Genomic DNA, 201,810 nt, shown 5'->3' with positions numbered 1-201,810 from the left:
TCGGCGGCCCTGCAGTTTATTCCCAACATGGACGGCTTCCCCAACGGCCGGCGGCTGGAGGATGATGTGACGACCATTGAGCTGCAGGCCGTGTCGGGTGTGGTGTTGGCGGCCATCGGGCTCTGGTACGACGATTACAACCCAGCCACCTCGCCCAGTCCCGTTACGCCGAATCTGCTGAAGGTGCTGACCTTCGACGCGGGCGTTACCAAAAATGACACGACGCTGAAAGCCAGTTTCCCCTACGAGCAGAACCCCTGGCGCGCCTTCAACGGACCCCAGTATGCCGGCCCAACGGCGGCTACGATGACTCCGCTGGCCGCAACGGTGGTCGCCTACAATTGTACGTCGGGCGATATCACGTTCGGCCGCACCGGGGGCGATCCGGCCCGGCCCGTCGAATACCAGGCTGCGGGTGTAGTCAACGGGGGCTATAGCACCAACGTAAACCGCCAGATCGAAGCCGAACTGCGGAACGACCGAAACAGCCGCAGTACCCTGCTGGTCAAAGCCCGCTACGTGGGCGAGCCCGCATCGGAAGTAACCTACAGCTTCGAGTTCCGGGCCCGCTGCGGTCAGGCACGCGTGGCGGCCGAGTCGACAGCACCGTTGACCGTTCGGGTGCTGGGCAACCCCACCGCAGCTGAAGAGGTAACCGTCGAAATTACGGGAGCCGCCGGGCAGGCCGTCCGGCTGGGCATCACCAACAGCCGCGGGCAGCAGATCAGCCAGCAGTCGGTGAGTGAAGCCGCGCCCCTCGAACGCCGGACCGTTCGGCTGGGTCATGCCACGGGCGTTTATTTCCTGCAGGTGACAACGCCAACCGATCGGCAGACCGTTAAAATCGTCCGTCAGTAAATACCGGTAGCCGGTTGTCGGGCAGCAGCGACTCCCCACGGGGGTTGCCGCTGCCCGACGCCGAACTACCCTTCTGTCCCGTTTCTTTTCCGACGAACTCCTTCCAATCATGAACAGACCTTTTCGTTCGCTTCTTGTTCTGGCCGCCTTCAGCACAGCGGTGCTGACGTTTCCGGGCTGTACGAAATCGACGCAGTCCGGTGATACGACCACCACGGCCGACGCCGGGTATACGCTCGATATCCCCCCCCTGTACCAGCGACGCGGCCAGCTGGCCGCGGCCGCCGAATGGCCCCGTACCCAGCAGAAAGTAACCGAGCTGACTGCCAAGATCAACGCCGAACCGGGCAATGTGAAGCTGCGGCTGCAGGTAGCCATGATCTACCTGGCCGAAGCCCGCATCACCGGAGAGCACCCCTATTACTACCCCGCCATTCTGAAAATCCTTGACGGAGTGCTGTCGATGGATCCCAAAAACTTCGACGCCACCACGTTCAAGGCGTCGGTAAAAATGTCGCAGCACCAGTTTGCCGAAGCCCGTGACCTGGCCGAAAACGCCCGGCAGATCAACCCCAGCAATGCGTATGTCTACGGTGTGCTGGTGGATGCCAACGTGGAGCTGGGCAACTACGCCGAGGCCGTTACCATGTCGGACCGGATGCAGCAGCTGAAGCCCTCGCTGGAGTCGTACTCCCGGGCGTCGTACCTGCGCGAAATCTATGGCAGCTATCCGGGCGCCATCGAAGCCATGAAGCTGGCCGTACAGGCCGGGCTGCCCGGGTCGGAGCCCCAGTGCTGGAGCAAAAACACGCTCGGCCACCTCTACGAAATTACCGGTCGGCTGGCCGAGGCCGAACAACAGTACGACGGTATTTTGAGCATGCGGCCCAGCTATGCCTTTGCCATGAAGGGGAAGGCGCAGGTGCTGATGGCCCGCAAACAGTATCCGCAGGCGCTCGATTTGCTCACCAAAGCGGCCGCCATCATGCCCGAATTTTCATTCCACGAAGCGATGGGCGATATATACGCTCTGCAGGGGGATTCGGCCAGGGCCCGCGCCAAATACGCCGAGGTGGTTACCATGCTTGGCGAAGATGCCCGATCGGGCCACGCCGTTGATCTTGAGCTATGTAAACTGTACACCCGCATGGGGCAGTCCGACTCGGCACTGGTCTACGGGTTGAACGAACTCAAAAAGCGCCCCGCAAACATCGACGTAAACCATGCGCTGGCCTGGGTTTACTTTAACCGCAACGACCTCAGCAAGGCTCAGCAGCACATGCAGGTTGCCCTTCGCACGGGCAGCAAAGACCCCGAACTGCTCCGGCAGGCGGGTGCCGTTGAACTGGCGCTTGGCCATACGGGGCCGGGTGCCCGGCTGATTGCCGAAGCCCGCAAAACAAACCCAAATCAGTCGCTCTAGTCCCGTCGCTGTTCTGGTGGAGGTTGGTTCTTTGCTTACCCGATTATTCAGTTACGCCTATGCCTCGTTACGCTACCTGCCCCCCCACCGTTACAACGCCCGTTCTACTCCGGTCTTGTCTGGTCAGGGGCAGCAAACTACGGTTGTGGGACGGGTGGCTAACGATCCTGCTACTCCTCGTTCAGGCATCGTCGGCCTTTGCCCACCTGGGTACGCTGGCGGGTACGGTGTATGACCAGACCACGAACCGGCCCCTGGCGGGCGTTCATGTGCAGCTGACCAGGCTCGGAAAAGCCACCCTTACCAACGAACTGGGGCAGTACCGGTTTGCGGGCCTCGTGGCGGCAACCTACACGGTCGAGTTTTCGCACCTGGGCTACGGGCCACTCGCAACACCGGCTACGGTGCTCGACGATCAGCCCACGGTGCTCCGCACCACGCTCAGCCCCGCCCCGCTCGAACTAACCGAGGTGGTGGTGACTTCCCCCCGCGCCCACGATCAGACGCTTATCAGCAACCTCGATATCAAACTGCGGCCCATCACCAACGCCCAGGAAGTGCTGCGGCTCATTCCGGGTTTGTTTATCGGGCAGCACGCGGGAGGTGGTAAGGCCGAACAGCTGTTTCTGCGGGGTTTCGATCTCGACCACGGCACCGATATCCGGCTTACCGTGGATGGTATGCCCGTCAACATGGTTTCGCACGCCCACGGGCAGGGCTATGCCGATCTGCACTTCGTGATCCCGGAACTGATCGAGGGGGTCGATTTCAAAAAAGGGCCCTACAATGCCGACAAGGGCAATTTTACCACGGCCGGCTGGGCCGATTTCCGGACGCGTACTTTCCTCGACCATTCGTTTCTGAAGCTCGAAGGCGGTCAGTTCGATACTTACCGCGTGGTGGGCGGTGTCAACCTGATTCCGGCCAGCGTAGTAGCTACCCGGGGCGAGTCGGCTTACCTGGCTTCCGAGTATTCCTATTCGAACGCTTATTTCGACAGCCCGCAGTATTTCAACCGCATCAACGCGATGGGCAAGTACCACCGCCACCTCGGCCCGTCGACCAGTCTGACGCTGACCGGCTCAACGTTTTTCAGCCGCTGGAATCACTCCGGCCAGATTCCCGACCGGGCCATCGCATCAGGACTCACGGGTTTTTTCGGATCAATCGATCCCTCCGAAGGGGGCCAGACGAGCCGCACCAACATCAACCTGCAACTCACCACCCACACCCCCGCCAACCACGAAATCCGGCAGCAGCTCTACTACAGCCGCTACGCCTTCGCGCTGTACTCTAACTTCACCTTTTTTAAAGTCGACACCGTCAACGGCGACCAGATCCGGCAGCGCGAGCACCGCCAGCTGTTTGGCTACAATGGCAGCTGGTCGAGCCAGGCTACGCTGGGCCGCAGCCAGTGGACCACCACCCTGGGTGTGCAGTACCGGCAGGACCTGACCAATGGCACCGAACTATCCCACACCAAAGACCGCAACATTACGCTCAACCAGCTCCGCTACGGCGATATAAACGAGCTCAACGCCAGCGCTTATGTCGACGAACTGATTCAGTTCTCCCCGCGCTGGACACTCAACGCCGGTATCCGGGCCGATTATTTCCGGGATCAGTACACCGATCGGCTGGTGCAGCCCGCTGCTGTTGGCCGGGCCCGGCAGGCCATCATATTGCCCAAACTCAACCTGTATTACACGGCCAATCCGCGGCTGCAGCTTTATCTGAACACGGGCAAGGGGTTTCATAGCAACGATACGCGGGTCGTGGTGGCCCAGCAGGGGCGCCAGATTTTGCCGGCGGCCTACGGCTCTGATCTGGGCCTGGTTTACAAGCCGTTTCCAAAACTGCTCATCAACGCAGCGGCCTGGTACCTATGGCTCCAGCAGGAGTTTGTGTACGTAGGTGATGAAGGGGTGGTCGAGCCCAGCGGCCGGTCGCGCCGGCAGGGCCTCGATCTGTCGGTACGCTATCAGCTGACCAAAACGCTCTTTGCCGATCTCGATCTCAACACGGCCAAACCCCGCTCGGTCGATGCCGAAGCCGGGCAGAATTACCTGCCATTGGCGCCGGTCATTACCTCAGTGGGGGGCCTTACGCTCAAAACCAGCCACGGTCTGAGCGGATCGATCCGCTACCGGTACATGGGCGACCGGCCCGCCGATGAAACCAATACGCTGGTGGCGAAGGGGTATTTTGTGAACGATGTGCAGGCGAGCTACGTCTGCGGACACTATACACTGGGTCTGTCGATTCAGAACCTGTTCAACGTGCGCTGGAAAGAAACCCAGTTCGCGACCGAGAGCCGGCTCAGGGGCGAGGCAGCGCCCGTCACCGAGATTCACTTTACGCCCGGAAGTCCGTTTTTTGCCCGGCTCAGCCTCAACCGGCAGTTTTAGTCTATCGAACCCGGGTCCAGGTTTTGGTGCGGCCCAGCAAACTGATACCCATCACGTAGCCGTGAATATCGAGCAGGTTAGGATCGTGCATACTGACCTCACAACTGTAGGTCTTGCCGTCTTCGGGGTTGTACACTTCGCCGTCGCCCCATGTTCCATTACCCTTGTACGTCAGGTTAGTCAGCATGACCATGTTCATCAGCGGACGGTTGCGCAGCGATGGCTCCGGATTATGCACATCGGTTTTAGGGCGACTGGTGCCGGGCTCGTTGGGTTCGAGCATCCAGACCAGCTTGCCATAGTATTTGGTTCCCTGCTTGAAAATGAGCACCTGATTACGCTTTTTGGAGCTGAGCCACCGTCCCAGCAGCGCATCGGGATCATCGGCGGGTGCGCTGGCCGATACAAACAGGGCAACAAGCAACAACAGGGGAATCAGTCGGATACGGTTCATGCAACTATTTACGATAAAGCGACGGGTCGGGATGCCAGGCACCGGCAACTGGTGTAAGGCAAAACTACCGGCCCGAACAGTTTGTTGCGGGGCTTCGGCAAAACCCATCCGTTTGACCAGTTTTAGCCGCCAGGGATTAATGCCCTCTGTTATTTTGTCAACGCAGTTCCCGGCGGGGCAGCCCCAAACGCAAACCGACCCCGCCAGTTGCCTGACGGGGTCGGTTCTTTATGACCAAATGCGGCTTATGCCTGGCGGTTTTCCACCAGCGTTTTGAACTCATCGACCGTAATGTCCTGCGAGGCCAGGGTCAGCTGGCTTTTCGCGTAGTCGATGACTTTATCGTCGAACACCCGGTTGAAGGTGCTCGTGTAGTTCTGGCCGTTGTTTTTCTCATCGGTCAGGTAGTTGCGGGCGATCCGGTCGATGGTCTGATTCATCTCTTCGTTTTCGCCACCGGCAAAACCGAACTGCTCGCGCACCATCTGACGGGTTGCTTCGAGCACTTCTTCCTGATCGACCTTGATATCAGCCTTTTCAGCAATCTTGTTCTTGATGAGCTGCAGCTTCACCGATTTGGTAAAGTCGTCGTACTGCTCGTCGATCTGCTCGGGCGTGAATTTGCCTTCGTTCACCTCGAGAAGCCACGATTTCAGGAACTCGTCGGGCAGCAGAATCGGCGTCGTGTCGAGCAGTGCTTTCTCGATGTCGAGCCGCAGCAGCTGGCCTGATTCACGGCCGTAGTTGCCTTTGATGATTTCGGCTACTTTCGTACGCAGTTCATCTTCGTTGGTTACGGCACCGGGACCCAGTACTTTATCGAAGAACTCCTGGTTCAGCTGCGCCGGTTCGTGGCGGGTGATATCGTCGATAGCGAACGTAAACTCACCGGTCAGATCGGCCGCTTCTTCTTTCTTCACGCCGGTAGCCGTAGCCCGTGCTTTCTCATCGGGAAACGCCTGTTCGAGGGTAAACGTAACTACATCGCCTTTCTTTTTGCCAACAAACTGACCCTTGGCCTCATCGGCCATCTGGTTCATCGGGAATGCAGTTTTGGCCGAAAAGCCTTCCGTGCCTTCGGCAGCTACCTGCTTCAGTTCGCCGTAGATGGTGTCGCCATCGCCCACTTCTTCAGCGTGGGTATGCTCGTGGAAACGCTGTTGCAGGTCAGCAATGGTGCTGCTTACTTCGGCGTCGCCGGCCTGAATGTCGTATTGGTTAATAGCAGGCAGATCGGCAAAGTCGATATCAAAATCCGACGCCAGACCCAGCGAGTAGCTGAACGCGAAATCGCCCTGGGTATCCCAGTCGATCGCATCGGCCTGCTCCCGGTTGGGAACGGGATCACCTACTACCTGCAGTTTGTTTTCGCGGATGTAGTTGCTGACAGTTTTGCTCAGCAGCGCGTTGATCTCGTCGACCAGGATGCTTTTACCGTACATTTTCTGTACGAGCGACGCCGGCACGTGACCGGGCCGGAAGCCTTTCAGCGCAACGGTTTTGCTGTACTGCTTGAGTTTCTTGTCGACTTCGGGTTTGTAGTCGGCGGGGGTCAGCTTAATGTTCAGCGATGCGTTGGTGTCGCTGGCTTTGTCGAGGGTAATCTCCACGTAAATAGTAGTTTAAAAGGTGAAAGAGCGAAAGAATGAAAGAGTGAGTCGTTCGGCACAACGCTCTTTCGCTCTCTCACTCTTTCGCTCTTTAGGTACTTGTACGGGCGGAGGGACTCGAACCCCCATGCCTTGCGGCACCAGATCCTAAGTCTGGCACGTCTACCAATTTCGCCACGCCCGCTGGTAGATCAACGGCTCCGTTCTATCGTTTCCACGTCGGCCTGTGTGCCCGTCGTACGCTACAACTTTGCTCGTTTGAGGGTGCAAAAGTACAAAAATTTCCGAATAGACCAAATCCTCGGTGGGCAGCTTTTATTTTTCCGGTTCGACGGCTCATTTTCCCATTATTTAATTGTTAACTTGGTAGAACGAGTACAACCGCCGGGCCTGTGCCCTTCTGACTATATAACCTGCCAATGATGAATGCTACCGAACGGCGCTCGACCCCCGAGCCCGTAATCGACCTTGAACTGGAGCGCCAGGAAATTCTGAAACGCTATCGGCGTTTGCTGCGGGCGGCAAAACCCATGCTAAAGGGCGACGATGCGAAATTGATTAAACGGGCCTTCAACACCTCGGCCGAAGCCCACAAAAACATGCGCCGTCGGTCCGGCGAACCCTATATTTACCACCCGCTTGCCGTTGCCCAGATCGCCGTCGAAGAAATTGGCCTGGGTCCTACCAGTATCGTGGCAGCCCTGCTCCACGACGTGGTCGAAGATACCGAAACGACCATCGAAGACATCAACCACGTCTTCGGCCCTAAAGTGGCCCGCATCATCGATGGCCTTACCAAAATCTCGGGCTACTTCGAATACGGCACGTCGCAGCAGGCCGAGAATTTCCGCAAGATGCTGCTCACCCTCTCCGACGACGTGCGGGTGATCCTGATCAAACTGGCCGACCGGCTGCACAACATGCGGACGCTCGATTCGATGCCCCGCGACAAGCAGCTCAAAATTGCCTCTGAAACAATCTACATCTACGCCCCCCTTGCCCACCGGCTGGGGCTGTATGCCATCAAATCCGAGCTCGAAGATTTATATCTGAAGCATGTAGAGCCCGACGCTTATAAAGACATTGCCAAGAAACTGCGCGAGACCAAGCTGGCCCGCGACCGGTTTATCGGCCGCTTCATCGAACCCATCGAGAGCGACTTGCGCGATACGGCGCTGCCCTTCGTGATTAAAGGCCGGCCCAAGTCCATATACTCGATCTGGACCAAGCTGAACAAGTCGAACAAGCCGTTTGAGGAGATTTACGATTTGTTTGCCGTGCGGATCATTCTGAATGTGCCCCCCGATCAGGAGAAAGCAGCCTGCTGGCGGGCCTATTCGATCGTGACCGATCACTACAAACCCAACCCCGACCGGCTTAAAGACTGGATCAGCACGCCCCGTACCAACGGCTACGAATCGCTGCATACCACCGTTATGAGCAAGTCAGGCCAGTGGGTGGAGGTTCAGATCCGGACCGAACGGATGAACGAGATTGCCGAAAAAGGCTACGCAGCTCACTGGAAATACAAAGGCAACGACACCCAGACCGGCGCCGGTATCGAAACCTGGATCAGTCAGGTACGCGACATGATCGAGTCGGCCGGGAGTGGCGACAAGAAAGCCGCCATTGAGTTTGTCGATGATTTCCGGAGCAATCTGTACAGTGAAGAAGTCTTCGTGTTTACGCCCAAGGGCGACCTGAAAGTGCTGCAGCGGGGTGCCACCGCCCTCGATTTTGCCTTCGATATTCACACCCAGATCGGGGCACACTGCATGGCCGCCAAGGTCAACAATACGCTGGTGCCCCTGAGCCACGTGCTGCAGAACGGCGATCAGGTCGAAGTCATTACCTCTAACCGCCAGAAACCCAGCGAAGACTGGCTGCGGTTTGTAGTGACCTCGAAGGCCAAGACCAAGATCAAAGACCTCATCAAGGAGGAAAACAAACGGTACGTCACCGACGGACGCGAGCTGGTACAAAAGAAACTGCGCGTGCTGCGGATGGAGATGACCAACGAACTGATCAATCAGCTTCGGGCCTACTTCGGCTCCAAAACCACCGACGATTTCTTCTACCGCGTGGGCAAAGGGCACGTCGACGTGCAGGAGTTGCGCAAGTTCAAGTCGGATAAGGAAGCGCGCGAGAACCGGGCCAACAAAATCAACACCGACGCCATCCAGGACGGCAAGACCTTCGCCAAGGAGCTAAAGAAAATTCATGGCGAACGGGCCGATGCCGATATGCTGCTGATCGGCGAGGACATGGACCGCATCGACTACACGCTGTCGAAATGCTGTAACCCCATTTCGGGCGACGACGTCTTTGGCTTTGTGACCATCAACGATGGCATTAAAATCCACCGCGTCACCTGCCCCAACGCCGTTGAACTAATGTCGAACCACGGCAACCGCATTATCAAGGCCAAATGGACGAGCCAGAAAGAACTGGCGTTTCTGGCGGGCCTGCGTATTACGGGTACCGACCGGGTGGGCCTGATCAACGACGTGACGCGGGTGATCAGCAACGAGCTGCACATCAACATGCGTTCAGTCGCCATTGACTCCAAAGACGGTGTTTTCGAAGGCAACATCCGGCTTTATGTCCACGACACGGCGCACCTCGAAACGCTCATGCGTAAACTTGAGCGGGTGCAGGGTGTGTTCGAAGTGCTGCGATTCGACTCGTAGCGGGGGTTTGCGATTCGTGGTTTGTGGTTTGTCGTAGCTGTTGGCAGTACAACGAACCATAAACCACGAACTTCACCCGACCCTACACCGCAAACCTCAGTCCGAAACCCCTACCTTTGTCAGTATATAACCCAATTGGAACGGACATGCCAGCGCCGAAGCAAACAAACCTGGAAGCCGCCCGGACCATTTTCACAGCCTACCTCGAACGAAAAGGGCTGCGCAAAACGCCCGAACGGTTTGCCATACTGGAAGAGATATACAATCGGGAAGATCACTTCGATGTCGACGAACTGTATATATCCATGAAAAACAAACGGTACCGCGTCAGCCGGGCTACCGTCTACAATACCCTCGATGTACTGGTCGACTGCGATCTAGTCACCAAGCATCAGTTTGGCCGTAACCTGGCGCAGTACGAAAAATCGTATGGCTACCGGCAGCACGACCACCTGATCTGCACCGATTGCCACAAAGTGATGGAATTCTGTGATCCCCGGGTACAGAACATTCAGAACATGGTCGGCGACATGCTGAAGTTCAACGTCATGCACCACTCGCTGATTTTCTACGGGGCCTGCGCCCGCGATCATTGCGAGAACCGCGCCCACAAGGCCAGTGCCGACATGCCCGAGGGCCAGCAGGGCACCCTTTCGTATCCGGCCGACGTGCAGGGGCGTTGACCAGCAGCAACCCGACCCGGCCCCTTCGGGTCGAATTGGGTGCGATGTATTGGTTTTTACGCCCCCCCAACCGACCTTTGAAGCGGCTATTTTCGACGAACCTCTCGGCTGGCTGTGTCATCCCTTCCTGCTAACCCAGCGATGACCACCGGCGCTTTTCAATACGCCATCGGGAATCGACACCCGGTCGGCAATCAATCACAAGTATGGTAGACGTGTTATTAGGCCTCCAGTGGGGCGACGAAGGAAAAGGTAAAATTGTGGACGTTCTGGCGCCCCAGTATCAGGTAGTAGCCCGGTTTCAGGGTGGCCCCAATGCCGGGCATACGCTTGAGTTCGACGGGTTCAAGCACGTACTGCACCAGATTCCGTCGGGTATTTTCCGGAGCGATATCCAGAACATCATCGGCAACGGGGTTGTGCTCGATCCCATTGTTTTCAAAAAGGAAATCGACGGGCTGGCCAAGTACAACCTGCCGCTGACGAAAAACCTCCAGATTTCGCGCAAGGCTTCGCTTATTATTCCGACGCACCGCCTGCTCGATGCGGCTTACGAACAGGCCAAGGGCGAATCGAAAATCGGCTCGACCCTGCGCGGCATCGGCCCCACCTATCAGGATAAAGTAGCCCGCCAGGGCCTGCGCGTGGGCGATATCCTCTCCCCCGCTTTTGCCGACAAATACGGCAAACTGGTGGCGGCCCACAAAATTATTCTCGAACAGAACAACTACGACTACGCATCAGTACTGCCCCAGGCCGAAACCGATTTCTTCGCGGCCGTTGAGTTCATGAAGCAGTTCGTTCTGACCGACAGCGAATATGCGGTCAACGATGCGCTGCAGGCGGGTCGGAACGTACTGGCCGAAGGGGCCCAGGGATCGCTGCTCGATATCGACTTTGGCTCATACCCCTTTGTAACGTCGTCAAACACGATGGCAGCCGGCGCCTGCACCGGCCTCGGGATTGCCCCCCGTCAGATTGGCGAAGTGTTCGGCATTTTCAAAGCTTACTGCACCCGCGTGGGCAGTGGCCCGTTCCCGACCGAACTGAACAACGAAACGGGTGAGCGCATTCGTAAGGAAGGCAATGAGTTTGGCGCCACGACCGGCCGGTCGCGCCGGTGCGGCTGGCTCGACCTGCCTGCCCTTCGCTACGCCATCATGATCAATGGCGTAACGCAACTGGTCATGATGAAAGTAGACGTACTGAATATTTTCGACGAGATTCAGGTCTGCACCCATTACAAGCTGCCCGATGGCACACTGACCGATCGGATGCCGTATGACCTGACCGATATCGACGTAACGCCCGTCTATAAATCCTTTAAAGGCTGGCAGGCTGACCTGACCAACATCCGCGCCTACGAGGACATGCCTGCCGAACTGGCAGCATACGTGGCGTTCCTGGAAGAAACGCTGGCACTTCCCATCAGCTTTATTTCGACCAGCCCCGACCGCGAAGCGATCATTCACCGGCAGGCGGCCGTTGCCTGATCGCCATTACTTACCTTTTTGTAAACGAAATCGCCCGGCCTAACGTTAGGCCGGGCGATTTCGTTTACAAAAAAATACCTAAGTATATTCTGCATTTAAAATTTGCGTTGTATATTTGTCTCAGGTCAGTCACTGGACGGGCCTACGTACCCACTGTAACGACTTTATACCACCGTAACGTACTTAGCAGCAGGATATTTCAGGCAACTAGCCTGGCCCTGACTGCCTCTTAAAGCCCGGTAGACCACTGCGTCGCCGGGCTTTTTTCTTACTGAGTAACCGCCGGTCGGCGAGGCTGCCGGCCAACGGGCATCGCCCGCGGGCAGCGGCCGAAAACCCGCCCGGGTGCCTATCTTTGCGTCATGTCGCTGACCAACTTCTACCAGACGCTTTACCAGACGGATCAATTATACCGCGTACCCGGCGAATCATGGCGTATGCCCATGCCGACGACCGACGACACGTGGTTGCCGGCCACCGAACCGGAGCCGGTTACAGGCGACCTGCTGGCCGATCTCGACCGGCTGGCCCAACCGCAGACTCCCGTCAGCGATCACCTGCCAGCTTCCCCCGCATCCCAGCCCCTCATAGCCGCTGCACCCGCCCTGGTCCCTCCCGTCAGCGTACCCGTACCAGCCCCGACAGCGGTACCCGACCACCTGGTCGAGCGCCCGGAAAATACGGTACTTCCAGTCAGTCTATCGGTGCCCCTGCCGGTTGTGCCAGCGCGTCCGTCGGTTCCCACCACCTTGCCGCCGACTCAGCCGGCTGCCCGGGTACCCGAGCTGCACCACAAAGTACTGCTGCTGGCCGACGAAGAACTGGATCCCAGCAACCTGCTGTTTCTGGAAAAGATTTTAAAAGCGGTGAACCTGAATATCGACGGGGTCGATCTGCTCAATCTGAATGGCGTTCGCGATGTCGATTTCGCGGAAATGGTTACAGGCAAGCATGTTCACCATTTCATCACGTTTGGCGTACCGTTCAGCCGGGTCAATCTGGACATTGCCATGGACCGCTACCTGCCGGTGCGCTTTTTCGGCATCAATTTTCTGATGGCCGACTCATTGCCCACCATCGAAGCCGACGTGACACTCAAAAAACGGCTCTGGGGCGCATTGCAGCAGATTTTCATGCCCAGGTAGCCGAGCCAAACAGCCCCGATCCGTCAGCGTACCGTTCCCTGGGTGGCAGCCCGCTGCGCCGGAAACCAGGAGGTCAGCACCGTAATCAGCAGCACCAGCGCCCCCGTGAGGACAATGTCAGCGAGGTCGAGCCGAACCGGATAGGCATCGACAATCGCACTCGTCATACCCATGCTGATAAACCCGTACGACTGCTGTGCCAGACATAGCACAATGCCCAGCAGCAGCCCCGTGGTGGCCCCGGTAAGCGCAATGATGGCACCTTCGGTCAGAAAAATCCGGCGGATGAGATCGGGCGTGGCTCCGAGCGCATACAGGATACTGATATCGCCCTTCTTCTCGATAACCAGCATGGAGAGCGAAAAGAATATATTGATGCTGGCAACCAGAATAATAAGCGCGAGGGTCAGCGTAACGAACAGTTTCTCGACCCGAATGGCCCGGTACAGGCTTACGTTCAGATCGTCGCGGGTTTGCACCACCAGCCGACTACCCAGTTGTTTCTGCAACGTTTCTTTCACCGCCAGTTCATTGGCACCCGGCACCAGCTGCAGTTCGAGCGACGACACCTCATCGGGCTTAAACGCAAACAGATCGCGCGCTACCGTGAGCGGAGCCAGCACGAAGTTGTCGTAACGCGATTCGATAAAGAAAATGCCCGCCACCGTCAGTCGCTGCTGGTTGAAGGCGTCGGGGTTCAGGGCGTTCAGTGTTTTGCCAGTCTGCGGATACAGGATATCGAGGGGCGTTAGGATATCGGCCGGCGAAATACTGAGGTCATTGCGCACACCATCGGCCACAACCGCGTAGTTGACACCATCGCGGTTCAGCAGCAGTTTGCCCTCCAGCAGTGCTGAGTCGAGCGCGGTACGCTGCAGATAGGAATCATCGACCCCCTTGAGCCGCACCACCGTCTGTCCATCGGCGTAGCGGGCCAGTGCGTTATCCTGCGCGACCCGTGTTGTCGCCTTCACCCCCGGCACCCGCTGTACGGCAGCCAGCAGCTGTGCCGGTGCCAGGAAGCGTTTACCCGTTTTGGGTGTAATGGTCATGTCGGCCTCGAACGTCTTGAAAATCTGTCGGTTCAGTTCTTCCATGCCGTTAAAGACCGACAGGACGACCACCAGTGCCATGGTACCCACGCCCACCCCCAGCATCGACAGGATCGACAGCCAGCTGATGAAGCTGCGTTTTTTACGGGAAAAGAAGTAACGGCGGGCTATCCAGGGGGCGAGTTTCATGTATCCAATTGTGCATGCGTGAATGAGCAAATGAGTGAATTACCAGATACGATCAGCCAATTATTCACTTACTCGCTCATTCTCAATTCGCCCATTAATCTTCATCATCTTCTTCCGGTGCGGGCGGAATGTCGAGGCCGGCGAATAGTTTATCCATTTTATCGGCATACTCCACCGTATCATCGATGTAGAAGCTTAGGTCGGGCACGATGCGGAGCTGATGCCGAACGCGTTCGCCCAGCAACTGCCGGATGGTTTTACCTTTCTCCTGAATGCTGTCGAGCAGCAACGCCTTGTTTTTGGTAGCCAGAAAACTCAGGTACACCCGGGCAACGCTCAGGTCGGGCGACACCCGCACACTGGTGACAGTGATAAAGGCGCCGTTGAAGAGGTGGGGCACTTCCCGCTGAAAAATTTCGCTTAGATCCCGCTGCAACTGCCGGGCTACTTTCTGCTGTCGTTTCGATTCCATAGTGTCGTCTGCGGGTACAGATGAAACGGCCAGCCGACCGAATGGTTCAGCCGGGCCGGGTGCTGTGCAGGCCCAACGAGCCTCCCCGCCGGGCAAATATCCGTACCTTTTTCCGTTCTGCCGAAAATGACCGTAATTTCGCTGATGCGGCACCGCGCCCTGCGCCGGCTGCCCCGACTGGCTCAACTCATCGCTTCGGCTACTACATACCGCTTTGCTTCGCTTTTTCCGCTCTTATTTTCCCTATCTCTACGTGGCCCTGCTGGGGTTGCTGGTGCTGATTCGGCTGCCCCTGCTGCTGCGGCCACTTCCTCTGCTCGTTCCCGAACTGAACTGGCTGCTTATCGGCGAGCAGATGGGCCGGGGGCACCTGCTCTACCGCGATATCTGGGACAGTATAAGCCCGCTGTCGGCCATGGTCTACTGGGGCCTCAATACGGTGTTTGGCCGGTCGGTTACGGCCCTGCACGCAGCGGCCGCCGTGGTTTCGATTTTCCAGATCGTGTATGTCAACTACCTAGCCAACGTGCGCGACGTGTATTCCGACCGCACGTTCTGGCCGGGGCTGATCTACATGCTGTTTCTGCACCTGTCGTTCGACTGCCTCACGCTGTCGCCCATGCTGATGTCGACGTCCTTTCTGCTGCTGGCCTTCGGTACGCTGATCCGGCAGATGGAACGGCGCGGGGCTACCGATGAAGTATTCGAAATCGGGTTTTATCTGGGCATTGCGGCCCTGTTCTACCTGCCATCGGCCCTGTTTATCGTGTGGGCATCGGTTTCACTGCTGCTCTACACCGGTGCCACCTTCCGGCAGCATTCGCTCACCGTATTCGGATTTCTGTTTCCCTTTGCGGTCATGGTGCTGTTCTATTACCTGCGCGACGGACTCGACGATGTGAACCGGAACCTGCTGTCGTCGGTCTTTCGGGTACGGCAGTACGCACTGTCCAACTTCCAGTCGCTCATCATCACGCTGCTGATTCCGGTGGGGCTGGCGCTGCTGGGCTTTCTGAGTCTGTTCAATACCCGCAACCGGTACGTCAACGTGCAGCAGCGCATTCAGCAGATCATGATGCTGTGGTTTGTTACGGCCCTGCTGACGATTATTCTGATGCCGTACCTGGCGCCCATGTCGTTCCTGAACTTCGTGCCGCCCATTGCCTATTTCGCCGTCTTCTACTTCGAAAATCTGCGCAAGACCTGGGTAGCCGAAACGGCGTTCGGACTAGCCTCCGGGCTGATTCTGCTGCTGTTCTACCAGGGCGCCCTGGGGCTGATTCCCGGCGCGCAGCTGGGGCAGCTCAGCAATTTGCGCGTGCCGGCAACCCATCTCCCCCCAGCCATCCGCAATGAACCGATCCTGGTAATCGGCGAAGACCTGAGTGCCTACCGTAACAACCGCCCGGCCACACCTTATCTCAACTGGGATCTGGCTCAGTTCGACCTTAAAAATCTGGATAATTACGAGGCTGTAATCAACGTATTCGATAATTTTCGTAACGATCCGCCTACCTATATCATCGACCACGAGCAGGTCGTCGAGAAGTTGTTCCAACGCGTACCGGCCCTGTCGGCGCGCTACGAAAAAACGACGTATCAGGGTATCTACAAACGGAAAGTCATACCCAACTAGCGTTGCCCCCGGTTCGCCGGAGTACATACCTTTAATCAGCCACCCCCATGTCGCCCTCGTTTACCAACAAACGGACTAACCTCTACATTTTTCTGAGTGCGGTATTTCTCACCAATGCCCTGATTGCCGAAATCATCGGCGTCAAGATTTTTTCGGTCGAGGCTCTGCTGGGCACCCAGCCGGCCCAGATACACCTGCCCGGCAATTTTATACTCGATTTCAACCTCACTGCCGGGGCCGTGATCTGGCCCTTCGTGTTCATTACCTCCGACATCATCAACGAATACTTCGGAAAGGCTGGTGTCCGCCGAATTTCGTTTCTGACCGCGGGCTTCGTGGCCTACAGTTTTCTGATCATCTACGCCGTCACTACGCTGCCGCCTGCCCAGTTCTGGCTCGACGTAAACGCCAAAGACGCAGCCGGCAATGCCATCAACATAAACAATGCTTTCCAGATGATTTTCCGGCAGGGGCTGGGCATCATCATCGGCTCGCTGACGGCGTTTCTGATTGGACAGATTCTGGACGTCTACGTGTTTCACTCACTGCGACAACTGACGGGCAGCCGCCAGATCTGGCTGCGTGCCACGGGCTCTACGCTTGTTTCCCAACTGGTCGATTCCTTCGTGGTGCTTGGGATTGCTTTCTACGTATTTGGCAACTGGTCGCTGGCGCAGGTGCTGGCTGTCGGGATTATCAACTACCTCTACAAAGCAACCACTGCCGTTCTGCTGACGCCCCTGCTGTACGTTGCCCATTATTTCATTGATCGCTACCTCGGTAAGGAGCACGCGGAAGAACTGGCCAACGAATCGGCCATGAGCAGTTTTATGTAGGCCCAGTACGCCCCCCGGCTCAGCCGCGTCAACCCCGCTCTTTCCCTTACGTCTGCCGGCAGTCTGCCTGTTTAGTCACACAAACTTCATGAACTCACCCGACTGGTCAACGCTGAACCCGAACCAGCTGTTCGCTCAAATCATTCACGATAGTCAGACCGGTATCGTCATCTTCAGTGCGGAGCGCGATGCCCAGCAGGCCTTCGTCGATTTTCGGTTTAGCTTTATCAATCCGATCGGTGCCAAAATGATCGGCAGCACCCCCGAAGCACTGGCGGGCCGCAGCTACCTCAGTTTTTTTTCGGAAGCCGAGTCGAGCGGATTACTGGCCCTCTACCGGCAGGTACTCGAATCGGGCGTGCCGGCCCGGGCGAGCGAAATTCCTTACTTTGCCGATGGTGTGTCGGGCTGGTTCGATCTGTACGTGTCGGCTTACGCCGATTCGCTGGTTGTCAGTTTCACCGACATCAGTTCGCTCAAACAAACGCAGCTCGAATCGGCCCGCCAGGCCACTTTTTTCGACCAGCTCCTCCAGACGTCACCCAATGGGGTTATTGCCTACGAAGCGGTTCGGGACGCCGGTGGCCGCATCCGCGATTTCAACGCGGTGTTTTTCAACGCAGCGTACGAGCGTATTTTCAACGAAACCGCCACCCGCATTCGGGCCCGTACGTTCCGCCATCGGTTCCATAGTGATGAAGATTCGGAGCTGTTTACCTTTTACGTCGATACTGTACAGACTGGCCAATCGTTCAAGCGGGAGCGTTATTATCCCGGACTCGGCAAATGGCTGAGCCTGTCGGGCGAAAAACTGTTTGATGGCTTTTTGGTCATCATCAGCGACATAACGACCCAGAAAAAAATCGAACTGGCGCAGCAGCAGCTGACCCTGGCCCTGCAGGCGGCCAATCAGGATTTGCTGCGGTCGAATGAAAACCTGCAGCAGTTTGCCTACGTAGCCAGCCACGATCTGCAGGAACCCCTGCGCAAGGTGCAGCAGTTTGGCGACCTGCTGAAGATGCAGTATGCACCGGTGCTCGGTGATGGGGTCGATTATCTGAACCGAATGCAACAGGCCGCCGGCCGCATGTCGACGCTCATCAAGGATCTGCTTTCGTTTTCGCGGATCACCACCCAGCCTGCCCGCACACCGGTCGATTTATCGGCGCTGGTAGCCGATGTGGTCACTGATCTGGAGATGCGGATACAGGAAACGGGGGCTACGCTTAAGGTGGGAGTGTTGCCGACCCTGACAGGCGACCGATCGCAGCTGTCGCAGCTGTTTCAGAATTTACTGAGCAATGCGCTGAAGTTTAAGCGCGAGGGAATAGCACCTGACATTCGGCTCGAAGCCACCACCGTAGCGGCCGATGCGCTGCCCGCCGAGGTGCAGCCAGCCTGGCCGGCTAACCGCTACCACCAGTTTACGTTCAGCGACAACGGCATCGGGTTCGAGATGAAGTATGCCGACCGGATTTTTGAGGTGTTTCAGCGGCTGCATGGCAAACAGGCGTTTGCCGGCACAGGCATTGGGCTCGCCATATGCCGCAAAGTAGTGCAGAACCACGGGGGCGCCATTGTGGTAACGAGTCAGCTTAACAGCGGCACAACTTTCCACATCTACTTACCAGCCAATGGCGAGCAGGCCGGCGATGCCGATCGGTCGATTCAATAGGGCAGGTCTTCGCGGCAGAGTTCGGTATAGAGTTTAACCCGGAGTTTTGCTTTGCGTTTATCGCACCAGCCTTTCAGCCAGTATAGATCGGCGGGTGTCATAAAATCCGGCTCGCCGTTGTTGCTCTCTACCCGGGCGATCAGCATGGTCAGCGATTTGATCTGCACCAGCAACGCATCGAGTTGCAGCTGATAGAAAGCCACCATGCGTTTACGACGGTACCGACTGGGCCGCGCCGATGTGGCCGGTAGCCCGGCGGGGCCGGCCGGCTGGGGCAAAACAGCCGTAGCCGGACTGTCGCCGAACGTGGTGCTTAAATTACTGATAAGTTTAATCAGCTTGGCCTGATCGGCTTCACTGGCGCTTCCAATTATCTGACCGGCAACCATCAGTAAATAGCGCTCAAGTGCTTCATCAAATAACGGCGGAAAGCGCATAGTAAATTCCTCAAAACGGCACAGGATATGCTGCTTTGGCTAACCGGCTGGCCGCGCCGGTTCGTTAGCAGGCTGGCAGAGCAGCTAGTTTCAGACGAATGTCAGCCTGTTCGACAAGCGACTTCAGAATCCTGGTGTGGTCGATTAGTTTCTGAAAATTGGGTTTCCCGGCCGGTGATGCCTGACCAGGATCATCCATCTCCTGAACCAGGTTTTCCAGCCCTTCCTGCATACACATCGACAGACTGATAAGCTCATCGACCGGACATTGCCCAACAAATGTACCTATTTTATAAGGAGCATCTATGCTGAGCCCAGCCGCTTCGATGCAGGCCATCAGCCGAAAATAGCTGCTGCAGTATTGCTCGGCTGCGGCCACCCAGCCCATGACGGCAAAACGTGACTGTAGTTCCTGATCCAGCGCTTCTTTTTCGGTGCGAGTTGTACTTTTCATCATATAAGGAATTAATTGGTGGGTACTTTTCCTTTCTGGCTATAGTGCATAAGTAACAGTCTATTCTTCAAATTCACAACCAAACTGATCGATCTTTTTGGCTGTAGCTGGCATCTGAGATAGCCTGAATCCTTAAAAAGCCCTTAAACGACGATTTCCAGGCTATTATAACAGTCAGAAAAAAATTTAGTCAATCGGATTTTTTTTCTCTGCCCGCAGGCAGCCCCACCCCACCACTAGGTATTTTTCCATATTCGAGACAACTGAGTATGACGGGTCCACCTAATCCGGTAAGGCGCGTTGTCCGGGCGCTGGTGTACTTTCCTGCTAATTGGACTAACGATCGGCCGGAGGTCACCCAGTATCGTCAGCAGTCGCGTCGACCTAGCCAGTTACCCGACGCCAGTTGTCGAGCAGGATAGCGGTAGCGATACCGACGTTGAGCGACTCGGTTTCGCCGAAGCGGGGAATCGTGACCCGGTTGGTCACGAAGGCGCCCGTAGCGGGCCGTATGCCGTTCGATTCGTTGCCCATAATGAGATAGCCCCCCTGGTCGAAAGTCAGCTCATGCACGTTGATCCCATCCAGAAAGGCACCGTAGACCGGGAACTGACCAGCACCGGCCAGCACCGCGGTCAGATCGCCGTACCACCACGACACCCGCGTGAAGGAGCCTTTACTGGCCGAGATAACCTTGGGGTTGTAGATATCGGCCGTGGTTTCGGAGCAGAGAATCTTGCGTACGCCGTACCAGTCGGCAATGCGCAGAATGGTGCCCAGGTTACCGGGGTCACGGATATCGTCGAGCACCAGCACAATTTCGCCGGGCTCGGCTACTAAGGGGCGGTTTTCTTTCGTTCTGACCACAGCCAGGGCGGCATTGTTGCTCTCGAGCGTACCGAGTCGTTCCAGGTCGGCAGCCGACACGATTTCGACGGGCGTTTGTTGGTGGTCTGTCAGGCGACTGTTTTCTTTGTAGAAGGCTTCGGTAGACACGAGCAGCTCGATGGTGAAATCGGCGCTTAAAACCTCCTGCACACTCTTGGCCCCCTCGACCAGAAAAGCCCCGTGTAGCTGCCGGAATTTTTTCTGGTGCAGCGACTGAATGTATTTACTTTGATTTTTGGAAAGCATAGCGACTATGGTGAATCAGCAACGGCCCCGGCCAACGACCGGGCATTCCAGCCTCCGACTGGGGTGGCCGCTGCTGGGGGTGATGCTGCTAACCGCCACCCTCTCGGGCTGCCTGACAACCCGCAGCTCGCGTAACGGCTACCTGCTGACGGCCCAGACCATTCGGGGCAACCGGATTATCGACAGTGATCAGCTCGAAAGCCTGATTCCGCAAAAACCCAATAACCGGGTACTGGGCCTGCCCATCTCGCCCCGGCTGTGGTTCTACGAACAGGGCCTGCGCCACTATAACCGCGACGCTGCGGCTCAGGCGTTGCAGGCCAAAACTAATGAATTCGATCAGCAAAGCCAGCAGCTGGCCGATCAGCCCGCCCAACTGCGCAAACTGAACCGACGCTACGGCCGGCAGCTGAAACGCCTGCGCCAGAAAGCCGAAGAAGGCAACTGGCTGATGCGCAACCTGGGCGAGCCCCCCTCCTACTTCAGCGAACGCGACGCCCAGACCAACACCACGAAAATGCAGAAGTACCTCTTCGACAAGGGGTTCTTCAACGCCGAAACAGGCTACCGGCTCGATACCCTGCGGGGACGCCAGATTCGGGTGCGCTACCGCGTGACCGAACATGCCGGCTATTACCTGCGCTCAGTTGCCTACACGATCGATGATCCCCGCGTCGATTCGCTTGTCCGGCGGTCGCTGCCACAGGGCCTGCTGCGGGTAGGCGACCGTTTCGATCTGGACAACGTTGCCAACGAAAAAATCCGTATCGAGTCGCTACTGCGTGACGAGGGGTATTACGCTTTCTCGCGCCAGTACGTACGGTTTGGCGATGTCGACACGGTTCGGCGGGCTACGGACAGCGGCTCGTTGACCGATTCGCTGCACCGGCCGGTCGATATCGGGCTGCGGGTACTGAATCCACCGGGTCAGCCGAGCCACCCCCTCTACCAGATCGGTGCCGTCGACGTGCGGATCAGCCCCGACGAAACCCAGCCGGCGGCCCTCGCCACCCGACCCGACACGGTTAGCCGCAACGGCATCACGTATTTTCTGGGCGGGCGTAACCTATCTACCCGGCTCCTCGACAGCAAGATACAGCTGCGGCCCGGCCAGCTCTACAGCCAGACCCGCTACCGCGACACCCAGCGCCAGCTGTTCCTGCTCAATCAGTTCAAGTTTGTCAACCTCAACTTCACCGATACCACCAACCGGCAGCTCCGCACACTTATCACGGCGACGCCACTCGACAAGTATGAAGCCACCGCCGAAGGCGGCCTGACGGTGCTCTACCAGGCCCAGGGGTATCCGGGCGGCTTTGGCAGCCTGATCTTTCGGGCGCGCAATCTTTTCGGCGGCCTCGAAACGTTCGAACTGTCGGGGCGGTTCGGGATCGAAGCGCAGACCGGCTTTCTGACCAACATCAATTCATCCCGCGAGACAAGTGTGTACAACTCGCAGGAGCTGGGTATCAGCAGCTCGCTTACGTTTCCGCAAATTCTTTTTCCGGGGCCCATCCGGCGTCTGTTCATACCGTATAACCCCCGCACCCAGATCAGCCTCAGCTACAACAATACCTACCGGCCCGACTTCCGGCGGTCGCTGCTCCGGGGTACCATGGCCTACAACTGGCAAACGTCTCCCACCAAGCAGTTCAGCTTTCTGATTGCCGATATCAACCTCATCAACGCCAATTTTGACACCCGGTTCGGGCCGCTGTTTCAGCGCCAGCTCGACTCGCTGGCCCGGCTGGGCAGCACCATCAAGCTCAGCTTCCGGCGCTCGCTCAGTTCCAGCATCAGCTTTGCCTATACCTACAATACCAACCTGCCCAACCAGCCCGGCAGCTCCGGCCGCCGGTCGACCAACTTTCTGCGCACGGTGATCGAATCGGGCGGAACGACGCTTAATTTCCTGCCCAACCGCCTGATCGACACCACGGCCCGCAGCCTGCAGTTCTACAAATTCGTGCGGTTCAACGTCGACTACCGCCACTACATCCCGCTGCGGCCCCGCACCACACTGGCGTTTCGCGTCAATACGGGGCTGGCCTACGGCTATGGCCCCGACGGTGGCCCGGTTCCCTACGAAAAACTGTTTTTTGCGGGCGGCAGCAACAGCGTGCGGGCGTGGCTGCCCCGCCGGCTGGGACCGGGAGCAGCGCAGCCCGACCTGGGCGACAACGGCCAGTACCGCTACCTCTTCGAGCAACCCGGCGACCTGCTGCTGGAAGGCTCGGCCGAACTGCGGGGGCGGCTGTTTCACCTCGGCGCCGACATCAACGGCGCACTCTTTATCGACGCAGGAAATGTCTGGACCCTGTCGAAAAATGCCCCGCGACCGGGTGCCGCCTTTGCGCTCGATACGTTTGTACCCCAGATTGCGGTTGGCACCGGCGTGGGGCTGCGGTTCGACTTTTCGTTTTTCGTGATACGGTTCGACGGCGGCATCAAGGTATGGGACCCCGCCCGGCAGTATTTCCGCACGGCCGAGGGAACCATCGAGGATCAGCGGTTTTTGCTGCCTCAGTTCTCGCTGCGCCGACTTACCTCAGGCCCCAACCCCCTCATTATCAATTTCGGGATCGGTTACCCCTTCTGATACTCGCCGGAGCGAGGCCATGCCGAACCCCTTCTTAGCATTTTTTAACGCGGGGGTTTACTGACAAAATGACAGCATTCCGGCAGATCTTCGTAAATTTGCAGGCCCTCGGGTGCTTCACTTAGCCCGGGGACTGTGCCTTATGACGATGATTCCCGAATTGACGATACTTCAACCGGCTGACAAGGAAGCCATTGATCTGCCCCGTACCCTCAATGATGAACCGGCGGTGGGCAAAAAGCGGCTCTATATCGAGAGTTACGGCTGCCAGATGAATTTCGCCGACAGTGAGATTGTGGCGGCTGTGATGCGCAATGCCGGTTTTGCCACCACCTCCACGGCCGAAGACGCCGACCTGATCTTTCTGAATACCTGTGCCATCCGCGACAATGCCGAGCAGAAAGTGCGTAACCGGCTCAAGCACCTGGTCGGCCTCAAACGGCAAAAGCCCGAGCTGCTGGTGGGTATGCTGGGCTGCATGGCCGAACGGCTGAAAACCAAGCTGCTCGAAGAAGAGAAAGTGGTGGATCTGGTGGCGGGCCCAGATGCCTACCGCGATATTCCGAAACTGGTCGAGGAAGCCGAATCGGGCCAGAAAGCCGTCAACGTCTTTCTGTCGCGCGAGGAAACGTACGCCGACATTGCGCCCATTCGGCTCAATTCGAACGGTGTCACGGCTTTCGTGTCGATCATGCGCGGCTGCGACAATATGTGCTCGTTCTGCGTGGTGCCCTTTACGCGGGGCCGCGAGCGGAGCCGCGACCCGTTCTCGATCGTGCGCGAAGCCCAAGACCTCTTCGACCGGGGCTACCGCGAGGTTACGCTGCTGGGTCAGAACGTCGATTCCTACAAGTGGCTCGGCAGCGAAGGCACCGTGCAGCCCCTCGACGCCGACGCGCTGGCGCCCGTAGCGCCCGGCACGGCCACCGTCAACTTCGCTCAGCTGCTGGCCATGGTGGCCCGGATTCATCCCGACCTACGGGTTCGGTTTTCGACGTCGCACCCCAAAGACATTACCGATGACGTACTGCACACCATGGCGCAGTACGACAACATCTGCAACTACATCCACCTGCCCGCCCAGAGTGGGAACAGCCGGGTGCTCAAGCTGATGAACCGGACCTACGACCGGCCCTGGTACATGGCTAAGATCGACAGTATCCGCCGGATTCTGGGCGACGACTGCGGTATCTCGACCGACATGATTTCGGGCTTCTGCTCCGAAACCGAAGAAGAACACCAGGAGTCGCTGTCGCTGATGGATTACGTCCGCTACGACTACGCCTACATGTTTGCCTATTCGGAGCGGCCCGGTACCCTGGCCGCCAAGAAGTATGCCGATGACGTACCTGAAGACGTGAAAAAGCGCCGGCTCAACGAAATCATTGCCCGGCAGCTGGCCCACTCGGCCGAGCGCAACCAGCGGCACATCGGCCAGGTGCAGCGCGTGCTCATCGAAGGCCCATCGAAACGCTCCGACGCCGAACTGTGCGGCCGCAACGACCAGAATAAAATGGTGGTCTTCGCCAAAGGCGAGCTGCAGAAAGGCCAGTACGTCGATGTGCGTATTACCGAGTGCACCTCGGCCACCCTGCGGGGCGAGGTGGTTTAGTCTATACAGTGTACCGTTTCCCGTTTACGGTTTCCCGCCGGAGCGCGCCCCCGATACGGGCTGCGTCGCCAGGCCGAAACCGGTAAACGGGAAACCGGGTACCGACTACCCAGATACGAATGGACAACCAGGAAATACTCAGCGTTAAACAACGATTTGGCATCATTGGCAATGCCCCGGCGCTCAACTACGCCATCAACGTGGCGATGCAGGTGGCCGCTACCGATCTGACGGTGTTGATAACGGGCGAGAGCGGGAGCGGTAAGGAATCGTTTTCGAAGATCATTCACAGCCTCAGCGCCCGCAAGCACGGCCAGTTTATTGCCATTAACTGCGGAGCCATTCCCGAAGGCACCATCGACTCCGAGCTGTTCGGCCACGAAAAAGGCTCGTTTACGGGTGCTGTCGACTCGCGGAAGGGCTATTTCGAAACCACCAATGGCGGCACCATCTTTCTCGACGAGATCGGCGAAATGCCCCTCGGCACCCAGGCCCGCCTGCTTCGTGTGCTCGAAAACGGCGAATTTATACGCGTCGGCTCGTCGAAGACCCAGAAGACCGACGTTCGGGTAGTGGCCGCCACGAATGTCAACCTGATGGATGCAGTCGAGAAAGGCAAGTTTCGCGAAGACCTTTACTACCGGCTCAACACGGTGCCCATTTTTGTGCCGCCCCTGCGCGAGCGCGGCACCGACATCGAACTGCTGTTCCGGAAGTTCACGACCGACTTTGCCGAGCGCTACCGCATCAAACCCCTGCAGCTGACACCCGGCGCCACCGAGCTGTTGCTTCAGTTTCCGTTTCCGGGTAATATCCGGCAGTTGAAAAACATTGCCGAGCAGGTTTCCATCCTCGAATCGGAGCAAAACCGACCCCTCGATACCGAAACGCTGGCCCGCTACCTGCCCCAGCAACAGCAGCCCAGCCGGGCACTGGCCCTGTTTCCGCCCGGTGGTGGAGCCGCCGGAACCGACAGCTTCTCGGAGCGCGAACTGCTCTACAAGGTCCTGTTCGACATGCGCCGGGACGTGAACGAACTAAAAAAGCTGGTCCGCGACGTGCTGGGCAATGAACAGGTCGATGGCCGGCAGATTCTGAACAACCACAAAGATCTGTTCGACTCGATTCCGACCGATACGGAGCCCGGTTACCCGGCCGGTGAGCCCGCCACACCCCGGTTTTTGCCGGTAGCCAGCCAGCCACCCCGACAGGCCACGCCCCCGCCCTCGGAGACCTACGGCAGCCACCCACCCGTGCAGATCTACAACGACACCGACGGCGATATCAACGACGTAACGGTAGAAGACGTAACCCACGAAACCGAAGAAGACGATTCGCTGTCGCTGGAGCGGCAGGAGAAAGAAATGATTCTGCGGGCGCTGCGCCGAACCAACAACAAACGCAAATACGCGGCCCAGGCGCTGGGCATTTCCGAACGAACCCTGTACCGCAAAATCAAACAGTATGAAATCGATGAAGACTAACGTTCGGTATGCAGTATTCGGTTTACCGTTTGCAGGGCTGCTCCCGGCGCGAGACCGTACTGCCGTACGTCGTCGGCCCTACGCCGTGTTTCTTGCGCTGCTGCTGTGCGCCTGGCTGACCAGCAGCTGTGGCATCTATTCCTTTACCGGCACTACGCTCTCACCCGACATCAAGACCGTTACGGTCAACAACTTTGTGCTGGCTACGGCGGGGGGACCAGCCAACCTGCCGCTGACCTTCAATGAAAAGCTGAAGGAATACTACCAGCGCTACACCAACCTGAAAGTAGTGCCCAACAACGGCGACATGGTGCTGGAAGGCAATATTACCGGCTACGAACTGATTGCGGTGGCCCCGACAGCCCAGGACCAGGCGGGTGTCAACCGACTCCAGATCACGGTGCTGGTGCGCTTTTACAACAACAAAGACGAAACGAAGAATTTCGAGCAGCCCTTCTCGTTCTACCAGGACTTCCCGCAGGGACAGACCCTGAGCCAGAACGAGAGTCGGCTGGTGCCGAAAATCCTCGATCAGATCGTACTCGACATTTTCAACAAAACGGCGGCCGACTGGTAACCAATCGACTGAATCAGCCAGGGTATTTTTTTCGGGTATTTCCCGTGCAGGAATCCCCCCGGTTGGCTACCTTCGGCCCTTCTACGCGCGACACGCTCCCATAAACTGTGCTTACCATCGACAAAGAAACGTTCTCGTACTGGGTTACCCACCCCGACGATCTTACCCCAACTGACTTCAATCAGCTGCAGGAAAGCCTGTCTGAATACCCCTATTGCCAGACCCTCTATACGCTGACGGCCAAAGCAGCCTCGCTGCACCAGAAAGCGCAGACGCTGCCGGCCGTTCGGCAAGCCGCTACCCACGCCCTGAGCCGCAATGCACTCCGCAAACTGATCGATAACGAATTCCAGTGGTCGCCGAACCTGCTGTCGCGGCTTAACGAACTTTCGGCCAAACACGTCCCCATTCCCGACGATTACCAGCAGGAGAGTTACGCCTTATTCAAGGAAAAAGCGGGACTAAGTGGCCATCTGCCCAAGTTTCCGGTGCCCGTACTGCGGCTGCCCGGGCGGGAGCCAGCCGAGCCCCTGCCAGCGACCCCAACCCCCGAAGACCCGACCCTGGCCGAGTCGACGCTGCAGCAGGAACTGACCCAGATTGCCGAGGTGACGCCCGAGCCACCAGCCGCGCCCGAACTGTCGGCCGCCGAGCAGGAACGCCAGCGGCAGCTCGAACTGATCGAAAACTTTATTCGGGCCGAACCCCGCATACCACCCGTCCGGACCAAGCCCGGTGAGATGCCCGAGCAGGAAGACCTTACCAAACGCGTGCGCCCCGCGCAGGGGTTGCTGGTTACCGAAAGTTTTGCCCGGATTTTGCTGAAACAGGGAAAGACCGACAAAGCCCGCGAAATCTACGTACAGCTAATGGATAAGAATCCGGAGAAAAAAGCGTACTTTGCGGTAAAAATTGCCGAATTGCAGTCGGGTCAATCAGACACGCAAGCGTCTTAAACCAGCTGCCGGCTCAACCCCTGCATCGCATTACTTAACAACACGTAGCAACTTATTTACATGGTAACGGCAACTATTGTCATCATTTGCATTCTTACAGTACTGCTTATTCTGATTGTTCTGATTCAAAACTCCAAAGGGGGCGGCTTGGCCGGCGAATTTGGCGGGCTGGGCTCCAATCAGCTCATGGGCGTGAAGAAAACGACCGACCTGCTCGAACAGATCACCTGGGGTCTGGGTGTCGGTGTAATGGTGCTGTCGCTGGCCACCTACATCATGATCGATAAAACCCAGACGGCGGGCATCAATAGTGTCAACGTCGACCGGGCGCAGACCCAGACGCTGCCGAGCGCAGCGCCGGCTCCATCGCCGGCGGCCGCGGGCGCTGCCCCCAGCCAGGCTGTACCGGGTGCCGCTACGCCAGGCGCGTCGACCTCGGCCCTGACGCCCCAGAAATAAGCCACCGGCCTCTTCGCAAGGCGCATCAAAAAAGCCATCCCGTACATGGGATGGCTTTTTTGCGTAAGGACCAGCCGGATTCAGGCTACGGCTTTGGCCAGCAGCTGTCGGGCAATGGGCAGCAGCGTCTCGGAAATGGGGTAACTGCGCTCGCTAGCCAGTCGAAACGTGGCCGGATTGGGCAGGTGCCGGTACCGCCGGATCAGGTCGAGCTTAATGCGCTCGGCGGTATTGCCCAGCCCCTGCTCTACCGACTCGACATACGCGAACCGGACAACGCGCCCGCCCGGCACCTGATCGGCGTAGAGGGTAAGCTGAAAATGATAGACCTGCGCGGCCGACTGCCCCGGCAGGCACAGCAGCAGGTAGCCTTCCTGCGGCTGCAGGGGCATCAGCCCAATCGGTTCGAGGGTCAGCGAGCCGGTAATATCGGCCAGGCGCTGTTCGCCATCGGCCATTGCCTGCCGGAAGCGGGGCAGCGCAAAGGCGAGCATGCTGTCGATCTCGGCCAGGTACGTATCTTCCGGCACCTCGAGCACATAGTCGATACGCGGGGGCGGGCCCGTAATGCCCCGCATCCGGCGCGGAAAGGCGGCTGTCAGACTCCCCTTGCCTTCGGCAAATTGCCGCGCCGACTCGTAGTGACAACGGAGTTCGGGCAGAATCGGATACAGACGATCTGTCGCGAATTGCTGCTGAACCGACTGCAGGTATGCCATCACGACATACTGCTGGTATTCAGAATCCAGCCAATTTTGCGTAAACCAATCCGGTTGTAAAGCGCTCATTGTGGTACCAGGGTAAGAGAATAGAAACGAACCTACTGAGATAACGCATTAACGCCACCTCTTGGTCGCATAATACACGATCAATGCCAAATATTATTCGCCGAAATCTAAAAAAGGCAGACTGGCAGAAAAAATCGGAAAATCTGACAGGCTTTGGTTCTGGCACAGTAATTGGCGAATCGAGAACGTCGTTCTGACTGACTAAATCAGTTAACAACCTTAATCAACTCATTATCATGGTTACAGAAATGGATAGCGTGAAGGTAAACGTGAAACCACTGGCCGACCGGGTGCTGGTAGAAGCTGCTCCGGCCGAAGAAAAAACGTCGTTCGGTATTATCATCCCCGACACGGCTAAAGAAAAGCCACAACGTGGTACGGTTGTAGCCGTTGGCGCGGGCAAAAAAGATGAGCCCCTGACCGTTCAGGTTGGTGACACGGTTCTGTACGGCAAATACGCTGGTACCGAACTGACCATCGAAGGCAAAGAGTACCTCATCATGCGGGAATCCGACATTTTTGCAATCCTTTAATTCTGTTCGTAGTGCGTCGTTCGTTGTATGTCGTTGGCAAAAACGGAACAACGGACTACTAACCACAAACTCTCTAACAGTACAATCATGGCTAAGAAAATATTTTTCGATACCGAAGCCCGGGAACGCATCAAGAAAGGCGTTGATACCCTGGCCGATGCAGTTAAAGTAACCCTCGGTCCTAAAGGCCGTAACGTTATCCTCGACAAGAAATTTGGTTCGCCCGCCATCACCAAGGATGGTGTTACGGTTGCCAAAGAAATCGAGCTGAAAGACGCCATGGAAAACATGGGTGCTCAGCTGGTGAAAGAAGTAGCGTCGAAAACGGCTGATTCGGCCGGTGACGGTACGACCACGGCAACCGTGCTGGCCCAGGCGATCTACTCGATCGGTGCCAAAAACGTAGCCGCTGGTGCCAACCCAATGGATCTGAAACGCGGTATCGACAAAGCCGTTCTGGCGGTTGTTGCCAATCTGTCGGAGCAGGCGCAAACCGTTGGCGACGATTTCGGTAAAATTCAGCAGGTAGCCACTATCTCGGCTAACCACGACGACGAAATCGGTACGATGATCGCCGAGGCTATGAAGAAAGTGGGTAAAGAAGGTGTAATCACGGTTGAAGAAGCACGTGGTACCGAAACCGAAGTTAAAACGGTAGAAGGTATGCAGTTCGACCGCGGCTACCTGTCGCCCTACTTCGTGACCAACACGGAGAAAATGGAAGCCGAACTCGAGCGTCCGTTTATCCTGATCTCGGAAAAGAAAGTATCGTCGATGAAAGAACTCCTGCCGGTGCTGGAGCAGGTGGCTCAGACGGGCCGTCCGCTGCTGATCATCGCAGAAGACGTCGATGGCGAAGCCCTGGCTACGCTGGTTGTCAACAAAATCCGGGGTGCCCTGAAAGTGGCCGCCGTGAAAGCGCCTGGTTTCGGTGACCGCCGGAAAGCAATGCTCGAAGATATCGCCATTCTGACCGGTGGTCAGGTGATTTCGGAAGAGCGTGGCTTCAAACTGGAAAATGCCTCGATCGAATACCTGGGCCAGTGCGACAAAGTAACGATCGACAAAGACAACACGACCATCGTAAACGGTGTTGGTGCGAAAGACGACATCGCTGGCCGTGTAAACCAGATCAAAGCGCAGATCGAAAATACGACGTCGGATTACGACCGTGAAAAACTGCAGGAACGTCTGGCCAAACTGTCGGGTGGCGTAGCTATCCTCTACATCGGTGCTGCTACCGAAGTAGAAATGAAAGAAAAGAAAGACCGTGTCGACGACGCCCTGCACGCAACCCGCGCAGCCGTTGAAGAAGGTATCGTAACCGGTGGTGGTATTGCCCTGATCCGCGCGATCTCGGCCCTCGACGGTGTCAGCACCATTAACGAAGACGAGAAAACGGGTGTCAACATCATCCGGGTTGCCCTCGAAGCGCCCCTGCGCACGATCGTAGCCAACGCCGGTGGCGAAGGTTCGGTTATCGTGAACAAGGTGAAAGAAGGCACGGGTGGTTATGGCTACAATGCCAAAAATGACACCTTCGAAGACCTGTTCGCAGCGGGTGTAATCGATCCGAAGAAAGTAACGCGCCTGGCGCTGGAAAACGCTTCGTCGATTGCTGGTCTGCTGCTGACGACTGAGTGTGTCATTGCCGACGAGCCCGATGAGGCTCCTGCTGCTGGCGGTGCCGGTATGCACGGCGGTGGCGGCATGGGCGGCATGATGTAATCAGCCCCCGGCGCTCAAGCCAAATAAAAAGCCCCCGGTCGCAAGACCGGGGGCTTTTTATATAACCTGCTGAACGAAACGATCAGTTGCTGGCGAATGAAGCGTGTCGGGTTGGTTTCTGAAAACCTGACCTATGGGCAAACAAAAAAGCCAAGCGAGACACTCCCCTGGCTTTCTGATTTACTCAACGTTATGAAAAACTTTTCTTTTCGACACAATGATAGAACAAAAGTAGTAATAATTGGTTCTCCTCGATGAAAAAAATTTTTACTCATACCGTAACCAATTGAATATCAAACAAATAACCACTAATAATCTTTTTAAGTTAAGCCCCCAAATAAGTACTATTACTTACCCTCATTTAGGCGCGGCTAACAAAAATTACTCAGTGGCCCTTGTCCATTATTCGTAGACAACACCGTCGCGAATGACAATGGTCCGGTCGGCCAGAGCGGCCAGGGCCTCGTTGTGGGTAACAATAATGAAGGTTTGACTGAGCTCGTCGCGCAGCCGGAAAAAGAGCTGGTGGAGATCTTCGGCATTGCGCGAATCGAGGTTGCCGCTGGGCTCGTCGGCAAAGACGATGGCGGGCTGATTAATCAGCGCCCGGGCTACGGCCGTGCGCTGCTGCTCGCCCCCCGACAGCTGATTCGGGAAATGATCTTTACGGCTGCCCAGCCCCAGAGTATCGAGCAGCTGGCTGGCCCGATCGCGCACCGTCTGTTCGCTGGTGCCGGCAATGAAGCCGGGCAGACATACGTTTTCGAGGGCCGTGAATTCAGGCAACAGGTTATTGAACTGAAAAACAAATCCGATTTTCTCGTTCCGGAAGCGGGCCAGGTCGCGGTCCGACAGGCCGAATACATCCTGACCGGCAATCTGCAGTTGGCCGGTGTCAGGGCGGTCGAGGGTACCCAGAATCTGGAGCAGCGTTGTTTTACCAGCGCCTGAGGCTCCCACTATCGATACCACCTCACCCGGTTCGATGCTTAAATTGATTCCTTTCAGGACGGGCAGATTGCCGTATTGCCGGCGAATATCGGTTGTTTGTAGGAGGGGCATGAGCGGTTTCTGATTTTCAGCGGACGGATTCCCGACGGGCATGCATTTTAAACCCCCGTGCAAACTGAAAACTCTTTTTTCTGGCTAACTTGCCGCACAAAAATACGATTTCCAACACTCCTTGTTGCCATTACCATGAATATACACGAGTATCAGGGTAAAGAAATTCTCAAAAAGTACGGTGTCCGGATTCAGGAAGGCATTGTGGCTGAGTCGCCCGAAAAAGCCGTAGAAGCTGCCAAACAGATCATGGCACAGTCGGGCTCGAAATTCGTCGTCGTTAAATCCCAGATTCACGCGGGCGGACGCGGTAAAGGCAAAGTGGTCGGCTCGGAACAGCGGGGCGTTGCCCTGGCCAAATCGGTCGACGAAGTGCGTGACATCGCCAAAAACCTGATCGGCAACGTACTGGTTACCCACCAGACCGGCCCCGAGGGTAAAAAAGTCAATAAAGTGCTGGTTGCCCAGGATGTGTTCTACCCCGGTGCAACGGAGCCTAAAGAAATGTACATCAGCATTCTGCTCGATCGTACCAAAGCCTGCAACGTAATCATGGCCAGCACCGAAGGAGGTATGGACATCGAAGAAGTTGCCGAAAAAACGCCCGAAAAAATCGTGAAAGAGTGGATCGACCCAGCGGTTGGTCTGCAGCCTTTCCAGGCCCGCAAAGTAGCCTTCGGGCTGGGCCTCGAAGGGGAAGCCTTCAAGGAGATGGTGAAGTTTGTCACCTCGCTCTACAAGGCCTACGTCGACACCGATGCGTCGATGTTTGAGATCAACCCCGTGCTCAAAACCTCGGACAACAAGATTCTGGCCGTCGATGCCAAGGTAAACCTCGACGACAACGCGCTGTATCGCCACCCCGATCTGGCTAACCTGCGCGACATTACCGAAGAAGATCCGCTCGAAGTAGAAGCATCGGCCAACGACCTCAACTACGTTAAACTCGACGGTAACGTAGGCTGTATGGTCAACGGTGCCGGTCTGGCCATGGCTACCATGGACATCATCAAGCTGTCGGGTGGCGAGCCGGCCAACTTCCTCGATGTTGGGGGTGGTGCCAACGCCAAAACTGTGGAAGCCGGTTTCCGGATTATCCTGAAAGACCCGAACGTTAAAGCCATCCTGATCAACATCTTCGGCGGTATCGTTCGCTGCGATCGCGTGGCCACGGGTGTGGTAGAAGCCTACAAAGCGATTGGTGATATCCCCATCCCGATCATCGTTCGGCTACAGGGTACCAACGCCGAAGAAGGCGCCCGGATCATCGACGAGTCGGGTCTGAAAGTCTACTCGGCTGTGCTGCTGAAAGAAGCCGCCGAAAAAGTTGAGCAGGTACTGAAAGGCGCCTAAGCGCGCTGACAAGCGCAATACACAAGCGCCCTGGTCCATCCGGATCAGGGCGCTTTGGTTTGGGGCCGGAGCCAGCCACAGCCCGGTACAAGCCGGCCGGGCCGGGGATCAGTGATTCGGTACAAACGGCTGATTATCGGGCCAGGTGCGGAGTTCGAGCCGTGTACCATCGAACACACCGAAGGTGCGGGCGTTGACCCATTCGCCAAGGTTGACGTAGCGACTATTGGCCGACACGGCCAGATCGAGCGGCAGGTGGCGATGCCCAAACACGTAGTAATCGTGGTGGTGCGTGGCCTCCACCGACCGGCAGTACTGCATCAGCCACTCACGGTCTTCGCCCAGAAAACGGTCTTCATCTTTCTGCTGGTTGCTGATGCGGCTTCGTCGCGACCAGCGCTGGGCCAGGCCAATACCCAGATCGGGATGCACGTACCGAAACAGCCGGCGGGCAAGCGGACTTTCAAACACTTTTTTAAGTTGCTTGTAAACGTGGTCGCCCGGGCCCAGACCGTCGCCGTGGCCGATATGAAAGAGCTTGTCGCCAATCTGGTAGTTGCGGGGTGCCCGGTAAACAGGTATCCCCATCTCGTCGGTAAAGTAGGCGTTCATCCACATATCGTGGTTGCCCGTGAAAAGAATAATGGGCAGACCGGCATCGGTCAGTTCGGCCAGCTTGCCTTGCAGACGGGCAAACCCCTTGGGGATGCTGTGCTTGTACTCAAACCAGAAATCAAACACATCGCCCACCAGAAAAATTACGCTGGCGTCGGCCCGCACCTGGTCGAGCCAGGCCACCACCGCCCGTTCGCGGGCCCGGCTGGCGTCGGGTGTGGGCGTACCCAAGTGAAAATCGGAAGCAAAGTAGGCTTTACGGCCGGGGGCAAGCGGGAAGGTATCGACGCTGGTCATGCAGAAACGTTAATCGCTCGCAAAGCTACGGCTTTGGGCTGAAAGGACCGACCTGCCAGCGGGGTCCGGCTTCCGGCAGGCAGCTGAGCGGGTCAAAACCCGGATCGGGGCCGCACAAACATTCGACAGACTCCGATGGTATTAGAGAAAACGCTATTTTTGCGCTTTCTCACATTCTATGAAAATCAATCCACTTCTGTACGCGCTGCCCGCGTTGCTGCTCACTTCCTGCTTTAGCAGCGATACCGATTCCTCGACTGGCAGCACTGCCGAATCAGGCAGTCCCATTCTGGCCAGGTCGGTAGTTGGGGTCCACATGATCAGCACCGACGCCAACTACGATGCTCCCTGTACGATCGTCGGCGAAGAATACCTCCGCAAAACGTTCAACCTGAGCGAAACGGTCGAACTGGAAGAGGTTGACAAACTGAACGGTTGTGAGTTCGAGTGGGCCGGCAACAAGGTCATGATTTCGTTTGGCGGAGCCAAGCCTTACCAGTCGATCTACACGGCTGCCTACAAGTTCGATAAAATGTACCAGGGTGGTGGCTCGGCTGAAACCAAAGCAGAAATGGCCGAAGCGATGGCGCCCAAAGCCGATTCGATGTCGACCGAAACGCTGAACGCCGGCGTGTCTGAAGACTCAGCGGCATCGAATGCTGAAGCTGCCAAAAAAGTAACTCTGGTGAAGCCCGCTATCCAGTCGGGCGAGTTTGCGCCGGTAGCCAACGTGGGCGACAAGGCGGTCTGGAATGCCTCGGAAGGCACCATGCACGTACTTTATAACAACCACATCATCCATGTTCAGGTTGAAACCAAAGACAAGGCTGAGGTAAAGAAAGAGCGCGCTCAGATGCTAGCCGAAGTACTGATCGACAAAATTGCCGAAAACGAATACGCCAAACACTAAACGCCCTGGGGCTCCCGACTGGAGAACAGGCTGGTAAAACATTCGGGGCGCTGCCCGACCACGTTGGTCGGGCAGCGCCCCGAACTGGTTTTGGTTCTATGCGGGCTAGACCGGAATCTGCTCGAATACAACGGCCGGCTGATCGGCGTTTTTGAAGGCTTTGCGGGGCCGGATGTTCAGCGTCTGGAACAGTTGCTGATCGGCATCTTCGTCGGGGTTCGGCGTTGTCAGCAGTTTATCGCCGGCAAAGATCGAGTTGGCTCCGGCCAGGAAACAAAGGGCCTGCTCCTCGGTGCTCATCCGAACGCGGCCGGCCGACAGGCGTACCATGGCCTTCGGCATAATGATGCGGGCGGTGGCAATCATGCGGACCATCTCCCAGACCGATACGCGGGGCTGATCTTCGAGGGGTGTTCCTTCGACGGGCACCAGCGCATTGACCGGCACCGACTCGGGATGCTGCGGCAGGGTAGCCAGCGTATGGAGCATGCCAACGCGATCCTGGTCCGACTCGCCCATGCCGATGATCCCGCCCGAACACACCGAAATGCCGGCTTTGCGGGCGTGGCCCAGGGTATCGAGCCGGTCGTCGTAGGTGCGGGTGCTAATGATGTCGCCGTAGTATTCCTCGCTTGTATCGAGGTTGTGGTTATAGGCATACAGGCCGGCATCTTTGAGTTTCTGCGCCTGTTGTTCGGTTAGCATACCCAGCGTGCAGCAAACCTCCAGCCCCAGCTGATTGACACCCTGTACCATATCGAGTACTTTGTCGAAATCGCGGTTGTCGCGCACTTCGCGCCAGGCCGCGCCCATGCAGAAGCGCGTGCTGCCGGTGTCTTTGGCGCGCTGGGCTGCCGACAGTACCTCATCGACCTCCATCAGCTTGTGGGTTTTTACGGCCGTGTGGTAGCGGGCGGCCTGGGGGCAGTAGGCACAGTCTTCGGGACAGCCGCCCGTTTTAACCGACAGTAGCGTACAAACCTGTACTTCCTGCGGGTCGTGGTGTTCGCGGTGAACGGTAGCAGCCCGGTAGATCAGATCCAGAACGGGCGAATTATAGATGTCGGCAATTTCAGCGCGGGTCCAGTCGGTACGAAGCATAAGACAGTAAACGATTGAAGGATGAAGCGCGGAACCGGATCAGCCGGCCTTCGCATTGGCTGTGCTGGCTGGCCCGGTGCGGAACGGTTGGTTCCGGTCGCGTAGTCAAAAGTAGCGGGTAGGGAATGAAGAGACAAATTTAACGACGCTGCCGCTGGCTGCGCCGGAATGGAGAGGAGCACTTATTTTTGCCCATGCTCAGTCAGTTGCGTACATGCTGGTCGCGTCCGGTGGCCGAAGATTTTCGATTCAGAACCCAGTGGTGGCAGTCGGTTCAGGGGGGGCTCTATGTGTTTGGCTTTCTCTACCTGTTTGGCGGCACCTACGCCCGACACCCGGATCGTTTGTTCCTGCTGGCCCTGTTTGGCCTGACCTGTGCCGCCAGTACGCTGGTAGCCAATGGGGTGATCCCGGCGCTGTTTCCGGCCCTGTACGACGAAGACCGCTGGACGGTTGGCCGGCAGGTTGGGCAGGTGCTGCTGGTGCTGCTGTGCATCAGTCTGGGCAACCAGCTGACGCTCGCGCTACTCCATCAGCCGGCGCCCCCGTTCTGGCAGATGTATATTTCGGTAACGCTGATTGGTTTTTTCCCAATCTGTCTGAACGTATTCATGACCGAACAACGCCGGCTCAAACGCACGCTGGCCCAGGCCCAGGCGCTCAACCAGCAGCTGATCCATCGCACGGATTCCCCGCCGGTAGCCGCCCCCCCGCCCCCCGCTGCCGATCCGGCACCCTCGCCCACCACGCTGCTGCGATTCGAGTCGGACACGGGTAAAGACCGCCTGGCGCTCCACCCCGATCAGCTACGGTATATCGAATCGGTTGGTAACTACATCGAACTACACTGGTATAATGGCGCGAGCCTGGAGACCAGCGTACTGCGCTCGACCCTCCGCGACACAGAGCAGCTGCTGGCGCCGTACCCGCAGTTCATGCGCTGCCACCGCGCCTTCGTTGTCAACGTGGCGGCCGTGCGGCAGGCCGACGGCAACGCCCGGGGCTACCAGCTGACGCTGGCCGACACCCCCCGGCGCATTCCGGTTTCGCGGACCTACCTCGACACCTTCGACGCACGTTTCGATGCGCTGACCGTACCTTCCTGACCAGCTGGCCACCAATCGGGCCTCCCGGCTGTCCCATCGGCTTCCCGTCTGTCACCCGCCTTTGCAGGAGACAGCCCCATCGGCGTAGGTTTGTCCCGTTCATCACACCCCCGAACGTTTGTACTAATGGCTCCCTTCGCTACGCTCTTTTTCCGGTTTCGATGCGTTGTTTTTCCAGTTGCGCTGCTGCTGACACTGCTGGTGCAGCGCGGCCGGGCCCAGTCGCCGATGGATTATTCGATGCTGCCCCACCAGACCATTGATCCGGCCGCGCCCGATGACTTTTCGCTGTTCGACTCCGCTTTCTACCAGAATCAGTTGTTTCTGCTCGGTGAGAGCCACGGTGTTCAGCAACCGCAGCGGCTCGATCTGGCCCTGCTCAAACACCTGAACCAGCGCACGGGGCTGCGGCACTACCTGGCCGAAGTCGACGCTACCCAGGCCCACTACCTCAACACGTACCTGCAAACGGGCAACGAGGGGCCGCTCGACCGGGTGTTTCAGTTCTGGCGCGGCCAGAAAGCCCAGTGGGGCAACCGTGATTTCCGACAGAAAATACAGGCCATCCGCGCCTATAACCAGACCCGGCCCCGCGCCCGCCGAATCCGGTTCGTGGGGATCGACCGGCTGCAGGATTATCCGCTCACGGCCGAGTACCTGACACGGCTGCTCGACCACCGACCGCTGCCGGCAGCGGCCCGCCCCCTCGCCGACACACTGCTACAGCAACTCCGGACCAACCGCCCCGACAGCCTGATCGGCACCACCGCGCTGGCCTGGCTGCGGCAGATCGAAACCGCACCCAGGGCCTACAGCCGCGCCTTCGGGCAGTCGGCCGACACCCTGCGGCATCTGCTCACCAATGCCGGCTACCTGAAAACGATACCGGGTCGGGAGGCCACCCTGTTTGCCAATTTCAGTCAGCTGCTGCCGGGGCTGGGGCAGGAAAAGCTGTACGGCCTGTGGGGTTTTTTTCACGTCCTGCAAACCAAGCCCCTCACGTCGGGAAAGCCGTTGGCCTGCCGCATCCGCGAATCGGACCTGTACCTGCACGACCGGGTCGTATCGATTGTGTTCAGCTATCTCGACAGCTACACGATGCTGCCGTCGAGCTACCTGCCGCTCTCGATGCGCGATGGCAACAACCCCTTTTCGCCGGTAAGTCAGTTCAATAACGATGGGGCCTTTCTCCATACGGAAGGGATCGAAACCATGCGGGCGGTTACAGTTCCCCACACGGCTACGCTGTTTGCACTCGACCGCCCCGGCTCCCCGGCCCGCCAGACGCCCCTGCGCATTACCTATGGCCCCATGATGCCCCGCTCCCAGCAGATTCAGTTTGATCCGGCCAGGCCCATAACCGCTTCGTTTCAGTACGTGTGGCTGGTGCGCGATTCGCCCATGACCCAGCCCCTGCCCGACGGGCATTAACCGTTACCGACGGACGGGCAGTATCCCCGGCGCCGTGGTTCGGATGCGGCACAGGTACGTGCCGGAAGCCAGATAAAGCGTTTGCCCATCGTCGCCCCAGGTACAGTTGGCGATTACTTCGCCGGTGTCGATGCGGCCAATCAGCCGGCCGGGCTGACCGGGGCTGGTGGGGGCAATAATGAGCAGCCCCCCGGGGCCGGTGGCCCAGAGGTTGCCCGCCCGGTCGGTTTTGAGGCCATCGGGCACTTCCTTATAGCGCAGCCGGGGCAGTGAGCTGGCATCGAAATAGACCCGGCCGGCGCCGAGTTTGCCGTCGGCCAGCACCGGGTACGCCATAATCAGGGGTTTGAGCGAATCGGACTGCGACACAAACAGTGTTTTGCCATCGGCCGAAAAAGCCAGCCCGTTGGGGTAAGTCAGGTTCTGGATCAGCAGCGCAGGTTCGCCCCTTCCGGAAGCCGGCAGGCGGTAGACGCCCTTCAGCGGCTGCTCCCGCTTCGGATCGGCATCCTGCTGCGGCAGGCCGTAGGTAGGGTCGGAAAAATAAATGCCCCCGTCGGGGTGCACGGCGACATCATTGGGACTGTTGAGCCGGCGCCCCCGGTAAGCATCGGCCAGGGTTTGTTTGCCCCCGTGGCCCACGAGAGGCAGCGCAGCCAGCCGCCGGTCGCCATGCTCAGCGATCAGCAGGCGCCCCTGCCGGTCGATAGCCATACCGTTGGCGCCCGGCTCCTCGCCATAAGGCAGCCGACCCGTATAGCCCGTATGCTCCAGAAATCGGGTCAGGCCCGTACGGGCCGACCAGCTATAGGTGATCTGCGCCCTGGTGTCGTTGACGAGCAAATAGTTGCTGTCGGCGACCCAGACGGGGCCTTCGAGGTGACTAAAGCCCGACGCAATTACGTCGATGGCAGCGGTGGGCGGAATCAGCCGGTCGAGTCGGGGGTCGAGCCGCACGACGGCGCCAATTGTAACGGGGCGGAACGACTGGGCCTGCACGAAAGAGCCGGCCAGCAGGCCCATCAGGCAAACAAGTACACGAAGCATACGTAAAGCAGGATCAGGTTGTCAGTTGGCAAACCCCCAAACAGCGCCGATGGTTATGCAAACAGACCACTGGCGCGGTTGACGGATCCATTCTGAACCCTTGCCCACCCGGGCCGGTTAGGTTGACAGCTCTTCTGTTCTGCCCAACGTATGAAAACGCAGTTGCTCGGTCTGTTTCTCCTGATACCCATGGCTTCGATACTAGCCCAGTCTGGCCCAACCCCCACGCCCCTCGAAACCGTGGCCGAGTTCGGCAAACACCAGCCCATCGGGGTTGGCGTGTCGCGCGAAGGCCGCATCTTCATCACCTTCCCCAAAAAGCCCGAAAACTACGACTACGGCCTGGCCGAGATTGTGGACGGTCAGCGCCGGCCCTACCCCAACGCCGAATGGAATCAGTGGGACTCGCTCAGGCCCCGCGAACGGTTTATGAACGTGCAGGCTTTGTTCGTCGATCAGCAGAACGCGCTCTGGGTGCTCGACCCCGGCAACCCGGGCGAGGAGGCAACCAACCCCGACGGGGTGAAGCTGCTGAAAATTAACCTGGCCACGAATCAGATCGACCGCATCTACCGGTTCGAGGATCTCCCCCGCGAACGCACGGCGTTCAACGACGTACGGGTCGATACACAGCACCAGGTGGCCTACCTCTCCGACCCGAAACGATCGGCGCTGGTGGTGCTCGACCTGAACGCGGGAAAAAGCCGTACGCTGCTGGCCGACGACAAATCGACAAAGGCCGAACCGGGCTTTACGCTGCGGATCGATGGCAAGGAAGTGCGCGACAAAACCGGCAAAGTCTTCAGCAGCAACGTCAATGGCATTGCCCTGACCGATGATTTTCGCTACCTCTACTACCGCGCCATCAACCAGACCAAACTCTACCGCATTGCCACCGAGATGCTGCGCAACCCGGCCCTGACGCCAGCGCAGGTATCGGCGGCTGTGGAAACGATGGGAGAAACCGGCGTTTCGCACGGCATGTTCTCCGACCGGGCCGGCAATGTGTTTCTGACCGATTCGCCCAACAAAGCCGTTCGGTACCTGACACCGGCCGGCCGGCTCGAAACGCTTGTGCGCGATGGCCGGCTGCTGTGGCCCGATAGCTTTGCCATTGGCCCGAACAACTACCTGTACCTGACCGCTGCCCAGATTCACCGCACCAAACAGTACAACAACGGGCAGGATAAGGTCGAATACCCCTTCCGGCTCTACCGGATGAAACTGCCCAACTAAATCCGGCGGCCCAGTGCGGGCCGCTGTCTCCGCGACGTTTTCATTTTTGTATGCATCACCGATACCGAATCCTCTTTACCTGCCTGACCGCGGGTCTACCCCTGCTGGCCGACGCGCAAACGCCAGCCCCATCGCTCGACGATACCCTGCAACTCAACGAAGTGGTGGTGAGGGGCTACGCCACCAACCGCCGACTCCTCGAAACCCCGGCGGCCATTGGCCTGCTGGGCCGGCGCGACCTCAACCAGCGCTTCGGTACGCCCACGCTGGTGCCTGCCCTCAACACCCTGCCCGGCGTGCGGGCCGACGAACGGTCGCCCGGCAGCTACCGGCTGGCTATTCGCGGCAGCGCCATCCGATCGCCGTTTGGGGTGCGCAACGTAAAAACCTACTGGAACGACATCCCGCTGACCGATGCGGGGGGCAACACCCCGCTCAATGCGCTCGATGTGCGGTCGCTGGGCCGGCTCGAAGTCATCAAAGGCCCGTCGGGTAGCCTTTACGGGGCGGGCACGGGCGGCACCCTGCTCTTCAGCGGACTGGCGGTACCCGCCAACAAAACAAGTATGGAAGCTTCGGCGCTGCTCGGCAGTTACGGCCTTTATGGCAACGGCCTGACGATGCAAACGGGACAGGCCAACTCGGCTCTGTCGGTTTCGTATAACCACCTGCAGTCGGATGGATACCGCGACCAGAGTGCGCTGGTACGCGACAACCTCAGCCTGACCGGGTCATTTAGTGTGAGTCCCCACCGCACCATTTCGGTGCTCGGGCTCTACTCCGACCTGCACTACCAGACCCCCGGCGGTCTGACCGAAGCCCAGTACCGCGCCAACCCGCGGGCCGCTCGGCCAGCCACCCGCACCCTGCCCGGCAGCGCCGATCAGCAGGCCGGCATTTACCAGAAGATTGGGTTTCTGGGGCTATCGCAAACCTACCGCTGGAACGACCGCATCCAGAACACGACGGTACTCTACGGCTCGACCACCGACTTTGCCAATCCCTTCATTACGAACTACGAAAAACGGGCCGATCAGGGGCTGGGCGGTCGCACCATTACGCAGATACAGGTGGGCCGGGGCGTTTTGCCCACCACCCTGAGTGTGGGCGCCGAGCTGCTGCGCACGTTTATCGTCGACCGTAATTTCGGCAACCGCGGGGGTGTACCCGACACCATTCAGACCGACGAAGAACTGACGGCCCGGCAAACGACCCTTTTCGCCCAGGCCGAAACCGAACTGCCCGCGCAGTTCCGGCTTACGGCCGGTATCAGCCGCAACGATGTGCGCTATGGGTTTACCCGCTTCCCCGTGCGCAGTGCCGGCGCCCTGCCCGCTCAGACGCTGCCCCGCACATTCGACCCCGTCTGGCTGCCGCGCGTAGCCCTGCTGCGCACGTTTGGCCCCAACGTATCGGCCTATGCCAGCATCAGTACGGGTTATTCGGCACCGTCGAGTCAGGAAGTAAGACCATCGGCGGGGGGCTTCAACACCACCCTGAACCCCGAGCGGGGCACCAGCTACGAACTGGGGCTGCGCGGATCAGCCCTGCGGAGCCGGCTGCGCTTCGACCTGGCCCTCTACCAGTTTCGGCTGCGGGAGACCATCGTTCGCCGATCCGATGCGGCCGGTGCTGAGTTCTTTGTGAATGCCGGGCGCACCGACCAGCAGGGACTGGAAGGGCAGTTTTCGTATGATTTCGTAGCCAACACCCCGTCGTCGGCGGCTTCGGTGACGCTGCTCCGGCTCTGGCACAGCCTTACGCTGACCAACTACCGCTTCCGCGATTACCAGCAGGGTACGACCGATCTGTCGAACAACCGCATTCCGGGCGTGGCGCCGGTAACGCTCGTAACGGGTGCCGACCTTGAAACCCGGCTGGGGCTTTACGCGCACCTGACGTTCCAGTACCTGAACCCCTTTCCGCTCAACGACGCCGGCACCCTTGAATCGGACCCGACCCGGTTGCTGCAGGCCACGCTGGGCTACCGTCGGCCCCTGGGCGCGCACTGGTCGCTCGACCTCTACGCCAGTGGCGACAACCTGCTGAACCAGACCTACTCACTCGGCTACGACATCAACGCACTGGGCAACCGCTATTACAATGCCGCGCCCGACCGGACCGTGCTGGGCGGTGTACGAGTGCGGCTCAGCTGGTGATGAACGGTAAGGCAGTTGGGCGTGGGTGGTTGTAGTTTTGCCCCATACCCAACTGCCGCTGTGCTCACTGTTTCCGACTTCCATAAAGCCTACGAAGGCCGCACCGTCCTGCGCATCTCGTCGCTCACCCTGCCCGACGGGGTTCATTATTTCCGGGGCGGCAACGGCTCGGGCAAAACCACGTTTCTACGCACGGTGGCGGGTATGCTGCCCTTCGACGGCTCAATCTGGCTCGACGGGCAGTACGAAATAGGACGCGACCCGGTGGCCTACCGCTTTCGGGTGACCTACGCCGAAGCGGAACCGCTGTACCCCGACTTTCTGACGGCCCGGGAGCTTACCCGTTTCGTGGCCCGGGCCCGGCAGGCGCCCCACGGGCAAACCGCCCGACTGGGTGCCCTGCTGGGCGTCGACCTGTTCTGGGACCAGCCGACCCGTACCTTTTCGAGCGGTATGCTCAAGAAGCTGGCCCTGCTGCTGGCGCTGCTGGGTAGCCCCCGGCTGCTACTGCTCGACGAGCCGCTAACCACCCTCGACGTGGAAACGGCCGGTCGACTCTTTGCCTACCTCCATGACCTACATCGCCGGCAACAGGTGTCGATCTGGCTTACCTCGCACCAGGACGTAGCCCTGACCGAACTCCCCCTGACGGCCACCTGGCACGTTGGCAACGAACAGATTCAACGGGTCGACTGATGGACTTCACCCTGTTCGACCGGCTGTTCATCCGCCCCTTCTACGCCCGGAATGTGGGCACCCTGCTCGTGGTTATGCTGCTGGCGTTTGGCTTCATGCGGCCCGCCGACCACGAAGCGCTCATTACGGCCACACTGGGATCGCCCCTGCTGCTGGGACTGGTTGGGCTGGGGTGGGCGCTCTACGGGCTCAAAACAGGCGCTTTCGTATCGGCACAGCTAACGGCTCCGGAGAACCGGTTTCTGCAGGCGTTCCGGCTCCGCCCCCGGGCCCACCGGCTGCTGGTCTGGGCGTGGGTGCAGGCCGGGCTGCTGCTGCCCGTGCTGGGCTATGCGGGCTGGATGCTGGCCCGGGCCGCCCATTACCGCCAGTGGTATGCCGGGGTGGTGCTGGTGGCCTATTTACTGGGGTTGCTGGGCGTGGGTACGCTGGCGGCCGATTACCGGCTCCACCATCCGGCAGCCGGGCGCTGGCGGTTGCCGGTGCTGCACCTGCAGCTGCCTTACCTGCTGTTTTTCCCGGCCCACTGGCTGCGGCACGAACCGCTGTCGCTGGTGCTTACCAAAGCGTTCTCGGGCTTACTGCTGGTGAGTGTCTGCCGCATCTACCCCACCGACGACTACGACGAGCGGCTGCTGTTGCTGGGGCTGCTGCTGGCTGTACTGGGCCACGGACAGGTGGGCGGACAGCTCAGTCAGTTCGAGCGACGCTATCTGCTCATGCTGCCCAACCTGCCGTTTTCGCGCTGGCAGCGGCTCCTGCGCTATACCGCCCTTTACGGGCTGCTCTGGCTCCCCGAAGCACTGTTGCTGGGCTGGAACTGCCCCACAGCCGTACCCCAGTCATATATCGGCTGGGGCTGGCTAACCGGCTGGGCCTGGCTGCTGGTGCTGCATGGGCTGGCCTACGGGCGGCCGCCCAATCCCGAGCGCTGGCTGGCCCGGGTTTTTGGCGCGTTCGTAGTTGGGCTGGTGCTGATTATGTACGGCATGCCGGTGGGCGTGTGGCTGGCGCTGGGTACCGGGCTGGCCGCGCTGCTCAATGCACCGGCGCGCCAGACTTGATGGTTACGGGCGATCCATCGGTCAGAAAAATGCTGTGGGGTTCGCCGGCAAAATACGGCGCAAACGCGTCGCCGTAGAGTTTGGCCACGTCGCACTGCACGCCGTAGTCGCTCACGCGGTGCATCAGCCATTTGGGGTGTACCACCTCGTATTCGGAGGTTCGGCGTTTGCCCCGGCCCGTATAACCCCAGTAATGCTCAGTGATAAAGGCTTCGTGGCTGCCTTCGGCCATCGGCTGCCCGGTCGGATCGGCCCGCACCCAGATGTTGTTCCAGTGACCATCGACTCGCCAGTCGTAGCGGATGTGCAGTTCAGACGGTGTCTGCTCCCAGGTGTGGCGCATGGGGTGGGTCACGTAGGGTTCGCCGTAGAGCGTGTTGGCCACGATGGCAATGGCCGATTTCGGAACGATTTCCTTTACAAACACCACGCCACGCTTCCAGCCATCGTCGGTTTTCCGACGCACGTAGAAACGCAGGTTAAACTCCTCAAACTCGGTATGAAATGGTACCGGCACTACGCCCAGCATCCGCACCCGCTGAAAATAAAAGCCCACCAGACTGCCGTAGCAGATGCCGTCATCGGCGGCATCGAGTTCGGTGCCGTAGGGAACCAGGGGCTGCAGCACCGACCGGTCGATGGGGTAATTGGCAAAAATAAGATTGCGCCATTCGGCAGCCAGAAACGTAGTAGCCATGGGGATTAACGCCTTTCCACACACAACCCCCTGAGACGGGCTATGGTTGGTTGTCAGCCTAAGGAATATCCGAAAAAGCCCTTAAAAGCAGCCCGTAGCCGTCTTACCTGACCCGTCAGATAACCTTTGCTGTTCAACACGGCACCAGATCAGCGGCCGTACCGGGCCGTACCCTGTGTTTATACGGGTTAGCAACGGCTGCCTAAACGACCAGCGGCCAGCCCTGCATACAGGACTGGCCGCTGGCACTAGTGTCGGACTCCGCTTACGGAAACTTCGGAAACTTACTGAAGTCGGGTTTGCGCTTTTCGAGGAACGCGTCTTTGCCTTCCTTCGCTTCTTCAGAAAGGTAGTAGAGCAGCGTAGCATCGCCGGCCAGTTGCTGAATGCCCGCCTGTCCATCGAGTTCGGCATTGAACGACGCTTTCAGCATCCGCAGGGCAATGGGACTCTTGTCGAGCATTTTGCGGCACCACTCGATCGTGGTTTCTTCGAGCTTGTCGAGGGGCACCACTTTGTTGACCAGCCCCATATCGAGGGCTTCCTGGGCATTGTACTGGTCGCAGAGAAACCAGATTTCGCGGGCTTTTTTCTGGCCGACCACGCGGGCCAGGTAGCTGGCGCCGAAGCCACCATCGAACGAGCCAACTTTAGGACCCGTCTGGCCAAACCGGGCGTTTTCGGCCGCGATGCTGATATCGCAGACCACGTGCAGCACATGACCGCCACCAATGGCGTAGCCGGCCACCATCGCCACCACAGGCTTGGGAATCCGGCGAATCTGCATCTGCAGATCGAGCACATTCAGGCGCGGCACCTGGTCTTCGCCCACGTAGCCGCCGTGGCCCCGCACCGACTGATCACCACCCGAGCAGAAGGCTTCGCCCCCCTCGCCGGTCAGAATCACCACGCCCACACGCTCATCCTGCCGGGCCAGCTCCATGGCCTCCGACATCTCTTTCACCGTCAGGGGCGTAAAGGCATTGCGTTTGTGCGGCCGGTTGATGCTGATCTTGGCAATGCCGTCGTAATAGGTAAACAGGATTTCCTGATACTCCTTAATGGTTTCCCAGGGGTAATTGCTTGTCATGGTCTAATTGAGTGAATGAGTGAATGAATGGTTGGTGATTGATTGATTTGAACGGTCTAAGAACGCACATTCACTCAACCGCCAATCACTCATTCACGCTGTATACGAAACATCGTGGTATTGCACATCCCAGGTATGATCGGCCATCATGCGAACGGTGGCGAGGCAGCGCTCGAAGGGGAATTTACGACCCCACTCGGTTGGCCCGACCATCGACAGCAGGTCGGTACCATTTTTGCGCTGGTAGAAATAGTACGTATGGCCCACTACGGGTTCGAAACTCATCTGGGCGGAATAGATCCGCTCCGAAATTTCAACCCGGTGCCGGATCGCCGTCGCCTGCTCGGCCAGCAGCTGCATCTGTTTGTAAAGCTGCGACAGTTGCATATCGGTCTGCTCGCGCATGGCCGACACCGCCCGCCCCGTAATCTTGCCTTTGTCTTCGGGCCGGATCACGGCACCGCCCGCCGTGTGGGCGTAGGCCAGCAAACCGGGCGACTCGGCTACTTTATCGGGTGAAATAGGATTGATAACGACTTTAGCTTCTTCCATACAACAAGGCAAACCGCCTGATGGGCGCCTTTGTTCCCACCATTTCCTCGCAAAAAAAAAGCATCTTTACTGCATTGAACCGGCTTGTTGGCTTAAAAATACGCTAAACCCCATGGAAATCTCTTCGCTCCTGCAGAACTCCCCCCAGATGCCGCGCCAGTCGTTTTTCCGACTGCTGGGTGCGGCCTGTACGGCGATGCTCTTTTCGGGCAACACCTCGGGCTGCTCCAGTACCGAAGCCACGCCCGACCCGCAGCCGTCGGGTGCAATCACGCTCGACCTTACCGATCCCGTCAATAAGAACCTGACGGTCAAGGGTGGCTACGTGATCAGCCAGAACATGCTGGTGGCGCAGACCATGACCGCTCAGTTTGTGGCCGTCGAAAGTCGCTGCACGTTCGACCAGACACTGCTGGTATTCAAACCCGCCGACAACCACTTCTATTGTCCCAAGGATCTGTCGCGATTCGACCTGAAAGGAAAAGTCGTAAACGGGCCCGCTACCGTACCCCTCAAGGTGTATACGGTGGGCACCCCCGTAGCCGGCAAACTTCAGATTCAGGGTTAACAGCCAGCGCGTGTTTATCCATCCCCGCCTATCCGATTGCTGGCCCGATGCCGCGTCCCTCACTCCCTACGAAGCCGATGCCCTCGCCTTCTGCCGTGCCTGGCAGCGGGGTCAGTCGACGTTCACGCTCTACACGTCGGGGTCGACCGGCACGCCTAAGCCTATCCAGCTGACCCGCGCCCAGATGCAGGCCAGTGCCCACCTGACGGGGCAGGCCCTCGGGCTGCAGCCCGGCGACCCGGCTCTCGTTTGTCTGAACATCCGCTATGTAGCCGGGGTGATGATGCTCGTGCGGGGTCTTGAGCTGGGCCTGCCCATGACCATCATCGAACCCGCCAGCAACCCTCTGGCCGGCCTGGATACGCCCATTGCCTTTACGGCGCTGGTACCACTCCAGCTTCAGACCATCCTGACCGACGCGACCACCGACTACCGCCCCCGGCTCAACGCCATGCGGGGTATTCTGGTGGGCGGAGCCGCCACCAGCCCGGCCCTCGAAGCCGACATACAGCCCCTGACGGTTCCTGTCTTCGCCACCTACGGCATGACCGAAACCGTATCGCACATTGCCCTGCGCCGGCTTAGCGGCCCGGCGCCCGATTCGGCCTTCACGGCCCTGCCGGGCGTTACGCTGGGTACCGACGAGCGGGGGTGTCTGCACATCAGGGCGGCCGCCAGCAATTTCGAGCGGATACAGACCAACGACGTAGTCGAGCTGCTCGACGCGCACCGCTTCCGCATTCTGGGGCGGGCCGACAGCATCATCAACAGCGGGGGCGTGAAGGTGCAGCCCGAACCCATCGAGCGCCAGGTCCAGCAACTGCTGAACGCGTGGGGCCTGGCTCCCCGGCTTTTTGTGGCTGGCCTGCCCGATGCGCGGCTGGGACAGCGCATCACGCTGGTGCTCGAAGCCACTTCGCTCACCGACGACCAGTGGGCTGCGGTGCAGCAGACCGTGCGCACGCAGTCGGGGGCTTATGCCGTGCCCCGGGCCTGGGTTAGCCTGACCGCCTTTGCCGAAACGGCCACCGGAAAAATAGACCGGACCGCCACAGTCGGGCAAATCCGTTAATTTTGCCCCAACTTATTCCCCTATGTCACTCTCGAAACTCCGCGTTCGCTACCAGACCCCCCGGTCGATGCCCGCGCCATACGCTTATTTCTACACGCTGACCGCCCGGCCCGCCAGCAACGATTCGCTGCAGGTCGACCTGACGCTGACGTATCCTGATCGCGACGATATCGACGAGGATGAACTGATTGCCGAAGGCTTCAGCCGCGACGACGACTTTACGTGGTCGGGGAAGCTGCCCAAAATCTGGCTGCAGACGGTGGAGGAGCTGGTTCGAAAAACCACGCTTCATCCGCTCGATGAAGACGCGCTTGGCGAAGACGATGATTTCTGGGAACTCACGCTGGACAGCACCGACTCGGTGCCCCAGACCGGCCGGCCGGCCCTTAAAGGCAAGGGAAACCTGAACGACTGGCAATACCTGATGCAGGAGCTGATGCAGGCCACGTTCGAAGCCGGCAACCGCGAGCGCCCGTTCGAACTGATTTACCTGCGGCTGGGCGCGGGCGCCAAAGACGCCGAAGTGTACCTGTCGGCTTCCTTTGTCGACCGGACGGTATCGGTCACGACCATCCGCGACAAGCGCGAACGCATGCGGGGCCTGCCCTGGACCAGCCTGCAGGAAGTCATGAGCGCCGTGTTTGCCCAGGATTTCGACCCCGACGATGCCCACCTGAGCCGTCCCAAAGGCGCCGGGCAGTGGATCAACATCGGCACCGACGAATGGTATAATGTGGGGAACCTCACCGACCTGACGACCTTCCTCGATAAACTTTAGTGGCCCGTGGGTCGCTGCCACAGTTCGGTGGCCACCAGCCCGTCCAGCTGCGATAGCTCCTGGTGCCTGACGAAGCCGGCCTGTTTCAGCTGCTCCGACCAGTTGGCCAGCTGCCGCGTCTCGATACCCGCCGTGAGCCGGAAAAAGCCGATCATGGTGCCGATCAGCGCCTGCCGCCAGCCCGACTGCCCAGGCACAAAATCGGTGATGAGCCACAGGCCACCCGGCCGCAGCACCCGCCCCAGGGCCGGAATCAGGTGGTGCTGCAGGGTTTGTTCGGTAAACAGATCAAGTACAAAGGGGGTCATGACCAGGTCGAACACCTCGTCGGGTTTCAGCGCGGCTTCGGTGCCCAGCCGAAATTCCACGGTGGCTGCAACGGGAGACCTCAGCAGACGCCGGCTGGCGCGGGCCAGCATAGCCGCCGATGATTCGAGGTAGACCACCCGGTCCGGCTGGCAGGTCTTTAGCAGCGCAACCAGACTTTCGCCCGTTCCGCCCCCCAGCAGCAGTACCGTAGCGCCCGTGGGTACCCAGGGCAGGCCCGCCGTCTGCGCCTGCTGCAGCCGACGCCCAAACACCAGCCGGGCCAGGCCATCGTAGACGGGAGCGATAAAGTTAAAGTTGGGCCTGGTATGCATTGGATATTGGCATCGGGCGGTGTGGGCACGGTAGCCATCTGGCCGGATCCGGCACTGGTTGGGTGCCCTGACGGACCGGCCACTGAATCAATAGCTAGTAATGTAACAATATATACCTAAACGCAACTGATTGCCAGCCTATTGCCAGTCAGACCTGCCCTTCTGATTGAGCGGCACAGCACAGCCGGGCCAGTCAGCACGGCAAAAAGCCGCTTCCCGGGTTGGAAAGCGGCTTTTCGCCGGTCCAATAGGCTGCGTGACCGGCTAGGCCAAAGCCACCACCTGCCTGGCGTTGCCGTTTACAGTAAGCGCCTGTCCGGCTACCGTCAGGCCGATCGGCTGCGTCGAAAAATTCTCCACCGTAATCTGCGCCGGCGTGGTGCTGATCTGCAGTAACGCCCCCCGAAACCGAATTTTGAACGAGAAGCCCTGCCATTGTTCAGGGCAGTACGGGCTCAGCTGCAGGGCGCCCTCGCGGCTGACACGCATGCCGCCGAAACCCTGCACGACCGCCAGCCACGTGCCGGCCATACTTGTAATGTGGCAGCCGTCTTCGGTATCGTTATTGTAGTCGTCGAGGTCGAGCCGGGCCGTCCGCAGGTACATTTCGTAGGCTTTCTCGTGCATACCCAGCTTTGAGGCCTGAATGGAGTGCACACAGGGCGAGAGCGACGACTCGTGCACGGTCATGGGCTCGTAGAAGCTGAAATTACGCCGGAGCGTGTCGGTGTCGAACTCATCTTCGAAGAAGTACAGCCCCTGCAGCACGTCGGCCTGCTTGATAAAGCACGAACGCAGGATACGATCCCACGACCAGTTCTGGTTTAGGGGCCGCTGCCCCTTCGGAATATCGGAAACGGGCATCAGGTCTTTGTCGAGAAAATCGCTCTGCTGCAAAAACACCTGCCGCTCCGGATCGAAGGGGTAGTGCATGTTATCGACAATATGCCGGGCAGCGGCTACTTCTTTCTCCTCCCGGAAGTGAATCCGGTCGATCAGGTCAGCGTAGGCAGCCGGATCCAGTTCCTTCACCGTCTCCACGGCCTCCATGGTGTAGCGCAGTGTCCAGGCGGCAATGTAGTTGGTGTACCAGTTGTTGTTGACGTTATTTTCGTACTCATTGGGGCCCGTAACGCCCAGCATCACGTACTGCTGCTTCGCGTTCGACCAGTTGACCCGCTGGCTCCAGAACCGGCTGATGGCGATCAGCACCTCCAGGCCATACTCGACCAGGTAATGCCGGTCGCCAGTATAGCGCACGTAGTCGTAGATGGCGTAGGCGATGGCGCCGTTCCGGTGAATTTCTTCAAACGTGATTTCCCACTCGTTGTGGCACTCTTCGCCGTTCATGGTCACCATCGGGTAGAGCGCGGCCCCGGCCCGGAAGCCTAGTTTCTGGGCGTTCTCGATGGCTTTACCCAGCTGTTTGTGCCGGTAGATGAGCAGGTTGCGGGCCACTTTCTGATCGGCCGTTGCCAGGTAGAAAGGCAGGCAGTAGGCTTCGGTATCCCAGTAAGTACTGCCGCCGTATTTCTCGCCCGTGAAGCCCTTGGGACCAATGTTGAGCCGCTCGTCTTCGCCCGTGTAGGTTTGGTTGAGCTGGAAAATATTGAACCGGATTCCCTGCTGTGCGGCCACGTCGCCCTCGATAATGATATCGTTGGTATGCCACTTATCGGCCCAGGCCTGCTGCTGCTCGTCGAGCATGCGGTCGAACCCCTTGCGGCTAATGGCCTGAATCCGGCTGTGCGCTTCCCGCATCAGCACGTCAGAGTCGACATTGAGCGACGAGAGGTTGACAGCGTATTTGAAAATAACCGTTTCCTGCCCCCGCCGACAGTCGAGCGAGATGCGGTTGGCCACGTATTTTTCGTATTTGATGGGCTGCGACTGGTAATCGACCCGCGCGCCGTCCTGCTCGATTTCGACGCACATACCGGTGGCGACATGGAATCCCGTTTTGCGGGTGCGCAGTTCGATAAAGGCTTCGCCGTAGCCGGTTTCTTTCCGAACCTCGTCCCAGAACGTTTCATCGTAGTTGGCGTCGCGGTTGCGGATGGCCCCGTCGATGTAGGGCGTAACGGTAATCTTGGCGTCGAAGTTAAGGGGGGTGATCGCGTAGCGGATGGCGCCGGCCTCATCGTCCACGATGGAGCAGAACCGTTTGGCGTTGACCTGCAGTTCGCGGCCACTCCGCAGTACGGCCACAAACTGCCGTTCCAGGTAGCCTTCTTTCATGTGCAGCACCCGCCGGAAATCGCGGACTTCGCACTGCGCCAGATCGAGTGGTTCGTAGTCGATGTCGATATCGATGCCGATCCAGTTGGCCGCGTTGAGCACTTTGGCGAAGTATTCGGGGTAGCCGTTTTTCCACCAGCCCACGCGGGTTTTGTCGGGATAATAGACCCCGGCGACGTAGTTGCCCTGCAGGGTCTTCCCGCTGAATTTCTCTTCGAAGGAACCGCGGCCGCCCATGCGCCCGTTGCCGAGCGACATAACGCTTTCGGTTATTTCGTTGTAATCACGGTGAAAGCCCTCCTCAACAATGTTCCAGGGGTCTTGTGTAATGTAGTTTTTCATTCATTCATAGATTATAGCGGGGCAAAAGTAGCCATTTCCGCTTTTACGCGCATAGCCTGTGCCAGATGCCGTTCCGTGTGGGCCACCAGCATCAGCAGGGTGTCGCCCAGCCGAATTGTCAGCCAGTTACCGAAAAGCGACATCACTTTTTCCCGATTCCAGTCGAGCCAGACCAGGCGGTCCAGCAGCCCCTGCAACAGCCGCTGCAGCCCCAGAAAGGAAGCCATCACCGCCACCACGTCGAGATCGGCTGCCCGGCGCGGCCGAATCAGACCCGGCGCCGGAAAGCGCATGCGGGTCTGGGGGTCAACGATATACCGCATAAGCCGCCCCACCCAGCCGGACTGCAGCGCCTGATCGGCGGGCAGCCCTGCGGGTCGGGGCAGATCGGCTTTGTGCTGCAGGTTGCGAATGTAGTAACGCTCGGCCAGGTTGAGGTGCTGCAGGCATTCGATGATGCTCCAGCGGTCGGGCGCCGGCTTCCAGCGCAGCTGCTCGACCGAAAGGGGCACCAGTTCGCGCTCGACCGTGTCGAGCACAACAGCCAATCGCTGCTGCAGGTCGGCCAGGGTGTCGAATTTAGTCATCGGCTTCTCCGGGAACGATAAAGGCGGCCTGATGCGCCTGTTGAAACAATGCGACATCGCGCCGGGAATCGAGGTCGATGGCCCCGGCTTCGAACGGCACAGGCGAGCAGTCGGCCCGGTGGCGGATAATCACCCACTTCACACTGCGGTCGCCCTCCAGCTTCAGCAGGTCGGGAATGTAGCGGGCACTAAACAGCGCCGGCACGCCCAGCTGCCCGTCGTACTGACAGGCAACGATACCTTTTTGCTCGTCCTGCCGCACCTCAAGCATGTGGAGCAGCAGCCCAAGCGACACCAGTGGCTGATCGATATGGAGCACCAGCACCGCTTCGATGTCTTTGTGCGTCAGGTAAAGCGCGGCCAGACCCGTTTTCAGCGATGAAGCCTGCCCGGTAGCCCAGGCCGCGTTATCGACCAGCGTGACGGGCAGTGTGGCCAGTTCGCCCGCGATCAGATCGCGGTCGGCCCCGAGCACCACGACCACCGGGCCGCGCTGCAGCGCCAGTGCCGTTTCGGTCATGCGCCGAACAAGCGATTGCCCTTTGTAGCGCATCAGTTGCTTGCTGTTTCCACCCATCCGGCCCGAGTCGCCGGCGGCTAAAACGATGGTTCCGATTTTAGACAAAATAGTCGAATTAAGAGTACAGGACCGGTCGGCCGATCCAACTTACGTTTTTTCGGGCGCATTGCCTAACCCGGCCGACCGGTGGATGAATACCGAATCCGGGTAGCCCACTTCAACGAGCGACAGCCCTTCGGCGGGGGCAGCCCGGCCCGCCCGGCGCCGGTCGCGGGCCACGATGATGGATTCGAAGCCGGCCACAGACAGCCGCCCCTGCCCCACCGCCAGCAACGTACCCACCAGCGCGCGCACCATGCCCCGCAGAAAACGGTCGGCCCGGACATGAAACGTCAGGTCGCCGTTGGGGTGCTCGACCCACTCGGCCCGGTCGATGCGGCAGTTGAAGGTTTTTACGTCGGTCTTCACTTTGCTGAAGCTTTCGAAGTCGGTGTGGCGGAGCAGCGTGGCCGCGGCTTGGTTCATAGCCGCCACATCGAGCGGGTGCGCGAACACGTAGGCCAGATCGGCCCGAAACGGATCTTTGCGCCGAACGATCTGGTACTGGTAGTAGCGATAGGTAGCCGTGAAGCGGGCGTGATCGTCGGGCCCAACCGGAAAGCAGTCATAAACGGCCACGTCGGAGGCTGTCATGCCGTTGAGCGAGCGCAGCAGGGTATCGGGCAGTACGGCTTCGGTATCGAAGTGGGCAAACTGCTGCCCGGCGTGTACACCGGCATCGGTGCGTCCACTGCCAACCAGCGCCGTAGGCTGACGCAGAATGGTACTGAGGGCCGTTTCGAGTACCTCCTGCACGCTGACGCCATTGGGCTGTCGCTGCCAGCCGTGGTAGTGGGTGCCGCGGTAAGCCAGTTCGAGAAAATAACGCATAGAGAGTGCAAAGATACGCAGGCCGGGCCGATTGCGTACCGCTAAACAGGTAGGGGCTCCGGCCAGCCAGCCTCGTCGACTGTCGGCACCGGAGCCCCGTTCAAAAGAGGAAGGTAGACCGACCACCTCACCCGCGGATGATGGTAGTCACCCTGATAACTCTATAAGATTACCAGAGTTTCAAAGTAACGATTAAATTCTCAGAGCGCCATCCGTTTCGGTACGAATGGCCGACTACCTTTTTTATTGGTTAGAACCGGCCTACCTCGAAACGCAGTTCATCGACCAGCTGACGGAGTCGGTCGGTGTTGGGTACGGGCTGCGGCAACTGCTGACTGACGAACGCGCAGACTTCCCATACTTCCAGCACGTCTTTCAGCAGTACTTCCTGGTTTGGCATATCGGCCCGGTCGGCGCTCAGCAGCAGCGAGCCCTTTACTTTGACCTGGTTATAGACCCGGCGGCTGCAGATACCCTGCTGCCCAATGAGCAGTACGTAGAACTTACCATCGGCAATGTCGAACCAGTTCCGCACGAACTGCCCCACGAGCAGGGCGCCCGGGAAGGCAAAGTCGTCGCCGGCTTCGAAAGCGCGGTACTGCCCGGCCGGCAGGTGGGGCAGCTGCATGGCCGGCTGCTGCTGAATAAAGTCGGGTTGCTGGTAACGCTGCGCATATTCGGTCAGCTGTGCCTGCCGAATCACCGGAATGGCAGGGCCTGAAGCTGACTGTCCCGGTACAACCGCGGGCGCGCCCGGCTCAGGGTAGCTTCTGTTGAACGTGGGGGTAGGTGCCGGCGCGGGCCGGGGCACCGGAGCCGCTGCTGGCACCACGGGTGCGGGGTCGGACGGGCCAAAGAGCCGATCGACGGGCGACCGGCCGGGCCCATCGAGGTGTACCGGCTGAAACGCCGTTGCCGACTGCCCTTCCGGCACGACACGCTCGGCCGTTGGGCGCACCGGGGGCGTAATGACGGGCGGCACGGGCGCCGGCCGGGCCTCGCGGGGGCTGGGTGGCTGGTAAAACTTGTTCAGCACCTGGGCCAGCGGCTGGGGTGCCGGGGTTGTCGGCTCGGGGTCGGGCGCGGCAAAAATATCGGGAAAGTCGGGGTGCTGAAATGGATCGTCATCGTCGGCTTCGAGCTTACCGTCTGACCGGATAGCGGACCCGTCGACGCGGGCCGGTGCGCTGCCGTGACCCAGTGGAATGCTCAGGTTGGGCGTTTCCCGCAGCTTGCGCAGGTCCTGCCGGGTCAGCAATTCAATGGTTGTATTGAACGCCCGGGCAATCGCCATCATATTTTGCTGATTGGGATTGGCCCGCGCTTCTTCGTAAGCACCCAAAAGCGAGCGTTTAATGTTTATTTTTCGGGCAAACTGCTCCTGCGTGAGGCCGTTCAATTTGCGCAGGTAGCGTATATTTTCGCTAACGAGGGTCATCCGATAACGGGTTGCTAAAGTTTTGCTAAAGATAGCCGTTTCACATTTTAAATAACAAGACGCGCCCCAAGCACCCGTTTTTTGTATATTTACTTGACTCAGTAAGACAAATCCAACCCCCGTAACCGCCACAATGCTAACCTCCTCCCCACTCACTACCGACCAGCGCCCCGGTATGGCCGCTGTGTTTACTGCCCAGCGCCGACATGCGCCCGCCATGGCCCTGACCACGGCCGCCGAACGCATTGCCCGCATTCGGCGGATTCAGGCCTGGATCATTGCCCACGAACCGGATATTCACCGGGCCATGTACGACGATTTTCGAAAACCGGTGGCAGAAGTGATGCTCGGCGAGTTGATGGCCGTGCACGCCGAGATCCGCTACACAATCCGGCACCTCAGCCAGTGGATGAAACCGAAGCGGCTGCCCACGCCCCTGAGTCTGATCGGCACCCGCAGTCAGCTGATCCACGAGCCGAAAGGCAACGTACTCATCATTGCCCCCTGGAACTACCCCTTCGTGCTCAGCATCCGGCCGCTGGTGTCGGCGCTGGCGGCCGGCAATGTGGTTATCGTGAAACCATCCGAACTGACGCCCCACACAGCCGGGCTGATCCGCCGGATGCTCTCGGAACTCTTCCCCCCCGACGAAGTAGCGGTGTTTGAGGGCGATGCATCGGTATCGACCGAGTTGCTGGCCCTGCCGTTCAACCATATTTTCTTTACGGGCAGCCCCGCCGTGGGGCGCATCGTGATGGCTGCCGCGGCCAAACACCTCGCGTCGGTCACGCTCGAGCTGGGGGGTAAATCGCCCGCCATTGTCGATGCATCCGCCAACGTACAGCAGGCCGCCAGTCAGCTGGCGTGGGGCAAATGCCTCAACAACGGACAGACCTGCATTGCCCCCGACTACGTGCTGGTTCACGAATCGATCAGGGCGCCGTTTATGGAGGCTCTGCGTACGGCAATAGCGGGGATGTACAGTCCCGATGGCAAACCGGTCGAAGCATCCGACAGCTACGCCCGTATCGTCAACGCCAGTCATTTCCGGCGGTTACGGGGCCTGCTCGACGATGCCGTTGCGCAGGGGGCTACCGTAGCCATCGGCGGGCAGATAAACGAGCAGACCAACTTTATCGAGCCTACCGTGCTCGACCAGGTGACCGACAGCATGCGGGTGATGCAGGAAGAGATTTTCGGTCCGTTGCTGCCCGTGCTGTCCTACCGTACTCTCGACGAGGCCCTGCAGGTGATAAACCAGCGCGAGAAACCGCTGGCCCTCTACATCCACGGCAACGACCGGCAGCGGACCCAGTACGTACTGGACCGGAGCTCGGCCGGCGACACGGTTGTCAACGATGTCCTGCTTCAGTTCAGCAATGTCGAGTTGCCCTTTGGTGGTGTCAACAACAGCGGCCTGGGCAAGTCGAACGGGCACTACAGTTTCGAAGAGTTCTCGAACCTGCGCGGGGTGATGAAACGCGAGTTCGGCACCATGAAATTCATCTACCCCCCCTACACCGATCGCGTCCGCAAACTCATCGACTTCGTTGTCAAGCGGCTTTAAGTAACTGAGCCGAAGCATTCATCAATCCAGTATACGCAGACGCGCCCCGCCGGATACCCGGCGGGGCGCGTCTGTAAAAGCGATGTAGCAGCCAGACGAGCAGATTCGGTCAGGCCGTGGCTCCGCCACAGCTCGAACCGGCGCCGGCCGTGCAGCCATAGCAGTGCTCATTGACTACGATAGTCCGGTTCAGGAGCCGCTCGCCGTTGAACTGACTGATGTGACGACCCGGGGTGGCCACCGGCAGTTCGAGCATCTGGTTGAAATCGCAGTCGTACAGCTGCCCATCCCAGCCCACCGAAATGGTAGAGCGGCACATAACACCCTGGGCGGCCACCGGGTTGAACGCCGTGACCAGCTTTTCCATGTAGGCATCGTAGTTGCCCGACGCGACCAGGTAATCGAGGTAGCGGCTCACGGGAATGTTGGTAATGGCAAACAGGCTGTTGAAAACAATACCGAACTCATCGTTCAGTACGCGTTTGAACTGCTGCTCGAGTCCCTCCTGCGAACCAGGCAGAAAAGCACCCGCCGGGTTGTAAACGAGGTTGAGCGTCAGCCCCGAGCCGGGCATTCCGTAGCCTACAGCGTTCAGCATCCGCAGCGCCCGAATCGAGTCTTCGAATACCCCTTTTCCCCGCTGCCGGTCGGTTTTGTCGGCATTGTAGAACGGCAGCGAACTAACAACCTCGACCTGATGATCCCGGAAAAATTCGGGCAGGTCGTGGTATTTGGGGTTGGCCACGATAATCGTCAGGTTGCAGCGCACCATCACGTGGCGGCCCAGCTTTTTGATCTCGGTGACGAACCACCGGAAATCGGGATTCATTTCGGGCGCGCCCCCCGTCAGGTCGACGGTCTGGATGGTGGTAGCGGCCAGCGCGTCGAGGCACTGCTGCATCGTTTCGCGCGTCATAATTTCCTTGCGGTCGGGGCCGGCATCGACGTGGCAGTGCTTGCACACCTGATTGCACATCTTGCCCACGTTAATCTGCAGAATACCGAGTTCGGAAGGGCGCAGGGGAAACAGACCGACTTCCCGGAGTTGATCGCGGAACGTCAGGCGGTTGGGTTGGTCGCGTACCTGCTGTTCCAGCAGATCGATCTGAGCCGAGGCACTCGAGAGCCCATGACCGCTGGCTTTTAAACTTTTCATGGTAACGGGGTTACGGTTTGCCGATAGGATGGCAGGTAGGTCGCCGGGTGGGCGACACCCCCTGCCTACATCGACACCTGTTTAACTTTATTCATCATCTGAACGCTGTGAACCAGCGATGAGCCGGCGCGGATGGCGGCTGCCACGTGCACGGCTTCCATCATCTGCTCTTCGGTGCAGCCTTTTTCCAGCGTGTCGTTGGTATAGGCATCGATGCAGTAGGCACACTGCACGGTGTGGGCAACGGCCAGGGCAATCAATGATTTTTCACGGGCCGTCAGGGCACCTTCGGCAAACACGGTACCGTAGTAAGAGAAAAACTTATCGGCCATCTCTTTCTGGTATTCGCTGATGTTGCCAAATTTTTTCAGGTCGGCCGGGTTGTAATACGTTTCCATTGAGGACGTCGGGATATTTGGTATATGTACGGAATATGTAAAGTAAACAGATTTAAAGCAGGAAGATGTCACCAGCGAATACATTTGCAGCTAACTGCTATGAAAACACCCCTGCTCCTGCTGTTGACCCTCGTGATCGGGGTACGGGCCCGGGCCCAGCTCCTGCCGGTACTCGACCAGAACCCGACTTCGCTGCGCTGGTATCAGCTCAACACACCCCACTTTCGGATTCTTTATCCCGCCGGTTTCGACAGTGTGGCCCGGCAGACGGCCAGCCGGCTCGAGCGGCTGTCGGGTCCGGTCAGCGCATCGCTGGGCAAACGCCCCCGCCCCGTGTCGGTGCTGCTCCAGAATCAGTCGACCGTCAGCAATGCGTTCGTGACCCTTTACCCCCGCCGGTCGGAGTTTGGCACTACCCCGCCCCAGGACCCCAGTCTGCTCGGCACCTACAACTGGCTCGACCAGCTGTCGGTGCATGAGTTTCGGCACGTGGTGCAGGACGACAAGGCGCTCCAGCACTACGGGCGAGTGCTGTTTACACTGCTGGGCAACACCGGCCTTTACGTGCCGCTGCTGACCGTGCCCGACTGGTTTGCCGAAGGCGACGCGGTGGGTACCGAAACGCTGCTGAGTACAAGCGGGCGGGGGCGCATTCCGGCCTTCGACCTGGGTATGCGCGCCAACGAACGGGCCGGCCTCCGGTTCAGCTACTCCAAAGCCGTGGGCGGCTCCTTCCGCGACAATGTGCCCAACCATTACGTGTTGGGTTATGTACTGACCAACTACCTGAAACGCACGTACGGCCCTGACCGCTGGAGCCGGGTGCTCGATCGTAATTACCGGCGCTTCCCGTGGTTCTTTCGCTTCTCGAAAAGCGTTGCGGACGAAACGGCAACCGACGGCAAACCGGGGCTGTCGGTCGAGCAGCTGTACGACCAGGCCCTGACCGATGCCAGCCGGCGCTGGGCCCAACAGCAGGCCGGCCTCCGGCTCACACTAGCCAGCCTGGCCCTGCCCGTTACGGCGGAAGGAGCGGCCACAAACCGACCCATCTTTACCAGCTACCAGCACCCGCAGTACCTCACCGACTCGACGCTCGTTTGTGTGAAGAGTGGACTGGGCGATACCCCCCGGCTGGTGCTGCTGCAGCCCGGCCGGCCCGAGCGCCTGCTTCACGTGCAGGGCTTCACCAACGATCCGGGTTTGCTGTCGGCCACCCCAACCACGGTGAGCTGGATCGAATACGGCTACGACCCGCGCTGGGGGCAACGTACCTACAGCAACGTCCGGCTGCTCGATTTGCGCACGGGCCACCTCACCCGGCTGACCCACCGCAGCCGCTACACCGCCGTGGCCCTCTCACCCGATAGCCGCCAACTGGTCGTAGTCGACAACCTGCCCACCCAGCAGACGCGCCTGCGTATCCTCGACGCCCGAACCGGAACGATCCTGCGGACGCTGCCCAACCCCGACGAAGCCTTCTATCAGCACCCCCGCTGGCAGGCCGACGGGCGGAGCCTTGTGGTGGTCTGGCTTAAAAACGGGCGCAAAACCCTGCAGCAGATCGACCTCGACACCGGGCAGGCGCGCGACCTGCTGCCCCGCCGGAACGACAACCTCAGCCACCCGCAGCCGATGGGCACCTACGTGCTGTTCAACTCGCCCCGCTCGGGTATCGACAACCTTTACGCCGTGGATACCCGGACCGGACAGACGTTTCAGGTCAGTTCGCGGCCGCTGGGGGCCTACCACGCCACCCTGTCGCCCTCGGGTCGCGAACTGGCGTTCGACGATTTTGCCGCGACCGGCGCGCGCATTGCCCGGATGCCCGCCGACCCCGCGCAGTGGACACCCCTCCCCCCCACAACCACCGACGACCTGACACCAGCCAACCGGCTCTACGACGCCCTGCCCCGGCAGGACAGCAGCGCCGTGGCGGGCCGGGCCATCCTGGCCGATACGCTACCCGCGCCGGCAGGGCCACCCGCCCGGCGGTTTAGCCGGCTCGGCCACCTCATCAATCCCTACGCGTGGGGGCCGGTCCTGAACTCGACGGGGCAGCAGCTGACGGTGGGCGTCAGTTCGCAGGATTTGCTCAGCACCACCCAGATCGGCGTGGGGGTAGCCTACGACCAGGCTGAGCGGGTAGGCAGCGCCTTCGCACAGCTGAGCTACCAGGGCCTCTACCCCGTCTTCGACCTGTCGTTCCAGCGGGGCAGCCGCAACACCTCGCTCTACATCGACCGCGCCACACCCCTCGACTCGCTCCGGTCCGACCGGTGGCAATACAACCAGCTGTCGGCGGGTATGCGGCTCCCCCTGCAGCTCACCAACTCCCGCTACATCCGGTCGCTGACGGCATCGGCTTTCTACAACTACCTGCAGGTAACGGGCTACGACCTCCCCGTTCGGTCGATTACAGAAGTGGGCTTTGCGGGTTCGCTCAACGCGCTGGCCTACGGCCTGAGTATAGGTCAGGCGCTGCGCCAGAGCAAACGCGATGTAGCCCCGCGCTGGGCACAGGCGCTGTCGGTCAGCTACCGGTATACGCCCTTCGGCGGTCGGCTGCAGGCGAGTCAGCTGGCGGTAGCCGGGAGCTTCTATGTACCGGGGCTGGGCAAACACCACAGCCTGCGCCTGCGGGGCGGCTACCAGCAGCAGGGCACCGGCGACAGCTACCGGTTCGGGGCTGCCGTGGTATACCCGCGCGGGCTGTCGTACATCAGCGCCCCCACCCTCACCACCGCCAGTGCCGACTACCTGCTTCCGCTGGCCGACACCCACTGGTCGGCGGGGCGGTGGCTGTATGTGCAGCGTCTGAAGGGAGCCCTGTTCTACGACCTGGCCAGTGCCAGCACCTACCGGGCGCAGTCGGCCGGGGCCGACCTGTCGATGGTTTTTAACGTGCTCCGCGTCCGGACAACCCTTGAAGTCGGGGTCCGGGCTGGTCTGAACGTCGATACGGGGCAGCCGTTTTTCCGGCTGCTGCTCGCCAACATCGGTTTTTAGGCGCGGGCCAACGCTGTTCAACAAAAAAGCCGACCCGCTGGGGTCGGCTTTTTTTTGGGTTCTGTTCAACCGGCTATCCTTTGTAGAATACCCAGCGCGACAGCTCTTTGTAGGTTACTTTTTTGCCGTACATCAGGATACCAACGCGATAGATGCGGGCCGCCATCCAGATGGTACCGATGAAGCCCAGCACCAGCAGACTCATCGACAGCGCCAGCTGCCAGACCGGCACGCCAAACGGAATTCGAACCATCATGATCACGGGCGACGTAAACGGAATCATGGATGTCCAGAACGCCAGCGGCCCGTCGGGGTCGCGCACCACAAACTGGGCGAAGGCGATGGCGGCAATGATGGGCAGCATAATCGGAAACATAAACTGCTGGGTCTCGGTCTCGTTGTCGACGGCCGCGCCCACCGCCCCAAACAGAGCGCTATAGAGCAGGTAGCCGCCCAGGAAGTAAAACAGAAAGCAGCCGATGATAAGCGGGAGGTTGAGCGTATCGATGGCCTTCATGATGTTGGCGGCTGGCCCCTCGCTCGTGGTGGCGGCCATTTTCTGCTCCATCACTTTCCGGTCCGATGCCGACACGCCGGGCATGGCGCTCATACGGGCGCTGACGGCCGATTTGGCCGTTTCCTGGGGCGATTTACCCAGCATGGCCGACCCCGCCGAGAGCAGCGCCGTAGTCAGCACGATCCAGAGCAGAAACTGGGTCAGACCCACCAGCGCCACGCCCAGAATCTTGCCCAGCATGAGCTGGAACGGCTTCACCGACGAAATGATAACCTCGACGATGCGGTTCGTTTTTTCTTCCATCACGCCCCGCATCACCTGCGTGCCGTAGATCAGCATCATGATATAGATCAGCATGGCGCAGAAACCCCCGATAATCGACGTGGCAATGGAGCTGCTGCTTTTTTCGCCGTCTTCGCTCACGCTGATGGTCTGGGCATCGACGTTTACTTTGGCATCCTGAATCACCTTCTGGGTAATGCCGGCCTGACTAAGCTTGATGGTCTCGATTTCTTTGGAAATGGCGCGCTCGACATTGCTCTGGAGGTCGATGCTCACGCTTTTCTCGGCAAAGATCTGCACCGTTTTGGGCTGCTCGATCACATCCTTCGGAATGTAAACAAGGGCATCGTAACCCGCCTTCAGAAACTGCTTCTTGGCGGCTGTCAGCGGTTGCTTCTGGTACGAAAACACCGTTTCGTCGGTGTTGGTAAACTTATCGACAAATAGTCCGCTGTCGTCGACAACGCTTACTTTTTTCTGGTCGATCGAACTGACGGCGGCCCAGCCGATAACGCCATAGAAAGCCGCAATCAGCAGCGGCCCCAGTATGGTCATGACGATAAACGACTTTTTGCGCACCCGAACCAGGTATTCGCGCTTGATAATGAGGTAGATGGTATGCATGACTCGGTGAGTGATTGGGTGATTGAGTGGTTGAGTGACATCGGAACAAGGGAATGAGCAAGTGCAGGCAATCTGATCAGTTACCTACTCACTCATTCACTCATTCGCTCAGGCACCGGCTACCCCTCCTGCCCTACGGTTTGAATGAAGATGTCGTTCATGCTGGGGATGTTCTCGCCGAAGGAACGGAGGGTGACGCGGTCGAGCAGGGGGCGAATCAGGTCGTTGACCGACGCGTTGGGCGGAATACGCACGTTGGCCCGGTTAAATCCGTCGGGTGTCGGCAGGGCCGCTTCGACCACGAAGGCATCAGGCAGCTCGCCCAGGTCACCCTGGTACTCGATCCGGTAGGTGTGGGTGCGAAAACGCTCCCGGATGGCCTGTTTCGAGCCGTCGAGCACCTTGTGCGAGCGGTTGATGAGCGCAATGTGGTCGCATAGTTCCTCAACCGACTCCATGCGGTGGGTCGAGAAAATAATGGTTTTGCCCCGGTCGCGCAGTTCCAGAATTTCGTCTTTGATGAGGTTGGCGTTGATGGGGTCGAAACCCGAAAACGGCTCATCCAGAATAATCAGGTCGGGCTCGTGCATGACCGTAGCCACAAACTGCACCTTCTGCTGCATACCCTTGGAGAGGTCTTCGACCTGCCGGTCCCACCAGGTTTTGATGTCGAACTTGATGAACCAGGTCTTCAGTTTCTCCATGGCGTCGCGCTCGTTGAGCCCTTTGAGCTGGGCCAGATACAGCAGCTGCTCGCCAACCTTCATTTTCTTGTAGAGGCCCCGCTCTTCGGGCAGGTAACCGATGTTACGGATGTGGGCGGGCTTGAGTCGTTCGCCCAGCAGCAGCACCTCGCCGGCGTCGGGCGCGGTAATCTGGTTGATAATCCGGATCAGCGAGGTCTTGCCCGCTCCGTTGGGGCCCAGCAGGCCAAAGATGCTGCCCTGGGGAACGGCCAGGCTGACATCATCGAGCGCCCGGTGGCCGGCATACTGCTTAACAATGTGGTGGGTTTCGAGAATCGACATACGGTTCATTGACTAGGGAGGTGGCCGGCGGGTGCCGTACCGGGGTAAACCTAGTCAGGTCCATCGCGCCGGCGAAACAAAATCGGTTAAATGGTGATTGTTCGCTACTGAGTGGTCGGGAAATTAGACCCGGCATAACGGCGATCCGGAGGGTAGGTCGTAGTTTTGCCGCTATACTCAGCAAACCCCTCTCATTGTTGGAATCGTACGCGCTTCTGTTCGGTGCGCTGCTCGCGCTGGTACTGGCCGGTTTTTTCTCGGCTGTCGAAATGGCCTACGTCTCGGTCAACCGTCTTTACTTTGAATTACACAGCAAACAGGGGCCCCTGGGCGAAAAACTCGTCTCGGAGTTTCTGCGGCACCCCATTCTGTTTGTGGGCACTACGCTCACGGGCAATACCCTTTTTCTGGTCATCTACACGGTGCTGGGCGTTACCGTCCTGAACCCGCTGCTGCTCAGCGCACTGCCCCCCGCCTGGGCCGCCCATGAGTTTGTGCTGATCGGACTCGAGACCCTGATTCTGACGGTTGTTTTTCTGCCCGTGGCCGATTACCTGCCCAAAAGTCTGGCGCTGATTCATCCCGACCGGTTTCTGGAACGGCTGGCCGTGCCGCTCTGGGTCATTTACCGCGCCATTGCGCCCATTATCCGGGTGCTGGTCGGCCTGGCCCGCTTGCTGATCCGCTACGGCCTCGGTAAGAAAAACCCCGAGATCCGGCCCGTCTTTGGCCTCACCGACCTCAACCATTACCTGCAGCAGCTCAACCAGGCCGCCGACAAGCAGGAAGACGTGGAGGTCGACACCCGTATCTTCAACAACGCCATTGAGTTTCGCGATGTGCGCGTTCGCGACTGCCTGGTGCCCCGCACCGAGATTGCCGCCGTTGCCCTCGACGACAGCATCGACGAGCTGCAGCACCTGTTTCAGGACAGCGGCCATTCCAAAATTCTGGTGTACCGCGATACCATCGACGATGTGGTGGGCTACTGCCATGCGCTGGCGCTGTTTCGCAAACCCGATACCATTGCGTCGATCATCACCCCCATTATCACCGTGCCGCAGAGCATGCCCGCCCAGGATCTGCTGCTGCGGTTTTTGTCGGAGCGCAAGAGCCTTGCCCTGGTGGTCGATGAGTTTGGCGGCACGGCCGGCATTGTCAGCGTAGAGGATATGGTGGAGCAGATATTCGGCGAAATTCAGGACGAATACGACTCCAACGAAGACTGGGAAGAGCGGCAGCTCGACGAGCACACCTGGCTGCTGAGCGCCCGCCACGAGATCGACGACCTCAACGAAAAATACGGCTGGGCAATTCCGGAGGGCAGCTACGATACGCTTGGCGGTCTGATTCTGGCCACCAACGAAGACCTGCCCCGGGTAGGCGATATTATCGAGTTTACCCCCTTTACGTTCACGATCATGTCGATGAACGGTACCCGCATCGATACGGTCAACGTGCGCCGGCATGCCGACTAGGCCCGGCCATCAACCTTGCAGAACCACAACTAGTACGCTTTTGGATACACTGACAACCAAACAAACGGTGGCGCGGCACCTGCTGGCGGTAAAAGCCGTCCGGCTGCAGCCCGACTCACCCTTCACCTGGAGTTCGGGCTGGCAATCGCCCATTTACTGCGACAACCGGATCACGCTGGCTTATCCCGACGTCCGCACCTTTATCAAGCAGGCCCTGGCCGATGCCATCCGGGCCCAGTTTCCGCAGGTCGAGGTCATTGCGGGCGTTGCCACGGCGGGGATTCCGCAGGGAGCCCTCGTGGCCGATGTGCTGAACCTGCCCTACTGCTACGTGCGGCCCGAGCCTAAAAAACACGGCATGGGCAAACAGATTGAAGGCCACCTGGCGGCCGGCCAGCGCGTCGTCGTGATCGAAGATCTGATCTCGACCGGCGGCAGTTCGCTCAAGGTGGTCGACGCGTTGCGGGCCGCTGGTGCCGAGGTGCTGGGCATGGCCGCCATCTTCACCTACGGCTTCCCGGTTGCCGACCAGAATTTTGCCGAGAAACAGGTGCCGCTGGTTTGCCTGAGCGATTACGACGCGCTGCTGACCGAAGCCAGCGCGCTCGACTATATTCCGGCCGATGCCCGCCACTCGCTGGCGCAGTGGCGTCAGAATCCGGCCGAGTGGACCGGCCGCTGATACTTTCTTTCCCCTAAACAACGAGGGTGGCCTTCCGGCCACCCTCCGTTTATTTACCAAGCTATGGTCAACGTTACCGCCCACATCGGCCGCACGCCCTACGAAACTCACCTCACTACCAGCAATCAGGTCGTCGTGGCCGACGAACCCGTCGATGTCGGTGGGCAGGATCGCGGCATGCGCCCCGCCGAACTCCTCGCCAGTGCGCTGGGCTCCTGCACCGTGATGACGCTGCGGATGTATGCCGATCGCAAAGGCTGGCCCCTCGAGGCTGCCGTGGCCCATGTCGGCTTCAGCAGCGACCCGCTGGCCGGCCGATCGACGTTTACCGTGCAAATCGTACTAACCGGCGACCTAACCAACGAGCAGCGTATCCGTCTGCTCGAAATTGCCGAGCGTTGCCCCATCCACCAGGCGCTGAAAAACCCGTCTGATTTTGAGACAACGCTGGCCTGATAGCCAATTACCCCGGACTCAGTGGTACGGTACGACCTCGTCGGAGATATCGAACCGGTAGATGGCCGGCATCTCGTAGGTATGATCGAGGGTTACCAGTTCGGTAATCAGCCCCGAATCGAGGCCGAACACCCACCCGTGAATCATGGGGCGCTGTTCCCGCTTCCAGGCGGTCTGAATCACCCCCGTTTTGGCGAGGTTCTTAACCTGTTGTACCACACTGAGTTCAACCAGCCGGTTGGTGCGCGCTTCGCCCTCGGGCAGTGCATCCAGTTCAGTTTCATTGACCGCGTAGATGTCTTTGATGCTCCGCAGCCAGTGGTTAATCAGCCCCAGGTCGTTGGCTGTCTGGGCCGACTTTACCCCACCGCAGCCGTAGTGGCCGCACACGATCACGTGCTTCACTTTCAGCACCTCCACCGCATACTGGAGTACGCTCAGCAGGTTCATGTCGGTGTTGATGACCAGGTTGGCGATGTTTCGATGCACGAAGATTTCGCCCGGCTTGGCCCCCGTCACGCTTTCGGCCGGCACACGGCTGTCGGAGCAGCCGATCCAGAGAAAATCAGGTTGCTGACCCGACGCCAGGACGTCGAAGTAACTGATATCCTGGTCGAGCTGACCCTTGGCCCAGGCCTTGTTGGCCTCTAATAGATTCTGGTACGTTTGCATCGTGCTGTTATGTTAGTTCCCGCCTGCGCTGGTCAGCCGGCGGCTCAATAGCCCCGCCGGTCCGAACGGCCGGCCCGCTGGGTTTAGGTTGACCGGTGTCCGACCGGCTGTAAGTTGAACCGCAAAAATAGGTATCCTGTTAAAATCGGGGGGCCTTATTCACCTTTTTTCAGTCTTTCGGCAACATCGACGCCATATCCGACGCGTGGGTCGGGTAAGCAAACCGGGTTTTGCCCAGTGCTTCGGCCGTGATGCCGTGCCGCATGGCCATGGCAAACAGGTTAATGACCTCTTCGCTGCCAAACCCCAGCCGATGCGCGCCCACCACCAGCCCTGTATCGGCATCGACCAGCGTTTTGAAACCTGACACAGGCTCACCGATCCGGCGACTGCTGTACCAGTCGGGTGTGGCCTGCCAGGCTACGTGCACGTCCCGGTGCCGGGCCCGCGCCTGCGCTTCGGTCAGCCCCACCGACGCCAGCGGAGGTATCGTAAACACCGTGGTGGGCGTGGGCTGCTCTTCGTAGGTGCGGCTGTTGCCGTTCAGCAGGTTGTGCGCCACGAGTTTACCCTCGTACGAGGTCAGCGGAGTGAGCGGTAACCCTTTATTGGCTACGTCGCCACAGGCGTAGACAGCCGGGTTCGATACGCTTTGCAGGAATTCGTTGACAACGATGCCTTTTTCCCCACTGGTTACCCCCGCCCTGTCGAGGGCCAGATCGGCCACGTCGGGTTCGCGGCCGGCGGCATGCACCGCCAGTGCCGTGTCGAGAGCGTGGGTTGTTCCTGCCTGCTCATAGCGCACGGTCAGCTGGCCGGCCTGGCCGTCTATGGCCACCACGCGGGCGTTGAGCTGGATCGTGATGCCATCCTGCGCCATCAACCCGGCCAGCAACGCCACCAGATCGGGATCAAACCCATCCAGCAACTGCGCGCCCTGGTGCAGAATAGTGACGCGACTGCCGGCATGCGCGGCCACGTGGGCAAACTCGCACGCAATGTAGCCGCCCCCCACCAGCACCAGATCGGCCGGCAGGCGGGGCAGTTCCAGAAACGCCGTGCTGTCGATCAGCAGGGGTTCGCCCGGAACACCCAGCGGGCGGGGTCGGGCGCCCGTAGCCAGCACAATCTGGCCGGCTTCGTATTCGGTTTCGCCCACCCGCAGGCGGTTGGGCCCGGTAAAGGTGGCCACCCCGTGCCGGAGCTCAATACCCTGCTCGCTAAACTGCGCTTCCGTTCGTTCGGGAATCGGATCGGTAAAGGTTTTCTTGAACGCCATCAGCGCGGGCCAGTCGATGCGGGCGGGGGCCGCTATTCCGTTGCCCGTCATCCAGTGCGTGCGGGCCACCAGTTCGGCGGCACCGACCAGTATTTTTTTAGGGTCGCAGCCGCGCTGGGAACACGTGCCGCCCATGGGCTCCTTGTCGACAATAACCACCGACCGACCGGCCTGTGCAGCAGCCTGCGCCACGGTTTTTCCGGCCGAGCCGGTTCCTACTACGATCACATCAACGGTTTGCATACAGGCCTTTCGTTTATCTGAACACATAACCGGAATGCGGACCGAAGTACTAAAAAAAACTGGCCTGCGGTCGCCGACACCGGAATAGTGCGGGCGGCCACAGGCCAGCTAAACCGTGCCGGAGCAGACGCGTGGATCTTAGGCGACGGCTGCGTACAGTTCCTCACGCTGGGCTTTCACCCGGTCGTCGGTCAGGAACTCGTCGTAGGTCATCAGTTTATCGATGATACCCGCCGGGGTAATCTCGATGATGCGGTTGGCGATGGTCTGCACAAACTGGTGATCGTGCGAGGTAAAGAGAATGGGGCTCTTTACGTCGATCAGGCCGTTGTTGAGCGACTCGATCGATTCGAGGTCGAGGTGGTTGGTCGGCTCATCGAGCATCAGCATGTTGGCACCCGACAGCATCATTTTCGACAGCATACACCGCACCTTCTCGCCCCCGCTCAGCACCGTGGCTTTCTTCAGCGACTCTTCGCCCGAGAACAGCATGCGGCCCAGGAAGCCCCGGATAAAGCTTTCGTCTTTCTCCTCCGAATACTGCCGCAGCCAGTCGACCAGGTTCAGGTCGGTCTGGAAGAACTTCTCCTTTTCGGTATCGTTGGGGAAATACGACATGGTGATGGTAACGCCCCAGCGGAACGTTCCCGAGTCGGCTTTGCGCTCGCCGGCCAGAATATCCATCAGCGCCGACACGGCCAGTCCGTCGCGGCTGTAGAGGAAAATCTTATCGTTTTTATTGACCGTAAACGACACGTTTTCAAACAGCTTGTTGCCGTCTTCAGCCGTATAGGTCAGGTTTTCGACGGTCAGAATCTGGTCGCCGGGCTCGCGGCTGGGCTTGAAATGCACGAACGGATACTTGCGCGACGAAGGCTGAATATCGTCGAGCGTTAGTTTTTCGAGCAGCTTGGCCCGGCTGGTAGCCTGTTTGGACTTCGATGCGTTGGCCGAGAAGCGCCGGATAAACTCTTCGAGTTCTTTCCGTTTATCTTCGGTTTTCTTGTTCTGGTCCTGCCGCTGCTTGAGGGCCAGCTGGCTCGACTCGTACCAGAACGAATAGTTGCCGGCAAACAGCTTCACCTTGCTGAAATCAACGTCGACGATCTGGGTGCAGACCTGGTCGAGGAAGTGGCGGTCGTGGGAAACCACGATAACGGTGTTGCTGAAATTGGCCAGGAAGTTTTCGAGCCAGCTTACCGACTCCACGTCGAGGTTGTTGGTCGGCTCGTCGAGCAGCAGCACATCGGGGTTGCCAAACAGCGCCTGCGCCAGCAGCACCCGCACCTTTTCCGATCCGTTCAGATCGCTCATCAGCGCGTAGTGCAGGTCTTCTTTAATGCCCAGCCCCGACAGCAGACTGGCCGCGTCCGACTCGGCATCCCAGCCGTTCATCTCGGCAAACTCCGATTCGAGTTCGGCCGCCCGCTCGCCGTCGGCATCGGTAAAGTCGGTTTTGGCGTACAGTACGTCTTTCTCCTGCATGATGTCATACAGGCGCTTGTTGCCCATAATAACGGTTTGCAGCACGGGAAACTCATCGTAGGCCGACTGATTCTGGTTGAGCACCGACATCCGTTCGCCGGGGGTCATGCTGACCGAACCCGTCTGGGGTTCGATCTCGCCCGACAGAATTTTAAGAAAAGTCGATTTGCCGGCTCCGTTGGCCCCGATAACGCCGTAACAGTTACCGGACGTAAATTTTATGGTTACATCGTCAAACAGCACCCGCTTACCATAGCGAAGCGAGACGTTAGATACGTTGATCATGCGTAAATTCTCTGGTCAGATTGATACCACAAAGATACGAATTTTGACCGGAACGGCCATCAGGCTGCGCGGCACGGCGGCTGCTGGTCAGGCATCCATGACACCCTTGAGTAATTCGCTGCGGTAACTGCGGCCAACGGGTATGGTGTGGGCATCGAGCTGCACTTCGTGTTCGCTGAAGGTAGTGACCCGCCGGACGTTGACCGCAAACGACCGGTGTACCCGCACGATGCCCGTTCGGGCCAGGGGGTGGGTGTGCATTTTTTCGAGTACCCGGTTCAGTACGAGCCGGAGCGTGTATTTCTGGCTGTCGGTAATAATGTCGGTATAATTGCCTTCCGACTGCAGGTACACGATGTCGGCCAGCGGGAATTTGATGAAGCGATAGTTCTGCTTCACAAACACGTGGTTGCGACTGAGCATAATGATTTCGCCCCGGCCCGGCTCGGCGCCGGCTCTGGCCTGTGGTTCTTCAGGGACCTCATCGACGGGCCGGCTCTCGGGCAGCGCCGGCATCATCGTATCGACGGCCAGATCGATGGCGATGCGCAGGTTAAGATCGGAAAAGGGTTTGATCATGTAGGCCGATGGCCCCACCTGCCGCGCCCGCTGAATGGTGGGATCATCAGTCATGGCGGTCAGAAAAATAAGCGGCACCCGGCGAATCTGCCGCATCCGCATTCCAGTTTCGATGCCATCCCAGTCGCCCCGGATGTGGATATCGAGCAGCACCAGATCGATGGGGTGCTGGGCGAACGCCAGCAGTGCATCGGGGCCGTTATCCACGGGCCCGACGGTCAGGTAACCCAGCTGCTCGAGCCGATAAGCCAGATCCATCCCCAACACCGCTTCATCCTCAACAATCAGAATCGTTACAGCTTCCATGCTTGGCTCAGTACAAATTAACCGGACCAGCAGGCCCCCCAGCGACAAGTTTTGTCCCAGAATTCCTACCAAAGTACTAGAATATTACCCACCCATACCCGTATCGACCCGTTGTCCTATTTACCGGCATCGAACATATGTTTTGACGCCGGGGCGCTGAAACGGGTCACCCGTTCGGCCTGGTGACTGACAAAGCGGTCAGCAACGAGCCAAACGGGCCGGTGCCCCCCCCCCCTGGTCTACCCGGTTGGGCGTCCCCTCAGAGGCCAGGCTAGAGCACCAGCTGTTTCGAGCGAACCGGCGCGCCGTAGAACAGGGATGCTTTCCGGTCGAAGTCGGCGGGCGCATCGGTGGTCAGAAACTGGCGCCGGCCGTTTTTACTGCACTGCCGGTCGATGGCCGGATGGCGGGCCAGATACTCCGACAAGCTGTTGGCCACAATAGTGCCCTGACTCAGCACGGTCGTACCCGGCGGCACAGCCTGCTGAATTTTGTCGAGCAGCAGCGGGTAGTGAGTACAGGCCAGCAGCAGCGTATCGATCTGGGGCGACTGGGCCATCAGGCGATCGATGTGCTGCTGCACGAAATAGTCGGCACCCGGCGTGGCATATTCCCCATTTTCGACCAGGGGCACCCACATTGGGCAGGCTTCCTGAAATACCGCCAGCTCCGGAAACTGGTTCTTTATTTCGACCACGTACGACCCCGACGAGACGGTACCGGGTGTAGCTAATACGCCAACCTGACCCGTTTTGGTATATTGACCAATCAGCTCGGCCGTGGGCCGGATCACGCCCAGTACCCGGCGGCTGGGCGCATCGATGCGGGAGTTGGCCAGTCCGTCGAGCTGCACGCTCAGCCGGGGCAGGTCGAGCTGCTGAATGTTCCGCAGCGCCTTGGCCGAGGCCGTATTGCAGGCCAGAATAACCAGGCGGCAGCCCTGCCTGAACAGGTGCTGAACGCACTCGAGCGTGTAGTGGTAAACGGTATCGAATGAGCGCGTGCCGTAGGGCGTTCGGGCGTTATCGCCCAGGTACAGGTAATCGTATTGCGGCATCCGACGGACAATCTCACGCAGTACCGTCAGGCCGCCATAACCAGAATCAAAAACACCGATAGGTTGGTTGTTCATACACACTTTTCAGGAAGCAGGCCCTCCGTACAGCCGAACAATAGCCCTTTTCTCAGGTAACCGGAAGCACCCCCTGGTTGGTTCGGCCGACAACGTAACCGGAAAGTAACCAATAAAAAACGGGAATTGCGCCCGAAAGCGCAATTCCCGCTGATTAGGCGCGAGGCCATAAAGGGTTCAGCCCTGCCTTTAGCTGTTACGCTGCCAGGCTTCGCGCAGTTTCACCTGCTCGGGCGTAGCGCTGGGGTTTACGCTGAACTGGTACCGCTTAACCACTTCTTTCTCAAGTACGGGGGTTGTCACGGTCACCGTCTGTCCGTTCCGGCGCACCATCATCTGGTAGGTTTCACCGGGTTTGAGGCTGCGCAAGGTTTTCTGAATAGCGGGCAGGGTTTCCATCGTCAGGTTCTGCCCGTTGATACCGACCCATTCATCTTTATCCTGCAGGCCGGCCGCCACGAGGGCGGGGTCGAGCTGGGCCAGGTAAAACTTTCCGTCGGTAACGCCGGGGCGCATCCCGAGGCTGGCGGCTTTATCGCCCGTTGCCTGAGCCGGTGTGTACACGATCCCCAGCTTGCCGTAGTAGTCGGCAAAGGGCAGCGGCTCCGTTGCCTTCACGTACCGGTTGAAGAAATCGGCGATTTCGGGGTAGGTCTTCTGGGTAAAGATGGCGAAGAAGTCTTTTTCGGGAAACGCCCGGTTGGGGCCGTAGGTAGTGGCCAGTTCATTGATTACCTCGCGCAGGCCGCGTTTGCCCCCCGACAGTTCGAGCAGCCGGATATCGAGCAGACCAGCTACCAGCGCCCCCCGGGCATAGATGTTGCCGTACTGGCGCTGCCCCTCGTCGGTGTAACAGGTAAGCCCCAGCTTCGACAGGCTGTAGGTGGTGTCCATGCTTTTATCCTGGCCGATTTTCTGGGTCAGCTCGCCGAAATACGTCGGCAGGTCCATGATGCCGCCCCGCAGCTGCATGGCATCGCTGGCCCACTCCGTAACGCCTTCGTAGAGCCACAGGTGTTCCGACGGGGTGGGCGTAACGAAGTTGAACTGCTGAATAATCTCGCTGTGGATGTTGAGGGGCGTCACGACGTGGAAAAACTCATGGGCCGCAATCGACGTCATGTTGTCGGCCAGTTTTTTCGAAAATTCGTCTTCGCGCACTACATACTCCGAGCTGTAGGAGTGCTCCCACGCGCCCCAGTCCTGGTCTTCGAAATGGTAGAGGAAGGTATAACGCTTGACGGGCAGCTGCTTCAGAAACTGACCGGCCGCATTGAGCATGGCCTGCATGTTGGTCAGCAGCTGGTCGGATTTAATTTTGTCGGTTTTCGAATACGTATAGAGGTCGACCTGCGCCCCGGCCACGTTGGTGGTTGCTTTGGTGAGCCGGCCCAGCAGAATGGGCGAGTCGACCATCCGGTCATAATTGTCGGCCACGAAGGCGCCCTTGTCGTTTTTGTCGAGCGCCGTGCCAACCATCCATTCGGCAGGGTACGCCAGCTTCACCGTCAGCGGATTACCCTGCAGCCCGGTCGGATAGCCAAAGACTCCCTGTCCGTTGATCAGCACGTGGTCGGCTTCAATCGACGTGCCGCACATATTGTAGGGTTTATGCTCGGTAACGGGCGTATCCCAGGTTTCGGCAATGCTGTACGTGATGGTCCGGACTTTTTCGGGCTGGCTCAGTTTCCACTGGTTGGTCGAAACCTGCTGGGTGGCCACTTCTTTCCCTTTGCCATCGAGGGCTTTGAACGCCCGCACGTAGCGGCCAATGTCCATGACCTGGTAGGTGCCGGGAGCCGTCGAGGCAAACTGATAAACGGCGTTGTCGGCCGTAAGCCCCGTCACGTGCAGGGTCACCTTGAACTGATCGTCTTTACGGTCGTTGAGGTTCACCTCGTACTGGAGCGTGGGGGTGGGTTTGGCGGCTGCGTAGGTGGCCATCAGGCTGGCCGAAGCCAGCAACCACAGGCGAAGAAACTGCATAATGCGTTGTGATGAGCGTCTGAAAGACCGCAAGGTACGAACAGAAATGCCTGGCTTGCCCCAGACCGGGTTTTTCGGCCTGTCGGCCGGATAAACGGTCTGGCCGCTGGGTAGGGCGAAATGGCCGTTCACCCAAAAAGAACGGGTTTGTTGGCCGGGGTGCAGTATCTTTTTACCCTAAACCAGCTCTGTTCCTGATCATCATGTCCCTTCTCCCCGACTCTCTCTCCCGCCGGCAATTCGTAGCGGGCAGCCTGGCAGCTGCCACCGGCCTTGCGCTTCCGGCCGGCCTGCCCACCCCCGCCCTGGGCGCGGCTCCCGCCGATAGTCTGCTCGTTATTGGCCCGCTCAAAGGCTACTCCCCCCAGATTGGCACCCTGGTGTCGATGCTCAACTACAACCGCGACACCATTGTCCGGTCGGTGAAGGGCCTGACCATGGCGCAGCTCGATCACCTCTTCGATGCCAATGCCAACAGCATCGGCGCCCTGCTGCTGCACCTGGCCGCCGTCGACAAGTTCTACCAGATCAACACCTTCGAAGGCCGGCAGGAATTCAACGACGCCGAAAAAGCCGAGTGGAATGCCGCCATGGAACTGGGCGATACCGGCCGACGGGAAATCAAGGGACACGAGCTGTCGTTTTACCTCGACAAACTGGCCTCGGTGCGCCAGCAGACGCTCGACCTGCTCAAAACCAAAAACGACAAGTGGCTGCTGGCCGTCGACCCGGTCTGGTCGCAGAAAGAATCGATCAACGTCTACTGGAAGTGGTTCCACGTCTGCGAACACGAATCGAACCACCGGGGCCAGATTGCGTTCCTGAAAAGCCGGCTCCCCGGCGGAAAACCGGGCAAAGACTAAGCGTTTGCCACGGCCTGTCAAGCCGCGGGGGCTGGCCACGTGTCGTCGGCTGACGAACCGTGGCCAGCCCCCGCTGACTGTATTGCTGACGCTTGTCGTCAGGGCGCCGTTACGACCGGGAAAGCTGCAATGCGCAGCCGGGCGCTGCCCATGGGCACCAGCGTAACGGTTTCGACGGGCGTGGTGGTGGCCACCGGGCTGGCCGGCAGCACCGCGCAGAGACCGTACTGATCGACTGTCCAGCCCGGAAGCCGACGCGCCTGGGCCTTAAGCTGGATGGGCGCGGCCCCGCTCGTGAACGGGTAGGCGGCCACGGGGCCGGGCTGCCGCACCACCGTAAACGACTGCTCGGGGCGGGCCGGGTTCAGCAGCAGGCCGTAGTTCCAGGCCGTTGCCGGATACAGCTCAAACGAAGGCCAGCGCGACGGATCGGCGGTGGGCTGCCAGCGGGAGTCGCCGATGGCCGTTTGCCGGGTATCCTGCTGGCGCACCTCTTCCTGAATAGCCAGCGAATACGTCAGCGGGCCATAGTCGACACTGACACTGTTTTTGTTTTCCGCCCAGGTCCGCACGCGCAGGGCCATGGGCAGCTCCAGACTGATCTGATCTCCCGTGTGCCAGGTGTGGTCCAGTACGATGTACTGACCGGCCCGCGCCGATACCGGCACCACCCGGTTGTTGACGCGCACGGTTGGCTGCCGGCACCAGGCCGGCACCCGCAGGTAGAGCGGAAAAGCCACGGCCCGGCCGGTTGTTAGCCGCAGGTTCACCCGGTCGGCAAAGGGATAGTCGGTCTGCTGGGTAAGCGTCACCGACTGCCCCGTCTTGCCCACCCGGGCCGTCACCGTCGAGGCACTGTAGAGCACGGCCGCCAGTCCGTTGTCGGGCGTGGCCATCCAGAGGTTTTCGGCGTAGTACACCCAGCCATTCGAGTGGTTGTGCTGGCAGCAACGACTACTGAACGGATTCATCATCAGAAACGGTCCTTCGTTCTGGATGCCGGGGCTGTGGTTGCGGGCGTCGCTGACCACCATGTTGGGCGCGGTCAGGTAGCGCAGCGAACGGTAGTCGGGCATGAAAGCCGCCGGCAGCGTGTTGAACGCTACATCCTCGCAGTTATCGGCCCAGTGCGGATCGCCGGTGAAGCGCATCAGCAATTCGTCGGAGGCCATCTGCTCCACCATGCCGCAGGTTTCGACGGCCTGCCGCGGGTCGGTATAACCGGGCCGGCTGTTTTCGTCGCCCCCCCACATGCCGCCCGGCACCTGCCCATAGCGAGCCCGCACCAGGTCGAAATTGCGGTATGTGGCCCGCAGATCGTCGGGCTGATGGCTTTGCAGGTAATAGGTAGCCGGCTCGCGGAAACACTGCGCAATGTTCACGTTGTGCCAGTTGGGCAGGTTGTCGGGCTGACGCCAGTTGGCGGTGTTGCGGTGAATTTTGGTGGCTAAGTCCAGCAGAAACGGCTCCCGGGTACGGTTGTAGAGCCAGTACACACTGTAGAGGTTGTCGCCCCCGCGGCTGTTTTCCCAGTAGTCCTCCAGAAACCCATCGTCGGGCAAACTGTTCTGCCAGGTAAAGTACCGGCTCATCAGCGACAGTACGCGCGGATCGGGCTGGTGTTCGTAGCGCGACTGCAGGCAGAACAGCATGAGCATCTGCGCCCACAGGTCGCGTTTGCCGTTGCGCATCACCACCGGTCCGAAATCGCCGTTGGGGCGCTGGCTGGCCATGGTTCCCTCCAGCCAGAGGGCCGTCTCGGCCAGCATGTCGGGACGGTTCAGCACGTAGGCCATGTCGCCATACCCCTTGAGCCAGTACGGCAGCTCCTCCCAGCCATAGTCGCCGGTGCCGTCTTTACTGAGCCAGGCGTTGTTTTGTTTGGTCAGCCAGATGCTGATCTGCCCCAGGTGGCCGGCCAGCCCATCCGCCTGGCGGTGCAGCGCTTCGGCCAGCCAGCCCTGCGGCCGGATACTGCCGATGGGCAGCTTCAGCAGAAATTCGGGCGCCAGCGGAGCCTGGTTGCTCACGTAATGGGCGTTGCGGCCCGTCGTCGCCGGCCGGTCGACCACCCGGGCGGTGGGACCAGCCGGCGGCAGCGATGCCGGCAGCGCCAGCGACCCCAGCAGGCCAGCCAGCGGAAGAATGGCGTTCATGAGCAAGTGGTTAGGGGCGGTTGGCCTGGGCGCGTTTGGGCGCCAGCTTATCGTCGAGCAGCTTGATGAAATACCCACCCACCACCGAGCGGGCCTGAAAGCCCACCTGTTTGGCATCGGTGGTTTCGTGCCAGTCGGTCAGGGGTACGCGCGACGGCGTTTCGTTGGCAAATTTCCAGACCGGGGCCACAAACGCCCGGAAATCGCGGTCGCTGTCGGCCATGGTGGCGGTCCACATGATCCAGTCCGATTTAGTGTAGGTCTTGCGGCTGTCGAGGGGCAGGCCATAGGGTTGCTGGTGATCCAGATAAAAAGCGATTTCCTTCCTGACCACTTCGGCCGGAAACACATTCAGCCCCAGGAGCTTATCCCACACGATATTGTATTTCTGGCTCCAGCTGCCGGGCCGTTTGTCGAAGGTCAGCGCGTAGTGATCGCCCTCGCTGTCGAGCGCCATCCATTTTTGGGCCAGCTCACGGGCCAGCGCCAGGTGCTCGTCGGCCGTTTTGGTGTCGCCCAGCTGCCGGGCCATCTGACCGTAGGCGGCAATGCCCATAATGGCTTTGGCCGAAAGGTTGGCGTTGCGGGCCAGGTGGCCGGCAAAATCATCGGTACACAACTGGTTGGCCGGGTCGAAACCGTCGCGCTTCAGGAAACCGACCCACTTGGTAAGCGTGGGCCAGTGCTGCCGCGCAAAATCGGGCTTGCCATCCATCAGCACCGAAGCCGCCGTCAGAATCATCATGTTACCGGCTTCTTCAACGGGCATATCTTCGCCGTAGGTCTGGCCGTTGGCCAGCGGATACGTCCCTACGTCGTGGGCCGGAAAATCTTTCTTCCACCGGCCCGATTCGCTGTAGTCGAAAATAAAGCGCAGCAGCCCCTTGGCCAGCTCGTTGTTATAGAGCAGAAACATGGGCGCTGACGGATACGTCACGTCGACAGTGCCGATGGAGCCGTTGGAAAAATTCTCTTTCGAAAAAAACAGCACGTCGCCCGTAGGCCCCGCCACAATTTTGTGAGCCGCAATGGCCTGCCGGTAGGCCAGCACGCAGAGATCGGCGTACTGCTCACCGCCCGCTTTGGCCGCGTCGGTCCGCAGCTGCCGGTCGAAGGCTGTGCTTTTGGCCATCAGCCGGGTGTAATCGGCTTCGGCCCGCTGCAGCAGCGCCGGCAGGCTGGTTTTGCCGTCGCGGTTCCACCAGGGGCGCAGGTTCTTACCGAAATACTGCACCGAATACAGGTCGTCGTAGCCCAGCAGTATATGTTTCCGGACGGGCGTTGCCGCCACCTGCCCCATGGGCAGCCGCAGCGCCAGCCCATAGTCCTGCGCCCGGCCGGTCGACTGCTTGCCGGGGGGCAGCACACCGCGGGTAATAAAGGATTGCTTCAGAGCGGCCAGCGGACCCGGCGTCAGCTGCGCCCCGGCCTGGTCGGGAGCGGCCAGGTAAGCATAGCCCCAGTCGATACGCAGGTTGTCGCCGGCTTTCTTAAGCACCGGCTGCTGCTGCGTACCCACGTTGAGCCAGCTAATGCCGCCCTGCTTACCGGCATCGCCCACTACCTCCTGGTTACCGGTATTGCTGGCCAGCGTGCCGGCCTGCCCAAAAAAGACCTGTACCTCGTGGGGTTTGCCATCGCGGGCGCGGGCTTCGAACGTGACGTAACTTACCGGACGGGCCGCTACCGCCAGTTCATCGAGCAGCAGGGGCGACAGAAAATCGACGCCCAGTTCAACGGGCCCCGCCGTAAAGGTGTAGTGGGTCTGGGTGGCCGTCACGGTTGCTTCGGTCTGGGTGGCCGTCGCGATCCGGCGTACCGGAACATGACTCACGATGCCCACATCGACAAACGACCCGCCCACCGGGCTGACGCAGTGAATGGCCAGTACGTTGCGGCCCTTCCGCAGCGCTTTTTTAGCTTCGGCCGACAGCGGTTCCTGCCGGTATTCGCCCGCGCAGCAGGTTTTGGTCAGGATGCGCGTACCGTTCAGATAAACCGTCAGGTCATCGTCGTAGCTCAGCGACAGCAACAGCTTGTCCGGGTCGACCTTGCCATCGTAGGTAAACGTGCGCCGGATGTGGATGCCGTTCGGATCGGTCTTACTGCTCAGCCACTGCGTACCCGACCCGGGGTTGTCGCCAAAGGGGCCCGGGCCCGTTTTCCAGTTTTTGGCGTCGAAATCGGGGGTTTCCCAGCCAGCCCCGGGCTGGCCCAGCGTGTATTGGGCGGTATAACTTCCCGACTCGGCCGTGGGCAGCACGGAGGTATATTGCTCGGGTTCGGCCCCCAGAAACTGATACGCTTTGCCATCGACCCGCACCACACCCTCCAGCGACTGCGGCTTGCCGGTCCAGTGGCGGGTGGGACTGTCGGTGAGCTTGTCGGTCATGCTCCAGACACTGTAGTAGGGGTCGTGGGTGATGAGCGGATAGGCCGGTGGGCGCAGGGTTTGGGCGTGGGTAGTGGCCGCCAGAGCCAGCAGCCCCACAAGCATGCCCTTAACAGGTACTTTTTTCATAGACGCGTTGATTGATACGGGCATTGGAAAGACCACCCTACACCAAAAACCGGGCGGGCGGCCTTCTACTAATAGAAAGCCCTGCTCAGGGCTGAACCTTCTGAACGGGCGAGTAAATCATATCTTCGACACCCTCGATTTTTACGCCGATCCGGGCGTAGGCATAGCCCTGTCCCGTAATGGTGGGGAAGGTCGTTTTGAGCGACACGGCGTTCAGATCGCGGATCTCGCTCCCTTTCAGATCGACGGCACTGAGGCTCGTGCGGCCATCCACAAACTGAGTTTTGCTCACGTAGAGCGACACCCGTTCGATGGCCCGGGCGTTGGCGTCGGTCGTGATTTTTTCGAGCCGGCAGCTTGCCGATACCGATCCGCCACTGACGCTGAAAGTTGGCGTCCGGACCATGTAGTACGGCAGTACGTCGATGTCGAGGGTCTGGCTGCCGCGCACGCCTACGTTAAGCGTGTCGGAGTTGTTGTCGCGCCGGATGGTGCGAAACGGCCCCTGTCCCGGCTGAAACACCAGTTTGTAATCGGCGTCGAAGAGCAGGGCCGAGTAGGATCCGTCCTGCGCCACAGTCACCGTGATCGGAATGCGCTTCTGCCAGCCGGGTTCCCAGAGTTCGAACGTCACGTTGTTGTATTCGACATTGATAGGGTCTCCCTTATAAACGATCCGGCCGGTCAGCGCCGACTGCGGGGCCGGGTAATTGTCGTAGGCACAGGAGCCGGCGAGGAGACAGAGCAGGCAGAGGGATAAAATGGGCGGGAATTTCATGGCTTTTTTTGAGCGAAAGAATGACAGAGTGAAAGAGCGTGTCGCAGGCGCGATGAACGAGCGAAATGTACTGGCGAAGCGGAGCAAGCAGGCGTTAGCCATTCGCTCATGCACTCTTTCGCTCTTTACGCTACTGGTTCGGGTTACGGACGATCTGCGGGTTGTTGGTCCTGATTTCGTCGCTGATAAACGAGTAGTAGTTGCCGAGCCGGAACCGGTGGGCGTTGATCACCCGGCTGGGCAGCACCTGCCGGAATACCCATTTGCCGTCGGTGGCCTTGCCGGGATCGTAGACCTTGTAGGGCCACAGGCCAAATACCCGTGTGCTGGGCTCATCGGCCTTGCCGGGGTTGCGGGTCAGGTCGGTGCTGATGCCGTTCCAGACTACGTGGGCCAGCCGCCACCGCTTGTAATCCCACAGCTCGTGGTCTTCAAACGCCAGTTCCACCTTGCGTTCGTGCACGATGCGGTCGAAGGTCAGGTCGGCCGCCGTGAGGGGTTTGGTAAGCCCCGCCCGGGCCCGCACCTGGTTCATGTAGCCCACGGCCTGCGCTTTCTGCCCCAGTTCGTAGGCGGCTTCGGCCGCGTTGAGCAGCACTTCGGCGTAGCGATACCGCACCCACCACACCTCGCTCTGGGTGCCAATCTGGGCCGAACCCACGGTAGGGTCGAGGTACTTGCGCACGTAGAAACCCGACTGGGCCGTAAACTCCAGCCCGTCGATGGGCCCATCGAGGCCCACCACCGCCACAGGCGTATTGCCGCCCGGCAGGGTTTTCTGTCCCCCCGGCTTATCGGCCGACACTACAGTGCTGCCCCCCACCAGGTAGCCAGCCCAGATATCGACCGGCTTGCCCTTAAACGAGGTGCCGGGGTAAAGTACCGTGCCCCCCAGCCGGGCGTCGCGGCCCGCAAACAGCTCGCGGGGATTGTTGTAGTAGATCGGGTTGCCGGCCGCATCGGCAATGGGCAGGGGCGCAAAGGTGTTGTCGAGTTTCTCGAACGACTGCACCAGGTTGAGCGACGGATTGAGCCGCCCGCCGGTGGTGCCCTCCTCGGCCGACGTCAGCGGACTGTTGTCCAGTGTCCAGCCCACTACCTTGCCGCTTTTGAGCTTGTAATCGTAGGCAAAAATCACTTCGGGGTTATTGGCCTTGTCGAGAAACAGGCTGGCAAAATTCTCCGACAGGTCGCCGGCATTTTTCTGGTAGAGGCTGTAGCCGGTGATGGCCTGGGCGGCTTTGAGCGCGGTCTGGTAGTAGCCGGTCGCTTTTTCGGCCGGAATGCCCACTTCGCCCCCCGGCAGGCTTACCTGGGGCGTGTTGACCCCATAGCGTGCGATGGAGCCGGCGTAGAGGGCCGCCCGGGCTTCGAGCGCCAGGGCAGCCGCCTGCGTAGCCCGCGACTTGGTGGCGGGGTCGCTGGGCAGGGCGCCCTTGATGGCTTCCATCTCGCTGATCACAAAGTCGTAGATCTCGCTTTCCTTCTTGCGGGGGTTGCGCAGGTACGTGGCATCGCCACTGAAGTCGTAGGTCAGCGGCTCCAGAATGAGCGGCACCCCGCCCATGCGTTTTACCAGCTCGAAATACACAGCGCCCCGCAGGAAGCGGGCTTCGGCCAGAAACCGGTCTTTCACCGCCGGCGACAGGGCCGTGGCCTGGTTGCACTGCTGGATAAACAGATTCAGGTCGCGCAGGTACCCGTAGTCCCAGTAGTTCCAGGAATCGTAGTTATAGTCCTGATTCTGGTGCCGGAAATAATCGGAGAAAGCCGACGCAAAAGCCTCATCGAAATTGGTGAACTCCCACCAGCGGTCGATGCGCTGAAAATCGGGGTACCGGTCGTAGAGGTCGGCAATGGCCGACAGCGTCAGCCGTTCGTCGGCAAAAATCTGCTCGTTGAGCAGGATGTTTTTGGGTTGTCGGTTCAGGAAATCCTCGTCGCGGCAGGCCCCGCAGCACAACAGGGCTATCAGCAGACTGATCGTTTGTTTTTTCATGGTCCGGTCGGGTTAGAATGACAGGTTGATACCCACGTTGACAAGCTTGTTCTGCGGATACTGCAGCCCGTTTTCGTCGACGATCTCGGGGTCGATACCGAGCTGGTAGACGTTGTCGATCGAGAACAGGTTGAAGCTGTTCAGGTAGATCCGGGCCCGCTGCAGTTTGATCTTGCTCAGCAGCGCGGCCGGCAGCGAATACCCCAGTTCGGCTGTCCGCAGGCGCAGGTAACGCACGTTGGTGAGCCACCAGGTCGAGTTTTTATTGTAGTTGCTGTGGCCACCGTCGTTGAAACGCAGCGCCGGGTTCTTACCCTCGATCCAGGGACTGTCGGCCGCGAGCGGGTCGGCGCGGTGCCAGCGGTCGTCGTACATGGTAGCCAGCAGGTTGCCCGTGTTCTGGTAGGGCCAGCGCATCTCCCAGTTCTGGTTGTAGGAATACAGGCTGCCCCCCGAGAAATCGGCCGTCAGGTCGAAGCCTTTGTAGTTGACCGACAGGTTGATGCCGTAGTTGATGGCCGGCACCGTCGAAACGGCGTAGCCAATGGGCCGCTGGTCGTAGTCGTTGATCTGGCCGTCGCCGTTCACATCGCGGTAGATCAGGTCGCCGGGTAGCATCGTCTTGTTGCCCTGCCCGTCGTTGTTGACCCGGTAGGTGTTGATTTCGTCCTGCGATTTAAACTGGCCGATGGCTTCGTAGCCCCAGAAAATTCCGTCCCAGCGGTTGGTGATCGAGTTGCGGTAATAATCCCAGGAGTTGCCGAACATCGGCTTGTACTGGTTCAGGGTCCGGGCGCGGGAGTAGCCCACGTTGGCGCCCAGCCGAAAGCCGATGCCGTTGACCGAGCCGTTGTAGGCCAGCGAGGCTTCGCCCCCGACCCGGGCATCGCTGTTGACGTTTTCGTCGGGCAGGCCGTAGCCCAGCTCGTTGGGCACCAGCACGTCGTATTTGCGGCCACGCAGCCCCGTCCGCTTGCGGTAGAAATAATCCAGGTCGCCCGACAGCCGGCCGTTCAGCAGGGTGTAGTCGAGCCCGATGTCGCTGATCGTACTGGTAAACCAAGTCAGGTTGTCGACGGGTACACCGGTGTTGCGCGAGCCTTTGATGACCTGCCCGTCCAGAATGACCGTCGAGGTGGCGTAGTTGTAGCCCTGGATGTAGGCAAAGGGCGAGATGTTGATATTGTCGTCGCCCAGTTTACCGTACGATGCCCGCAGCTTCAGGTCCGAGATCACGGTCTGCTTCAGGTTCCGGAAGAACGGCTCTTCGCTGATGCGCCACCCGGCCGACACTGACGGAAAGAAGCCCCAGCGTTTGCCGGGCGCAAACCGCCAGGCCGCATCGCGCCGGCCCGACACTTCGGCGAAGTACTTATCGGCGAAGTTATAGGTCAGCCGCCCCACGTACCCGATCCGGGCTTCCTCATAGTCGCTGTCGTTATAGGTGTCCATGTCGGCAAACTGGATGATGGGCAGTACGTTGGTTTTGGGCACCGAGTGCACAAACGTTTCCTGCTCCCGGCGCTGGATACGCTCGGCCACGAACGTGCCGCCCAGGGTATGCCGCCCGACGCTGTTGGCGTAGTTGAGCTGGCCCTGCAGCACATTCTCCAGAATCTTGCGCGTAACCCGCTCCCGGTAGGGGTTAGAGCTGCCGCCCGACTTGTAGTAGCTGTCTTTGGCGGGGTCGTAACTGTACACGTCGTAGGTGTATTCGTGGATGTTCTGCAGCCGGTCGGCGAAGTAGTACGAATACAGCCCCCGCGCCGTCAGGCCCTTGATGGGCAGCTGGTATTCGGCGTTGAAGTTGGTTTGCAGCACCCGCCAGTCTTCGCGGGCATAGCCCGAAATGTCGTAGTTCAGGATGGCCCAGTTTTCGGCATTATGGCCGATATTGTTGGGATACAGCGGGTTGTCATTGGCGTAGGGCCGCTCGGTGGGCCGGTTCCGGAAAAGGGCAAAGCGGGGCGCCCAGTAGTCGTCGCCCCCCGGCACGCCCGGGTTCCTGCGCGTTTCGACCCGGCCGTTGATCTGCACCCCCACTTTCAGGCGGTCGGCAATGCGGGCGTCGATGTTCGACTGGATGTTGGTGCGGTTGAAGTTATAATCTTTCAGCACGGCATCCTGGTTGAGGTGGGTGGCCGAGAAATAGTAGTTGATTTTCTCGGAGCCCCCCGTGGCGTTGACGTTGATCTGGTACTGGGGGGCATTCTTGCCCACGATGAAGTTATACCAGTCGAAACTCTTGTAGCCGTACTCGGTGCCCTGCTTCCACTTGTTCAGCTCGTCCTGGGTGATACTCGTGCGGCCCGTCTGGTTTACTTCGGCATCGGCCTTGCCCACCATCCACTCGTAGGCGCTGACGCCCTTCGGAAACCGGGTCCAGTTCTGCACGCCATAGTACGCATCCAGATTGACGGTGTTGCGGTTACCGGTCTTGCCCCGTTTGGTGGTCACGATGACCACGCCGTTGGCCGCCCGCGAGCCGTAGACCGAGGCCGACGCGTCTTTCAGCACCGTAATGCTTTCGATGTCGCTGGGGGCAATGTTGTTGAACTGGCCACCGTCTTTCTGAATCCCGTCGATTACGTAGAGCGGATCGCCCATGCCGCGCACCTGCAACAGCGCCGATGAGCCGGGGCGTCCTTCAGCCTGCCGGAACGATACGCCCGGAATCTTACCCGCCAGGGCGGCACTCACCGTGGCCGTATGCACTTTCTCGATGTCGCGACTCGTAATGCTGGCGATGGCCCCCGTCAGCGATTCTTTTTTCTGCGTACCGTAGCCCACCACCACCACCTCGCTCAGCGACTGGTCGGACGACTTTAGATCGATAGTCAGGCTGCTGCGGCTGCCCACGCGCACTTCCTTGCTCACGAAACCGATATAACTAAAAATCAGCGTCGTGTTTTCATCAGGTACGTCGAGCCGGAACGCGCCCTCGGCGTCGGTCGTGGTGCCGCGCTGACTGCCTTTCAGCACCACGCTCACCCCCGGCAGCGGCTGACCGTTGGTACTGTCGCGCACCACCCCCCGCACGGGCTGATCGGTTCGGACGGGCAGACGCAGCTGCCCCGGTTCGAGGTACCGCAGCGCCGTCACCGCCGACAGCGACGTGGTTTCACCCAGCACCAGGGGGGCCTCGTTGCGCCGGGGCTGGGGCATCACCGGTGCCGTATCGATTGCCTGAATCACGTAGTAATCGGCCACTTTTTTGTAGGTCAGGCCGTGGGGCTTGAGCAGCATCGTGAGGGCTTCGTCGAGGTTGGCCAGCCGCAGCAAACTGCCATCGGCATACTTGTTGGCCACCACCTGATCGTTGATGGCGAAGCGAACGTTGTGTTGCCGGGCCAGCCGGTCGAGCCAGTCGCGAAGCAGCCGTACATTTCGGCGGGGAGCCGTCTGCTGCTGCCAGCTGGCCAGCGATGCATAGTCCTGGGCCACGGCCACGGCCGGCACGGCACCCAGCAGAGGAGCCAGTACACCCAGCGCTGTCCCCAGTGATCGTAATGGTTTACACATAAGCAGAGAGTAGGGATAAACAGGGAAGCCCGGGCCTAGTCGATGGTGACGACGCCACCCGTGCGGTGGATATGCAGGTTGAAGGATTCGGCCAGCAGGGTCAGCACCAGTTCGGGCTGCCCGGCCGGCACCGTGGCGGTAAATGTCTGGGCCCCCAGCCGGGGGTTGCGCAGGCTGATGCGCCAGCCGTAGGTATCTTCGAGCGTAGTCAGGATATCGGCAATGGAGGTCTGATCGAAGCGCAGCTGCCCGTTTCGCCAGGCGTCGTACTGCCTGACATCGACGCGCTGCCGCACAAAGCCGGGCCGAACGGGCTCCACCTCAACCCGATCGCCGGGCTGCATCAGCAGGCTTTCTTCCACGCCGGCCCGCTGCCGGGTTAGCTTCACCTTGCCTTCGTTGAGCACCACCCGCGTTTTGCCCCGCCGGGTGTTCACGTCGAACTGGGTGCCCAGCACTTCTACATCGGTTTGCTCCGTGTGCACAATGAAGCGGTCGGCCGGCTGACGGGCCTGCGTTACCCCGGCCGGAGCCTGGCGGTGAACGGCAAAAAACGCTTCGCCCGTAACCCAGACGGCCCGGGGTGCATCGGCCGACCAGTCGTCGCGGTAGGTCAGCGACGAGTTGCGGTTGAGCGTGACCACCGACTGATCGGGCAGGGTAATCTGTTTGGTTTCGGTATAGGCCGTCCGGATGGTGTGGGTAGCCGGCTGCCGCAGGGCATACCAGCCCAGCCCCGCCAGTACCAGCCCACCCGCCAGCGAAGCAGCCACCCGCCACCGCCCCCAGCGCGTGGTGGTCAGCGGCACAACGGCGGCTTCGGGCCGGCGCTGCTGGTCGTAGTGCTGGTCGAGAACCTGCCAGATGCGCTGGCGGCTTTCGTCGGGAAAGGGATGGGGCCGAATGGTGAGGTGCTGTACGGCCCAGATGGCCTCCTCAACCGTTTTCTGCTGCTCGGGATGAGCCGCCATGTAGCCGCTCCAGAACGCCTGGGTCTCGGGGGTCGGGTGGGTTACCCAGGCCCGAAAATCGGCGTCCATCAAAAAATCATCGAAACTGTAGTCGCTGTAGTCCGGTATCTCCATAACGCCCGCTGATCTGTGTCCGGCGAGCCAAATCTGAGAATGGCCAAACTTATCCCTCCCTGCGTACTATTTTTTTGAGGTAGCCATGCGGGCTCCGGCGGCCTATCCGCCCAGGCAGAGCGTCATCAGCAGCGACAGGGCCGAGCGGGCGGGTAGCTGCCGCTGCAAATTGGCCAGTGCCTTGTAGATGGTTTTATAGGCCGACAGCTGGCTGATGCCCATGATGCGGGCCGTTTCTTCGTACGACAGGCCATCGTAGAACCGCAGAAAAATGGCTTCTTTCTGGCGGGCGGGCAGTTGATTGAGCACCGTCAGCAGCTGCGCCGACCGCTCCTGGCTGATGTGCGTATCGAGCCACGATCGCTCGTAGGCAAACTCGACCCGAAAATCCACGTCGCGTTCGAGCAGCGGCAGCGTCTGCTGGTCGCGGGCATCGAGCCGCCGGACAATGTCGCGCCGGATACAGCGGAACAGGTAAAACTTGATCGAGTCGGTATCCGACAGGCCGCTGCCCCGTTCGAGCAGCCGTAGAAACAGCTCCTGAATGCAGTCTTCGGTAAAGGCGGCATCGCCCGTGAAGCGCAGGCTGTAGTTATACAAAATGGGGGCATACGTCTGGTAGAGATAGGCATACGCCTGTTTGTCTCCATCCATTGCCGTACGCCACAACTGGCTATCGGCCATTACTTCGTACGCGCTCGTTTTCATACGCTGGTGCTGGACAACCGGAGAGCCGGCTGCGGTTATTGCCAAAAGGGCCCGGCGAGCCCGCTTTTACCGGCCGAAATTGTAAAAATTTTTATCAACATTATCCCACTTTTTGCAAAATCTGCAAAATAAATTGCCAAACTCGCGCCATACAGGGCGAATCCGGCAGAATTGGCAATCCTGGTCTGTTACAACTGTACGCGTTTGGCTCCGCCGTCAGTTTCTTTCAGAAACCGGATGAGCCCCTGCATGTACGTTTTCTGATCATCGTACATCGCCATGTGACTTCCGTTGGGGCAGTAGAGGTAACTGCCGTTGGGAAACTGGGTGGCCATCCACTTCATGTGTTCGGGGTCCATGGTGTCGTAACGCGCCCCGATGGTCAGTGTCGGCACCGTGATGCGGGGCAGGTCGGCTTTGCGGTCCCAGCGCGTCAGCTTGCCCGATATGCCGAACTCGCTTGGCCCCTGCATGGTCACATAGAGCGACTGGTTGATCTGGCCCATGGCGCGGTTGATTGGTTCGGGCCACTGGTCGAGGGGAATCCGGCAAAGGTGTTTGGCGTAAAAGTTCGGCATCAGCAGCTCCATGTAGCGCGGATTGGTATACTGCCCCTGGGCTTCGAGTTCGTTTACCTCACGCACCACGGCCGGGTCCATCTGTTTGGCCAGTACACTATCGGCGTAGCGGCCGTAGTCGGGGCAGCTCGCCATCATGTTCGAGATAATGAGTCCTTTGAGGTTCTTGCCGTATTTGAGGGCGTACTCCGTGGCCAGAATGCCGCCCCACGAATGTCCGAGCAGGTAAAAATTGGCGGGGGTCAGGTTGAGAGCCGCCCGCACCTGCTCCACTTCCTCCACGTAGCGGGGCAAATCCCAGAACGCTGTGTCCTTCGGGTTGTCGGAGTGGCCGGTGCCGAGCTGATCGTAGTAGATAAACTCGATGCCCGCTGCCGGCAGGTAGCTCTCCATGGCTTCAAAATATTCATGGGTAGCACCGGGTCCGCCGTTGAGCAACAGCAGCTTGATGGTTGGGTTATTGCCAAACCGTTTGGTCCAGACACGCAGCGTCCGGTTGTTGGTGGTAATCGGAATGAGTTTTACGCCCCCGGTGGCCACGGTGGCCGTGTCGGCGGGGAAATACGTCGTGAGGGCCGGCGTTTGCGGGTCGGTTGCGCGGCAGGCGGCCATCCACAGTGGTAGCAGGGTGAGCAGGTAGACGAAGCGGATCATGGCAGAAGGGGTTACGTTGCTGGCAATATACAACCCTAACCGATTCGTGCTGAGCCCCGTTAGCGTCCCCACTCGCCCAGGGGCCGAATGGGTTTCGGCGCCCGACCGGCCGCCGAACCAGGCACCAGCCGCACCGACAGGGTGCTGCGCTGCCCCGCCGGCACCTGCAGCGCAAACCCAACGAACCGAACGTCCGGATTGGGCGCGTCGTAGTCGTGGGGCGGATCGGCCGACCAACTCGTCAGCTGAACACCCGCCGGCTCGACCACCTCCAGCACCAGCGTTTTGCCACCCTGCCGCAACTCGGCCCGGTTGGGGGCGGTGATGGTTACGGTGGCCGGGGTCAGCATGGCCCAGCGCACCGAGGCCGGGCTATCGGTGGCCTGCACCTCATCGCGCACCTGCGCATAAGCCTCGTCGACCAGCGCAATGCCGCGCCGGGCCTGTGCCAGCTGACCAGCATATACGCCCGACAGATCGGTGATGGCATAGCGAAACGCCGGATTGGCCGTACCCGCTTCAATGGGTGCCTTACCCGTTACGCGCTGCAGTGAATCGTTGACCGTGAGCGTGTTGTGCGCCTGGTTGCGGTACCGGAACACCGACCAGCGCTGAGCCTGCTGGTTGCGCCCCCAAATCTGTAACCCCTTCGACTCAAGCGAGTTATACTCCTGCATGCCCAAATCGATGGCCCAGCGCAGCCCATCGGCATCGAGCACGAATGAACCCACGTCCATGTGGGCGTGGCTCACGCCCGGCGACCCACCCTTCAGGCCCATGAACAGCGCGCGGGGGGCGGTCCAGCTGGTGCGGAGCAGCGCCACCGGGGTTTCGCCCTGCCCTACCCAGCTCGTGGCCCGGGGCGTCGGACTGGGCTGCCCACCCAGCCAGCTGCCCCAGATCAGCACGGTTGGCAGCAGCCGCTCGTGGCGGTACGGCCGGGGCTGCGGCCCCGCCAGCTGCCGATGCTCGAACCAGGTCAGCGATGGGTCGTCCAGCCAGCTGGCAAACCAGAACTGGGCGGGCTGAATCTCGGTGCCCCGCCCCGCGTCGGAATAGTTGAACGATTGCCCCGATGGCCCGACCATGTGCAGCATATAAGCGGCCGTCTGATGAAAGCCCGGCCCGTCGGCCAGCCCGAACTGACTGCCCAGGGCCCGTTCGAGGGCGCTGATGAGCAGGACATTAAAGCCGGTACCGTAGCCCCAGTAATTGTAGCCTTCGGGATAGGCGCCATCGGGCTCGTAGACGCGCATCGGAATCCGGACGCTTTGGATGGCCCGGTTCAGCAGGTGGCGCGCCGTGTCGGGCATCGATTCGTAAACCGCCAGGGCGCCGTAGCTGATGCCCGCGTTGCAGACCTGGTTCCAGTTGTTGTCGAGCTGCAGCCAGCCGTTGTGCCGGGCGTCGAGCGATGGGGCCAGTCCTTTCTCAAGGATAGCCGTGCGCACGGCAGCCCGGCTGGTTTCCGGCAGGTCGGCATAAAGCCAGTCGTAGCCGATGGCTGCGGCCAGCGTCATCTCGGCCACATCGAGAAAGTGCGACGGGTTCCAGTCGCTGAAGGCTGCAATGGCCAGCAGTTCGCGTTCGGCCCGCTCCCGGTAGACGGGCTGGCGGGTGCTGCGCCAGGCATAGGCCAGAAAAAAAATCCGGCGCAGCGCTTCGCGCGATTTGTCGAGCAGCCGCCGGCCAATCTGAATCCGTTCGACGGGCGGCAGCCCCAGCATGGCGTTGCATTCGGTCAGGATGGTCTGATGCACAGCCGCCAGTCCGCTGTCGCGCCGGATGGCTTCCCGTACCCGCGCTTCGTCGGCGGTGGTCAGCAGCAGCCGGGGGTGCGGCCCTACCGTGGTACCCGGCCGGATGGGCGTATCCTGCCCCCGGGTGCCCGGCGTGCCGAGCAGCAGCCCACCGAGCAGCCCCAATCCTGCTACCAGTAATCGAATCATACGTATCGGTTTAGGGCAAAAGCAACCTGCCCGGCCCATTTACCGGCCGGATCACTGGGTTGTGGGTTGTCTGCTAACCGCTGCCGGGGCAAACCACTCGGTCTACTTACCCCCTACGCGCGACTCATGCCCAATCAGTCATTTTTGAAGAGCGCGTTGATTTTAGGCTGTACAAACCAGATGCCGATAGGATAGAACCAGACCAGAAAAAACGCGCCGGCGTACTCGTAGAACGTTACCGGTTTCTGGCGTTCCACTGCGGTCAGCGACCTGGCAACAAACGAGAGGATGTAGAACAGGCAAACCATGACCAGCAGAACCGAAATAATAATCAGCCCGGCATACGATGAGGTACTACCTGACGGATCATTGGTGCCGAGTTGCATGCTGAACAACATGGCAACAACTGCCAGGCATACATACCCTACCGCACAGTTGAAGCGAAACGTATGCATGGTAACCCCCGTTGGCAACTTTCGCTGCAACGCAATCCCGATCGTATAGAGCCAGCCAAGATAAGTCCCGAAAACAACCCCCTGCACGGCTGTCCAAAGACTTGACATCGGTGTCATATCACTAGAGAAAAACAGGGGTGCGATGACTACAATCAAAAAAAGTAACCAGTGTGGTGCCCGTAAAAAAAAACGCATGGTGTGAACGTGACAAGACTAGCTGAACTGAGTGGCAGCGGCAAACTAACGTAAACGCACCGTATTCCATCGTTTACCAGCCGAAAACGAACGTATCAAAAACACCCGCGCCCGATAGTCGGTGGACGATCGGGCGCGGGTAAACGGGCTTGCCGGCGATTTGTAAAACGATCACCGGCGAAATGGACAGGTTAGGCCAGCACGGTCTGGGCCTGGGCCAGGGCCGCATCCAGCCCCGACACGTCGGAGCCACCGGCCGTGGCGAAAAACGGCTGACCGCCCCCGCCCCCTTTGATGTGTTTGGCCAGGTCTTTGACTACCTGGCCGGCATTGAGCTTGCGGTCCTGAATGAGCGTGTCGGGCAGCATAACCGCCAGCTGGGGTTTGCCGCTGATGTCGGCCCCGAGCACGAGCGCCAGGTTATCGACTTTCGCTTTGAGGTCGTAAGCCAGTTGCTTCAGACTGTCGGCCGAGGGTACATCGACCCGGGCAATCAGGCGCGAGAAGCCATCGGCCGTTTCGATTTTATCGAGCAGGCCATTTTTCAGCTGCTGCACTTTTTCGTTCTGCAACGCTTCGACCTGCTTTTGCAGCGCCGACCGCTCATCGAGCAGGCTTTGCACGGCTTTCAGCACGTCTTTCGGCGCTTTGAGCAGCTCTTTCAGTTCGCTCATCACTGCCATCTGCTCGTTGACCAGGGCTTCGGCACCGGCCGACGTTTTGGCTTCGATCCGGCGTACGCCCGTCGATACCGACCCTTCGCCCGTGAACTTGAACAGCCCGATGCGGCCCGTTGCCGGCACATGCGTACCGCCACAGAGTTCGACCGAGTAGCTGGGATCGAAGGTGATAACCCGAACAAAATCGCCGTATTTCTCGCCGAACAGCGCCGTGGCGCCCATGTTCCGGGCTTCATCGATGGGGACGTTGCGCTTTTCATCGAGCTGTATGTTCTCGCGAATTTTCTCGTTCACGATGCGCTCTACCTCGGCCAGTTCAGCGTCGGTTAGTTTGGCAAAGTGCGAGAAGTCAAACCGGAGCGCGTCGGGCCCCACGTACGACCCTTTCTGCGCCACGTGGGTGCCCAGCACCTCGCGCAGGGCCGCATGGAGCAGGTGCGTGGCCGAGTGGTTGCTGCTGGTCAGGTTCCGGCGGCTGGTGTCGATCGTGGCGTAGACCGATTCAGCTTCGGTCAGCAGGTCGTCGATGCCTGCCTTATTTTCGACCAGGTGAATGGTCAGGTCATTTTCTTTTTTGGTATCCAGCACGGTAAGCGTTCCTAGCTCATCGGACCCGTTTTTAAAGAGCCGAAGCGTGCCCGTGTCGCCGATCTGTCCGCCCGATTCGGCGTAAAATGGCGTTTTGTCGAGCACGACCTGTACCTGGGTTCCCTGCTTGTTCTGGATTTTGCGGTATTTCACGATCTGCCCGTAAACTTCCGGCTGATCGTAGCCCACAAACTCGACTTTGTCATCCAGTTCGGCCAGTTCGATCCAGTCGCCGGCCGACGACTGGGCGTCTTTGCGCGACCGCTGTTTCTGGGCCTGGAGGGCTTTCTGGAACCCTTCTTCGTCGATGCCCAGGCCTTTTTCGCGGGCGATCAGGGCCGTCAGATCGGCGGGGAAGCCGAAGGTGTCGTTCAGTTCAAATACCGTTTCGCCGGCAATGGCCGCCTGACCAGCCGCTTTGGTATCGGTCACGATCTGATCGAGCCGTCCCAGGCCCGTGCCCAGTGTCCGCAGAAACGCAATTTCTTCTTCCCGAATCACGGTGGCCACAAAATCGCGCTGGACGTTCAGTTCGGGGAATACCTCGGCAAACTGAAGCGCCAGCGTGGGCACCAGTTTGGTCATGAACGGTTCGGTCAGGCCCAGGTACGAGTAGCCGTAGCGGATGGCCCGGCGCAGAATCCGCCGGATCACGTAGCCCGCCTTGGCGTTGCTTGGCACCAGTCCGTCGGCAATGGCGAAGGCTACGGCGCGGATATGGTCGGCAATGACGCGCATGGCCACATCGCCCATTCCGGTGCCCGCCGTGTAGGTCTTACCCGACAGCTCTTCGATCACGCGGATGGTGCCCGAAAAAACGTCGGTGTCGTAGTTCGATTTTTTGCTCTGAATGGCCATGCACAGCCGCTCGAAGCCCATGCCCGTATCGACGTGGCGGGCTGGCAGCGGCTCCAGCGAGCCATCGGCCTTGCGCTGAAACTGCATAAACACCAGGTTCCAGATCTCGACCACCTGCGGATGATCGGCGTTGACCAGCTCTTTACCGGGCTTCTGGGCTACCTCTTCGGGCGAACGCAGGTCGACGTGAATTTCGGAGCAGGGACCACAGGGCCCCGTATCGCCCATTTCCCAGAAGTTGTCTTTCTTGTTGCCGTAGATGATCCGGTCTTTCCCGACGATGGGTTCCCACAGGTCGAAAGCTTCCTGATCGAAGGGCACCCCGTCTGTTTCGTCGCCCTGAAACACCGATACGTACAGGCGGTCTTTGGGCAGCTTATACACGTCCGTCAGCAACTCCCACGCCCAGCGGATGGCCTCGGCCTTAAAGTAATCCCCAAACGACCAGTTCCCCAGCATCTCGAACATGGTGTGGTGGTAGGTGTCGAACCCAACATCCTCAAGATCGTTGTGTTTACCCGACACACGCAGGCATTTCTGGGTGTCGGCCACCCGTTTGGCCGGGGGCGTACCGTTGCCCAGAAAAAAGTCTTTGAACTGGGCCATGCCCGAGTTATTGAACATCAGCGTCGGGTCGTTTTTGGCGACCAGCGGAGCCGACTGCACAATCAGGTGTTGCTTGGACTGAAAGAACTGGAGGAAATGATGGCGAATTTCGGAAGACGTCATAAGGCAGGTATGGGTCGGCCCGGTTACAAACAACCAGGCCAGCGAGCGCATGGAAAAACGGTTTGTTACCGTTCGATAAACTTACAGTTGAAGCCGTAAATTTACGCAGAATCTTGCGGTTTTAGGAGCCTTCCCTAATCCAAACCTATGAACGAGCCCGAGAAGATGTATTATGGCATCCGGGAAGTAGCCGAGATGCTGGGCGTCAATGCACCGACCCTGCGGTACTACGAAAAAGAGTTTCCCACCCTTCAGCCGCGTAAAAACCGCTCGGGCGACCGGGTTTATACCCCCGACGATGTCGAGCATCTGCGCGAGATTCTGAGCCTGACCAAAGATCAGGGGTACACCCTGGCAGGCGCCCGCGAGTTTCTGAAAACGCGCGACAGCCGCCGGCGCGAAAATGCACGCTTCGTGGGCAAACTGCGCGAACTCAAAACCTTTCTGGAACAGATCCGCAACAACCTCGACGACTAATACCGGGGCCCGGCACCCGTTTCGGCCTACAGGGCTTTCAGAAACGCAACCAGCGCGGCCTGCTCCAGTTTACTCAGGTGCAGTGGACCATCGGGCAGGGTCTGGTTGGGCACCGCGTAGCCCAGCCCCACTCCCCCGCCCCGGTTATAGAAGTCGACCACCTGCTCGAGCGTCTGGTAGGTGCCCTGGTGCATGTAGGGTGCCGTTTGTGCCACGTGGCGTACCGTGGGCGTCTTGAATGCGTGCCGGTGTCCGGCCATGCGGGTAGCTTCGTAGCGGCCCAGGTCCGGATCGAGCCGGCGGCTGCCCGGGCCGGTGGGCACGCCCAGTACCTCGCTTTCTGTTTTCGCAAACCCCGGCGGCACCGTGCCGTTGAACAGCGGAAAGAAATGGCAGGTAGCGCACTGCGCTTTCCCCATAAACAGATTGAAGCCCTGTTGCTCCTGACTGGTCAGCAGGGCGGGCTGCCCGCCCCCCGTGCGCAGGTAGCGGTCGACGCGCGAGTCGAGGCTCGTCAGCGAGCGAATGTAGCTGGCCAGCGCGTTGGTTACCGTGCGTTCGGTTACGCCCTCCGCATAGGCACGGGCAAATTGCCGGCGGTAGTCGGGCTGCTGTCGCAGGGCCCGTACGGCATCGGGCAGCGAGCCATGCATCTCGGCCGGATTCCGGATGACATCGGCCACCTGATCTTCCAGAAACGTAACCCGCAAATCCATAAACTGAGCGCCCTGCAACGCAGCATTGAGCAGTGTGGGGGCATTGCGCCGAATCCGGCCCGTGCCGGCCGCCGTCCGGCTGGTGGGCTCACCGTCGGTAAACGCACGGCCGGGCTGGTGGCAGCTGGCGCAGGTACGCTGCCCACGCCCCGACAGGACCGGATCGAAAAACAGGGTTTTGCCCAGCGCGACCCGGGCGGGGGTAGGCCGGTCGGCGTGGGTACTCACAAAATGGGCGGGGTCGAAGGCTGCCGGATCGTTGAGCGTCCGGGCCGCCGGCGACAGAAACCGATGCTCGTCGAACACGGGAATAGCGAGGGTTCTCTGGGCATCGAGCAGTAGCCCGCTGAGGACATTGGCCTGCTGCGTGATAAAGCCCAGCCGGTCGAAGCGGTCGAAATCGCCCCCCTGCCGCAGCACCGAATCGGCGCGGGCAAACGTCTGGTCGAGCCGGCTGTCGAGGGCCGCATCGTGGTCGGCCAGGGCATAGAGCCGGGTCGTTTCCCGAAGCCGGGTCAGGGCTTCGGCGGCTTCGGGCAGCGACAGATGAGCCACCGGCGAATCGAAGCCCGTGATGCCCAGCGTAATAACCCGAAATACCTCCAGCCGCATGGCGTCGAAGATATGGCTGTCGGTGAATGAACTCGTAGCCGCGGCCTGCCGCAGGCGCCCGATGTTCGACACCAGCACGGCGGCCTGGTGCGTCAGCACGTCGCGGTTGGCGGGATCGTAGGGAAACAACCCTTCTTCCAGTACCTGCAGGCCTTCGGGCGCTTCTTCCCGCCGGTCTACCTCGTCGATTTCGGCCAGGTTAGGGCCGTTGATGCTTTTAGCCGTTTCCGGCGTGAAGACCTCGGTGAGCCATTCGGCCCGTTTGTAGGCCAGGCGGGTCCGGCGCAGGGCGGCCTGTACTTCGCCGGCCGGGCGGTTGCCCTGCAGGGCCCGGTGCAGCGTGCGGGCGGCCGAATCGAGAGCTGCCACGTCGGTTACATACTGCTGCTGCACCCGGTCGGCGGGCGCTGGCGTGGGGCGCAGCAGGCCATACAACCCGATCAGCAGCCAGACGGCGGCCAGCCCCGCCACCAGGGGCCACAGGCCAGGGCGGAAACGTACGGGGATCGATGCAGTCGGAAGCGGTAACGGAGCAAGCATACAGGCGGGAGGAGTAACAGACGAAAAAAGCCCGACCGGCACGGGTGCCGGTCGAGCCGTGGCCCGGAGGCCGTTGGGTGTTAGCGGGCCAGCCCTTCGATCAGAATGAGCTGGCTGGCCTGGTTCTCGGCAAGCCGTTTCGAGCCGCCGTCGACACCTTTGTAGCGGTCGCCTTTCCAGGTGTGGGCCTGAATACCGAGCATAAAGGTGCCGGGGCGCCCCGTCACATCCGATACGTCGATCATACCGCTGCTCTCCCAGTCGCCCAGGGCCGAGGTGCCACCCACGTTGTATTTGGCGGCATCGGCTTCGTTCCGGCGGTGATCGAGTTCCAGCACCGGCGTGAGCTGTCTGGTGTTGAGGTTATACTGATACACGTAGCCATCGTGTTTTTCGTCGCCGTAGCCGTTGGGGTCTTCCATGATGTAGACCATGTTGCTGGTCACGCAGACGTTATCGGGGTCCTGAAAGGTTTTGGCGATACCGGTGCGGTCGTCACCGTCGAGCAGCACTTCCAGCTTGCCTTTAGTGGGATCGGCCGCATCCATCGTCAGGCGGTAAATGCGGCCGTATTTCGACCGCGAATAATCGGCGTTGACACCCGTGTTGTTCTGCCCCGTAACGGCGAAGATTACTTCGCGGCCGTTGGCCCCGCCCCCTTTCCGGTAATCCACGTCTTCGACACGACCAAACTTGATCGCCTGCAGATCATTGACTTTGGCATTGATCTGCGCGCCGGTAAGCGTTTTGTGGTTGTCGATTTTCACGAATTCCACGTCGTAGCTGCTGCCTGTGACCATGTCACGCTCCCGCTGGTTGCCATTGCTGCGTTTGAGCATGTACAGCGACCCGTTGTCGAGGTCGCCCACGGTATTGGTCAGGTACAGCGCTACTTGTCCGCCGTTGGTACCCGAATCATCGTCGCCGATAATGATAGCCGTTTTGCCGGGGTAAGCCGTTTTCGGCAGCGGCACGGCGTTTTCGGCGCTCCACCGGCCCAGACCGGCTACTTCGCGCGTGATACCCGCCTGCTGCGCATCGGCATCGACCCGGAGGGCATGTGTGCGCGATTCTTCGCCACTTTCGCCACTGGTCAGAAACAGCGGGCCGAAGCCGTGTTCGAGGGGTGTGACGAGCGTGGCCGAACACAGACGCCAGGTACCGCCGTCGGAGTTGAGCACATACTCACCCTTGACGGGTTTGAAGGTTTTGTCGAGCGTGATGCGCGACACGGCAAAGTTGTCTTCGTTGTTGACCAGGATGCTGTAGGTCCCGTCGGGGTTCTGGAACAGGCCCGCGCCATCGGCCGAGCCACCGAATACGTACCTGGGCGACTGGGGCAGCACGTCGTCACTGCTCAGAAGCGAATACAGGTTGATGGCACCCGCCCGACCGCCGGCAGCCGACGCCCCCGGCAGAAGCCGGGCCAGCACCGGCGTTACCGACTGGTTCTGAAGCGTTACGGCCGGACTGGCCGGATCACGATGATCGGTACAGGACGCCAGGGCGAACAGGGCCAGCAGCGACGCCGACGACAACAGGTAGTTATGAAGCCGCATAGAGAGAGCAAATGAAAAGAGGGTTGAAACGATTCCACAAAGCAACCCCTCAGCCGTGAACTGAATATGACCGTCCCGTTATGCTAGTGCTATCACTGCCGGGCAGCTCGTAACATTGGCGTTCATTGGCGGGTCGGCGCGTGATCAATTGTGGCTTCGCCCGATTGGGGCGGGCGGGGTGGTTTTTCAGGCGCTGATTTGGTAGCTTGCCTGTTCAGTCAATGCCCTCCGTACCATACCCGTGACCGATCAACTTCATGCCATTGCGCTGACGCGCGTTTCCGGCGTGGGCAGCGTGCTCATCCGCCAGTTAATCAGCTATTGCGGCTCGCCCGCCGACGTGTTCCGGTCGCCCCTGGCCCGGCTGCTGCGGATTCCCGGCATCGGCGAGGTAACCGCCCGCGCCATCCTCCGCCCCGATGCCCTGACCGAGGCCGAACGCATTCTGAAACGGCTCGACGCCCTGAGTGCGCAGGCGCTGTTTTACACCGACGCGCACTACCCGGCCCGGCTCAAACCACTCTACGACGCGCCGGCCCTGCTCTACTGGCAGGGGGGCGGCACCCTCAACGCCAGCCGCACCATCGGGCTGGTGGGCACCCGGCAAGCCACCGACTACGGCCGGCGCACCACCAGCGAACTCATCGAAGCGCTGGCCCCGCTGGGCATCTCGGTGATCAGTGGCCTGGCCTATGGCATCGACATTGCGGCCCACCGCGCCAGTCTGGTCAGCGGCCTGCCCACGGTGGGTGTGATGGCCAGTGGCCTCGACATCATTTACCCGAACATGCACCAGAAAACGGCGCAGGAGATGCTGCCATTGGGGGGGCTGCTCACCGAAAGCCCACCGGGTACCAAGCCCGACGCCCACCTGTTTCCGGCCCGGAACCGCATCATTGCCGGCCTGAGCGATGCCCTGGTCGTGGTCGAAGCCGCGGCCAAAGGGGGCGCGCTCATCACGGCCGAATACGCCAACAACTACCACCGCGAGGTGTTTGCAGTGCCGGGGCAGTTGAGTCAGGCTTTTTCGGCGGGGTGTAACAAGCTTATCCGCGAACACAAGGCCCAGATCTACACCAGCCCCCGCGATCTGATCGAGGCTCTGAACTGGGATCAGATCGGTTCGGAAACGCCCTCCGCCAAAACCACAGCCCCCCTGCCTCTCGACATTACTGACGAGGAAAGTCAGGTGCTGGCCCTGCTGCGCAAGCATACCGATCTGCACGTCGATGAACTGAGCTGGCAGGCCCAGATACCGATGAACCGGCTGGCCGCGCTGCTGCTCAATCTGGAGTTTCGGGGGTTTGTGCGCTCGAAGCCGGGAAAAACGTATGCGCTGCAGTAGGCACGGGCATATCGTCTTTGAGGGCCACGCCCGACAGCTGGTGCGCGTGCATCTCACCCAGCAGATACAGCAACTTGTCGATGGCCGCGCCGTAGGGCATGCCTTCGGGGCGGATATTCGACACGCAGTTGCGGTCGGCATCGGTCAGGCCCGGCCGGGGCTGGTAGGTCAGGTAGGCGCCCAGGCTATCGGGCGACGACAGGCCGGGGCGTTCGCCGATGAGTACCAGCAGCAGCCGGGCGCCGAGGGCGTGGCCGATGGGGTCGCCGATGGCGACCCGCCCCTGCTGCACCACCGCGATTGGCGCCACCACCCAGTTCTGTTTGGCGGCCCCGGCCACCACGCCCGCCACTACCGGCCCGGCATGACGCTGCACGGCCGTGGCCGACAGGCCGTCGGCCACAACGATCGCCAGTGTGGGAAATTCAAGTAAAGGCATCGTTTCCAGCCGATTGAGCGAGGCCGAACTCAGGCACCGACCCAGATCGGGGCGCTGCAGGTACGTAACCCGGTCGACGGCCTGGCTCTGGAGCACTACCGGATCGGGCCGGCAATGGGCCAGTTCGGCGCACAGGGTCTCGCTGTCGAGTGGCGTCCAGACGGCATCGCGGGCGCGGGCGTGGTCGAGCTGAAAGGCCAGCAGCGCGCGGGTGGGCAGACTGTGCCCCGTGCGGCCCTGCGCAATGCGGGCAGCCGTATGCGCCTGTAAAAACGCCCAGGGGTCGGGGCCGGCAGCCTCGCGGTCGGCGGGTATCATGCGCGGTCTTTCCGAAGCTGTTTGACAAGCGTGTAGCGCAGCGACGACCCATCGGCGGGCGGGTTCTCGACAGCCTGCCGTTTCACCCGCAGCGTGTATGTGTAACCGGGTTCAAACGTAAAGCCTTCGATGGGATCGTAAAAAAGCTGCCAGTCACCTTTGCCGTTTTCCCGCACGTACAGGCATTTCCGCGGCCCCATGCCCATGCAGTCGCGTTCCTGGGCGGCCACGTCGAGCGTCAGCGTATCCGCGTCCGGCTGCATCCGCGAGCAGGCAGCACCCGCCAGTATCAGTAGTAAACCAATCAGAAAAAAACGGCGCATAGGGTGTCGGTCAGAACAGGTTCGGTATGGGTGCAAGGTAATGAATTGGCGGCTTCTTTGCCACGGCGTACCGCAGCCGTCGGGCCTTAACGGATGGGGGCGGCACAGGGGCCGTGGCTTCACAGCCCGGTCAGCAGGGCATGGCTGGCTTTAACGCCGAGGAGTTGCCCCTGTTCATTCATAAGCCCCATCGACAGCAGCCACTGCTCGAATTCGGGCGCGGGCCGGCGGTTCAGCAACTGGCGGATGTAGAGCGCATCGTGGAAACTCGTGCTCTGGTAATGCAGCATCACATCGTCGGCCCCGGGAATCCCCATGATAAAGTTGATGCCCGCTACGCCCAGCAACGTCAGCAGGGTATCCATATCATCCTGGTCGGCCTCGGCGTGGTTGGTATAGCAAATGTCTACCCCCATCGGCAGGCCCATCAGCTTGCCGCAGCAGTGGTCTTCGAGCCCCGCCCGGATAATCTGTTTGCCATCGAACAGGTATTCGGGACCGATGAAACCGACCACCGAGTTGACCAGCAGCGGATCGAACGCCCGGGCCACGGCGTAGGCGCGCACCTCGGCCGTCTGCTGATCGAGCCCGTGGTGGGCGTTGGCCGACAGGGCACTCCCCTGCCCCGTTTCGAAATACATGGCCTGGGCGCCCACCGTACCCCGGTGCAGGGCGCGGGTGGCGTCGAACCCCTCCCGCAGCAGCGACAGACTGACGCCAAACGACGTGTTGACCGCCTGCGTGCCACCAATGCTCTGAAACGCCAGATCGACCGGGGCCCGTTGTTCGATGGCCTGCAGCGTGGTGGTCAGGTGGCTCAGCACGCAGGTCTGGGTGGGAATGGCAAAGCGCTCGCGCACTCCGTCGAGCAGGTGCAGCAGCCGCACCGTCGACTGCACGTGGTCGGTGGCGGGGTTGATGCCGATTACCGCGTCGCCCGAGCCGTAGAGCAGCCCATCGACCAGACTGACGGCGATTCCCTTCGGGTCGTCGGTGGGGTGGTTGGGCTGCAGCCGGGTACTGAACCGGCCGCGCAGGCCCAACGTGTTTCGGAAGCGCGTCACCACCTCGCATTTGGCCGCTACCGTAATCAAATCCTGATTGCGCATCAGCTTCGACACGGCCGCCACCAGTTCGGGGGTCAGGCCCGGCTGCAGCCGCGTCAGGTCGGTTGTCGTGGTCGTATCGGCCAGGAGGTAATCGCGCAGTTCCCCCACGGTCAGGTGCGCAATGGGGGCAAACGCCGTCAAATCATGGGTGTCGAGGATGAGCCGGGTCACGTCGTCCAGCTCGTAGGGCACCACGGCCTCATTCAGGAAGGTCGTAACGGGCAGATCGGCCAGGGCCAGCTGGGCGGCCACGCGCTCTTCGGCCGACCGGGCGGCTACGCCGGCCAGTTCATCGCCCGACCGGCGGGGGGTGGCCCGGGCCAGCAGCGTTTTCAGGTCGTCGAACACGTAGGTGTGCTGACGCAGGGAGGAACGGTACGACATGGTGTATGGGTCAGAAGGGGCAAGTTACGCCCAATCGGGTCGGGGCAGGCCCCGCTCAGGCAGTTTTTCTACCAATCCGGCGGGTAGTATCCACAGCCCACCGTACGTATAACTCCCTGATTTAAAAAGCCGTAGTTCGACGCTTACGCGCGTTTGGCCCGCCCGTTACCTTTGTTACGGGCTATCCATCAGCCCAGTTACCCTTTTCTTCCATCATTCACTACACAACTCAATGGAAAAGACCCCCAACACCTCCTTCATGGCGCTGCTCGACGGCGTTACGCTGACGCCCGACCAAAGCAAACGCATCTCGTCGGGCATTCAGGAAGTGGTTATGCGCGAACTGGCCGGCATCGACAACCACGCTGAGTTTACGGTGGCCAAACGGTTTCAGGTCGACCCGAAACTGGTTATCAACAAGGATATCCTGATCAACGGCATCCGGATCAAACTGCTCAAGGACCTGGTCGGTCAGCCGCACGTATGAAACCAGCCCCGGCCGCTCCTGCTCCCCTGTGTCCCAGCTACGTGGCCCGGCCGGGGGCGCGGCTGCTGGGCATCGTGGGCGCCGACGGACGGGTGGCGCTGCTGACAACGCCCATCCGCATCGACGCCACCTTCGTGACCGAAGCCCGGCGGGGCCGCCCCCCCGAAGAACGGTTCCGGTTCAGTGGCACCTGCATCGAGCGGGGTTGTCACCAGTGGGACGAGGGCGCGAAGCGCTGTTCGCTCGCCGACCGGCTCATCAGTGCCCAGCCAGCCTCGACGGCCCCCGCCGACTGCCCCATCCGAAGCCAGTGCCGCTGGTTTATGCAGCGCGGCTGGGCCGCCTGCACCATCTGCCCCGACGTGATCCGGCACGCCGAAACCGCCCGGCTTACCGAGCCGGCTAAGCCCCCCGCCTGACTGGCGAACCCGACCCGCACGACCCCAAACCCGCGGGGCTTCCTGATGGCGCAAGCCCGGGTAGCCCCGCGCCTGTTTTCAGGTCCATCCATCCCCCGCTCCGAAAACAGGCGAGCGCTACGGATGCCCACACACATCAGCGTGGTGATCAGAAGAGCCTATTTACACTTGCTGCCAGCAACCGGTTGCGGGAACGCCCCGTCAGGGATATAGCTGGAGCTGGCCGGCAGGTATCGAATACTGGATTTTCCCGTCGAGCTGCAGGGTTTGGGCCTGCGCCGGGCTGTCGATCGTGATGCGCTGGCCCGCCGAAATCTGAACCGGATCGCAGGGAAACGGCACCCGCCCGCACGACCAAAGGGCCGGATTGGACCAGTTGCCCGACGCGTTGGCCTGACAACGGCTAGAGGGTGTGAAGTCGCCGGTGTGGGTTGTGGTGTTGAGCCGGATGCGCCCCGCGTTGGTAAACCGCACCGACTCCGAACCCGATCGGGCGGGCTCGGTCAGGAAGCGAGTGCCGGGCGTTCCGACAACCGGTCGGTCGCGATACGGACATTCGACCGTACTGGCCGCAAAGGCGTATTCGCCCCAGCCCGTGGCTTCGTGTCCATACAAAAAGGCACCGTACCAGGCATAGCTGAACCGGGCCGCGTCGTAGGCGTTGGCGTTGTTGTTCGTTGTGATCGACAAAATCCGGATACCGAGGCTCCGCTGATAGGCCCGCGTCCGGTCGGCCCGGCTTTGCCAGAACGCCGGGTCCTGAAACTGCCCTTCGGCAATCAGGTTGCTTTCCAGCAGGTAGCAATCGGCAGCCCCCAGCACCGGGGGCACGCCGGTGGGGTTGTAGGCAGCATTGGTCTGCCGGCCCAGCACGTCGTCGGGATTCCAGCCGTTGGCGACTACCGGCAGTCCCTGCGCGTGGGCATAGGCCACCGCGTCGTTCTGCCGTTGCCGGCTCACGCCGTGATCATAGCCAAAATCGTCGAAGAATATACCGTCGATGCCCGCCCGTTTCCAGCGGTCAATCCGGTCGCGGAGCTCGGCCGGGGTTCGGTTCTGCGTCCCGTTGGTTACGCCCAGATCGACATATCCAAAAAACCGGACGCCCGCCGTCGTAGCACTGTTCAGCAGGCTGACCATGGCCGCGTAATCGGGGTGACTGTCGAACTGGTAACCATCGCCCAGTACCACGTAGTCGTAGCGTGCATATTCCGCAGCCGCCCGCCCCGCGTCGTAGGTTTTGTTGATGTACGACGGATAGCCGTAGTAGATCAGCAGTTTTTTGGGTGGTAGCTGCGCCCGTACCGGCACCGCCAGCAGCCAGCCAACCAGGAAAACAGCGTACCCGTGCCTCATACCCGAAAGTGCCGTCTGCCCAGTGGATTAGCAAGCCCCGCCCTGTCGTTTTAGGCAGCGGTACACAAAAACGGGGTGCGCCCCGCCCAGTCGGCAGAACGCACCCCGGTGCCCAGACCTGGCCTGGGGTCTATCGTTTCTTCGGGCGATTTTTCGAATCGTCGGTCAGTGGCTGGCCCACCGGTGCTTCGGGTACCGCCGGCGTATCGACCGGCGCTGAACCGGCAGGTACGGAACCGGTGCCCCGGCTGGCGCTGAACGCGACGAAGCCGACCAGACCGATCAGCAGTACGTTGCAGATCAGGTCGATGGTGTCGCCGGTTTTGGCGAGGGGCGGGTCAAACCGGAATTCGACCGTGTGTTTGCCCGCCGGCACGCGCATGGCCCGCAGCACATAGTCGGCACGGAAGTGGGGCGCGGGTTTACCATCGATAAACGCCTGCCAGTCTTCCTGACCGCGGTAGTAGACTTCCGAGAATATCACCACGCCTTCGCGGGCGGCATCGACCGAGTAGGTAAGCTTATCGCCATGGTAGCTGGTGAGCTGTACCGAACTGCCCGTATGATCGAGCGTAGCCGGCAACCCCGACAGCTGGCCCATAAACGACTGCCCCACCACCGCCGAGTCGCGGGGATTCAGCGTTTTCATCAGCGCCAGTTCGGCATCGGCATCGGCAGCCGGCACCACGGTGCTCACAAACCAAGCAGCCCCCAGCGCCTGCGGGTTGGGCAGCGCCTGCGGCCCTGCCGGCTGCTGCGGGTTGTTGGGGTCAGTGGGCTGGGGCTGCTGAATCACGTATTTCACGTTGAGCATATTCAAAATGCCCAGCGTATTGGCCTGGAAGGCGTAGGTCATCAGCTCATTGTACCGGCGCAGCTTGGCCGCGTGGTACCCCCCCACCGACCGGTGGAAATACGAGGCCCGGTTGCTGCTCATGAAGTCGGGCGTCTGGTCGAACACCCGGTAACCCAGCGACCGATCCTGCATGATCTGGTGATCGGCTGCGGTGGGCGAGAACACCTCGGCAGCCTGCGTTTTGGTGATAAAGTCGGCGCTGTTGAGGAACCGCTTGTCGACGGCAAATAGATCGAACACCACCAGCGCCACGATAAGCGGGTAGAACAGACCGGGTTTCAGTTTACCCGTCAGCAGCGCCCACACCAGCCCGGCCGCCAGTACGATCAGGATAACCGACCGAAAGGCATCGGCCCGCAGCAGACTCTGCCGGTCGGCCATGAGTGCCGTTTTGAATTCATTGGCGGCATCGCCAAAGTAGCTCTGCATCCGGGGCAGATCGAGCGCCGTCTGGAAGTCGAAGAACGCACCCCCCATCACGGCCAGCACCAGGGCTACGCCCGCCGTCAGACCCAGGCTGATAACCAGCGGCTGTTTAAGCTGCCCGAATGTCAGCTTCTGGTCGACGATGGCCTGCAGGCCGAGGGCCGCGCCCACCGCCATAAACAGCTGGGCCAGGCAGAGCGCCATGGTCATGGCCCGGAACTTGTTCAGATACGGCAGGTAGTCGAACAGCAGTTCGTTGAACCACAGCAGGTTTTTACCCCAGGCCAGCACAATCAGCAGCCCGGCCGCACTCAGCAGCCACCACCGCACAGGACCGCGCAGCACGAACAGACTCAGCACAAACAAAAACAGCAGGGCCGCCCCGGCGTAGGCGGGTCCACCCACGGCGGGCTGATCGCCCCAGTATGTCGGCGCTCCCCGTTCGGCAAACTCTTTGGCCGCGCCGGCTTCGACACCCCGCCCGACGAGTGCCTTGTAGAAATCGGAACTCGTCGACAGGCCGCCCCCCGATGCGCCCCCGTAGAGGTTCGGAATTAGCAGCGTGAGGGTTTCGGCTTTGCCGTAGCTGTAACTGAACGCATACTCCTTGTCGAGCCCCCCCTTCGATTCGCTGGCGCTCGACTTGCCATCGGGGTTGGTGGTTTTGGCCGTCAGTTCCGACGTGCCCCGGATGGTTTCTTTGGTGTACTGGTTGAGCACCAGCAGGCGCTTGCCAAAGCTGCCCGCGCCCAGCGCGCTGGCCAGCCCGAAAGCCACCAGTCCGAACAGCAGCTGGCGGCTCCGGCCCGCCCGCAGCAGCGCCACCCCCTCGAATACGAGGTACAGGCCAATGGTCAGAAAGAGGTAATAGGTGATCTGGATGTGGTTGGCACCGAACTCCATGCTCAGAAAGACGCCCGTAACGGCGGCCCCCAGCCAGTAGCGGCCGCGCAGGCAAAGCACCAGCCCGGCCAGTACGCCGGCCCCGTAGCCCAGGGCCAGAATTTTGGAGACGTGGCCGGCTTCGAGGCTGATGATGCTGAACGAGCCCAGCCCGTAGGCAGCCGCGCCCAGCACCGCCAGCCAGGGGTTACAGCCCAGCACCACCAGCAACAGGTAGGCGCTGGCCATCATGATAAAGACCAGACTGGCGAAGGCGGGCAGTACGCTCTGCACCGCCGTAATGGCTTTGTAGATATAAATGTGGGGGTAATCGAAGTCGATCATGTAGGCCGGCATACCGCTGAACAGGGCATCGGTCCAGAGGGGTTTCTGCCCCGTGGCCTTGGCCAGTTCGCGGATTTCCTGCGCCGAGGCCGACGCCTGCTGCACATCCATCAGGGCCAGCGTTTTACCCGACAGCACGGGCGAGAAATACACGATCGACAGCACAAGCAGCCCCAGCACCGCCAGGATATGCGGCAGGTAGCGTTGAAGAAAAGACGGTTGGTTCATGGAGAAAAGACGGTACGTCGGGCAAAGATAGGCGTTTGCCCCTATTTGCCCCTAAACGCCACCGCCCGGGGGTGGATTGTGGCGATGGGGACCAATGCGAAAAATCAAACCTGATTCAGCGTGCCGGCCTGTTCCGTTCGCGCCCCCACAAAAAAAGGCGCCCAACCTCGGAGCGAGGATGGGCGCTGGATGGATGAATCCGGCGGTGATTAGACCGACAGGATATCTTTCTCCTTGGCGGCAAACGTTTCGTCGACGCGGGCGATGAACGCGTCGGTCAGTTTCTGCACCCGCTCTTCGCCGATCTTCACGGCATCTTCCGATACGCCGTCTTTCACCAGCTTGCGGATACCGTCGTTGGTGTCTTTGCGGATGTTGCGCACGTTGACTTTGGCGACTTCAACCTCCTGCTTTACTTTTTTTACCAGCTCGCGCCGGCGCTCCTCGGTCAGCATCGGAATGCTCAGCCGGATAATTTCGCCGTCGTTGTTGGGCGACAAACCGAGGTTGGAGTTGCGGATGGCTTTTTCCACTTCGCCGATGAGCTTTTTCTCGAACGGCTTGATCGAGATGGTGCGGGCGTCGGGGGTGTTGATCGCAGCCACCGTGTTGAGGGGCGACAGCATACCGTAGTACTCCACCTGAATCCCGTCGAGCATGCCGGCGTTAGCCTTACCGGCCCGGATTTTGGTCAGTTCGATGTTGAGGTGCTTGATCGCCTTCTCCATCGTATCCCGGGCGTCGTCCAGATATAATTCGATTTCTTCCATTTGTACCGTCTGTTTTATAGCAATGGCGTTGGGGCGTTGTACAGGTATCGGGTTGCTGGCGCGACCGCCCATCCGGCGGTGGCAACGTTACGACGCGATATAACCAGACAACGAATCAACTGTACAATCACACATTCGAGGTAATGAGGGTTCCGGCCGTGTCGTCGCCCATCACCACCCGCATCAGGCTGCCCGTCTGGTTCATGTTGAAGACGATGATAGGCAGGTCGTTTTCCTGGCAGAGGGTGAAGGCCGTCAGGTCCATCACGTTTAGTTTCTTCTCGTAAACGTCGTCGAACGAGATCGTCGTGTAGCGGGTCGCGGTTTTGTCCTTCACCGGATCGGCCGAGTACACCCCGTCGACCTTGGTACCTTTCAGCACCACGTCGGCTTCGATTTCGATGGCCCGCAGGCTGGCGGTCGAATCGGTGGTGAAGTACGGGCTACCGGTGCCGGCACCAAAAATCACCACGCGTCCTTTTTCGAGATGCCGAACGGCCCGCCGACGTACGTAGGGTTCGCAGACCTGCTCCATCTTGATGGCCGACATCACGCGGGTGTACATGCCGTGCTTTTCGAGCGAGCTCTGGATGGCCATGGCGTTGATCACCGTAGCCAGCATCCCCATGTAGTCGCCCTGCACCCGGTCGATGCCCGAGCGCTCGCCCGACACCCCGCGGAAGATGTTGCCCCCGCCGATAACAATGGCAACCTGTACCCCTAAGTCAACAACTTCTTTGATTTCTTTGCTGTACTGTTCCAGCACGACAGGATCAATATTGTAGCCGTTTGGGCCAGCCAGAGCCTCTCCGCTCAATTTGAGCAGAATGCGTTTATACTTCGTCTGTGATGTCATGGGGATACTTTTTGCAGCGCAAAGATAGAAAAAACCCGCGGGCGACCCAGCCCGTTCCCGCAAAATGGTCGGCCGGGCCGTTGCGGGTTCAGATCGCGGCCCAGAGCGCCCGTACCCGCGCCAGATCCTGTCTGAGGGCGGTATAGACTACCGACGGCGGTACGGTGAGGGTTCGGGCGCCGTGTTCGGCCCCGCCCAGCGGGTGTTCGGCGTGCAGCACCACCGGCCCCCGGAGCCCGCTTTGTTTGAGTAAGCGGAAATAAGCCGGGAAGTCGACCATACCCGCTCCGATGGGTGTGTCGATTACCTGCCCACGGCCGGCCACCCGCTCCCAGCGCATGTCTTTCAGCACGATCGAGCGGATGCGGGGCGCCAGCAACCGAAAACCGGTGGGCCACGATAGACCCCCTTCGACGGTGGCGTGGCGGATGTCGTACTGCACACCCAGATGCGCCGGGTCGGCCTGGTCGATGAGTTGCGCCAGCTCCCAGGGCGATGCGCCCACCCGTTGCCCGGCGTGGTTCTGGTAGCAGCCCACCAGCCCTAACTCGCGGTTCAGGGCCGAGAGGGCCGCCAGCTGATCGGCAAAACCCCGCAGGGCGTCGGGCAGCGAACCCCGCTCCGGGTAATGGTACCAGTTCAGGCGGTAGTGCGTAATGCCCAGCCCGGCCGCCGTGGTGAGCACCCGCCGGTCCAGTTCGCTGCCGGCATCGCTCACGGCAGTGGTGATCTGGACCGCCAGCAAACCCGCCTTCCGGATAGCCGCCACGGCCCGGGGCAGTTCCGTTTCGACCACCTTCGGCCGAACGTGTCCATCCGGCCGCACCGTCAGGTCGACCCCCGTGAAGCCCAGTTCGGCCGCCACGTCCGCCAGTTCGTCGTAGTCGAGAAACTGGAGGTGTTTCGAGAAGAGGTGTACCGGCAGGGGCGCAGTGGTGCCCGGAGGGGTGCGAGCGCCCACGGCAGCAGCCACCGGCGGCACCGCCAGCAGCCCCCCTGCCCCAACGGCAGCGGCCAGAAACTGCCGGCGCGACACGAAATCGATCATACAGCTGGGGGTTGAGCCGCGGGTCGGGCCGCCGTGTCGATCAGGCAAATTCGATCAGCACCTGTCCTTTTTCAACGCGGTCGCCTTTGGCAATGCGAATGGCCTTGACGGTGCCTTCGCCGGGGGCTTTCAGGTTGTTTTCCATTTTCATGGCTTCCAGAATCAGGAGGCTGTCGCCTTTCTGCACCGTGTCGCCGGGGGCCACGCTTACGCCCACGATCAAACCCGGCATGGGCGCTTTCAGATCGGCGGTGCGGGCCAGGGCGGCATTGCTCATGCCCATCTGCTCGAGCAGCCGGTCGAACCGGTCTTTGAGCGAAATGGTATAGGCGTGGCCGTTGATGAGCAATTGCACCGTTTTGGTAGCAGGATCGATGGTCTGCACCTCGGCGCTGTAGGACCGGTTCTGGTGCAGGATGTGGAACTGCCGGTCCGACTGCTTCAGCAGGTCCCAGGTAAAGGGCGCGCCGTTGAGGGTGGGGCCGTCGGCTGTAAAATCGATGGTCAGGGGCTGTTCGTTGATGGTTGTTGTGTACATCGGTTCAGGACGGTGTTTGTTGATAAAAGCACCGGTGCGGATGCCGCTACCGGTTGCCCGACAAAACTAGGGAAACCCCGGCACGAATGCATACCCCAGACAAAAGCCGCCGACCGCCCGGCTCTATCGTCCCGGCCGTCGGCGGCTTTTGTCCGGTTACGGACCCGTCGATCAGACGAGTTGACCCACGCCGTAGACCTCGGCAATTTCGTCGAGCACGGCGCTCGTGCCCACGTAGGTGTCGGTGGTTACGAGCCGCTGCCGGAACGGTTTGAAATCGGGTAGTCCCTTAAAATAATTGGCGTAGTGCCGGCGCATCTCGAACAGTCCCACAATCTCGCCCTTCCACCGAATCGAGAAATCGAGGTGCTGGCGGCATACGGCCACCCGGTCGGCAATGGTCGGTGCGGGCCGGTGCTCGCCCGTCCGGATAAAATGTTTGATCTCATCGAACACCCAGGGATGGCCAATGCTGGCCCGGCCAATCATGACGCCATCGACCCCGTAGCGGTTCTTGTATTCGACCGCTTTCTCGGGCGAGTCGATGTCGCCGTTGCCGAAGATCGGGATAGTGATGCGGGGGTTCTCCTTGATGCGGCCAATGAGCGTCCAGTCGGCTTCGCCCTTGTACATCTGCACGCGGGTGCGGCCGTGTACGGTCAGGGCTTTGATACCGATATCCTGCAGCCGCTCGGCCACTTCGCCCACGTTTTTGGTGCTGTCGTCCCAGCCAAGCCGGGTTTTTACGGTTACCGGCAGGTGCGTGGCGCGTACCACGGCATCGGTCATGCGCACCATCTTGGGTATATCCTGCAGCAGGGCCGCGCCGGCACCCCGGCAGGCCACGTTCTTGACGGGACAGCCGTAATTGATGTCGATCAGATCGGGGTTGGCCCGGCTCGCAATGCGGGCACACTCGCCCATGGTTTCCACGTCGGAGCCAAAGAGCTGAATGCCGATGGGCCGTTCGTATTCAAAAATATCGAGTTTCTGCACGCTCTTGGCGGCATCGCGGATAAGTCCTTCCGACGAAATAAACTCGGTGTACATCAGATCTGCTCCGTTGGCTTTGCACACCGCCCGAAACGGCGGATCGCTGACATCCTCCATGGGTGCCAGCAGCAACGGAAAATCAGGAAGTTCTATGTTGCCAATCTTGACCATACAATCCGTTGGCCGCCCCCAGTGGCAGGGCCGGCCCGCTTAGTTCAATTTAGCACAATCCGAAGGTCAATTAGGTTCCCTTTTGCGGATTATACGAACGAGTCTGTAAATTTACCGGAAATATGGATGCAGCCTATACCGTTTCTTCCCCTTCTTCGCGACCCCCTACCCTCGGCGGCCTGATGCTGCTGATCGGGTTTATCCTGATGGGGGGTGTACTCAGCACGCTGCTGCTCTTCGGGGGGCTGATGCTGGCCGACGGCGTGTCGTTTACCGCCATCCAGGCCCAGATTCAGCAACTGGCCACCCGCCCCCAAACCGTAGCCAACGGCTGGTACCGGCTGATGGTGCTGCAGGCGATCAACCATCTGGGTTCGTTTCTGCTGCCCTCACTGGCCTACTGGTACTGGATCGAGCGGCAGCAGTGGTCGCGGTTTAACCGCCGGTCGCTGGCAACAGTAGCCGGTTTTCCGCTGATCGTCGCGCTGATCGTGGTGTTTTTCATGCCATTCGACGGGCTGATCATCGACTGGAACCAGCACCTGCACCTGCCCGATACCCTGGCGCCGGTCGAACGCTGGATCCGCGCCAAGGAAGCCAGTCTGGAGTTGGTCACCAAGTTTCTGACCACCTTTGCGTCGCCCCTGCAGCTGGTGGTGGCCCTGGTGGTGATTGCCGTTATCCCCGCCATTGGCGAAGAAACCCTGTTTCGTGGCATCCTGCAGCGCAACCTCGCCATCTGGACGGGCAACGTACACGCGGGCATCTGGCTGGCTGCTTTTTTCTTCAGCGCCATCCACGTACAGTTTCTGGGTTTCTTTCCCCGGATGCTGCTGGGTGCCCTGTTCGGTTATCTCTACCTGTGGTCGGGCAACCTTTGGGTAGCCATTCTGGCCCACTTTGTCAATAATGGCGTTACGGTAGGGATGGTGTATCTGTACCAGCAGCAGCTGATCCCCATCGACATCGAACGTACCGAGTCGGTACCGGTGCTGGGAGCCCTGATCGCAGGCGCACTGACCGCCGGACTGCTGGTGTATTTTTACCGAACCAACCACGATCAACCAGGCGGCTAACCCTCGCTACTCCCCCTTTTTCGCATGACAGACCGCTGGGAATCTATTCTGACGACGCCCCTGCCCCACCGGGCCGAACTGGCCAAAGCACTGCTCCTGGAGCACGACATTCAGGCAGTGGTAATCAACCGGCAGAGCAGCAGCTACCCCGTTGCCGGCCTGGGTAACAGTGAGGTCCACGTGATGGCCAAAGACGCCATCGTAGCCAAGATTATTCTGGAGAATGAAGCAAGCTTTAGCTAACCTGACCAACCTGCAGCAGCGGGTTATTGCGGCCGTTGCCGGCGTACCGTTCATTTTGTTTATGATCTGGTACGATGCCTGGACCTTCGCCCTGCTGTTTACCCTCGTCAGCGCCCTCACCCAGCGCGAATTTTACCGCCTGCTGGGCCTCGACGGCTTTCAGCCGCTGACGGCCTACGGTACGATCGTAGGCTGCATCATCTGCGTGCTGGCGTATTTCGTCGAAACCGACCAGATCAGCACCGGCAGTTACTTTATTATCTGCCCGGCCTCGTCGATGATTTTCCTCATCAAGCTCTATAAAAAGCGCGACATGAAGCCGTTTACCAACATCGGCTTTACGTTTCTGGGTATCATCTACGTGGCCATGCCGTTTGCCCTGCTCATCATTCTGGCGCTACGCGGCAATACGTACCATCCCATCATCATTACGGGCTGCCTGCTGCTGCTATGGGCCAGCGACATCGGCGCTTACTTTGCCGGCACCTACTTTGGCAAGCGTAAACTCTTCGAGCGGGTGTCGCCCAAGAAGTCGTGGGAAGGCGCGCTGGGCGGGGCCGCAGCTGCCGGGCTGGTGGCCCTGGGGCTGGCCTTTTACGACAATGAACTACGGCCCTGGCAGTGGTACTGCGTCGGCGGCATCATCGTTGTGACGGGTACCTACGGCGATCTGGTTGAGTCGCTCTTCAAGCGCAGCATTGCCATCAAAGATTCGGGCACGAGTATTCCCGGCCACGGCGGTTTTCTCGACCGCTTCGATGGGTTGCTGCTGGCGGCTCCGTTCATCATTACGTTTCTGAAACTGTTTACCTAGTCGCCGGGGTGGTCTGGCTCAGGGGTCGATCGGGCGTGGGCAACCAACCCCCGATCGACCATTTTGTTTAGCATAACCTAAACACGGGTTTCGGTGTTAGACTGGTTACAAACAGCGACTATACGACCATGAACACCGAGCCAACACCATCTGCTTCTCCTGACGAACACCACGAGCCCCTTCACCACCTCGACGAAGCCTTTGCGCAGTCGAATGTAGCCCAGCTGCGCTACGCTGTCGCGCAGGCCGTTTATGGCGAGGTATCGCCCGAAGTTGCCGCCGACCCCGACAAGGCGCATACCATTGAGGTGCTGACCACATTGGGGCAGATGGGCGCACTAACCGAGATGGATATCGACGAAGCCAAAAAGGAGTACAAATAGAACACCCCCCGCTTTCTGTTACGGTGGCAGGCAACATCGTCCGGGTCTTAACAAAGGTTAAATTATGGCCGGGCATGCCCATCCCCTCCGAATCATTCGTTATTTTGTCGGGTTATTGACTAAATACGCCGTACAGCTTAGGTTGGCATGAAGCACTCATTCCTATATATTACCCTGATTGGTCTGCTGTTGCTGCTGGCATCGGGCCGGTTCACAACCGCCCGGGCACAGGGGCAGGAGCGTCAGGTTACGTTTACCGGCTTCCTGACCGGGGGCAAAAACAACGAGCCCCTGCCCGGCGCTTACATCTACATTCCGAAGGCAGGCAAAGGGGTTCTGTCGGCCCCCAACGGTTATTTTGCGTTGCCCGTTTATCCCGGCGACAGTATCATCTTCAGCTACGTCGGTTTCAAAACCCAATACCATATTATTCCACGTCGCCTGACCGAGCTGACTTACTCGGCCGTTGTTGCCCTGCAGGAAGACGTGAAAACGCTGGCCGAGGTGAAGGTGTATCCCTACGCGACGGAAGAGCTGTTTAAGGAAGCCTTTGTGAACCTGAAACTGCCCGACGAAAAAGAGCGCGAGAACCTGGCCCGCAATACCGACCCGGCCGCTATCATGCGGATGGCAGCCACCATGCCGATGGGTGCTGCGGCTAACCACCAGAGTTTTGTCAATCAGCAGTTTTTTGGGCGCGAGTCGGTCGTGAACCGGGGCTTCCAGCCCACCTTTGCCTTTACCAATCCCTTCGCCTGGGCCAACTTTATCCGGTCGGTGAAACGGGGCGATTACAAGAGCAAAGAATGGCGGGCCGAATTCAACAAAGCCCCCCGCGAGAACGTATCCCGTAAGGAACTGCTCGACGACGCCAACTGATACCGACACCCATACCTGATCCAAAACGAAGGGGCTCATGCACACGCATGAGCCCCTTCGTTTTGGTGGCGGCTTATAGACAGTTACTCCGATCAGGCCATTGCGCCCTTATCGTCGTCGGTGTCGGGCTGATTGTCCTTACGATACTGCTGAATGATTTTGTAGAGCGCCTTCTGTTTTTCCAGTTCGGGAAAAAATTCGAACAGCTGTACATGCGCGTCGAAGTCGAGCGATAGCCCCGCTTCGAGCCGGATGAGTGCTTCGCGGTAGTGACCGGCATGGATCAGGTAGACTGCCGACCGGTAATATAGATCGGGCTCGGCAGGCATATCGTCCAGACCCGCCTGAATGATGTCGTTGGCTTTCAGGAAGTCGCCCTGATCGAAGGGTACCAGCGACCAGGTCAGGTACACATCGGGGTTTTGCCCGTCGACCTCGGCTGCTTTTTCAAAAGCCTCGACACTCGACAGCACGTTGCCGACTTTATATTCGGTTTCGGCCAGGGCGAGGTAATACTCACCGTTATTGTCGTTGATCTTGATGGCTTTCTGCAAAAACGGCAGCGACTCATACCACTTGCCCGATTCGCTCAGACACACCCCGATACCGTACCAGGCTTCATCCCAGAGCGCATCGAGTTTGATGGCTTCGCGATAGGCCTGAATGGCTTCGGGAACGCGGTCTTGCTTTTCGATACTGGCGCCGAGGTGGCAGTAGGTATCGGCGGTTGGCTCCTCGAACTTCAGCGTTTCGCGGTAACAGTGCTCCGCTTTCTCGAACAGCCCCAGATTCATGTACGTGTTACCCAGGTTGAAGTGAGCCGACGCAAAGTCATCTTTAATGATGATGGCGTAGTCGTAGGCCTCCGCGGCCTCGGGGTAACGGGCCAGCTTACTGTAGGCAATACCAATGTTGTACCAGGCATTATGGGAATAAGGCTCCTGATCGATCAGCTGCTGGTAATACGACAGACTGTTTTCGAGTTCACCCGTAATATCGAGGCAGAAGGCCAGTTCGTACAGCGCGTTTTCGTTGTTGATGTTGAGCGCAATAGCCCGTTTATACTGCTGAATGGCTTCGTCGTACTTGCCCCAGTTCTGATAGCTCTGGCCCAGCTGAAACAGAATGTCGTCTTTATCCTCGGCGCGGTCGAGCAGCTCGCTCAGCACGCCGATGGCTTCCTGATAGCGCCCGGCCATATTCAGTACCGAGCCCTCCATAAAGGATACGTCCAGATCGCCGGGGTTGAACAGCGATGCCCGCTCGAGCAGGGCCAGCGACTCATCGAAACGCTGGTAGTTGGCCAGAATCTGGGCTTTGTCGAGCAATAATTCCAGGGCATAGGGGAAGTTTTCGAGCCCGGCTTCGGCTGCTTTGAACGCCTTGTCCAGATCGCCCCGATTCAGGTAATGCTCCACCATCTGCTCATAGACATCAAGGTCGAAAAACTGACTCTGCTGCTGATCCAGCATTTGCTCAAACCGCCGGATCGACTCCTTTATATCCCCTTCTCGTTCTTCAAACTCTTGCTCCATGCGTGTGCCTCTAAAAGTGTTGAGCGGATAGGGGCCGCACCAGTGGTGCGATTTATCCTGTGGCAGTTAAATATACCATCTGTCGACCGGATTTGCAACCGGTCAACGCAAAAATCAGCGGCTGTTTCGGCTCATCCGCCAGGCCTGTCCAACCCGTTTCAGAGTCTCACCCAGCGGACGGTACTGAAAACCAATGGCCTGCCGAATACGCCGGCCATCATAGCTGTACAGCAGGCTGGCCGTTACCGACGCATCGCGCGTAACGAGTGGTTTTCGCCCCGTCAACCGGGCAACCAGCGACTCGATAGGCCAGATGATCTGACTGACCAGCCGCGACACCCGGATGTAGGGTGGTCGCGTCTGCATGGCCTCCGCTAACTGTTCAAACAAGTCTTTGTACGGAATGGTGCCCCCGTTCAGGATGAAGCGTTTGTTCTGAATCGGGCTGGCGAGTAGCTGCACCAGCGCATCGGCCACGTCGAGCACATCGACCAGGTTGACCAGTCCGCCCATGTAGTACCGGCGCTCCTGGGCCAGATATTCCACAATCTGCAGACTGCTGCGCCCCCACTGTCCCACCCCCAGCACGATGGTCGGGTTTACGATCACGGCGGGCAAGCCCTCGGCCGTACCGCGCCACACTTCCAGTTCGGCCCGGTGCTTGGCCTTGCCGTAGGCCGAGTTATAGGGCGACTCTTCCCACTTCTGGTCTTCATTGATAAAAATCGGATCGAGCTGGCTCTGGCGATCGGTGGCGGGCGTGCGGGCGGGCCGGCTCAGGGCCACTACCGAACTCACATAGGCCAGTTTCCGGACACCGGCCCGCAGGCAGGCGTTGACCACATTGGCCGTGCCATCGACGTTGACTTTCTCCATCAGAGCCCGGTCGCGGGGCAGAAAATTGACCAGAGCAGCCGCGTGAACCACGTCGGAGCCCGGTTCGATGGCCGCTTCGAGCGAGGGAATGTCGAGTACATCACCTTCGTGCCAGCTTAGCTGATCGGCGACATCGGCCAGCAGACCATAGTCTGAATCGGGACGTTTCAGCGCCGACACACGCCGGCCGTCGGCCAGGCAGCGCCGGGCAACGTGTGAGCCAATCAGCCCCGTGGCGCCGGTAATAAAAACAGGAGGTTCAGCAGTGGTATTCATTCAGGTTACGGTTAAGCAGTATGGGGCAGGGCTACCCAGGCCACCAGCGCGTCCGAAACCGCTGGCTACCGGGCCGAGTCAACTGACGATGACCCCATTGGAGAGCGATCGGGTACGATGACCAGAGCCGACTATCACGGGCAGCAGACGAAATCGGCGCGTTGGTGCGTATCGGGCGCGGTTGCCTCTTTTCGTAAACATAACGCCAATCGTCACTGAATTGCTAATTTTGGGTTTAAATGTCGCGCCTGCCAGCGGCTGCCAGGGTCCGGGTCGGATGCTGTGGGTCGGTTGAGCAGGTGGCACCCTACCAAGCTATGTCGCTCGAAAATCCCCAGCGTTATACCGTTACGGCAGCCCTTATTTACGCCAACGGACCCATTCACATTGGCCACCTCGCCGGTTGCTACCTGCCCGCCGATATCTACGTGCGGTACCTGCGGGCCACCGGCAAAAATGTCGCCTTCATCAGCGGCACCGACGAACACGGGGTGCCCATCACCATCAAAGCCAAGAAAGAAGGCATTACCCCGCAGGAGGTAGTCGACAAGTACTACACCCAGATTAAACAGGCATTCAGCGATTTCGGTATCTCGTTCGATATCTATTCCCGCACCTCCAACCCGGTACATCACCAGACCTCCCAGGACTTCTTCACCAAGCTCTACAACCAGGGCGATTTTGTAGAAGAAGTAACCGAGCAGTATTACGATGAGGTGGCGGGGCAGTTTCTGGCCGATCGGTACATTGTGGGTACCTGCCCCGTGTGTGGCAACCCCAATGCGTATGGCGATCAGTGCGAACGGTGCGGCACCGCCCTCAGCCCGACCGAACTGATCGACCCCCGCTCTACCCTGTCGGGCTCGAAACCTGTTCTGCGGGCTACCAAAAACTGGTTCCTGCCCCTCGACCGGATGCAGCCCCGGATTGAAGACTACGTAAACGGGCATTCGGAGTGGAAAACCAATGTGTTTGGCGCCTGCCAGTCGTGGCTCAAGGAAGGGTTGCGCCCCCGCGCCATGACCCGCGACCTCGACTGGGGCATTAAGGTACCCCTGGCCGACGCCGACGGCAAAGTGCTGTACGTCTGGTTCGATGCCCCGATCGGCTATATTTCCATGACCAAGGAATGGGCCGAACAGCAGGGACACGACTGGGAGCCCTACTGGCGCGACGAAAAAACCAAGCTGGTCCACTTCATCGGTAAAGACAACATCGTGTTCCACTGCATCATTTTCCCGGCGATGCTGATGGCCGAAGGCTCTTTTATTCTGGCCGACAATGTGCCGGCCAACGAGTTTATGAACCTCGAAGGGGATAAGATCAGTACCTCGCGCAACTGGGCCGTCTGGCTCCACGAATACCTCGAGGAACTGCCCGGCAAACAGGATGTACTGCGCTACGTGCTAGCCGCCAACGCCCCCGAAACCAAAGACTCGGAGTTTACCTGGAAAGATTTCCAGACCCGCAACAACTCGGAGCTGGTGGGTATCTTCGGTAATTTTGTGAACCGGGCAATGGTACTCACCCAGAAGTTCTGCGACAATACGGTACCCGTGGCCGGCCCCCTCACCGACTACGACCGGCAGGTGCTCGACGAGGTAGCGCAGTTTCCCGACCGCATCGGCCAGTCGATCGGGCAGTACCGGTTCCGCGAAGCGCTCGCTCACCTGATGGATCTGGCGCGGCTGGGCAACAAATACCTGGCCGAAACCGAACCCTGGAAAGTAGTCAAGACCGACCCGCAGCGGGCCAATACCATCCTGAACCTGGCCCTGCAGCTATCGGCCACGCTCAGCATTGTCTGCGAGCCGTTCCTGCCCTTTACGGCCGGGAAACTACGCACCCAGCTGGCCCTGACCGATCCGCTCGACTGGACGAATGCCGGCCGCCCCGACCTGCTCACAGCGGGTCATAAGCTCGGCAAGAGCCAGCTCCTGTTTGCCAAACTAGAAGATGACGAAATAAACCGGCAGGTACAGAAACTGCTGGACGCCAAACGCATGAACGAGTTAGAAACCAAAACAGTACCCGCCCTGCGCGACCAGATTCAGTACGACGATTTTGCGAAACTGGATATCCGCATCGGTACCATAACCGAAGCCGAACGGGTACCCAAGAGCGATAAGCTGCTGAAACTTAGAGTCGACGACGGGCTGGGTGGCCGGCAGATTCTGAGCGGCATTGCCAAACACTTCAGCCCCGAAGAGCTGATTGGCAAACAGGTTACGTTTCTGGCCAACCTGGCCCCGCGGAAAATGATGGGTCAGGAGTCGCAGGGGATGATTCTGATGGCCGAAGACCGCGACGGTCAGCTGGCCCTGCTGCAACCCGGCCAGGGGGTCTGGAACGGCGGCACGGTATCGTAGGGTAAGGTGCCAACAGAGACGGTCCACTTAAAAAATGGACCGTCTGCTAAACACACCTAATTAAAACTAAGCCTCCAGCAACCGGTGGTTGACAGAGCAATTAGCTTTTACATACGGTGCCGGCAGCCTTTTGGATTGCCCCGTATAGACCCAGGGTGCCGTTGCAGTACCCAACTGGCCGGCAAAACACAGGACCGATTTGGCCGTTTATGATTTCGATATCGGACCGTTACTTAGCCGGGCAGCATGACAATAAAGTCGGACAACGGTTATCTTTGCCCACGTCTCAACCAACGCCACCTGACTTGCCAAACGACTACAGCCTGCATTCATGGAAGACAAAAAACATTTAGATACCGTCACGGCGGCCGGGCTACTGGTGGCCATGGGTATCATTTACGGCGACATCGGTACGTCGCCCCTGTACACCCTGCGCGCCATCATCGGGTCAGAGAATGTCATTAAGGCCGATGTTGTACGGGGGGCTCTCTCCTGCATCTTCTGGACACTTACGCTGCAGACCACGGTCAAATACGTTATCCTGATTCTGCGGGCCGACAACCGGGGCGAGGGGGGGATCTTCGCCCTGTATGCGCTGGTTCGGCGGCACGCCCGCTGGCTGACGCTGCCGGCCATAATCGGGGGCTCGGCGCTGCTGGCCGATGGTATTATTACCCCACCGATTTCGGTATCGTCGGCCGTGGAGGGGCTAACGCTGATCTACCCCAATATCGAAACCATCCCGATCGTACTGGCGATTCTGACCGTACTGTTTCTGATTCAGGCCTTCGGTACGAGCGTCGTCGGCACGGCGTTCGGGCCCATCATGCTCATCTGGTTTCTGATGCTGGGTACGCTCGGCATTGCCCAGCTGATTCAGTCGCCCGGCATCCTGGCCGCCCTCAACCCCTACTATGCCTACTGGCTGCTCACCGAGTATCCAGGCGGGTTCTGGCTGCTGGGGTCGGTGTTTCTTTGTACGACGGGGGCCGAAGCCCTTTATTCCGACATGGGCCACTGCGGCCGTAAAAACATCCGGGTGAGCTGGGTTTTTGTGAAAAGCTGCCTGATCCTGAATTACTTCGGACAGGGTGCCTGGCTACTTGGTATCGAGGGACAGGTGCTGAAAACCCGAATTCCGTTTTACGAAGTGATGCCGCCCTGGTTCCTGACCATCGGTATCGTGATTGCTACGGCCGCCACGGTCATTGCCAGCCAGGCCCTGATAAGCGGGTCGTTTACGCTTATCAGCGAAGCCATCCGGCTCAATTTCTGGCCCAAGGTACGGCTGCGTTACCCCAGCGTACAGAAGGGGCAGCTGTATGTACCGAGCGTGAACTTGCTGCTGTGGGCCGGCTGCGTGGGCGTAGTGCTTTACTTCCGCGAATCGTCGAACATGGAAGCGGCCTACGGGCTGGCGATCACGCTGACGATGCTGATGACCACCATGCTGATGTCGTATTACCTGTACGTCAAGAAATTCCAGGCGTGGGGCATCGTGCTGTTTCTCTTCGTTTACCTCGGTATCGAGGGCTCGTTTCTGATCGCTAACCTGATCAAATTCCCCCACGGCGGTTTTGTATCGGTGCTGATCGGGGCGGCTATCGCCGGGGTCATGTATATCTGGCTTCAGGCCTTCCAGATCAAGCTGCGTCTGACTGAATACGTCCGGATCGATCATTACCTTCAAACGATCAAGGAGCTGAGCCGCGATATCAGCATCCCGAAGTACGCCACGCACCTCGTCTTTATGAGCAATGCGGCCCGGCAGTCGGAGATCGAGTCGAAGATTATTTATTCGATCTTTCAGAAACGGCCCAAACGCGCTGATATCTACTGGTTTGTGCACGTCGACACCACCGACGATCCGTACACCATGGAATACAAGGTGAATACGCTGGCGCCCGACGATGCCTACAAGGTTACGTTCCGGCTGGGTTTCCGGGTCGAGCAGCGCATCAACCTGTTCTTCCGGAAAGTAATCGAAGACATGGTGAAAAACAAGGAAGTGGATATTACGAGCCGCTACGAATCGCTGCGGGGTCAGAACGTGATCGGCGACTTCCGGTTTGTGGTACTCGAGAAGTTCCTGTCGTTCGAGAACGAACTGCCTTCCCGCGAACGGCTGATTATGAATATCTACTTTACGATTAAAGGCTTCACCACCCCCGAAGACCGCTGGTTCGGACTCGACAGCAGCTCGGTTAAGGTCGAGAAAGTACCGCTGGTGATCCGCCCCGTCGAAAACGTCAAACTTAAACGCATTGCCTCCTGACCGTTATCGTGTAGTACAGTTATACCGTTGTAACGTTGGCGGCCGCGTCACTTTGCCAGGTTACGACTGTACGACTTTATAACGGTACAACTAACTAATTATGAAACTTCTTATCACCGGCGGTGCCGGTTTTGTGGGGGCCTCGCTGGCTATTTCGCTGAAGCAGAACTACCCCAACTACCAGATTTTTGCCCTTGACAACCTCAAACGGCGCGGCTCGGAGCTGAGCCTGTCGCGCCTGAAAGCGGCCGGCATCGAGTTTATCCACGGCGACATCCGCAGCAAGGAAGACTTCGATGCGTTGCCCGCCGTCGATACCGTGATCGAAGCCTCGGCCGAGCCTTCGGTGCTGGCTGGCCTCGACGGTACGCCCGATTACCTGATCAACACCAACCTGTTCGGCACGGTCAACTGCCTGAACTACGCGCTGAAGCATAGAGCCAGCTTTATCTTCCTGTCGACGAGCCGGGTGTATCCGATCAAGACCATCGAAACCCTCAACTTCGCCGAAGCCGACACGCGTTTTGTGCTGACCGACGATCAGCCGGTGCCGGGTGTTTCGTCGAAAGGTATTGCCGAAGATTTTCCGCTGACAGGCGCCCGCTCGCTCTACGGCACCACCAAACTGGCGTCCGAACTGCTCATTCAGGAATACAACGAGTTCTACGGCCTCAAAACCGTCATCAACCGCTGTGGCGTTATCACGGGTCCGTGGCAGATGGGCAAAGTCGACCAGGGCGTGATGGTGCTCTGGATTGCCAAGCACTTTTTCGAGCAGCAGCTGGCTTACATCGGTTACGGTGGCACGGGCAAACAAACCCGCGATATGCTGCACATTGCCGATCTGTACCGCCTGATCGACTGGCAGCTGCACAACCTCGACGCGGTGAACGGCGAAATCCTGAACGCGGGGGGCGGCACTGAAAGTAGTGCTTCGCTGCAGGAGCTGACCAAAATCTGCCAGGAAGTAACCGGTAAAACCATTCCGATCAAGGCAGTAGCCGAAAACCGGGCGGCCGACATCCGGCTCTACGTCACCGACAACACCCGCGTGACGGAACTGACCGGCTGGAAACCCCAGCTTGGCATACGCGAAATCGTGACCGACATTCACGACTGGCTGAACGAGAACAGGGCAGCCCTGGAGCCGATTCTGAAGTAACTACCGTTGAGGAATGACCCCAGGTCATTCCTCAACGTATATATACTATAGATATAGTGACTATGAAAACATAATTCATTGTATATCAACCAATTATCTATCAATTAGATGTAAACGACTTATGGTCTCGATACCAGTATAGGGCCTGTCAAAAGCATAAATCAACGTGCTCAATTTTACGTAGTTACTCAGGCATTACTAAATAGTTTTTCGTGTGGCATCAACATTATTTACTTGCGCACATCGATCAAAAAAGTTACATTGGTGCATTAGTTATATCTATCCTCGTTATAGTGATTACTACCGCACCGTAAATGAACATAGTTACCCTATGCAGCCGCCGTTCAATCGCTTTGAGACTTGCTGCTGCCTCCGACAACGCCGGATTGAACTGGCCAATTACCCAATTCAACCTAACTCTCTTTCGGGAACGCGTTGCGGTGGAGAAACCCCGCTTTGTGCTCGTCGCAAACGAACACCTCGAAGATCCCTCTTTATTCACAACCATCAGAGAGAGTAGCCCTCAAACGGCCATTATAGTTTGCCTGACGCCGGATACCGACACGAGTTTATGCCTGTGGACCATGCTGGATCATCTGGAATTCGATGTACTCTGTACCGTCGATGAGTTAACCGACTGTTTGCTGACTCTCAAAGCCGGACGATTCTATCAGTCTTCGTTGCTCCAGACACATTCAGTGGTAATTGCAAGAGAAATGCTGCCCGGCTGGCAGTGCCTGACAGCTGCCGAGCGACGCGTGCTGAAGCTGATAGCTGATGATAAAAGTGGCCCGCAGATTGCCAACTCGTTGTGCCTCAGCGAGCGGACTATCAATAATCACAAAGCGCGGATCTCGCAGAAACTGAACATAGGTGGCGGGCCGGGAAGCCTAACCCGCTACGTGTTGGCAAACAGGAATCAAATCCAAAAACTACTTGATTGAAAGGGAGTTACAAACTATTATAAGTAAGTTTTGGGCAAGTTTACCCAGGCAAAAATGAGCAGGCTTACCCAGGAAAAAGGGGTAAGCCTGCTCATGTACCGGACGCGTTCGAGTGTCACCTTTGTAACGTTAACGCGCAATAAAGGCGAACGCCGAAAAGCCTGTAAAAGAGTAGGCGACTTTTTATAAACGTAGCAATATGAAAAAGTTAGAAATCAGCCAAATGACACTGACGCAGTGTGGGCGATTAAGTCCTTGTGCAGAGCAAGTTATAGGCGGAGCGGTTCTCGCAGCTTGGGGTATGGGCTGGACAGGACCAGGGGCTTTATTAGCCGCAGTGGGTGGTGCAATGATGGGTGCCGCTGGGGGAGGATGTTTCAGCAGCTAATTTTAAGAAAAATGAAAAAAAAGCTATCTTACGAATTAATGCAATCAATTAGTGGCGGTAGCCGGGGCACTTCCTGTTTAGTAGGAATGTTGGGAGCCGGTATTACTGGACAAGTTTATGCAGGTGGTAACCCTGCGGGATTTATAGCCGGTGTTGCTGTTGGTGCATTTATGTACTGTGATGTTTTATAATTTTTAACGGGCGGGCTGTACAAATGAGGTATAGCCCGCGTTTTTTTATGAAGAGTTCATCATTTTGGGAGATACTATTTTTCCCCGCATGCCTGCTAATAATTGTCCTATCTGTTATTTTGAAGTTGGATGGGCTACTGAAAGTGGCTTCAATCGTGGGCCTGTTTCATTCTTGCCGATTCGCATACCTATTCTACAAGGGAAGGAGATTTGACTGACGTATGCAACGATCAGCTAAGTTTCCGTTTCACGTAATCTCATGACTAATAAATTTATAGTTTACCAAGCTTCTTTTAGCAAATTATGGTGGTTGTACGTAACTACTGTAGCCATAACGATTTTAGTGGCTTCTGCCAGTCAATACCTCCTGATATCTGACGAATTGTATTTTAATGGCTTAGCTGACCAAATGACATTTGAACAAATTGAAAACTTTATTGACCAAAGCCGTCAATGGTCATGGTTGCCTTACATTATTCTGCCTGTTTTTAACTTGTTCAAATTTTTAGTTATAGCATCTCTTGTGAGTTTAGGCTATTACTTCGTGTTTGATAGGTGGGTATTCAGGCCATTCTTTCTGGTTGTCATTCAAGCCGAACTGGTCTTGTTGCTTCCCGCTGTCGTCAAGCTATTATGGTTCTTGTTCGTCAAAACGGACTACTCCTTAAATGACCTACAGTTTTTTTACCCGCTGAGTTTACTAAATCTGCTTGAGCCGCAGGAGGTAGCCAAATGGCTACTATATCCATTGCAGTTAACGAACCTCTTTGAGTTGGCGTATTGGCTGATGCTGGCATACGGCGTTGCTCAGATCGTCAAGTTGCCGATGCCAAAGGCGTTTGGATTAGTAGCCGCTTCGTATGGCACAGGTTTGTTGGTGTGGGTCGCTTTTGTGATGTTTCTAACCGTCAGCATGGCATGAAAACGTATTTAAAATGGACTATACCTGTGCTGGTGCTGGCAGTATTGGCCTATCTGGCCTGGGGGTTTACAAACAAACTTAACCGCAAAAAAGAAGTTGCTGAGCGCATTCAGACGCTACCTAATTTCGTAGCATATAGTTTCGACCGTCTGAAGATCAATCGCACTATAGTGGCCAACCGTTCGGCGGTGCTGATCTACTTTGATCCCGACTGCGACCACTGCCAGCGCGAAGCTGATGAACTTCGCCGAAAGGCCGCTTTACTTAGCTCCGCCCGGGTCATTATGCTTTCGTCGGCACCGGTAGCTGCCCTGGCCACCTTTGCGAAGGCGCATCAACTCAATAGCCTGCCCACTGTACAGGTAGCCCACATAGATAGAAAAACGGCTTATGAAACCTTCGGCTTCGCATCTGTGCCCGATGTGCTGATCTACCACGCCGACGGGTCTCTGTCAAAACGCTTCCGGGGCGAAACCAGCGTCGAAGCCATTGCCCGCAATCTCTGATTCTTCTCCTACCCTGCTATTGGCTATCAATTATGGAACAGATTTTATCGGTTCTCTGGGACCTGCTTTGGCTTTTCGTGGAGTACTTCAAGCAAAGCCCTTCATAACATGATGACGCGTAAACGCATTGACCGGACACTCGTGCGGCAACAGGGACATGCCGACTGCGGAGTAGCCTGTTTAGCATCGGTATTGGCCTACTACGGTGGCTATAGCCGGCTCGAACGCCTGCGCGAACTGAGCGGTACCGATCAGCAGGGCACTACCCTGCTGGGCCTGTGCCAGGCTGCTTCGCAACTTGGTTTCGATGCCGAAGGACTGGAAGCTGACTCGGTCGAAAACCTTAAAACCGATGTTAGCGGCCCGGTTATTCTGCACGTCCTGATCGAGAATAGATTACAGCATTACGTGATTTGTTACAACTGGGATGCGCGCAATCAGCGATTTATCATTGGCGACCCGGCACGGGGCATTGTCCAGTTTACCGCCGACGAACTGACCGCCATCTGGCCCTCCCGGGTACTGCTGGCCCTAACGCCAAACGCGTTGCTCCAGCAACAGAGCGACCAGAAACGCGCTAAGCAACGCTGGTTACTGGGTCTCATCCGGGACGATGCGCCCCTGCTGGCCATCGCTACGGGACTGGGCATCATAACGGCGGGATTGGGCCTGTCGACAGCTATTTTTTCGCAAAAACTCATCGATGAGATTTTGCCTGAACACGACACTAAACGATTGACTCTCGGGTTAGTCTTGCTGGCTTTTCTGTTGGTAGCGCGGGCAGTAGTAGGCTATTTGCGCGGCTTTCTGCTGAACCGGCAAAGCCGCGATTTCAATAATCGTATCATCAGCCAGTTTTATGGTGCATTGCTGTACCTGCCTAAGTCATTCTTCGACAGCCGAAAAACCGGCGAACTCGTTGCTCGTCTGAACGATACGGGTCGCATTCAGCGGACTATTAACCACGTAACAGGTGCGGTAGTCATCAACGCCCTGATGGTGCTGGTATCGGCAGGATACCTGTTTACCTATTCAGTTTGGGTGGGACTACTAAGTATCGCCAGCATTCCGCTCTACGGTGGTTTGATGTGGCGATACCACCAGCGCATCATCGACGGGCAACGTAGCGTTATGGCGACTTCGGCACATACCGAAAGCAACTACGTCGATACTATTCAGGGCATCGATGTGATCAAAGCGACTAACCGGGAATCGTTCTTTGGATCCATTACCAACGTTGTGTATGGTAACTTTCAGGAGAAGGTGTATCAGCTTGGCCGGTTAGGCTTACGCTTCAATTTAACCGCTGAGATCATCAATGCCCTGCTTATTGCCGGTCTGATTGCCGTAACATCGGTGCTGGTCGTGCAGAAAACACTGCAATTGGGTGAAATGATGGCTATATTGACCTTAGTTGGCAGCATTCTGCCCGCTGTAGCGAGTCTGGCTCTGACGAATATCCAGTTGCAGGAAGCCAATGTGGCTTTTGAACGGATGTATGAATACGTTCACCTCGACCCCGAACAGCCTGCCAACCCTACTGCCACGCCTAATCCTGCTCCAGGTTTTGAGTCGATGGACATCAGTAACCTTACGTTCCGATTTCCCGGTCGGCCGTTGTTACTGGAAAATGTGTCGCTGACCGTTCGAAAGGGTGAACTGGTAGCCCTACTGGGTGAGAGTGGGAACGGAAAAAGCACGCTGCTTCAACTCGTGCAGCGTTTTTATGCACCCGAAAATGGGCAGCTACTTGTCAACGACATCGATTGGAAACACATAGATACACCAACGTGGCGGCAGCTAATCGGCGTTGTGCCACAACATGTCAAACTGTTCAGCGGTACGTTGCTGGATAACATTTGTCTCGGTGATACGGCAAAGGAAGCCGAACGCGTCGTTGCGTTCTGCCGACAATACGGATTCGACCGGTACTTCGAACACTTTCCGCAAAGCTACCTGACTTTACTGGGCGAAGACGGCGTAAACCTATCTGGCGGGCAACGACAGTTGGTAGCCCTGGCACGGACGTTATACCATAAACCTCAACTGCTCCTGCTCGACGAGCCAACGGCCGCCATGGACCGTCACACCGAAGGGTTTGTGACGGACTTACTCGAACGCTTGCGGCCTTCCATGGGCATTCTGCTCATCACGCACCGGACCAGTTTAGCCGCCATTGCTGACCGCGCCTATCAACTCGAACGGGGTAAACTCATACGCCATGATTTACTAGCTAGCCAAACCAGCGAACCCGTGTTAGCATCCTTTTAGATCGTTCCAATAAGTCACTGAAATCGGGCTCCAGAGTCAGCTTTCACCTAAGGACCAGGGTCGATAGCGTATGCTCCCCACCTACCGCCCCACCAGATCCCAACCGAAGCGCAGGATGGTGGCGGCAATAACGAGCAGGAAAAAGACCCGGATAAACCCGTTGCCTTTCAGCAGGGCCAGCCGGGCGCCCAGAAACGCGCCCAGCAGGTTGGCAACCGCCATGGGCAGGGCAGCCGCCCAGATAATTACCCCCTTATTCACGAAAAACACCACGCTGGCCAGGTTGGTAGCCGCGTTGACCAGTTTGGCGTGTGCACTGGCCCGCAGAAAGTCGAACCCGACGAGCGAGATAAAGCCCAGCACCAGAAAGCTGCCCGTGCCAGGGCCGAAAAAGCCGTCGTAGAACCCCAAGACCGCCCCCATGCCCCACATTCGGATGCGCTGCTGACGCGGGCTCACCACGCGGTGGGGCAACTGGCCAAAGTCTTTTTTGGTAAGCGTATAAACAAACACCCCAATCAGGATCACCAGCGCAACGGGCTTCATAAACCCATTCGGTACACGGGTCAGCACCAGCGAGCCCAGCCACGACGCGCCAAAGGCAATGCCCATCATGGGGCCAATAAACCGGCCTGCCACGGCCACCCGCCGGCTGTACTGAAAAGCACCCATCAGGCTACCGGCCAGCGAGGGAATTTTGGTTGTGCCGATCAGCGTTGGCACAGGGTACTGCGGCAGGGTAAAGAGCATAGCGGGCGTCTGCACCAGCCCACCCCCGCCGATAATGGCATCGATAAAACCCGCCAGAAAGGCGAACCCGCAAAGCGTTAACACTGTACTTACCTCAATCATAACGCTGCAAACATAGCACATCGCCCCCACCCGATTGGTTGGTCGATGGCTTGCTTCGCGCTACCCGTCGTCGTCACGCCCTATGCTTCGTTCCCTGATTCGCGTCCTGCACCGCTATGTCCCCGTCACCCGTTCGTACCGCGTTACGCGCTGGTTAGTCAGGCGCCTGTCGACTGACCGCTTCGATGGTCTGCCGCTCACGGTCCTGCTGGCCGTGCTGGTAGTAAGCCTGATGACGCTGTCGGAGATTGCCGAACGCATCGTCAGTACCAGCCCCATGGTGCAGATCGACATGGCTTTTTCCCGACTGCTGTTTAACACCCGCAGCGCCCGCGTCAGCCAGTTTCTCTACGGTCTTACCTATCTGGGGTCGGCCTACGCCACGGTTTTCTTTCTGCTGCTGGGGTCGGTGGTGCTCTGGTTCCAGCGCAAACGGCGACACATACTGGTTTTGTGGTTACTGGTGGTGGGCATGGCCATTACGGTGCAGGCGGGCAAACGGTATTTTGTCCGGCCCCGCCCGGCGCAGGTGGGTTATTATACCGAAGTGGGCTACTCATTTCCGAGCGGCCATTCGGCTACGGCCATGACGCTCCACGGGCTGGTGGGTTACTGGATCGTGCGGGGGCGTCGGCGCATCCGGCACCGGCTGCTGGTGGGTATAGGCACGATTATACTCATCGGACTGGTTGGATTCAGCCGCATCTACCTCGGTGTTCATTACCTGAGCGATGTGCTGGGCGGCTATCTGCTCGGACTCAGCTGGCTGGTAGTAGGAATTGTTCTGTTGGAATGGCAACCCCGCAACGGCCATCCGACTGAGCTGCCCCCTGCGGCCTGATCCGCCCGGGCCGCTGCCCACGGGTGCGTAGGTTCAGCCGATGAAACTATTTCTTTTACCCATCGGCATTGCACCGTAAATTTGTGGCATGGCAGGATCGGTACGGCAATTGGGAGCGCTGATGCGGAAAGAGTTTCTGCTGGAGTGGCGGCAGCGCTATGCCCTCAATGGCATGCTGCTCTACATTGTGGGGGCGGTGTTCACGTGTTACATGAGTTTTAACGCCCGGCGCGGGCTGCTGACACCCATTGTCTGGAATACCCTATTCTGGATTGTGCTGCTTTTCACGGCCATCAACGCCATTGCCAAAAGCTTCGTGCAGGAACGGGCCGGCCGTCAGCTCTACTATTACGTGCTCGCCAGTCCACAGCAAATCATCCTGGCCAAGATTGGCTATAATACGATGCTGATGCTGGTGCTGGCCCTGCTGGGCTTCGGCGTGTATGCGTTCGTGCTGGGCAACCCCGTTCAGGATGTCGGCATGTACCTGATCACGCTGGTGCTGGGCGCGGTTGGTTTCGCGGCCTCGCTGACGCTGGTATCGGGCATTGCCAGCAAAGCCGAGAATCCGGCTACGCTGATGGCGGTGCTCAGCTTTCCAATCATCCTGCCGCTGCTGCTGATGCTGCTTAAATTATCGAAGAACGCCCTCGACGGCCTCGACCGTGGTTCCAGCCTCGACGAAATCGGCACCGTACTGGCCATCGACGTCATTGTGCTGACACTTTCGTGGCTGCTGTTTCCGTTCCTATGGCGAAGCTGAGCGGCACTGTAAACTGTAAACTATATACCGTATACGGTATACAGTTTACAGTGTAGCATCGGTTGATGGGACGAGCCTGAAAACAACCTGCTGAAACCAGACCAGACGCCCTGCTGAAAACTGAAAACAGGGTACTGAAAACCAAAAATAGCCTGCTGGAACCTGTGTTCTGAAAGCGGAAAACGACAAACTGAAAACCGATCAACATTACCCATGAAAAAAAACTGGTGGAAAGCCCTGGCGGTGGTGATTCTGAGCTACGTAATCCTGAAAGGGTTGCTGGGTACGGTACCGCGCCAGCCCATCCTGAACGAAAGCATCCGGAATGTGTACTTCCACGTACCGCTTTGGTTCGGCATGATTATTCTGCTGCTTACCTCGGCTATTTATTCGATCAGGTACCTCCGCAACGGCCGGCCCGATCAGGATCGCATTGCCGTTGAATTTGCCAACACAGCCATCCTGTTTGGGGTACTGGGCTGCGCGACCGGTTCGCTGTGGGCCAACTTTACCTGGGGCGAGCCCTGGCCCAACGATCCCAAGCTCAACAGCGTGGCCGTGGGTATGCTCATGTATCTGGCCTACCTCATCCTGCGGGGCTCGTTCGACGATGAGCAGCGCCGGGCCCGCGTATCGGCGGTCTACAACATCTTCGCTTTCGCCGTGTTCGTACCGCTGATTTTCATCGTACCCCGCCTGACCGACTCGCTCCACCCTGGCAACGGCGGCAACCCCGCCTTTGGTAAGTACGACATGGATAATGCCATGCGAACCGTTTTTTACCCCGCTATCATCGGGTTTACCCTGCTGGGGGTCTGGATAACGGAATTACGCGTCAGAATGCGCCGGTTGCAGGCCGCACTCGATGAGTAAAGCCGGAATGATTCCCCCCTTTTTTTCGTTTATCAAGCACGTACCGGATTCTGCCATGCGTTTCTTTTCGTCTCTTTCGTTTTTATTGGCAGCCCTGCTGCTCCACAGCCAGACCCTGCTGGCCCAGCAACCCACAACCGGCGGTGTCGACATGGCCGATCAACTCCGGGCCGACGGCAAAATATGGGTTGTTGTGGCGGTTATCGCGGTCGTGTTTATCGGCATCGTGCTCTATCTGGTGCGGCTCGACAATCGGCTGGGCAAGCTTGAAAAAGAAAGCCAGCAAAAACCAACTAACTCCCTCCACGTCTGATTACGGCCCCTGCGGCTTCTGAACAGGTATGAAAATTTCACACATCATCGGCATCGTCGTTATTGCACTCGCCATCGGTATCATTGTCTCGACCGCCGGCGACGCCAGTTCCTACGTCACCTTTACACAGGCACAAAGCCTGGCCAAAGACGGCGACGACAAACAGATTCACGTGGTGGGCAAAGTGCAGAAAGATGCGCAGGGCCGGATCACCGACATGCTCTACAACCCTTCGATCGACCCCAACCATTTTGAGTTTACGCTGATCGATAATGACAACAAGCCCCAGAAAGTGGTTTACAACAGCCCCAAGCCACAGGACTTCGAGCGGTCGGAGCAGATTGTCGTGGTGGGTGCCATGCAGGGCGACCATTTTCAGTGCAACAAAATTCTGCTGAAGTGCCCCTCGAAATACCAGGACGGCAAGCTCGAAACTACCGAGCACGAAGCAAAAACAGCCCAACTTTAAAAAGGCGAATCGGTGAACGGGTAAAAGAGCGGTCGCTGTACGCCACGCTTGGTTGCCCGTTCGCACGTTCACTCGTTGACTTATGATACATACCACAGTCGGGCAACTCGGCCATTTTCTTGTCATTCTGTCGTTCGTAACGGCACTTGTCGCCACGGTGGCTTACTTTATTTCGGCCATTGGCAAGCCCGCGCTGGCGAGCGGCACGGCCGACGAGGAAGAGCTGCAGCTGGCCTATGCCGGCGATGACATGGCGTCGTTTGGTGGGAAGAAAGCCCGCCAGCGGACTGCCCGCCCCACGGCCCAGGCCTCGGCGCCCCCCGCCCGGGACGACTGGCGGACACTGGCCCGTTGGGCGTTCTACCTGCACGGACTCGCCGTGGTGGGGGTAGGAGCCTGCCTCTACTGGATTATCTACAACCATTATTTCGAGTACCATTACGCCTGGAGTCACTCGTCGCGGGCGCTGCCGGTGCAGTACGTTATTTCGTGTTTCTGGGAGGGTCAGGAAGGTTCTTTTCTGCTCTGGCTTTTTTGGGATGCCATGGTCGGCGCCCTGCTGATCCGGACGGCCGGCAAGCTCTGGGAAGCGCCCATGATGGCCATCTTCGCCCTGGTGCAGGCTTTTCTGGCATCGATGATTCTGGGCGTGGTGTTCGGCGATACGTTCAAGATTGGCTCCTCGCCCTTCCTGCTCCTGTCGGAGGCTATGCCCGACGCGCCTATTTTCACGGCCGACCCCAACTTCATCCCGAAGGATGGCAATGGCCTGAACCCGCTGCTGCAGAACTACTGGATGGTTATTCACCCACCCACGCTGTTTCTGGGCTTTGCCCTCACGCTCGTGCCGTTTGCGTTCTGCATTGCCGGTCTCTGGCGCAACCAGCCGTTCAACTGGATTCGGCCGGCCCTGCCCTGGACGCTCTTCGGCGCCATGGTGCTTGGCGTGGGCATTATGATGGGCGGCTACTGGGCCTATGAAACCCTGAACTTTGGCGGGTACTGGAACTGGGATCCGGTTGAAAATGCGGTCTACGTACCTTGGCTTGTGATGGTAGGTGCCCTGCACACCATGCTCATTGCCAGAAAAAACAGTACGGGGCTCAAAACGGCCATTATCCTGACCATCACCACCTTTCTGCTGGTGCTTTACTCCACCTTCCTGACCCGATCGGGTATTCTGGGCAACGCATCCGTACACTCATTTACCGATCTGGGCCTGTCGGGGCAGTTGCTTGTGTATCTGCTTGTGTTTGTCGGCCTGGCCGTTGCGCTGGCCGCCTGGAAATGGAAACAGATTCCGACCGACGAAGCAGAAACCTCTGTTTATACCAAAGAATTCTGGCTGTTTATGGGTTCGCTGGTGCTGTGTCTGGCCGCTTTCCAGGTCATTGCCACCACGTCGATTCCGGTCTACAACAAAGTACTGGAACTGTTCGGCAAGATTTCGAACCTGGCCCTGCCTGCCGATCAGATTGCCCATTACAACAAGTTTCAGGTTTGGTTTTTCGTGGTCATTGCCCTGCTGACCGGTGTCGGCCAGTTTATGTGGTGGCGCCGGATCGAAGGTCATAACTGGGAAGCCCTTATCACGCCCGGTATTCTCACGCTGCTGCTTAGTGCGGGTATCATTGCCTACGGTTCGATCAGCAACCCCGTGTATATGGCCCTGCTGGTTGCCGCCCTGTTTGCCCTGATGACCAACGGCACCATCCTGCTCAACATTTTCCGGGGTAACTACCGCCTGTCGGGGGGTGCCATTTCGCACATGGGTATGGCCCTGATGCTGATTGGTATTCTGTACTCGGCTGGCTTCACCAAAGTCATTTCGATCAACGACAGCGGTCTGCTGATTTCCAAGCAGGACGAGTTTACCAAGAACGACAATAAGGAAAACAAGGAGAACAAACTGCTGTGGCTCAACCAGCCCGAAAAAATGGGCCCCTATCAGCTGACCTACCGTGGGCAGCGGATCGAAGCCCGCGACGTGCCGGGCTACATTCCCCGCCGGGATATTGCGCTGATCGAGGGCGACAAAACGTTCAACTTCCACGGCATTGCCCAGCGCGACATTGTGCAGGATGGCAAGCTGTACCACAAAAAAGGCGATACGCTGGCGCTCTACCCCGAAAACACCTATTACGCCGTAGAGTACCGTGAGCCGGGGGGTAAAATCTTTACGCTCTATCCCCGCGCCCAGGTCAATGAGCGCATGGGGCTGTTGGCGTCGCCTGATATTCGCCATAAAACCGACCGCGACATGTACACCTTCGTGTCGTCAGTACCCGACCCCAATGCGGAAAATAAATGGGAGAAAACCGAAACGTACTCCGTTGCCATTAAAGACACGTTCTTCCTGAACGACTACGTGGCCGTACTGGACGACGTAACCCGTACGACCGACGTCGACGGCATTACGCTTAGCCCGTCCGATGCGGCCGTTCGGGCCCGGGTTCGGGTTATGAGCAAGACTGGCGAGCAGGTGCTGACCCCTGCCTTTGTCATCAAAGACCGGATGGTGGCGCACCCCGCCGAGGTTAGCGACGAACTGGGGGTTCGGATTCAGCTGAACGAGATCGATCCCCGCACCGGCAAGTTCACGTTTGCCGTGAACCGCACCCAGCGCGATTACATCGTGATGAAAGCCTATGAAAAGCCGTTGATCAACCTGCTCTGGATCGGTACGCTCATCGTGGTTATCGGCTTTGCCATTGCCACTGTCCGGCGCTACCGCGAATTTGCCAAGATGCGAGCTAAAGGAGCGCTGTAGAAACGCCTGCTTAACCGGAATCGGTGGCAGCCAGCAACGTCCACCCCGAAAACTATGAAACTGAAGCTGAACGAAATACTGCTGCTTTCGGCCGGGGCCGGCTTCCTGATCCTCTGGATTGCCGAGTATCAGCGTACCACTTTTGCCGATAGCTATTGGCTGATGATGCTGTCGCTGGGCTGTATGCTGGGCTTCCAGTATATCAAAAACAAGCGGCTGGAGCGTGAGAAAGCCATCTCACCAACCATCAAACAAATGGCTGAAGACCGCAGCAAAAAGAAGAAATAAGCCTTGCCCATCGGTCAACACCCTACGAAAAAACCCGGCTGATTAGCCGGGTTTTTTCGTAAATGATACGATTGATTTGCCTACACCGTTACGTCATCGGCAGCCGGGAGGGGCTCCGTCCGGAATTCGCCTTCCCACTTCGAGATTACGCAGGTGGCCACGGCGTTGCCGGCCACGCTGGTAGCGCTGCGGCCCATATCGAGCACCTGATCGATACCGAGCAGCAGAGCCAGCCCCTCGATGGGCAGGTTGAAGAGCGACATGGTACCGGCAATCACAACAAGCGACGCGCGCGGCACACCAGCGATACCTTTAGACGTAATCATCAGCGTCAGCATCATCGTGATCTGCTGTTCGATCGAGAGCGGAATATGGTAGGCCTGCGCAATAAACGCCGTTGCGAAGGTCATGTACAGCATCGACCCGTCGAGGTTGAACGAATAGCCAAGGGGCAGCACAAACGAGATAATCCGCTCCGAGCAGCCAAACCGGCGCAGGGCTTCGATAGTCTGCGGGAACGACGCTTCCGAACTGGCCGTGCTGAACGAGAGCACCATGGCATTCCGAATTTCGCGCAACAGCGCCAGATACGGAATCCGAACGACCAGACAGATGGCAGCCAGAATGACAAACACGAAGAAGAGCAGCCCCCCGAAGAAACACAAAATCAGGTAGGCATAGCCCGTCAGGATACCGAGCCCCTGCTGTGCCACCACGGCAGCAATGGCGCCCAGCACGCCAAAGGGTGCAAACGACATCACGTAGCCCGTCACCTTGAACATGGCGTGCGACAGCGCGTCGAGTGCCTTGATAAGCACCTTACCCGTATCGCCGATCGAACCGACGGCAATGCCGAAGAAAATGCTGAACACCACGATCTGCAGGATTTCATTACTGGCCATTGCCTCGATGAAACTCGTCGGCACGATGTGCGTAATGAAGTTATCGAAGGTGAGTTTCTGCACTTCTACGCCCGTATCGGTGCCTTTAGGCGGCAGCGGCAGACTCATCACCTCACCGGGCTTCATGATATTGACGACCAGCAGCCCGACGACCAGCGACAGGATGGTGGCAAAATAAAAATACGCCAGGGTTTTCAGGCCGATACGCCCGACCGTACCGAAGTCGCCGAGCTTGGCAATGCCAACCACGAGGGTGGCAAACACCAGCGGCCCGATGATCATCTTGATCAGGCGCAGGAAGATTTTTGACAGAATGTTGAGATCAGTGCCCGAAAAGCCTGAATCCGTTACGGGAAACAGATAGCCGATCAGCACACCGATTACCATCCCCAGAAAAATGCGGGTGGTTAAGTTAGGTAGCTTCATGTAGACGGAATTGGGATATTGACAAAAGTAGCGCAATATGCGCAGTTGCGAAAACTTCCCCGCATCCGGTCCCGGAACCGGGACCTATACCCCGGTAGCAGGGAGGGTTTAAATCCCTTTCCCATCAAATGTTTATATTGCCGATCAATTCAGCCGACTAACCGACCGAAGATGCGTCGGTAGATAGGCCGTCTATACGCAAATTGTATCCACAACAATGGAAAGAACAGGTAATTGGTTAGCCGAAAGGGCGTCGAAAAGGTAATGGCATCGACGATGCAGGTGCCGCCGTCGGGCCGCCGTTCGAGCCCGTGCCGATGATGCCACCGGGCCAGAAAAAACGGCAGCTTCGTGCCTTCATCGATAAAATAGATCTCGGCAGGCGTCGTTTGCTGATCAGTGATCGTACTGATCCAGTCCTGTTTGAAAAGCAGGAAGTTGAGTCGCAAATGGACGATATCGCCGGTGAGGCAGCCGTCGAAACGGACAACCTCGACGGGCGGAAAAGGAGGGCTGAGCTGGTCGAACAAGGTTCGGTTGAAACCAGCCCAAACCGTTTCCAGCGGTTGCGCAACCGGCGTTTTTAGCGTTAGCTTCATGAGACAGGTGGGTATGGCCCCTTTAGGGTAGTAGTCGTTTGTTGCTCTTCCTCTTAAACCCAAAAAGCAGGGATTCCGTTACGTTAATTTCGATCGGTTCAAGCCCGTCGGTTGCCCCCGGTCCAGAAAAGCCTGCTCTCCACGAATTATGCATCGGTTTACATACCTGGTTGGCTGGTTTGTACTGTTGCTCCTGTTCCTGCCGGAGCCAGGCCGGGCAACGCCCCTGCTTCCCCTCGACCACCTGACAGTGCGGAACGGGTTGCCCCAGGGCTTTGTCAAATCCATTGTACAGGATCGGCGGGGCTTTATGTGGTTCTCGACCCGCGATGGGTTGTGCCGGTACGATGGGGTGCGCTACAAAGTCTTTCACCACGACCCGCTCAACCCCCTGTCGCTTTCGTTCAGCAGCATCTACGAAATCCGGGAAGACCCCTCGGGCCGACTCTGGCTCCGCACCGAAAACAACCAGGTCGATCTGTTCGACCCTGTTTCCGAGCAGGTTGTCCGGGCTTCGGCCAGCCCCGCCTTTCAGGCTGCCGTCGGCACCGATCTGCTTACCGCCATTGCCCCCGATCGGCGGGGCGGAGTCTGGGTCGGTACGGCCAGCCGGGGCTTTTTCAGACTGTCGGCCCGGGGTGAGGTTTCTCAGCATACCTGGCGGCCCACTACGACGCCGGCGCCTACCATCTACACGCTGCTGCTGAGCCAGTCGGGCACGTTGTGGGTCGGCACGGGGCTGGGCCTTTACCGGGTTCCGGCCAAAGGGCCTGTCCGCGTCTTCCGCACGCAGAATGGGTTAGCCGCCAACCGCATTGCGTCGCTTTATGAGCGGGCCAATGGCGAGCTGATGATTGGTACGGCGGGGCAGATCAGCGTGTTCGACCCCCGCACCACAATTGTCCGACGTGTCATTACCATACCCGATCGCGAACCCACCCCGCTGGTGACGCGCAGCCCGGCCGGCGACGAATTTATCAACCTTTACCGATACACCGATGCCGGTGGACTGCTGCCACTGCCCATAGCGCCCCTGCCTTCCTACTCATCGCCCATCTGTTCGCTCATCGACCGGTCGAACACGCTCTGGCTGGGTACCAATGGCAGTGGCGTGCTGAAGGCGAACCTTACGCCGAACCCTTTCACCGCCTGGCCAACCATTAATTTTCCGGTTGCCTGGCTCACGCAGCAGCTTGGGCTCCCGGCCGACGCCATTCCCGATGGGGTGCGCAACCACAGCGCGTTTGGGGTGCGCACGCAGTTCGACAAGCGGGGTACGCTATGGCTCAGCGGCCCAACGCTGCCGTTGATGCGCTACGATCGGCAGGCCGGTCAGTTTAGGCGCCTGGCGCCGAAAGGCTTACCCGACACCGGTCCCTACCGGGGACTGATGCTCCATACGTTTACGACCGATGCCAACGACGATTTGTGGGGGCTGGCCGATAACACGGGGCAGCACATGATTCGATACAACCGGGAGCAGCAGCGATTCCAGGCCTGGCCACTGCTGCCGGCAACGGCACCGGCCAGTCCCGTTCTGGACATGACCGTTGATGGCGGGCACATTTACCTGGCCACGCAGGACCAGGGTCTGGTGCGGGCCGACCTGGCGACCCGGCGCCTGATCCGGTGGCATGAAAACCCGGCCAGTCCAACGGCCCTGCCCACACGGTCGTTGCTCAGCCTGGCTCAGGACCCGCTCCAGTACAATTACCTCTGGATCGGCACGTACGGCAGTGGCCTCTGCCGGCTCGATAAGCATACCGGCGCCATCAGAACGTTTGGCTGGGCCGAAGGCTTACCCAATAATGTCATCTACGGCATCCAGCCCGACGGGCGGGGCCACCTCTGGCTCAGTACCAATCAGGGTTTATGCCGCTTCGATAGCCGTACCTTCGAGGTTCGCAACTATACCACCGATGATGGCCTGCCCGCCGATGAGTTCAACCGGTTTCAGGACATCCGGCTGCCCGATGGCCGGCTGGTATTTGGGGGGGTTGGCGGCTACACCTGTTTCAGCCCCGACGCCATCCGCGACGATTCGTTTCAGCCCGCCATCGCCCTTACCGACGTACGCATCAACAACCGCGGTATCGCCACGGCCGGCCCCGATTCGCCCATCCGCTCGGTTATCGAGCAGACCAACTCGCTCGATCTCAACTACCGCCAGAATTACCTTTCCTTCGACTTTGCTGCCCTTCAGTACAATCAGACCGGCAAGAATCTGTACCGCTACAAACTGATCGGACTCGACCCCGACTGGGTGTACAGTGGCAGCCAGACCACCACTACCTATACCAACCTCTCACCGGGAACCTACACTTTTGTGGTCAATGCCTCGAACACATCGGGCGTCTGGAGCCCCCACACCCGTCAACTGCGCATCCAGATCCGGCCGGCCCCCTGGGCAACCTGGTGGGCTTATACCGCCTATGGCCTGTTGCTGATCGTTGGGGTCATGCTGTTTGTGCGGGTGCGGGTCAGGCGGATACGGCTGCAAAGCGAAATGGCCCTGCGCGATCAGGAAACCCGGCAGCTGCGTCAGCTCGATCAATGGCGATCCCGCTTTTTCGCCAATGTCACGCACGAGTTCCGCACGCCACTGACCCTGATTCTGCCCCCGCTCGAAGATGCGCTGCATGAGACCACCAACCCCGACCAGCGCAATCGCCTGACTATGGTGCATCGGAGCGCGAGTCATCTGCTGCGACTGATCAACGAACTGCTCGACATTGCCCGAATCGAAGCCGGGGCCCTGCCGCTGGCTCCCGTTCAGGGTGATCTGGTAGCCTTTATTGGCCAAACGGTGGGCACCTTTCACGACGAAGCGCAGCGTCACAACGTGCGCCTTACGTTTCAGCCCTCCCTACCGTCGCCCTACTACTGGTTCGACCCCGACAAGCTGGAGAAAATCATCAATAACCTGCTCAACAACGCCCTCAAGTTTACGCCTGCACAGGGCCATATCGATGTGACGCTGACACTCGAGCAGCCCACTACCCCTGACAAGCTGGCTCTGGTCAGGCTTGCGGTGGTCGATACAGGAACGGGGATCGAGGCCGACAAGCTGAATCATATCTTCGAGCGGTTTTACCAGGCCGACAGCACCCGCCCGGCCGGTGGGTCAGGCATTGGCCTCTCGTTCGTGAGCGAGCTGGTCGAGCTGATGCAGGGTAATATTCGGGTCGAAAGTCAGCCGGGGCAGGGCGCTACGTTCCTCATCGACCTGCCGCTACGTCCGGCCGAAGATCTGCAGCCACGGCCCGAGTCGGCAACGGTCCCGGCCCCGGCCACAGCCGACGACACCGATCTGCGCCCCCTGATTCTGGTAGTCGAGGACAACGACGAGATTGCCCACCTCATCGTGAAAACGCTGGGTGATGCCTGGCAGGTGAAACGCGCCGGCAATGGGCAGGCGGGTCTCGATCTGGCCCTGGCTACAGGACCTGACCTGATCATCACGGACCTGCTCATGCCGGTTATGGATGGCATGGCCCTCTGCCGGGCCCTGAAGGCCAATCCGGCCACCAACTACATTCCCATTCTGATGCTGACAGCCCGCTCCGACGCGGCCAGCCGGCTGGAGGGCTTGTCGGCCGGTGCCGATGATTACCTCGCCAAGCCGTTTCAGGTCGACGAACTGCGGTGGCGGGTGCGCAACCGCCTGGAGCAGCAGCGCCGGGTGCGCGATCATCAGCGCAGTCAGCTGCTGGGACAGGGCCACCTGCCCATCAACAGTCCTGAGCCCGAAGATTCATTCATGAACCGGGTCTATGCCGTGATTCAGGCCGAACTCGACAATTCAGAATTTACCGTTGCCAACCTGGCCGACGCGGTCAGCCTGAGCCGGATGCACCTGAACCGGAAAGTAAAGGCCCTCACCGGCCTATCGCCCAATGAACTGATCCGGGTAGTGAGGCTACAGCGTGCCAGCGAACTGCTGCTGGGCCAGTCGCCCGTTTCCAGCGTTGCCTACGCGGTGGGGTTCGATACGGCGGCTTACTTCTCCAAAGTTTTCAAGGACCATTTTGGACTCACCCCCTCTGAGTACGTCGAGAAAAACCGGCAGCGCCAGTTGTAACTACGACTGGTTACGCGCCCCCGTCCCCCCTGCCGGGAGGGCAGGGTTGACAGCTGCGCTTTGCCTGCCCGTTAGCCATCAGTAAGCCGGCAATCAATTGATGATTGGCCCAGCACCCGTACGGATACCTGGCCCCTGACCCACCCTGCCTGTTGCGTTTGCCCCCTCCCTATACCAAGGTTGCTCAGCGACCTTCTACCGGTATATCCAGATTTCCACTAGGGAACATAGTTTAAAAGCCAGCAAACCCAATTTTCCCATAAACACCTGTTTACCAACAACTTAAAGCACCATCTTACAAAACAGGCTTCGATTATTCATGGCTTTCCATACACGCAAAATGACCGTTCATCCCCGATGTTACGAATTTGATAGTGCATGTTACGTATGAAAAAGAGGGTCATTCTCGCATTGGTTATCATTGCAGTATCCTTTTTTTCTGCTCTTTCTTACACCTATCGAGAATACGTATGACTTACTTTTCATCGACCACACCTGTGGCCCGTACCATTCCATCCGACTGGCCACCCCTTAAACTGTATCTCCGCGAATCGGGCCGGCAGTCGTTTCCGGTTGGCGATCTGGTCTACATGCAGGCCGTTGCCAATTATAGCTGGCTCAACTGGATGGATGGCCGGCGCATGCTGATGCCCCGCACGCTTAAATACTACACGCCGAAACTCCCAGCCGAATGGTTTATCCGGCTTCACCGCAACTGCGTGGTCAACCGCCGGTATATCGAGCGACTGGAGCGCACCGATGCGGGGGGTATTGTTCACCTTACCACGGGCGATCAGCTGCTGGTGTCGCGTCGGCGCTGGAGCACCGTTCGCCGGCAGCTCGTTAACCTGATGCCGCAGCTCAATTAGCTGACCGATACACAACAGAAGAGGGGGTGTCGACCCGAACCAGCTGGTTTAGTCGACACCCCCTCTTATTGTTTCCTGGAACCGGCTTACATCTGCTCGAGTACGCGCTCCATCGATACAGCCTGCCCGATGCGGCTTTTCAGCTCGGCAATGGGCACTCGCTCCTGTTCGGTTGTGTCGCGATAGCGAATCGTAACGGTATCATCCTCCAGCGTCTGGTAATCGACGGCGATACAGAAGGGCGTACCAATCAGGTCCTGGCGGGTGTACCGCTTCCCAATGGCATCACGCTCCTCGTAGACCACCCGGAATTCTGAGCGCAGGCTTTTTACGATCTGCTCGGCTTTTTCGGGCAGGCCATCCTTGCGCACCAGTGGGAACACGGCGGCTTTCACCGGCGCCAGGGCCGGGTGCAGTTTCAGGTAGGTACGCTCTTTGGTCTGCTCATCGACGCCCGGCGTGCCCGACGTAACGGTTTCTTTGGTGAAGGCATTGCAGAACGTAGCCAGAAACAGCCGGTCGGCGCCAACTGACGTTTCAACCACATAGGGAATGTAGTTGCCGTACGGTTTGCCCGTAGCCGGGTCTACCTCGTTGTCGAAATACTGCTGCTTTTTGCGGCTCAGTTCCTGGTGTGCTTTCAGGTCGAAGTCGGTACGCGAGTGAATGCCTTCCATTTCGCGGAAGCCAAAGGGAAACTTGTATTCGATATCGACGGCAGCATTGGCGTAGTGAGCCAGTTTCTCGTGGATGTGAAACTTCAGCTTCTCGGCGGGCAGGCCAATGGCCTGGTGGAACTTCATGCGCGCATCGCGCCACCGTTCATACCATTCCATTTCGGTGCCAGGACGCACAAAGAACTGCATTTCCATCTGTTCGAACTCGCGCATCCGGAACGTAAACTGCCGGGCTACGATCTCATTCCGGAAGGCTTTCCCGATCTGGGCAATCCCGAACGGTACTTTCATCCGACCGGTTTTCTGCACGTTCAGGAAATTGACAAAAATCCCCTGGGCCGTTTCAGGCCGGAGGTAAATCAGACTGGCATCTTCGGCCAGCGAGCCCACCTGCGTCGAAAACATCAGGTTGAACTGCCGTACCTCGGTCCAGTTATCGGTACCCGACACGGGGTCTTTGATGCCCTCGGCAATGATCAGGTTGCGAACGCCTTCCAGGTCGTTGTCGCCCAGCAGGCGACCCATTTCCTGCAGCAGGGCCGTGCTGCGGGCTTCGTCGCCGGCGTTGGCGTATGCCTCAGCCTTCAGTTCGAGCAGCTGGTCGGCCCGGTACCGCTTTTTCGAATCGCGGTTGTCGATCATCGGATCGTTGAACGAATCGACGTGACCCGAGGCCTTCCAGGTGAGGGGATGCATGAAAATCGACGCGTCGATCCCGACCACGTTGTCGTGGAGTTGGGTCATGGCTTTCCACCACAGCGTTTTCAGGTTATTTTTAAGCTCGACGCCGTTCTGCCCGTAATCGTAAACGGCCTGCAGGCCATCGTAGATTTCAGACGACGGAAATACGAAGCCGTATTCCTTGGCGTGGGCGATAATGTCTTGCAGCGTTGCGGCCGGGGTATCGGCAGCCGAATTCGGAGTAGTGTTCATACGTGGCACAAAAGTACGATAACCCGTAAAAAAGGCCCGTACATTCATCGGCATTTTCAGCAAATCCCCGGCGGCCTGCTCAGCCACCCCCTCGGGCCCGTGCTTTTCGGGCCGGGTGGTCTGTTTCCAGCCCCGGCTTCTCGCCGGTCATCGCCCAGTGGCCACAGCCTGTACGTTTCTAAAACAGCCATGGGCTGGGCCAGGCCCAGCCCATGGCTGATACGGTTATCAAAATCGCCGGCACGCGCCCCCGGGTCAGGCCTCAGCCTGGAGCTTGCGCAGCTGGCTGATGTACTGGTCGGTTCGGCTGGCTTTTAGCATGCGCAGGTGACGCTGCCGGGCCTGTTCCATAAATTCAGCACTCAACTCACCCCGCACGCGGGCCCGGGGGGCGGTTCCGGTCGCCGGTGTTTTCGTCATCAGCGCAAGCAAACGCTCGGTATGCGCCTGGTGGGCCTGGGCGCCATCCGTAATCTGGGTAAGCAGTTGCCGGTAGGTGGCATCGGGGATTTTCCCATGCAGCGCGGCTACCGTGGCGGTCATGGTCGCAAAATCCAGCGAACCGGCGCTCACCAAGTGTTGCAGGTAATACTGGGTAACACCGGGCTGTGCGGCCGACCGAAGGCCATACTGGTTTAGCAGCGCCCGGGCGTAAAGTTGCTGAAACAGATTGACAATGGGTTCTCCGTCGTGTTCGGCCATAAACGCCCGGTACTGCTGGTCGGCCTGCTGCCAGCTCAGCGTAGTCGCCTGGCCGGAGTCGGGTACAATAATCGGGTTCAGGGCCATCAGCCGCCGTTGCAGGTTGGCGTAGTTGCGGGCGCAGTCATCGTTTCCGCCACAAAACCGCTCATTGCTGACGGGGACTTCGGCAAACAGGCGCCGGTTTACCAGAATCGGTTGCGTATCGCCCGATGCATCGGCCCGAAGCGCTTCATTGACCGTACTGGACTGGCAGGCAACGCCCGTAGCGACGAGGGCGACAAAAATGGATAGCCGTTTCATGTGTATGCGTGGATTATACAGTAGAATCAACGGAAACAAACCCGGCTGAAACCTGGCCAAGTATACGAGTCAGTTTTTTTTCACAAAACCGGTTATCGCTTCTTTATCTATCGGTTAGTAATCACACCAAAATACCAGCCGGGCAGTGCTGGTTAACCGGAAAGTCGGGGCAAACAGAGGCCCCTGTTATCGCTTGCTTCCCACCAGCACCATACTTTTCCAGAAATGCGGAAACCGGCCAATACCCTCGAACTTGGGATCGGAGAAACCCGTGTCGATAAAGAGCTGCCGCAGCGACTGCCGGCTGAAAAACTTGACGTGGCCACCGTACCACAGGGGGGCATGGTGGGTATCCCACTTGTCGAGCAGGCAGATGGCCAGGTTTTTCCAGTAGCCGTGAAACGGTGTCGTAACCAGCAACCGGCCATTGGGGGCCAGTACACCCGAGGCAAAGGCAAACAGCTGGTGGGGGTTGTACAGGTGTTCGACCACTTCGGTCGACACCACCAGGTCAAACAGCCCTTCCTGCATAACCAGCTGCGCCGGGTCGTCCTGCACTCCGTAGGCGTAGAAGCGGAGGCCCGGGTACGTTTGCCGAGCAATCTCGACGCCCTGTTCGTCGAAGTCGGTACCCACAACCTCGTAACCCGCCCGGGCCAGTTCGGCACAGAGTGCTCCATTGCCCGAGCCCAGATCAAGAATCCGGCGGGGCTGAAGCTGGCGAACCAGCTCCATCACCTTGGGCGTCACATAGTTGCAGGAATGGGGTGCTTCGGCGGTGGTCCAGTCGTACACCCGGTTTTTCTGTTCAGCAATCATTGCTTAAGCGGATAGAGGATTAGGGAATATTCGTTACCAGTTCTGTCGTAAATTCGCCAATCCTACCGAATCACCCAAGTGTTATTTCATAAACGGTAGGGTCTATAGGCCATTCGTCTGGTTCTGCGCTGGCCCCCGCCCCTGTCTGTATGACTACTCATATCGTTACGTCTCCGCTCGGACTGGTTTGCATTTCGGGCACCGAGGCCGGCGTTTCGGCTATCAGCTGCACCCGGCTGCCCACCGATCAGCCGCCTGCTCAGGCATTACCCGCCCCCGTTCGGCAGGCCGCCGATCAGCTGGCGGAGTATTTCGCCGGCCAGCGGACCACCTTCGATTTTCCGATGACACCCGCCGGCACGCCGTTTCAGAAACGCGTGTGGGAAGCCCTGCTGACAGTGCCCTTCGGACAGACGGAGTCGTATGGGCAGCTGAGCAAACGCCTGGGCGACATAAAGGCCATTCGGGCCGTGGCCGCTGCCAACGGTAAAAATCCGCTCTGGATTGTGGTGCCCTGCCACCGCATCATCGGTGCCGACGGTTCGCTGACGGGCTATGCCGGGGGCCTCTGGCGCAAACAATGGCTGCTGGCCCACGAAGGCGCCCTCCCCGACCAGCAGCAGGGCCAGCTGCGCCTGTTCTGACTTATTGACCACTTACCAATGACGCCCGACGCCCTCAACCACCTACGGCAGGATGCCACCCTGGCCCGCATCATCGACCAGACCGACATCCCGACATCCGTGAGCGACTGGACCAACGATCTGTATCTGGCCCTGCTCGAAAGTATTGTCTCGCAGCAGATTTCCGTAAAAGCCGCCGATGCCATCTTCGGTCGGTTTCGGGGGCTCTTTCCCGACCGGTATCCGCATGCCGATGCCCTCCTGCTGCTTTCGACCGAGGAACTCCGCAGCGCGGGCCTGTCGGGCCAGAAGGTCAATTACCTGCGTAGTGTAGCCGAGTTTTCGCTGGCGAATGAACTGAGCATAGATTACGTAAATGGGCTCTCCGACGAGGAAGTGGTGCAGTACCTGATTCCCATCCGGGGCGTTGGCCGGTGGACAGTCGAGATGTTGCTGCTGTTTGTACTCGACCGGCCCGATGTGTTTCCGATCGACGATCTGGTCATTCGGCAACGCATGATGCGGGCCTACCCCGAGCAAACGACGGGCCTGACCGGCAGGGCGCTCTATGCGGCCCTCCACGCCATTGCCAACCAATGGAGCCCCTACCGCAGCACCGCCAGCAAGTACCTCTGGCGCTGGCGACCCGATACACCGCCCGTGGCTGCGCCATAGGCTCTGTTGTATAGGTTCAGATGCGCTGCACCGCAATCTTGACTTTCGAATCGACATGGATCAGTACCTGAACGCCGTCGGGACGGATCACTATTTTCCTGGGTACCAGTCGAAACGAATCGATATCGAGAGCGGTTTTCTTGCCTGCCCCGCCCCGGGCAAAGGCCTGCTCGATTTTACCGGGCAGTTCGGTAATTCCTTTCTGGAGCGGAATCACCAGGGCCGACTGCAGGGTATCGCGCAGGTTGTCGTGCAGCAGCCAGTCGGCCGTTTCGAGCAGGGTTTCCTTGGTTTCCACGTCGTAATCGACCTGCTGGATACGAAGCGTATTAGTAAGCGTGTCGTAATGCGGCTGCCCCCGGAAATACAGCGTGCCGTTCATAAGCCCTTTGATCTTGGTTTTCATGATCAGCGACGTACCGCCCCCCATCACTTCGGCATCTTCGATGCGGAGCCGCCCACCCGGCAAACCGGGTTTCTTCTCAACAATCGTTTTGTGCAGAATTCGGTTGATGTCGCTGTAGGCAACAAACGACAGCACGTGCAGACTCGACTGATCGGTTACGCGCTCCCGACGCATAAGCCGGGGTAATGGTTCGAGTTTGTCGAGGGTTGGCTCCGTGCCAATGTGCGTACCGACCCGAAAGGCAATCCGGAGCGGAATGATCAGCTCGTGGGCGTTCCCTTCGACGGGGGCCACGGCCACACTAAAGGGCTTGGGCATGAGCCACACTTCGCCGGGCGACTTGCTGATCCGGAGTGGTTTCTGCAGGTCGCGCCAGACTTTGGCCACTTCTTTGTCCAGCTTCAATTCGTCATGGACCGCCTGGTCGATGGCTTTTTCGATTTCGGCGCGCCGGTTTTTCAGAATTTTTTCGGCCAGCCCCGTAATGTTGATCTGAATACCCAACAGCCGGATGGCCGGTTTACGAATCCACTTGTAATTATCGAGCCGGGAGCGGGTTGTCAGGCGCCAGTTGGCCCCTACCGACAGCGGGGAGGCAAAATTGACCGACAGTTCGCAGAGGGTGCGGCTTTTCTTCTGCTTGCGCAGCCCGATGGGATTGCTGTAGAGCACCCGCAGCGGAGCCGAAAAAAAAGCTTTCTGATTGGCGTAGTGAATCTGAACGGGGCCCGTCCGCTCAACGCGCAGCCGCCAGGCTTCCCCCTTCTTGCCATGAAACGTTTCTTCCGTCACGAGCATCGGCTTGAGGGCCTGATTGACCTTGCGTTCGAGGGTCGGAATCGGAAACGAGACACGCCCGGCCAGGTATGAAACCGGATCGGGAATGGCAGGCTCATAAGCCTGAACCTCGGGCGTTTGGGTTTTAACCCGCTTACAGCCAGCCCCCGCAAGCAGGGTGACCAAAAAGCAAATCAGGTAAAATCGATTCATCGTGTGCGTGTATGGTGGTTACCTAAACGCCGTCGGATGATAAAATGTTAGGTAGTACCGCTTAGCGGGTTTTGCGACTATTTACGACAGCGGGCGTTCGGTTATCGGCCGCGCAGCCACACCCCTTGCCGCAGCCCGCCCGGCGCGTATCCAGGCTGCGGTAAATCCGGCGCCCCAGATACCCCAGGGCAACCAGAAAGATGAGTCCAATGATGAGTTCCTGCATACCGCCCTAACAGCGAATCAGTGCCAGCCGTTCCGTTCGGCCAGCCGGGCCGCGTGCTGGTAGTGGTGTTCGCCGTGCCAGACATAAAGGCCGGTCATATCGGCCAGCGTAAACGTCTGCTGCATACCGGGATGATAAAAGGTACGGCTGAAAGCCGCATCCGGCAGGCTCCGCAGCAGCGTCGTCCAGCGGAGGTGCAGCTGCGCCAGCAGATCGAGCGAAGGCCCCACGGGCAGTTGCGAATCGGCCAGTTCGGCCCAGGCGGTTTCGTCATAGGGCCGAATGGTGGGGTTCGTTTCGGTCAGGGCCAGCTTCGTTCGGGTATACACGTTGATGTGGCTATCGGCCACGTGGTGCACCAGCTGCCGCACGGTCCAGCCGTTGGGGCGGTAGGGCGTGTCGAGCCGCTCATCCGACCAGCCCTGCACCAGCGCCGTCAGTTTGGCGGGCAGGGCGGCCAGCGTGTCGACGTGCTGGCGGGCTTCGTCCAGCGAAACGGCCTGGGTGGGTGTGTAGCGGCCAATGGGGTACCGCAGCGCATCAATTTCGGGGGATTCGTAGGTGTTTTTCATGGGTATAGGCGTGAAACCGGGCAGCCTATCCGTTGGGCAGGCTGTCCGACTGGTCGTTCGTTATTTTGTCCAGAACTGATCGATAACCTGCCGCAGGGGGGCATGTACGGCACTGCCGGCCACCACATCGCCCCGGAACAGAAACGCGTCGCCCCCCGTGAAATCGGTGACCACGCCCCCCGCTTCGCGCACCAGCAGCACCCCGGCGGCCATGTCCCACGAGTTGAGGTTGTATTCATAAAAGGCTTCGAAGCGTCCGCAGGCCACGTAGGCCAGGTCAATAGCGGCCGACCCCATCCGGCGCAGGCCATGCGTCTGCTGCATCAGCACCTCCAGAATCTGCAGGTACGGCTGCATCTGATCGAACTGGTAATACGGAAACCCGGTTGCGATCAGGCTATCGCCCAGCTGCGTGGCCGTCGAGACCCGGATCGCTGTGGTTACCCCCTGGCGGGTCAGGTGCGCCCCGCCCCCCTGCCAGCCCCAGAAACACTCGTCACGATTTGGGTCATAGATGACCCCGGCAATGGGCGTGCTGCCCTGCGCCAGGCCGATGCTCACCGAAAACACGGGCAGGCCGTGGATAAAGTTGGCCGTACCGTCGAGCGGGTCGATAATCCAGTTGAGCGCCGTGGGGTCGGCCTCCTGCCCGGTGGTACCCTCTTCGGTGATGAAGCCGGCTTCGGGCAGCAGCGAACGTAGGCGGGCTACCAGTTGTTTCTCGGTTTCTTTGTCGACGTACGAGACTAGGTTGTTGAGGCCTTTGTATTCGATGGCATCGGGCTGGAAACGGCTGCGCTCCTGGAGCAGAAAAGCGCCGGCATCGGTAGCGATGGCGCAGAGTTGGGCGGTAAGCGGGGCTAATTCGAGCGTCACAGACTTGGTTGTATCGGTTGAACGTTGGGACAACGAAGCGCCCCTGTCGGGTCAAAACTACGGAATTTGCCGCGCCCGGCCGGCCCGGCGGCATACAATTCTCTTGTTTCTGACCGACCTTTGCCCCATGCTTATCGACCTACGCAGCGACACCGTTACGCGCCCCACGCCCGCCATGCGCGAGGCCATGTTTACCGCCGAACTCGGCGACGATGTACTGGGCGACGACCCCACCGTGCAGGCCCTGGAAGCCAAGGCCGCGGCCCTGTTCGGTATGGAGGCTGCCCTGTTCTGCGCCAGCGGCACCATGACCAATCAGCTGGCCATCCGCACCCACACGCGCCCCGGCGATGATGTGATCTGCGACATGCTCTCGCACGTGTATCAGTACGAAGGCGGGGGCATCTCGGTCAACGCCCTGGCTTCGGTGAGCCTGCCCCAGGGTGAGCGGGGCAAACTGACCCCCGACCTGATCCGGGCCCATATCTACAACCCTACCGACCCCCACAAGCCCCTGTCGCGGCTGGTGGTACTCGAAAACACGATCAACAAAGGCGGTGGCTGCTACTATACGATTCCCGAAATCTCGGCGATCCGGCAGGTTTGCACCGAACACAACCTGACCCTTCACCTCGACGGTGCCCGACTCTTCAACGCGCTGGTCGAGACTGGCGACCCCACCACGGCCTACGGGCAGCTGTTCGACTCGATCAGCATCTGTCTCTCCAAGGGGCTTGGCTGCCCAGTCGGGTCGCTGCTGATTGGCCGGGCTGATTTCATCGCACAGGCCCGCCGGTTTCGCAAACTGATGGGCGGTGGCTGGCGACAGGCTGGCTTGCTGGCGGCAGCGGGTATCTACGCCCTCGACAACCACGTTCAGCGGCTGAAAGTCGATCACCTGCGCGCCCGGCGAATCGGTGCGATGCTGGCCCAGCGCACCGATATCGAGGAAATATACCCCATCGACACCAACATCGTGATTTTCCGGCTCCCCGAAACCCTTTTAGCTACCGATTATGTTGATCAACTGGCAGCAAAGGGAATCCGCGCCGTTACCTTTGGCAGGCACCTGGTCCGTTTCGTTACGCACCTCGATCTAACCGACGAGCTGATGGACGAATTGGCCCGGCGGCTCCGGTAACCAGCACGATCGGCAACCCCGTTTCATCATTACTCAGGTATGCACATTCAGACCAGAACCTTACAGAAAGACGATTATCAGGACCTCAAAGAGGCCATGATTGAAGTATACAGCGGCATCGGTGGCGATTATTGGGAGAAAAGCAAGATCAACAAGCTCCTCCACATCTTCCCCGAAGGCCAGTTCTGCGTCGAAGTGGATGGGAAAGTGGTAGCCTGTGCACTCTCGATCCGGGTCAAGTACGACCAGTTTGGTGACAACCATACGTACTACGAAATAACCGGCGGCTACACCTTCAAAACCCATAGCGACGAAGGCGACTACATGTACGGCATCGAGGTATTTGTACACCCCGACTACCGCGACCTGCGCCTGGGCCGGCGACTCTACGATGCCCGCAAGGAAGTCTGCGAGCAACTGAACCTGAAAGGCATTGTGGCGGGCGGCCGGATTCCGAACTACAACAAGTTTGCCGGCGAACTGACCCCACGGGAGTACATCGCCAAAGTCAAGCAGAAAGAAATCTACGACCCCACGCTTACCTTCCAGCTCTCCAACGATTTCCACGTCCGGAAAGTCCTGCGGGGCTACCTGCCCGGCGATACCGAATCGAAAGAGTACGCCACGCTGCTCGAGTGGATCAATATCTATTACGTCGACGAAAAGAACAAGAAGCCGCATACCGACTCCATTATCCGCCTGGGCGTGATTCAGTGGCAGATGCGGCTCTTTAAAAACCTCGATTCGTTTCTCGATCAGGTCGAGTTTTTCGTCAACGCCGTGAGCGATTACCGGGCCGACTTTATGGTACTGCCCGAGTTTTTCAACACGCCCCTCATGGCCGAATTCAACGACCTGCCCGAACCGGTCGCCATTCGTAAACTGGCCGACTATACTGAGCGCGTCCGCGAAAAGCTCTGCGAACTGGCCATTTCCTATAACGTCAACATCGTGGGTGGGTCAATGCCGCTTGTCGATGAGGATGGTAAGCTGTATAATGTGGCTTACCTCTGCCGGCGCGATGGCTCGTTTGAAGAGTACCGCAAAATTCATATCACCCCCAACGAAGTGAAACACTACGGCATGGTGGGTGGCTACGAAATCCGGGCATTCGATACCGATTGCGGCAAAATCGGGATGCTGATCTGCTACGACGTGGAATTCCCCGAACTGGGCCGTATTCTCTCGGAACAGGGTATGCAGATTCTGTTCGTGCCGTTCCTGACCGATACGCAGAACGGCTACTCGCGGGTACGGCACTGCGCACAGGCCCGCGCCATCGAAAACGAATGCTATGTGGCCATTTCGGGCTGCGTGGGCAACCTGCCGAAGGTCCACAACATGGATATCAACTTTGCCCAGTCGGCGGTATTCACCCCGTCCGACTTTCAGTTTCCGACCAATGCGGTGAAAGCCGAGGCAACGCCCAACACCGAAATGGTGCTGATTGCGGACGTCGACCTGAGTCTGCTGAAAGAACTGCACGAACACGGCTCGGTGCAGGTGCTTAAAGACCGCCGGACCGATCTATACGATGTGACGCTTAAAAAAGCCGCCCGGAAGGCGCTGAAACAAAAGAAAGCCTCCCCAGACAATGATCCGGAAGCGGTGGCTCCACTCATCGTGGTAGCCGATTAACGTAACCGAGCCAGACTAGTTTACGGCTGATCCCGCAGCGCCCACCCAGGTACTGCGGGATTTTTTTTATGCCCGGCGAACTACAATACTGTAACAATCGTTCATACAGTATGAATGGTCGTTTCCCCATCGCTATGCACATCATGACCCTGCTGGCCAGCACCGACGGGGAGTGGGTGTCATCTGATTTTCTGGCCGGAAGCATCAACATCAATCCCGCCCTCGTTCGAAAGGAGATTGTTGCCCTCCGGCAGCAGGGGCTGGTCAGTAGCCGCGAAGGTAAAAACGGCGGCAGTGCGCTGGCCAAACCAGCCCATCAGATTCAGCTTGCCGACATTTACAGGGCTACGCGTACCGAAGCAGGCCCGCTGCTGGGCCGGGCTCGAAACACCCCTAATCCGGCCTGCCCCGTTGGCCGGCAGATCAACACGCACCTGACCACGCTCTTTACCGAAGCCGAGAAGGCTATGCTCGACCGCCTGTCGATCCAGTCGCTGGCCGAATTCGTGGCCCGGTTCGGCTAAAAAATTTTACCCCAAACTGCATCAATTTTACTTACAGATCAATTAACACTCCTTCGCTTACCTTATGAAACTCGCCATCATTGGAGCCTCGGGCTTTGTTGGAATCAACGTACTAACTGAAGCCCTGCAACGTGGTCATTCGGTGACCGCCATCGTGCGGAATGCCGATAAGATCACAATCACCCACCCCGCCCTGACCGTAGCGGCCGCCGATGCCACCAATCCCGATGAACTGGCTCCCCTGCTGGCCGGGCAGGATGCCGTTGTCAGCTCGTTCAACGCGGGCTGGACCAATCCCGACCTGTATAATGCGTTTCTGACAGGGTCGAAAGCCATCGAAGCGGGGGTAGAAAAAGCTGGCGTCAGCCGATTGCTGGTTATCGGGGGTGCCGGCAGCCTGGAGGTTGCGCCGGGTGTGCAGCTAGTGGATACGCCCCAGTTTCCGGCCGATTACAAAGCCGGTGCTACGGCCGCCCGCGATTACCTAACCCACCTGCGCCAGAACACTACGCTCGACTGGACCTTCCTGAGTCCGGCGATCGAACTGGTACCGGGCAAACCGACGGGTACGTTCCGGCTCGGTACCGACCAGCCCGTATTCGACGCGCAACACCACAGCCGTATTTCGGTGGGGGACCTGGCCGTGGCGATTCTGGATGAACTTGAAAAGCCACAGTTTATCCGGCGTCGATTTACAGCCGCCTACTAAACGGGCCAAGCAGTCCGAAGCGGGGTCTGTCATGCACAATAAGGTGCGTGGCAGACCCCGATTATTTTTCTGCCGGCGCAGATTTATACGGACTCGACATTGTCGCAGTACTCATTATTTTGACCAAAACATATCAATACATAGTACCGCTATCCTATCTATTTGTAAAATTTTATCTTTAAAATTCCACTTTCAACAAAACAAATAGTTACTTTGTGGTAAAACAAAAACCTATCAAAAGGCTATATGAACAGAAAATTACTCATTCTTTTCTGGGCAATACTGGGCCTATCGACCCGTATTTATGCTCAGGATCAGGCAATTTCTGGTCGGGTTACTGACCCAACCGGAGCCCCGGTACCGGGTGCCAGTGTGGTGCTGAAAGGCCGTACCGTGGGTACAAACACCGATGCCGGCGGTAATTTTCGGCTAAATGCGCCCCCCAACGGTACGCTGGTTATTAGTTTCATCGGGCTGGCCACCAAAGAAGTGGCCATTGGCAACCGCACCAACATTACGGTGCAGCTGGCCGACGGCGATCAGCAGCTTGAAGAGGTTATCGTGACGGGTCTGGCCACCAGTGTGAAGCGCTCCAATGCGGCCAACGCCGTAACCAGTATCGGGGCGCAGCAACTCACGGGTGTCACCAAGCCGCAAACCGTTGACGGTGCCCTGAACGGGAAAGTCCCGGGCGTGCAGATCACGGCCAACAGCGGTGCACCCGGTGGGGGTTTCTCGGTGAAACTGCGCGGTATCTCGTCGGTAACGCAGGCATCGGAACCCCTCTACATCATCGACGGCGTCTATATCGACAACTCGCAGTTTTCGACGGGTGCCGGTACGGGCTCCTTTAACCGGGCTACGTCGCAGACGGCGGGTACGCAGGATCAGGCCAGCAACCGCCTGGCCGACATCAACCCCGAAGACATCGAGAATATCGAAGTCCTGAAAGGCCCTTCGGCAGCCGCTATTTACGGTACCCGCGCCAACGCCGGGGTTATTATCATTACCACCAAGAAAGGCAAAGCCGGCCGCACCACGGTCAACTTCGGTCAGGATATCGGGTTTGCCGAAGCCAACAAATTTGCCAACATGGCCTCCTCGCCCTGGAACCTCGACAAAATCAACAACGGGGTATTCCTGGTTTCGAATGCCGACATGCTGGCGCTCTACAATGCGGCCGGTGGCGACAACGCCAAACGCTACGACTACGAGCGGGAGATTTATGGCAACAAGGGGCTGCTGCGCAACACCAAGCTGAACGTGTCGGGCGGAACCGATAAACTGCGGTACTTTGTGAACGGCAGTGTGCTGAGCGAAGATGGTATTCAGAAGTACACCGGCTTCAAGCGCAACTCGCTGCGGGCCAACGTCGACGCTAAACTCTCGGATCGGATCGACCTGTCGGTGGGCTCGAACTACGTCAACTCGTCGTCGTCGCGTTCGTTCAGTGGTAACGACAACAACGGTGTATCGCTGGGGTATAACCTGGCTTACCTCCCACCCTGGCTCGAGCAACACCCCGATGCCAACGGCAACTACCCCGAAAACCCGCTGACCGGTCAGAACATCTTCCAGGTGGTCGACAAAATGCGGAACACGGAATCGACCAACCGCTTCATCCAGTCGGCCACGGTGAATTTCCGGCTGATCAACACCAACACCCACCAGCTGAAGCTGGCCCTGCAGGGCGGTGTCGATTACCTGTCGAGCGAAGCGCAGGCCTACGCCCCCAGCGACATGCAGTACTTCCGGGCCGGTGGTTCGGGACTGGGTTATTTCGGCGCCGTGCGCAACACCACGAGCCGTAACTTCAACTTCAACGCCCAGGCTTTTCTGGTCGATAACCTGCAGGTCAACGCCTTCAATTTCACCACCTCGGTTGGTACGGTTCGGCTGACCAACAACAGCGTGCAGTCGTACATCGAAGGCCGCGGTCTGAAGCCAGGCCCCGTGCTGAACCCCAATACTGCCGACAGCCGCGTAACGGATACGTACCTGACGCGGGCGCAGGATGTAGGCGTGGTCGGTCAGGAAGAAATCAACTGGCGCGACCGGGTGATTGTAACGGGTGGTATCCGCTTCGACAAGTCGAGCCTCAACGGCGACAACACCAAATTCTACGCTTTCCCCAAAGCGTCGGCGGCTGTCAACATCGCCAACTTCGATTTCTGGACCAACAAGAATACCGTTTCGGCCCTGAAAGTACGGGCGGCCTACGGGCAGACAGGTCGCTCGGCTTCGTTCGGAAACACCTTTACCTCGCTGGGCAACGTGGCCATCGACGGCAAATCGGGCGTTGTGGTGCCGGCTGTGCTGGGTAACGCCAATGCCGCTCCCGAGACGGCTTCGGAGGTAGAAGCCGGTCTGGACATGGGCTTCTTCAACAACCGGCTGACGCTCGAAGCTACCGTCTACGACAAGCGCGTTCTTAACTTCCTGTATCAGTATCAGCTGGCTCCCAGCACCGGCGCCAGCCAGATCAACGCCTTTCCGGTGGGCGACCTGCAAAACAAAGGGCTGGAGCTGAGCCTAACCGGTCAGGTTCTGAAAGGATCGGCCCTGAGCTGGACCTCCACGCTGAACTACTGGCTCAACCGCACCACCGTTACCCGGCTGAGCGTACCCCGCTTCGCGGTGCCCTCGTCGGGCTTTGGCGGCTTCGGTACCAATCAGATCATTCAGGGCCAGTCGCCAACGGCCTGGTATGGTTCGCCCTACGCGGCCGACGGAACCCCAACGGCCTACGACAACTCGCAGCCCCGCTTCCAGCTGTCGTCGTACAACAACTTTACCTTCCTGAACAACTTCACCTTTGCCTTCCTGGTGCACTGGAGCTACAAGAACTACAACTCGACGCTCAACCAGGAACTGATGGACGAAGGCGGTACGTCGCCCGACTGGCTCGACAAATCGAACCTTTACAAAGCTGAACGCAGCGCAGCCGGCCTGGGCGATGGCAGCACCTTCAACGGCGTTGCCCGGATCTACGGCAGCCCCGGCGTAACCACCCGGCAGTTTATTCAGGATGCCAGCTTTGTGAAGATCCGCGAGGTATCGCTGTACTACACGGTGCCGAAAACCATCTTCGGCAAGCTGTTGGGCAACGCGGTGTCGGCCATTAAAGTGGGCGCTTCGGGCAACAACCTGTTTGTCTTCAGCAAGTACGTTGGCTACGACCCCGAAGCATCGAACTTCGGTAACCGCCCCATCGGTACGGGTGTCGACCTGTTGTCGTTCCCGGCCTCCCGGCGCGTGTTTTTCCACCTGAATGTAACGTTCTAATTCTGGCTTCTTTTCTGAACGAGATCATGAAAAAACAAACCATACTGGCGGGCCTGCTGGCAGTTTCCCTGATGGGGGGCCTGTCGTCCTGTTCGTTCTTCAATACCGAACAAGTCATTGATCCCAACAACCTGTCGGTAGCCGCCTTCACCAACAACCCTACGCGGGCGCAGGTAAATCTGCTGGCGATTGGCGTACAGGCTGCCATGCGGCAGGGTTATAGCGATCTGGTAGCCAGCACGGGCGCCATCGGCCGCGAAACCATCTACTCGGCGTCGACCGACAACCGCTACTTTACCGAACTGCTGGGTACGCAGGCAGCCAACTACGGGGGCGCTACTGACCCCAACGGTATCTTCAACAGCTACTACACCAGCTTTTCGGCAACCCGCCGGCGGGCCGAGCAGTTTACCCGCGCAGCCGAAACGGCCACGGCCCTGACCACGGCCGAGAAATCGGCCAGCAAGGGCTTTGCCCGCACGGTGCAGGGCTACGTGATGCTGCAGCTGCTGAATATGCAGGGCAAAAACGGCATCCGGTCGGGCTACACCGATCTGAACTCGCCCAACGACCAGCTCAAGCCGCTCAAGTTTACCGACTACGCGGGGGGCCTCGACCTGGTTATCAGCACCCTGAACGAAGGCGCAGCAGCCCTCGATGCCGGTGGTACCAGCTTCCCCTTTACCTTCGCCAGCGGCTGGTCGGGCTTTACCACCCCGGCCGACATGAAGAAGTTTAACCGGGCCGTTGCCGCCCGGGCCTTTATGTACAAGCAGGACTGGGCCAGCATGAACACCGCCGTCAACCAGTCGTACCTGAACCTGACGGGCGATCTGAACGTGGGGCCGAAGTTCAACTTCTCGAACGACCAGAACGATACACCTAATGCGCTCTTCCAGCTGCCCGATGGCAACGGCGCCCCCTATGTGCTGTTCGATGAAGTGATCAATAGCGCCGAAGCCGGCGATCTGCGCGTAGCCAACAAAACCCGTAAACGAACCGCCGTACGCTCGTCGGGTGGTATCCAGTCGAGCTACGAGATCAAGCTGTATTCGGGCGTAACGGCCCCCATCGGCATCATCCGCAACGAAGAGCTCATTCTGATGTCGGCCGAGGCCAAAGCCCAGACGGGCGATCTGGCCGGTGCCACGACCGCCGTCAACGCCGTTCGGACGGCCGCCGGCCTGAAAGCGTACAGTGGTGCGGCTACGAAGGATGCCCTGATCGCGGAAATCCTGAAACAGCGTCGGTACTCGCTGCTGTTCGAAGGGCACCGCTGGTTCGACGCCCGCCGGTACAACCTGCTGGCCACGCTCCCCTTCAACACCTCGCCCTACAAAGTGTTCGACAACATGGTCCGTCCCAACGCCGAAACGCAGTGGGAACTGGCCAACCCGCTCTAGGGGCCTGCCTGTTTTACGGCCATCCGATTCAGTATCCATCAAAAAACCCCGCCAGCATCGCGCTGGCGGGGTTTTTCAGTAATAGAGGGGCTCTGCATCCCGTCAGGCGCTGGCAACTGCTTTAGTGGAGAATCGTAAAAATCAGCTCGCGCAGAATATCGCTTTCGTTCATGGTGGGGGCATCGATGCCTTTGCTGAGGGCATCGGCCCGGCGAATGGCGTGGATGATGTCGGCCACTTTGGGCAACGGGTAGGCCCGGGCAGCGCTGAGGTAGTCTTTTACAAAAAACGGATTGACGCCCAGCACCCCGGCCAGCGCTTTGTCCGACTGGTCTTTGGTGGCCTGTACCAGAATAACCTTGCTGAAATACCCGAACAGCTGCGACAGAATCACGACCAGCGGATTGTCTTTTGGGTTCCGGGCAAAGTAGTCGATGATGCGGTTTGACTTCACCACGTCGCGGCTCGCGAGGGCTTTTTGCAGTTCGAATACATTGTACTCTTTGCTGATACCCACCAGTCGCTCTACCGTACTGGCCGATATTTCTTCGCCCACGTGCAGATTGATCAGAATCTTGTCGATTTCGCTGGCCAGTCGTTTGAGGTCGTTGCCGATGTGATCGGCCAGCAGCTGACAAGCCTTGGGACTTACCTTGGCTCCCTGCTCGCGGCAGTACTCCCCTACCCAGTCGGGCACTTTGTTGTCGTAGAGTTTTTTAACGCCCAGCAGTTTCCCCTTCTGCCCGAACGCTTTGACCCAGGCTTTGCGCTCGTCGAGCCCCGATTTACCTTCTTCCTTTGTGTAGCACAGCATTAGAATGGTGCTGGCCAGGGGGTTGAGCGCATAGTCTTCGAGCAGTGTCTGCGCCGATTTATCGTTGATGCCCGACAATTGCTGGGCTTCTTTGACGAGCACCAGCTGCCGCTCGGCCATAAACGGGTAGCGTCGGGCGTAGTTCAGCACAGCCCCCACGTCGGTATCTTTCCCAAACAGCACAAACTGATTGAAGCCCCGTTCGGCCGCCGGCACAGCCACTTTTTCGAGTTCGCCGGCAATGCGGTCGATATAATAGGGTTCATCGCCGTGGATGAGGTACACGGGGGCAATGCGTTTGTTCCGAATATCTTTCAGCAGGGTATCAACAGCAGCAATCACAATACGAATTGGTTAACGGTCTGGCTCGCCGATATTTACCCGCTACAGCTCGGCCTTGACCGCCTGCGTGTGGGCAACCAGCTCAGGCCAGAACCGGTTGAAATGTTCCTGAATCTGGCTGTCGTACCGAATCAGATCGTCGACCGCCGTTTCCAGCCCCGACGCGAACGCGGTTCGCCGGGCAATACCCCGCAACGAGCGGTCGATACCGTCGGTGGTGCGGTAGTTGAGCACCCAGTTTTGCCGCACCATGGCTTCCATCATGTGGCGGGCCGGCGCTGGCAGCCGTTGGACGTGTGTCTGGAGAACCGCGTAGAAGTCGGCCACAAACGTCGGCAACGACTCGCCGGTCAGGGGTGCAAAGGTAACCGCCAGCTGGTAGTCGAAAAAGACATCGACCGCCACCCCGGCGTATTTGTGGCAGCGCGGGTAGAGCAGCGTGCGCACAGCCGCTACATCGGGGTGGGCATCCGTAAAAGCATCGATGGCCCGGTGGAGCCGCACGCCGGCCACCTCGCCAGTGGTCAGGCCGTGGCGGGGATGCGCCGGGTCGCCTTTGATGAAGTCGCCGATAAAATTCCCGATCAGCCAGGGCGCGTGCCGCTCCGACAGGTAGGCATGCGCCAGAATGTTCATGCGGCCGGTACGGTTTGAGCCGTTTCGGCCGCTGGCTGGTAACGCTCTACCGTCACCCCGAACCGGCGCAGAAAGTCGACCCCTTCGTCGGACGGAATGCCCTTGTATTCGGCGTAGGAGTGCAGAAAGACCACGCGCGCAATTTTCATGCTGTAGATAATGCGGGCGCAGGCAATGCAGGGCGACAGGGTAACATAGATGGTGGCCCCTTCGATTTCGGCCCCGTTTTTGGCCGCGTATAGAATGGCATTCTGTTCGGCATGAAGCGCCAGCGAACACGACCCCTTGGAGTCGCGGGGACACCCTACGCCCGGGTACTCTTCGTCGCAGTTGTGGGTACCCGCCGGTGGACCATTGTAGCCAATCGAAATAATGCGGGTGTCGCGGGCCAGCACCGCGCCGACCTGCGCCTTGATGCAGTGCGAGCGTTTAGCCAGGTTAACGGCCAGCTCCATAAAAATATCGTCGAAACGCGGACGGGGCATAACAAATCAATTCAGGGGTTGTATGGAAGGTGCGTACAGGAGCCGGGTATCGACCGCAGTCAAACGGTGCGGCCCGACAATCAGGCCCGCTTTACGACCGGAGCACGCTCATAGATAGGAATACCAACCCGGTCAATATGGTTCAGCAACGCCGGCTCAGTTACCGTACAGCGATTGATGATGTCAATTTTATAGAGCCAATCAAGGTCATTCAGGGCAGCCATCAGGTCGACCACATCCCCGAAACCGAGTTGATCACCGTCGATCGCCAGGTCAATATCAGACCCGGGGCTGTACGTACCCACAGCCCGCGACCCAACCAGGATAACGCGCGACACAGCCGGATGCTGCCGAAAAACAGTCACCAGTTCAGTCAGGACGTCTTCGCCAAGCCCGTATTTAGTCATCGAAAATGGTCTTTTATCTTCCGGAACGTTCTTCCTCCAACCAAATAGCCAGCTCGTTCAACAGGCCCCAAAACACGCCAATAATAGAAGCAACGATTTCTCCGGCTGTATTCTGGTAGTCAGTGCCCGTTTAAAGTTGCTGAATCGTTGCTGCCACCGGCTGTCTTCCTGTTCCATGCGGCAAACTAACAAAAATTGACCCAGCCGGGCAATCGGGCCGACGCGTGTGCCCCCGGCCAGGGCTCAGACGGCAAAAGCCCCGGCCCCGACAAATGCAGGGCCGGGGCCAGGCTGGAAACGCGTCAGGCCAGATTACACCTGGTCGGCCGTGACCCTGGCCGACCGCAGCCACTCGGGCTTGTTGGTGACTACCCGGGCCTTCAGTTCGTTCAGCATGGCATACAAACCGTAGTACGTTCGGTTTACATACAGGCCATCCTGCGAGCCGCGGGCTACTTTCGAGCTTTTCAACTCCTGCACATTGGTGAGCCCCTCGGCGAAGGCATACACCTTGTTGAAATAGTCGTCGTCGCCGAAATCGAAGTAGTCGACGGCAAAAGGCTCGCCCAGCATCCGGATCATCTGCTTGAACAGATCCGAGAAGAACGCCCGGTCTTTGGGTGAATCCTGCGGAGTCAGAAACTCCAGATTTTCGAATATCTGCTCGGTCAGCTTGTCGTCATCGATCGTATCGGGGTTGACCAGCCGGAAGTAATTGTCGTAGTAGAAGTCCGGTATCACCTTCACGCAGCCAAAGTCGATCACGCCCATCGTGCCGTCGGGGCGCATCAGAAAGTTGCCGGGGTGGGGGTCGGCGTGAACCTGCCGGAGCGTATGAATCTGGAAATCATAAAAATCCCAGAGGGCCTGCCCAATCTGGTCACGCACCGCCTGCGACGGATTTGTCTGCAAAAACTCTTTCAGGTGCATACCCTCCAGCCAGTCCATCGTCAGAATCCGCTTCGACGACAGCTCAGGATAGTAGGTCGGGAAAACCAGCCCCGGAATGTGGGCGCAGGCGGCCGAAATTTCCATACTCCGCTTCAGTTCGAGCGCGTAGTCGGTTTCTTCGAGCAGCTTCGACTCCACTTCGCCCATATACCGATCGATGTCGCGCTCGTTGAGGTTGAGCAGCCGGACAGCCAGCGGTTTGGCAATCTTCAGATCGGAGCTGACGGCGTCGGCTACGCCCGGATACTGCACCTTCACGGCCAGCTTCTTACCGTTTTTGAACGCCTGGTGCACCTGACCGATACTGGCGGCATTGACGGCATCCATCGTAAACGAATCGAACAGCTCCGATGGACTCTTGCCGAAATACGTCCGAAACGTTTTGACTACGAGCGGCCCCGACAGCGGTGGCGCCGAATACTGCGCCATGGTAAACTTATCGGTATAGGCTACCGGCAGCAGCCCCCGGTCCATGCTGAGCATCTGCGCCATCTTCAGCGCCGATCCCTTCAGCTCGCTCAGGGCATCGTAGATATCGGCCGCATTGTCCTGGTGCAGCTCCTCGCGCGACAAACTGGGATCGAGCAGCTTTTTGCTGTAATGTTTGATATAGTTCCCCCCTACCTTGACGCCCGCTTTTACGAACTGACTGGCACGGGCAACTTTCGTTGTCGGAACGGACTGCTGGGTTTTCATAGGTCAATGGGTGATTATGCCGTGGCGTGACCAGGCGCCCGAATCAGCAGAACTGACTCTCACTACGCCCTGAACGCCACCGCTTATTTGTTTTGGTAAACGAACTTGGCCAGATCGATCAGCGAGTCGATGGGCGACCGCCCAATCAGATCGAAAGCCGTGTTGACCGCCTTTTCGATGGCGCTGTCGGTTTTCTCAAAGCCTTTGCTTACGTCGCGTACCCAGAAGTCAAGAACAAACAGGGTCTGGGCCCACAGCGCATCGGGGTACCGGTCGGTGATAAAGGGGCGGGGCTCCACTTCTTTGCTTTCCCGTCCCTCGGCCAGCAGATCGCGGGCGTAGTCGTAGAAGGCATCCTTAAAGGGGGCCAGCACCCGGCTGCGGCTGGCCATCCCCCGCGAGCGCAGGGCCGCTTTGGCAATCGGGCTGGCGGCCGCGGCCTCAGGGCGCAGCTGCCCGTAGCTATACACCACGAAGCTGCGCTGCGCTTTCAGCAATTCGATCCAGGTGTAATAAAAGGCCAGCAGTTTTTCGCGCACCGAATAGCCCTGATAGGTTTCGTCGGCTTCGACCGTGGCGCGGGCCTCGTTGAAAAGGGTCAGCCACACGTCGGCTTCGATGGCGTCGAACGACGCGTAGTCTGTATAGAAATCGGATTCGGCCAGTTTCAGCTTTTTCGCAAACTGAAACACAGAGGCAGGCTGATGGCCGGTTTCGAGAACGTACTCAACGTAGGCTTTACGGATTTTTTCGGTTGTTTCCATACACTTGGCAAACGGTGTGTTTGTGCGAAAAGTTTTCTGATTTCCCGGTCATTTACCGGGCCGGCTGACCCGCCACGCAGACCCATAGAAAATCGCTGCCGGCCCGCACGACACCGCCTTTTTTTACCGACCTTTGCGGGGTCAATAACTCAATACGACTGACCATGAACGTTTACCTGCATACTGTGATGTGCGCCCTGTGCCTGTTTTTATGCGTATTCCTTTCGACCCAGAGCTACGCCCAGTATGGCGGTGGGTACGGGGGTGGCTACGGCGGACGGATGGGTGGTATGGCAGGTGGCCAGAACATGGGCAGCAGCTCACCCCGCGCCAGCATTCCCAACATTGCCGGCGATATGGCCAACAAGGAAACCAAGTGGCTCAAGGAAAACCTGAACCTCGATAAAGACCAGCAGAAAGCCGTTAAGAAACTCAATAACGAGTATGCCAGTATGCAGCAGGATGCCATCAAAGACATCGTTGGCACCCAGACTGGCCGCCCGTCGCCCGAGACCATCAAGCAGATTCAGGACTCGATGCTGATGTTCAACGAAGAAAAAGAAGATAAGCTGAAACCCCTGCTGACGCCCGAGCAGTGGGACCTCTACCAGTCGAAGAAGGAGCAGATGAAAAAAGACATCGGCGGGTACCGCCCCCCCGCGCCCCGCAAACCCGGCACGCCCGACTCGACGGCCACGCCCAAACCGGGCAACTAAGGCAGTTCGGCCACGTAGGCTCCCATCTGCCGCACCGAGAAACAGCGAATGCGCTGCTGCCGGGCCTCGGCCAGCAGCCGATCGGTCAGGGGCGTCCGGTTCGAATCGTCGAATACAATGTGCCGGGCCACCACCCGCTCCCGCAGCTGCGCCCAGTCGCGCACGGCATTTCGCCGGATAATCACGTAATCGACCACTGCCGGCAGTTGCCAGCGCGGGTAGTTTGTCAGCCGGTTGATCAGTAACACCGACGTACCGTGCCAGACCCACAGGCTGTAGTCGCGATCCAGATGCCGGGCTACCATCGGGTGCTGTGCCGTATCGACCGGATAGAGTTGCCGGCGGTCGGGGTCGGCAATGCCCCACTGGCCAAACGTATTTTTCAGGTAGAAGGCGTACGAGCGTTCGTCGCGCTGGTCGAGGTCGGTAAGCAGCAGACTACGATTTCCTTCGGTGAAACTCACGGCCGTGCGGTGGGGCAGAAAATGCACCGCTAGCCGGCGCTGATGCAGTTGCGCATAATCGTCCTGAATGAGTACCACGGCCAGCATCACGGCGCTCGCCAGCGTGGGCCATGTCCACAGGGGGTTGCGGCTCAACAGCAGGGCGGCCGCGCACAGAATAACCGCGTAGACAAGTAGCAGTGCCGCCGGCGATAGCCACAGGTTGCTCCAGCTGGCGCCCGGCAACTGCCCCGTCTGATCGATCACCAGGTTGAGCAGCCAGGCCATTTTATGCAGCGCCCAGCCCAGCCAATCGTTCAGATACGGTACCCAGCACAGGGCCAGCGTTGCCATGGCCAGCGGCAGCAACACCATCGACGCCAGCATCACAAACGGATTGGCCAGCAAAAAATACGTGGGAAACTGGTGGAAATAGTAGACACCGAGCGGAAACGTAGCGAGCTGGGCCACCAGCGCCACGGCGGTCATGTTCCAGAGCCAGTTGCCCGCTTTCGTGCGAACCGTAAACGCCTGATAGAGGGGCGACTGCCACGCGCCGATGCCCGCCACCGCCAAGCAGGACAACTGAAAACCGGGCGAGAAAAGGGCGTAGGGATCGTAGAGCAGAATGCCGAACGCGGCCACACTGAGCGTATGCATCAGTGGTAATGGTCGTTCTTTAGCAGTGGCGATCAGTACCAGGCTCACCATAGCCGCCGATCGGAGTACCGGCAGCGAAAAGCCCGTAACGAGGGCGTAGAACCACAGTATCGCCAGCTGCAGCGCAATGAGCCAGACACGGTCGTGGCGCTTGCCCGCCACGCGGTTGATGAGCCAGGCCAGCACCAGAAACAGTATGCCCACGTGCAGGCCTGATACCGAAAGAATATGCACGGCCCCGGCGGCCGCGTAGGCCGTGTACTGCTCGGCCGACAGGTCGTCGCGAACGCCCAGGATCATCGCGTTGACAATGGCGTATTCACGCCGGCTCCCCACCGCCCGGGTCAACACCCCATCGGCCCAGCGGTTGACCCGAATGGCCAGTTCTGTGAGCCGGCTGGGCGGATCGACACCCAGCATCCGGCGCTGAAATGACCGCAGGTACTGCTGGTGATAGATGCCCCGATAGGCCAGGTACTGCCGGTAGTCGAACTCACCGGGATTGAGGGGCGGGTCGATGGGTCGAGGGGGGCCGTTCACCAGCCACACCTCGCCATAGCCCGGCATTGGCCCCGCCTGCTTGTCGAGGTACACAATGACACGGCCACGCAGGGGCTGCCACCGGGCCGGTATGCCCCAGCGCCCCTGCCGAAGAGCCAGTTCGACGCGGTACGTTTTGACCCGCTCTTCGGGCTGGGCAGCCACCACGCCTTCGTACGCCTGCAGCGTATCGGTCAGGTGAACCAGGTTGTCGGCATCGTTGCGGGCCGTTCGGCACCAGGTAGTTGTCCAGCCCAGTACCACCAGCAGGCTCAGTACGCCCACGCCCGTGAGCAGCTGCCGCGTACCGACAGGCCACCGGTACTGCCCCAGCCGGCCGATACCAAGCGCCCCGAAAGCCAGAACCGCTACCACCCCGACCAGCCAGGTGGCTTCGGGACAGTAGCGGTAGAAAACGATACCGCAGGCCAGGGCCATTACGGCACGGACAAACGGCGGCAGGTTCATTGTTTGGGATAGGCCGATACGGGCAGTACCATCTTGGTGTGCATGATGTTGCACTCGTCGAACTGAGGGCCTGTGGGCACAAAGCCGAAGCCTGCATAGAGCGGCATGGCCGTCAGCTGAGCATGCAGGTAAATGCTTTCGATTGGCTCGGGCATCAGGCTGAATACACTGTTCAGCATGGTGCCGACCAGGGCTTTGCCAACGCCCTGACCCCTGAACTGAGGTAGCACCGCAAAGCGCTCCAGTTTGATCCCTTTCGACGTTCGGCGCCAGCGGGCCGTACCGGCCGGCTGGCCATCGACCCGCGCCAGCAGGTGCGTACTGGTCGACTCAAATTCATCGAACTCCTCCTCGGGAGCTACGTGCTGTTCTTCCACAAATACCTGCCGGCGAATGGCAAAAGCCGCTTCGGAATCGGCAGGGTCAACGATCTGGATAACGTCGATCATACAGTCAGTTATTGGTTCACATTAGTCGGCCCTGATCAGCGGCACGGCAGCCGGTTCGGGCAAAGCGGCTACTCCTCACCGTTACCGCACCAGCAAACGGCTGCTGGCCACTTCGGTGTCGGTCCTGACCCGCACCACGTAAACGCCGGCGGGCAACCCCAGTACATTCAGCGATACGCGGCTGCTGGGCGAATTGGTGTACGACAGCGCGCGGATCTGCCGGCCCGTCATGTCGTACACCCCCACCGTAAACGACTGAAATCCCTTTAGTTGCACATCAACTGTAGGGTCGGCAGTCAGCGCCGGATTAGGATACACGTTGATTGTCAGCCTGTCGGTTTCAGGCAGCGCATTCAGCGCCCTGATGAGCTGCTGCCGGCGGGGGCTCAGCTGCAGCACGGCCCGCATCCGGGCGGCTTGCCCGGCCGTGAACAGATTCATGCAGCCGTCGGGCGAGTAATCCATGTAATTCTCCGTCAGATCGCGGGTCTGCACGCCGTTTACGCAGGTCGAGTACGTTGTCCGGCACTGCGAAGTCTGGTTGGGGCCTTTGGTCGGGGGGGTATCGGCCACGTAGTCTTCGGCGCAGCCATCGCCATCGCCCCAGGTATGAATCAGCCCCAGCCAGTGCCCGATTTCGTGGGTTGTCGTACGGCCACAGCAGTACGTATCACTCCGTACAGCCCCTGTCCGGCGACCGAAATAACGGTAATCGATAATGACCCCGTCGATCAGCTCGTTCTGGTACGAAATCAGCCCCTTCAGCGTGTCGGCTGCCGTCGGGAACTGTCCGTAGCCCAGGTAATTGTTGGCCAGAGCCGTTACCCAGATGTTGAGATACCGATTGCTGGGCCAGTAGGCAATCTGCGACAGCAGCTCATCGTCGTTGAACACGTCGAACGAGCTTTTCTGGCTGTAGTAGTGCCGGGTAATACCGGTGGTAGCATTGCCGTTGGGGTCGGTGGTCGCCAGGTAAAATTCGATGCCCGTATCGGCGCCGATCGGACTGGTGTTAAAACCCGGGGTTCCCTCCTTCCGCCGGTAATCTTCGTTGAGCACTTGAAGCTGGGAGGCAATCTGTTCGTCGCTGATGTTGCCATTGGTGGCCCCGCCAATCACGCCGGTCGATGTGTTGTGAATGACGTGTACGACCACCGGGATGCGGTATACGGTCTGGTCGGCAGTCTGCCGCAACCCCTGCTGCTGCAGTTGTACCTGTTCGACCAGCTGATTGAGCTGATCGACGTTTCGGCGCCGGGCCGGATCGCGCAGCTGCAGCACCATCTTTTCGTACTCCGACGAGCCGCACCGACGCAGAACGGGCGCGGTGGCGGGGGTCTGTGCCCCGACCTGGCCCGCCAGCATACTAACACAAAAACCGGTCAGCAACAGCCGACCGGTTTTTAACAGATGCATGGTCAGGCTATTGCCCTGCTTTTTCATAAGCCGTAATAATTTCACGCACCAGGCGGTGCCGCACCACGTCACGCCCATCCAGCTCGACAAAGGCAATGCCTTTGATCTGTTTCAGAATATCGACCGACTCGACCAGGCCCGATTTCTGCCGGTTGGGCAGGTCGATCTGCGAGCGGTCGCCGGTGATGATAGCCTTGGAAGAGGGCCCCATCCGGGTCAGAAACATCTTCATCTGCATCGGCGTGGTGTTCTGAGCCTCATCGAGCAGAATAAAGGCATTGTTCAGCGTACGACCCCGCATGTAGGCCAGCGGAGCAATTTCGATAATCCGGTTTTCCTGATACAGCTTGAGTTTTTCGGCCGGAATCATATCGTCGAGGGCATCATAGATGGGCCGCAGATACGGGTCGATTTTCTCTTTCAGGTCGCCAGGCAGGAACCCCAGGTTTTCGCCGGCTTCGACGGCCGGGCGGGTAATGATGATTTTCTTTACTTCCTTATTTTTCAGGGCCCGTACGGCAATTGCTACCGCCGTGTAGGTTTTACCCGTACCGGCGGGGCCAATGGCAAATACGAGATCGTGTTTCTCGGCCGCTTCGACCAGTCGTTTCTGATTGTCGGTTTTGGCCCGTACCACCACACCCCGGTTCCCGTAAACGAGTACTTCATCGTCGTCGGGTGGTACGGGGGGCAGGGCGCCGTTGGTGGCGATGCCGCCCTGACTCAGGTAATTCTGCACGTTCTCGTGCGTTAGTTTGCCATACCGCTGGTAGTGTTCCAGCAGTGACTCGAGGATATCGCTGATTCGGGTAATCTCAGGCGTGGTGCCTTTGATCCGGATTTCGTTTCCACGGGAAATGATCTTACTCATCGGGAAGGCAGCAGCTACCTCCCGGATAGTATTGTTCTCTACGCCCAGAAAGTCTATGAGCGAGACATTGTCGAGGGTGATGACTTTTTCGACCAAACGATGCGTTGCGTTTATGTGTGATTCCGAAAAGTAAGCGAATTATCTGCCTTAACAACGCAGGCCGATCAAAAAATATTCACCCGGTTCGGTATTGTTTTAAACTGACCTATTCCGGGAAAGTACTGGATTTATCCGCAAAATACCAGTACTTTGCTGACAGACAGCCGTCTACCTCCGTTGTCTGCCTGATACGCCGGAGTGGCCGGGTACTGTTGCGGAAAAAGTCTGTTTTTTTTCGGAGTGATACGCGCAACATTACCAGAATGTTACGAATTTTTTGGGGTCTTCCGGGCTTATACGTTGTCGATTAGGCACTTGTCCCTCGGGGCAGGAATTCGTAAACTTGCAGTACGTCATGGAGAATAACCCACGCCCCAATCAGCATTTTCGCAAACAACCCACGTTTGCCGGCGGTCGCCCGCAGGCTGGCAACGCCTGGCTCGACACGGGCCTCGGCAAGCTGCCTCCGCAGGCCCTCGACCTGGAAGAAGCCGTGCTGGGTGCGCTGATGATCGAGAAAGACGCGCTGTCGTCGGTGGTCGACATTCTGAAGCCTGAAACGTTCTACAAGGAGGCCCACCAGCGTATCTACAATGCCATTCTAACCCTGTTTGGCAACTCCGACCCGATCGATCTGCTTACCGTTACGCAGCAACTGCGCAAAACCGGTGAGATCGAACTCGTCGGCGGGGGGGGCTATGTATCGGAGCTGACGTTCCGGGTCAACTCGGCGGCCAACATCGAATACCACGCCCGGGTTGTGTCGGAACAGGCGCTCAAGCGGGCACTCATCGCCATGTCGTCGACTATCCTGCGCGATGCCTACGAGGATACGACCGACGTGTTTGAACTGCTCGACCGCACCGAACAGTCGCTCTTCAAGATTTCGGAATCGAACATCAAGAAGAACTACGCCGACATGAGTACCATTGTGCGGCAGGCGCTGAACGAACTCGAAACCAAGAAAAATCAGGAAGGGCTAACCGGCGTACCGTCTGGCTTTACCAACCTCGACCGCGTCACGTCGGGCTGGCAGCCCACCGAACTCATCATTCTGGCTGCACGGCCGGCGATGGGAAAGTGCCTGGGCAAGGGTACCCGGGTCGTGATGTTTGATGGTTCGCTTCGTAATGTCGAAGATGTTCGGGAAGGCGACCTGCTGATGGGTGACGACTCGACCCCGCGCCGGGTACTGTCGATTGCCCGAGGCCGTGAACGCATGTACTGGATCCGGCAGAACAAGGGTATCGACTACCGCGTCAATGAAAGCCATATCCTGTCGCTCAAACGCTCCCGTAATGAAGGCCCCCATCAGAAAGGTACTGTCCTCAACATCACGGTGCGCGATTACCTGACGAAAAGTGACAAGTTTAAATCAAATTACAAGGGCTATAAAGTAGCCGTCGACTTTCCGGAGCAGACCGTACCGCTCGATCCATACTTTGTGGGGCTCTGGCTCGGGGATGGGCATGCCTACAGCTCCCGCATTACCAATACCGACGGTGAAGTAATCGATTACCTGCGCGAGTACGCTACCGAGCTCGATCTGTCTTTATCGACTTACGAACAGGCCGGCCGCGTCAACAACTACGCCATCACAACCGGTGGTCGGGGCCTTAGAAAGGCGTTCAACGTACAGCAACAGCTGCAGGGTCTGTCGGTGATCGAACACAAACATATCCCGCGTTCGTACCTGATTAACTCAACCGAAAACCGGCTAAAGCTGCTGGCAGGCCTGATCGATAGCGACGGGCATTACCAGGAAGCCTACAACTGCTACGAGATTACGCAGAAAAGCAAGGAGCTGGCAGAGCAGATCAAATACCTCTGTGACACGCTCGGGTTCCGGTGTTCGCTGGTCGAAAAGCAGGCTACACTGACTGCCCGGGGCTATTCGACGACCGTATACCGCGTACGGTTGTTCGGCAACCTCGACAGCATACCGGTGCGGATCGACCGCAAGAAAGCACGCCCCCTGCGGTCGAGTTGCGACTGGCGCGTTACCGGTATCGAGGTTGAGTACGATAAGGTCGACGATTATTATGGCTTCTCGATCGACGGAAACCGGTTATTTCTACTCGAAGACATGACCGTTACGCACAACACCGCTTTTGTAGTGTCGGCGCTGCGCAATGCGGCTGTCGACCATGGCAAACCGGTAGCAATTTTCTCGCTCGAGATGTCGTCGGTCCAGCTCGTCAACCGATTGATTTCGGCCGAAGCCGAGATCGACTCCGAGAAAATCAGAAAGGGTACGCTGGCTCCGCACGAATGGACCCAGCTGCACCATAAGATTCAGCGACTGACCGAAGCGCCGATTTTTATCGACGATACACCGGCACTGTCGATTCTGGAGCTGCGCGCCAAATGCCGCCGACTCAAAGCCCAGCACGACATACAGATGGTGGTCATCGACTACCTGCAGCTGATGTCGGGCGATACGAGCGGGCGCGCGGGTGGCAACCGCGAACAGGAAATTGCCTCGATCTCGCGGGCTCTGAAAAACCTCGCCAAAGAACTCAATGTACCGGTTATTGCCCTGTCGCAGCTGAGCCGGGCCGTTGAAACCCGCGGTGGCGACAAAAAACCACAGCTGTCTGACCTTCGTGAATCGGGTTCGATCGAGCAGGATGCCGACATGGTCTGTTTCCTCTACCGCCCGGAATACTATAACATCACGCAGGACGAGAACGGCAACTCGACCGTAGGGGTTGGCGAAGTGATTATCGCCAAAAACCGGAGCGGCTCGCTCGACACTGTTCAGCTGCGGTTCGTGGGTAAGTTCACCAAATTCTGCGACCTCGACTCGTATTTTGAACCGGTGGGGACCCAGACGTTCAGCCCTGAAGTAAATGGGCTCAGCAGCTTCGATGCACCCCAGCCCCCGGCCGGGGGCAACGTGTTCCGTTCCAAAGCCAACGATCTGTCGAACTTTGGCCACGCCGATCCGAGCCAGGAAACGCCCTTTTAAGCAACGGCTACCCTATACAAAAAGGCCTGTACCCTCGTTTGGATACAGGCCTTTTTCATCTTTCAGCAGGCAACTACGGGGCTACCGCCGGCTCGGTATACACCCACCCTGCCCGCCTGGTCAGCAGCACCACATTTTCGACGTGGTGGGTGTGCGGAAACATATCGACGGGCTGAACGGCCGTTACATCGTAGCCAGCATCCAGAATCCCCAGATCACGGGCCTGTGTAGCCGTATTGCAGCTCACGTAGACAATGCGCTGGGGCGAGGCTTTCAGCAGCTGACGCGTCACGGCCTCGTCCATACCCGCGCGGGGCGGATCGGTAATCACCACATCAGGTCGGCCATGCCGATCGAAAAAGGCATCGGTCAGAATATCTTTCATGTCGCCGGCGTGGAAGCTGGCATTGGTAATTCCGTTGACCTCGGCATTGACCCGGGCATCGGCTACGGATGCTTCGACGTATTCGACGCCGACCACTTCGCGGGCCTGCCGGGCCACAAACAGGGCAATGGTACCGGTGCCGGTATAGAGATCGTAGACCCGCTCCTGCCCGGTCAGTCCCGCCCAATCGCGGGCCACCTTGTAGAGGTTATAGGCCTGCTGCGCGTTGGTCTGGTAGAACGACTTCGGCCCCACCCGAAACGTCAGCGGCTGGCCACTGTGGTCGTCCATCCGTTCTTCGATAAACGGCTGCCCCGCCCAGTTGATCACGGTCTGATCCTGATAGCTGTCGTTTTTCTTGGTATTCAGGATGTAGTTGAGCGAGGTGATCTGCGGAAAACGCGCCTGCAGGTAATCCATCAGTCCCGTCAGCTGTTCGGGATCGTCCTGCGCCACCTGCACTGTCACCATTACCTGCCCGCTCGACGCCGTCCGGATGATCAGCGTTCGCAGAAAGCCCGTGTGCTGCTTCAGGTTATACAGCGTCATGCCGTTGGCAAACACGTAGTCGTTGACCGCCAGCCGAATGGCGTTCGACGGGTCGGGCTGCAGGTAGCAGTGGTTGATGGGTAACACCTTGTCGAAGCGGCCCGGCACGTGGAAGCCCACCGCCCGAAAATCCATCGGCTCATCGGTAGCGGCTTCGGCTTTGGTGAGCCAGCGGCCATCGGCGCAGGTAAACTCCAGTTTGTTGCGGTAATACTCGGTGGGATGCGCCGACAGAATCGGCTGGATCTCGGGCAGGGCCACCTTGCCGATCCGGGTCAGGTGGTCGATTACCTGCTGCTGTTTGAAGCGCAGCTGCTCGGGATACTGGATGTGCTGCCATTTGCAGCCGCCACAGGTGCCAAAGTGTTCACAGAACGGCTCGGTACGCAGCGACGACCGCTCGATGACGCGTTCGGCCACGGCTTCGCGATACTGTTTCTTACGGTTGGTGATCCGCAGGTCCACCACATCGCCGGGGGCTACACCCGGTCCGCCCGTGGGGTTCTCAACAAAAATGACGCCCTCTTCGGTCCGCACGATACACTTGCCTTCGGCCGCAACGTCGGCAATGGTAACGGCGTATAGTCGCTCGGGGGCTTTATGGTTTTTTCTCCGCATACTTGTCCAAAAATTCCGCTAATTTAAGCAGCCTTTTCTAGAGGAGTTAACGGTTTTTGGGCAACGGCTACGGTTCTGCCAATGGGCCTACCGGCGCTGCCCCTGACCCTGAGCATTTGTAAACCGCTTTCTATGATGAACCTGTATCGGTTTGTAGTGTGGGTATGTGTCCTGACCAGCCTGGTGCTGGCGGGCAGTGAGACGGTATGGGCAACGCACATTGTGGGGGGCGAACTGGAGCTGCAACGACTGACGTCGACGGGCACGGCTACGCACCGCATCAACATGAACCTGTACTTCGACGCGGTCAACGGCAACGCCGGGGCCAATGATGCTACGGTAACGGTATTTATTTTCCGCAAACGCGACAACGCCATCATGGGCAGCGCGGACTTGCCGCGGGTCAGTACGCAGTATGTCAACTACACAAATCCATCCTGTGCGCTGTCGGAGCTGCAGACACTGCTCATCCGCTACAGTGCCGACGTAACGTTTTCGCAGACGCTCAACGACCCCGACGGCTATTACATGAGCTGGGAGCGCTGCTGCCGCAACAACATCATCAGCAACATTATTAATCCCGGCGCGGCTGGTTCGGTGTTTTACCTCGAGTTTCCAGCGCCTTATTCGGGCAGTACGCCCTTCATCAACTCCTCGCCGGTTTTTGGCACGGCCAAGGGCGATTTTATTTGCATTGGCCGGCCCTTCACGTTCGACTTCGGCGCGCGCGACCCCGACGGCGACAGCCTCACCTACACGCTCGTAACCCCCTACAACGGCAATTCCACGTCGGGCAACCCCAACCCTGGTCAGCCCGGCGCTACCGGTCCGGCCCTGTATTTTCCGGCGCCCTACAGCGACGTGCGCTGGCAGTCGGGTATCTCGACCCGCAACGAAATTCCGGGAACGGATCCGCTGCGGGTCGACGCCCGCACGGGGCTGCTACGCGTTACGGCCGACCGGGCCGGCTTGTTTGTCTTCTCGGTCGAAGTCGATGAATACCGCAACAAAAAACGCATTGGGCGCGTCCGGCGCGACTTTCAGCTGCGCGTAATCGACTGCGCCCGCAACGACGCGCCCCAGCTGCTGTTCAAGCCCAAAGGCCAGAACACCTTCTACAAGGAGGGCACCGTGGTTACCCTGGCCGAAGGCGACACCAACTGCCTGAACCTGTACATTACCGATATCAACCCCAACCAGCGCATCACCATCACCAACATGAGCGGCTCGCTGCCGGGGCTCACCCTTACGCCCGGCGACCTGCAAACGCGCACCAGCCGCGACACGCTGCAAACGCAGTTTTGCTTTGGCCGCTGTGTGGGAGCCGACGGCAAACCCGTTACGCTGATGATCCGGGCTACCGACGATGGCTGTCCGCAGGGGCTCAGCGATACACTTACCATTCGGCTTGCCATCAAACCCGCGCCCAACGACAAGCCCAAGGCAACCACCAACCTGACCAACAATATCGGCCGGGTTATGGTGGGTACTCCCCTCAGCTTCACCGCCTTCGGCGCCGACCCCAACAACGACAACATCACGATCGACGCAGTAGGGCGAGGCTTTGCCCTGGCGCAGGCGGGCATGAGCTTCAGCGCGGCCTCGGGCGTCGGGAAGGTTGCCCGGCCGTTTACCTGGAAACCGACCTGTACCGACGCCACCCGATCGGAATACCTCGTCGACTTTATCGTGACCGATACCCGCTGCAGCAACGGGCAGCGCGACACCGTAACGGTTCGGCTCAGTGCGGTGGGCTTACCCAGCCGCCCGCCCAGCGTGCAGACGTCGCTCGCCCAGCCCACCGTCACGATCACGGTCAGTACCGACCCGCAGGCAACGGGCAGTTCGTTTATGGTGACGGGCGACGATCCTGACCGCGACACGCTGCTGCTTTCGGGCGTGGGCCGGGGCTTCGACATGAAAGCCATGGGAATGAGCTTTACGAATAAATCGGGGCGGGCGGCCCTGCAGGCGCCGTTCGACTGGAAGCCGACCTGTGCGCTGCTCAACGGCAAACCGGAAGCCACCTTCGTCGTCGATTTTACGGCCGACGACCGTTCCTGCCAGCCGGGCCACGCCACCACCACCACCGTTACGTTTGTTGTCAAAGACCAGTCGGGCAGCGCCGAGATCACCGTTCCGAACGTGTTTACGCCCAACAACGACGGCATGAACGATTTCTTTACGGTGAAAAACCTGCCCGAGTATGGGTGCTTCGAGCAGTTTAAATCGGTCAGTATCAGCAACCGGTACGGGCGCATCGTCTACACCTCGACCGATGCTCACTTCGCCTGGGCCGGCACCGACATGCCCGCCGGCACTTACTATTACCTGCTCGAAACCACCAAACGAACGTACAAGGGCCCCGTCACCCTCATTCGATAAACGGTTCGTGCCGTATCTTCGTGGCGTATGAACCAACAGATTGTCTTAATAACGGGGGCTTCGTCGGGTATCGGGAAAGCCCTGGCCTTCGCCTTCGGCCGTGAGGGCGCTCGACTGGCCCTGTGTGCCCGCAGTGCCAGCTCACTCGATCTCGTCCGGCAGGAACTTACCCAGGCCGGTATCGACGCACTGGCCGTTCCGGCCGACGTCAGTGTTGAAGCCGATGTCAAAAATTTAATCGATAAAACCGTTGCGCACTACGGCCGCATCGATATCCTGATCAACAACGCCGGCATTTCGATGCGCTCGATGCTGATCGACACCGACCCTGCCGTGATCGAGAAGGTGATGGCGATCAACTTCATGGGCACGGTCTACGCCACGCGCTATGCCCTCCCCTACATCGTGCAGGCTAAGGGTTCCATCGTAGGCATTTCGTCGATTGCGGGTTACCGGGGCCTGCCGGTACGGGCGGGATATTCGGCGTCTAAATTTGCCATGAACGGCTTTCTGGAAGCCGTCCGGACGGAGTTGCTGCACACGGGTGTACACGTACTAACGGCGTGCCCGGGCTTTACGGCGTCTAACATCCGCTTTGCAGCCCTCAACGCCACCGGCGAGGCCACCGGCGAAACCATGCGCGACGAAGCCGGTATGATGACCGCTGAAGCCTGTGCCGATCACATTCTGAAAGCCGTTCGATCGCGCAAACGCGAGCTGATTCTGACCGGGCAGGGCAAACTCACCGTGTTACTCAACAAATGGCTGCCCAGCCTGATGGACAAACTGGTTTACAACACCCTCGCCAAGGAAAAGGACTCGCCGTTGAAACGTTGAGTGCGTGGTGATTGAGCGGTTGAGTGACAAACCCACTGCGGTAACGCATCACGCAATCGCACCAGCATTCAGTTGAACGTTGAGCGCGTGGTGGTTGAGTGGTTGAGTGACAAACCCACTGCGGTAACGGATCGCTCAATCACTCATTCACCCAATCACTCATTAAATCACCCACACCTGATCCTGCCGCACGTAGTACCACTGGTTGTGCCAGCGGACGCGGAGGTAGATGTCTCGGCTACCGAGGATATTCAGCTTGTTGCCCCGACTGATTACGTCAACCACGGGAGCCGCAGCCGACGGATCGGTGCGGAGTAATACCCGGTCGTCGTTGGTGATACCCGACCGTACGCCCCGCGGCAGATTGACGAACACCAGCAGACCGATCAGGAAAAAGAACAGCACCCCTTTCTGCCGACCCGGTACCGGCTGGTTGCGCAGTACTTTGTTCAGCAACACACCAAAGGCATAGATCGCCAGCACCAGCAGAAACAACTGAAAGTAAATGCCGTACTGTTTGTAGAAAAGATAGAAGTAGTTCAGGTCGTCGGTTTCGTAGCCGCTGAGGTTGTTGGCTCGTGCAATGTCGTTCATACGACGGAGCACCGCATCGTCGGGATGGCGGTCGAGGTAGACTTGCAGGTAGTATAGCAGATGGGGTATGTCGTTCTGGCGCTCGCTGGCGCTGGCCAGCTTGAGCAGCATCACATCCGTAGCTGGAAACCCGCCGGCCATGACCCGCTGGTAGAGTCGGGCGGCATCCTGCTGAGCATCAGCGGCAAACAGCGAGTCGGCCCGGCGCAGGGTATCCTGTCGGCTGTCGGCCCGAGCGGCCCCCGCCGAAAAAAACAGGAGAAATAGGCTTATTTTAAGAGCCAGGGCTTGCATTGATAAATTAAAGGCTATACTTTTGCACCACAATTAAGGAAACGGGGTCGTTCATACGAACAACCGGTGCCTCGATCTGGTAGCTCAGCTGGTAGAGCAATACACTTTTAATGTATGGGTCCTGGGTTCGAATCCCAGCCGGATCACGAAAAAAAAGCCGCTTCACAGCGGCTTTTTTCGTTTGTCCGGATCAGAATGGGAGATCGTTGCTCTCTTCGTCGAAAGTGGTATTGAAGGGCGTACTGGCGGGCTGGGCCGGACGGGCCGCCTGCTGCTGGGGCTGACGGGCGGGTGCCGAGTAGCCACCACCGGCCGGTGCACCGCTTTCGCCTTCCGACTGCTCGATGCGGAACGCCCGCAGTTCGGTGTACCACCGTTCGTTGTACTCCCGCGACTCGGCGCTGAAGGTAGCTTTGATGGTATCGCCGGTTGCAAACTGTTTCAGGTCGTTTACTTTCTCGCCCCAGGCCGTAAAACAAACTTTTTTAGGGTAGGTTGGGTCGAGCGTTTCGAGTACGAAATCCTGCTTGCTCCAGGGACCTTTCTGACTCTGACCCGATACTTCGGGCAATACTTTTATGAGTTTACCAATGATTTCCAATGCCATAGGACTGGGTGATTTTGAATGCATTTAACTGTATAAAAGTACGAAATTCCGGCCAAAAGCGGGGGATATCCCGAAATTTTAAAAAAAGAAAAAGGCCTCCTGTTGCGTATAAACGGACAAATGGCTATGTTTGCACCCGCAATAAGGGATTGGCCACGTGGTGAAACTGGTAGACACGCCATCTTGAGGGGGTGGTGCTTCACGGCATGGGAGTTCGAGTCTCCCCGTGGTCACACAGAGTAGACAAGCCTTGTTACGAAAAAAGCCTGAATCGACACTGATTCAGGCTTTTTTCGTTTATCGCCGGTGGATCAACAACCGGATATTTCGGGATATACAACCGCTATTATTCGGCCTGTTATGTGACCCAAATTATGCACGGCATTTACTCGATGAAATGCTGTCGAGCCTCTGGTAGGACACCTTCAGAACCGACTAACAGTAGGCATAAGCCAGGTTCGAAAGGTCAATCTGGTTCAATAGCATACAGGCTTTCGCTACGCCGATCTGTCGCGGTTAGCCTACCGTTCAATCGACTAGCAGAAATCAGCATCGTTTACTTTACGTCGGCCGGATTATCGGTCTTGCCATATTTGTTGCGCCGGAATTCGGCCGAGGCTTTGTAGGCGGTGTGGCGCGCGCGCTGAACGGCACCCAGTGGCCGGTGCGCTGCCAGACCATGCCACGGGCTGAAATACATTTTGTCGTCGACAACGGCGGATTTCCCGTCGGTCCAGGCCGGTTGTGGGGCGATGGTCAGTTTAGCTACCGGCAGGTAAGGGCTTTCTTCCTGCGGCCATTCGACCGACGCATCTTCGACCGGCATTTTTTCGATGTCGGTTGACAGTTGTACGCCCAGTTCCCATTCGGCACCGTTGCTGGTGAAGTACCCCTGCAGCAACTGGCGCAGCGCGTTATCATCGCTGTCGACGTCGACAGGCTGATCCTTGAGCGCTTTCATGGTGGGCGTGACGGGTGTCAGGGAGAACTTGGCCATGTAGTCGCCGTACAGATAGGCGGCCTGCGAATAATAGGTGTCGCCCATGGGGTGAGTGGCGGGCTGGCCGCCCATACCGGGCATAACGCCCGCATCGGACCCGCCCAGTTCTTCGGCCACTTTGCCCACGGCCCGCAGTACCTTCGAAATGCCTTCTTTCAAACCCTCGGCTTTGTTGGTCAGGCTATCGAACCGTTTCAGGCCGTTCAGGAAGTCTTTAAGCTGCTGTGGAAAAACGGTACTGTTGTTAACCAGAATAAAATCCTGCGTGTTAGCCTCGTCAGTGTCGGACAGGCGTTCGCCCGCTACACCCGATACCTTGAACGAAATCCCACGGGGGGTCGACACGCTGTCGGGGAGCACATCGCCCGGTTGCGTAGAGATGCGGGCCACCACCGGATACGTGCCGGGTTTGGCAAACATGCCCTGTGCCAGATAAGGTGGCAGGTTATCGTACACCTGCAGCTCGCCCGTCAGCAGCGCATGGCTCTTGGCGTGCACACTCCGGATGGCGTGGCCTTCCGACTGATAGGTCTTCTGTTGAATCTCGGCCAGCGTGGCCAGAATCTCGCGGATGGTTTCGGCTTCGTCGGGTGCCGGCTGTTCGTAATCGGAATTGTACCGCAGGGGGGCAAGGTTCGCAGGGGGTTGTGTCATGGGTATATCGGGTAAATCTGATACAGTACTAAAGCCTGTCACCCGGCAATTGTTTTCGACTCTTAGGGAAAGGCACCTGGCCGGTCGGCAGTTAGCCACCGTCCCGGTACGTGACGCAGGCCGGACCGGAAACCGGCGGCTGCCCGCCCATCTGTGCCCGACGCTTATCCTCTGGCTTGCAGGCCTTAACGGCAGGACTACAGTACGGCATTCTTATGATGTACAGGAAGTACGTTGCTTCGCTCCGGCCTGGTCAGCCTCCCACAGCCCTCCCCCTCCGGTCAACCAGGCTTACGCGTGGATTTCTTACGTATACGTTTACTGCATCCGACTCCAACCTGCTGGTAAGTAAATACTGCAGCGGATTTGTTCGCAGACAGCTGTTTCTTGCCCCCTGACGCACTTTAACCCAATTTTAACCTACCTGACTTCCAGCCCAAAAACAATGCTTTTTACGCAGGGGTTGTATACGCATGAAATCGGTCATTGCCCTCTTACTGTCGTGCTGGCTGCTGGCCGGGAGCCTGCTTCCGGGCTTTGGCCTGGATCAGTCGACGCACTGGGGCGACCTGATGACACACTATCGGGAACACCGGCGGCAGATTCCCGACCTCAGCTTCGGATCGTTTCTGCTTATGCATTACGGGGCCGACTCTGACCATTTAAAGCATCCCAATCATCCTCACACCAAACTACCCGCCAGCAGTCACCTGCTGCCCGTGTATACGCCTGCTTTTCTTCGCCTGGCCCCTCCACTGATACTGGCATTCGGGCTATGGTTTGTTCGGGCCGTTTTCCTGCGTAAAGTTGATCTCTACGCCTTTGTTCCCGTTTTTGCCCTGATGAATCCGCCCCGAGCGTAGGTGTCGGGGTTTTTCCCGGACTCCTTGCCAAGGCTCCCGTCCGCGTGTGGTATACCTTACCTCGCCTGTCTCGCCTGTTTCCCTGCTGCCAGCGGTGGGCATGGCTCCCCATGCGCATCGGCACACACACCCTTTTCTTAGACGACCCCATGAATGACGCTCACTGGCATCTGCTGGTCAATCACATCCCTATCATCGGGGGGCTGCTGGCCACCCTCATACTGGGTTTTGGCCTGCTCCGGCGCAGCGCCCCCATCATTCAGCTGGCGCTTGGCCTGCTCGTTTGCATGAGCCTGGGCACCGTACTGACCAACCTGACGGGCGACGAGGCCGAGCACTACCTCCGCTCGATTCGGGCGCTCGACGAAGCGCGGTTCCACCAGCACGAAGATGCGTCGACGCTGGCCAGCATCGCCATGTACCTCACGGGCGTAGCGGCCCTGCTGGATCTGGTCTGGGCGCGGGCCCGCCGACTGCCCTGGCTACCAGCGGTTGTGTTTGCCCTGGCCCTCCTTACCAGTGGCCTGATGGCCAACGTGGGCCGACTGGGAGGGCTTATCATGCACAAAGAACTGCAGTCTGGTCAGCCCGTACCGGTTTCCCCGCGCCCTTCACACTGAATACCCTGTTTTTTTATAGATCAATCAATTTTTGCCAACTCAACGCTATGATTACCAATCGCAAATCCGTTCGACTGTACCTGGCTGGTGGTGCGCTTGCCCTGGTCGCCCTGACCCAGCCTGCCCTGGCTCAGAACCGCCGGAGCAGTACCCCTGCCACCCCGACCCCAACGAATCAGCAGCCTGCCCCCCAAACGGGACCATCCCAGCTGGGTAACTACCGCAACGAGCGCGCCGATGGGTGGATTCCGCTCGAAGCCGATAAACGCCAGGCCATCAATGCCGATCTGCAGGCCACGGTTGTCGAACTGCTGGAGCTATTCCACGATGCCAAACAATCGCACTGGAACGTGCGCGGGCCGCTGTACTTCCCACTGCACGAAGCCCTGCAGGAGTACGCCGACACCTACCGCGAGCAGGCCGACCTGTTTGCCGAGCGGCAGCTGCAGATTGGTCTGCCTGCCGATGGCCGTACCGAAACGATTGTCGCCACGGCCAACCTGCCCAAGTTTCCGGCTGGCCCGCTCACCGACCGGCAGGTGCTGGAGATCATGACCGAGCGTATCTACACGGTTGCCAAACGGGTGCGGCAGCGCATCGAGAGCACGGGCAAAAACGGCGATGAAGTTACTTCGAACAAGTTTCAGGATCTAAGCTACGTACTCGACAAGCAGGTGTGGCAGTTCCGCGTGCATATGCAGTAGAAGGTCGGCACGGCACCGCCTGCCAGTTACCAGAAAAGCGGCCCTGTACTGATACAGGGCCGCTTTTCTATGTTTTACAGGGGCCTGGTCAGGTCGTGACCATCTTCTCGCTGGGAAAGGTTTCGTGCTGTTCGAGCAGGTAATCGGCCAGATCGTAGCCGGCCAGCTTCTGGGCGTCGGTAGCCCGATTTTCCAGAAACTCCGACACCGTTACGTTGAGGCCCTGCTGCTGCAGGCTGGTGGCAATACGGCTCCAGCGCGCAAACGCACTTCCGTCTTTCGACAGATCGGGAAACAGCACCACGTTGCGGTCTTTGAGGGGAGCCAGCCGGTCGGCGTTCAGATACGACAGCGCCCCCACCGCCAGCCAGATAAAGCCCCGGAAATAGGGCGTGCAGACCAGCGCCGTTTTGGGCGCTTCGACCACGGCAATCGGCTGGTCGGGCGTGGCCAGTGCCAGTTGGGGCAACCCAAACAGGCAGGGCGCTTTCTGCACATCGTTGCGCTCATCGAGATAGGCCGTCAGCCAGTCGGGGTAAGGCTGCTGCTGGTCGTCGTAACGCCGGGCCACGGCGGTATGCACCCAGCTCGTTTTCGACCGCTTTTCGCCAAAGCCATCCACGTATTTGGCTGTATGGAAATCATCGTCGAAGAGTTTGATCTGCCCCCCTCGTTTGCGGCCCTGCTCGTCGATATACCAGAATACGCAGGCGCCCGGCCAGAAGGCCGACGTGCCGATCTGAAAGCGCGCGAGCAGTTCATCGGCAATGGCTGCGCCGAAGTGCCGGCGCAGCAGCAGGGCCAGCTGATTGCGGTCGTAATGCCCGAGCGACGGCAGAAATACCTCGTCGGGAATGGCAAAGACGGGGCCGTCGGCCGGCGGTACCATCCCCACCGGCATCGATGCCGGGCTATGCCGCGCAAACACATAGTCGGTCACGATTTCGGCCTGTTCGTAGGTGGCCCCCTCCTGTCGGCACAGCGTAGCGGCCACATCGGCAGCCAGCAGTCCGCGCCGGGCCAGCTTTCCGGCCGTGCTGAACCACTCTCTGGGCAGCTGGTCGTAACCCGTGCGCGGCTTGATCTCTTCGGCGTAGCTGAGGCCTGAGGGGCCTTTGTGGTAAGGACTGAGGTGGTAGCCGCAGTTACTCTCGCGGTCGCAACGGCCGTAGATCTCGGGCAACAGCTCGCCCGTGCGGAGGTCGATATAGCGGCTCAGCGTGCGCCGTCGTCGGGGACCGCAGGCGGGACAGTCGCCTTTGATTGCCTTGCGGGGCAGGCCATACCGGTAGGTGCCGGACTGCATAAAGACTGGTTTTTCAGTAACGTCACCCCAAGCTACGCATTCTGGCCGACTCCATGGCGATCGGCCCGCGGGTTTGCCCGCTCTGCCCCCTACCGTCTGATAAATTCAACCCTTTTTACGGTCGTAGCCGCTTCTAGTGATATCCTGAACCCCGGCTCCTACCTCCATGCGTCGACTTTACCCTACGATCGGCAGGCCGATAGCGCACCCGCGCGACCCAGGGGGTTTGCCCTGCCCGCAGGCCCGGCCCGGTGCCGCAGCCTGGCGTCTCTATCACCCCGGTATTTATACCCGGAAGGTCGTCCGAGCCGTTCGACCGCCCCTGACCGGGGCCTCTTGACAGCGTGTTCCGGGGGCTTATCTTGGCTTTAAATCATCTATCCAAACAAAGCCCTCTGTTGCATGAAACCCTTCCTCTACGCCACAACCGTTGCGCTGCTCCTCTCGGGCTGCGCCAAAACAGACGAGCCCGAGCCCGCTATCACTATCGATCAGTCGACGGTTTCGCTACACTACGACCAGGCTCAGTCCTTTACACTGCGTCGGGGCAGCAGCACGGTCGACCCGGCCAGCCTGACCTGGAGCAGCAGCGATACACTGATCGGCACCGTCAGCAAGCAGGGTATTTTCAAGGCCAAACGCGTGGGCAAAACGACCGTTACGGGTCGCCCGGCCGACAACGGATCGAGCGTTACGAGTGAGATCACGGTAACGCCCTACAGCACCGCCTATACCGAACCGGTTGTTACGTTTCAGGTATCGAAGGCAACAGTCAAAGGCAAAGAAACCCGCACCCTGCTCAACGAAACCACCGACGGACTGTTTTTTGGGGGCGAACGCCCCACGGTAGCGGGCGTAACCTATCAGTTTAACGCGGGCCAGTACGCAGCTTCGGGGGTATCGCTGCAACCCACCCAGGCGGTGGCAACCGATGTGGCGTTGTTTCTGAAAGAGCGCTATACGTATCTGGGCACCGATGAGGACATTTATGTCTTTGCCGACGAGCGGGGCCTGCTAATAGGGCTGACGGCTTCCGACCAGGCTGGGTTGCTGGTTCTGTACCTGCCCGAACCCACGGGCGGCCGCCGTCCCGCCGGAGCCAGCGCGGCCCGCGTGGCTGCCATGAAAGCCCTCTTGGCACACAGTCAGGCCTGGCCCCGGTAAGCGGAAGCCGGTGGGTGCCGGCACGAACCCTTCTGGACATGCATTTGATTTGGGTACAGACGCAGCAATCGGGTCTATCACCCACCTGTGTCTGTGTCTCTGCTGCTTTATCAGCGCACCAGTTCAGTTCCGGCCGGGCTAACCCTGGCAAGCAGCAACCCGGCGAGCGCAGGCACATGATCAGACGGGTTTCAGGGTGTTGCCAGCCAGCATCTGCCTTCTTCGACCTGGCTGACTACCAAGCCCCTAATGAATTTCTAAGGATTTGTTAAAGCCATTTTAAGACGCTGCTTGTTCCTTGTAAACAGGAGATCACCAGCTGACCTGGTGCGGCCAGACCATGACAAACCGGAGCTGTCGGGGTCCCGTCTATCCGTCGGCGTCACTGGTCTAACCAATCTACGTATGCAACCCTCGTACCCGATCAACCACCGCGCGTTTGGCGTTCGCTTCTCAAGCGATCATACCGCTACTGTAAGCTATTGGTATCCACAGGCCCGGTCGGTAACGCTGGCGGTAACCGGCTCCGGCCAGTCGCTGCCCCTGAGCCGCCAGGCCGATGGCTACTGGCAGCTGCAAACCGAGGCCCTGCACCCTGGCGATACGTATGCGTTCTGCATCGACGGGGCCCTAACGCTGACTGATCCGGCCGCCCTGCTTCTGTGCAACGGACAGGCGCAGGCGGTCGACACGGCGGCTTACTACTGGGAAGATCAGAGCTGGATCAACCCGCCCTTTGCCGATTACCATCTCACCGAACTAGCCATTGGCACGCTCACCGAAGCAGGCACGTTCGATGCGGCCACCCACGAGATCCACGCCCTGCGCGAGGCCGGTGTCACGGCGGTGCAACTGGGCGTTCTTGCTGAAAATGCCGACCTGCCCTACGCCGTTCCGGCTGCGCTGGGTGGGCCCCGCCAGTGTCAGCATTTCGTAAACAGCTGCCATTTCAACGGAATGGCGGTACTCGTCGATTTGCCCTTCGCCGACCTGTCGACGCTAACCAGTCGGACCGGGGCTGGCCTGGGCACGCTGCTCGATGCCTGTGTCGACGTAGCATTGATGTGGTTTCGCGATTTTCACGTCGATGGGCTGCGGGTAACCGGCTTGCAGGCATGGCCGGGTGGGCCGGCCATGCTGGCGGCTCTGCGGCAGGCCGCCAACGCGCTTAGTGCCCAGACTGGCCGTCAGTATTACCTGCTGGTCGACTGTTTGCCCACCGACGAGGCTGCCCGCAGTCCGCACGTTGCCAACTACCCCTGTCCGCCCGATCAGGTACTGGCCGGCCACGATACGACCGGTGCCGAAACCAGCAGTGTGTATCAGCGGCAGTATCTCTACGATCAGCAGTTTGCCGGTGCGCTGACCGATTTATTTGGCCATCAGATCTAGTACAGCCGGGCTGATTTCTGCCATACAAATCAGGTCAGTGGTATAGGATACGGGCCGGTCAGGTCGTGAGCGTTGCTTCCCCGACCCTGCCGGAACATGCCCCCGTAAACCGCCCTATTTCTCGGTTAACAGCCGCAGCAATACCCCATTGGTCCAGCCGAAACCATCCTGGTTGGGGTACTCGCCCCCGCGGGCAGCCGCCGTGTTCACCACGTCGTATTTCTCCACCATCTTGCCGGTTGCCTTATAGACCCGCAGGTTCTCGGCTACCCAGCGTTTCTTGATCAGATTAGCCAGGGGCAGCTGTTTGTAGTTGCGTAAGCCGCTGATGGCTACCCATTGCAACGGTGCCCAGCCGTTGGGGGCGTCCCACTGTTCGCCCGTCCGAACCAGCGTGGTGCTAAGCCCACCCGGCTTCAGAAACGACGCTTCGAGTTTGCGCGCTACAGCCATAGCCTGCTGACTGGTGGCGAAACGCACGAATAACGGAAAAGCACCCGCCAGCGAATAAACCGTCGACGGTTTGCGGGCCACAAAATCATAATCGAAAAAGAACTGCCGCTTCGGCTGCCAGCAGTAGGTCTGGATAGCGGCCCGACGCTGCTGCGCCAGCGTGGCATACTGCTGCGCTTTACCTTTGTTTCCCTTCAGCTGGTAGGCATCGGCCAGCGTCTGCTCCAGATTGACCAGCAGCGCATTCAGATCGACCGGAATAAAATCGGTCGTGTGAATGGTCGACAGGTTTTTGCCATCGCGCAGCCAGCGGCTGCTGTAGTCCCAGCCCGATTCGGCACCGGCCCGCAGATGGCGGTACACCACGTTGCGGTCGCGGGCCCGGCGGGCCGTCTGCATATCTTCGCGGTACGATTCGGGACGGGGGGTCTGTTTGTCGTCGTAATAGCGGTTTAGGTACACGCCCTCGGCCAGCCGCACCACCCGGCGGTAGGCGGGCTGCTGCGCCGTCAGGGTAGCTTTGCCGTCCATCCAGAAGGCGTATTCGGCCTCCAGCTGCGGCAGGTAGCGGATCAGCACCCGGCGCCCCTGCACTTCCGACAGCAGATTGACCATGAACGAGAAAAACGGTGGCTGCGACCGGCCCAGAAAGTAGGTTCGATTGCCGTTGGGAATAAAGCCGAACGTATCGATGAGCCAGGCGAAATTATCGATCATGTTGCGAATCTGGGTCGTCTGCCCCGACGCCTGCAGGCCCAGCATGGTAAAGTAGCTGTCCCAGTAGTAAATCTCACCAAAACGCCCCCCGGGCACGACGTACGATTTGGGCAGCGGAATGAGCGAACCGGTTGTTTCGCCGGGTTTCGTTTTGGGGGCGGCCGGCCGGGTCAGCACCGGCCACAGATCGACCAGGTGCTGCTGTGCCGACTGACCGGGCTTGCTCACGTAGCCCGATGCAGGCTTTATGGGTAACGTAAAATACTGATCGACAAACGCTTTCAGGTTGAAGTCGGACCGCTGCCGGGCCTGCTCGTACTGACTCATGATGGTGGCCACCGGCTGTTTGGGCGTGCAGTCGGCGAAGGTCTTTGAGTCCGAAAAAACGCGGTTGAGCTGTACGGCTTCGAAGAGGGGCCCAAATAGTTCATCGGGCCCGGCGGGCTGGGCCGTGGCCGGACGGGCTTTAGTGGCCGGCTGCTGGGCCTGAACCGTTGCGCAGGAAAAGCTACCCAGTACGAGCAGCACAGTATACAGAATGGCAGGCATAGGATCGGTACGGTGACTAAGAAGGAAACACGGTAAGATACACACAAAAGCGGTGGTGTTACCCGGGCCAGCGCATCGGGCAACACCACCGCCCGGCCCTTACACGGCAGGCTGCCGAAGAGGCTGCTCCAGCACCCGTTCGATCAGCTGAACGGCCACCCGAAGCCGGTCGGGCTGCTGCTGCAAATCCTGCTTCAGATCGAGCAGCCCTTTTTCCAGCAGAAACGTGTCGAGCAGCTGTTGCCGGTCGGCCAGATCGGCCGGGATCAGCGCGCTGTGCTGCACGGTTTCGAGGTAGGCCGCCACAAAAAACCCACTCATATAACCGGCCCAGATCGGCGCAAAGGCCATAAGCTCGCCGGCATTGCTGTGACTGACCTGATCGCTTCCGGCAAAACCCGCATCGGCAATCTGGTAAAACGACCGGATCAGCGTAGCCACGTCGCGCAGGGCCGATCGTTTCAGCCGGCGTTCGCTGTAACTCCGCGCCGGGTCGCCCCCGAAATCGCGAATGGCCAGGTCGGTACCCGTCAGCAGAACTTTCTCCAGCTGCAAATCGCCGTGAATTCTGATTTTAAGTGCATCGATCTTGTGGTGGTAGATGCGCCGGAGCGACTCGTTGATGGGCGCGCGCTGGCTGAGCAGGCGATCGGCAAGGGCCTGCTCCGGACCGGGCAGCACGGCCTGTTCGATCGACTGGTAGGCCTCGCGCACGAGCGACTGCAGACCGGCAAACAGTGAGCGCTGGTAATGCAGCGAGAACGCTTCGGGCGCCAGATCGGACGGGGTCTGGCTGGACGACAGCGCCAGGTGCATCGCGCCCACCCGAACCCCCAGTTCGCGGGCCAGTTCGGCCGCCCGGCGCCCCAGCAACTCCTGCGTTTCGGCACTCAGCGCATCGAACAGCACGGGTTCGGCCAGGGTGCCCCGGGGGCTGGCCAGAATCCGGTCGAGCTGGGTGCGGTCGCGGGCCAGGATGCGCTCAATCAGATTCGATACCCGTTCGAGCATGTACTGACGGGCATTGCCCTGTTGACCGATCATGGCTTCGACAACGCCCAGCAACACCAGTCCGCCCGCCGACCGCATACTCACCGTTGCCAGGTGGGCCGGTACGTGCGTGAACCGGGCCGTATCGGTAAGAAAGCGGGTCAGCTCGGCATCGGGGTTGATGATAAGATCGACCTTACGGTATAGTTTCAACTGAACGTGATTGCCGTAGCGAATGGCCACGTAGTCGGCACAGTCGTGGGCCAGCCTGGGTTTGAGCCCGGCCGAGAACGGTTCGGCATCGGCGAGGGTGGGCCGGCGCTGAAACAGCAGTTCATTGTCGGCGCGGGTTGTGGCCGCGCCCAGCTCATGCTGGCGGCTGAACCCCTGAACAAGGGCTTCCTGCAGCGCGGGCACATACACCCCATTGCCCAACATACGGGTGCCGCCGGGGGTATGCAGGGTAGCCAGCAGCGCCTGCGGGCAGGTGTTGCTCAGCCGGGCGGCTTCGGCCTCGTCGACCAGCACCAGCGGCAGCTGAAACGTATCGGGCAGGCCGCGTTCGTAGGTCACTTCCAGCAGCAGCACGTAGGCCCCACCCGACGCCAGCGGCACCCGCGCCTGACTTATCACGTACACATCGCGCAGGGCGTGCCGGCGCTCGCCCATCCAGTCGGCCCGGAGCAGGTAATCGGGCAGGACCACCGTTTCGAGTACCGTGCGATTGCCATTGGTGAGCAGGTTGTCCCAGTCGTCGAGCTGGAAGGCCGGCAGCAGCGCCGTATCGGCCCGATCGGCCCCTACTTTTTCCAGCTGAAACCACTGGTAATCGTGGGGGGCCAGCGTAAAGAAGTACGACTCACTTTCGCCCACCACCGGAAACGGGTTTTTACTGAACAGCTCGGTAGGTACGTAGCCTTTGTAGCCGGGCAGTCCGATTTCGGCGGGCTGGGCGTATTTAGACAGGTTGACCACGATCAGCAGCGTCTCGTTCTGAAACGAGCGCGTAAAGGCCAGCACCTTGGGGTTTTCGACGGGCAGAAACTGCACGTCGCCCCGCCCGAAAGCCGGGTGCTTCCGCCGGACACTGATCATGCGTTTCATGAACCAGAACAGCGACGACGTATTCTGCCGCTGGGTTTCGACGTTTACCGACTCGTAGTGGTACTCGGGGTCGAGTATCGTGGGCAGGTAAAGCTTCTGCGGGTTGGCCGACGAGAAACCGGCGTTGCGATCGGGCGACCACTGCATGGGCGTACGCACGCCATCCCGGTCGCCCAGATACACGTTGTCGCCCATGCCGATCTCATCGCCATAGTAGATAACGGGAGTGCCGGGCAGCGAAAACAGCAGGCTGTTGAGCAGCTCGATACGCTTGCGGTTGTTGGCCATAAGGGGCGCCAGCCGGTGCCGGATACCCAGGTTGATCCGGGCTTTCGGGTCTTTGGCGTATGTCTTGTACATATAGTCGCGCTCCTCATCGGTCACCATTTCCAGCGTCAGCTCGTCGTGGTTGCGCAGGAAAATGGCCCACTGGCAGCTGTCCGGAATGGCCGGCGTCTGATCGAAGATATCGGTAATGGGATACCGGTCTTCCATTTGCAGCGCCATAAACATGCGGGGCATGACCGGAAAATGGTAGTTCATGTGGCACTCGTCGCCCGCGCCGAAATACGAGGCCGACTCTTCGGGCCACATATTGGCCTCGGCCAGAAAAACCACGCCCGGGTGGTGCTGGTCGATGTGCGCGCGGAGCTTTTTCAGAAACGCGTGGGTTTCGGGCAGGTTCTCACCGTTGGTACCCTCGCGCTCGAACAGATACGGAATGGCGTCGAGCCGAAACCCGTCGACGCCCAGTTCACACCAGTAGTCGATCATGCGGAACACTTCCTGCTGCACCAGTGGGTTGTCGAAATTGAGGTCGGGCTGGTGGTGGAAAAACCGGTGCCAGTAGTACTGCTGGGCTTCGTGATCCCAGGTCCAGTTAGACGTTTCGTAATCCTGAAAAATAATCCGCACGTCGCGGTACTGGGTCGGGTCGTCGGTCCATACGTAGTAATCGCGTTCGGGCGATCCTTTCGGGGCCGAGCGCGCCCGCACAAACCACGGATGCTGATCGGACGTGTGGTTGATGACGAGTTCGGTAATGACCCGCAGGCCGCGCCGGTGGGCCTCTTCCAGCAGCGTGCTGAACTGCTGAATGGTACCGTAGGCGGGGTTGATGCTGTAATAATCGGCAATGTCGTAGCCATCGTCGCGCAGGGGCGACGGATAGAACGGCAGCAGCCAGATGGCCGTAATGCCCAGTTCCTGCAGGTAGTCGAGCTTTTCGAGCAGCCCCGTAAAGTCGCCAACGCCATCGCCATCGCCATCGCGAAAGGCTTTGATGTGGAGTTCATAAATGATGGCGTCTTTATACCAGTAGCTATTGGGTGGCAGGGCCGCATCGTTCTGAGTCGTCATACGTATTAGCTGGTTAAGGGTTCCGGCGGCCAGACCCGGTTGGGCCGGCACCCGGTACCTGCGTTGAATCGTGCAACAACCGGCTGCACCGTGAGAATCTGCTTATAACCAGCTTAGAATCTGCTTAGAATCGTGTCTGGCCGGCCGATGCCCACGTATGGTTAACGCGCTGCGTGGGGTCTGGTTTATTTTATCGGGCCGTCAGGCGCCCCGCTCCCCTCCTCTCTGCCGCCCTGTCTCCGGCGGGCGAGCTACCCCGGCTACGCTGGTACCGACGGGAAACCCCACCCGCACTTTTGTACTATTCTAAGTGAATTCTAATAATTTTCTAAGCCAACTCTTAACCGTGCAGGCCACCTTGCAGGCATGTTCCCGGCGCTTCGGCTCCGGGCACCCAACATTGACCATAAACTCTTCGCTATGAAAACGACCCGTTTGTTTCTAGTACCGGCCCTGCTGGGCGGAATGCTGGTGTCCGGCCCGGCGCTGGCACAGTCTCCGGCGCCCGACGCCACCACGCTCATGAATATGGGCCGGTTTGCCGAAGCTACCACCCTGCTCCGCAAAGCCGTCGAGGCCGAGCCATCCATGCAGCACACCTTCGATCTTGGCTATGGCTACCTGCGTGCCGGCCAGCCCGATTCGGCCCGCATCTGGTTTGAAAAAGGCACCGGCCTGGATGAAAAGCGAGTACCCCTCAATCAGACCGGCCTGGCCATCGCCACCCTTCTTACCCGTGGGGTCAGCGCGGCCGAGCCGCTGCTGGCCGAGGTTGTCAGCCGGAGCAAAGGCAAAAACGCCGATATTCTCTACCGCATTGGCGAAGCCTACACCGGCTACCTGACACCCGATAGTGGCTCCATTAAACCCCGCTTCCCCAAGGCCGTGGATGCGGCCAAAGCCATCGACTTTCTGAACCGGGCCACCGAGCGCGACAAGAAAAATCCGGCTATTCAGCTTGCCCTCGGGGATGCGCACTACCTCAATAAAGACGCCGGTACGGCTGTATCGCGCTACGAAAGCGCCATCGAACTGGGCATGAACCCATCGCGGGTGTACCAGCGGATCGGCGACATTTACTGGCAGGGCCGCAACCTGAACCTGGCGGTCGAGAACTACAAAAAAGCTATCGATGCCAACCCCGCCTATGCCCCCGCCTACCGGCAACTGGCCGAGCTGTACTACCTCGTCAACCGCTACAAGGATGCCGCCAGCTATACCGACCAGTACATTCGGGTTGCCAATGATAACCGGCCCGAGATGCTGCTTCGGTCGGCTCAGTTTCATTTTCTGGCCAAAGACTACCAGCGGGCCGTCGACATCATCGACAGCAACCGCACCGCGCTGGCGCAGAACCCGATTGTGTATCGCATCGAAGGCTGGGCCTACTCGTCGCTCAAGCAGCCCAAACAGGCTATCGAACGCATCGAAACGTTTATCGATAAAGCTCCGCAGAAGGTGATGTACGACGACTACAAGTACCTGGGACAGGCGTATCTGGGCATCGAAAACCCGGGCTCCGATTCGCTCAAAGCCATCAGCGACTCCGTTGGTATTGCCTACCTGCAGAAAGCGGCCCCCTTCGATACGACCGACAACCTGTATAGCGACATTGCCCGATACTACTACCGCACCAAACAGCATCCGCAGGCCGTGGCTACCCTCGACTCAGCCGCCAGTCATGGTTTCAAGGCCGATGTGCAGGATCTGTTTCGCTACGGTATGAGCAACTATACGCTGGGCTTCGGACGCGACAGTCTGGGCAAACTCGTGCGCGATACCGCCCGCTTTGCCCTGGCCGACTCAGCCCTGGCCCTGGCCCAGACCGGTTCGCCCGATTACGCGCCCACCGTGCTTTACCGGGCCAAAGCCAACTACTACGCCTACACCCCCGAGGCAGCCGTTCGGAATGGCAAGGCCCGGCCTTTCTTCGAGCAGTTCATCAACATGGTTGCCGACAAGGACGAAGAGCGGAAGCGCTACCAGAAAGATCTGATTCTGGCGTTCAAATACCTGATTTCGTACAACGAACTGGTTACCAACGATGCAGCGGCCCGCAAAGCCTGGCTCGACAAGGGCACGGCGCTGTTTCCCAACAATAAGGACCTGGCCAAAATAGCCGATTCGGCCGACGAGCAGGGCGACTAACCCCGCTTACGCCATCGTACCACAGCCCCCGGCTGACCCGCTTCGGGTTGGTCGGGGGCTGTGGCGTCGTACGCCGGAGGAGCCGGGCCCGAACCGTTTTCAAACAATTAGCCCCCGTCCTGCTTTGACCTCATACCAGGCAGGGGGCGGGGTTGCCGGAACGCGCGTGCCCGTACGCCCCCGGTTGTTTTTCTCAGAATCGTTATGGCTGCTGCTTACTGGCAAATTCTTGGTTTTGCGCCGCTGCCTGCCCTCGCCCTCGGCGCAGGGGGGCTGATCGCGTCTTATGTTCAACTGACCGTCAAGCTCCAGAGTGCCGTGCTGCACTTTGCCGCCGGCGTTATTTTCTCGGTGGTCGCGGTCGAGATTCTGCCCCACATCATTACGTTGCATAACCCCGCCATCACGGTAGCGGGCTTCGGGGCGGGTATCGGTCTGATGCTGCTGATCCGGCGCTTTACCGAAAAAACCGAAACACCGGCCGATGGCGAACGCGCCGTTGTGCCGGTAGCCCTGCTGGTGGTGCTGGGCATCGACGTCGTCATCGACGGGCTGCTGCTCGGCATCGGCTTTGCCGCCGGCGCGCAGGAGGGCAAACTGCTGGCCTACGCCCTGGCCATCGAAAGCGTGTCGGTCGGGCTGGCCACAGCCACTACACTCACCAAAAACAACCTGTCCCGGGCCCGCGTCCTGCGCGTCATTCTGGGGCTGGTCGGGCTTTTTCTCGTCAGCAGCGTGCTCGGCGCTACCCTGTTGCAGAACCTGCCCGAAACCCAGATGGATGTGGTGCTGTCGTTCGGGCTGGCCGCGCTGCTGTTTCTGGTGACGGAAGAACTGCTGACCGAAGCCCACATTGCCGAAGAACCCGCCTGGCTGACGGGGACTTTTTACGCGGGTTTTCTGCTGTTTTTACTCCTCGGTATGGTTGACTGACCCAGCCCCCGCCAGCCGTTGTATCGGTTCTGGTGGCCGATTGCCCGCTTGTCTGTAAACTTGCAGCCTGTTGCTCAACCCAAACCCTTTTTACCGATGCATTTCGTTCGTTTCGTGCCCTTCCTGCTGCTCCTGCTAACGCAAACCCTCTGCGCCCAGACGCCCTCTGCCGTCGAAAAGGAGAAATTCGTGTTTCTCAACAACGGCACCACCATCGGCATGATCGTGAAAGCGGTGCTGAAAGCCGATCAGAAGAACCTGGCACTTACCGAACAGCAGGTGCCCAAAGCCCGTCAGGTCATTACCAATGCAACCGTCGCCTATAATGAGGGCGTGAAGCTGCTTAAGAAAAGCGGCATGACCAAACAGAAACTCCGGGCACTGGCCCTCACCGTGGAGGCCGACAAGGTGCACAACTACAAGCCCCTGCTCACGCCCGAACAGTACACCAAACTGGTGGCGCAGCACAAGAAAATCTACCCCGAGATCAAGCTCTAGGGCCGCTACGTCGACGCGGGGCCCCACTCCAGCCGCAGCTGCTGGCCCGCCGGCTCCTCGGGCGATACCAGTCCGGAAAGCGATACGCCCAGCAGCCGTACCCCTTTGGGCAGTGGCAGCAGCGCCAGCAAAAGCTCCTGCGCCACGCGCCCCAACCCTGCAGCGTCGGCCACGGGCAGGGGCACCGTGCGGCTGCGCGTAATCTGCTGAAAATCGGCGTATTTCACCTTGATCGTTACCGTTCGACCCCTCACCCCGGTTCGGGCGCAGTAAGCCCACACGTCGTCGACCTGGGTCTGCAGCCCCGCCAGCAGCTCATCGGTTTCGTGCAGGTCGTCGGGGAAGGTGTTTTCGGAACCAACCGACTTACGGACGCGGTTGGCCGTGACGGGGCGCTCATCGATGGCGCGGGCAATGTGGTAGTAGTGGCGCCCCACCTTGCCGAAATGCCGGCACAGAAAGGCTTCGGTCTGCTGCCGCAGATCGAGGCCGGTCACGATACCCAGCTGATTCATTTTTTCGGCCGTGACGCGGCCAATGCCGTGGAAGCGCCCCACCGGCAGCGCGGCCACAAAGGCGAGCCCCTGGGCGGGTTTCACCACAAACAGCCCGTCGGGTTTGCGGGCGTCGGACGCCAGCTTGGCCAGAAACTTGTTGTACGACACCCCGGCCGATGCCGTCAGCCCGGTTTCGGCCCGAATCTGCGCCCGGATGGCCTCGGCAATGGCCGTCGCCGAACTGCCCGGCGGGATGCGGTCGGTTACGTCGAGGTAGGCTTCATCGAGCGACAGGGGTTCGATCAGTTCGGTGTACTGCTCGAAAATGGCCCGGATCTGGGCCGACACCGCTTTGTAGACGTCGAAGCGGGGCTTCACAAAAATAAGCTCCGGGCACTGGCGGGCCGCCGTTACCGACGACATGGCCGAGCGCACCCCGAACCGCCGGGCTTCGTAGCTGGCCGCGGCCACCACGCCCCGCTGCCGCGACCCGCCCACCGCCACGGGTTTTCCCCGCAGATCGGGATTGTCGCGTTGCTCCACCGACGCGTAGAACGCATCCATGTCGATATGGATAATCTTCCGGACCAGTGCCGGCCGGGCAGCGTCGTCGTTTAACATACAGTTGCAACCTGTATAGCAAAAGTACAACATAAACCGCGGACTACCCCGTCCGGCACCGGCTTACGGCTCGGCCACCGCAGCCACCTCGACCGTACGGACCCGCCCCACCGGTTCGTTGCGGAAAAAGAATCGGCAGATAATCGGGAACACCAGCAGCGTTAGCACCGTATCGGTAACCAGTCCGCCGATCACCACGATGGCCAGGGGTTTCTGCGTTTCGGAACCGATACCCGACGACAGGGCCGCGGGCATAAGCCCGATGGCCGCCATGGTAGCCGTCATAACCACCGGCCTGACGCGCGAGCGAACGCCCTCCCAGATAGCTTTGTCGAGCGGCATCCGCCGGCGGTTGTGATTAAACGCGGTGATGAGCAGCACACCGTTCTGCACGCAGATGCCGAAGAGCGCAATGAAGCCCACGCCCGCCGAAACACCGAAGTTCATGGCCGTGAGGTGCAGCGCCAGAATACCGCCAATAAGCGAAAAAGGCACATTGAGCAGCACCAGCCCGGCGTCTTTGGCCCGTCCGAACAGGATGAACAGAATGACGAAGATGGCCCCGATGCTGATGGGTACCACCTGCGCCAGCCGCCCGGTGGCCCGCACCTGGTTTTCGAACTCACCGACCCAGGCGATGGTGTAGCCCTTGTCGGGCTGAACGGCTTGCCGCACCCGCTGCTGCGCGTCGGCAATGGTACTGCCCAGGTCGCGGCCCCGCACCGAGAACTTCACCCCGATAAAGCGTTTGTTGCCGTCGCGGTAGAGAAAGGCGGGGCCCGTTACCTTCCGGATACTGGCAATTTCCTTCAGCGGTATGGTGCCCCCGCTCAGGGTGGGAACCATCAGCCGCATGATGTCGTCGTCTTTCTGCCGGTACTCGGGCTGGTACCGCACCCGGATATCGAATTTGCGCTCGCCTTCGTAGAGCACCGAGGCTGTCTTGCCGCCGATGGCCATTTCGATCACGGCCTGAGCGTCCGCCGTCGATACGCCGTAGAGCGCCATCTTGTGGTCGTGGAGCTGGATGCTCATCTCGGGCTGCCCCACGTTGCGGATAATACCGAGGTCTTTGATGCCCTCAACCGATTTGACGGCCTCGACCACCTGCCCCGCGTATTTCTCCAGTTCATATACATCGGAGCCGTAAATCTTGATCCCGTTGCTGGCCTTATAGCCCGCCACGGCTTCGGCCACGTTGTCGACAATGGGCTGCGAGTAGTTGTAGACAATGCCGGGGTACTGCCGCAGTTTGGTATCCATGGCGTCGGTCAGCTGCTCAATCGTCAGTACGTGGCCGTCGGGCCGGGCGGCCCAGTCTTTTTTGGGCTTTAGATCGACCTGAAACTGGCAGAAATAAAAGCCGTTGGGGTCGGTACCATCGTTGGAGCGGCCCACCTGCGAGAGAACCTGTTTCACCTCCGGAAACGTACCCAGATCGTGGCGCAGGGTGTTGGCCATCGAGACGCTCTCGGGCAGCGACAGGCTCATGGGCAGTTCGGCCGTGACCCACAGCGCCCCTTCGTTGAGCTGCGGCAGAAACTCGGTGCCCAGCCGCGCCGACGATACGAAGGTGGTCAGCATGATGCCCACGGCCACCAGTACACTGGTGCGCCGGTGCCCAAAGCACCAGCCGAAACCCCGCATCACCACCCGGTTGATGCCGTTGACCAGCGGGTTATTTTTCTCCTGCACGTTTTTGCGCAGCAGAATGGAACACAGCACCGGCACCAGCGTCAGCGTGAACAGCAGCGCCCCAAGCAGGGCAAAGCCGAGGGTCCAGGCCAGGGGCGAAAACAGCTTGCCTTCGACTTTTTCGAACGAGAAAATCGGGATCAGGGCGGTGATGATGATCAGTTTGGCGAAGAATACGGCCTTGCCCAGCTCGCCCCCCGTTTTGCGGATCAGCCCCAGTTTCGACAGGCGGTTGTAGCGCGCCATACCGACCCGGTGGGCTTTGTGGTCGAGCGCCACAAAAATACCCTCGACCATCACCACGGCGCCGTCGATAATAATGCCGAAATCGACCGCCCCCATCGACAGCAGGTTGGCCGACATGCCCCGCAGCCGCAGACACAGAAAGGCAAACAGCAGCGCCAGCGGGATAATCAGCCCCACAATCAGCGTAGTGCGCCAGTCGGCCATGAACAGAAAGACCACGACCGTCACCAGCACGATGCCCTCGGTGAGGTTGTGCAGCACCGTATCGGTACAGAATTGGATGAGGTTGTCGCGGTCGTAGAAGGTGGCCAGCTGCACATCGTGGGGCAGTACCTGCGTGTTCAGCTCCTCGATTTTGGCTTTCACCCGGCCCAGCACCTCGCTTGGGTTTTCGCCCTTGCGCATCACCACGATGCCTTCCACCACGTCGTCGTTGCGGTCGAGCCCCACCTGCCCCACCCGCGGCAGGTTCGACTCGGCCACTTCGGCCACGTGGCTCACCAGCACCGGGTTGCCGTCGGCTTCTTCGATCAGGATGTTGCGGATATCCTGTATGGACGTGAGCAGGCCAATGCCGCGCACTACGTAGGCCTGTCCGTTGCGTTCGATCACGTCGCCCCCCACGTTGACGTTGCTGCGCGTGACGGCCTGGTAGACCTCCAGCGGGGTTAGCCCGTATTTCTGTAGCTGGGTAGGATTTACCCGCAGTTCATACATTTTCTCGCGCCCGCCAAACGCGACCACATCGGCCACACCCGGCACACTCCGCAGCTGCCGGTCAATCACCCAGTTCTGGAGCGTCAACAGTTCGCGGCTGTCGCGGCCGGGGCTTGCCAGCGTGTAACGGAAGATTTCGCCGGTGGGGCCGTAGGGCGGCTGCACATCGGGCGTCACCCCGTCGGGCAGCGACACGTTGCGCAGCAGATTGTTGACCTGCTGCCGGGCAAAAAAGTCGTCCACGTCGTCCTCAAACAGCACCTTCAGTACAGACAGGCCAAACATGGTGGTCGAGCGCACGGTGGTTTTGCGCTGCACCGAGTTCATGGCC

The 201,810-nt window shown here is 59.2% G+C and carries 165 protein-coding genes, 3 tRNA genes and 1 pseudogene (1 of these 169 cut by a window edge); 83 read left to right on the top strand and 86 right to left on the bottom strand.

Features of this window, described 5'->3' with window-relative positions; genetic code table 11:
- The 3 genes from ACYVAC_RS20320 to ACYVAC_RS20310 form a co-directional block, all read left to right on the top strand.
- Nucleotides 1-858 (top strand): T9SS type A sorting domain-containing protein (locus ACYVAC_RS20320; protein ID WP_461099635.1); only part of this gene is annotated, 858 nt, incomplete at its 5' end.
- A gap of 109 nt (nucleotides 859-967) precedes the next feature.
- The gene (locus tag ACYVAC_RS20315; RefSeq protein ID WP_461099634.1) at nucleotides 968-2,281 is read left to right on the top strand and encodes a tetratricopeptide repeat protein; all 1,314 of its coding nucleotides are present in this window, start codon (nucleotides 968-970) and stop codon (nucleotides 2,279-2,281) included.
- A 59-nt stretch (nucleotides 2,282-2,340) separates the two neighbouring features.
- A complete protein-coding gene (locus ACYVAC_RS20310) occupies nucleotides 2,341-4,689 on the top strand; it encodes a TonB-dependent receptor (protein ID WP_461099633.1) in 2,349 nt (782 codons plus the stop codon).
- Nucleotide 4,690: 1 nt separating this feature from the next.
- Here ACYVAC_RS20310 and ACYVAC_RS20305 read toward each other — a convergent pair whose 3' ends face one another.
- The 3 genes from ACYVAC_RS20305 to ACYVAC_RS20295 form a co-directional block, all read right to left on the bottom strand.
- Nucleotides 4,691-5,143: a DUF2147 domain-containing protein gene (locus tag ACYVAC_RS20305; protein ID WP_461099632.1), complete on the bottom strand. Its 453-nt coding sequence runs from the start codon at nucleotides 5,141-5,143 to the stop codon at nucleotides 4,691-4,693.
- Nucleotides 5,144-5,388: 245 nt separating this feature from the next.
- Nucleotides 5,389-6,753 (bottom strand): trigger factor, encoded by a 1,365-nt coding sequence (gene tig, locus ACYVAC_RS20300; protein ID WP_461099631.1) that lies wholly within the window; start codon nucleotides 6,751-6,753, stop codon nucleotides 5,389-5,391.
- Nucleotides 6,754-6,855: 102 nt separating this feature from the next.
- Nucleotides 6,856-6,937: transfer RNA gene (locus ACYVAC_RS20295), tRNA-Leu, on the bottom strand.
- A gap of 235 nt (nucleotides 6,938-7,172) precedes the next feature.
- Between ACYVAC_RS20295 and ACYVAC_RS20290 the strand changes: the two genes are divergently transcribed.
- The 4 genes from ACYVAC_RS20290 to ACYVAC_RS20275 all read left to right on the top strand — a co-directional run bounded on the left by ACYVAC_RS20290 (nucleotide 7,173) and on the right by ACYVAC_RS20275 (nucleotide 12,764).
- Nucleotides 7,173-9,443 (top strand): RelA/SpoT family protein, encoded by a 2,271-nt coding sequence (locus tag ACYVAC_RS20290; protein ID WP_461099630.1) that lies wholly within the window; start codon nucleotides 7,173-7,175, stop codon nucleotides 9,441-9,443.
- A gap of 146 nt (nucleotides 9,444-9,589) precedes the next feature.
- Nucleotides 9,590-10,126: a Fur family transcriptional regulator gene (locus ACYVAC_RS20285; protein WP_461099628.1), complete on the top strand. Its 537-nt coding sequence runs from the start codon at nucleotides 9,590-9,592 to the stop codon at nucleotides 10,124-10,126.
- A 206-nt stretch (nucleotides 10,127-10,332) separates the two neighbouring features.
- Nucleotides 10,333-11,619, top strand: a complete 1,287-nt coding sequence (locus ACYVAC_RS20280) for an adenylosuccinate synthase (protein ID WP_461099627.1) — start codon at nucleotides 10,333-10,335, stop codon at nucleotides 11,617-11,619.
- A gap of 362 nt (nucleotides 11,620-11,981) precedes the next feature.
- A complete protein-coding gene (locus ACYVAC_RS20275; protein WP_461099626.1) occupies nucleotides 11,982-12,764 on the top strand; it encodes a hypothetical protein in 783 nt (260 codons plus the stop codon).
- 23 nt (nucleotides 12,765-12,787) lie between these two features.
- Here ACYVAC_RS20275 and ACYVAC_RS20270 read toward each other — a convergent pair whose 3' ends face one another.
- Nucleotides 12,788-14,005 carry an ABC transporter permease gene (locus tag ACYVAC_RS20270; RefSeq protein WP_461099625.1) on the bottom strand — a complete coding sequence of 406 codons (1,218 nt, stop codon included), beginning with the start codon at nucleotides 14,003-14,005 and terminating at the stop codon, nucleotides 12,788-12,790.
- A gap of 94 nt (nucleotides 14,006-14,099) precedes the next feature.
- Entirely contained in the window at nucleotides 14,100-14,477 is a 378-nt protein-coding gene (gene rbfA, locus ACYVAC_RS20265; protein WP_461099624.1) for a 30S ribosome-binding factor RbfA, read from the bottom strand.
- Between the two features lie 214 nt (nucleotides 14,478-14,691).
- Here rbfA and ACYVAC_RS20260 point away from each other — a divergent pair, with 214 nt between their 5' ends.
- The 3 genes from ACYVAC_RS20260 to ACYVAC_RS20250 all read left to right on the top strand — a co-directional run bounded on the left by ACYVAC_RS20260 (nucleotide 14,692) and on the right by ACYVAC_RS20250 (nucleotide 18,624).
- The gene (locus ACYVAC_RS20260; protein ID WP_461099623.1) at nucleotides 14,692-16,113 is read left to right on the top strand and encodes a hypothetical protein; all 1,422 of its coding nucleotides are present in this window, start codon (nucleotides 14,692-14,694) and stop codon (nucleotides 16,111-16,113) included.
- A 47-nt stretch (nucleotides 16,114-16,160) separates the two neighbouring features.
- A complete protein-coding gene (locus tag ACYVAC_RS20255; protein ID WP_461099622.1) occupies nucleotides 16,161-16,949 on the top strand; it encodes a queuosine precursor transporter in 789 nt (262 codons plus the stop codon).
- Nucleotides 16,950-17,037: 88 nt separating this feature from the next.
- Entirely contained in the window at nucleotides 17,038-18,624 is a 1,587-nt protein-coding gene (locus ACYVAC_RS20250; RefSeq protein ID WP_461099621.1) for a sensor histidine kinase, read from the top strand.
- Here ACYVAC_RS20250 and ACYVAC_RS20245 read toward each other — a convergent pair.
- The 3 genes from ACYVAC_RS20245 to ACYVAC_RS20235 form a co-directional block, all read right to left on the bottom strand.
- Nucleotides 18,618-19,061 carry a hypothetical protein gene (locus ACYVAC_RS20245; protein WP_461099620.1) on the bottom strand — a complete coding sequence of 148 codons (444 nt, stop codon included), beginning with the start codon at nucleotides 19,059-19,061 and terminating at the stop codon, nucleotides 18,618-18,620. The genes ACYVAC_RS20250 and ACYVAC_RS20245 overlap by 7 nt on opposite strands.
- Before the next feature lie 64 nt (nucleotides 19,062-19,125).
- Nucleotides 19,126-19,515 carry a hypothetical protein gene (locus ACYVAC_RS20240; protein ID WP_461099619.1) on the bottom strand — a complete coding sequence of 130 codons (390 nt, stop codon included), beginning with the start codon at nucleotides 19,513-19,515 and terminating at the stop codon, nucleotides 19,126-19,128.
- A 384-nt stretch (nucleotides 19,516-19,899) separates the two neighbouring features.
- Nucleotides 19,900-20,649 carry a TrmH family RNA methyltransferase gene (locus tag ACYVAC_RS20235; RefSeq protein WP_461099618.1) on the bottom strand — a complete coding sequence of 250 codons (750 nt, stop codon included), beginning with the start codon at nucleotides 20,647-20,649 and terminating at the stop codon, nucleotides 19,900-19,902.
- 7 nt (nucleotides 20,650-20,656) lie between these two features.
- Here ACYVAC_RS20235 and tamL point away from each other — a divergent pair, with 7 nt between their 5' ends.
- The 6 genes from tamL (at nucleotide 20,657) to secG (ending at nucleotide 28,336) form a co-directional block, all read left to right on the top strand.
- The gene (tamL, locus tag ACYVAC_RS20230) at nucleotides 20,657-23,248 is read left to right on the top strand and encodes a translocation and assembly module lipoprotein TamL (RefSeq protein ID WP_461099617.1); all 2,592 of its coding nucleotides are present in this window, start codon (nucleotides 20,657-20,659) and stop codon (nucleotides 23,246-23,248) included.
- Between the two features lie 142 nt (nucleotides 23,249-23,390).
- Complete coding sequence (gene miaB / locus ACYVAC_RS20225) at nucleotides 23,391-24,860, top strand: tRNA (N6-isopentenyl adenosine(37)-C2)-methylthiotransferase MiaB (protein WP_461099616.1); 1,470 nt, start codon at nucleotides 23,391-23,393, stop codon at nucleotides 24,858-24,860.
- Between the two features lie 119 nt (nucleotides 24,861-24,979).
- A complete protein-coding gene (locus ACYVAC_RS20220) occupies nucleotides 24,980-26,344 on the top strand; it encodes a sigma-54 interaction domain-containing protein (RefSeq protein ID WP_461099615.1) in 1,365 nt (454 codons plus the stop codon).
- Nucleotides 26,345-26,429: 85 nt separating this feature from the next.
- Nucleotides 26,430-26,921, top strand: a complete 492-nt coding sequence (lptE, locus tag ACYVAC_RS20215) for an LPS assembly lipoprotein LptE (RefSeq protein WP_461099614.1) — start codon at nucleotides 26,430-26,432, stop codon at nucleotides 26,919-26,921.
- Between the two features lie 107 nt (nucleotides 26,922-27,028).
- Complete coding sequence (locus ACYVAC_RS20210) at nucleotides 27,029-27,877, top strand: hypothetical protein (protein ID WP_461099613.1); 849 nt, start codon at nucleotides 27,029-27,031, stop codon at nucleotides 27,875-27,877.
- A 60-nt stretch (nucleotides 27,878-27,937) separates the two neighbouring features.
- The gene (gene secG, locus ACYVAC_RS20205; RefSeq protein ID WP_461099612.1) at nucleotides 27,938-28,336 is read left to right on the top strand and encodes a preprotein translocase subunit SecG; all 399 of its coding nucleotides are present in this window, start codon (nucleotides 27,938-27,940) and stop codon (nucleotides 28,334-28,336) included.
- 80 nt (nucleotides 28,337-28,416) lie between these two features.
- Here secG and ACYVAC_RS20200 read toward each other — a convergent pair whose 3' ends face one another.
- On the bottom strand, nucleotides 28,417-29,124 hold the full coding sequence (locus ACYVAC_RS20200; RefSeq protein ID WP_461099611.1) for a hypothetical protein: 708 nt from the start codon (nucleotides 29,122-29,124) through the stop codon (nucleotides 28,417-28,419).
- Between the two features lie 236 nt (nucleotides 29,125-29,360).
- Here ACYVAC_RS20200 and ACYVAC_RS20195 point away from each other — a divergent pair, with 236 nt between their 5' ends.
- Both ACYVAC_RS20195 and groL read left to right on the top strand, forming a co-directional pair.
- Nucleotides 29,361-29,657: a co-chaperone GroES gene (locus ACYVAC_RS20195; RefSeq protein WP_461099610.1), complete on the top strand. Its 297-nt coding sequence runs from the start codon at nucleotides 29,361-29,363 to the stop codon at nucleotides 29,655-29,657.
- A gap of 87 nt (nucleotides 29,658-29,744) precedes the next feature.
- Nucleotides 29,745-31,385, top strand: coding sequence for a chaperonin GroEL (gene groL, locus ACYVAC_RS20190; protein ID WP_461099609.1), 1,641 nt, complete (start codon nucleotides 29,745-29,747; stop codon nucleotides 31,383-31,385).
- Nucleotides 31,386-31,787: 402 nt separating this feature from the next.
- On the opposite strand, the gene ACYVAC_RS20185 is transcribed toward groL, so the two are convergent.
- Nucleotides 31,788-32,447 carry an ABC transporter ATP-binding protein gene (locus ACYVAC_RS20185; RefSeq protein ID WP_461099608.1) on the bottom strand — a complete coding sequence of 220 codons (660 nt, stop codon included), beginning with the start codon at nucleotides 32,445-32,447 and terminating at the stop codon, nucleotides 31,788-31,790.
- A 135-nt stretch (nucleotides 32,448-32,582) separates the two neighbouring features.
- Here ACYVAC_RS20185 and sucC point away from each other — a divergent pair, with 135 nt between their 5' ends.
- Nucleotides 32,583-33,800, top strand: coding sequence for an ADP-forming succinate--CoA ligase subunit beta (sucC, locus tag ACYVAC_RS20180; protein WP_461099607.1), 1,218 nt, complete (start codon nucleotides 32,583-32,585; stop codon nucleotides 33,798-33,800).
- 108 nt (nucleotides 33,801-33,908) lie between these two features.
- Here sucC and ACYVAC_RS20175 read toward each other — a convergent pair whose 3' ends face one another.
- The gene (locus tag ACYVAC_RS20175; RefSeq protein ID WP_461099606.1) at nucleotides 33,909-34,712 is read right to left on the bottom strand and encodes a UDP-2,3-diacylglucosamine diphosphatase; all 804 of its coding nucleotides are present in this window, start codon (nucleotides 34,710-34,712) and stop codon (nucleotides 33,909-33,911) included.
- A gap of 178 nt (nucleotides 34,713-34,890) precedes the next feature.
- Between ACYVAC_RS20175 and ACYVAC_RS20170 the strand changes: the two genes are divergently transcribed.
- Complete coding sequence (locus tag ACYVAC_RS20170; protein WP_461099605.1) at nucleotides 34,891-35,622, top strand: hypothetical protein; 732 nt, start codon at nucleotides 34,891-34,893, stop codon at nucleotides 35,620-35,622.
- A 105-nt stretch (nucleotides 35,623-35,727) separates the two neighbouring features.
- Here ACYVAC_RS20170 and bioB read toward each other — a convergent pair whose 3' ends face one another.
- Nucleotides 35,728-36,723, bottom strand: coding sequence for a biotin synthase BioB (gene bioB / locus ACYVAC_RS20165; protein WP_461099604.1), 996 nt, complete (start codon nucleotides 36,721-36,723; stop codon nucleotides 35,728-35,730).
- A 194-nt stretch (nucleotides 36,724-36,917) separates the two neighbouring features.
- Between bioB and ACYVAC_RS20160 the strand changes: the two genes are divergently transcribed.
- Both ACYVAC_RS20160 and ACYVAC_RS20155 read left to right on the top strand, forming a co-directional pair.
- Nucleotides 36,918-37,829 (top strand): LytTR family DNA-binding domain-containing protein, encoded by a 912-nt coding sequence (locus ACYVAC_RS20160; protein ID WP_461099603.1) that lies wholly within the window; start codon nucleotides 36,918-36,920, stop codon nucleotides 37,827-37,829.
- Nucleotides 37,830-37,955: 126 nt separating this feature from the next.
- On the top strand, nucleotides 37,956-39,260 hold the full coding sequence (locus ACYVAC_RS20155) for an erythromycin esterase family protein (protein WP_461099602.1): 1,305 nt from the start codon (nucleotides 37,956-37,958) through the stop codon (nucleotides 39,258-39,260).
- 3 nt (nucleotides 39,261-39,263) lie between these two features.
- Here ACYVAC_RS20155 and ACYVAC_RS20150 read toward each other — a convergent pair whose 3' ends face one another.
- Nucleotides 39,264-40,307 carry an SMP-30/gluconolactonase/LRE family protein gene (locus tag ACYVAC_RS20150; RefSeq protein WP_461099601.1) on the bottom strand — a complete coding sequence of 348 codons (1,044 nt, stop codon included), beginning with the start codon at nucleotides 40,305-40,307 and terminating at the stop codon, nucleotides 39,264-39,266.
- A gap of 150 nt (nucleotides 40,308-40,457) precedes the next feature.
- On the opposite strand from ACYVAC_RS20150, the gene ACYVAC_RS20145 reads away from it, so the two are divergent.
- The 4 genes from ACYVAC_RS20145 to ACYVAC_RS20130 are packed head-to-tail and all read left to right on the top strand — an operon-like array spanning nucleotide 40,458 to nucleotide 45,462.
- Nucleotides 40,458-41,543, top strand: a complete 1,086-nt coding sequence (locus ACYVAC_RS20145; protein WP_461099600.1) for an L-dopachrome tautomerase-related protein — start codon at nucleotides 40,458-40,460, stop codon at nucleotides 41,541-41,543.
- Nucleotides 41,544-41,593: 50 nt separating this feature from the next.
- Nucleotides 41,594-43,702 (top strand): TonB-dependent receptor, encoded by a 2,109-nt coding sequence (locus tag ACYVAC_RS20140; RefSeq protein ID WP_461099599.1) that lies wholly within the window; start codon nucleotides 41,594-41,596, stop codon nucleotides 43,700-43,702.
- A 60-nt stretch (nucleotides 43,703-43,762) separates the two neighbouring features.
- Entirely contained in the window at nucleotides 43,763-44,398 is a 636-nt protein-coding gene (locus tag ACYVAC_RS20135) for an ABC transporter ATP-binding protein (protein WP_461099598.1), read from the top strand.
- Nucleotides 44,398-45,462 (top strand): hypothetical protein, encoded by a 1,065-nt coding sequence (locus ACYVAC_RS20130; RefSeq protein ID WP_461099597.1) that lies wholly within the window; start codon nucleotides 44,398-44,400, stop codon nucleotides 45,460-45,462. The genes ACYVAC_RS20135 and ACYVAC_RS20130 overlap by 1 nt, the downstream gene beginning before the upstream one ends.
- Here ACYVAC_RS20130 and ACYVAC_RS20125 read toward each other — a convergent pair.
- The 3 genes from ACYVAC_RS20125 to ACYVAC_RS20115 all read right to left on the bottom strand — a co-directional run bounded on the left by ACYVAC_RS20125 (nucleotide 45,437) and on the right by ACYVAC_RS20115 (nucleotide 47,801).
- The gene (locus ACYVAC_RS20125; RefSeq protein WP_461099596.1) at nucleotides 45,437-46,159 is read right to left on the bottom strand and encodes a YqjF family protein; all 723 of its coding nucleotides are present in this window, start codon (nucleotides 46,157-46,159) and stop codon (nucleotides 45,437-45,439) included. The genes ACYVAC_RS20130 and ACYVAC_RS20125 overlap by 26 nt on opposite strands.
- A 265-nt stretch (nucleotides 46,160-46,424) precedes the next feature.
- Nucleotides 46,425-47,249 (bottom strand): 1,4-dihydroxy-2-naphthoyl-CoA synthase, encoded by an 825-nt coding sequence (menB, locus tag ACYVAC_RS20120; RefSeq protein WP_461099595.1) that lies wholly within the window; start codon nucleotides 47,247-47,249, stop codon nucleotides 46,425-46,427.
- A gap of 93 nt (nucleotides 47,250-47,342) precedes the next feature.
- Nucleotides 47,343-47,801, bottom strand: coding sequence for a DUF2452 domain-containing protein (locus ACYVAC_RS20115; protein ID WP_461099594.1), 459 nt, complete (start codon nucleotides 47,799-47,801; stop codon nucleotides 47,343-47,345).
- A gap of 112 nt (nucleotides 47,802-47,913) precedes the next feature.
- On the opposite strand from ACYVAC_RS20115, the gene ACYVAC_RS20110 reads away from it, so the two are divergent.
- The 3 genes from ACYVAC_RS20110 to ACYVAC_RS20100 are packed head-to-tail and all read left to right on the top strand — an operon-like array spanning nucleotide 47,914 to nucleotide 50,219.
- On the top strand, nucleotides 47,914-48,369 hold the full coding sequence (locus ACYVAC_RS20110) for a QcrA and Rieske domain-containing protein (RefSeq protein ID WP_461099593.1): 456 nt from the start codon (nucleotides 47,914-47,916) through the stop codon (nucleotides 48,367-48,369).
- Nucleotides 48,370-48,379: 10 nt separating this feature from the next.
- Nucleotides 48,380-49,441 carry an AMP-binding protein gene (locus ACYVAC_RS20105; protein WP_461099592.1) on the top strand — a complete coding sequence of 354 codons (1,062 nt, stop codon included), beginning with the start codon at nucleotides 48,380-48,382 and terminating at the stop codon, nucleotides 49,439-49,441.
- Between the two features lie 22 nt (nucleotides 49,442-49,463).
- Nucleotides 49,464-50,219 carry a hypothetical protein gene (locus ACYVAC_RS20100; RefSeq protein WP_461099591.1) on the top strand — a complete coding sequence of 252 codons (756 nt, stop codon included), beginning with the start codon at nucleotides 49,464-49,466 and terminating at the stop codon, nucleotides 50,217-50,219.
- Here ACYVAC_RS20100 and ACYVAC_RS20095 read toward each other — a convergent pair.
- The 6 genes from ACYVAC_RS20095 to ACYVAC_RS20070 all read right to left on the bottom strand — a co-directional run bounded on the left by ACYVAC_RS20095 (nucleotide 50,216) and on the right by ACYVAC_RS20070 (nucleotide 56,915).
- Nucleotides 50,216-50,860 (bottom strand): class I SAM-dependent methyltransferase, encoded by a 645-nt coding sequence (locus tag ACYVAC_RS20095; RefSeq protein WP_461099590.1) that lies wholly within the window; start codon nucleotides 50,858-50,860, stop codon nucleotides 50,216-50,218. The genes ACYVAC_RS20100 and ACYVAC_RS20095 overlap by 4 nt on opposite strands.
- Nucleotides 50,861-51,124: 264 nt before the next feature.
- Nucleotides 51,125-53,440 (bottom strand): glycoside hydrolase family 65 protein, encoded by a 2,316-nt coding sequence (locus tag ACYVAC_RS20090; RefSeq protein WP_461099589.1) that lies wholly within the window; start codon nucleotides 53,438-53,440, stop codon nucleotides 51,125-51,127.
- Nucleotides 53,441-53,451: 11 nt separating this feature from the next.
- Entirely contained in the window at nucleotides 53,452-54,027 is a 576-nt protein-coding gene (locus ACYVAC_RS20085; protein ID WP_461099588.1) for a DinB family protein, read from the bottom strand.
- Nucleotides 54,020-54,652 carry a nucleotidyltransferase family protein gene (locus ACYVAC_RS20080; RefSeq protein ID WP_461099586.1) on the bottom strand — a complete coding sequence of 211 codons (633 nt, stop codon included), beginning with the start codon at nucleotides 54,650-54,652 and terminating at the stop codon, nucleotides 54,020-54,022. Before ACYVAC_RS20080 ends, ACYVAC_RS20085 begins: the two co-directional genes overlap by 8 nt.
- A 42-nt stretch (nucleotides 54,653-54,694) precedes the next feature.
- Nucleotides 54,695-55,477 (bottom strand): tRNA pseudouridine(38-40) synthase TruA, encoded by a 783-nt coding sequence (gene truA / locus ACYVAC_RS20075; protein WP_461099585.1) that lies wholly within the window; start codon nucleotides 55,475-55,477, stop codon nucleotides 54,695-54,697.
- Nucleotides 55,478-55,727: 250 nt separating this feature from the next.
- Nucleotides 55,728-56,915 (bottom strand): helix-turn-helix transcriptional regulator, encoded by a 1,188-nt coding sequence (locus ACYVAC_RS20070; RefSeq protein WP_461099584.1) that lies wholly within the window; start codon nucleotides 56,913-56,915, stop codon nucleotides 55,728-55,730.
- A gap of 118 nt (nucleotides 56,916-57,033) precedes the next feature.
- On the opposite strand from ACYVAC_RS20070, the pseudogene ACYVAC_RS20065 reads away from it, so the two are divergent.
- A pseudogene (locus ACYVAC_RS20065) lies at nucleotides 57,034-58,482 on the top strand (aldehyde dehydrogenase family protein); the annotation flags it as partial.
- Nucleotides 58,483-58,591: 109 nt separating this feature from the next.
- Here the strand turns inward: ACYVAC_RS20065 and arsS are convergent.
- The gene (gene arsS / locus ACYVAC_RS20060) at nucleotides 58,592-59,638 is read right to left on the bottom strand and encodes an arsenosugar biosynthesis radical SAM (seleno)protein ArsS (RefSeq protein ID WP_461099583.1); all 1,047 of its coding nucleotides are present in this window, start codon (nucleotides 59,636-59,638) and stop codon (nucleotides 58,592-58,594) included.
- A 65-nt stretch (nucleotides 59,639-59,703) separates the two neighbouring features.
- Nucleotides 59,704-60,036 (bottom strand): arsenosugar biosynthesis-associated peroxidase-like protein, encoded by a 333-nt coding sequence (locus ACYVAC_RS20055; protein WP_461099582.1) that lies wholly within the window; start codon nucleotides 60,034-60,036, stop codon nucleotides 59,704-59,706.
- 99 nt (nucleotides 60,037-60,135) lie between these two features.
- Between ACYVAC_RS20055 and ACYVAC_RS20050 the strand changes: the two genes are divergently transcribed.
- Nucleotides 60,136-63,045, top strand: coding sequence for a TolB family protein (locus tag ACYVAC_RS20050; protein ID WP_461099581.1), 2,910 nt, complete (start codon nucleotides 60,136-60,138; stop codon nucleotides 63,043-63,045).
- A gap of 73 nt (nucleotides 63,046-63,118) precedes the next feature.
- Here the strand turns inward: ACYVAC_RS20050 and ACYVAC_RS20045 are convergent, their stop codons facing one another.
- Nucleotides 63,119-64,468 carry an ABC transporter permease gene (locus ACYVAC_RS20045; RefSeq protein WP_461099580.1) on the bottom strand — a complete coding sequence of 450 codons (1,350 nt, stop codon included), beginning with the start codon at nucleotides 64,466-64,468 and terminating at the stop codon, nucleotides 63,119-63,121.
- Between the two features lie 119 nt (nucleotides 64,469-64,587).
- Entirely contained in the window at nucleotides 64,588-65,496 is a 909-nt protein-coding gene (locus ACYVAC_RS20040) for an ABC transporter ATP-binding protein (RefSeq protein WP_461099578.1), read from the bottom strand.
- A 197-nt stretch (nucleotides 65,497-65,693) separates the two neighbouring features.
- On the opposite strand from ACYVAC_RS20040, the gene ACYVAC_RS20035 reads away from it, so the two are divergent.
- From ACYVAC_RS20035 to ACYVAC_RS20025, 3 genes are all read left to right on the top strand, one after another.
- The gene (locus ACYVAC_RS20035) at nucleotides 65,694-66,974 is read left to right on the top strand and encodes a hemolysin family protein (RefSeq protein WP_461099577.1); all 1,281 of its coding nucleotides are present in this window, start codon (nucleotides 65,694-65,696) and stop codon (nucleotides 66,972-66,974) included.
- 40 nt (nucleotides 66,975-67,014) lie between these two features.
- Nucleotides 67,015-67,656 carry an orotate phosphoribosyltransferase gene (pyrE, locus tag ACYVAC_RS20030; RefSeq protein ID WP_461099575.1) on the top strand — a complete coding sequence of 214 codons (642 nt, stop codon included), beginning with the start codon at nucleotides 67,015-67,017 and terminating at the stop codon, nucleotides 67,654-67,656.
- Nucleotides 67,657-67,719: 63 nt separating this feature from the next.
- Nucleotides 67,720-68,112 (top strand): OsmC family protein, encoded by a 393-nt coding sequence (locus ACYVAC_RS20025; RefSeq protein ID WP_461099574.1) that lies wholly within the window; start codon nucleotides 67,720-67,722, stop codon nucleotides 68,110-68,112.
- Between the two features lie 18 nt (nucleotides 68,113-68,130).
- Here the strand turns inward: ACYVAC_RS20025 and ACYVAC_RS20020 are convergent, their stop codons facing one another.
- The 6 genes from ACYVAC_RS20020 to ACYVAC_RS19995 form a co-directional block, all read right to left on the bottom strand.
- On the bottom strand, nucleotides 68,131-68,784 hold the full coding sequence (locus ACYVAC_RS20020; RefSeq protein ID WP_461099573.1) for a carbonic anhydrase: 654 nt from the start codon (nucleotides 68,782-68,784) through the stop codon (nucleotides 68,131-68,133).
- Between the two features lie 169 nt (nucleotides 68,785-68,953).
- Entirely contained in the window at nucleotides 68,954-70,306 is a 1,353-nt protein-coding gene (locus ACYVAC_RS20015; protein WP_461099572.1) for a dihydrolipoyl dehydrogenase family protein, read from the bottom strand.
- 138 nt (nucleotides 70,307-70,444) lie between these two features.
- Nucleotides 70,445-72,076 carry an ABC-F family ATP-binding cassette domain-containing protein gene (locus ACYVAC_RS20010; protein ID WP_461099571.1) on the bottom strand — a complete coding sequence of 544 codons (1,632 nt, stop codon included), beginning with the start codon at nucleotides 72,074-72,076 and terminating at the stop codon, nucleotides 70,445-70,447.
- Between the two features lie 87 nt (nucleotides 72,077-72,163).
- Complete coding sequence (locus ACYVAC_RS20005) at nucleotides 72,164-72,961, bottom strand: response regulator (RefSeq protein ID WP_461099570.1); 798 nt, start codon at nucleotides 72,959-72,961, stop codon at nucleotides 72,164-72,166.
- Between the two features lie 271 nt (nucleotides 72,962-73,232).
- Nucleotides 73,233-74,093 (bottom strand): glutamate racemase, encoded by an 861-nt coding sequence (gene murI / locus ACYVAC_RS20000; RefSeq protein ID WP_461099569.1) that lies wholly within the window; start codon nucleotides 74,091-74,093, stop codon nucleotides 73,233-73,235.
- 189 nt (nucleotides 74,094-74,282) lie between these two features.
- Entirely contained in the window at nucleotides 74,283-76,079 is a 1,797-nt protein-coding gene (locus ACYVAC_RS19995; protein ID WP_461099568.1) for a M61 family metallopeptidase, read from the bottom strand.
- Between the two features lie 203 nt (nucleotides 76,080-76,282).
- On the opposite strand from ACYVAC_RS19995, the gene ACYVAC_RS19990 reads away from it, so the two are divergent.
- A complete protein-coding gene (locus ACYVAC_RS19990) occupies nucleotides 76,283-76,942 on the top strand; it encodes a DinB family protein (protein ID WP_461099567.1) in 660 nt (219 codons plus the stop codon).
- Between the two features lie 98 nt (nucleotides 76,943-77,040).
- On the opposite strand, the gene ACYVAC_RS19985 is transcribed toward ACYVAC_RS19990, so the two are convergent.
- The 11 genes from ACYVAC_RS19985 to alaS all read right to left on the bottom strand — a co-directional run bounded on the left by ACYVAC_RS19985 (nucleotide 77,041) and on the right by alaS (nucleotide 96,397).
- A complete protein-coding gene (locus tag ACYVAC_RS19985; protein WP_461099566.1) occupies nucleotides 77,041-79,098 on the bottom strand; it encodes a beta-L-arabinofuranosidase domain-containing protein in 2,058 nt (685 codons plus the stop codon).
- Between the two features lie 10 nt (nucleotides 79,099-79,108).
- Entirely contained in the window at nucleotides 79,109-81,619 is a 2,511-nt protein-coding gene (locus ACYVAC_RS19980; RefSeq protein ID WP_461099565.1) for a glutaminase family protein, read from the bottom strand.
- Between the two features lie 85 nt (nucleotides 81,620-81,704).
- The gene (locus ACYVAC_RS19975) at nucleotides 81,705-82,397 is read right to left on the bottom strand and encodes a DUF3823 domain-containing protein (RefSeq protein ID WP_461099564.1); all 693 of its coding nucleotides are present in this window, start codon (nucleotides 82,395-82,397) and stop codon (nucleotides 81,705-81,707) included.
- A gap of 130 nt (nucleotides 82,398-82,527) precedes the next feature.
- Entirely contained in the window at nucleotides 82,528-84,396 is a 1,869-nt protein-coding gene (locus tag ACYVAC_RS19970; RefSeq protein ID WP_461099563.1) for a RagB/SusD family nutrient uptake outer membrane protein, read from the bottom strand.
- Nucleotides 84,397-84,408: 12 nt separating this feature from the next.
- On the bottom strand, nucleotides 84,409-87,918 hold the full coding sequence (locus ACYVAC_RS19965; RefSeq protein ID WP_461099562.1) for a SusC/RagA family TonB-linked outer membrane protein: 3,510 nt from the start codon (nucleotides 87,916-87,918) through the stop codon (nucleotides 84,409-84,411).
- Between the two features lie 35 nt (nucleotides 87,919-87,953).
- Nucleotides 87,954-89,003, bottom strand: coding sequence for a FecR family protein (locus ACYVAC_RS19960; RefSeq protein ID WP_461099561.1), 1,050 nt, complete (start codon nucleotides 89,001-89,003; stop codon nucleotides 87,954-87,956).
- 102 nt (nucleotides 89,004-89,105) lie between these two features.
- Nucleotides 89,106-89,711, bottom strand: a complete 606-nt coding sequence (locus ACYVAC_RS19955; protein WP_461099560.1) for an RNA polymerase sigma factor — start codon at nucleotides 89,709-89,711, stop codon at nucleotides 89,106-89,108.
- Between the two features lie 188 nt (nucleotides 89,712-89,899).
- Nucleotides 89,900-90,943, bottom strand: a complete 1,044-nt coding sequence (locus ACYVAC_RS19950; protein ID WP_461099559.1) for a proline iminopeptidase-family hydrolase — start codon at nucleotides 90,941-90,943, stop codon at nucleotides 89,900-89,902.
- A gap of 59 nt (nucleotides 90,944-91,002) precedes the next feature.
- Entirely contained in the window at nucleotides 91,003-92,892 is a 1,890-nt protein-coding gene (locus ACYVAC_RS19945; protein ID WP_461099558.1) for a heparinase II/III domain-containing protein, read from the bottom strand.
- Nucleotides 92,893-93,026: 134 nt separating this feature from the next.
- Nucleotides 93,027-93,542 carry a hypothetical protein gene (locus ACYVAC_RS19940; RefSeq protein WP_461099557.1) on the bottom strand — a complete coding sequence of 172 codons (516 nt, stop codon included), beginning with the start codon at nucleotides 93,540-93,542 and terminating at the stop codon, nucleotides 93,027-93,029.
- 191 nt (nucleotides 93,543-93,733) lie between these two features.
- Entirely contained in the window at nucleotides 93,734-96,397 is a 2,664-nt protein-coding gene (alaS, locus tag ACYVAC_RS19935; protein ID WP_461099556.1) for an alanine--tRNA ligase, read from the bottom strand.
- 147 nt (nucleotides 96,398-96,544) lie between these two features.
- Here alaS and ACYVAC_RS19930 point away from each other — a divergent pair, with 147 nt between their 5' ends.
- A complete protein-coding gene (locus ACYVAC_RS19930; RefSeq protein ID WP_461099555.1) occupies nucleotides 96,545-96,874 on the top strand; it encodes a MerR family transcriptional regulator in 330 nt (109 codons plus the stop codon).
- Between the two features lie 26 nt (nucleotides 96,875-96,900).
- Here the strand turns inward: ACYVAC_RS19930 and ACYVAC_RS19925 are convergent, their stop codons facing one another.
- The gene (locus ACYVAC_RS19925; protein ID WP_461099554.1) at nucleotides 96,901-98,742 is read right to left on the bottom strand and encodes a cytochrome-c peroxidase; all 1,842 of its coding nucleotides are present in this window, start codon (nucleotides 98,740-98,742) and stop codon (nucleotides 96,901-96,903) included.
- A gap of 80 nt (nucleotides 98,743-98,822) precedes the next feature.
- Entirely contained in the window at nucleotides 98,823-100,301 is a 1,479-nt protein-coding gene (locus ACYVAC_RS19920) for a hypothetical protein (RefSeq protein WP_461099552.1), read from the bottom strand.
- 241 nt (nucleotides 100,302-100,542) lie between these two features.
- On the opposite strand from ACYVAC_RS19920, the gene dprA reads away from it, so the two are divergent.
- Nucleotides 100,543-101,646: a DNA-processing protein DprA gene (dprA, locus tag ACYVAC_RS19915; protein WP_461099551.1), complete on the top strand. Its 1,104-nt coding sequence runs from the start codon at nucleotides 100,543-100,545 to the stop codon at nucleotides 101,644-101,646.
- Here the strand turns inward: dprA and eutC are convergent.
- From eutC to ACYVAC_RS19900, 3 genes are all read right to left on the bottom strand, one after another.
- The gene (gene eutC / locus ACYVAC_RS19910) at nucleotides 101,585-102,403 is read right to left on the bottom strand and encodes an ethanolamine ammonia-lyase subunit EutC (protein WP_461099550.1); all 819 of its coding nucleotides are present in this window, start codon (nucleotides 102,401-102,403) and stop codon (nucleotides 101,585-101,587) included. The genes dprA and eutC overlap by 62 nt on opposite strands.
- A complete protein-coding gene (locus ACYVAC_RS19905; protein WP_461099549.1) occupies nucleotides 102,400-102,726 on the bottom strand; it encodes a DUF4377 domain-containing protein in 327 nt (108 codons plus the stop codon). The genes eutC and ACYVAC_RS19905 overlap by 4 nt, the downstream gene beginning before the upstream one ends.
- Nucleotides 102,727-102,845: 119 nt before the next feature.
- Nucleotides 102,846-104,219, bottom strand: a complete 1,374-nt coding sequence (locus tag ACYVAC_RS19900; protein WP_461099548.1) for an ethanolamine ammonia-lyase subunit EutB — start codon at nucleotides 104,217-104,219, stop codon at nucleotides 102,846-102,848.
- A 232-nt stretch (nucleotides 104,220-104,451) separates the two neighbouring features.
- Between ACYVAC_RS19900 and ACYVAC_RS19895 the strand changes: the two genes are divergently transcribed.
- Nucleotides 104,452-104,706, top strand: a complete 255-nt coding sequence (locus tag ACYVAC_RS19895) for a hypothetical protein (RefSeq protein ID WP_461099547.1) — start codon at nucleotides 104,452-104,454, stop codon at nucleotides 104,704-104,706.
- Entirely contained in the window at nucleotides 104,703-105,125 is a 423-nt protein-coding gene (locus ACYVAC_RS19890; protein WP_461099546.1) for a hypothetical protein, read from the top strand. The genes ACYVAC_RS19895 and ACYVAC_RS19890 overlap by 4 nt, the downstream gene beginning before the upstream one ends.
- A 201-nt stretch (nucleotides 105,126-105,326) precedes the next feature.
- Here the strand turns inward: ACYVAC_RS19890 and ACYVAC_RS19885 are convergent, their stop codons facing one another.
- From ACYVAC_RS19885 to dusB, 7 genes are all read right to left on the bottom strand, one after another.
- The gene (locus ACYVAC_RS19885) at nucleotides 105,327-106,481 is read right to left on the bottom strand and encodes a hypothetical protein (RefSeq protein WP_461099545.1); all 1,155 of its coding nucleotides are present in this window, start codon (nucleotides 106,479-106,481) and stop codon (nucleotides 105,327-105,329) included.
- Between the two features lie 130 nt (nucleotides 106,482-106,611).
- Nucleotides 106,612-109,218, bottom strand: a complete 2,607-nt coding sequence (locus ACYVAC_RS19880; RefSeq protein ID WP_461099544.1) for a hypothetical protein — start codon at nucleotides 109,216-109,218, stop codon at nucleotides 106,612-106,614.
- A 209-nt stretch (nucleotides 109,219-109,427) separates the two neighbouring features.
- The gene (gene frr / locus ACYVAC_RS19875; protein ID WP_461099543.1) at nucleotides 109,428-109,988 is read right to left on the bottom strand and encodes a ribosome recycling factor; all 561 of its coding nucleotides are present in this window, start codon (nucleotides 109,986-109,988) and stop codon (nucleotides 109,428-109,430) included.
- Between the two features lie 127 nt (nucleotides 109,989-110,115).
- Nucleotides 110,116-110,844, bottom strand: a complete 729-nt coding sequence (pyrH, locus tag ACYVAC_RS19870; RefSeq protein WP_461099542.1) for a UMP kinase — start codon at nucleotides 110,842-110,844, stop codon at nucleotides 110,116-110,118.
- A gap of 88 nt (nucleotides 110,845-110,932) precedes the next feature.
- Nucleotides 110,933-111,892, bottom strand: a complete 960-nt coding sequence (locus tag ACYVAC_RS19865) for a sugar phosphate isomerase/epimerase family protein (RefSeq protein ID WP_461099541.1) — start codon at nucleotides 111,890-111,892, stop codon at nucleotides 110,933-110,935.
- A 40-nt stretch (nucleotides 111,893-111,932) separates the two neighbouring features.
- The gene (locus ACYVAC_RS19860) at nucleotides 111,933-112,430 is read right to left on the bottom strand and encodes an acyl-CoA carboxylase biotin carboxyl carrier protein subunit (RefSeq protein WP_461099540.1); all 498 of its coding nucleotides are present in this window, start codon (nucleotides 112,428-112,430) and stop codon (nucleotides 111,933-111,935) included.
- Nucleotides 112,431-112,601: 171 nt separating this feature from the next.
- Complete coding sequence (gene dusB, locus ACYVAC_RS19855) at nucleotides 112,602-113,594, bottom strand: tRNA dihydrouridine synthase DusB (RefSeq protein WP_461099539.1); 993 nt, start codon at nucleotides 113,592-113,594, stop codon at nucleotides 112,602-112,604.
- 122 nt (nucleotides 113,595-113,716) lie between these two features.
- Here dusB and ACYVAC_RS19850 point away from each other — a divergent pair, with 122 nt between their 5' ends.
- From ACYVAC_RS19850 to ACYVAC_RS19830, 5 genes are all read left to right on the top strand, one after another.
- Nucleotides 113,717-114,670 carry a lysostaphin resistance A-like protein gene (locus tag ACYVAC_RS19850; protein ID WP_461099538.1) on the top strand — a complete coding sequence of 318 codons (954 nt, stop codon included), beginning with the start codon at nucleotides 113,717-113,719 and terminating at the stop codon, nucleotides 114,668-114,670.
- A 24-nt stretch (nucleotides 114,671-114,694) separates the two neighbouring features.
- Nucleotides 114,695-114,913, top strand: coding sequence for a putative signal transducing protein (locus ACYVAC_RS19845; protein WP_461099537.1), 219 nt, complete (start codon nucleotides 114,695-114,697; stop codon nucleotides 114,911-114,913).
- The gene (locus tag ACYVAC_RS19840) at nucleotides 114,894-115,727 is read left to right on the top strand and encodes a phosphatidate cytidylyltransferase (RefSeq protein WP_461099536.1); all 834 of its coding nucleotides are present in this window, start codon (nucleotides 114,894-114,896) and stop codon (nucleotides 115,725-115,727) included. Before ACYVAC_RS19845 ends, ACYVAC_RS19840 begins: the two co-directional genes overlap by 20 nt.
- A gap of 128 nt (nucleotides 115,728-115,855) precedes the next feature.
- Nucleotides 115,856-116,110 carry a hypothetical protein gene (locus ACYVAC_RS19835; protein ID WP_461099535.1) on the top strand — a complete coding sequence of 85 codons (255 nt, stop codon included), beginning with the start codon at nucleotides 115,856-115,858 and terminating at the stop codon, nucleotides 116,108-116,110.
- Between the two features lie 147 nt (nucleotides 116,111-116,257).
- Nucleotides 116,258-116,989, top strand: coding sequence for a carboxypeptidase-like regulatory domain-containing protein (locus ACYVAC_RS19830; RefSeq protein WP_461099534.1), 732 nt, complete (start codon nucleotides 116,258-116,260; stop codon nucleotides 116,987-116,989).
- A gap of 92 nt (nucleotides 116,990-117,081) precedes the next feature.
- On the opposite strand, the gene ACYVAC_RS19825 is transcribed toward ACYVAC_RS19830, so the two are convergent.
- A complete protein-coding gene (locus ACYVAC_RS19825; protein WP_461099533.1) occupies nucleotides 117,082-118,524 on the bottom strand; it encodes a tetratricopeptide repeat protein in 1,443 nt (480 codons plus the stop codon).
- A 114-nt stretch (nucleotides 118,525-118,638) separates the two neighbouring features.
- The gene (locus ACYVAC_RS19820) at nucleotides 118,639-119,676 is read right to left on the bottom strand and encodes an NAD-dependent epimerase/dehydratase family protein (RefSeq protein ID WP_461099532.1); all 1,038 of its coding nucleotides are present in this window, start codon (nucleotides 119,674-119,676) and stop codon (nucleotides 118,639-118,641) included.
- Between the two features lie 317 nt (nucleotides 119,677-119,993).
- Between ACYVAC_RS19820 and metG the strand changes: the two genes are divergently transcribed.
- The 8 genes from metG to ACYVAC_RS19780 all read left to right on the top strand — a co-directional run bounded on the left by metG (nucleotide 119,994) and on the right by ACYVAC_RS19780 (nucleotide 130,704).
- Complete coding sequence (metG, locus tag ACYVAC_RS19815; RefSeq protein WP_461099531.1) at nucleotides 119,994-122,045, top strand: methionine--tRNA ligase; 2,052 nt, start codon at nucleotides 119,994-119,996, stop codon at nucleotides 122,043-122,045.
- A 331-nt stretch (nucleotides 122,046-122,376) separates the two neighbouring features.
- A complete protein-coding gene (locus ACYVAC_RS19810) occupies nucleotides 122,377-124,320 on the top strand; it encodes a KUP/HAK/KT family potassium transporter (RefSeq protein WP_461099530.1) in 1,944 nt (647 codons plus the stop codon).
- Nucleotides 124,321-124,420: 100 nt separating this feature from the next.
- Nucleotides 124,421-125,482: an NAD-dependent epimerase/dehydratase family protein gene (locus ACYVAC_RS19805; RefSeq protein WP_461099529.1), complete on the top strand. Its 1,062-nt coding sequence runs from the start codon at nucleotides 124,421-124,423 to the stop codon at nucleotides 125,480-125,482.
- Nucleotides 125,483-125,796: 314 nt separating this feature from the next.
- On the top strand, nucleotides 125,797-126,426 hold the full coding sequence (locus ACYVAC_RS19800) for a helix-turn-helix domain-containing protein (RefSeq protein WP_461099528.1): 630 nt from the start codon (nucleotides 125,797-125,799) through the stop codon (nucleotides 126,424-126,426).
- Between the two features lie 399 nt (nucleotides 126,427-126,825).
- Nucleotides 126,826-127,005, top strand: coding sequence for a hypothetical protein (locus ACYVAC_RS19795; protein ID WP_461099527.1), 180 nt, complete (start codon nucleotides 126,826-126,828; stop codon nucleotides 127,003-127,005).
- A gap of 259 nt (nucleotides 127,006-127,264) precedes the next feature.
- Entirely contained in the window at nucleotides 127,265-127,927 is a 663-nt protein-coding gene (locus tag ACYVAC_RS19790; protein WP_461099526.1) for a hypothetical protein, read from the top strand.
- Complete coding sequence (locus tag ACYVAC_RS19785) at nucleotides 127,924-128,433, top strand: hypothetical protein (protein ID WP_461099525.1); 510 nt, start codon at nucleotides 127,924-127,926, stop codon at nucleotides 128,431-128,433. Before ACYVAC_RS19790 ends, ACYVAC_RS19785 begins: the two co-directional genes overlap by 4 nt.
- A gap of 108 nt (nucleotides 128,434-128,541) precedes the next feature.
- Nucleotides 128,542-130,704, top strand: coding sequence for a peptidase domain-containing ABC transporter (locus tag ACYVAC_RS19780; protein WP_461099524.1), 2,163 nt, complete (start codon nucleotides 128,542-128,544; stop codon nucleotides 130,702-130,704).
- Nucleotides 130,705-130,785: 81 nt separating this feature from the next.
- Here ACYVAC_RS19780 and ACYVAC_RS19775 read toward each other — a convergent pair whose 3' ends face one another.
- Nucleotides 130,786-131,556: a sulfite exporter TauE/SafE family protein gene (locus ACYVAC_RS19775; protein ID WP_461099523.1), complete on the bottom strand. Its 771-nt coding sequence runs from the start codon at nucleotides 131,554-131,556 to the stop codon at nucleotides 130,786-130,788.
- An 82-nt stretch (nucleotides 131,557-131,638) separates the two neighbouring features.
- Between ACYVAC_RS19775 and ACYVAC_RS19770 the strand changes: the two genes are divergently transcribed.
- The 7 genes from ACYVAC_RS19770 to ACYVAC_RS19740 all read left to right on the top strand — a co-directional run bounded on the left by ACYVAC_RS19770 (nucleotide 131,639) and on the right by ACYVAC_RS19740 (nucleotide 137,873).
- On the top strand, nucleotides 131,639-132,397 hold the full coding sequence (locus ACYVAC_RS19770; protein ID WP_461099522.1) for a phosphatase PAP2 family protein: 759 nt from the start codon (nucleotides 131,639-131,641) through the stop codon (nucleotides 132,395-132,397).
- 88 nt (nucleotides 132,398-132,485) lie between these two features.
- Nucleotides 132,486-133,160 carry a heme exporter protein CcmB gene (locus ACYVAC_RS19765; protein WP_461099521.1) on the top strand — a complete coding sequence of 225 codons (675 nt, stop codon included), beginning with the start codon at nucleotides 132,486-132,488 and terminating at the stop codon, nucleotides 133,158-133,160.
- A gap of 213 nt (nucleotides 133,161-133,373) precedes the next feature.
- Entirely contained in the window at nucleotides 133,374-134,033 is a 660-nt protein-coding gene (gene ccsA / locus ACYVAC_RS19760) for a cytochrome c biogenesis protein CcsA (RefSeq protein WP_461099520.1), read from the top strand.
- Nucleotides 134,034-134,088: 55 nt separating this feature from the next.
- A complete protein-coding gene (locus ACYVAC_RS19755; RefSeq protein ID WP_461099519.1) occupies nucleotides 134,089-134,346 on the top strand; it encodes a CcmD family protein in 258 nt (85 codons plus the stop codon).
- A gap of 28 nt (nucleotides 134,347-134,374) precedes the next feature.
- Nucleotides 134,375-134,815: a cytochrome c maturation protein CcmE domain-containing protein gene (locus ACYVAC_RS19750; RefSeq protein ID WP_461099518.1), complete on the top strand. Its 441-nt coding sequence runs from the start codon at nucleotides 134,375-134,377 to the stop codon at nucleotides 134,813-134,815.
- A gap of 82 nt (nucleotides 134,816-134,897) precedes the next feature.
- Entirely contained in the window at nucleotides 134,898-137,585 is a 2,688-nt protein-coding gene (ccsA, locus tag ACYVAC_RS19745; RefSeq protein WP_461099517.1) for a cytochrome c biogenesis protein CcsA, read from the top strand.
- Between the two features lie 54 nt (nucleotides 137,586-137,639).
- On the top strand, nucleotides 137,640-137,873 hold the full coding sequence (locus tag ACYVAC_RS19740; RefSeq protein WP_461099516.1) for a hypothetical protein: 234 nt from the start codon (nucleotides 137,640-137,642) through the stop codon (nucleotides 137,871-137,873).
- 80 nt (nucleotides 137,874-137,953) lie between these two features.
- Here ACYVAC_RS19740 and ACYVAC_RS19735 read toward each other — a convergent pair whose 3' ends face one another.
- Together ACYVAC_RS19735 and ACYVAC_RS19730 are read right to left on the bottom strand one after the other, a co-directional pair.
- Nucleotides 137,954-139,201 carry a dicarboxylate/amino acid:cation symporter gene (locus ACYVAC_RS19735; RefSeq protein WP_461099515.1) on the bottom strand — a complete coding sequence of 416 codons (1,248 nt, stop codon included), beginning with the start codon at nucleotides 139,199-139,201 and terminating at the stop codon, nucleotides 137,954-137,956.
- A gap of 149 nt (nucleotides 139,202-139,350) precedes the next feature.
- Nucleotides 139,351-139,800 carry an SRPBCC family protein gene (locus ACYVAC_RS19730; protein WP_461099514.1) on the bottom strand — a complete coding sequence of 150 codons (450 nt, stop codon included), beginning with the start codon at nucleotides 139,798-139,800 and terminating at the stop codon, nucleotides 139,351-139,353.
- A 148-nt stretch (nucleotides 139,801-139,948) separates the two neighbouring features.
- On the opposite strand from ACYVAC_RS19730, the gene ACYVAC_RS19725 reads away from it, so the two are divergent.
- Nucleotides 139,949-143,881: a hybrid sensor histidine kinase/response regulator transcription factor gene (locus tag ACYVAC_RS19725; protein ID WP_461099513.1), complete on the top strand. Its 3,933-nt coding sequence runs from the start codon at nucleotides 139,949-139,951 to the stop codon at nucleotides 143,879-143,881.
- A gap of 470 nt (nucleotides 143,882-144,351) precedes the next feature.
- Nucleotides 144,352-144,750, top strand: coding sequence for a LytR/AlgR family response regulator transcription factor (locus tag ACYVAC_RS19720; protein WP_461099512.1), 399 nt, complete (start codon nucleotides 144,352-144,354; stop codon nucleotides 144,748-144,750).
- An 86-nt stretch (nucleotides 144,751-144,836) separates the two neighbouring features.
- Here ACYVAC_RS19720 and ACYVAC_RS19715 read toward each other — a convergent pair whose 3' ends face one another.
- From ACYVAC_RS19715 to ACYVAC_RS19705, 3 genes are all read right to left on the bottom strand, one after another.
- Nucleotides 144,837-146,360 (bottom strand): glycine--tRNA ligase, encoded by a 1,524-nt coding sequence (locus ACYVAC_RS19715; protein ID WP_461099511.1) that lies wholly within the window; start codon nucleotides 146,358-146,360, stop codon nucleotides 144,837-144,839.
- Between the two features lie 255 nt (nucleotides 146,361-146,615).
- Nucleotides 146,616-147,365 carry a hypothetical protein gene (locus ACYVAC_RS19710; protein ID WP_461099510.1) on the bottom strand — a complete coding sequence of 250 codons (750 nt, stop codon included), beginning with the start codon at nucleotides 147,363-147,365 and terminating at the stop codon, nucleotides 146,616-146,618.
- Between the two features lie 186 nt (nucleotides 147,366-147,551).
- Nucleotides 147,552-148,184 carry a class I SAM-dependent methyltransferase gene (locus ACYVAC_RS19705; protein ID WP_461099509.1) on the bottom strand — a complete coding sequence of 211 codons (633 nt, stop codon included), beginning with the start codon at nucleotides 148,182-148,184 and terminating at the stop codon, nucleotides 147,552-147,554.
- A 149-nt stretch (nucleotides 148,185-148,333) separates the two neighbouring features.
- Here ACYVAC_RS19705 and ACYVAC_RS19700 point away from each other — a divergent pair, with 149 nt between their 5' ends.
- On the top strand, nucleotides 148,334-148,828 hold the full coding sequence (locus ACYVAC_RS19700; protein WP_461099508.1) for a methylated-DNA--[protein]-cysteine S-methyltransferase: 495 nt from the start codon (nucleotides 148,334-148,336) through the stop codon (nucleotides 148,826-148,828).
- Nucleotides 148,829-148,846: 18 nt separating this feature from the next.
- Nucleotides 148,847-149,482 carry a DNA-3-methyladenine glycosylase family protein gene (locus tag ACYVAC_RS19695; RefSeq protein WP_461099507.1) on the top strand — a complete coding sequence of 212 codons (636 nt, stop codon included), beginning with the start codon at nucleotides 148,847-148,849 and terminating at the stop codon, nucleotides 149,480-149,482.
- A gap of 16 nt (nucleotides 149,483-149,498) precedes the next feature.
- Here ACYVAC_RS19695 and ACYVAC_RS19690 read toward each other — a convergent pair whose 3' ends face one another.
- The 4 genes from ACYVAC_RS19690 to ACYVAC_RS19675 form a co-directional block, all read right to left on the bottom strand.
- Entirely contained in the window at nucleotides 149,499-150,878 is a 1,380-nt protein-coding gene (locus tag ACYVAC_RS19690) for a DUF4403 family protein (protein ID WP_461099506.1), read from the bottom strand.
- Between the two features lie 61 nt (nucleotides 150,879-150,939).
- Nucleotides 150,940-151,104 carry a FeoB-associated Cys-rich membrane protein gene (locus tag ACYVAC_RS19685; RefSeq protein ID WP_461099505.1) on the bottom strand — a complete coding sequence of 55 codons (165 nt, stop codon included), beginning with the start codon at nucleotides 151,102-151,104 and terminating at the stop codon, nucleotides 150,940-150,942.
- 17 nt (nucleotides 151,105-151,121) lie between these two features.
- Nucleotides 151,122-151,676: a YfiT family bacillithiol transferase gene (locus ACYVAC_RS19680; RefSeq protein WP_461099504.1), complete on the bottom strand. Its 555-nt coding sequence runs from the start codon at nucleotides 151,674-151,676 to the stop codon at nucleotides 151,122-151,124.
- 60 nt (nucleotides 151,677-151,736) lie between these two features.
- Entirely contained in the window at nucleotides 151,737-152,552 is an 816-nt protein-coding gene (locus ACYVAC_RS19675; protein WP_461099503.1) for an inositol monophosphatase family protein, read from the bottom strand.
- 127 nt (nucleotides 152,553-152,679) lie between these two features.
- On the opposite strand from ACYVAC_RS19675, the gene ACYVAC_RS19670 reads away from it, so the two are divergent.
- From ACYVAC_RS19670 to ACYVAC_RS19645, 6 genes are all read left to right on the top strand, one after another.
- The gene (locus tag ACYVAC_RS19670) at nucleotides 152,680-153,693 is read left to right on the top strand and encodes a threonine aldolase family protein (protein ID WP_461099502.1); all 1,014 of its coding nucleotides are present in this window, start codon (nucleotides 152,680-152,682) and stop codon (nucleotides 153,691-153,693) included.
- A gap of 39 nt (nucleotides 153,694-153,732) precedes the next feature.
- Nucleotides 153,733-155,331: a GNAT family N-acetyltransferase gene (locus ACYVAC_RS19665; RefSeq protein WP_461099501.1), complete on the top strand. Its 1,599-nt coding sequence runs from the start codon at nucleotides 153,733-153,735 to the stop codon at nucleotides 155,329-155,331.
- Between the two features lie 110 nt (nucleotides 155,332-155,441).
- A complete protein-coding gene (locus ACYVAC_RS19660; protein ID WP_461099500.1) occupies nucleotides 155,442-155,855 on the top strand; it encodes an Rrf2 family transcriptional regulator in 414 nt (137 codons plus the stop codon).
- Nucleotides 155,856-155,919: 64 nt separating this feature from the next.
- Nucleotides 155,920-156,564: an NAD(P)-dependent oxidoreductase gene (locus tag ACYVAC_RS19655; protein WP_461099499.1), complete on the top strand. Its 645-nt coding sequence runs from the start codon at nucleotides 155,920-155,922 to the stop codon at nucleotides 156,562-156,564.
- A 246-nt stretch (nucleotides 156,565-156,810) separates the two neighbouring features.
- Nucleotides 156,811-159,849: a SusC/RagA family TonB-linked outer membrane protein gene (locus ACYVAC_RS19650; protein WP_461099498.1), complete on the top strand. Its 3,039-nt coding sequence runs from the start codon at nucleotides 156,811-156,813 to the stop codon at nucleotides 159,847-159,849.
- A 26-nt stretch (nucleotides 159,850-159,875) separates the two neighbouring features.
- Complete coding sequence (locus ACYVAC_RS19645; protein ID WP_461099497.1) at nucleotides 159,876-161,252, top strand: RagB/SusD family nutrient uptake outer membrane protein; 1,377 nt, start codon at nucleotides 159,876-159,878, stop codon at nucleotides 161,250-161,252.
- A 121-nt stretch (nucleotides 161,253-161,373) separates the two neighbouring features.
- Here the strand turns inward: ACYVAC_RS19645 and holA are convergent, their stop codons facing one another.
- The 6 genes from holA to ACYVAC_RS19615 form a co-directional block, all read right to left on the bottom strand.
- The gene (holA, locus tag ACYVAC_RS19640; protein WP_461099496.1) at nucleotides 161,374-162,408 is read right to left on the bottom strand and encodes a DNA polymerase III subunit delta; all 1,035 of its coding nucleotides are present in this window, start codon (nucleotides 162,406-162,408) and stop codon (nucleotides 161,374-161,376) included.
- A 42-nt stretch (nucleotides 162,409-162,450) separates the two neighbouring features.
- A complete protein-coding gene (locus ACYVAC_RS19635) occupies nucleotides 162,451-163,044 on the bottom strand; it encodes an acyl carrier protein phosphodiesterase (RefSeq protein ID WP_461099495.1) in 594 nt (197 codons plus the stop codon).
- Nucleotides 163,041-163,529 (bottom strand): deoxycytidylate deaminase, encoded by a 489-nt coding sequence (locus ACYVAC_RS19630; protein ID WP_461099494.1) that lies wholly within the window; start codon nucleotides 163,527-163,529, stop codon nucleotides 163,041-163,043. Before ACYVAC_RS19630 ends, ACYVAC_RS19635 begins: the two co-directional genes overlap by 4 nt.
- A gap of 80 nt (nucleotides 163,530-163,609) precedes the next feature.
- Nucleotides 163,610-163,936, bottom strand: coding sequence for a nucleotidyltransferase domain-containing protein (locus tag ACYVAC_RS19625; RefSeq protein ID WP_461099493.1), 327 nt, complete (start codon nucleotides 163,934-163,936; stop codon nucleotides 163,610-163,612).
- 312 nt (nucleotides 163,937-164,248) lie between these two features.
- Nucleotides 164,249-165,583, bottom strand: coding sequence for an ABC1 kinase family protein (locus ACYVAC_RS19620; RefSeq protein WP_461099492.1), 1,335 nt, complete (start codon nucleotides 165,581-165,583; stop codon nucleotides 164,249-164,251).
- Between the two features lie 83 nt (nucleotides 165,584-165,666).
- Nucleotides 165,667-166,347 (bottom strand): TetR family transcriptional regulator C-terminal domain-containing protein, encoded by a 681-nt coding sequence (locus ACYVAC_RS19615; RefSeq protein ID WP_461099491.1) that lies wholly within the window; start codon nucleotides 166,345-166,347, stop codon nucleotides 165,667-165,669.
- Between the two features lie 164 nt (nucleotides 166,348-166,511).
- Between ACYVAC_RS19615 and ACYVAC_RS19610 the strand changes: the two genes are divergently transcribed.
- A complete protein-coding gene (locus tag ACYVAC_RS19610; RefSeq protein ID WP_461099490.1) occupies nucleotides 166,512-167,063 on the top strand; it encodes a hypothetical protein in 552 nt (183 codons plus the stop codon).
- On the opposite strand, the gene ACYVAC_RS19605 is transcribed toward ACYVAC_RS19610, so the two are convergent.
- From ACYVAC_RS19605 to ACYVAC_RS19590, 4 genes are all read right to left on the bottom strand, one after another.
- Nucleotides 167,060-169,174, bottom strand: a complete 2,115-nt coding sequence (locus ACYVAC_RS19605; RefSeq protein WP_461099489.1) for a ComEC/Rec2 family competence protein — start codon at nucleotides 169,172-169,174, stop codon at nucleotides 167,060-167,062. The two genes, ACYVAC_RS19610 and ACYVAC_RS19605, sit on opposite strands and share 4 nt — an antisense overlap.
- Nucleotides 169,171-169,623, bottom strand: a complete 453-nt coding sequence (locus ACYVAC_RS19600) for a GNAT family N-acetyltransferase (protein ID WP_461099488.1) — start codon at nucleotides 169,621-169,623, stop codon at nucleotides 169,171-169,173. Before ACYVAC_RS19600 ends, ACYVAC_RS19605 begins: the two co-directional genes overlap by 4 nt.
- A gap of 81 nt (nucleotides 169,624-169,704) precedes the next feature.
- Nucleotides 169,705-171,039 (bottom strand): M43 family zinc metalloprotease, encoded by a 1,335-nt coding sequence (locus ACYVAC_RS19595; RefSeq protein ID WP_461099487.1) that lies wholly within the window; start codon nucleotides 171,037-171,039, stop codon nucleotides 169,705-169,707.
- 7 nt (nucleotides 171,040-171,046) lie between these two features.
- Nucleotides 171,047-172,006, bottom strand: a complete 960-nt coding sequence (locus ACYVAC_RS19590; protein WP_461099486.1) for a PhoH family protein — start codon at nucleotides 172,004-172,006, stop codon at nucleotides 171,047-171,049.
- Between the two features lie 358 nt (nucleotides 172,007-172,364).
- On the opposite strand from ACYVAC_RS19590, the gene dnaB reads away from it, so the two are divergent.
- Entirely contained in the window at nucleotides 172,365-174,980 is a 2,616-nt protein-coding gene (gene dnaB, locus ACYVAC_RS19585) for a replicative DNA helicase (RefSeq protein WP_461099485.1), read from the top strand.
- A 73-nt stretch (nucleotides 174,981-175,053) separates the two neighbouring features.
- Here the strand turns inward: dnaB and rlmD are convergent, their stop codons facing one another.
- Nucleotides 175,054-176,532 carry a 23S rRNA (uracil(1939)-C(5))-methyltransferase RlmD gene (gene rlmD / locus ACYVAC_RS19580; RefSeq protein ID WP_461099484.1) on the bottom strand — a complete coding sequence of 493 codons (1,479 nt, stop codon included), beginning with the start codon at nucleotides 176,530-176,532 and terminating at the stop codon, nucleotides 175,054-175,056.
- Between the two features lie 132 nt (nucleotides 176,533-176,664).
- On the opposite strand from rlmD, the gene ACYVAC_RS19575 reads away from it, so the two are divergent.
- Entirely contained in the window at nucleotides 176,665-178,917 is a 2,253-nt protein-coding gene (locus ACYVAC_RS19575; protein ID WP_461099483.1) for a gliding motility-associated C-terminal domain-containing protein, read from the top strand.
- 27 nt (nucleotides 178,918-178,944) lie between these two features.
- Nucleotides 178,945-179,754, top strand: coding sequence for an SDR family oxidoreductase (locus ACYVAC_RS19570; protein ID WP_461099482.1), 810 nt, complete (start codon nucleotides 178,945-178,947; stop codon nucleotides 179,752-179,754).
- Between the two features lie 162 nt (nucleotides 179,755-179,916).
- On the opposite strand, the gene ACYVAC_RS19565 is transcribed toward ACYVAC_RS19570, so the two are convergent.
- The gene (locus ACYVAC_RS19565) at nucleotides 179,917-180,642 is read right to left on the bottom strand and encodes an SH3 domain-containing protein (RefSeq protein WP_461099481.1); all 726 of its coding nucleotides are present in this window, start codon (nucleotides 180,640-180,642) and stop codon (nucleotides 179,917-179,919) included.
- Between the two features lie 73 nt (nucleotides 180,643-180,715).
- Between ACYVAC_RS19565 and ACYVAC_RS19560 the strand changes: the two genes are divergently transcribed.
- Nucleotides 180,716-180,788 (top strand) — tRNA-Lys (locus ACYVAC_RS19560).
- A gap of 44 nt (nucleotides 180,789-180,832) precedes the next feature.
- Here the strand turns inward: ACYVAC_RS19560 and ACYVAC_RS19555 are convergent.
- Nucleotides 180,833-181,249 carry a DUF3127 domain-containing protein gene (locus tag ACYVAC_RS19555; RefSeq protein ID WP_461099480.1) on the bottom strand — a complete coding sequence of 139 codons (417 nt, stop codon included), beginning with the start codon at nucleotides 181,247-181,249 and terminating at the stop codon, nucleotides 180,833-180,835.
- A 151-nt stretch (nucleotides 181,250-181,400) separates the two neighbouring features.
- Between ACYVAC_RS19555 and ACYVAC_RS19550 the strand changes: the two genes are divergently transcribed.
- A tRNA-Leu gene (locus tag ACYVAC_RS19550) sits at nucleotides 181,401-181,482 on the top strand.
- 323 nt (nucleotides 181,483-181,805) lie between these two features.
- Here ACYVAC_RS19550 and ACYVAC_RS19545 read toward each other — a convergent pair.
- Entirely contained in the window at nucleotides 181,806-182,903 is a 1,098-nt protein-coding gene (locus ACYVAC_RS19545) for a catalase family protein (protein ID WP_461099479.1), read from the bottom strand.
- A 473-nt stretch (nucleotides 182,904-183,376) separates the two neighbouring features.
- Here ACYVAC_RS19545 and ACYVAC_RS19540 point away from each other — a divergent pair, with 473 nt between their 5' ends.
- The 3 genes from ACYVAC_RS19540 (at nucleotide 183,377) to ACYVAC_RS19530 (ending at nucleotide 185,090) form a co-directional block, all read left to right on the top strand.
- On the top strand, nucleotides 183,377-183,766 hold the full coding sequence (locus ACYVAC_RS19540) for a hypothetical protein (protein ID WP_461099478.1): 390 nt from the start codon (nucleotides 183,377-183,379) through the stop codon (nucleotides 183,764-183,766).
- A gap of 149 nt (nucleotides 183,767-183,915) precedes the next feature.
- Nucleotides 183,916-184,386, top strand: coding sequence for a PWWP domain-containing protein (locus ACYVAC_RS19535; RefSeq protein ID WP_461099477.1), 471 nt, complete (start codon nucleotides 183,916-183,918; stop codon nucleotides 184,384-184,386).
- Between the two features lie 47 nt (nucleotides 184,387-184,433).
- Nucleotides 184,434-185,090: a Dps family protein gene (locus ACYVAC_RS19530; RefSeq protein ID WP_461099476.1), complete on the top strand. Its 657-nt coding sequence runs from the start codon at nucleotides 184,434-184,436 to the stop codon at nucleotides 185,088-185,090.
- 88 nt (nucleotides 185,091-185,178) lie between these two features.
- Here the strand turns inward: ACYVAC_RS19530 and ACYVAC_RS19525 are convergent, their stop codons facing one another.
- Complete coding sequence (locus tag ACYVAC_RS19525; protein ID WP_461099475.1) at nucleotides 185,179-186,396, bottom strand: DUF6371 domain-containing protein; 1,218 nt, start codon at nucleotides 186,394-186,396, stop codon at nucleotides 185,179-185,181.
- 402 nt (nucleotides 186,397-186,798) lie between these two features.
- On the opposite strand from ACYVAC_RS19525, the gene ACYVAC_RS19520 reads away from it, so the two are divergent.
- Together ACYVAC_RS19520 and ACYVAC_RS19515 are read left to right on the top strand one after the other, a co-directional pair.
- On the top strand, nucleotides 186,799-187,560 hold the full coding sequence (locus ACYVAC_RS19520; RefSeq protein ID WP_461099474.1) for an Ig-like domain-containing protein: 762 nt from the start codon (nucleotides 186,799-186,801) through the stop codon (nucleotides 187,558-187,560).
- Between the two features lie 405 nt (nucleotides 187,561-187,965).
- A complete protein-coding gene (locus tag ACYVAC_RS19515) occupies nucleotides 187,966-188,952 on the top strand; it encodes an alpha-amylase family protein (RefSeq protein WP_461099473.1) in 987 nt (328 codons plus the stop codon).
- 114 nt (nucleotides 188,953-189,066) lie between these two features.
- Here the strand turns inward: ACYVAC_RS19515 and treF are convergent, their stop codons facing one another.
- Nucleotides 189,067-190,671 (bottom strand): alpha,alpha-trehalase TreF, encoded by a 1,605-nt coding sequence (gene treF, locus ACYVAC_RS19510; protein ID WP_461099472.1) that lies wholly within the window; start codon nucleotides 190,669-190,671, stop codon nucleotides 189,067-189,069.
- Nucleotides 190,672-190,770: 99 nt separating this feature from the next.
- Nucleotides 190,771-194,124 carry a maltose alpha-D-glucosyltransferase gene (treS, locus tag ACYVAC_RS19505; protein ID WP_461099471.1) on the bottom strand — a complete coding sequence of 1,118 codons (3,354 nt, stop codon included), beginning with the start codon at nucleotides 194,122-194,124 and terminating at the stop codon, nucleotides 190,771-190,773.
- Nucleotides 194,125-194,544: 420 nt separating this feature from the next.
- On the opposite strand from treS, the gene ACYVAC_RS19500 reads away from it, so the two are divergent.
- The 3 genes from ACYVAC_RS19500 (at nucleotide 194,545) to ACYVAC_RS19490 (ending at nucleotide 197,703) form a co-directional block, all read left to right on the top strand.
- Nucleotides 194,545-196,272 carry a tetratricopeptide repeat protein gene (locus ACYVAC_RS19500; RefSeq protein ID WP_461099470.1) on the top strand — a complete coding sequence of 576 codons (1,728 nt, stop codon included), beginning with the start codon at nucleotides 194,545-194,547 and terminating at the stop codon, nucleotides 196,270-196,272.
- Nucleotides 196,273-196,476: 204 nt separating this feature from the next.
- Nucleotides 196,477-197,205: a ZIP family metal transporter gene (locus ACYVAC_RS19495; RefSeq protein ID WP_461099469.1), complete on the top strand. Its 729-nt coding sequence runs from the start codon at nucleotides 196,477-196,479 to the stop codon at nucleotides 197,203-197,205.
- A gap of 96 nt (nucleotides 197,206-197,301) precedes the next feature.
- Nucleotides 197,302-197,703 (top strand): hypothetical protein, encoded by a 402-nt coding sequence (locus ACYVAC_RS19490; RefSeq protein ID WP_461099468.1) that lies wholly within the window; start codon nucleotides 197,302-197,304, stop codon nucleotides 197,701-197,703.
- 5 nt (nucleotides 197,704-197,708) lie between these two features.
- Here ACYVAC_RS19490 and dinB read toward each other — a convergent pair whose 3' ends face one another.
- Together dinB and ACYVAC_RS19480 are read right to left on the bottom strand one after the other, a co-directional pair.
- Entirely contained in the window at nucleotides 197,709-198,821 is a 1,113-nt protein-coding gene (gene dinB, locus ACYVAC_RS19485; protein ID WP_461099467.1) for a DNA polymerase IV, read from the bottom strand.
- Between the two features lie 63 nt (nucleotides 198,822-198,884).
- A protein-coding gene (locus tag ACYVAC_RS19480) for an efflux RND transporter permease subunit (RefSeq protein ID WP_461099466.1) crosses the window boundary here: on the bottom strand, nucleotides 198,885-201,810 show its 3' portion. 221 nt of this gene lie beyond the right edge of the window; 2,926 of the gene's 3,147 nt are visible here — the last part of the coding sequence; its start codon lies off the right edge, out of view; the stop codon is at nucleotides 198,885-198,887.

This window comes from Spirosoma luteolum (assembly GCF_054778875.1).
The sequence above is the reverse complement of the archived record's forward strand: the minus strand, read 5'-3'. Positions and strand labels throughout refer to the sequence as shown.

Coding starts and splice junctions, on each gene's coding strand:
- ACYVAC_RS19780 (WP_461099524.1), top strand. CDS start 128,542: ATGATGACGCGTAAACGCATTGACCGGACACTCGTGCGGCAACAGGGA.
- ACYVAC_RS20305 (WP_461099632.1), bottom strand. CDS start 5,143: ATGAACCGTATCCGACTGATTCCCCTGTTGTTGCTTGTTGCCCTGTTT.
- ACYVAC_RS20095 (WP_461099590.1), bottom strand. CDS start 50,860: ATGCATACCAGGCCCAACTTTAACTTTATCGCTCCCGTCTACGATGGC.
- ACYVAC_RS20285 (WP_461099628.1), top strand. CDS start 9,590: ATGCCAGCGCCGAAGCAAACAAACCTGGAAGCCGCCCGGACCATTTTC.
- rbfA (WP_461099624.1), bottom strand. CDS start 14,477: ATGGAATCGAAACGACAGCAGAAAGTAGCCCGGCAGTTGCAGCGGGAT.
- ACYVAC_RS19905 (WP_461099549.1), bottom strand. CDS start 102,726: ATGCGCCGTTTTTTTCTGATTGGTTTACTACTGATACTGGCGGGTGCT.
- ACYVAC_RS19725 (WP_461099513.1), top strand. CDS start 139,949: ATGCATCGGTTTACATACCTGGTTGGCTGGTTTGTACTGTTGCTCCTG.
- ACYVAC_RS19605 (WP_461099489.1), bottom strand. CDS start 169,174: ATGAACCTGCCGCCGTTTGTCCGTGCCGTAATGGCCCTGGCCTGCGGT.
- ACYVAC_RS20250 (WP_461099621.1), top strand. CDS start 17,038: ATGAACTCACCCGACTGGTCAACGCTGAACCCGAACCAGCTGTTCGCT.
- ACYVAC_RS20185 (WP_461099608.1), bottom strand. CDS start 32,447: ATGCCCCTCCTACAAACAACCGATATTCGCCGGCAATACGGCAATCTG.
- ACYVAC_RS20110 (WP_461099593.1), top strand. CDS start 47,914: ATGGAAATCTCTTCGCTCCTGCAGAACTCCCCCCAGATGCCGCGCCAG.
- ACYVAC_RS19650 (WP_461099498.1), top strand. CDS start 156,811: ATGAACAGAAAATTACTCATTCTTTTCTGGGCAATACTGGGCCTATCG.
- ACYVAC_RS20170 (WP_461099605.1), top strand. CDS start 34,891: ATGAAAATCAATCCACTTCTGTACGCGCTGCCCGCGTTGCTGCTCACT.
- ACYVAC_RS20155 (WP_461099602.1), top strand. CDS start 37,956: ATGGCTCCCTTCGCTACGCTCTTTTTCCGGTTTCGATGCGTTGTTTTT.
- ACYVAC_RS19655 (WP_461099499.1), top strand. CDS start 155,920: ATGAAACTCGCCATCATTGGAGCCTCGGGCTTTGTTGGAATCAACGTA.
- treS (WP_461099471.1), bottom strand. CDS start 194,124: ATGACGACTCAGAACGATGCGGCCCTGCCACCCAATAGCTACTGGTAT.
- ACYVAC_RS20130 (WP_461099597.1), top strand. CDS start 44,398: ATGGACTTCACCCTGTTCGACCGGCTGTTCATCCGCCCCTTCTACGCC.
- ACYVAC_RS20140 (WP_461099599.1), top strand. CDS start 41,594: ATGCATCACCGATACCGAATCCTCTTTACCTGCCTGACCGCGGGTCTA.
- ACYVAC_RS19520 (WP_461099474.1), top strand. CDS start 186,799: ATGAAACCCTTCCTCTACGCCACAACCGTTGCGCTGCTCCTCTCGGGC.
- alaS (WP_461099556.1), bottom strand. CDS start 96,397: ATGACGTCTTCCGAAATTCGCCATCATTTCCTCCAGTTCTTTCAGTCC.
- ACYVAC_RS20270 (WP_461099625.1), bottom strand. CDS start 14,005: ATGAAACTCGCCCCCTGGATAGCCCGCCGTTACTTCTTTTCCCGTAAA.
- ACYVAC_RS19665 (WP_461099501.1), top strand. CDS start 153,733: ATGCACATTCAGACCAGAACCTTACAGAAAGACGATTATCAGGACCTC.
- secG (WP_461099612.1), top strand. CDS start 27,938: ATGGTAACGGCAACTATTGTCATCATTTGCATTCTTACAGTACTGCTT.
- ACYVAC_RS19975 (WP_461099564.1), bottom strand. CDS start 82,397: ATGAAATTCCCGCCCATTTTATCCCTCTGCCTGCTCTGTCTCCTCGCC.
- ACYVAC_RS20100 (WP_461099591.1), top strand. CDS start 49,464: ATGTCACTCTCGAAACTCCGCGTTCGCTACCAGACCCCCCGGTCGATG.
- ACYVAC_RS20025 (WP_461099574.1), top strand. CDS start 67,720: ATGGTCAACGTTACCGCCCACATCGGCCGCACGCCCTACGAAACTCAC.
- ACYVAC_RS19740 (WP_461099516.1), top strand. CDS start 137,640: ATGAAACTGAAGCTGAACGAAATACTGCTGCTTTCGGCCGGGGCCGGC.
- ACYVAC_RS20020 (WP_461099573.1), bottom strand. CDS start 68,784: ATGCAAACGTACCAGAATCTATTAGAGGCCAACAAGGCCTGGGCCAAG.
- ACYVAC_RS20085 (WP_461099588.1), bottom strand. CDS start 54,027: ATGACTAAATTCGACACCCTGGCCGACCTGCAGCAGCGATTGGCTGTT.
- ACYVAC_RS20310 (WP_461099633.1), top strand. CDS start 2,341: ATGCCTCGTTACGCTACCTGCCCCCCCACCGTTACAACGCCCGTTCTA.
- bioB (WP_461099604.1), bottom strand. CDS start 36,723: ATGCTTCGTACCGACTGGACCCGCGCTGAAATTGCCGACATCTATAAT.
- ACYVAC_RS19515 (WP_461099473.1), top strand. CDS start 187,966: ATGCAACCCTCGTACCCGATCAACCACCGCGCGTTTGGCGTTCGCTTC.
- ACYVAC_RS19790 (WP_461099526.1), top strand. CDS start 127,265: ATGACTAATAAATTTATAGTTTACCAAGCTTCTTTTAGCAAATTATGG.
- ACYVAC_RS20050 (WP_461099581.1), top strand. CDS start 60,136: ATGAAAACACCCCTGCTCCTGCTGTTGACCCTCGTGATCGGGGTACGG.
- ACYVAC_RS19530 (WP_461099476.1), top strand. CDS start 184,434: ATGATTACCAATCGCAAATCCGTTCGACTGTACCTGGCTGGTGGTGCG.
- groL (WP_461099609.1), top strand. CDS start 29,745: ATGGCTAAGAAAATATTTTTCGATACCGAAGCCCGGGAACGCATCAAG.
- arsS (WP_461099583.1), bottom strand. CDS start 59,638: ATGAAAAGTTTAAAAGCCAGCGGTCATGGGCTCTCGAGTGCCTCGGCT.
- ACYVAC_RS19800 (WP_461099528.1), top strand. CDS start 125,797: ATGAACATAGTTACCCTATGCAGCCGCCGTTCAATCGCTTTGAGACTT.
- ACYVAC_RS19645 (WP_461099497.1), top strand. CDS start 159,876: ATGAAAAAACAAACCATACTGGCGGGCCTGCTGGCAGTTTCCCTGATG.
- ACYVAC_RS19830 (WP_461099534.1), top strand. CDS start 116,258: ATGAAGCACTCATTCCTATATATTACCCTGATTGGTCTGCTGTTGCTG.
- ACYVAC_RS19615 (WP_461099491.1), bottom strand. CDS start 166,347: ATGGAAACAACCGAAAAAATCCGTAAAGCCTACGTTGAGTACGTTCTC.
- ACYVAC_RS19570 (WP_461099482.1), top strand. CDS start 178,945: ATGAACCAACAGATTGTCTTAATAACGGGGGCTTCGTCGGGTATCGGG.
- ACYVAC_RS20195 (WP_461099610.1), top strand. CDS start 29,361: ATGGTTACAGAAATGGATAGCGTGAAGGTAAACGTGAAACCACTGGCC.
- ACYVAC_RS19555 (WP_461099480.1), bottom strand. CDS start 181,249: ATGGCATTGGAAATCATTGGTAAACTCATAAAAGTATTGCCCGAAGTA.
- dusB (WP_461099539.1), bottom strand. CDS start 113,594: ATGGTCAAGATTGGCAACATAGAACTTCCTGATTTTCCGTTGCTGCTG.
- pyrH (WP_461099542.1), bottom strand. CDS start 110,844: ATGACATCACAGACGAAGTATAAACGCATTCTGCTCAAATTGAGCGGA.
- ACYVAC_RS19795 (WP_461099527.1), top strand. CDS start 126,826: ATGAAAAAAAAGCTATCTTACGAATTAATGCAATCAATTAGTGGCGGT.
- miaB (WP_461099616.1), top strand. CDS start 23,391: ATGACGATGATTCCCGAATTGACGATACTTCAACCGGCTGACAAGGAA.
- ACYVAC_RS19990 (WP_461099567.1), top strand. CDS start 76,283: ATGTCCCTTCTCCCCGACTCTCTCTCCCGCCGGCAATTCGTAGCGGGC.
- ACYVAC_RS19960 (WP_461099561.1), bottom strand. CDS start 89,003: ATGGAGATACCGGACTACAGCGACTACAGTTTCGATGATTTTTTGATG.
- menB (WP_461099595.1), bottom strand. CDS start 47,249: ATGACAAGCAATTACCCCTGGGAAACCATTAAGGAGTATCAGGAAATC.
- ACYVAC_RS19575 (WP_461099483.1), top strand. CDS start 176,665: ATGATGAACCTGTATCGGTTTGTAGTGTGGGTATGTGTCCTGACCAGC.
- ACYVAC_RS20040 (WP_461099578.1), bottom strand. CDS start 65,496: ATGTCGATTCTCGAAACCCACCACATTGTTAAGCAGTATGCCGGCCAC.
- ACYVAC_RS19685 (WP_461099505.1), bottom strand. CDS start 151,104: ATGCAGGAACTCATCATTGGACTCATCTTTCTGGTTGCCCTGGGGTAT.
- ACYVAC_RS19525 (WP_461099475.1), bottom strand. CDS start 186,396: ATGCAGTCCGGCACCTACCGGTATGGCCTGCCCCGCAAGGCAATCAAA.
- ACYVAC_RS20150 (WP_461099601.1), bottom strand. CDS start 40,307: ATGCTTCGTGTACTTGTTTGCCTGATGGGCCTGCTGGCCGGCTCTTTC.
- ACYVAC_RS19635 (WP_461099495.1), bottom strand. CDS start 163,044: ATGAACATTCTGGCGCATGCCTACCTGTCGGAGCGGCACGCGCCCTGG.
- murI (WP_461099569.1), bottom strand. CDS start 74,093: ATGAACAACCAACCTATCGGTGTTTTTGATTCTGGTTATGGCGGCCTG.
- ACYVAC_RS19825 (WP_461099533.1), bottom strand. CDS start 118,524: ATGGAGCAAGAGTTTGAAGAACGAGAAGGGGATATAAAGGAGTCGATC.
- ACYVAC_RS20010 (WP_461099571.1), bottom strand. CDS start 72,076: ATGATCAACGTATCTAACGTCTCGCTTCGCTATGGTAAGCGGGTGCTG.
- ACYVAC_RS19565 (WP_461099481.1), bottom strand. CDS start 180,642: ATGCAAGCCCTGGCTCTTAAAATAAGCCTATTTCTCCTGTTTTTTTCG.
- ACYVAC_RS19730 (WP_461099514.1), bottom strand. CDS start 139,800: ATGAAGCTAACGCTAAAAACGCCGGTTGCGCAACCGCTGGAAACGGTT.
- ACYVAC_RS20245 (WP_461099620.1), bottom strand. CDS start 19,061: ATGCGCTTTCCGCCGTTATTTGATGAAGCACTTGAGCGCTATTTACTG.
- ACYVAC_RS19755 (WP_461099519.1), top strand. CDS start 134,089: ATGCGTTTCTTTTCGTCTCTTTCGTTTTTATTGGCAGCCCTGCTGCTC.
- ACYVAC_RS20255 (WP_461099622.1), top strand. CDS start 16,161: ATGTCGCCCTCGTTTACCAACAAACGGACTAACCTCTACATTTTTCTG.
- ACYVAC_RS20145 (WP_461099600.1), top strand. CDS start 40,458: ATGAAAACGCAGTTGCTCGGTCTGTTTCTCCTGATACCCATGGCTTCG.
- ACYVAC_RS19890 (WP_461099546.1), top strand. CDS start 104,703: ATGAAACCAGCCCCGGCCGCTCCTGCTCCCCTGTGTCCCAGCTACGTG.
- ACYVAC_RS19835 (WP_461099535.1), top strand. CDS start 115,856: ATGAACACCGAGCCAACACCATCTGCTTCTCCTGACGAACACCACGAG.
- ACYVAC_RS19820 (WP_461099532.1), bottom strand. CDS start 119,676: ATGAATACCACTGCTGAACCTCCTGTTTTTATTACCGGCGCCACGGGG.
- dinB (WP_461099467.1), bottom strand. CDS start 198,821: ATGTTAAACGACGACGCTGCCCGGCCGGCACTGGTCCGGAAGATTATC.
- ACYVAC_RS19860 (WP_461099540.1), bottom strand. CDS start 112,430: ATGTACACAACAACCATCAACGAACAGCCCCTGACCATCGATTTTACA.
- ACYVAC_RS19805 (WP_461099529.1), top strand. CDS start 124,421: ATGAAACTTCTTATCACCGGCGGTGCCGGTTTTGTGGGGGCCTCGCTG.
- ACYVAC_RS19600 (WP_461099488.1), bottom strand. CDS start 169,623: ATGATCGACGTTATCCAGATCGTTGACCCTGCCGATTCCGAAGCGGCT.
- ACYVAC_RS19750 (WP_461099518.1), top strand. CDS start 134,375: ATGAAAATTTCACACATCATCGGCATCGTCGTTATTGCACTCGCCATC.
- ACYVAC_RS19980 (WP_461099565.1), bottom strand. CDS start 81,619: ATGAAAAAAGTACCTGTTAAGGGCATGCTTGTGGGGCTGCTGGCTCTG.
- ACYVAC_RS19595 (WP_461099487.1), bottom strand. CDS start 171,039: ATGCATCTGTTAAAAACCGGTCGGCTGTTGCTGACCGGTTTTTGTGTT.
- ccsA (WP_461099520.1), top strand. CDS start 133,374: ATGAAAAAAAACTGGTGGAAAGCCCTGGCGGTGGTGATTCTGAGCTAC.
- ACYVAC_RS19845 (WP_461099537.1), top strand. CDS start 114,695: ATGACAGACCGCTGGGAATCTATTCTGACGACGCCCCTGCCCCACCGG.
- ACYVAC_RS19770 (WP_461099522.1), top strand. CDS start 131,639: ATGCTTCGTTCCCTGATTCGCGTCCTGCACCGCTATGTCCCCGTCACC.
- ACYVAC_RS20280 (WP_461099627.1), top strand. CDS start 10,333: ATGGTAGACGTGTTATTAGGCCTCCAGTGGGGCGACGAAGGAAAAGGT.
- ACYVAC_RS19625 (WP_461099493.1), bottom strand. CDS start 163,936: ATGACTAAATACGGGCTTGGCGAAGACGTCCTGACTGAACTGGTGACT.
- ACYVAC_RS20125 (WP_461099596.1), bottom strand. CDS start 46,159: ATGGCTACTACGTTTCTGGCTGCCGAATGGCGCAATCTTATTTTTGCC.
- ACYVAC_RS19630 (WP_461099494.1), bottom strand. CDS start 163,529: ATGCCCCGTCCGCGTTTCGACGATATTTTTATGGAGCTGGCCGTTAAC.
- rlmD (WP_461099484.1), bottom strand. CDS start 176,532: ATGCGGAGAAAAAACCATAAAGCCCCCGAGCGACTATACGCCGTTACC.
- ACYVAC_RS19970 (WP_461099563.1), bottom strand. CDS start 84,396: ATGAAAAAACAAACGATCAGTCTGCTGATAGCCCTGTTGTGCTGCGGG.
- ACYVAC_RS19690 (WP_461099506.1), bottom strand. CDS start 150,878: ATGAATCGATTTTACCTGATTTGCTTTTTGGTCACCCTGCTTGCGGGG.
- ACYVAC_RS19670 (WP_461099502.1), top strand. CDS start 152,680: ATGCTTATCGACCTACGCAGCGACACCGTTACGCGCCCCACGCCCGCC.
- ACYVAC_RS19885 (WP_461099545.1), bottom strand. CDS start 106,481: ATGAGGCACGGGTACGCTGTTTTCCTGGTTGGCTGGCTGCTGGCGGTG.
- ACYVAC_RS19495 (WP_461099469.1), top strand. CDS start 196,477: ATGGCTGCTGCTTACTGGCAAATTCTTGGTTTTGCGCCGCTGCCTGCC.
- ACYVAC_RS19930 (WP_461099555.1), top strand. CDS start 96,545: ATGAACGAGCCCGAGAAGATGTATTATGGCATCCGGGAAGTAGCCGAG.
- ACYVAC_RS19955 (WP_461099560.1), bottom strand. CDS start 89,711: ATGAAAACGAGCGCGTACGAAGTAATGGCCGATAGCCAGTTGTGGCGT.
- ACYVAC_RS20175 (WP_461099606.1), bottom strand. CDS start 34,712: ATGACCAGCGTCGATACCTTCCCGCTTGCCCCCGGCCGTAAAGCCTAC.
- ACYVAC_RS19700 (WP_461099508.1), top strand. CDS start 148,334: ATGACTACTCATATCGTTACGTCTCCGCTCGGACTGGTTTGCATTTCG.
- ACYVAC_RS20240 (WP_461099619.1), bottom strand. CDS start 19,515: ATGAAAAGTACAACTCGCACCGAAAAAGAAGCGCTGGATCAGGAACTA.
- ACYVAC_RS19500 (WP_461099470.1), top strand. CDS start 194,545: ATGAAAACGACCCGTTTGTTTCTAGTACCGGCCCTGCTGGGCGGAATG.
- frr (WP_461099543.1), bottom strand. CDS start 109,988: ATGGAAGAAATCGAATTATATCTGGACGACGCCCGGGATACGATGGAG.
- ACYVAC_RS19545 (WP_461099479.1), bottom strand. CDS start 182,903: ATGACACAACCCCCTGCGAACCTTGCCCCCCTGCGGTACAATTCCGAT.
- dnaB (WP_461099485.1), top strand. CDS start 172,365: ATGGAGAATAACCCACGCCCCAATCAGCATTTTCGCAAACAACCCACG.
- sucC (WP_461099607.1), top strand. CDS start 32,583: ATGAATATACACGAGTATCAGGGTAAAGAAATTCTCAAAAAGTACGGT.
- ACYVAC_RS19940 (WP_461099557.1), bottom strand. CDS start 93,542: ATGCGTTTTTTTTTACGGGCACCACACTGGTTACTTTTTTTGATTGTA.
- ACYVAC_RS19995 (WP_461099568.1), bottom strand. CDS start 76,079: ATGCAGTTTCTTCGCCTGTGGTTGCTGGCTTCGGCCAGCCTGATGGCC.
- ACYVAC_RS19660 (WP_461099500.1), top strand. CDS start 155,442: ATGAATGGTCGTTTCCCCATCGCTATGCACATCATGACCCTGCTGGCC.
- ACYVAC_RS20275 (WP_461099626.1), top strand. CDS start 11,982: ATGTCGCTGACCAACTTCTACCAGACGCTTTACCAGACGGATCAATTA.
- ACYVAC_RS19785 (WP_461099525.1), top strand. CDS start 127,924: ATGAAAACGTATTTAAAATGGACTATACCTGTGCTGGTGCTGGCAGTA.
- ACYVAC_RS19680 (WP_461099504.1), bottom strand. CDS start 151,676: ATGAAAAACACCTACGAATCCCCCGAAATTGATGCGCTGCGGTACCCC.
- ACYVAC_RS19895 (WP_461099547.1), top strand. CDS start 104,452: ATGGAAAAGACCCCCAACACCTCCTTCATGGCGCTGCTCGACGGCGTT.
- metG (WP_461099531.1), top strand. CDS start 119,994: ATGTCGCTCGAAAATCCCCAGCGTTATACCGTTACGGCAGCCCTTATT.
- eutC (WP_461099550.1), bottom strand. CDS start 102,403: ATGATACCCGCCGACCGCGAGGCTGCCGGCCCCGACCCCTGGGCGTTT.
- ACYVAC_RS20015 (WP_461099572.1), bottom strand. CDS start 70,306: ATGCAAACCGTTGATGTGATCGTAGTAGGAACCGGCTCGGCCGGAAAA.
- ACYVAC_RS20200 (WP_461099611.1), bottom strand. CDS start 29,124: ATGAGCGCTTTACAACCGGATTGGTTTACGCAAAATTGGCTGGATTCT.
- ACYVAC_RS20160 (WP_461099603.1), top strand. CDS start 36,918: ATGCTCAGTCAGTTGCGTACATGCTGGTCGCGTCCGGTGGCCGAAGAT.
- ACYVAC_RS20045 (WP_461099580.1), bottom strand. CDS start 64,468: ATGCATACCATCTACCTCATTATCAAGCGCGAATACCTGGTTCGGGTG.
- ACYVAC_RS19865 (WP_461099541.1), bottom strand. CDS start 111,892: ATGATCGATTTCGTGTCGCGCCGGCAGTTTCTGGCCGCTGCCGTTGGG.
- ccsA (WP_461099517.1), top strand. CDS start 134,898: ATGATACATACCACAGTCGGGCAACTCGGCCATTTTCTTGTCATTCTG.
- ACYVAC_RS19765 (WP_461099521.1), top strand. CDS start 132,486: ATGGCAGGATCGGTACGGCAATTGGGAGCGCTGATGCGGAAAGAGTTT.
- ACYVAC_RS20115 (WP_461099594.1), bottom strand. CDS start 47,801: ATGGAAGAAGCTAAAGTCGTTATCAATCCTATTTCACCCGATAAAGTA.
- ACYVAC_RS19950 (WP_461099559.1), bottom strand. CDS start 90,943: ATGATCCGCTTCGTCTACCTGCTCACCCTGCTACCACTGTGGATGGCC.
- ACYVAC_RS19620 (WP_461099492.1), bottom strand. CDS start 165,583: ATGAAAACCCAGCAGTCCGTTCCGACAACGAAAGTTGCCCGTGCCAGT.
- ACYVAC_RS20220 (WP_461099615.1), top strand. CDS start 24,980: ATGGACAACCAGGAAATACTCAGCGTTAAACAACGATTTGGCATCATT.
- ACYVAC_RS19775 (WP_461099523.1), bottom strand. CDS start 131,556: ATGATTGAGGTAAGTACAGTGTTAACGCTTTGCGGGTTCGCCTTTCTG.
- ACYVAC_RS19985 (WP_461099566.1), bottom strand. CDS start 79,098: ATGAACGCCATTCTTCCGCTGGCTGGCCTGCTGGGGTCGCTGGCGCTG.
- ACYVAC_RS19710 (WP_461099510.1), bottom strand. CDS start 147,365: ATGAAACGGCTATCCATTTTTGTCGCCCTCGTCGCTACGGGCGTTGCC.
- ACYVAC_RS20070 (WP_461099584.1), bottom strand. CDS start 56,915: ATGACCCTCGTTAGCGAAAATATACGCTACCTGCGCAAATTGAACGGC.
- ACYVAC_RS19490 (WP_461099468.1), top strand. CDS start 197,302: ATGCATTTCGTTCGTTTCGTGCCCTTCCTGCTGCTCCTGCTAACGCAA.
- ACYVAC_RS19695 (WP_461099507.1), top strand. CDS start 148,847: ATGACGCCCGACGCCCTCAACCACCTACGGCAGGATGCCACCCTGGCC.
- ACYVAC_RS20290 (WP_461099630.1), top strand. CDS start 7,173: ATGATGAATGCTACCGAACGGCGCTCGACCCCCGAGCCCGTAATCGAC.
- ACYVAC_RS20005 (WP_461099570.1), bottom strand. CDS start 72,961: ATGGAAGCTGTAACGATTCTGATTGTTGAGGATGAAGCGGTGTTGGGG.
- ACYVAC_RS19535 (WP_461099477.1), top strand. CDS start 183,916: ATGAATGACGCTCACTGGCATCTGCTGGTCAATCACATCCCTATCATC.
- ACYVAC_RS20235 (WP_461099618.1), bottom strand. CDS start 20,649: ATGCTTTCCAAAAATCAAAGTAAATACATTCAGTCGCTGCACCAGAAA.
- ACYVAC_RS19715 (WP_461099511.1), bottom strand. CDS start 146,360: ATGAACACTACTCCGAATTCGGCTGCCGATACCCCGGCCGCAACGCTG.
- tamL (WP_461099617.1), top strand. CDS start 20,657: ATGGTGAATCAGCAACGGCCCCGGCCAACGACCGGGCATTCCAGCCTC.
- ACYVAC_RS19720 (WP_461099512.1), top strand. CDS start 144,352: ATGACTTACTTTTCATCGACCACACCTGTGGCCCGTACCATTCCATCC.
- ACYVAC_RS19920 (WP_461099552.1), bottom strand. CDS start 100,301: ATGCGGCTTCATAACTACCTGTTGTCGTCGGCGTCGCTGCTGGCCCTG.
- ACYVAC_RS19540 (WP_461099478.1), top strand. CDS start 183,377: ATGAAATCGGTCATTGCCCTCTTACTGTCGTGCTGGCTGCTGGCCGGG.
- ACYVAC_RS19840 (WP_461099536.1), top strand. CDS start 114,894: ATGAAGCAAGCTTTAGCTAACCTGACCAACCTGCAGCAGCGGGTTATT.
- ACYVAC_RS19880 (WP_461099544.1), bottom strand. CDS start 109,218: ATGAACCAACCGTCTTTTCTTCAACGCTACCTGCCGCATATCCTGGCG.
- ACYVAC_RS20055 (WP_461099582.1), bottom strand. CDS start 60,036: ATGGAAACGTATTACAACCCGGCCGACCTGAAAAAATTTGGCAACATC.
- ACYVAC_RS19705 (WP_461099509.1), bottom strand. CDS start 148,184: ATGATTGCTGAACAGAAAAACCGGGTGTACGACTGGACCACCGCCGAA.
- ACYVAC_RS19735 (WP_461099515.1), bottom strand. CDS start 139,201: ATGAAGCTACCTAACTTAACCACCCGCATTTTTCTGGGGATGGTAATC.
- ACYVAC_RS19945 (WP_461099558.1), bottom strand. CDS start 92,892: ATGATTCGATTACTGGTAGCAGGATTGGGGCTGCTCGGTGGGCTGCTG.
- ACYVAC_RS20315 (WP_461099634.1), top strand. CDS start 968: ATGAACAGACCTTTTCGTTCGCTTCTTGTTCTGGCCGCCTTCAGCACA.
- ACYVAC_RS20090 (WP_461099589.1), bottom strand. CDS start 53,440: ATGAAAAACTACATTACACAAGACCCCTGGAACATTGTTGAGGAGGGC.
- ACYVAC_RS19925 (WP_461099554.1), bottom strand. CDS start 98,742: ATGCTTGCTCCGTTACCGCTTCCGACTGCATCGATCCCCGTACGTTTC.
- ACYVAC_RS19965 (WP_461099562.1), bottom strand. CDS start 87,918: ATGTGTAAACCATTACGATCACTGGGGACAGCGCTGGGTGTACTGGCT.
- ACYVAC_RS19610 (WP_461099490.1), top strand. CDS start 166,512: ATGAACGTTTACCTGCATACTGTGATGTGCGCCCTGTGCCTGTTTTTA.
- ACYVAC_RS19900 (WP_461099548.1), bottom strand. CDS start 104,219: ATGTCGTACCGTTCCTCCCTGCGTCAGCACACCTACGTGTTCGACGAC.
- truA (WP_461099585.1), bottom strand. CDS start 55,477: ATGCGTTATTTTCTCGAACTGGCTTACCGCGGCACCCACTACCACGGC.
- ACYVAC_RS19810 (WP_461099530.1), top strand. CDS start 122,377: ATGGAAGACAAAAAACATTTAGATACCGTCACGGCGGCCGGGCTACTG.
- treF (WP_461099472.1), bottom strand. CDS start 190,671: ATGCCTGCCATTCTGTATACTGTGCTGCTCGTACTGGGTAGCTTTTCC.
- ACYVAC_RS19850 (WP_461099538.1), top strand. CDS start 113,717: ATGGATGCAGCCTATACCGTTTCTTCCCCTTCTTCGCGACCCCCTACC.